Source organism: Streptomyces huasconensis (assembly GCF_021028635.1).
Taxonomy (GTDB): domain Bacteria; phylum Actinomycetota; class Actinomycetes; order Streptomycetales; family Streptomycetaceae; genus Streptomyces; species Streptomyces huasconensis.
Map to the genome: position 1 here is coordinate 1,086,195 of NZ_CP086119.1, position 230,686 is coordinate 1,316,880.

Consider the following 230,686-nt stretch of genomic DNA (forward strand, 5'->3'; position numbering starts at 1 on the left):
CGTCGACCTCTGCCTGCGGCATCGGGTGCGGTGCGTGGAGGCCTCCGCGTTCGTCCAGCTCACCCCCGACCTGGTGCGCTACCGGGCCACCGGGCTGCGGCGGGGCCGGGACGGAAGCGTCACCGTCGCCCATCGGGTCGTGGCGAAGGTCTCCCTCCCGCAGACCGCCGAGATGTTTCTGCGCCCGGCGCCGGAAGCACTCGTGACCGAACTGCTCCGGCTCGGGGCACTCACCGTGGAGCAGGCGGAGCTGGCGCGGACCGTGCCGATGGCGGACGACGTCACGGTCGAAGCGGACTCGGGCGGACACACCGACCGGCGCGCCCTGTCCGTCGTCCTGCCCGCGGTCCTGGCCCTGCGCGACCGTATCGGCGAGGAGCGGAGCAGGACGTCGATGCCCGTGGTGTCCGCCGTGCCCGCCGTGCGCGTGGGCGCGGCCGGCGGGATCGGCACACCGCACGCGGTCGCCGCCGCCTTCGCCCTGGGAGCGGAGTACGTGGTCACGGGCTCCGTCAACCAGGCCACGGTCGAGGCGGCCACCGGCGACGCCGTCAAGCGCCTGCTGGCGACGGCCGACGTGACCGACTGCCTGATGGCGCCCGCCGCCGACATGTTCGAGCAGGGCGTCACCGTCCAGGTCCTGGGCCGGGGCACGCTCTTCGCCGGACGCGCCGCGCTCCTCCACCGTCTCTACCGCGACCACGACAGCCTCGACGACCTCTCGGCGGAGCAGCGGCGGCACCTGGAGGAACGGGTGCTCGGGCTGCCGGTGGAGGAGGTGTGGCGGCAGACCCGCGCCTACCTCGGCACGCACGACGCGGGCCGCCTCGCACGCGCCGACGCCGATCCCAAGCACCGCATGGCTCTCGTCTTCCGCTGGTACCTGGCCAACGCCTCCCGGTGGGCGACCGCGGGAGACCAACGGCGTTCGTCCGACTGGCAGATCTGGTGCGGGCCCGCGATGGGGGCGTTCAACCAGTGGACGCGGGACACCGCGCTCGCCGAACCGGACGGCCGCCACGCCGCGGACATCGCCGGGCACCTCATGCGGGGTGCCGCCTACCTCACGCGCCTGCACCACCTGCGGTCGTCGGGGGTCCACCTGCCACGGTCCTGCGACCAGTACCGGCTGCCGCCCGCACGGCGGGTCCCGCCCCCGGCGGACGCGGCGCCGAGACGGACCCCCTGCCAATCAGTCCACTCATAAGGCCGCCCAATCAGTCCACCAACCCGGAATTGGCCTTACCGGCCCGGGTCACTGGCCTGGCAAGGTCAACGGCATGGCGACTTCACACCGCATCCGCATCATCGACGCCTTCACCGACCGCCCCTTCGGGGGCAACCCGGCGGGCGTCCTGCTCCTCGACGCCTTCCCTGACGGCACCTGGCTCCAGCACGTGGCCAGGGAGGTCAACCAGTCCGAGACCGCGTTCGCCCACCGCCTCCCCGAGGGCGGCGCGGCGGACTGGGCGCTGCGCTGGTTCACGCCGGCCGCCGAGGTCGATCTCTGCGGTCACGCCACTTTGGCCACCGCCCACGTCCTGCACACCACCGGCGCCGCCACCGGCCCCGTCCGCTTCGCCACGCGCGGCGGCGTCCTCACCGCCACCGCGCACGACGACGGCACCCTCACCCTCGACTTCCCCACCGCCCCCCTCACCGCCACCGAGGTCCCCGCCGGCCTCGCCGAGGCCCTGGGCAGCGAGCCGCTCGCCGCGTACGACACGGGGCGGCACTTGGGCGACCTGCTGGTGGAGCTCGCCGACGAGAAGACGGTTCGGTCGCTCACCCCCGACCACAAAGCCCTCGCGCGCTACTCGAAGCGCGGCATCGTCGCCACGGCACAGGCCGAGGACCCCGCCCGCGACTACGACTTCGTCTCCCGCGGCTTCTTCCCCCGCGTCGGCATCGACGAGGACCCCGTCACGGGCAGCGCGCACACCGCCCTCGCCCCCTTCTGGTCCGAGCGCCTGGGCCGCACCACGCTGACGGGCCTTCAGGCCTCGGCCCGTACCGGCCTGGTCCGCACGGAGGTACGCGGCGACCGCACCCTCCTGACGGGCCGCGCGGTCACGGTCATCGAGGGCGAACTCTTCGCCTGACGGCGCCGCCGCCCCCGTACGGCACGGTGGGGACGTACGAGAAACCACACGCGTACGTCCCCCCACAGCCGACCCGAAGCCCCCCTCAAGAGGGCGTGGGCAGCCACCCCACCTTCCCCGCGAGCAGCGCGTAGCCGACGAACGCCCCGACATCCAGCAGAGTGTGGGCCGCGACCAGCGGGCCCACCCGGCCCCACCTGCGGTAGAGCAGGACGAAGACCACTCCCATCGCCACGTTTCCGAGGAACCCGCCGATGCCCTGATACAGGTGGTAGGAGCCGCGCAGCACGGAACTGCCCACCAGCGCGGCCATCGGCGTCCACCCCAACTGCCCGCATCTGCGCAGCAGGTAGCCGACGACGATCACTTCCTCCAGGACCGCGTTCTGCGCCGCGGACAGCACGAGGACCGGGTACTTCCACCACACGTCCGGCAGCGCCTCCGGCACCACCGTGAGGTTGAAGCCGAACCCGCGGGCCGCGAGGTAGAAGGCGATGCCGAGGCTGCCGATGACCGCGGCGATCGCCGTGCCGCGCCCCAGGTCGGGCCACGCCCGCGTCCGGTCGAAGCCGAGCGTCCGCAGGCCCGCCCCCTCCCTCAGCAGGAGGTGCGCGACCAGGGCGACCGGCACCAGCGCACTGGCGATCCCGAACAACTGCCACGCCAGATCGAGCCACGGGCGCCCCGGTGCCGCCGACGCGTTCAACGTCGCCGCCTGGTCCTTCAGACCCCCCGGCCTGGTGACCGATCCGACAAAGCTGATCAGCGCGGACACCCCGCTCGCCCCGAGCGAGAGGGCCAGCACGAGCAACGTCTCGTCGCGCAGAATCCGCCGCGACCGCCCGCTTGCCGGACAAGAACCGTCCATCGGCCCCGGCTCCCCTTGCACTGACGCCTCCCGTTGAGTGATCCCGCCTGGCCCCCATCCTCGTACCACCCGCCTCAGGGGGCACCACCGCGATGGGAGGACGTCACAGCTTGCCCGATGAGCACGGGACACCCGCGCCCGGCCCCCGACCGCGCGCCTCCTGGGGACAACCGGGACTGAAGATCACCCTGGCCAGGCCCAGACCAGGCAGAGGCACAGCCTCAGGCCTAGCCCTTGCCCAGCCTCAGCGTGACACCCGCACCGCCGGTCGCAGATGCCCCACCGGCCACGTATGCACCGGCTCACCCTCGTGCATCAGCTCGCAGTACCGCTTGGTGGTCGCGGCCAGCGCCGCCTCCCTGGAGAGCCCGCTGTCCACGGCGCCGTGGTACGTCGCGGCCTGCCATGACGCGCCGTTGACCCGCCGCCGGCACCGCTCCTCGATCACCCCGAGGTACAGATCCCGGTCGGCGGGCTCCACACCCCACGCGTCGAGCCCGGCGGCCGCCAGCGGCAGCAGTTCATCGCGTACGAGATCGACGGCGGGCACCTCGACGGTGCCGCCCGTGCCGCCGAGCCTGCCGCGCCGCGGCCACCGCAGCCGGGCGTCGATGCCGTACCGGCACGCGACGTCGAAGTTGTCGCGGGCGGCCTCGAATGGCAGCCGGGTCCACACGGGCCGCGCCTCCTCCGCGAGGGCCCGCACGAGCCCGTAGTAGAAGGCCACGTTGGCGATGACGTCGGTGACGGTGGGGCCCGCGGGCAGCACGCGGTTCTCCACGCGCAGATGCGGGACGCCGTCGGCGATGTCGTACACCGGGCGGTTCCATCGGTACACGGTGCCGTTGTGCAGGACGAGTTCGGCGAGCTGCGGCACACCGCCCGCGTCGATGACGCCCAGCGGGTCCTCGGCCTCCATGAGGGGCAGCAGCGCCGGGAAGTAGCGCAGATTCTCCTCGAAGAGTTCCAGGGGCCCGGTGATCCACCGCTCCCCGAACCAGGTGCGGGGCCGCACCCCCTGGGCTTGGAGTTCGGGCGGCCGCGTGTCCGTGGACTGGAGGAACAGCGGGGGCCGCGACTCGCGCCACAGCTCGCGCCCGAAGAGGAACGGCGCGTTGGCGCCCACGGCGACCTGCGCCGCGGCGACAGCCTGCGCGGCGTTCCACACGTCGGCGAACCGGCCCGGGGTGACCTGGAGATGCAGTTGCACCGAGGTGCAGGCCGCTTCCGGCACGATCGAGGCGGACGTGCAGGTCAGCCGCTCGACTCCCTCGATGTCGAGGGCGAAGCGCTCCCCGCGCGCCGCCACGATCTGCTCGTTCAACAGGGCGTAGCGGTCGACGTCGGAGAGGTTGGCGGAGACCATGTCCTGTCTGTTCAGGGTCGGCAGAATGCCGATCATGACGATCCCCGCGTCGACCTCGCCGGCTTTTCTGTGGGCGTAGTTGAGGCCGGTGCGCACTTCTTCGGCGAGCCGGTCGAGAACGCGTCCACCGAGCCGGTGCGGGGCAATGTTCACTTCCAGATTGAACATTCCGAGTTCTGTCTGGAAATCCTGGCTCGCGATGCGCTCCAGAACCTGCGCATTCAACATTCTCGGCAGTCCGTCGGGCCCGGCGAGATTCAACTCGATCTCCATGCCCATCAGATTCCTGGGCCGGTCGAACCGCTCCTCCTCCAACAGCCGCCGCAGCCCCGTCAGACACGCCCGCAGCTTCTTTCGGTACTGGTGGCGATCGGACAGGTCGAACGCGCCCGCCACGACCTTCTCACCCATCGAAGCGTCCCTCCTCGGACAGGCAGCCAAGGGTCCGGCCGCTGTGTACGGGGGATGATGCCCCGCCAATGTGATCGATAACGCCCCGCGGCGACGCGCCGGGCAGTAGGCTCGGGGACAGTTGGCGAGAGGCACATTCACCGGGCATGCGGCACGGTGAGGATTCCGTCCCGCAGAACCCGGTGAAAAGCACCGGCGTGAATCGGCCGACCGCTCGCCTCGCGCAATACGAGGTCACGGATGCGGAGCCCGCCCGAAATCGGGATAAAGCCCTCAGAAGTATGACCCGATATCGCCTTGCCCGCAATATCGAGCACGTCTAGCCGAAACACCGCTCGAACACCTCTCATATAAACTGCGCAATCTAGGCAGAGAGTTGGCGCTCGCGGTCCCCCGGCCCCCGCCCCCTCTGACCCAGAGCCTGACAGCGACGTCACGCACCTGCCCCCGCTCCACTGTGCCTGTCGAATGAGAGAGGCGACCCACCATGCCGCTGCATGTCCTCCCGGCCCCCGCGCCCGCCCTGCGCAGCGTTCTCGCGGCACTCGGTTCCCCCACCGCCGTACGCGAGGCCCGGACCCCGGCCCTCCGTGCCGCCCAGGGTTCCGTCCGGCCCGAACTCCCGCTGCCCGTCCATGTGCTGGGCCGCGCCACGCCCGATGGCGCGTCGTCCACCCGCCTCGCCGGCTGGCGCTTCATGATCCGCGGCGGCGAGCGCACCCTCGCCGCGGCCGACACGATGCTCACGCCGGACGGCTGGGCCTTCTCGCACTTCTTCGAGGGCCCCTACATCGCCTCCACCGAACGGGCCCTGCGGCACGCCGAGGCCATGCCGATGCCCTGCCAGCCCCGGCTGCTCTCCGTGCCCGAGCTCTACATGCTGACGCTCTGGCTGCACGGCGACTGCACCGACGAGGGCACCGAAGCACCCCTCGCCGCCACCGACCTGCTGGTCCCCCTGGCCCCCGCCCCGCCCGGCATCGCGGCCCACCGCCCGCACCGCGTCGCCGAGTTGCTCCCCGTCCTCACCCACCGCCTGACACCCGCGTCGCCCGCGCCCCTGCTCGGCTCGCCCGCCTGACCCACCGCGCCCTCCGGTCACCCGTGCCCCGCCGCCGCCCGGCCGCGGGGCACGGCGCTGCGCCCTGGCGCACGCCCCCACCCAGGTGGACTAGCCCGGTCGGGCCACCCCGAACCACCCGAAGAGACGGGGAAGTTGAGCTGAACCGCCCGGGCGGGTGATACGTCATTAAGCAGTAAGAACCGAGGCTGCAAAATCCCTGCGGATTGACTCCCGTGGGGCAACACTGGGAACGGACCGACTACAAACGGGGGGCGGTTATGACCACCGCATCGAACCGCAGCACAGACGTCACCACCATCTCACCGCAGCGAAAGAACCCTTCCATGTGCCAGCACCAACCACCGTGCCCGACAGCCGACTCCACCGACCGGGAAGCCGCGCTCCTCATGGCGAGCCACCCGGAGCAGGGCTGGAGCCTGCTGTGCAACGGCGTCCTGCTCTTCGAGGACACCGGTGAGCTGCTGCCGGACGGCCAGATCATCGCCCCGCACCGACCGTTGGGCACCGACCACGTCATGACGGCCGCCTGACCGCCGCCGACACGGACGCACAAACGCACGCACGCCGCACCACCGCAGTACGGATCACACACGAGGGGCCGGCCCGGAGAGAACTCTCCGCACCGGCCCCGAGGCATGCCCGCGACCCACGGGCTCCGTCATCAGTCCTCGTACGCGTCCAGCGGCGGGCACGAGCAGACGAGGTTCCGGTCGCCGTACGCCTGGTCGATGCGGCGCACCGGCGGCCAGTACTTGTCCGCCGCGGCGACCCCGGCCGGGAAGACGGCCTCCTCACGGCTGTAGCCGTGCTCCCACTCACCGCCGAGCGCGGCCGCGGTGTGCGGCGCGTTCCGCAGCGGGTTGTCGTCGGCGGCCCACTCGCCCGAGCCGACCTTCTCGATCTCCCGCCGGATGGCGATCATCGCGTCGCAGAACCGGTCGATCTCGGCGAGGTCCTCGCTCTCGGTCGGCTCGATCATCAGCGTCCCCGCGACCGGGAACGACATGGTCGGCGCGTGGAAGCCGTAGTCGATGAGCCGCTTGGCGATGTCGTCGACGCTGACCCCGGTCGCCTTGCTGATCGGCCGCAGGTCGACGATGCACTCGTGCGCGACGAGCCCGGCGGGGCCGGTGTACAGCACCGGGTAGTGCGGCTCCAGGCGCTTGGCGATGTAGTTGGCGGAGAGCACCGCGACCTGGGTGGCACGCTTGAGCCCCTCGCCGCCCATCAGACGTACGTACGACCAGGAGATCGGCAGAATCCCGGCGGAGCCCCACGGCGCGGCGGAGATCGGGCCGACGCCGGTCTTCGGGCCCGCGGCGGGCTGGAGCGGGTGGTTGGGCAGGTACGGCGCGAGGTGCTCGCGCACGCCGACCGGGCCGACACCGGGACCGCCGCCGCCGTGCGGGATGCAGAAGGTCTTGTGCAGGTTCAGGTGCGAGACGTCGCCGCCGAAGTGCCCGGGCTTGGCGAGCCCCACCAGCGCGTTGAGGTTGGCGCCGTCCACATAGACCTGGCCGCCGGCCTCGTGCACCTCCGCGCAGATGTCGGCGACGTGCTCCTCGAACACACCGTGCGTCGAGGGGTACGTGATCATGAGCACCGCCAGCTCGTCGCGGTGCTTCTCGATCTTGGCGCGCAGGTCCTCGGCGTCGATCTCGCCGTCGTCGGCGGTCTTCACGACGACGACCTTCATGCCGGCCATGACGGCGCTCGCCGCGTTCGTGCCGTGCGCGGAGGACGGGATGAGGCAGACGGTGCGCTGGTCGTCGCCGTTGGCGCGGTGGTAGCCGCGTACGGCGAGGAGGCCGGCCAGCTCACCCTGCGACCCGGCGTTGGGCTGGAGGGAGACCTTGTCGTACCCGGTGACCTCCGCGAGCCGCTCCTCCAGCTCACGGATGAGCGTCAGATACCCCTGCGCCTGCTGGGCGGGGGCGAAGGGGTGCAGCTGCCCGAACTCGGGCCAGGTGACCGGCTCCATCTCGGTGGTCGCGTTGAGCTTCATCGTGCAGGAGCCCAGCGGGATCATGCCGCGGTCGAGCGCGTAGTCCCGGTCGGCGAGCCTGCGCAGGTAGCGCAGCATCGAGGTCTCGGAGCGGTACTGGTGGAAGACCGGGTGCGTGAGGTAGTCGTCCGTACGCAGCAGGTCCGCGGGCAGCGTGTCCGCGACCTCGGCGTCGAGCGCGTCGACGTCGGCCTCGACCCCGAAGGCGCCCCACACGGCGGTCAGCTGGCGGCGGGTGGTGGTCTCGTCACAGGCGAGCGAGACGTGGTCGGCGTCGACCCGGCGGATGTTGACGCCGTTCTCGCGGGCGGCGGAGACGATTCCGTCGGCCTTGCCGGGCACACGCACGGTCAGCGTGTCGAAGTACGCGCCGTGGACGACCTCGACGCCACCCGCCTTCAGGCCCGCGGCGAGCAGCGTCGCGTACCGGTGGGTGCGCCGCGCGATGGACTTCAGCCCGTCGGGGCCGTGGTAGACGGCGTACATCCCGGCCATGACGGCGAGCAGCACCTGAGCGGTGCAGATGTTGCTGGTGGCCTTTTCGCGGCGGATGTGCTGCTCACGGGTCTGCAGCGCGAGGCGGTACGCCTTGTTGCCGTCGGCGTCGACGGAGACGCCGACGAGCCGCCCGGGCAGGCTGCGCGCGAACTTCTCGCGCACCGCCATGTAACCGGCGTGCGGACCGCCGAAGCCCATCGGCACACCGAAGCGCTGCGTCGTACCGACGGCGATGTCCGCCCCCAGCTCGCCGGGCGAGGTGAGCAGCGTCAGCGCGAGCAGGTCGGCGGCGACCGTGACGACGGCACCCAGTTCGTGCGCCTCGTCGATCAGCGACTTGATGTCGCGTACGGCACCGGAGGCGCCGGGGTACTGCAGCAGGACGCCCACGACACCGCGCTCGGCGGCCTCGGCCGGAATACCGGTGCTCAGATCAGCGACGACGACCTCGACACCGGTCGGCTCGGCGCGGGTCCGGATGACGGCGATGGTCTGCGGCAGCGCGTCGGCGTCGACGAGGAAGACGCCGTCCTTGACCTTGCCCATGCGCCGCGACAGGGCCATGGCCTCGGCGGCGGCCGTGCCCTCGTCGAGCAGCGAGGCACCGGAGGTGGGCAGACCGGTCAGCTCGGCGACCATGGTCTGGAAGTTCAGGAGCGCTTCGAGGCGGCCCTGGGAGATCTCGGGCTGGTACGGCGTGTACGCGGTGTACCAGGCGGGGTTCTCCATGACGTTCCGCAGGATCACGGGCGGCGTGAAGGTGCCGTAGTACCCGAGCCCGATCATGGAGTCGAGCACCTGGTTCCGGTCGGCCAGCGAGCGCAGCTCGGCGAGCACCTCGGCCTCGGAGCGGGCGCCGGGCAGCTTCAGCGCCTCGGCGTTCTTGATCACATCCGGCACCGCGGCGGCCGTCAGCTCGTCGAGGGAGCCGTACCCGACCTGGGCGAGCATCTTCGCCCGCGCTTCCGCATCGGGCCCGATGTGCCGCTGCTCGAAGGGGATGCCCTGTTCGAGCTCGGAGAGCGGGATGCGATTGGTGGCAGTCATTGCGGAGGCCTCCTGGTCTGCGCGACCTACGAGGGGTACCACGGCGCGGGTACCCGGACGGCCTCCCCCTCTGTCATCTCAACCTGAGAGCTTCACCGGGGGACACCCGCGAAGGCGCCGTCCCGGCTTTCACCGTCGGTGAGGAAGGGGTTCGAACGTGCCCGCCCGTACGCCCGCCCTGCTTTCCAGAGTGACCTCGTCCGTGCGGTACGTGTGCCTGAGAGATTCCGGGGAGGATTTGCTCCTTCGGCGCCTCCGGAATCGTGACCCGGAGAGCTCTCCCGCACGGGGTCAGCAGCCAGCGCCAGCCTACCAGCGCGGACCTCAGCCGTTCCCTCGAGTGGCCGACTGCCCCGAAGTGCTCTTACGTAGTGAGTACGAGCGGACAAAGATGAGTGACGCCCACATCCGACCCCGCGATCAGCTGGAGGGCCCGTGCAGACCGACATCGATCCGCGCAATCTGATCGGCCGCAAGGCGTTCGACCGCAACGGGGCGAAGATCGGAACGATCGACGAGATCTATCTCGACGACGCCACCGGCGCGCCGGAGTGGGCGGCCATACGCACGGGCCTGTTCAGCCGCGACGCCTTCGTCCCCCTGGAGCCGAGCGAACTGGTCGACGACGGCACCCTGCGCATCCCGTTCGACCGCGACCTGATCAAGGACGCCCCGGACTTCGGCGTGGGCCGCCACCTCTCCCCCGCCCAGGAACTCCAGCTCTACCACCACTACGGCCTGGACACCACGCTCCCGCAGCGCCCGCCCCCGGACCACGACTTCGGCCACATCGCGGGCGCGGACCCGTCCTGACCCACGCCGGCGGCTCCTCCACCGGTCCCCGCCCGGCAGCCCTCACCCAGGGACGACCTCCTCACCCTCGACGCAGGACGGCGCTTCGACCACAGCGGGCAGCTCCCCCGCACGGCCCGGCCGCTCCACCAGTGGCAACGGCTCCGCCGGCTCCAGCAGCGGATCATCCGTACGGAACGTCCGCACCCGCCCCGGCTCGGACCCCGGCGTCTCGAAGCGCACCGTCACCCGCCCCAGCCCGCTGCCCTGCACCCACCCGTGCCCGTACTCGGCATGCCGCACATCGAGCCCGGCCGCCCAACGCCGCTCCACCGGCCCCACCGGCACCTCAGCACCCACCGCCTCCGGCTCCCCGGGCGACGCCCCTTCCGCCTCACCACCGTTGTCCGGCTCCGTCTGGACCTCACCGGACACCTCCGCGTCCGCCGCCGCCTGCGCGAAGAGGTCCTCCTGGGTGTAGTCGGCGAGTCCCGTGACGCCCACCCCCAGCAGCCGCACCCCTCCCGTGGTGTCCACGGACTCCAGCAGCCGCGCCGCGGCCTCCCGCACCACTCCGGGGTCGTCCGTGGGCCCCCGCAACGTCTCGGACCGCGTCAGCGTCGAGAAGTCGAACCGCCGCACCTTCAGCACGATGGTCCGCCCCGAGTGCCCCGCCGCCCGCAGCCGCTGCACACACCGGTCGGCGAGCCGGGCGACCTCCCCCCTGACCCGCAGCCGGTCATGGATGTCCACGTCATAGGTGTCCTCGACACTGACCGACTTGGTGTCCCGCTCCGCCACCACGGGCCGCTCGTCGCGCGCCAGCGCCATCGCGTACAACGACCCGCCGTGCGCCTTTCCGAGCAGCCGTACGAGTTCGTCCTCCCCGGCCTCGGCGATCTCCTCGACGGTGGTGATCCCGGCCCGCCGCAGATGGTCCCCGGTGGCAGGCCCGACCCCGGGCAGCGTCCGCACCGACATCGGCCCCAGCAGCGCCCGCTCCGTGCCCGGCGCTATGAGCCTGAGCCCGTCCGGCTTCGCCTCCTCGGAGGCGATCTTCGCCAGCATCTTGGACGCGGCGAGCCCCACGGACGCGGTCAGCCCGGTCACCGCCTTGATGTCCGCCCGCAACCGCTCCCCCACGGCCCTGGCCGACGCCTCGTCATCGGCGACGCCACCCGCCTCCAGATCCACGAAGGCCTCGTCCAGACTGAGCGGCTCCACCAGCGGCGACAGCTCCCGCAGCAGCCCCATGACCTGCTCGCTGATCTCGCGGTACAACCCGAAGCGCGGTACGAGATAGGCGGCGTTCGGCGCGAGACGGCGCGCCTGCCCCATCGGCATCGCCGAGTGCACACCGAACCGCCGCGCCTCATAGGAGGCCGTGGCCACGACACCCCGCGGCCCCAGACCGCCCACCACCACGGCCTTCCCCCGCAGGCTCGGCTTCGCGGCCTGCTCGGCGGACGCGTAGAAGGCATCCATGTCCAGATGCAGGATCGTCGGCGCGCTTCTCACATCTTTGATGCTGCCTTACGCCACTGACAACGCGCCGCCGACAGCGCCCCCGCCGACGGCTCAGACCGCCTTGTTGCGCCGCCTGGCCAGCTCATCGGCCGGGTTGTGGCCGACCAGCGTCTCACCGGTGTCGACCCGCTCCCCGTGCAGCTGGGAGAGCGCGGCCTCGACGTCCCGCCACACCACGCCCACGGCGATCCCGAAGACCCCCTGCCCACCCTGCAACAGCTCGTGGACCTCGCTGGGAGACGTGCACTCGTAGACCGTCGCGCCGTCGCTCATCAGCGTCATCCGCTCAAGGTCACGGAACCCGCGCTCCCGCAGGTGCTGGACCGTCGTACGGATGTTCTGCAGCGATACCCCGGTGTCGAGGAACCGCTTGACGACCTTCAGGACGACGACGTCCCGGAAGCTGTAGAGCCGCTGGGTACCGGAGCCACCGGCGGCGCGCACACTCGGCTCGACCAGGCCCGTGCGGGCCCAGTAGTCGAGCTGGCGATACGTGATGCCCGCGGCCGCGCACGCGGTCGGACCGCGATACCCGATCTGCTCGGAATGCTCGAACGTCGCGTCCCCGCTCCCCTGGACCACCACCGGCTTCGGAGAGTGATCGGCCGCGCTGTGAAACGGGTACGGACCACCCACCGCCGTACCGTCGCCGCTGCTTCTCACGCCGACCTCCGTCCTTGACCTGCCTTCTCGACGGTAGGCAGTCACCAGGGGCTCGTCAACGATCGCCACACTCGCCACGCCGAGTGATAATCACCCTGAGAGTGGTTTCGCGTGCCTCGACACGGGGAAAGGCTTGTCGAATGGCCCGAAACGGACCGCTGAGAGCGGTTCACTGGCTGTTGGTGCCGAAGTCCTCGGGCGAGATCTGGTCGAGGAACTCGCGGAACTTCTCCACCTCGTCCTCCTGCTCGTCCGGAATCGCGATCCCGGCGTCGTCGAGGACACCGTCGCTTCCGTAGATCGGCGTTCCCGTGCGCAGCGCCAGCGCTATGGCGTCGGACGGCCGCGCGCTCACCTCCACTCCGCTGGCGAAGACCAGCTCGGCGTAGAACACCCCTTCCCGCAGGTCGGTGATGCGCACTTCGGAGAGCTCCTGGCCCACCGCGTCCAGCACGTCCTTGAACAGGTCGTGGGTCAGCGGCCGTGCGGGTGCCATGCCCTGCTGCGCGAAGGCGATGGCAGTCGCCTCACCTGGTCCGATCCAGATGGGGAGGTACCGGTCGCCTCCCACTTCACGCAGGAGCACGATCGGCTGGTTGGAGGGCATTTCGACCCGGACACCTACGACGTCGAGCTCGTTCACACAGCAACCCTAGGACGTGGCTGGCAGGTTTGGGTAGTCGGGCACCCGCCGAGTACCAGCCGGGCCTCGGCCCGGGTGCCTGCCGGGTCAGGGCAGTCTGACCCCGAGAGCAGTCTGCACGAGGGCCGAATGCAGCTTCCCCGTGAGTGCCGCGAGCTCTTTGGTACGGGCCTCCGCGTGGGCCCTGGTCTGCGGATTGCGGTGCCGCCGCAGCGGCGCCACGACCTGGTCGACGAGACCGGCCTCCCGGTCGGCGGCGGCCTTCATGGCCCGCAGATGGCGTGGCTCGATACCGAACCGCCCCAGCTCGACGACGACCGAAGCGATCGTGACGGCCTCGGCGTCGTACCCGCCGTCCGGCAGGCGCGCCAGGAGCCCGTACGACTCCCACTCGTCGAGCTGCCGCTCGTCGATCTCCGCGACCGCCAGCAGCTCGTCGCGGCCCACACGGGCCGCAGTCGGCCGTTCGGCCTCTCCGTGGCCCTCGGTGCCGCCCGGGTCGCGCTGGCGCCCCAGGGAGGGCAGAGGGGGCTGCTCGCCCCGCTCCAGCGCCTCCAGGTGCTCGCGGATCACCTTGAGCGGCAGATAGTGGTCCCGCTGCATTCTCAGGACATGGCCGAGCCGCTCGACGTCCTCCGGACTGAACTTCCGGTAGCCGGACGGCGTGCGCTGCGGCTCGATCAGCCCCTCGGACTCCAGGAAACGGATCTTGGAGATCGTGACCTCGGGGAACTCGGCACGCAGCGTGTTCAGCACGGTGCCGATGCTCATCAGCCGACGGTCCGCGGCGGCGGTGCCGGTGCCGACACCGCCGCTCGATGTTTGAAGCATGGACCTTCCTGAGGGGGGTCCCCCCGGACGGGTCCGGGGGTGGTGGGTCAGATGCCGACGCTCCGCTGGCTCGCGTAGAAGACCAGCCGGTACTTACCGATCTGCACCTCGTCGCCGTTCGACAGCGCGACCGAGTCGATGCGCTCCCGGTTGACGTACGTGCCGTTGAGGCTGCCCACGTCGGCGACGGTGAAGGAACCGTCCTGAAGGCGACGGAACTCCACGTGACGACGCGACACCGTCACGTCGTCGAGGAAGATGTCGCTCTGCGGGTGACGCCCCGCCGTGGTCAGCTCCCCGTCGAGCAGGAAACGACTGCCCGAGTTCGGCCCGCGGCGCACCACGAGGAGCGCCGAGCCCAGCGGCAGCGCGTCGACGGCGGCCTGCGCCTCCGGGGAGAGCGCGGGAGACAGGGTCTGCCCCGTCGCCTCCGCGTCATAGGCCTCCAGGCCCGAGATGGAGATCGTCGACGTCGTCTCGGACGCGCGCTCCGGCGTCGCCCCGGCACGCAGCGGCGCGCCGCAGTTGGAGCAGAACCGGCTCGCCTCGCCGTTGCGGTTCCCGCACCTCGTACACACCAAGGCCATGGACGGGTCCTCCTGCCGCGGCTGCCCCGCGGGGGCGTTGGATGCGTACGGGCCGGGGGTGAATCCTCCGCCCGCGCCTGAGCTCGACGGTTCCCCGGAACCTATGCGGCCGGGACCGGCAGGGTCAACAGATGACACGCCCCGTCCGCCCGAAATGTCTCCACCTTGACCAGCCACCTGGTCCCGGAACATGGGGCGCTCGCCCCCCTGTCCCTCCGCGTCTCCATGACGCGGGGCACGGTGCCGGGCAGTGGCCGGATTGCCGCTGTCCTCACGTGCACTCTTGCCGAACAACTTCGCAAACAACTTCACGGGCGATTCCCCTTGACCGAAACAGACCCGCCCGTGGGGCAGGACGAACCCTGATTGCACACACCGGCATTCATCGGTGAACCAGACATCATCACAACGTCCGTATCCACCAAACAGTTTCCACCACGCACCACGCTTCCGGTGCGCCGACCCCCCGCAACCTCATGCCCTCGCCTGACGGCCCCCACGCGCCCGCCCCTCACCGCGAGGACGACCGAGCGTAGTCAGGCCGCTTCGCAGGTCGCAAGGCGTTCACGACGATCTTCTCCGAGCGGGTCACGGTCACCGTGGCCTGCTCCTTCTCCAGAGTCTGCACCACGCCTCCCGGGATGTTCAGCGCAGGTTCCAGATCCTGCGGCTTGCCGATCACCTTGAAGAGGTACGGTTCGCCGACCTTGCGGCCGTCCACCCGTACGCCACCGCCGCCGGCGTCCGACAGATGGGTGCCGGCCACCACGCGCACATCATTGATCTGGATCGCCTCGGCGCCGGCGGCGCGCAGTTCCTGAATGGCGTCGAGCAGCATGTCCGCCTCGATCGCCCCCTTCTTGTCCTCGATGGCGAGCGTGATGCCCGGCCCCTGGGCCGCCACCGTGCCCGCCAGGATGCCGAGTTGCCTCTCCCGCTCGACCGTCTGCTTGCGGGCCTCTTCGGCCTGGTCCGAACTGTTCTCCAGCCCGGTCCGCTGCTCCTCGAGGCTCCGCTTCTCCTCTTCAAGACGCTGCGTACGGTCATCCAGTTCATCGAGGATGCGTACAAGATCTTCTTGCCGCGCGCCGCGCAGCGCACTGCTGTCGTTGTTCGACCGCACCTGGATGGCCAGACCGAGGCCCAGCACGAACAGCAGCAGGGCGACGATCAGTTGAGGGCGGGTCACCCGCGGCGGCCACAGCCCCTTCGCCAGCCGCTGCCGACCGGTGAGCCGCTGCCCCCCGGAGGCGGGTGGCGCGGGCGCCTCGGGCTTGGCGGGAACCTCCGCGGGAAGTTCCCTGCGATGGCGGTGCTCGGGCCTCTCGTCAGCGCTCATCGGCGTCACGCCCTGAAGATGTGCCGACGGATCGCGGCGGCGTTGGAGAAGATCCGGATGCCGAGGACCACGACGACGCCCGTGGACAGCTGCGCCCCCACGCCCAACTTGTCGCCCAGGAACACGATCAGCGCGGCCACCACCACGTTCGACAGGAACGACACCACGAAGACCTTGTCGTCGAAGATGCCGTCGAGCATCGCGCGCAAGCCGCCGAACACGGCGTCGAGAGCCGCGACCACGGCGATGGGAAGGTACGGCTCGACCACCGCCGGAACCTCGGGCCGAACCAACAATCCGGCCACGACTCCCACGACGAGGCCCAGTACGGCGATCACGATGTGCCCTTTCCTGCTTTCGGCTCTGCTGTACGTACGGTCACACTCGGCGCTGCGGGCAGCCGGAGTTCGTCCGACACGGAGATGCTGGTCCGGATGCCGAAGTTCTCCTGCAGAGCATGCAGGTACTGACCGTCGGCGCTGTTCTGGAACCGTGTGCTCAAGCGTTGCCCCGCCCCCACCGCGAGCACCGTATACGGCGGAACCAGCGGCCTGTTGTCGACCAGTATCGCGTCACCCGCGGCCCTGATCGCCGACAGCGCGGTGAGCCGCTGGTCGTTGATGGAGATCGCCTCTGCCCCCGACTGCCACAGGCCGTTGACGACGCGCTGCATGTCCCGGTCGCGCACCCGCCCGGTGTCGGAGAACCCGTTGCTCTCGCGCGGCCCACCACCACCCTGGGAGGCCTGCTTCTTGTCGTCCACGACGAGCTTCACCCCGGGCCCCTGCACTTCGGTGGCACCGGAGAGGAGACCGAGCAACTCGCCCTTGCTGCCGCCGTGCTTCTTCAGCGCGGCCTGCTGCCGCTGGCCCACGTCGTCGCGGAGTTCGTCCACGTCGTCCTCGAGGTCGTCGGCCCCGGCCGTCGCCGCCTCGACGCGGTCGATCAGCTCCTCGCGCTCCTTGGCGAGCACCGGCGCCGCCACCCGGGCCTGCGCGGCTCCCACGGTGACGACGAGCGCGGCGAGCACGAGGCCCGCCGCCAGCCCGAGTTTGGCCCGCAACGGGCGCGGGAGACCGGTGTCCCCCCTGGCCTTCTTCCTGGCGGCCGCCTCGGCGTAGCCCTCGTCCAGGCTGTGGTCCATGACCGTGGTGAGCAGCGACATGGACGCGTCCGGACGCCTGGGGCGGGAAGGGGTGCTCCGAACGGGGGGCTGCTGCGGCATGCCGCACATCGTCGCACGTCGCGGCCGCTACCTCCGAATGGCCCCACCGGCGTGCCGGGCGGCACCCGTTGTGGGTGCCGCCCGGCAGCCGGTCATGATCAGCGACCCGCGCTGTCCACCACGGCGGCCCACTCGTCGAGCAACGCCTGGGCGGACGCGTCGTCGGGTCCCTCGGCCCACAGATGGGTGACGGCCTCCGCCGGGTCGGGCAGCACCAGCACCCAACGTCCGTCGGCCTCCACGACCCGCACACCGTCGGTGGTGTCCACGGACCGGTCCCCGGCCTCCTCCACCACACGCCGCATCACGAGCCCCTTGACGGCCCACGGCGTCGCGAGGTCACGCCGCTGCACATGGGCCCGCGGGATGCGCGCGTCGATCTGGCTCAGGGTGAGCTGGGTACGCGCCACCAGCCCGATGAGCCGCACGAACGCGGCAGTGCCGTCGAACACACTGCTGAACTCCGGCACGATGAAACCACCGCGGCCGTCGCCACCGAAGATCGTCGACTCCCCGCGCCCGACCCGCGTCAGATCGTCGGGCGAGGTGGTCGTCCAGTCCACCTGTGTGCCGTGGTACGCCGCCACCTGCTCGGCGATACGCGTCGTGGTCACCGGCAGCGCCACCCGCCCGCTGCGCCGCTCGGCGGCCACCAGGTCGAGCATGACCAGCAGGGCCCGGTCGTCCTCGACGATCCGTCCCTTCTCGTCCACGAGCGACAGCCGCTCACCCACCGGGTCGAATCGCACACCGAAGGCCGCTCGCGCCGACGCCACGATCTCCCCGAGCCGCACCAGGCCGGCCCTGCGGGCGTCGGCGGTCTCGGTGGGCCGTGACTCGTCGAGGCCGGGATTGATCGTCAGCGCGTCCACGCCAAGCTTTCCGAGCAGGCTGGGCAGCACCAGTCCGGCACTTCCGTTGGACGCGTCGACGACGACCTTCAGCCCCGACTCGGCGATCCCGGAGGTGTCGACGTTCCGCAGCAGCGACCCGGTGTAGGAGTCGAAGACGCTGGACGGGAAGTGCAGATCCCCGATCTCGCCGGGGAAGGCCCGCCGGTACTCCTGACGCGCGTATACGCGGTCGAGCTTCCGCTGGCTTCCCTGCGAGAGGTCGGCGCCCTCCCCGTCGAAGAACATGATGTCGACGGAGTCCGGCACCCCGGGCGTCGTCCGGATCATGATTCCGCCGGCACTGCCTCGCGCGGTCTGCTGCCGCGCGACCGGCAGCGGCACGTTCTCCAGATCGCGTACGTCGATGGCACTGGCCTGCAGCGCCGAGATCACGGCCCGCTTGAGCGCCCGGGCGCCTCGCGAGTGGTCACGCGCGGTGGTGACGGTCGAGCCCTTCTTCAGGGTCGTCGCGTACGCCCCCGCGAGACGCACGGCGAGTTCCGGCGTGATCTCCACGTTGAGGATGCCGGACACCCCACGCGCCCCGAACAGGTGCGCCTGGCCGCGTGATTCCCAGATGACGGACGTATTGACGAACGCGCCGGCCTCGATCGTCTTGAACGGATAGACCCGTACGTTGCCCTGGATGATCGATTCTTCACCGACGAGGCACTCGTCGCCGATGACGGCACCGTCCTCGATGCGGGCGGCCCGCATGATGTCGGTGTTCTTTCCGACGACACAGCCGCGGAGGTTGCTGTGCTGTCCGATGTAGACGTTGTCGTGCACGACGGCCTTGTGCAGGAAGGCGCCGTCCTTCACGACGACGTTCGAGCCCACCACGGTGTGCTCACGGATCTCGACGTTCGCCTCGATCTTGGCGTAGTCCCCGATGTACAGGGGGCCGCGCAGCACCGCGTCGGGGTGCACCTCGGCGCCCTCGGCGACCCACACACCGGGAGAGATCTCGAAGCCGTCCAGCTCGACGTCGACCTTGCCCTCCAGGACGTCGGCCTGGGCTTTGCCGTAGCTCTCGTGCGTACCGACGTCCTCCCAGTAGCCCTCGGCGACGAAGCCGTAGATGGGCTTGCCTTCCTTCATCAGCTGCGGGAACACGTCACCGGACCAGTCGACCGGCACATCGGCCTCGACGTAGTCGAACACCTCGGGCTCCATCACGTAGATGCCCGTGTTCACCGTGTCGGAGAAGACCTGCCCCCAGGTCGGCTTCTCGAGGAAGCGCTCGACCTTGCCTTCCTCGTCCACGATGGTGATGCCGAATTCCAGCGGGTTGGGCACACGCGTCAGGCAGACGGTGACGAGCGCGCCCTTTTCCTTGTGGAAGTTAATCAGCTCGGTGAGGTCGAAGTCGGTCAGCGCGTCACCGGAGATCACGAGGAAGGCGTCGTCCTTCAGCGCTTCCTCGGCGTTCTTCACGCTGCCGGCGGTGCCGAGCGGCTTCTCCTCGTTGGCATAGGTGAGCTCCATCCCGAGCTCTTCGCCGTCGCCGAAGTAGTTCTTGACGAGCGAGGCCAAGAACTGCACTGTTACCACGGTCTCGGTCAGACCATGCCTCTTCAGCAGGCGAAGCACATGCTCCATGATCGGCCGGTTGGCCACAGGCAGGAGCGGCTTGGGCATGCTCGAGGTCATGGGGCGAAGGCGGGTACCCTCACCGCCGGCCATTACGACGGCCTTCATGTCGGAAACGTCCTCCTCATAGACGACGATCTAGCCGACTCAGCCCGCCAAACAGGGCCCGCATATGTCAAACACGGGCCTTCGCGCCTCTACGGGTCACCTAATTGGCAGGCTCAATCGGCCCTACTGTCCGCTTTCACGAGTCGGCGGACCTGGATCACATACAGGATGCCTGCCCACCAATACAGACTTGTACCCCATCCGGCGAACGCCCATCCGAAAATAGCAGCAAGAGAAGCGATCCAGCCGTGTCCGTCGCTCAGGAGCAGTAGTGGAAAGGCGTACATCAGGTTGAAGGTGGCGGCCTTGCCGAGGAAGTTCACCTGCGGCGGGGGATAGCCGTGGCGCCTGAGGACCCAGACCATCACCAGAAGGACCAGCTCCCGCAGCAGGAGCACGCCGGTCAGCCAGAGCGGAAGAATCTCCCGCCACGTCAGTCCGAGCAACGTCGAGAGGATATACAGCCGGTCCGCCGCGGGATCAAGGAGCCGACCGAGGTTGCTGATCTGGTTCCAGCGGCGCGCGAGCTTGCCGTCGAGGTAGTCGCTGACACCGCTGAGCGCCAGCACCAGCAGCGCCCATCCGTCGCTGTTGGGTCCTCCGAACTCAGGCCTGAGGATCAGCCACAGGAAGAGGGGCACGCCGGCGAGGCGGGCCATGCTGAGGATGTTCGGGATGGTGAGGACGCGGTCCGTCTGGACCCGCGTCTCCTGGACCTCCACCCGGGGGCCTCCTGTGGGAAAAGAACCGATGATGCCCCCTGACCTTACCCTCAGCTGACAGTCGGCGGTGCGGAGGGGGGAGGGGGTACCGCACGCACAAAACAAAAAAGCCGTGGTCCCTGGAATTGAATCCAGGGACCACGGCTATAAAAGGAGTTCGGCGGCGTCCTACTCTCCCACAGGGTCCCCCCTGCAGTACCATCGGCGCTGTGAGGCTTAGCTTCCGGGTTCGGAATGTAACCGGGCGTTTCCCTCACGCTATGACCACCGAAACACTATGAAACTGTCAACCGCACCATGCGTGACCTTGCATGGGGTTGTTCGTTGTTTCAGAACCAACACAGTGGACGCGAGCAACTGAGGACAAGCCCTCGGCCTATTAGTACCAGTCACCTCCACCCGTTACCGGGCTTCCAGATCTGGCCTATCAACCCAGTCGTCTACTGGGAGCCTTAACCCCTCAAAGGGGGTGGGAATACTCATCTCGAAGCAGGCTTCCCGCTTAGATGCTTTCAGCGGTTATCCTTTCCGAACGTAGCCAACCAGCCATGCCCTTGGCAGGACAACTGGCACACCAGAGGTTCGTCCGTCCCGGTCCTCTCGTACTAGGGACAGCCCTTCTCAATATTCCTACGCGCACAGAGGATAGGGACCGAACTGTCTCACGACGTTCTAAACCCAGCTCGCGTACCGCTTTAATGGGCGAACAGCCCAACCCTTGGGACCGACTCCAGCCCCAGGATGCGACGAGCCGACATCGAGGTGCCAAACCATCCCGTCGATATGGACTCTTGGGGAAGATCAGCCTGTTATCCCCGGGGTACCTTTTATCCGTTGAGCGACGGCGCTTCCACAAGCCACCGCCGGATCACTAGTCCCGACTTTCGTCCCTGCTCGACCCGTCGGTCTCACAGTCAAGCTCCCTTGTGCACTTACACTCAACACCTGATTACCAACCAGGCTGAGGGAACCTTTGGGCGCCTCCGTTACTCTTTGGGAGGCAACCGCCCCAGTTAAACTACCCATCAGACACTGTCCCTGATCCGGATCACGGACCGAGGTTAGACATCCAGCACGACCAGAGTGGTATTTCAACGGCGACTCCACACACACTGGCGTGCATGCTTCACAGTCTCCCACCTATCCTACACAAGCCGAACCGAACACCAATATCAAACTGTAGTAAAGGTCCCGGGGTCTTTCCGTCCTTCTGCGCGAAACGAGCATCTTTACTCGTAGTGCAATTTCACCGGGCCTATGGTTGAGACAGTCGAGAAGTCGTTACGCCATTCGTGCAGGTCGGAACTTACCCGACAAGGAATTTCGCTACCTTAGGATGGTTATAGTTACCACCGCCGTTTACTGGCGCTTAAGTTCTCAGCTTCGCACACCCGAAAGTGCACTAACCGGTCCCCTTAACGTTCCAGCACCGGGCAGGCGTCAGTCCGTATACATCGCCTTACGGCTTCGCACGGACCTGTGTTTTTAGTAAACAGTCGCTTCTCGCTGGTCTCTGCGGCCACCCCCAGCTCAGACAGTAAATGTCATCACCGGTGATGGCCCCCCTTCTCCCGAAGTTACGGGGGCATTTTGCCGAGTTCCTTAACCATAGTTCACCCGAACGCCTCGGTATTCTCTACCTGACCACCTGAGTCGGTTTAGGGTACGGGCCGCCATGAAACTCGCTAGAGGCTTTTCTCGACAGCATAGGATCATCCACTTCACCACAATCGGCTCGGCATCAGGTCTCAGCCTTATGTGCGACGGATTTACCTACCGCACGGCCTACACCCTTACCCCGGGACAACCACCGCCCGGGCTGGACTACCTTCCTGCGTCACCCCATCACTCACCTACTACAAGTCTGGTCCGTCGGCTCCACCACTCCCCTCAACTCCGAAGAGATCGGGGCGGCTTCACGGACTTAGCATCGCCTGATTCGATGTTTGACGCTTCACAGCGGGTACCGGAATATCAACCGGTTATCCATCGACTACGCCTGTCGGCCTCGCCTTAGGTCCCGACTTACCCTGGGCAGATCAGCTTGACCCAGGAACCCTTAGTCAATCGGCGCACACGTTTCTCACGTATGTATCGCTACTCATGCCTGCATTCTCACTCGTGAACCGTCCACCACTGCCTTCCGGCGCAGCTTCACCCGGCACACGACGCTCCCCTACCCATCCACACAGGCGTTGGCCCTATTGTGTGAATGACACGACTTCGGCGGTACGCTTGAGCCCCGCTACATTGTCGGCGCGGAATCACTAGACCAGTGAGCTATTACGCACTCTTTCAAGGGTGGCTGCTTCTAAGCCAACCTCCTGGTTGTCTGTGCGACTCCACATCCTTTCCCACTTAGCGTACGCTTAGGGGCCTTAGTCGATGCTCTGGGCTGTTTCCCTCTCGACCATGGAGCTTATCCCCCACAGTCTCACTGCCGCGCTCTCACTTACCGGCATTCGGAGTTTGGCTAAGGTCAGTAACCCGGTAGGGCCCATCGCCTATCCAGTGCTCTACCTCCGGCAAGAAACACACGACGCTGCACCTAAATGCATTTCGGGGAGAACCAGCTATCACGGAGTTTGATTGGCCTTTCACCCCTAACCACAGGTCATCCCCCAGGTTTTCAACCCTGGTGGGTTCGGTCCTCCACGACCTCTTACAGCCGCTTCAACCTGCCCATGGCTAGATCACTCCGCTTCGGGTCTTGAGCGCGCTACTATATCGCCCTATTCGGACTCGCTTTCGCTACGGCTTCCCCACACGGGTTAACCTCGCAACACACCGCAAACTCGCAGGCTCATTCTTCAAAAGGCACGCAGTCACGAGACACCAAGCAAGCTTGATGTCCGACGCTCCCACGGCTTGTAGGCACACGGTTTCAGGTACTATTTCACTCCGCTCCCGCGGTACTTTTCACCATTCCCTCACGGTACTATCCGCTATCGGTCACCAGGGAATATTTAGGCTTAACGGGTGGTCCCGCCAGATTCACACGGGATTTCTCGGGCCCCGTGCTACTTGGGTGTCTCTCAAACGAGCCGCTGATGTTTCGACTACGGGGGTCTTACCCTCTACGCCGGACCTTTCGCATGTCCTTCGCCTACATCAACGGTTTCTGACTCGTCTCACAGCCGGCAGACTGTGAAAGAGAGATCCCACAACCCCGTATACGCAACCCCTGCCGGGTCTCACACGTATACGGTTTGGCCTCATCCGGTTTCGCTCGCCACTACTCCCGGAATCACGGTTGTTTTCTCTTCCTGCGGGTACTGAGATGTTTCACTTCCCCGCGTTCCCTCCACACTGCCTATGTGTTCAGCAGCGGGTGACAGCCCATGACGACTGCCGGGTTTCCCCATTCGGAAACCCCCGGATCAAAGCCTGGTTGACGACTCCCCGGGGACTATCGTGGCCTCCCACGTCCTTCATCGGTTCCTGGTGCCAAGGCATCCACCGTGCGCCCTTAAAAACTTGGCCACAGATGCTCGCGTCCACTGTGCAGTTCTCAAACAACGACCAACCACCCATCACAGCCCGCCGAAACGAACCTTCACTGGGGTCGGCATTGAGGTCGGGAACAAGTCCGTACCCTCAGATACCCAACAGCGTGCCCGACCAGTCTTCGTCCGGAGATCGTGCTTTCCACGCTCTTACGAGCAGTACTTGCAGCCTCCGGCCCGTGAACCGGCCGAGTAGTCAACGTTCCACCCATGAGCAACCAGCATCAGACATTCGCCGATGTACTGGCCTCTGACCTCACCCCGAAGGGATCAGTGAGAAGTGCTCCTTAGAAAGGAGGTGATCCAGCCGCACCTTCCGGTACGGCTACCTTGTTACGACTTCGTCCCAATCGCCAGTCCCACCTTCGACAGCTCCCTCCCACAAGGGGTTGGGCCACCGGCTTCGGGTGTTACCGACTTTCGTGACGTGACGGGCGGTGTGTACAAGGCCCGGGAACGTATTCACCGCAGCAATGCTGATCTGCGATTACTAGCGACTCCGACTTCATGGGGTCGAGTTGCAGACCCCAATCCGAACTGAGACCGGCTTTTTGAGATTCGCTCCACCTCGCGGTATCGCAGCTCATTGTACCGGCCATTGTAGCACGTGTGCAGCCCAAGACATAAGGGGCATGATGACTTGACGTCGTCCCCACCTTCCTCCGAGTTGACCCCGGCGGTCTCCCGTGAGTCCCCAACACCCCGAAGGGCTTGCTGGCAACACGGGACAAGGGTTGCGCTCGTTGCGGGACTTAACCCAACATCTCACGACACGAGCTGACGACAGCCATGCACCACCTGTACACCGACCACAAGGGGGGCACCATCTCTGATGCTTTCCGGTGTATGTCAAGCCTTGGTAAGGTTCTTCGCGTTGCGTCGAATTAAGCCACATGCTCCGCCGCTTGTGCGGGCCCCCGTCAATTCCTTTGAGTTTTAGCCTTGCGGCCGTACTCCCCAGGCGGGGAACTTAATGCGTTAGCTGCGGCACGGACGACGTGGAATGTCGCCCACACCTAGTTCCCACCGTTTACGGCGTGGACTACCAGGGTATCTAATCCTGTTCGCTCCCCACGCTTTCGCTCCTCAGCGTCAGTATCGGCCCAGAGATCCGCCTTCGCCACCGGTGTTCCTCCTGATATCTGCGCATTTCACCGCTACACCAGGAATTCCGATCTCCCCTACCGAACTCTAGCCTGCCCGTATCGACTGCAGACCCGGGGTTAAGCCCCGGGCTTTCACAACCGACGTGACAAGCCGCCTACGAGCTCTTTACGCCCAATAATTCCGGACAACGCTTGCGCCCTACGTATTACCGCGGCTGCTGGCACGTAGTTAGCCGGCGCTTCTTCTGCAGGTACCGTCACTTTCGCTTCTTCCCTGCTGAAAGAGGTTTACAACCCGAAGGCCGTCATCCCTCACGCGGCGTCGCTGCATCAGGCTTTCGCCCATTGTGCAATATTCCCCACTGCTGCCTCCCGTAGGAGTCTGGGCCGTGTCTCAGTCCCAGTGTGGCCGGTCGCCCTCTCAGGCCGGCTACCCGTCGTCGCCTTGGTGAGCTTCTACCTCACCAACAAGCTGATAGGCCGCGGGCTCATCCTGCACCGCCGGAGCTTTTAACCCACTCAGATGCCTGAGCGGGTGTTATCCGGTATTAGACCCCGTTTCCAGGGCTTGTCCCAGAGTGCAGGGCAGATTGCCCACGTGTTACTCACCCGTTCGCCACTAATCCCCACCGAAGTGGTTCATCGTTCGACTTGCATGTGTTAAGCACGCCGCCAGCGTTCGTCCTGAGCCAGGATCAAACTCTCCGTGAATGTTTTCCCGTAATCGGGATGAACACCACGAGAGCGGAACCAAGGAGAGGAATAATCTCCCGGTTCACAGCGTCCTCGCTGTGTCGCCTGCACGAACATATGCCGTACAGGACTTTTTCAAAGGAACCTCAACCCGATCGGAACCGATCAGGTCGGGGTATCAACATATCTGGCGTTGACTTTTGGCACGCTGTTGAGTTCTCAAGGAACGGACGCTTCCTTTGTACTCACCCTCTCGGGCTTTCCTCCGGGCGCTTCCCTTCGGTGTTTCTTTTGTTCTTGCGTTTCCGACTCTATCAGACTCTTTCGTGTCCGATTTCCTCGGCGCCTTTCCGGTTCCCGCTCCGTCCTTTCGGCTTTCGCGTTTCCCTTTCCGGCGGCTCCGACTTTATCAGGTCTTTTTCGACTCCCTGACCACGGTCACCGCAGTACATGCGGAACCACACTCAAGGATAAGATCTGACGTGGGGATGTCGCCGAGCCTGGACGCTTCCGCGTCCCGTTGGCCTCAGGCAGAGTCCGACTCTACATCGCCTCCCCGGCAGGCGCAAATCGTCCGTGCTGCGCTCCTACGTCCGTCAACCGGGATCTCTCGTACGGAACCGGGACTTCCTATGACTTACGCTTCTGAGCAGCGCGTCGTCCAGGACAGGTAGCGACGGCGGCCACCAATCTCCACCCCCTGGGAGGCATGCAATGACCAGTGTTTCGTCCCCGCTTGCTGGACGCGCCATTGGGCTCTCCGCAGTACCGGACCCCGTCTTCTCAGGCGCCATGGTCGGCCCTGGTACGGCCATCGATCCCGTGCGCGAGGCCTCCGTGGCCGTCTCTCCCGTGGACGGCATCGTCGTCTCCCTTCACCCTCACGCGTATGTGGTGGTCGACGATCAGGGTCACGGCGTCCTGACACACCTCGGCATCGACACCGTCCAGCTGAACGGCGAGGGCTTCGAGCTTCTCGTCAACAAGGGGGACACCGTGCAGCGCGGCCAGGCCGTGGTGCGCTGGGACCCGGCCGCCGTCGAGGCCGCCGGCAAGTCTCCCGTATGCCCGGTCGTGGCTCTTGAGGCGACGGCCGAGTCCCTCTCCGAGCTGATCGAGGACGGCGACGTGAAGGCCGGCGACGCGCTCTTCAGCTGGAAGTGACGTCATCGCCGTCGCTGACGGCAGGCAGGACAACCACCGCGGCGGGCGAGCCCGCCGCACTACCGGAGACGGGTGAGATGGAGACAACGCTGCGAGGCGTCGGTGTGAGCCACGGTGTGGCGATCGGCGAGGTTCGGCACATGGGTACGGCGGTTCTCGAGCCGCCGGCGAAGCAGATTCCCGCGGAGGAGGCGGAGCGCGAACAGGGGCGTGCTCGCCAGGCCGTGGAAGCTGTGGCGGCCGACCTGAATGCACGCGGCAACCTGGCCGGTGGCGAGGCTCAGGCGGTGCTCGAGGCGCAGGCCATGATCGCCCAGGACCCGGAGCTCATGTCCGACGTCGACCGGCGCATCACCGTCGGCAGCACGGCCGAGCGCGCCGTCTACGACGCTTTCTCGCACTACCGCGAGCTGCTCGCCGGTGCCGGTGAGTACATGGCCGGCCGGGTGGCGGACCTGGACGACGTGCGGAACCGCATCGTCGCCCGGCTGCTGGGCGTCCCGATGCCGGGTGTCCCGGACAGCGACGAGCCGTACGTACTGATCGCACGGGACCTGGCGCCCGCGGACACCGCGCTCCTCGACCCGGCTCTGGTGCTGGGCTTCGTGACGGAGGAGGGCGGGCCCACCAGCCACAGCGCGATCCTCGCGCGAGCGCTCGGTGTCCCGGCCGTCGTCGCGCTGCCGGGCGCCGGCGAACTCGCCGAGGGCACCGTCGTGGCCGTCGACGGCAGCACCGGTGAGATCTTCGTGGACCCGAGCATGGAGAAGCGGGAGCAGCTGGAGGCCGCCGCTGCCGCGCGCAAGGCCGCGCTGGCGGCGTCGACCGGTCCCGGTGCGACGTCCGACGGGCACAAGGTCCCGCTCCTTGCCAATGTCGGCGGTCCCGCCGATGTGCCAGCCGCTGTCGAGGCCGGAGCGGAGGGTGTCGGTCTCTTCCGTACCGAGTTCCTCTTCCTGGATGACAGCACCAAGGCGCCGTCGGAGGAGAAGCAGGTCGAGGCGTACCGCAAGGTGCTGGAGGCTTTCCCTGAGGGTCGTGTGGTCGTACGGGTGCTGGATGCCGGTGCGGACAAGCCGCTGGACTTCCTGACGCCGGCCGACGAGCCGAACCCGGCGCTGGGCGTGCGGGGGCTGCGGTCGCTGCTGGACCACCCGGAGGTGCTCCGGACACAGCTGACCGCGCTGGCCAAGGCCGCTGAGGGGCTGCCGGTCTACCTCGAGGTCATGGCTCCCATGGTCGCGGACCGTACCGACGCCAAGGCGTTCGCGGACGCGTGCCGTGAGGCCGGGCTTCGGGCCAAGTTCGGTGCGATGGTCGAGATCCCGTCGGCGGCACTGCGGGCGCGCTCGATCCTTCAGGAGGTCGAGTTCCTTTCGCTGGGGACCAATGACCTCGCGCAGTACGCGTTCGCCGCCGACCGGCAGGTGGGTGCGGTGTCCCGGCTCCAGGACCCGTGGCAGCCCGCGCTGCTCGACCTGGTGTCGCTGTCCGCCGAGGCGGCGCGGGCCGAGGGCAAGAGCTGTGGCGTGTGCGGTGAGGCCGCGTCCGACCCGCTGCTCGCCTGTGTGCTGACCGGTCTGGGTGTCACCTCCCTGTCGATGGGTGCGGCGTCGATTCCTTACGTGCGGGCGACGCTCGGCAAGTACACGCTGGCGCAGTGCGAGCGCGCGGCGGCCGCGGCTCGTGCCGCGGACACCGCCGAGGAGGCCCGGCAGGCCGCCCAGGCGGTGCTGTCCGGCGAGTAGCCGTACGGTCGTTCGTTGTTCCGAGGGGCGTCCCACCGATGTGGTGGGGCGCCCCTCGGGCGTTCAGTGGAGGTGGCCCCTTCCCGGTTCGTCGTCTTCGAGGTCGGGCGCCGCGCAGTAGTCGACGCCGGATTCGGGGGCGACGAGCTCTCCGGAGATGGCGTCGGTGCAGTACGCGTCGAAGACCTCGGCGGCGGTGAGGGGATGGAGTCGGCCGCCGTTCATGCGCCAGCCCTGGACGCGGTCGCGGGTGCCTTCGGCGGTGCAACGCAGCACCATGCCGGCGGCGCGGTGGGTGGCGATGCCGACCGCGAGGATCGTGGCGAACTCCAGGGCTTCCGTCTCGTCGAGTTCGGCGGAGCCGTCCTCGTCGATCTCGACGTGCAGGGCGGCCAGGAGTGTCTCGGCTTCGCAGGGCACGCTGCACACCAGGTGCCGCGCGCCTGGGCCCGATGTGTCGAGGGCCCGGGTGATCAGTTGCGAGGCCCGGGCGAAGGCGGCCCGTCCGATGTCCTCTCCGCAGGTCGCGCAGGGGCCGGTGCGGGCGAGCACCGCCGTCGCGTACTCCCAGGTGGCCTGGCGGACCGCCTCGTCGACGAGCTCGGGGAGGAGGTCGGCGAGGGGCTGGCCTTCATAGGGCACGGTGGGGCCGCCCGATGCCAGTGCGGCGGTGAAGCGGCCGCGGCTGCCGGGGGCGTCGGGGTCGAGGCCAGTGTCGGCGCAGTACTCCGCGTACTCCTCGGGGTCGAAGAGGGCGACGGTGGTGTGCCTGCCCTGGGACGCGAGGGTCTTGAGCAGGGCTTCGACCTGTTGGAGGTAGGTCGCGTGGTCGTCGAAGGTGAAGGTGTGGTAGCGACGCATCGCCGCGAAGTCCTCCTCATCGGCCAAGAGGCCGATGGTTCCGGCGACTTCGCGGCGTAGAGCACGTCGCATCGTGTCGTGTCGGGTGGTGTGCGCCATGATTCCCCCTGCGCTCGGCGATCAATGCTCACTCAGAGTAACCATGGGCACTGACAATCGGTGCTGAGCTGCGGGGATGGCGGTCAGGCGCGCTTGTCGGCCAGGCCCTCGTAGAAGCGGAGGAGGTCGAGGTCGTCGACCGAGCCGGGGTTGACCGCCTTGTTCAGCGGGGTGCCTTGCAGGAGGCGTTTGACCGGGACCTCGATGCGCTTGCCGGTGAGGGTGTGCGGGATGCCGGGGACCTCGATGACCTCGTCGGGGACGTGGCGCGGAGAGAGCCGCTCGCGGATGGTCCGCTTGATGCGGTCGCGCAGGGCGTCGTCGAGGGTCGCGCCGGGGGCGAGGTGGACGAAGAGCGGCATCCAGTAGCCGCCGTCGGGCTGTTCGACGCCGATGACGAGGGACTCGCGGATCTCGGGGAGGCGCTCGACGGCTTCGTAGATGTCGGCGGAGCCCATGCGGACGCCCTGGCGGTTGAGCGTGGAGTCGGAGCGGCCGTGGATGATCACGGAGCCGCGGGAGGTGACGGTGATCCAGTCGCCGTGGCGCCAGACGCCGGGGTAGGTGTCGAAGTAGCTGTCGTGGTAGCGGGTGCCGTCCGGGTCGTTCCAGAAGTGGATGGGCATGGACGGCATGGGGTTGGTGACGACCAGTTCGCCGACCTCGTCGATGAGCGGTTTGCCCTGGGGGTCCCAGGACTGGAGGTCGGTGCCCAGGCAGGGGGCCTGGAGTTCGCCGATGTGGACGGGGAGGGTGGGGACGGCGCCCGCGAAGCAGGAGCAGACGTCCGTGCCCCCGCTGACCGAGGCCGTCCACAGGCCGCCCGGGGTGTCCGAGGTGCCGGCGAACTCGTCGTGCAGCCAGCGGAAACCGTCGGGGGGCAGCGGGGAGCCGGTCGTCGCGACGCACTTGATGCGGGAGAGGTCGAAGTTGCGGGCCGGGTGGACGTCGGCCTTGCGGCAGGCCATGACGTACGCGGCGGAGGTGCCGTAGAGGGTGGCTCCGGTGCGTTCGGCGATGCGCCACTGGGCGCCGGTGTCGGGGTAGCCGGGGCTGCCGTCGTACAGGACGATCGTGGTGCCCGTCAGGAGGCCGGAGACGAGGAAGTTCCACATCATCCAGCCGGTCGAGGTGTACCAGAAGAAGCGGTCGTCGGGGCCGAGGTCGCAGTGCAGGCCGAGTTGCTTGAGGTGTTCGACGAGGATGCCGCCCTGGGACTGGACGATGGCCTTGGGCAGGCCGGTGGTGCCGGAGGAGTACAGCACCCACAGGGGGTGGTCGAAGGGCACCGCTTCGAAGGCGGGCGCCACGTCGGCCGAGGTGAGGGCCGACCACTCCAGGGCGCCTTCGGGGGCGTCGGTGCCGAGCAGCGGGATGTGGACGACCGCGCGGAGGCCGGGCAGTTCGGAGCGCAGCTCGGCCACGGTTTCGCGGCGGTCGTGTTCCTTGCCGCCGTAGCGGTAGCCGTCGACGGTGAACAGGACGACGGGTTCGACCTGCTGGAAGCGGTCCAGGACGCTGCGGGCGCCGAAGTCGGGGGCGCAGGAGGTCCAGACGGCTCCGACGGCGGCGGTGGCCAGGAGGGCGACGACGGCTTCGGGAATGTTCGGCAGGTAGCCGCTGACGCGGTCTCCTGGGCGTACGCCGAGTGCGCGCAGTTCCGCGCTCAGGGAGCCGACCTGGCGGCGCAGTTCGGCCCAGGTGACGGGCCGCGGGTCGTGGGTCTCGTCGACGTGGAGGAGGGCGGGGGTGTCCGCGCGCGCGGGGTCGTCGGCCGCGCGCAGGGCGTGTTCCGCGTAGTTGAGGGTCGCGCCGGGGAACCACTGGGCCCCCGGCATCGAGCGGTCGCCGAGCACGCGCGCGTAGGGCGTGGAGAACTTGACGTCGAACCAGTCGGTGACGGCCTTCCAGAACGTCTCCAGTTCGGTGACCGACCAGTGGTGCAGTGCTTCGTAGCCCCCCTCGGCCGGTGCGCCGTGGTGCTCGGCGGCCCAGGTCTGGAATCGGGTGACCTGCGCTTCGGCGATCCTCGCCGGGCTCGGCTGCCAGAGTGGCACAGGGTTCGCTGAGGACGTCATGGGGCGGCTCCCGGACTGTACGCGTCGTATGCGTGTGGGGTGCGCACGTGCTGGGTGTGCGCGTGAACACGGCTGAAAAGGACGATGCCACGTGATCGACTTCCGCACCAGAGTGTGACCCGCCCGGTCGGCCTGCGGGTCAGGTGCCATCCCCCCAGGTGAACGGCAGTTGAACGAACCACACATGCGGCGTTTTCGGTGGCAGGGTGAGCAGCATGAACGGTCGTGACCTGGTGCGTTCGGTGAAGGCGGTCGGCATGGTCGGCACGGCGCAGGGGCTGCGCACGGTGCGCGCCTCATGGCGCAGGTGGCGGGCGGACGCGACAGGGCTGGCACCGCGGCGCACCGAGCGCGCGCGGGTGCCGGGTCCCGTGACGGAGGTGGAGCCCGGTCCCGGTGGGGGTGTGGTGCGGTTCGCGCGGTCCGAGCTGCGGGTGCGGGTGACCACCGGTGGGGCGGTCTTCTGGGGGTGGGACGGCGCGGAGCCGGAGCCGTCGTACGCGCTGGCGTGCGGGAGTCCCGAGCCGGACCCGCGGGCGGTCCTGGAACCCGACAAGGAGGGCGGCTGGCGGGTGGTGTCGGAGCGCGCCACGGTGGTGGTGTCCCGCCAAGGGGCCGTGGAGTTGCGCACGCCCGGTGGCGCATTGCTGCGGCGTGATCTGCCGCCGCGCTGGTGGGAGCCGGCCGAGGGGGGTACGGCACGGTGGGTGCAGCGGTCGCAGGTGCCGGCGGACGCGCGGTTCTTCGGGCTCGGGGGCCGGTCCGGCGGGCCGCGGTTGCGGAACGGGACGTACCGGCTGTGGAACACCGATCCGGGCGGCTCCTTCGGGCCTGGGGACGATCCGTTGTACATCACCATGCCGGTGCAGATGGTGGTGGCGGACGCCGGTACGCATCTGGTCTTCCACGACAACACGTGGGAGGGCGAGGTCCTGGTCCGGGAGGGCGAGGAGGGGGCGGGGTCGGGTCACGACCGGGGCGGTTCGTGCGAGGTGCGGATGGACGGCGGGCCGTTGCGGTGCTGGGTGATGACCGGCACTCCCGCGCGCGTGCTGCACAGTTGGGCGTCGCTCACGGGCCCCCCGGCGCTGCCTCCCACGTGGGCTCTGGGGCACCATCACGCGCGGTGGGGGTTCGGCAGCGAGGAGGAGGTCCGGCGGATCGTCGCGGGCTATCAGGAGCACGGGCTGCCGCTGGACGCCGTCCATCTGGACATCGACCACTACGCAGCGCATCAGGTGTTCACGGTCGACAAGGAGCGCTTCCCCAAGTTGCCGCAGTTGGCGGGCGAGTTGCGCAGGAGCGGGGTCCGGCTCGTCTCGATCGTCGATCCGGCGGTGAAGGCCGAGCCGGGAGTCGAGGCGTACGACCGCGGGGTGGCGGCCGATGCCTTCGTACGGGACGCGGCGGGGCGGCTGGTGCGCGGTGTCGTGTGGCCCGGTGAGGCGGTGTACCCCGACTTCACCGACCCGCGCGCGCGGAAGTGGTGGGGCCGTCTCTATGAGGAGCGGCTCGGCCAGGGGTTCGCGGGGTTCTGGCACGACATGAACGAGCCGGTGTCCTTCGCCGCGTTCGGCGAGACGACGCTGCCCCGCTCCGCGCGGCACTGCCTGGAGGGGCGTGGCGGCGACCACCGGGAGGCCCACAACGTGTACGGGCTGGCGATGGCCCGCGCGGGGTACGAGGGGCTGCGGGAGCTGCTTCCCGAGGAGCGGCCCTTCTTGTTCTCGCGTTCCGGGTGGGCGGGGATGCAGCGCTACGGAGGGACGTGGTCCGGCGATGTGTCCACGGGCTGGCCGGGGCTGAAGGCGTCGCTGTCGTTGGTCCTGGGGCTCGGGTTGTGCGGTGTGCCGTACTCGGGTCCGGATGTGGGCGGGTTCGACGGCAGCCCCTCTCCGGAGCTGTATCTACGGTGGTTCCAACTCGGGGCGTATCTGCCGCTGTTCCGTACGCACGCGGCGATCACAGCGGGGCGGCGTGAGCCGTGGGAGTTCGGCGAGGAGGTGCTCGGCCACGCGCGCGTGGCGCTCGTCGAGCGGAGGCGGCTGCTGCCGTATTTCGTGACGCTCGCCCATCTGGCCCGGCTCACGGGAGCGCCGTATGTGCGGCCCTTGTGGTGGGGCTGTCCTGAGGACAGGGCGCTGCGGGACTGCGAGGACGCGTTCTTGCTGGGGGACTCCTTGTTGGTGGCACCGGTTCTGGAGAGTGGCGCTCGGGCGCGGACGGTGCGGCTGCCACCGGGGCGGTGGTACGACACGGTGACCGGCAAGGCGTACGAAGGGCCGGGGCGGGCGCTGGTGGACGCTCCGCTGTCGCGGGTTCCGGTGCTGGCGCGCGCGGGCACGGTGCTGCCCGTGCGCGGGCGTGACGGCGGTCTTGAGTTGGAGGTGTGGGCGCCTGCCAAGGGGCGCACCGGCGGGGGTCTGGTGATCGCCGATGTTGGTGACGGGTGGCAGAGGGCAGAGATCGAGCGGTACACGACGCGGTGGAGTGGGAGGCGTGTCGTGGTGGAGAGGGAGGACGGTGGCGGTGAGGGCGGGGGCGGCGTGCCGGTGCGGCCGGTGCGGGTGCGGGGACTTGTGGGGTGAGGGCTGGGGGTGAGGCTTGATGGGTTAGGGCCTGGCGGGCGAGGCCTTCGGTGGGCCAGGCTTTCGGTGGGCGAGGTCTGGTGGGCCAGCTGACCAGCTACCACCCGGCGGGCCCGTGCCCGTCGCATGGGCTCCGCCAGCCGGCGGCCACCTGCCAGTGGGCTGACCCCTGCCACTCGGCGGGACCCTCCCGACCGGCTGGCCCCTGCCAGTAGGGCTGCCCTGCTGCTCCTCGGCAGGCCCCTGCCGGTCAGCCGGCCCCTGTTCTCCGTACGGCTGGACCGCTGGCCTCTGGCGTCTGGCGGTCGGAGTCCACCGTCCCGCGCCCGCCCCGGGTGCCCGGGGCCCCGTACCGCTGCCCCGGCGCTTCCCAGGCGCCCCATACCACCGGCCCGGTGCCTCCCCAGGCCCCTTACCGCCGCCCCGGCGCCTCCAGCCTCCCTACCACTTGCCGGCCCACGCCGTTCCGGCCCCGGCCAAGTCCCGTCCGCCGGTCGCGCGGGGCCGTGGGCGGCGCGTCAGATGTAGCGGCCCTCGAACCACGCGCGTGCCGCCAGGGTGTGGAGTGGGAAGGCGAGTTCTTCGGGCTGGCGCAGGACGTGCCAGCCGTCGGTCTCGTCCGTCGGTGTGGAGGTCGGCAGGTCGGCGGCCGGGCGTTCGGGGAGGAGGCCGAAGAGCAGGAGGTATCCGTCGGGGGCGCTCATGGCGTCGATGAGGCGGACGTCGCGGCTCTGCACCGCGATGCCGGTCTCCTCCTTGAGTTCGCGTACGACCGCGTGCCGCCAGTCCTCCCTGTCGTCGATGAAGCCGCCGGGCAGGGCGATTCCTCCGCGTGCGGGAGCGATGGTGCGCGTGACGACGACCAGGCCGGTGCCCTGTGTGTCGTACACGGGCTGGAGGGCCACCGCTACGGGGAGCGGGTTGCGGTAGGCGACGGCTCCGCAGGCGGCGCAGGTGCGGGACCGGCCCGAGGGCTGGTCTCCGTAGGGCGCTCCGCAGCTCGAACAGTGGGAGCCCGGGGCGGAGTTGGCGGGGTGTGGGGATTCGGACACGCCGCGGACTGTATCCGATCACCCTGGCGTCGGTCTTCCCTGGTCGGCAGTGACCCTGATAGATGCAGGGGCATGACAGCATTTGCCCCTGTTCTGCGGAAACTCGTGGTCTCGACCGCCGCCCTGCTGGCTGTGGCGGCCACCCCCTCGCCCGCGCACGCGAAACCCGAGCCGAAGGCTCCCGCGGAGTTCGTGGCGCTGCGGGACATCGACCCGACCATCATCCAGGAGATGCGCTACTTCACCCCCCACAACTTCGTGGGTGAGCCCATCGACGGTTACAAGAAGCCGATGTGCATCCTCACCGAGCCCGCGGCGAAGGCGCTGCACAAGGCGCAGCGCTCGCTGCTGCGCAAGGGCTACTCCTTGAAGGTGTACGACTGCTACCGGCCGCAGCGGGCCGTGGACCACTTCGTGCGGTGGGCGGAGGATTTGAGCGACGAGCGCATGAAGGGCGAGTTCTATCCCCGTGTCGACAAGTCGCGGTTGTTCGCGGACGGTTACATCGCGGAGAAGTCCGGGCACAGCCGCGGCTCGACGGTGGACCTGACCGTCGTGAGGCTTCCGGCGGCGCCGACCCGCCCCTATGTGCCCGGGGAGCCGCTGGCGCCCTGCTACGGCCCTCGGAGCGAGCGTTTCCCGGACAGCTCCGTGGACATGGGGACGGGCTTCGACTGCTTCGACACGCTGTCGCACACGGACGATCCCCGCGTCACGAAGCGGCAGCGGGCCCATCGCGATCTCCTGAGGAGCACGCTGGCCAGGGAGGGTTTCGTCAACCTGCCGGAGGAGTGGTGGCACTTCACCCATAAGCCCGAGCTGTTCCCGGACACCTACTTCGACTTCCCCGTGTCAAGAAGGTCGCTGGGCGGGCGCTGACGGCGCCGCGGCCGACGAACCGGCGCACATGGAGAGGGTGACCGGGACCACCCCCGTGCGTCCCGGTCACCGCCCTCGGACTCCGTAGTCTCCGGCTTTCGCTCCCCCTGACGAAATCCGGTTGCCCGTGGCACACTTCTGACACATCGTCAGGTGCGGCGGGAGGCGGCGCCGCCACAGCGCCATGGAGGAGCCTTGTCGCGTACGCGCACACCCGTAGTGGCCGACTGGTTCGCCGGCGAGGGGGAGAACTTCCGCCTCCTGGGGACGCGTTGCTCGGCCTGCGCCGCCGTCTTCTTCCCGCGCGAGGACGGATTCTGCCGCAATCCCGGCTGCGCGGGCGGGGAGCTGGTGGAGGTGCCGCTGTCGCGGCGCGGGCGCGTGTGGTCGTACACCGACGGTCGTTACCGGCCTCCCGCACCCTATGTCTCCGACCCGGAACTCCCGTGGCAGCCCTACACGTTGATCGCTGTGGAACTGGCCGCCGAGCGCATGGTGGTGCTCGGGCAGGCGGTTCCCGGTGTCTCCGTCGCCGATCTGGAGGTCGGCATGGAGGTGGAGGTCGTCCCCGGGGTGCTCAATGAGGACGACGAGACGACGTGGACGACGTGGCACTGGCGGCCCGTGGAGGTGAGCGCATGACCGGCGAGGTGGCGGTGCTCGGCGCGGGCATGCACCCCTGGGGCAAGTGGGGGCGCGGCTTCGTCGAGTACGGAGTGGCGGCGGCCCGCGCGGCGCTGGCGGACGCGGGGGTCGACTGGCGGGACGTCGGCTCGATCATCGGTGCGGACACGGTCCGGGGCGGTTATCCGGGGTACGTCGCCGGGGCCACCTTCGCCAAGGCGCTCGGCTGGCAGGGGGCGCGGGTCACGAGCGTGTACGCGGCGTGCGCGTCCGGCGCCCAGGCGATCGGCACCGCGCGCACGCAGATCCTCGCGGGCCTGGCGGACGTGGTCCTGGTGGTCGGTGCCGACGCGGCCCCCAAGGGGTTCTTCCGGCCGGCCGGCGGCGACCGACCCGACGATCCCGACTGGCTGCGGTTCCGGGTCCTCGGCGCGACCAACCCCGCGTACTTCGGGCTCTGGGCGCGCCGCAGAATGGCCGTGCACGGCGACACCCTGGAGGACTTCGCCCAGGTCAAGGTGAAGAACGCGGCTGCGGGCGCCCTCAACGCGGACGCCCGCTACCGCAAGGCCGTCACGGCCGAGGAGGTCGCCGCCTCGGCCGTCGTCGCCGACCCGCTGCGGCTGCTCGACATCTGCGCCACTTCGGACGGCGCCGCGGCCCTCGTCCTCTCCAGCATGGAGTTCGCCCGGCGGCACGGAGCGTCCGACCCGGTGCGCATCCGCGCGGTGTCCACGGTCACGCCGAGATATCCGACCACCGTGCTGGACCTGCCGGACATCGCCACGGACTCCGCGGCGGCCGTCACCCCCGCCGAGGAGACGTTCCGCGCCTCCATCGCGCGAGCGGCGTACGAAGAGGCGGGCATCGGCCCCGAGGACATATCCCTGGCGGAGGTGTACGACCTCTCCACCGCTCTCGAACTGCAGTGGTATGAGGATTTGGGGCTCTGCGCCGAGGGTGAAGGGGCCAAGCTGCTGCGTGACGGGGCGACCTCCGCGGGCGGACGGGTGCCGGTGAACACCAGTGGCGGCCTCGCGTCCTTCGGAGAGGCGGTGCCCGCCCAGGCCATCGCTCAAGTATGCGAGGTGACCTGGCAGTTGAGAGGGGCGGCCGGAGCGCGGCAGGTGGCGGGCGCGCGGGTGGGGGTCACCGCGAACCAGGGCCTGTTCGGCCACGGCTCCTCCGTGGTCGCCGTACGCTGACGCACGCGGCGGCACTCTCCGGGCAGCGCTCCGGGGGAAGGCGCGGCACCGGTTAACCGTTGCCGTCCGCGACCTTGACGCTCCATCACCACCGGTGAACACTTCCGGTGTCAGTCGGCGTCGCCGCACCCCGGCTCCCCGGCGCTCAGAGCCTCTGTGCGCGCGAAGGGTCTGCGTGAAGGGCCTGGTCACCAGGTCATCCCCCATGGGCGATACGACTGCGACGGCACGCTCGCCACGGACGCCGGGCGGAGCGCGGAACACTCCCCGCCTCCGGCTGCGTCAGCCGGGCGTATCCAGGCAGTAGTCGTGGGAAACGCACCCTGCACGGAGGACCGGGGCGCACCGCCCCGGGCGAGGGCCTAGGAGCCGCCATGTACGCGAACGGGGACATCTTCGTCGGTGAGGTCATCGGCACCGCGATCCTGATTCTGCTCGGCGCCGGCGTGTGCGCCGCCGTCACGCTCAGCCACTCGAAGGCGAAGGCCTCGGGGTGGGTCGTCATCGCCTTCGGCTGGGGCTTCGGGGTGCTCGCGGGCGCCTACACCGCGGGGCCGCTCTCCGGCGGGCACCTCAACCCCGCCGTCACGCTCGGCATCGCCATCGACACCGGAAAGTGGGACAAGGTCTGGGTCTACGTACTCGGGCAGTTGGTCGGCGCGATGCTCGGCGCCGTCCTCGCGTACCTGGTCTACCTCGCCCAGTTCAACGCCAATGTCACGCGGAGCGTGAAGGACGCGGTGACCGGGGGCCACGAGCCGACCCCGACGCTCGGGATCTTCTCCACCATCCCGGAGATCCGCAATACGGTCGCCAACCTCGTCACGGAGGTCATCGCGACCGTCGCGCTGGTGCTGCCGATCCTCGCCTTCGGCCTCACCAAAGGCCTCGGCGAGTCCGGCACCCAGACGCTGATCGTCGCCTTCCTCGTCGTCGGCATCGGTCTCTCGCTCGGCGGCCCCACGGGCTATGCCATCAATCCGGCGCGTGACCTCGGTCCGCGCGTCGTGCACACCTTCCTGCCGATCCCCAACAAGGGCACCTCCGACTGGAGCTACGCCTGGGTCCCGGTGGCCGGGCCGTTGATCGGCGGAGCCCTCGCGGGCCTCATCTACAACGCGGCCTTCTGACGCAGCGCTGTCTGCTGAGCGCAGCCTGCCGAGCGCCGCCTTCCAGCGCAGCCTGCCGAGTCCTCTCACCGAGTTCATCAAGGGGTAGCCATGCCGGACAGCTCCGAGAAGTTCGTCGCCGCCATCGATCAGGGCACCACCTCGAGCCGCTGCATCATCTTCGACCGGGACGGCGCGATCGTCGCCGTGGACCAGCGCGAGCACCGCCAGATCTTCCCCAAGCTCGGCTGGGTGGAGCACGACGCCACCGAGATCTGGTCCAAGGTGCAGGCGGTGGTCGCGGGGGCGATCGCCAAGGCCGGGCTCCGCGCCGACCAGGTGAGCGCCCTCGGCATCACCAACCAGCGCGAGACGACGGTCCTGTGGGACCGCGCGACGGGCAAGCCCGTGCACAACGCGATCGTGTGGCAGGACACGCGTACATCCGGGCTCTGCAGTGAACTGGGCGGCACGGACGGCCAGGACCGCTTCCGCGAGCGGACGGGCCTGCCGCTCGCGAGCTACTTCTCCGGGCCGAAGGCCGCCTGGCTGCTAGACAACGTGCCGGGGCTCAGGGCGCGCGCCGAGCGGGGCGAGATCGCCTTCGGGACCATCGACTCCTGGCTGATCTGGAACCTCACGGGCGGCACCGACGGCGGCAAGCACGTCACCGACGTCACCAACGCGGGCCGCACCATGCTGATGAACCTCCAGACGCTCCAGTGGGACCAGTCGATCCTGTCGGCGATGAACGTCCCCGAGGTGATCCTTCCGGAGATCAGGTCGTCGTCCGAGGTGTACGGCACAGCCGTGGGGCAGCTCTCCGGCGTGCCCGTCGCCTCCGCGCTCGGTGACCAGCAGGCGGCCGTGTTCGGGCAGGCCTGCTACGACACGGGGACGGCCAAGAACACGTACGGCACGGGCAGCTTCCTGCTGCTCAACACCGGGAACCGGCCCGTCCCCTCGAAGAGCGGGCTGCTCACGACCATGGGGTACAAGATCGGCTCCGAGGCGCCGGTGTACTGCCTGGAGGGGTCCATCGCGATCACCGGCGCCCTGGTGCAGTGGTTCCGCGACCAGCTCGGCATCATCCGCAGCGCGGACGAGATCGAGAGCCTCGCGGCGAGCGTGGACGACAACGGCGGCGCGTACATCGTGCCGGCCTTCTCCGGCCTCTACGCGCCGTACTGGCGTTCGGACGCACGCGGCGTCGTCACCGGGCTCACCCGGTACGTCACCAAGGCGCACCTCGCGCGCGCGGTCCTGGAGGCCACCAGCTGGCAGACCCGCGAGGTCGTGGACGCCATGTACCAGGACTCCGGGGTGCGGATCACCACCCTGAAGGTGGACGGCGGCATGACCAAGAACAACCTGCTGATGCAGCACCAGGCGGATGTCCTCGGGGTGCCGGTGATCCGCCCCATGGTCTCCGAGACGACCTGCCTGGGAGCGGCGTACGCGGCCGGGCTCGCGACCGGCGTCTGGAACGACCTCGACGAGCTGAAGGCGCACTGGCAACAGGACGTCGAGTGGTCGCCGCGGATGGACGCGGCCACGCGGGACAAGGAGTTCCACAACTGGCACAAGGCGGTGGAACGGAGCTTCGGCTGGCTGGAGGACGGCGAGAGCTGAGCCGAGCACAGCTGCGGCCCGTACCCCGGTCGGCGGGGGTACGGGCCGCGCTCCCGGCACGAGGCCGTCACGTGGTCGCGGGCTCCCTGGCGGCAGCGGCGGCCGCCATCGCGTGTTCGACGACGCGGATGAGGACCTCCTTGACGGTCTCGCGGTCGCGCGCGTCGCACAGCACGACGGGCACCGTCTCGTCGAGGTCCAGCGCCTGGCGGACGGTCTCGGCGGGATAACGGGTGGCGCCCTCGAAGCAGTTGACGCCGACGACGAAGGGGATGGAGCGCCGTTCGAAGTAGTCGACGGCGGCGAAGCAGTCCTCCAGGCGGCGGGTGTCGGCGAGGACCACGGCGCCGAGCGCCCCGGTCGCCAGCTCGTCCCAGAGGAACCAGAAGCGGTCCTGCCCGGGCGTACCGAAGAGGTACAGGACGAGGTCCTCGCGCAGGGTGATGCGGCCGAAGTCCATGGCCACCGTGGTGGTGTGCTTGCCCGCGACGCCGCTCGTGTCGTCGATGGGCCGGCCGGCCTCGCTGAGGGTCTCCTCGGTGCGCAGCGGTTTGATCTCGCTGACGGCGCCGACGAGGGTGGTCTTGCCGACGCCGAAGCCTCCCGCCACCAGGATCTTCAGCGTGACCGGCTCGACGGGGGCCTTGCCGCGTTCAGAACGCCTGAAGATCATCGCTCACTTCTCCTGGATCGGTGCCCGCAGGGGCACCTGTTTCGATACCTGTGTCGGTGGTGTCGCGCGGGGCCGGTCCGTATCCGCCGCCGCCGGGGGTTTCGATCACGAGTACGTCACCGGGGCCCAGCTCGGCCGAGCCGCTGCCGCCGAGTTCCTGGACGGTGCCGTCCGCGCGCTCCACGCTGCCCGCACCGAGCGCGGCCGGGGCACCGCTCGCCATGCCGTACGGCGGGACCTTGCGGTGCTGGGCCAGGGTCGACACCGTCGTCGGCTCGCGGAAGCGGATGCGGCGCACTCCCGTCACCGCCGCGCCACCTCCCTGCGCCGCCGCTGCCTCGCCGTACGGCGAACTCCTCCAGGAGGACCGGCAGCCGCCACTCCAGGACCTCGGGGTTGGCGTAGAGCGCGCCGGTGATCGCCTGTGAGGTCTCCACGTTCCCGGCGACGACCGCCGCGGGCGGCTCGGGCGCGAGCAGGGAGCCGGGCGGGACGATGATGCGCAGAGGGCGCAGACAACCGTCGTTGAGCGGGATGTCGTCGTCGACGAGGGTGCGGAAGACGTACAGGACCGCCGCGTTGACCACCGCGAAGGGGGCGTAGAAGTCCGTGGCGAGCTGTGGGGACGTACCGGTGAAGTCGACGGTCGCTGAGCGTGCGGCGCCGTCCACGGTGACGCGGACGTCGATGACCGCCCCCGAGTCGGTTTGATAAGTGAACTCGCCGTCTTCGAGGACGTCGATGACGCGGCGCACTGATTCCTCCGCGTTGTCCTGGACGTGCTTCATGTATGCCTGGACGACATCGAGGCCGAAGTTGTCGATCATCCGGGCGGCTTCGTCGTCGCCCTTCTGGTTGGCGGCGATCTGGGCGCGCAGGTCGGCGAGGTTGGTGTCCGGGTTGCGGGAGGGGTAGGGGGCGTCGGTGAGCAGGCGCCGGGTCTCGGCCTCGCGGAAACGGCCCTCTTCCACGAGGAGCCAGTTGTCGAAGAGGATGCCCTCTTCGTCGATGGTGCGGCTGTTCGCGGGCATGGAGCCGGGGGCGATGCCGCCGATCTCGGCGTGGTGGCCGCGCGAGGCCACGTGGAAGAGGATGCGCTCCCCTGGAGTGCCCTGCTCCCCCGGCCGGTCGAAGACGGGCGTGATGACCGTGACGTCGGGCAGGTGCGTGCCGCCGTGGTACGGGTCGTTGACGGCGTAGGTGTCACCGGGGCGCATGGCGTCGCCGCGGCGTGCGATGACCTCCTTCACGCTGGTGCCCATCGAGCCGAGGTGCACGGGGATGCGTGGGGCGTTGGCGACGGTGGTGCCGTCGCTCGCGCGGGCCAGGAGGTCGCGGATGCCCGTGACGGCCGCGTCGCGGTAGCGGGTGGGGTTGTCGGAGGGGAGCTTGTGGGTGAGCAGGCGGCCGTCGGGGCGGCGCGCGACGATGTCGGTGAAAGTGCCGCCCCTGTCGACCCGGAACTGCCAGCCAGTCACGTTCTCACTCCCGCTTCCGCGCTGTTCAGAGCGCCCGGAGGCCGCTGATCACGTCGCGCAGAATACTCTCGTCCGGCAGCTCGGCAGGGGGAACGGGGCGGGTCACGTGCACCAGTTCGTCGGCCACGAGGTCCCCTATGAGAACGCGGATCACACCGATGGGCAGATCGAGTTCGGCCGCCAGTTCGGCGACCGACTGCGGCGCGTCACGACAGAGTTCGACGATGTCCACGTGCTCGGGCGACAGCGTCTGGTCCGCCTCCGGGTCGCCGTCGGCCCACTCCTCGGCGATGACGAGCGCGATCAGGTCGAGGCGGTGCTGGGCGGGGCTCGTGGTGCGGCCGCGCGTCATGGCGTACGGGCGCACCACGGGGCCGGCCTCGTCGTCGAACCAGCGAGGCACCCGCTGCGACTCCGGCGTCCCCCGCGCCGCGGCCGAGCCCGGTAAGCCCCGCAGTGCCGGTGCCCGCCGCGTCCGTTGCGCGCCGGGTGTCCACTGCGTTCCCTGTGTTCTCTGCGTGCTCTGTGTCCCTCGACCGTCGTCGCTCATGACCTCCCACTACCCTCCCGCGGGCAGGTCCGTGCGCGGCGCCGTCCCCAGATGCACACCCACCCTCTTGACCAGCAGCGTCATCTCGTACGCCACCAGGCCGACATCGGAGTCCGCTTCCGCGAGGACGGCGAGGCAGCTGCCGTCGCCCGCGGCGGTGACGAAGAGGAACGCGTCGTCGAGCTCGACCACGGTCTGGCGGACCTTGCCCGCCTCGAAGTGGCGCCCCACTCCCTTGGCGAGACTGTGGAACCCGGAGGCGACGGCGGCGAGGTGCTCGCTGTCCTCCCTCGTCAGGTTCTTGGACACGCCCGTGGGCAGGCCGTCTCCGGAGAGCACGAGCGCCTTGCGGATGCCGGCGACGCGCTGCACCAGGTCGTCGAGGAGCCAGTTGAGCTCACCCGGCCCCCCGGTCGTGGCGGTGCGTGTGTCGGCCTTCGGTGCGGTCATCGACCGTTCCCCTCCGATGTCGTTCCTGGTGCTGTGCCGTCCATGGCGTCGTCGCCGGCGGCGTTCTCGTCGCGGCCGCGCTGCCAGCCCCGCTGGAGCGAGGCCATGCGGCTGCGTACCTCGTCCGCGTCGCGCTCCTCCGGCCGGGTCTCGGCACGCTCGGAGCGATGGTCGGGGCCGTCCTTCAACTGCGGGGCGAGACTGGCTTGCCGGACTCGGCGGGGCAGTCCGCCCAGGGCGTTGGTGGTGCTCCGGTCCCGGTCGGCGTCCGCGAAGGGTGCCGGGGCGGGGCGGGGCCTGGTCTCGGCCTCTGCCGGGGTGGTGCGGTGCTGGGTGGTGCGGTCCGGGGCTGCGCGGTCCGGGATGGTGCGGTCCGGGGCGGCGCCGCCCTGTGGGCCGGTGCGGCGGGTGCGCCGGGGGAGGTCGGTTGCCGCGTCAGCGGTGACGTCCCGGTGCGGCGGGGACAGGTCGGGCCAGGCGGACTGCGGCCGGGGCCGCGAGGGCTCCGGAGTCATGTCCTCCGGCGCCGGGGCGAGCGGCCTGCCCTCCGGCCTGCCGTGTGTGACGGGGCGGCCGTGCGAGCTGACCAGCTTCGGGGCCCTGCGGCGCGGCAGCGGCACGGGGTCGCCGGGTCGGGTGTCCTCGGCGGGGTCGTCGTCGAGGCGGGGCCGCGGGATGTCGTGGCGGGGCTGCCCGGCGTCGCGGCGGGTGGGCTGGGCGCGCCCGGCCTGCCGGTCGTCTCGGGTGTGCTGGTGCTGCTCGCCCGGGGCGCCGGGGGCCCGTCGGCGGGGGCGGAAGAGGTCGCCGCGCTCGCTGTCGTCGTCGCCGAGTGCGCCGGGGAAGCCGTCGAGGTCCGCCATGCCGACGGGTGCCTCCAGCTCCACGGGGCCGTCGAGCAGGGAGGCGGGCAGGCCGGGCAGGTGCACGGGGACCTGCGCCAGGGCCGCCGCGCGGTCCGCCGCCTTGTCGGTGCCCGCCGCGGGCTCCTTGGCCTGCGGCCGGTCGAGCCGGAAGCCGACGCCTCCGGTGTCGGGGACGTCGTCGGTGAGCAGGGCCTCGGGGATGAAGATGACGGCCGTCGTACCGCCGTACGGGGAGGGTTGCAGGGAGACGCGGACCCGCTGGCGCTGAGCGAGCCTGCTGACGACGAAGAGGCCGAGCCGGTCGGTATCCGACAGCTCGAACTCGGGGGTCTCCGCGAGGCGGAGGTTGGCGTCCAGCAGGGCGTCGGGGGCCATGCCGAGCCCTCGGTCGTGGATCTCCAGGGTGAAGCCGTTGGCGACGTGCTCGCCGAGGACCTGGACGGCGGTGTGCGGGGGCGAGAACACCGTGGCGTTCTCCAGGAGTTCGGCCATCAGGTGCGTGAGGTCGGCGACGGCCGGGCCGGTGACCGCGATGCGCGGCAGGCGGCGCACTTCGATGCGTTCGTAGTCCTCCACCTCGGCGACGGCGGCGCGTACGACGTCCATGAGTTGGACGGGCTTGCGCCACTGCCGGGACGGGGCGGCCCCGGAGAGGATCACGAGCCCCTCGGCGTGCCGGCGCATGCGGGTGGTCAGGTGGTCGAGGCGGAAGAGGTCGGCGAGTTCGTCGGTGTCCTCGGTCCTGCGCTCCATGGTGTCCAGGAGGGTGAGCTGCTTGTGCAGCAGGACCTGGCTGCGGCGGGCGAGGTTGACGAAGACCTCGGAGACGCCGCGCCGCAGGTCGGCCTGTTTGACGGTGGCCTCGATCGCGGCGCGCTGGAGGGTGTTGAGCGCTTGGCCGACCTGCCCGATCTCGTCCTTGTCGTACGTCAGCCGGGGCGCCTCGGTCTCCACGTCGACCTGTTCGCCGGCCGCCAGGCGGCGCAGCACGCCCGGCAGCCGGACTCCGGAGGCCTCGTGGGCCTCCAGCCGCAGGCGGCGCAGGTCGCGGATGAGGCCGCGCCCGATCCGTACGGACAGGAAGACCGAGACCAGCAGCGCGACGAGGCCGAGGACACCGGCCAGGACGACGCGCACGATCACGCCGACGGCGGCGGGCTCGGCGCGGTCCCGGAAGCGGTCGCCCGCCTCGACGTCCCGCTCGGCGAGGTCCTTCAAGGCCCGGCCCGCGGCGGCGTCCCAGTGTGCGGAGGTCACTGCGCGCGGGGTGCCGGGCGCGGACTCGATGACGTCGTTCTCCGCCTTGCGCAGCTGCGTGGTCTCGGCGCCGTTCCAGTAGCGCTCGTAGCGGCCGCGGTCGTCCTCGGGAAGCGGCGCGAGGTTCACTTCGTACAGAAGGGAGCGCTGCGCCCTGAGTTCGGCGATCTGCCGGATCTCGGACCGGGTCACGCGCCGCGCGACGAGCGCGGAGCCGAGCAGCGCGTCCTCGCGGGCGAGCAGTTCACGCGCGCGTGCCACACCGACGAGCGCGCGGCCCTGCTGGTCGAGGCTGATGTCGTCGAGGGAGCCGAAGCCGTTGAGGGTGGTGAGCAGGCCGAAGCAGGGGTCGATCAGCTTGGTGTACATCTTCAGGGCGCCGGCTCGGGTGATCGTGCCCTCTTCGACGGTGCGGCGCAGCGAGTCGATGCCGTCGAAGGCGTCGAGGAGCGAGGTGAGCCGCTTGCGTGCACTCTCGTCGATGCTGTCGCGTACGTCCGCGTCCTCGGCGTTCGTACGGACCTTGGCGATCATGTCGTCGGTCGCTTCCCGGCTGCGGCGCAGGGCCGCGAGGGCATGGGAGGCGCGCGGGTCGGCGAGGTGGACGAGGGTCTGGCGGCGCTCCTGCTGGACGACGCGGACCGTGTCCTCGATCGGATAGCCGAGTTTGTCGACGACATTGGCCGTGTCGAGCAGGGTGCTCGCCTCGCGGCCGGTGATGACGGTGGCGAAGCCCCAGATGGCGGTCAGGGAAACCAGCGGCACGAGCAGCAGCGCCACGATCTTCCGGCGGATGGACTTCCCGCGAAAGCGCATGGCCTCCCCCAGATCGGCCCCCTGCGGCCGTTGCACGGGCCAGGGGCACACATGTGCGTCAACAAACGGCGCGAGCCTACTACTGACCTTCGAGCAACTCGACGGCACATTCGAGCACTTTTCGGCCGTGACGCGAAAGAGACGTCCGCAGTTGTCCCTCCATTACGGGAGATTGCGTCCCAGCCTGTGGCACCCCTCACCGGGGTTCATCGGCCGTCATACGTACGCCAGTTGGCCGGAACTATTCGCTTCACGGAACCGGAACGGGAATCTTTCCGATCTCTCGTTCGTCGACCAGGGAGAGACGGTGAAGAGCCCTCGGGGCGAGGGTGGGGCCGCGGGGCAGGCGGCATATAGAGCGGTAAACCGGGCAGCAGCCACAGGTGAGTTAGGTCGATGGGTGTCCCCGGAAGGTGTTCGTGAACGGCCGCGAGGCAGCGGGGGAGTGACGGGATGATGGGCACGGCAGAGCGCCACAGGGCGTCGGCGTCAGGCAGTGGTGGGACCGGGAGGACCGCGGCGCGCGGAGCCGCCCCGCGGGAGCAGGAGGGTCGGCGCCCGGCGCCCCGGCCGCCCCTGTGGGTCGAGGAACCCGCCCGCAGGAGGAGGCTCCCCGATCCGGTCCGGACGGCGGCGGTGCGGGCCGTGATCCTGGTGGCGGTGACCCTCGTGCAGGCGATGGTCGCCTTCCTCACCGCCCTCGCTGGGTCCTGGCTCTCCTTCCCCATGGTGCTGAGCAGCGTGGCGAGCACGATCGTGGCCACCTGGGGCGTGCTCGACGTGTGGGTGACCCGGCAGGTGTGGAAGCAGCGGCACGGGGTCGTGTCGACGCCGAGCAGCACGGCGCGAGAGCTGCGGCGGGAGCGGCGCAGGGCCCGGCGTCAGGCCAGGGCCGCGGCGCGCGGCAAGATAGGTATACGTACGCGGGTACGAAGGCGCGGTGGCGCGGGTCAGCTGTCGCACTCCTGAGGTGGGCGGCCTCTCCGGAGGAGGCCTCTCCGGAGGGTGCCTCTCTGGAGGAGGCCTCACCGGACGTCGTTGCAGGGCTTGCGCGCGGCGCGGTTCTCGCGCTCCCGCCCCCGGGCAGCGGGAGGCTGCGCGGGCTCCAGAGGTTCGGTGCTCGCTTGAGCCCCGGTAGCCTCCTCGACCTCGGCGGCCTTGGCGGCTGCGGCGGTCTCTGCGGTCTCGGCGGCCGCAAGTTGCCTGCGGGCCTTCATGCACGGGCGGAGGCGATCCACCGCGAGGGCGGCTGTCCTGCGCCCGGCACGCTCGTAGACGGCGAGGAATCCGCCCTCCCCCACGGCCTCCGGGGAGCCCTCCACGATGCGTACGGTGTCGCCGTCGCGGCGCCGTCCGGCGAACTGGATACGGGAGCCGTACTGATCCGACCAGAAGTACGGCAGTGGGCGGACCGTCTCGACCCTGTGCCCGGCGAGCAAGTTCCGTACGACCACCCGGGGTTGCTCGGTGGCGCTCGTCCAGTGCTCGGCGCGGATGCCGCCGGAGCGGGCCACGTCACCCACGGCGACGACCTGCGGCAGTGCGGTGACGCAGCCGTCGTCGCACAGCACGCCGTCGTCCAGGGCGAGAGGCGAGCCCGCGAGCCAGCCGGTGTTGGGCGTGGCCCCGATCCCGACGACGACCACGTCCGCGGGCAGCAGGCGCCCGTCGGACAGTTCCACGGCGGTAACGGCGCCCCCGGAGAAGGCTGTCGGTGCGTCGCCCCGGAGTGCGGCGACACCGGCCCGGGTCAGCAGCCGCGCCCCGCCACGCGCGTGCAGCGCTGCGCACACGGTGGCCATCGCGGTCCCCAGATGGGCGGCGAGCGGCAGTGGCGCGGCCTCGACGACCGTGACGTCATGCCCGAGGGCCACGCACGAGGACGCGGTCTCGGCGCCGATGAAGCCGCCGCCGATCACGACCACGCGCCGTGGGCCACCGACCAGTTCGGCCCGCAGTGCGCGGGCGTCGTCCAGCGTGCGCAGGGTGTGGACGCCCGTGAGCGCGGGGCCCGGGAGGCGCCGCGCGGATGCTCCGGTGGCGATGACCACGCCGTCGCTCGCCAGGGTGCGGCCGTCGTCGAGGACGACCGCGCGGCCACGCGTGTCGAGCGCTCGCGCGCGCGTGCCGAGGACCCACTCCGCGCCCAGTTCAGCCGTCTCCTCCGGGTCGGCCAGGGTGAGCCGGTCCTCGACGCCGCCTCCGGTGAGGAACTCCTTGGACAGGGGCGGCCGGTCGTACGGTGGATGGGGCTCGGCTCCGACGACGAACAGGCGCCCGTCGAACCCCTGGGCACGCAGTTCCCGCGCCGCGTACAGTCCGGCGAGCGAGGCCCCGACCACGGTGACGGTCCTCATGCGGCCCGCGGTCGCAGTCCTCATACGGCTCGCGATTGCAGTCCCCCGCACACTCGCGGTCGCGGCCCTCACGCCGTGTGCGGTCACAGCGGTCATGCGGCGGAACCGTCCCGCGCTTCCTCCGTGCCGGCAAGACGCACGTGGACGACGCCGTCCTCGACGTACACCTGGTGGGTACGGACGGGCCTGCGCGCGGGCAGGCAGGTGGGGCGCCCGGTCCGGAGATCGAAGGAGGCGGCGTGGAGCGGGCATTCGACCGAACAGCCCTCCAGCCAGCCCTCGGACAAGGAGGCGTCCTGATGGCTGCATGTGTCGTCGATGGCGAACAGCTCACCGTCGGCGTTGAACACCGCGACGGGCGGCGTGGTGTCGAGGCGGACGGACTCGCCCGCGGGGAGGTCTTCGAGGCGGCATACGGGAATCATGGGCCCCCTCTGATGTCGTTAGGCCCGGCCCTCGACCCCTTCTGGGGCCAGGACCCTTCGATAACATGACGTTTCGCATGGCGCACGAGGGAGCGCTCTGCGCAACAGAATCCGGTCGGGGTGCCCGTCGCGTCAAGGGCTTCCCGAAGACGCGGCCGCGACAGGCCGCCAGGTGGTGAGAGTCGAGTGATGACCGGCACGCGGAAACAGGCTGATCAGAACAGTGGGCCGAGCGGCGAGCCACGCGAGAGGCAGTCCAGGACAGCCGCCGGGTCCGTCCAGTCCGTGGACCGCGCGGTGAGCGTCCTGGAGATCCTCGCGCGGCACAGCGAGGCCGGAGTGACCGAGATCGCCGATGAGTTGGGCGTGCACAAGTCGACGGCGTTCCGGCTCCTCGGGGTGCTGGAGAACCGTGGTCTGGTCGGCCAGGCCAAGGACCGGGGGAAGTACTTCCTGGGTGCGGGCGTACTCCGCCTCGCGGGGGCGGCGGCAGTGCGCATGGACATCTCCCAGGAGGGCGGCCCGGTCTGCCGCGAACTCGCGGACGAGGTGGGCGAGACCGTCAACATCGCGGTCCTGGACGAGGACGCGGCGGTCAACATCATGCAGGCGCGCGGCCCGGCCTCGGTGACCGCGCAGAACTGGCTCGGCCGCCGCACGCCGCTGCACGCCACGTCCAGCGGCAAGGTGCTCCTCGCGCACCTGCCGACGACCCTGCGGGAGGGGCTGCTCGCGCGCACGCTGCCCCGCCTCACCGAGCACACGGTGACCGGCACGGTGGCGCTGCGCGGCGAGCTGGAGGCCGTCGTGGGGCAGGGCTTCGCCGTCGCCGTCGAGGAGTTGGAGGTGGGCCTCGCGGCCGTCGCCGCGCCGGTGCGGGCGCACGACGGGAAGGTGATCGGGGCGCTCAGCGCGTCGGGGCCGGTGTACCGGCTGACCGAGGACCGCCTGACCGAGCTGTCCAAACGCACGGTCGCGGCGGCCGTGGAGCTCTCACGGCGCATGGGGTACGGCTTCTGACCGACAGCCACGCGCGCCCCACCCGGGGCACACCGTGGGCGGGACCAGGGACCAGGGACCAGGGACAGGGAGCAAGGCCCTGGTCCCGCCCACACGCGTATCGGCCATGTTCCGGCGCGCCTCGGCTGTTTTGCACGGGGTTCACCACTCCCCCTTGACGGCCTCTTGATGGCGTTCCCACTATGTCTCTCATAGCGCAACCGAACGTGCACTACGCAACAGCTTCAGCTCCAGCTTCAGCACCGTCATGCCGTGCGTGAGAGCAGAGGAGGCTGGCCGTGGCCCATGAGGTCCGTGCCGTCGTCGCCGTCAAGAAGGGCGCACCCGTGGAGGTGCGGACGATCGTCGTGCCCGACCCCGGCCCCGGAGAGGTTCTCGTCTCCGTGCAGGCCTGCGGGGTCTGCCACACGGATCTGCACTACCGGGAGGGCGCGATCAACGACGACTTCCCGTTCCTGCTCGGCCACGAGGCGGCCGGGACCGTCGAGGCGGTCGGCGCGGACGTCACCGGCCTCGTCCCCGGCGACTATGTGGTGATCGCCTGGCGCGCACCCTGTGGGGCCTGCCGTTCCTGTCTGCGCGGGCGTCCCTGGTACTGCTTCGACTCGCGCGACGCCGACCAGCCGATGGCCCTCCTCGACGGCACACCGCTGAGCCCCGCGCTCGGCATCGGCGCCTTCGCGGAGAAGACACTGGTCGCCGCCGGCCAGGCGGTGAAGGTCGATCCGGCGGCACGCCCCGAGGCCGTGTGCCTGATCGGCTGCGGCGTGATGGCCGGGTACGGGGCGGCCGTGAACACCGGCGGGGTGGGCCGTGGCGACACCGTCGCCGTGATCGGCTGCGGCGGTGTCGGCGACGCCGCGATCGCCGGGGCGTCCCTGGCCGGGGCCCGCCGCGTCATCGCGGTCGACATCGACGACGCCAAGCTGGACGGCGCCGCCCGGTTCGGCGCGACGCACACCGTCAACGCCCGCGGAACCGACCCCGTGGAGGCCGTGCGCGAGCTGACCGGCGGGCACGGCGTCGACGTCGCGATCGACGCGGTCGGCACCCCGTCGACGTACAAACAGGCGTTCTACATGCGTGATCACGCGGGTGTCCTCGTCCAGGTGGGGGTGCCCGATCCGGAGATGACGGTCGATCTGCCACTGATCGACGTCTTCTCGCGCGGGGGTGCCCTCAAGTCGTCGTGGTACGGCGACTGTCTGCCCACCCGGGACTTCCCGCTCCTCGTCGACCAGTACCTCAGCCGCCGTCTCGACCTGGGCGGCTTCGTCTCGGAGAAGATCACCCTGGAGCAGGTGGAGGAGGCCTTCGCGAGCATGCGGCGCGGTGAGGTGCTGCGCTCGGTGGTGGTCCTGTGAGCCGCCCCGACGCGTCCGCGGCGGTCCGGGCGACGGCCCGGCCGCGCGTCGTCGTCATCGGCGCCGGGATCGTCGGCTGCTCGCTCGCCGACGAGCTGACCGCCCGTGGCTGGACCGACGTCACCGTGCTCGACCAGGGGCCGCTGCCCGCGCCGGGCGGCTCCACGTCGCACGCGCCGGGGCTGGTCTTCGCCACCGGGCCCTCCAGGACGCTGACCGCGTTCGCGAAGTACACCGTGGAGAAGTTCGGCTCGCTGGAGGTCGACGGGCTCTCCTGCTTCCACCCGGTCGGCGGCCTGGAGTTGGCGACCACACCCGAGCGCTGGGCCGACCTGCACCGCAAAGCCGGTTTCGCCGCCTCCTGGGGCGTACGGGCCGAACTCGTCGGCCCCGAGCGGTGCAAGGAGCTGTGGCCGCTGGTGGACGAGGCGCGGGTGCTCGGCGGTCTGTACACGCCCGAGGACGGCCTGGCCCGGGCCGTGCCCGCCTGCCGGGCGCAGAGGGAACGGGCACGCGCGCGTGGAGCACGTTTTCTGGACCGGCACACCGTGACCGGCTTCGAGCGGGACGGCGACCGTGTGACGGCCGTCGTCACCGACCGCGGCACCTTCCCCGCCGACCACGTGGTCTCGGCGGCCGGCTTCTGGGGCCCGGTGATCGGGCGGATGGCCGGCGTTGACGTACCCCTGCTGCCGCTCGCACACCAGTACGCGAAGACGAGTTCGCTGCCCGAGCTGGCAGGAGTCGACGACCCGCGCACCGACGCGTCGCGGCCCATCCTGCGCTTCCAGGACCGTGACCTGTACTTCCGTGAACACACCGACCGCATCGGCATCGGCTCCTACGCCCATCGGCCGCTGCCTGTCGATCCGTTCACCGTGCCCGCGTACGACGACGCCGAGGAGATGCCGTCGTCGTACCCCTTCACCGAGGAGGACTTCGCGCCCAGCTGGGAGGAGTGCCGGTGGCTGATGCCCGCCCTCAGGACGGCGGAGATCGAGGAGGGCTTCAACGGCGTCTTCTCCTTCACCCCGGACGGCATGCCGCTGCTCGGCCCGTCGCCGACGCTGCGCGGGTTCTGGCTGGCCGAAGCCGTGTGGGTCACGCACTCCGCGGGCGTCGCCAAGGCGGTCGCCGAGTGGATGATCGACGGCCGGCCCTCGCTCGACCTGCACGAATGCGAGCTGACGCGGTTCGAGGACGCCCAGCGCTCCCCCGCGTACGTCGCCGAGCGCGGCGCACAGCAGTTCATCGAGGTCTATGACGTCATCCACCCACTCCAGCCCCCGGCCGAGCCGCGTCCCCTACGGGTCAGCCCTTTCCACGCCCGCCAGCAGGAGCTGGGCGCGGTCTTCCTGGAGGGCGGCGGCTGGGAGCGCCCGCACTGGTACGAGGCGAACGCGCCGCTGGCCAAGGGCATCGAGGTGCCCCCGCGCGACGCCTGGGCGGCCCGCCACTGGTCGCCGATCGCGGCGGCGGAGGCCCGCGCCACCCGCGAGGGCGTCGCCCTCCACGACATGACGACGTTGCGCCGCCTGGAGGTCGCGGGCCCGGGCTCGCTCGCCTTCCTCCAGCGCATGACCAGCAACAACCTCGCCAAGAAGCCCGGTTCCGTCACGTACACCCTGCTGCTCGACGAGGCGGGTGGCATCCGTTCCGACCTGACCGTGGCGCGGCTGGCCCCCGACCGCTTCCAGGTGGGGGCCAACTCCCCCGCCGACCTGGACTGGCTGCTGCGGCACGCCCCGGCGGACGTGCACCTCAGGGACATCACCTCGGGGACGTGCTGTGTCGGCGTCTGGGGCCCGCTGGCCCGCGCGCTCGTCCAGCCGCTCACCCACGACGACTTCTCGCACGAGGCGTTCGGCTACTTCAAGGCCAAGGAGACGTACATCGGGCACGTCCCGGTGACGGCGATGCGCCTGAGCTACGTCGGCGAACTGGGCTGGGAGCTGTACACCACCGCCGATCTGGGGCTGCGCCTGTGGGACACGTTGTGGGAGGCGGGACGGGCGCACGGCGTGATCGCGGCGGGGCGCTCGGCCTTCAACAGCCTGCGGCTGGAGAAGGGGTACCGCGCCTGGGGCCATGACATGACCACCGAACACAACCCCTACGAGGCGGGTGTCGGCTTCGCGGTCCGCATGAACAAGGGCGACTTCGTGGGGCGTTCGGCGCTCGAAGGGCTCGGGGCGCCGACCCGCAGGCTCACCGCCCTCCTCCTGGACGACCCGGCCGCCGTCGTCCTCGGCAAGGAGCCCGTGTACGTCGACGGCGCCCCCGCCGGGTACGTCACCAGCGCCTCGTACGGCTACACGCTGGGCCGCTGCGTCGCGTACGCCTGGCTGCCGCCGCTGAAGACGGGCACGGGCGTCCATGTGGAGTACTTCGGCGAGAAGGTGCCGGCGACGGTCGCCGAGGAGCCGCTTTTCGACCCGGAGATGACCCGCATCCGCCGCTGACCGCTCCCGGAGGCAGCCGCCCCGCCCGTTGGAGGAGTACGCCACCGTGACGACGACCCCGCACTCCCCGGCCCCGAGCCTCATCGCGACGCTTCCCGGCCGCTACTACACCGACCCGGAGATCTTCCGGCAGGAGCAGGAACGCATCTTCGAGGCCCTCTGGTGCTGCGCCGTGCGCGCCGCCGACCTCGACGCGCCGGGCGCCTTCCGGACCGTCCAGGTCGGCCGGGAGAGCGTGCTGGTCACCCGCTCCCGCGGCGGGGAGCTGCGCGCCTTCCTCAACGTCTGCCGGCACCGCGGCGCCCGGCTGTGCACTCAGGAGTCCGGGCAGGTTCGCCGCGCCCTCCAGTGCCCGTACCACGCGTGGACGTACGACCTCGACGGCAAGCTCGTCGCCGCGCCCAACCTGGTGAGGATGCCGGACGTGGACCGCTCCGCGTACGGGCTGGTGAAGGTCGCCCTGCGGGAGTGGCTCGGCTACGCCTGGGTCTGCCTGGCCGACGAACCGCCCTCCTTCGAGGAGACCGTGATCGGCGCCGCGGTCGAACGCCTGGGCGACGCGGCGTCGATCGAGCGGTACGGCACCGAGCGGCTCGCCCTCGGCAAGCGGATCACGTACGACGTACGCGCCAACTGGAAGCTGATCGTCGAGAACTTCATGGAGTGCTACCACTGCGCGACGATCCACCCCGAACTGACGGATGTGCTGCCGGAGTTCACTGAGGGATACGCCGCGCAGTACTACGTCGGGCACGGCGCCGCGTTCGGGGAGGACGTCGGCGGCTTCACGGTCGACGGCAGCGCGGGCTTCGGCCGCCTCCCCGAGGTCGCGGACCACCAGGACCGCCGCTACTACGCGATCACCGTGAAACCGACCGCGTTCGTCAACCTCGTGCCCGACCATGTGATCCTGCACCGGATGTTCCCGGTGGCCGAGGACCGCACGGTCGTCGAGTGCGACTGGCTGTACGCGCCCGACGTCGTCGCGTCCGGCGCCGACCTGTCGAAGTCCGTGGAACTCTTCCACCGGGTCAACGTCCAGGACTTCGCGGCCTGCGAGCGCACCCAGCCCGCGATGGCGTCACGCGCCTACCGCGCGGGCGGGGTGCTGGTGCCGACCGAACACCACATCGGGCTCTTCCATGAGTGGCTCACCAAAACGCTCGCTACGTAGTGGCACGCTCCGGGGTGGCCGTCGGGCGCTTGTACATCCGGGTCGCCGTGATCTGCCCGTGCACTGTCTCGCCGTCGGGGTCCTCGGGGTCGCGCTGCGGCAGCCCCGGACGCAGGTGTTCCTCGACGCTGATGTACTTCAGGCCCGCCCGCAGGTCCGCGTCGTTGCGCAACCGGATGACCAGCGGGAACTCCGCGAGTGCCGTCGTGTCGAACAGGCCGGTCGTGTAGAGCAGCTGCACGCCGAGCGCGTCGGAGACGGCCCGCTGGAGCTCCAGGAGGTATGTCGCGTTGGCACGGCCGATGGGGTTGTCCAGGAAGAGCGTGCCCGCGTGGCGGTGCTTGTCGCGGCCCCGGTCGTTGCTGCGGAGGGCGGCCATCGTGCAGTACAGGGCGATGGCGGCGGTGAGCAGCTGGCCTCCGGAGAACACGTCGCCCATCTGCCCGACCGGCACGCGCTCGGCGCGCAGCACGGCGTCCGGCTTGAGGATCTCGACGGCGACGCCGCGCGGCTCCAGGGCGGCCTGGACGCCGCGCAGCAGCAGGGACATGCCGTCGCGCCGCATGTCGGAGTTCTTCTTCACCGCCGCGCGCGTGGCCTCGTCGATGACCTCGCCGAGGCGCTCCACCAGGGTGGCCTGGTCGGGCTCCTCGAAGCGGACCCGCAGGAACTCCTGGCCCGACCACTCCCCCAGCCCCTCGGGCAGGCGGGACAGGCGCTGGGCGGACCTGAGCGTCGCGAGGGCCGACTCCACGAGGCCGCGCAGCCGGTCGACGATGCTGTCGCGGTTGCGCTCCAGCTGCTCCAGCTCGTCGGTCAGGACGCGCAGCCGGGGCGCGAAGGCGTCGGCCCACTTCTTCGCGTGCTCGGGCAGCGCGGAGGCGGGCAGTTCGCGGATCTGCTGGCGGGCGGGGGTGCGGACCTGTTCGTAGCGGGTCGAGTTCGCGTGGCGTACGAGTATGTCGCAGGCCTCGCGGACGGCCGCCTCGGCGGCGGACAGGTCGGCGGCGCAGCCGCGCAGGGAGCGGCGGGTCTCGGCGGCGGCCTGGCGGGCCTCTTCGAGGGTGCCGGGGTAGGGCTCGGGCTCCTCTTCGGGGTCTTCCTGGTGTTCGCGCAGGAGGTCGCTCAGGAGGGCGGCCGTCTCGTCGAAGCCGCCCGCCGCGTCCTCCGTGGCGCGGTGGGTCCGGAGCAGCGCGGCGTGCGCCTCCTTGGCGCGGCTCAACGCCTCGGTGCGGGCCGCCAGTTCGCCGGTGGCGGTGCGCAGCAGGGCCTGGGCCTGCTCGGCGTCGGCGGGGACCAGCTCTTCGGGCAGCTCGGTGTGGGCCTCGCCGTCCTCGGGGGCGTGCCGCTCGGCCTCGCCGCGCAGTCGGCCCAGCTGCTCGCTGGCGGTGGCGGCGCGGGCCTCGATGAGCTGGACCTGGGCCTCCGCGCGCGCGGCGGCGGCCTGCCGGGAGGGCCCGTCGGAGCCGTCGGTGCCTTCAAGGAGGAGGGCGGCGCGGGTGCGGACCTTGTTGCTGAGCCGGTCCAGCTCGGCGAGGGCCGCGCTCTCGTCGCTCTCGGCGCGGGCCTGCTCGGCCCGCAGGTCGGCGCCGACGCCCACCTTTTCGTAGAGCTGGGAGGCCGCGCGGTAGGCCTCGCGGAGGGCGGGCAGCGACGTCTTCGGGACCTCGGTGTCCTCGGGGACGTCCTCGGGGGCGCCGGCGATCTCGGCGCGCTCGGCGCGCAGCGCGCGGGCGGTGCGGCGGGCGTCGTCGGCGGCGCGCTGGGCGGCGCGGCGGTCCTCGTCGGCGGCGCGGGCGCGGTCCAGGCAGGTCTGGGCGCGGGCCTCGTACTCGACGGCGTCGTCGGCCAGTTCGCGCAGCTTGGCCTGCCAGCCGGCCCGCTCGCGGAGCCGGTAGGCGAGGCCCGCGAGGGCGTCGGCGGCGCGCCGGGCGCGCTGGGCGGCTTCCTGGCGCTCGTCCCGCACGCGTGCCGCCTCGGCTGCGGCCTCGTCGGCCTCGGCGCGGGCGGTGCGGGCCTCGGCCAGCTCCGCCTCGGCCTCTTCGGCGAAGGCGCGTGCTTCCTGGGCGGCGGTGGCGAGTTCGGCGAGGCGGCCGGTGGGGCAGCCGGTGCGCCAGGACGCCAGGCGCGCGGCCAGCTCGCGGTCCTTGGCGAGGCGGACGGCGAGCGCGCGGATCTCCTCGTCCCGCTGGGCGGCCCGCGCGCGCAGCGCTTGGCGCTCCTCGTCGGCGGCGTGCTCGTCGTGCATGGCCGGGTTCGGCGGTACGAGAAATACGCTGCCGGCACCGCTGTCCGTGGCCTGCTCGCCGGGGGTGGGGGCGAGGAGGGCGGCGGCGGTGCCCACGGCGACGGCGGAGCGGGGCAGTAGGGCGGCGTCCGCGAGGGCTTCGCGGGCACGCGCGTGGGTGTCCGGGTCGGTGATGACCACGCCGTCGACCAGCTCGGGGCGGGCGGCGAGCACCCGCGCGTGGTCGGCGGGGTCGACGGCCTGGGCGAGGTAGCGCCAGCCGGGCAGGGCGGGGATGCCGTGCTCGCCGAGGAACTCGACGGTGGCGAGGACGTCGGGGCCGGGCGGGAGCAGCCCGCCGTCACCGAGGGCGCCGAGGATGCGGGAGTCGTCGGCGGCGGCGGTGCGCAGGTCGAAGAGCTGGCGCTCGGCGGAGGCGACGCTGTCGTCGAGGAGGGCGCGCAGGTCGTCGGCGGAACGGTCCAGCTCCTCCACGGAGAGGGCGCCGCCCGCCGTGGCTGTGTCCGCGTTCTCGGCGCTGCGCGGCTGCGGGACGGCGCTCCTGCCGGTGGGCAGGCTCAGCAGCTCGGCGAGCCGCTCCTCCCCCGCGATGGACTCGGCGGCGCGGCGCTCCGCGTGATGGGCGGCCTCGGCGGCGGTCGCGGCGTCGGACGCGCGGGCGGCGGTCAGCTCGGCGCGGGCCTCGGCGGCGGCCGCCTCCTTGGCGTGGTCGGCGGCGCGGCGGGCGGCCTCGCGCGCGGTGTCCCAGGCGGCGACGGTGGTCTTCTCGGCGTCGCTCGCGGCGAGGGCGGCGCGGGCCGGGTCGGCGTCGGGGGCGGTGTCGTCGAGCCAGCCCGCGCGGACGGCCTCGGCGGTCTCCTGCTCGACCTCGGCGAGGCGCTGCTTCAGGTGTCCCGCCTCGCTGCGGGCGCGCTGGGCCTCGGTGGCGGCGGCGGTGGCGTCGCGGTGCGCGGTCTCGCCGGTCTCCTGAAGGGCGGCGGAGCGCTCCTCCTCCTCGTTCGCGAGGTTCTCGGCGCCCTCGGCCGCGGTGTGCAGGGCGCGGACGAGGTCGGCCGCGGCCTTCGCGCGGGCGGCGAGTGCGGGCGCGGCGTCCCGCTCGGCCTCCCGGATCGCGGCGGCCACGCGCGCGGAGCGGTCGGCGGCCGCGCGGTGGCGCAGGACGGCTTCGGCGGCCTGCCACGCGGCGTGCAGCGTGCGCGCGTCGGCCAGCTCGCGGCGCTGGGCGGCGGCGGCCTTCTCGGCGACGGTGAGCGCCAAGGAGGCGTGGCGGTAGGCCAGTTCGGCGGAGATCAGGGCGCTCTTGCCGCGCGCCTGCTCGGCCTCGGTGACGGTGTGCGCGGCGGCGGTGACCTGCTCGGCCAGCATCGCGGCGCGGCCCCGCTCCTCGACGGCGCGGGCGGAGAGGCGGCGGGCCAGGGTGCGCGTGCGGCGCTCGGCGCCCGCGTGCACGTCACGCGCGCGTGCCCGCGTCTCGGCGGCGTCGACGATGCGCCCGAGCAGGTCGACGGAGCCCGCGGTGAAGTCCCGCTCGGCCATCAGCTCGGCTCGTCGGCCCAGCTTGTTGCCGAAGCCGTGGACGAGGTCGGCGAGGCCGTCCGTGTCACGGGTGTCGGTGACGGCGCGCAGCAGCAGGTCGGTGAAGTCGGAGTCCTTCTTGACGGCGAAGAGGCCCGCGGCCTCACCCTCGTCGGCGTTCATCTCGCGCTGGTAGCGGAAGAGTTCGGGGTCCAGGCCCAGGTCGCCGAGGTGTTCGTTCCAGCGGTCGTGGATCTCCTCCCAGTGCACTTCGAGGTGAGGGTACGCCTTGCCCGCCTCGGTCAGCGCGTCACGGAAGCCCTTCATGGTGCGCCGCCGCCCCTGCGCGCCCGAGGCGCCCTCCGCGGAGGGCCGCACGGCGGTGGACTCGGCGACCGGCAGCGAGTCCAGGCTCAGACCGGGCCCGGGCCGGAAGGAGTACCAGGCCTCGGCGAATTTGCGCGGGTCGTTCGAGACCTGCCGACCCCGCCATTCGCTGACCTTGCCGACAACGACGCACTCACCGGTCAGGGTGTGCTGCCACTCCAGGGCGACGTGGCCGCAGTCGTCGGCGAGCAGGAACTTGCGCAGCACGCCGGAGCTGGCGCCGCCGAGGGTGTTCCGGTGGCCCGGCAGCATCACCGAGAAGATGAGCTTGAGCAGTACGGACTTGCCGCCGCCGTTCTCCAGGAACAGCACACCGGCGGGGGCGGGGCGGCGCGGCGGGCCGACCGGCTCCTCCTCGAAGAACTCCGCCTGGGTGGGCGCGGGGTCGGGCACCTCGGCGCCCACGCCGCGCAGGTCGAGCACGGTGTCGGCGTAGCGCGCGCCGGCCGGACCGATGGAGTAGAGGCGGACCCGGGACAGCTCGTACATGGCGGCGGACTCTCGTCGTAAGTCGTGGGAAACAGCGGGAAGGCGGGGGAGCAGGGCCTGCGGTGTCAGGAGTGGAAGGGCAGCCCCGCGTCGGCGGCCAACTCCAGGTCGTCGGTGTCTTCGGGGGGCAGCAGCGTCGCCGAGCCGTCCGTGACGGGGACGACGCCGAGGTCGAGGAGTTCGGCCATGGCCGCGCTGCCCGCCATGTCGCGGACCTGCAGCTGGTAGCGGGCCGTGGTGCGGTACGTCCCTCCGGAGTCGTCGCCGGTGCGCTGGAGGAACCCGGAGTCGGTGAGGAAGGCCACGGCCTTGCCGACGATGCCGGTGGTGGAGCCGGCGAGGCGGCGGGCATCCTTGGTGGCGCCGGTCGAGCTGCGCCGCGCCCAGATCCGCCAGGCGGCCTCCAGGCCCGGGGCGTCGGTGGCGGGGTCGGTGTTCTCGCCCTGCTCCTCGGCGCGCTCCTCCAGGCGGTGGCAGGCCTGGCGCACGAAGGCGTCGACGCCGTTGACCGTGACGCGGCCGATGTAGCCGTCGTCGGCGAGGTCCTCGGGGCGGGGGAAGGCCATGGCGGCGACGGCGAGGTGCGCGAGGCCGTGCAGGAAGCGGTCGGTCGCGTCGGTCGCGGCTCGGCGGGCGTAGTCGCCCATGCGGACGGCGAAGACGGAGTCCTCGGCGGCGGTCACGGCCATCCCCGCGCGCGGGGAGACCTCCAGGACGACGAGGCCGAGTCCGGTCGCGACGGCGTCGGCGAGCCGCGCGAAGGGCGGGTCCTCGCGGTAGCGGCGCAGCAGTTCGGCGTACTCCTGGTCGCGGGAGGGCTGGAGCTTCGGCTGAAGCCCGAAGGAGACGAGCCGCGCGGCGTCGGCGGCGTCGGCCGGGGTGACGGGCGCGGGGGCGGCGGGCACCGCGGTGGACTCCGGCTCGCCCCACGCGGCGTGCTCTGCGGGGTGGTCGGTCACGGCGTGTGCTCCTTGTTGCTGGGGTGGTGCGGGGTGGGCGGGCTGTACGGGGTGGTGGCAGCCAGGGTCGGGGCGGCCGGGGTCGGAGTGTGGGGGCAGGCGCAGGCGTTGGCGTAGTCGTGCGGGGTGGCGATGGTCGCGGCCTGGTCGCGCCGGATGGCCCCACTGGCGATCCCGCCGAAGCGCGGAGCGCCGCTCGCGATCGCGCCGTGCCGCATGGCTTCGGCCGCGATCCCGCCCAATCGAAGGGCACCGCTCGCGATCCCGCCGTACCGAAGAGCCCCGCCCACGGCCCCCTCGACCCGCACGGCTTCGCCCACGGTCCGGATACGCCGCCGCACGACCGCCCTGGCGGCCCGGCCACCCCGCATGGCATCGGTCACGGTCACCGTCACGCCGCCTCCTTGCGGTCGGCCGCCATGCCGGCGGCGTCGAGGAGGGCCGTGCCGACGATGAGGTCGGCGCCGCCGAACTCCTCGTCCTGGAGTTCCGTGCCGTCGTCCACGGCGAAGAGCAGCTTCTCCTCGCCCTGGCGGTAGGCGGTGCCGACCGGCGGGCTGGCCGCGTGGACGGCCAACAGGGCGACGAGGTAGGGCAGTTCGCGGTCGCGGTCCCGGGCTTCGGCGAGCAGGCCGGAGAGGCGGCGCGGCGCGTCGGCGGGCAGGTCGAGCAGCTCCATGGCGCTCGCGAGCTGCTCCTCGCTGAAGCGGCTGTCGTCGGGGGTGGCGATCAGGTCCGGCTCGGGCATCTCCGCGCCGAGGTGCTCCCGCTCGACCGGCGGCGTCAGCAGTATGTCGACCAGGTCGCCGACCCGGACCGAGACCGGCGTACGCAGGCCGGTCCCGCGCGCGAAGAAGGCGTCCGTCACGCGCGTGGCCTGCTCCGCGGGGAGCGGCAGGAGCGGCGCGAGGAGCTGGCCGTACAGATCGAGGCCCGCGCGGGCGGTGGGCGTCGCGAACGCCTGCCGGTCCTGCTCGGCACGGAACAGCGGGCCCGCTTCCAGAAGGCGGGACTGGAGCTGGGTGTGGCGGCGGATGCAGTCCTTGACGATGTCGACCAGCTCGGCGGCGCGGCGCTTGTGCTCGGGGTCCTCGGACTCGTCACGGGCCTTGCGGATGTTGGTCAGGATCGCGTTCTCGTGGCGGTACCGGTCGGCGACGTGGTCGAGCGCCTCCGCGATCATGTCGGGGACGGCCTGGAGCCAGTCCACCGCGCGGACGTTGCGCCGGGTGGCGTCGAGGGCCTTGCGGAGGGTTTCCGAGTACTGCACGGTGCGGTAGCGGGCCTGTTCGGCGGCGAGCTGCGCGTCGGCGAGCCTGCCGCGGCGGATCAGGACCTCCAGCTTGACCTCGGCGGCGATCTGGGCACTGGTGACGTCGGTGTCGAGGGCGCCCACCAGGACGTTGACCGCTTCGTCGGTCGTGCGCAGGTAGACACCGCCGCCGTACCCGGGGACCTCTTCGAGGAGCTTGAAGTCGTAGTCCCTGCGGACGTACGTCCCGTCGGGCGCGAAGGTGCCGTAGACGGCGCGGAAGCCGCGGTCGACGCTGCCGACGTTGATCAGGTTCTCCAGGACCCAGCGGGCCACGCGCTCGTGCTCGGCGGCCGGGCGCTGCGGGGCCTGCGCGGCGACGCGCGGCAGCAGTCGGGCGACGATCTGCTCGTGGTCGGCGCCGGTGTCGAAGTCCATGTTGAGCGTGACGAGGTCGATGGCGGACAGGGCCACCTCGGCCATCGCGTACACCGAATACTCGCCCGCGAGGTTGGCCTTGCGCACGTCGAGGTCGTGCAGCGGGGCCGTGCAGGCCAGGGCGCGCAGGCGGCGCGCCAGGCCCTCGTCGGCGGCCGGGCCCGGCGCGGGCCTCGGCCCCGCGCTGAGCTGGGGCGGAGCAGTGTCCGTAACGGCAGGCGAAGTCACGGTGCACAGACTAGGTCCTCGGTCTGACAACGGTCGAAACGGCGCAGACCTGACAGGCTCAGCCGCTGTCCCGCTCGTCCTTCGCGCCGCTGCGCCGGTAGGCGTCGACGACGCGTCGGCGCGAGTCGTCGAGGTACTCGGCGAGGAGCCTCTCGGCCTCGTCGCGCTGGCCTTCCTGGAGTGCCGTCAGGATCTGCCGGTTGCGTGCCAGGTAGGGCTCGTGGAGCCGCCGGGGTTCGTCCACCACGTGGAAGGCGAGGCGCAGTTCGGCGAAGACGCTGCGCATCAGTTCGTCGGTGCGGGCGCTCCCGGCGAGGGCGACGAGTTCCCGGTGGAAGTGGATGTTGGCGGTGGACACGCCTTTCCAGTCACCTGCGCGGGCGGCCCGTCGCCCGTCCGAGACGGCGGCGGCGAGCCCGTCCACGGCGTAGGGCGGCTCGCCGAGCCCGCGGACGACGGCGCATTCGACGAGGGACCGGGTGCGGTAGATGTCCTCCACGTCGGCGTCGGTCAGCATGCGGACGAAGACGCCGCGGTTGAGCTGGTGCTCCAGCAGCCGCTCGTGCGTGAGCAGCCGGAACGCCTCCCGGAGCGTGTTGCGCGAGACGCCGAGCGCGCCGCCGATGCTCTCCTCGGAGAGCCGGGTCCCGGGCGGGAAGAATCCTTCGGCGATGCGGCTCCTGAGGATGTCCGAGACCCGCTCCGCCGTGCTGGTGCGCCCGAGGAGCGCGCGGTCGTCGGCCAGTCCGTGCACGTCAGCCATCCCCTCCGCCATGCCCGGATTCAATCGCACATACAAGAACAAGACAACAGGGGTATTGAAGGATCGTTCAACGATCCTCTACGTTGTCGGGCACGGCTCCACCGCGCACCGCTTCACCGCTTGCCGCTCCACCGCTCGCCACGCAGCCCCCACTCCCGCTCCCGCACCCTCCCGTCCCTCTCCTGTGAGGTGCCCATGAGCACGACCCCACCTTCGAGCCCGCCGCCCCAGGCGGCCCCCGCGGCCGACCCGCACGCCGGCATACGCCCCGACAAGGGCGAACTCCTCGACGACAGCGGCGCGTTCGGCTGGCTGCGGGCGCTCGGCCCGCGCGGCCGCCGCGCCTTCGCCGGGGCCTTCGGGGGGTACGCCCTCGACTCCTACGACTACTTCACGCTGCCGCTGAGCATGGTGGCGCTCGCCGCATACTTCGGCCTCGACAGCGGCCAGACCGGGCTGTTCACCACCGTCACCCTCGTCGTCTCCGCCATCGGCGGCGCCGTCGCGGGCGTGGTCGCCGACCGCATCGGCCGCGTGAAGGCGCTGATGATCACGGTGGTCACGTACGCGGTCTTCACCGTGGCCTGCGGCTTCGCGCCCAACTACGAGACGCTCTTGGTCTTCCGGGCCCTCCAGGGCCTCGGTTTCGGCGGGGAGTGGGCGGTCGGCGCGATCCTCGTCGCCGAGTACGCCACCGCCAAGAACCGCGGCCGTACGCTCGGCGCGATCCAGAGTTCCTGGGCCGTGGGCTGGGGCCTCGCCGCGATCGTCTACACCGTGGTGTTCCAGTTCCTGGACGACGACCTCGCCTGGCGCGTGATGTTCTGGACCGGCGCGCTGCCCGCCCTCCTGGTGGTCTATGTGCGCCGCAACGTGCACGACGCCCCCGAGGCGGCGGCCGAGCGCCAGAAGAGCGCGCACAAGGGGTCGTTCACGGCCATCTTCAAGCCGGGGCTGCTGCGCGTCACGTGCTTCGCGGTGCTCCTGTCCACCGGAGTGCAGGGTGGCTACTACACGCTGGCCACCTGGGTGCCCACGTACCTGAAGACCGAGCGCGGCCTGACCGTCGTCGGCACCGGCGGCTATCTCACCTTCCTTATCTCCGGTGCCTTCATCGGCTATCTGACGGGCGGCTATCTCACCGACAAGCTCGGCCGCAAGCGGAACATCACGCTCTTCGCGTTCCTCTCCGCGGCCAGCATCCTCGCCTACACGAACATCCCCGACGGGGCCAACGGCCTGCTCCTTGTGCTCGGTTTCCCGCTCGGCTTCTGTATGTCGGCCATTTTCAGCGGCTTCGGTTCCTTCCTGAGCGAGCTGTATCCGGCCGCCGTGCGCGGCACGGGACAAGGCTTCACGTACAACACGGGACGGGCGGTGGGCGCCGTGTTCCCCACCATGGTCGGCTTCCTCGCCGACAGCTGGGGCGTCGGCGGTGCGCTGATCTTCGGAGCACTGGGGTACGGCCTCGCCGTCATCGCGCTGCTCGGCCTCCCCGAGACGCGAGGGAGGGAACTCCTGTGACGCGCGGAAAGAGCGCTCCTGTGACGCACGGAAAGGGCACCGCTGTGACACCGGGAAAGGACACTGCTGTGACGCCCGGAAAGGACACCGCTGTGATCGGGCACGCGCGCGTGGGCGACGCCGGGACCCACTCCGCCGAGCAGGCCCGCGCGGCCTTCCGTTCGGGCGAGACGAGTCCGACCGCCGGCTGGGCGGCGGGCTTCACTCAGGCCAACCTCATCTCCGTCCCCGCCGACTGGGCGTACGAGATGCTGCTGTTCTGCCAGCGCAATCCGAAGCCCTGCCCGGTGCTCGACGTCACGGACGCCGGTTCCTGGGAAACGCCGCTCGCCCCGGGCGCCGATCTCCGCACGGATCTGCCGCGCTACCGCGTGTGGGAGCACGGCGAGCTGATCGACGAGCCCACGGATGTCGTCGACCGGTGGCGCGATGACCTGGTGTCGTTCCTGATCGGGTGCAGCTTCACCTTCGAGTGGGCGCTCGCCGACGCCGGGGTCCCGCTGCGCCACATCGAACAGGGCCGCAACGTTCCGATGTACGTGACCACGCGCCCCTGCCGCCCCGCGGGGCGGCTGCACGGCCCCATGGTCGTGTCGATGCGGCCCGTCCCACCCGACCGTCTCGCCGACGCCATCAGTGAGAGCGCCCTGATGCCGGCGGTGCACGGCAGTCCCGTGCACTGCGGCGAACCGGGCGGGCTCGGCATCGCGGACCTGGACCGGCCCGACTTCGGGGACCCGGTGGCCGCCGAGCCGGACGACATCCCGGTGTTCTGGGCCTGCGGGGTGACACCGCAGGCGGCCGTGATGGCGTCGCGGCCGCCCTTCGCGATCACGCACGCCCCGGGCCGGATGTTCGTCACCGACGCCCGGGACGAGCAGTACCGCGTGGCCTGACCGCGCGGAACCGTCCGGCCGAGGGGGTACAACCTGACCGTCACGAACCACCTGGCCGTCGAGAACCACCTGGCCGTCGCGAACCACAGGAGACCTCCGCACATGAGCACCACCTCCATCGATCTGAACGCCGACCTCGGCGAGGGCTTCGGCCGCTGGCGCCTGACCGACGACGAGGCGTTGTTGTCCGTCGTCACCAGTGCCAACGTGGCCTGCGGCTTCCACGCCGGGGACCCGGTCACCATGCGGAGGGTGTGCGACCTGGCCGCCGAGCGCGGGGTGCGGATCGGCGCGCAGGTCTCCTACCGTGACCTGGCGGGCTTCGGGCGGCGCGCGATGGACGTGCCGTCCGACGAGCTGGCCGCCGAAGTGGCGTACCAGATCGGCGCCTTGGAGGTCTTCGCCCGCGCGGCGGGCACGCGCGTGTCGTACGTCAAGCCGCACGGCGCGCTCTACAACCGCGTCGTCCACGACGAGAGCCAGGCCCAGGCCGTCGTCGAGGGAGTGCTGCTCGCCGGTGCCTCGCTGCCCGTCCTAGGACTGCCCGGCTCCCGCTTCCTGGAGCGCGCGGCGAAGGCCGGACTCACACCCGTCACGGAGGCGTTCGCGGACCGCGCCTACACCGACGAGGGCACGCTGGTGCCGAGGGGCGGCGAGGGCGCCGTCATCACCGAGCCGGACGCCGTCGTCGAACGGTCCCTGGGGATGGCGCGGACCGGGACGGTCACCTCCCGCACCGGCCGTGAGATCCCCGTCCGCGCCCGGTCACTGTGCCTGCACGGCGACACTCCGGGGGCGGTGGAGCTGGCCCGCCGGGTCCGGGCTCGCCTGGAGGCGGCGGGCGTGCGCGTGGCGGCGTTCGCGTGAGGGTGCTGCCGGTGGGCGAGAAGGCCCTGCTCGTAGAAGTGGCCGACGGTACCGAGGCGCAGGCCCTCCACGCCGAGCTGCTGCGCCGCCGCGCGTCGGGGGCGCTGCGGGTCCGGGAGATCATCCCCGCGGCCCGCACGGTGCTCCTGGACGGCCTCGACGAGCCCGCCCGCGTCGGCGCCGAACTGCCCGGCTGGCGGGTTCCCCCCCTGCCCACGCGCGCGGACGAGGTCCTTGAGATCCCGGTGCGGTACGACGGTCCGGACCTCGCGGACGTCGCCGCGCACTGGGGTGTGGCCGTGCCCGAGGTGGCGCGGATTCACTCGGCGGCGCGGTTCCGCGTCGCGTTCTGCGGCTTCGCGCCCGGCTTCGGGTACCTGACGGGGCTGCCCGAGCGCTACGCGGTCCCCCGCCGGGACACGCCCCGCACCGCCGTCCCCGCGGGCAGCGTCGCCCTGGCCGGTCCGTACACCGGCGTGTATCCGCGTGCCTCGCCGGGCGGCTGGCAGCTGATCGGCTCGACGGACGTCGTGCTGTGGGACCACGCGCGCGTGCCCGCCGCGCTGCTCTCCCCCGGCGTCCGTGTCCGCTTCGTGGTGGCGGACCCCGCGCCGGAGGAGGCGTGATGACCGACCGTGCCGTCGCCGTCGTACGGGCCGGCGCGCTGACCACCGTCCAGGACCTCGGGCGCCCCGGTCACGCCCATCTCGGCGTACCGCGCTCGGGAGCCCTGGACCCGGCCACGGCCCGCCTGGTCAACCGCCTGGTGGGCAATCCGCCGGGCGCCGCCGTGCTGGAGACCACCCTCACCGGTTGTGCCGTACGCCCCCGCCGCCCCGTCACGGTGGCGGTCGGCGGCGCGCCCTGCCCCGTCACCGTGGACGGCCGGCCGGCCGCCTGGGGAGCGCCGGTACGGGTGCCCGCGGGGGCGCTCCTGGACATCGGGGCGGCCCTCTCCGGAGTGCGTACGTACGTCGCGTTCGACGGCGGGGTGGCGGTGGAGGCGGTGCTCGGCAGCCGTTCCGCGGATCTGCTCTCCGGGCTCGGTCCGCCCCCGCTCGCGGACGGGGCGGTGCTGCCGCTGGGCCGCGCGAGCGGCCCGCACGCACGCGTGGACACCGTCCCGCAGCCGGCGCCGCCCCGGGAGCTGGTGCTGCGGGTGACGTTCGGGCCGCGCGCCGACTGGTTCACCCCGGCGGCTCTGGACACGCTCGTCACGCGCGCGTACCGCGTGTCCTCGGCGAGCAACCGCATCGGCCTGCGCACCGAGGGCCCCGCCCTGGAGCGTGCGCTTCAGGGGGAGCTGCCGAGCGAGGGCATGGTGGTGGGGGCGGTGCAGGTGCCGCCGGACGGCAGGCCGGTCGTCTTCCTCGCCGACCATCCGACGACGGGCGGTTATCCGGTGGTCGCGGTCGTGCGGGAGGCCGATCTCGCCGCGGCGGCCCAGGCGCGGCCGGGCACGCCGGTACGGTTCGTGGGCGTCGGCCGCCGCTGACCGGGCCCACGCCACCGCGCGAGCGCCGGCGTCAGGCCTCCACCGCGGGGGCGTCCGCGTCGGGCCCGATCCTGCTCCGTACCGCCGTCTGTACCTCGTCCTCCTCGGCGGGGTCCGCGGCGAGCCTGCGCAAGCGGTTGACCACGCGGGCGTCACCGGTCTCGGCGTGCCGGGCGGCGACTCCCCGGGTGGATTCCTCGCAGTCCCAGAGGCATTCGACGGCGAAGCCCGCGGCGAAGGTGGGGTCGGTGGCGGCGAGCGCCCGGGCGGCGCGGCCGCGCAGGTGGGATGAGGCGGTCTCGCGGTAGACGTGGCGCAGCACGGGGGCGGCGCAGGCGATGCCGAGGCGTCCGGCGCCGTCGACGAGGGTCCACAGCGTCGGCGCGTCGGGGCCCTCGCCGCGGACCGCCTCGCGCAGCGCGGAGAGGACCAGCTTGCTGTCCTGCGCGTCGCCCCGGGAGGCGAGCACGCGTCCGGCGGCGGCGCCCAGGGCGTCGGGGCGGTAGGCCCAGCGCCGGGCGCGCTCGACGGGGGCGGGGCCGCCCATCCGTTCGAAGGCCTCGGTCGCGGCGTCGGCGACGACACGGGAGTGCCCCTCCACGGCGTACTCGATGAGGTCGAGGACGGCGGGGTCACGGGCATCCGCCAGATAGCGCAGGGCGGTGCCGCGGGCCCCGTCGGAGCCGTTCCGGGCGGCTTCGACGATCTCGGCCCGGTCCTCGGGCCCGGCGACGGCGCTCAGGCAGCGGGCGGCGGGCACGTGCAGCACGGCGCCGCGCTCAAGGCCCTCCTGGGCCCAGTCGAAGACGGCCTGGACGCTCCAGCCGGGGCGGGGCCCGGCGGGCCGCATCTGGCGCTGCCAGCGGTCGAAGGAGCCCTGTTCCCGCGCGGCTCGCACGCGGGCGCCGATATGGGCGCGGTGGTCCTCCTCCCACAGCCGCCAGGGCCGTGGTTCGTAGGCGTCGCGGACGACGGCGGCCAGTTCGGCCTCGCCCTCGGCGTCGGCGGGGAAGCGGGCGAGCACGGCCGCCGCGAGGGCGCGCAGGCCCGCGTCGTCGTCGCGCAGCGCCAGCTCGTCCAGGGCCCACGCCCAGTTCGTGCCGGAGGCCGCGTACCGCCGCAGGAGTTCCAGGGCGTCGTGCCTGCCGTACGAGGCGAGGTGTCCGAGGACGGCGAGGGCGAGTCCGGTGCGCGAGTCGTCCGTGTTCAGGACGTCCTCGGCATCGAAGAGGTGCCGCTCGATCGCGCCCAGCCCCCCGTGCAGGTCGAGGTAGAGGCGGGCGTAGTAGAGCGAGCGGTTCTCCACCTGCCAGTCGTGGCGTGGATCGTTGAGCACGCAGTGGTCGAGGGCGGCGAGCGCCTCGGACCGGGGTGCCGTGAGCGCGTGCAGAGTGCCGTCGCCGCGGCCCCGCTGGAGCAGGCCGAGCAGCGTACCGCTGGGCGCTATGACCGGATCGAACATGGGAAACAGCCTCACATCAAGCGTCGACGCAACCGGGAATCACGCATTACCTGGCCGTGCGCCAACACGTCGGGCCGCCCGCCGTCTTTTGCTTGTCGAAGACCATTTTCCTCTGCCTCTCATCCGTGGCCCTTGGGGGTCCCGGACCAAGGTCCGGGGGCGGGCCGCTCACGGTCCACGTGGTGCGGCAAGATCTGCCCCGCCGTCGCGTCCGTAAATCACGTCGTCATGATGACCCGCGGGTCATGCCCGCCGCGACCACATTTCCATCGCCCCCGTAGCCACTGGTCCGCTACCCGCTCAGGCGGCCCCGAACAGTTTCAGCAGCTCCGCCTTCTGGAACATGCGTGCGGTGTCCACCGCCGACGGCATCCCGGCGGCCGGATCGGCCCCGCCGTCCAGGAGGGCCCGGACGACCGCGTCCTCGCCCTTGAAGACGGCACCGGCGAGCGGCGTCTGCCCCCGGTCGTTGGCGCGGTTGGCGTCCGCGCCCCGCTCCAGGAGGGCACGGACGGCCTCGGCGTGCCCGTGGTAGGCCGCGAGCATCACGAGCGAGTCGCCGCTGTCGTTGGTGAGGTCGGCGGGGACGCCCGCGTCGACGTACGCCGCCAGAGCGGCGGTGTCACCCTGCCGGGCCAGATCGAAGATCTTGGTCGCCAGCTCCACGACCTCGGGGTCGGGGGCTTCGCTCATGGGGGCGTCCGCCTTTCTGGGATGCGCTGCCGGTGCAGCCGTACGAGTGAATCGACAGGGTACTGCCCTCGCGGGCACATGACGCGGCCCGGCCGAGGCAAAGATCACGGCGGGCTCGGGAGCACCCTGACCCACTGTCGACGCCCAGGGCAGCTCTGCCATTCGAGGGAAATTCAGCTTATTTCACTCATTTGCACCTTTTGTCGTATGGATACATCCTGTGAGCCTGGAAGAACTCATGGTGACTGTCCCCACCAACCAGGAGAATCCTCATGATCCTGTCCATCTCGGGCGTCGTGCTGCTCGGCATCATCGTCTTCCTCTTCTTCCGCAAGGACGGACTCAAGGCCTCCCACGCGCTGGTCTGCGCGCTCTTCGGCTTCTACCTCGCGGGCACCGCCATCGCCCCGAGCATCAAGGCCGGCGGCGCGAGCCTGGCGAGCCTGCTGGGCGGGATCAAGTTCTGACGCCGCTGCCCCTCCCAGGCACTTCCGTACGCACCTCCAGGAGACCGACGTGGCCAGGCGCCCCCTCCCCCGCATCCTGAGCAACGGCACCGCGGCCATCGCGCGGGGCCGCGAGCTGACGCGGTCGGCCGTCGACAGCGCCACCGACGTTCTCCACCCGCTGATCACGATCGCTCGTGGACTGCGCCGGCTGGCTGCCGCCGGGCGGCGCAAGTGGGTCGACACACCCAAGGACAAGCGCGGACCGCTGCTCTTCTTCGTGGCCTCCGTGCTGCTGGTCGTGGCCCTCGTCCCTTACGGCCCGGGGTTCGCCCTCATCGCCCTGATGGGGGCCGCCGCATGGACGGGCCACGAGCGCACCGCACGCGCGCGGACCGGCCCCGACGAACCACAGGCACAGCGACTCCAGTGCCTCTACGAAGCGCTCGTCCCGTACTTCTCCGTCCCCGACGACCCCGCCCCGCTCTTCACCCACGGCGGCGAATGGGACCAGGCGTTCCCCTCCTACGAGTTCGACGACACCGGACGGATCTCCCGGCTCGTGGTGCGCTACCCGGCGTACTTCACGGACGGCGAGGCCGAGGCCCGCGCGCGGATCGAGCAACTGCTGCACGCGAAGTCGGGCCGCGGACGCGAATACCACTTCGCGTGGGACGAGGAGGACAACGAACTCACCGTCGCCGTGCTGCCCCCGCTCCCCACCGACATCGCCGCCCAGCGCTTCGTCACCGCCCCCGGGGAGACCGTCCTCGGCTTCACCGACGAGACCGGCGTCCAGCGCACCCTGCCGGTGGCCGACGGCGAGGGACACCGCGACGTACCCCCCGTCGTGTGGCGCACCGGCATCCGCTCCACGGAACCCCACCTGCTGGTGGCGGGCCAGCCGGGCAGCGGCACCACGACACTGCTGCGCTCCGTCGCCCTCCAGGCGCTGCGGCACGGCGACGTCCTCATCGTCGAGGGCAGCGGCACCGGGGACTACGCCTGCCTGACGGGCCGCGAAGGGGTCCTGGCCATCGAGTGCGGGCTCGCCGGGGCGCTCGCGAGCCTCGAATGGGCGGCGCACGAGACCGAGCGCAGGCTCATCGCGGCCAACCGCGCCCGGCAGGCGGGCCACCCGCCTCCGGAGGACACCAGACGCCCTCTGTGGATTCTGTTCGACCGGCCGAGCGTGCTCGGTCACCTCGCCGCGGCCGACGGGCGCGACGACCCCCAGGCGCTGCTCCATGTCCCGCTGCGGCACGGCAGGGCGGCGAACGTGACGGTGGTCGTCGCGGACCAGCTTGACTGCCTGGAGGCCCTGAGCGACTCCGTGCGCCACCACACGCGCGCGCGGGTGGTGCTCGGTCCCGCGCTGTCCGACCAACTGGAAGAGGTCCTCGGGACGCGCCCCGCCACGACACCCACCGCCGAGGTCCCGCCCGGCCGGGGTTACGCGCGGCTCGGCCCAGGCCCGGTGCTCCGCCTCCAGGTCCCCGCGACGCCCGACCCGTACGACGACGCGACCAGCGAGGCGCACCGCCTCGCGGTCATGGACCTGCTGCCGGACTACAGCACACCGGCGGACGCCGTGGCCGCCGACGAGGAGGTGCCGGAGGAGCTTCCCGAGACGATCGCCGGGGCGGAGCCGGTCCCGGCGGAGAGCTAGCCCGGGGCGGCAGCGCTCAGGCCACGAACGGGTGCGCGACCTCCGCCCCCGCCCCGGCACCCGTGTCCACGAGGCGGGCGGCGGCGGCCAGGCGCACCGCCGCCTCCTCGGCCACCGCGCCGCTCACGGTGAACGGCAGCCGCACATACCCCTCGAACGCCCCGTCGACGCCGAAGCGCGGCCCCGACGGCACCCGTACCCCCACGCGCTCGCCCACCTCCGCGAGCCGCGAGCCGGAGAGGCCGCCGGTCCGCACCCACAGCGTCAGGCCGCCGCGCGGCACCTCGAACTCCCAGCCGGGCAGCTCGCGGCGGACGGCGGCGACCAGCGCGTCACGGTTCTCCCGCGCCTGCTGTCTGCGCACGTCGACCGCGGCTTCCCAGCCGCCGGTGTTGAGGAGCCAGTTCACGGCCAGTTGTTCGAGCACGGGGGTGCCCAGGTCCGCGTACGCGCGCGCCGCGACGAGGCTGCGGATCACATCAGGGGCGGCCCGCACCCAGCCGATGCGCATCCCGGCCCAGAAGGCCTTGCTCGCCGAGCCGACGGTGACGACGGTGGACCCGGCCGGGTCGAAGCCGCAGACGGGGCGCGGCATGGCGAGGTCCGGTTCGAGGCTCAGCTCGCTCATCGTCTCGTCGACGACCAGGACCGTGCCCGCCGAGCGGGCCGCGTCGACCAGCTGCCTGCGCTGGTCCTCCCCCGCGAGCGCGCCCGTGGGGTTGTGGAAGTCGGCGACGACGTACGCGAGCCGGGGCGCCGCGTCGCGCAGGACCTGCCGCCACCGGTCCATGTCCCAGCCCGCGAGCCCCTCGGCCATGGCGACGGGGACGAGCCGTGCGCCCGCCTCCCGCATGAGCTGGAGGATGTTGGCGTACGAGGGGGACTCCACCGCGATGCGTTCGCCGCGCCCCGCGAAGAGGTGGCAGATCGCGTCGATGGCGCCCATCGCGCCGGTGGTGACCATGATCTGTTCGGGCATCGTCGGAATCCCGCGCGCGGTGTAGCGCTCGGCGAGCATCTCGCGCAGGGCGGGCAGGCCGGCGGGGTAGTCGCCGTGCGTGTGGGCGTACGGCGGGAGCGCTTCGAGGGCGCCCTGCACCGAGCGGGTGAGCCACGGCTCGGGCGCGGGCAGCGCCGCGCAGCCCAGGTCGATCATCGAACCGAGCGCCTCCGGAGGCAGGGGTTCGAGCCCGCGCGCGGGGAGGGGGTTGCCGGCGGGGACGGCGGTCCAGCTGCCGGCTCCCCTGCGGGACTCCAGGAAGCCTTCGGTGCGCAGCGCTTCGTAGGCGGCGGCCACGGTGGTGCGGCTGACGGCGAGAGCCACCGCCAGTTCGCGTTCGGCGGGCAGGCGCGCGGCGACGGGAACGCGGCCTTCGAGCATCAGCAGCCGGATGCCGTCGGCGAGCGCGCGGTAGGCGGGCGGGCGGCGGGCGCCGGGGCCGGTGGGGCGCGCCTGCTGGGAGGCGAGGAGCCGGGCCAGCTGAGTCGAGCCCATCGCCGAAGTCCACTGAGCCATGATTCCCAGTCCACCTTCCCCGGATTGGCCATGGTTGCGGTCTGCTTCCAGGCCACAGGGTGTCATGCGTCAAGCCACAGCACTACGGGGGGAGCCTTCCTTGTCCGTCACAGAGCCACCTCCGAGGGCACGCCTGAGGCCACGTCCGGGACCGCGTCCGCGGCCGCACCTCACGAGGCGGCTCGTCCAGCTGTACGCGGGACTGACGCTGTACGGCGCGAGTTCCGCGCTGATGGTCGAGGCGGGGCTCGGGCCCGAACCGTGGAACGTCCTCCACCAAGGCCTCTCCGAGCTGACCGGAGTGTCCATCGGGGCCGTGTCCATCGTGGTGGGCGCGGCGGTGCTGCTGCTGTGGGCCCCGCTGCGCCAGCGTCCGGGCCTCGGCACGGTGTCGAACGTCATCGTCTGCGGCGTGGCGATGGACGCCACCCTGGCGCTGCTGCCGGACGCCCACGCGCTCGCCGTCCGCGTACCGCTGCTCGTGACCGGGGTGCTGCTCAACGGCGTGGCGACCGGGCTCTACATCACCGCGGCCTTCGGCCCCGGCCCACGGGACGGCCTGATGACGGGCCTGCACCGCCGCACCGGCCGCTCGATCCGGCTCATCAGGACCTCCATCGAGGCGACGGTCGTGGCCACGGGTTTCGTCCTGGGCGGCACGGTCGGCGTCGGCACGGTCCTCTACGCGCTGTCGATCGGCCCGCTCGCCCAGTACTTCCTGCGCCGCTTCGCCCTGCCCGCACCCAGCGCGGGCGGCGCCGTCCCCTCCGGTGGTCCGTCGGAGGCGATACTTCAGCGGTGACCACGCGCGTACGCCATCCCTATCTCGATCACCCGGGGCCGCTCGCCCTCGCCCACCGCGGGGGTGCCGCGGACGGCCTGGAGAACACCACCGCAGCCTTCCGGCGCGCCGTCCGCCTCGGTTACCGCTACATCGAGACCGATGTGCACGCCACGGCCGACGGCCGCCTCGTCGCCTTCCACGACGCGACGCTCGACCGCGTCACGGACGCGGCGGGCCGCATCGTCGACCTCCCGTGGAGCGAGGTGCGCCACGCGCGCGTGGCCGGCACGGAACCGGTGCCCCTCTTCGAAGAGCTTCTGGAGACCTTCCCAAACGTGCGCTGGAACGTGGACGTGAAGGCCGAGCCTGCCCTGGCACCGCTGCTCGACCTGATCCGGCGTGTCGGGGCCTGGGACCGCGTCTGCGTCGGTTCGTTCTCCGAGGCGCGCGTGGCCCGGGCACAACGCCTCGCGGGCCCGCGTCTGGCCACGTCGTTCGGGACGCGCGGCGTGGCGGCGCTGCGCCTGCGGTCGTACGGCGTGCCGGCGGCGGTCCGTCGCTCGGCGGTCTGCGCGCAGGTGCCCGAGACGCACGGCGGGGTCCGGGTGGTCGACCACCGCTTCGTACGGGCCGCCCACGCGCGCGGGCTCCAGGTCCACGTGTGGACGGTCAACCACGCCGAGCGGATGGCGGCTCTCCTGGACCTGGGCGTGGATGGCATAGTTTCCGATCACATCGAGACGCTGCGCGAGGTGCTGAAGGACCGGGGGAGCTGGGTCTGACCGGCTGACCGGTCACCCCGGCCGGACTGTGCCGACCGCCCGAGGGCGGCTTCGCACCACGGGGAACAGCGAGGGTCACGGGTGGGCACCGACACCGAGCGGACGGGGGCCGCCGCGACCGCCGAACGGCGGCGCGAACAGCGCGGCTGGTACTTCTACGACTGGGCGTGCTCGGTCTACTCGACGAGCGTCCTGACCGTCTTCCTTGGGCCCTACCTCACGGAGATCGCCGAGACGGCCGCCGATCCCGAAGGGTTCGTGCACCCGCTGGGCATCCCGGTCCGGGCGGGCGCCTTCTTCGCTTACGCGGTGTCCGCGTCCGTGCTGGTGTCCGTCCTTGTGATGCCGCCGGCAGCCGCCGCGGCCGACCGCACGGGGCGCAAGAAGCCGCTGCTCGCCGTGGCCGCGTACCTGGGGTCGGCCGCGACGGCCGGAATGTTCTTCCTGGACGGCGACCGCTACCTCCTCGGCGGCCTCCTGCTGATCATCGCCAACGCCTCGCTCGCCGTGTCGATGGTGCTCTACAACTCCTACCTGCCCCAGATCGCCCCTCCCGAGGAGCGCGACGCGGTCTCCTCGCGCGGCTGGGCCTTCGGCTACGCCTCGGGTGCCCTGGTGCTGGTGGCGAACCTGGTGCTGTTCCTCGCCCATGACGCCTTCGGGGTCTCCGAGTCGACGGCGGTCCGCATCTGCCTGGCGTCGGCCGGCGTGTGGTGGGGCGCCTTCACCCTCGTACCGCTGAGACGGCTGCGCGACCGGCGGACAGTGCCGTCGGAGGGCGCCCCGCGCGGCGGCCTGCGGCAGCTGGCGGCGACGGTGCGCGACATGCGCCGGCACCCGCACACGCTTGCCTTCCTGCTGGCGTACCTCGTCTACAACGACGGGGTGCAGACGGTGATCTCCCAGGCGTCCGTCTACGGCTCCGAGGAGCTGGGGCTCGGCCAGTCCACCTTGATCGTGGCGGTCCTTTTGGTGCAGCTGCTCGCGGTCGCCGGGGCGCTCACCATGGGCAGGCTCGCGCGCGTCCACGGCGCCAAGCGCGTCATCCTCGGCTCCCTCGTCGCCTGGACGGTGACGATCGGGGCGGGTTACTTCCTGCCCTCGGGGGCGCCCGGGTGGTTCTTCGCCCTGGCGGCGGGGATCGGCCTGGTCCTCGGCGGCACGCAGGCCCTGTCCCGCTCCCTCTTCTCGCACCTGGTGCCGCGCGGCAAGGAGGCCGAGTACTTCTCCGCGTACGAGATCAGCGACCGCGGCATGGCCTGGCTGGGACCGTTGATCTTCGGGCTCACCTACCAGCTCACCGGGAGCTACCGGGACGCCATCGTCTCCCTCGTGGTCTTCTTCGCGCTCGGATTCGTGCTGCTCGCGAGGGTGCCGGTGAAGCGTGCCGTGCGCGACGCGGGGAACCCCGTGCCCGAGAAGATTTAGCAACTGAGGGCAAAGGGCGGTAGTGTACGCGTTTGGCCTGCCAGGCGGACCGTTACTGCGATCTGGAGAATCAGAAACGCTGGGTGACATCTGCTGCCAGATGTGACAAACCGGGCGTTGGTGGGTACAACAAGGGGCGGCATACGACGGCGACGCATGACCCAGAACGGGAATCTTTACCGCCGACCGGACGTTGACCGGATGACGACGACAGCGACACCTGTCCTGTGGGCGACAAGCCCGGGAGGCACGATTCATGAGTGAGCGAGCTCTTCGCGGCACGCGCCTCGTGGTGACAAGCTACGAGACCGACCGCGGCATCGACCTGGCTCCGCGCCAGGCCGTGGAGTACGCATGCCAGAACGGACATCGTTTCGAGATGCCGTTCTCGGTCGAGGCGGAGATCCCGCCGGAGTGGGAGTGCAAGGTCTGCGGGGCCCAGGCACTCCTGGTAGACGGCGACGGACCTGAGGAGAAGAAGGGCAAGCCGGCGCGTACGCACTGGGACATGCTCATGGAGCGCCGTACTCGAGAGGAACTCGAAGAGGTCCTGGAGGAGCGCCTGGCGGTCCTTCGGTCCGGCGCCATGAACATCGCGGTGCATCCGCGGGACAGCCGCAAGTCCGCCTGACGACGGACTCGGCGCACAGCAGCACAAGTACGAGGGCCGGGGCCACTGCTCAGCAGTGGTCCCGGCCCTCGTGTGCGTCGGCGGCGGTGCGCCGTCAGCGCGGCAGCTGCGGGTCGTCCGGGCGCGGGCCGCGCGCCGACGGCTCGTCCCTGATCACCTCGCCCTGGACCACCTTGCCGTCGGGGCGGTGCATGCGCGCCTGCTGGAAGGCGTCGCCGAGGCCGCCGGGCGTGGTCTCGCCGAGTCGGCGCATCTTGCGGTCGATGGTTCGCTCCGCGTACCTCCCCAGGGCCTTCTGGACCGGGGGCACCAGCAGGATCAGCCCCAGGGCGTCCGAGATCAGGCCCGGCAGGATGATCAGCAGTCCGCCCAGCATCGTCAGGGCCCCGCCTCCGCCACCGGCAGAGGACTCGGGCGGGATGCCGCTCTGCTGCTGTTGCACCGCCTCGCTGAGCTTGCGGAACGCCCGGCGCCCCGCGCGCTTGATCACCGCGGAGCCGAGCACGAGGCCGCCCACCAGGAGCAGGAAGACCACGAACCCGCTCGTGGCGCCCGCCACGACGGTGAGCAGCCAGATTTCCAGGACGAGCCACACGGCGATGCCGAGCGGCAGGTACCTCAGGAGCCCGGAGCGCCGGGGCCGGGCAGGTCGGATGGGAGGCGGTGCGCCAGTCGTCATGCTCCCAGTGTGCCTGGGCGCGTCTCAGGCCGGGATAAGGGGGATGATCAACAAGGCGTCCGCGCGCGGGCCGGTCAGGGCAGCCAGCACCGATCAGGGCCTGCTCGGCGCCGGTCAGGGTAGCTGAGCGCCGGTCAGGGCTGCTTGCGCCCGATGACGCGGCCCACCCGTTCGCCCACGCCCCAGGCGGTGACCCGCCACAGCGCCTCGACGACGATGTTCTGGCTCATCTTGCTGTCGCCCAGTTCCCGCTCGACGAAGGTGATGGGCACCTCCACCACGTGGTAGCCCGCCTTGATCGCGCGGCGCGCCAGGTCGACCTGGAAGCAGTAGCCCTGCGACTCGACCTCGCCGAGCCCGAGGCCTTCGAGGGTCTCGCGGCGGAAGGCGCGGTAGCCGCCCGTCACGTCCCGGATGGGCACGTCGAGCAGGAGGCGCGAGTAGGTGCTGCCGCCACGCGAGATGAACTCGCGGTGCTTGGGCCAGTTCACGACCCGGCCGCCCGGCACCCAGCGCGAGCCGAGCACGAGGTCGGCGCCCTTGAGCGCGGTCAGCAGACGCGGCAGCTCCTCGGGCTGGTGGGAGCCGTCGGCGTCCATCTCGATCAGCACGCCGTAGTCGTGGTCGAGTCCCCAGCGGAAGCCCGCGAGGTAGGCGGCGCCGAGGCCTTCCTTGCCCTGGCGGTGCAGCACGTGCACCTGCTCGTCCTCGGCCGCGAGCTCGTCGGCGATCTTGCCGGTGCCGTCGGGGCTGTTGTCGTCGGCGACCAGGACGTGCGCGTCCGGGACGGAGGCCCGCACCCGGCCGACGATGGACGTGATGTTCTCCGCCTCGTTGTAGGTCGGAATGATCACCAAGGCCGTGCCGAGCGAGCCGAACTGCCTCCCCTGGTCTTCCGCTTCGAAGACCCGACCGCCGTCGTTCACTACTGCCCCTTCGTTCGTACGCAGAGGACAACCATAGTGGCCGCGGCCCGCGCCCCAGCGGCGGCACGGGAATAGCGGCGGCCGGCACTGCGGATCGGGGCCCGGCGCCCTTCGGGCCGACCTGGGACCCGCTGGCTGCGGATCGACCGAAAGCCGTTGTCTACTGAGCGTCCGGGCCCCACCCGGGTCACACCTGCCGATCGGCTCATACGTTCCCTCGCCTCCGCGTCGCGGACGCTGGACCTGGCTCCCAGTGGCGGTGCGCCGGTGCGGCACACCACCCATGACCCAGCGGCGTTCGACGACTGCGTGGAGGTTCGCCTCTCGGACGTCCTGTGGTGGACCCGGCCGAACCTACCGGCCCACGACGGCTTTCTGTCAATAGCCCGGTGAACTGCGCCGACGACGAGAGCTCCCAGATCGGTGCCCAGGATTCCCAGGTCGTGCGGAGCCCCGGCGGGCCGTGAGCGGCGTCGCGCACCGCCGGTACATCACTCGTCCGGCCCCACATGAACCGTCCGGCCCCCCACCACCGTACGCAGGCAGACCGGGAGTTCGGCCCCCGGCGACAGGTCGGGGAGGCCGGGGGTGCCCGAGCGCGGGTCGGTCGACCAGCGGGCCACACGGTCGTCGGGGGCCTGGACCACCAGATCGGAGGTGCGCCACACGGCGTAGTCCGCGGGCGCGCCCGGCACCAGGACACCCGCGTCGTCGCGGCCGACGGCCCGCCAGCCGCCCCTGGTGTGGGCGGTGAACGCGGCGCGTACGGAGACGCGGTGTCCGGGCGTGCGGTGGAAGGCGGCGGCTCGGACGGTGCCCCAGGGGTCGAGCGGCGTGACGGGGCTGTCGGAGCCGAAGGCGAGGGGCACACCGGCGCGCAGCAGGGCCGCGTAGGGGTTGAGGGTGCGGGCCCGCTCGGCGCCCAGGCGCTGGGCGTACATGCCGTCCTCGCCGCCCCACAGGGCGTCGAAGGCGGGCTGCACGGACGCGGTGAGGCCGAACTCCGCGAAGCCGGCGATCGTCTCGGGGGTGAGCATCTCGGCGTGCTCCACACGATGCCGCGCGGCGCGGACGCGCGGCAGGCCGAGCTTCTCCGCGGCCTGGCGCATGCCGTCGACCACAGAGGCCACCGCGGCGTCCCCGATGGCGTGGAAGCCCGCCTGGAGGCCCTCCTCGGTGCACGCCACGACGTGGGCGGCGACGGCGACGGCGTCCAGGTGGGCCGTGCCGGTGTGGGCGGCGTCGGCGTACGGCTCGTGGAGGCAGGCGGTGTGCGAGCCGAGGGCGCCGTCCACGAAGAGGTCACCGGCGGCGCCGAGCGCCCCCAACTCGCGGGCCCGCGCGACCCCTTCCCGGCCCTGCTCGGCCCAGTAGCCGATGACGCGCGGTCCCGCTTCCTCGGCGGCGAGTCGCAGCAGTCCGGTGAAGTCGTCCTCGTCGGAGATCTCCGGGCCCGCGCACTCGTGCACGGAGCCGATGCCGAGGGAGGCGGCGCGGCGCAGGGCGGCGCGCTGGGCCTCGGCCCGCTGGCGCGGCGTGACGGCGGCGAGGGCGGCGGCGCGCACCCCGTGATGGGCGTCGCCGGTCAGCGGGGCGTCCGGGCGGAAGCCGGCGCGCCCGGTGACGCCGGGGACGAGGTCGAGCAGCGCGGTGGTGGCGACCGCCGAGTGGACGTCGATGCGGGAGAGGTAGAGCGGTCGGCCGCCGGTGGCCTCGTCCAGCTCCGCGCGCGTGGGCGGGCGGCCGCCGGGCCAGCGGGCGGCGTCCCAGCCGTGGCCGAGCAGGACGGTGTCGTGCGGCCGCGCGGCGGCGTGTGCGCGTACGGCGGCGAGCGCGTCGTCCAGCGATCGGGCCCCGGACAGGTCGAGGCCGGTGAGGGCGAGGCCGGTGGCCGTGGTGTGCACGTGGGCGTCCGTGAACGCCGGGGTGACCAGGGCGCCTTCGAGGTGCACGACGTCGTCGACGCCGTCCGCGAAGGCGTCCGCCGCGCCCTCGGAGCCGACCCAGGCGACATGGCCGCGCTCGACGACCATCGCGGTGGCGAACGGGTCGGCGGGGCTGTGGACGTCGCCGCCGCGCAGCAGCACGGTGCGGTGGCTGTGGGGGTCCTGGGGGTCCCGGGCGTCGTTCCCGGGGGCGGTGCTCTGGCTCATGGGTCCAGTCTCGCCCCTATGGGCGGCCGCCCGACGCGGGGGTCACCCCCACGCGCGTACCAACCACTGCGCGACAGCCCCGGGAGCCACCGCTTGATGCAGATGCCCACCGGCGAGGGACCCCACGGGCCAACCACGCGCGCGTGCCTCACCCGCGACCGGTCGGTACGCCGCGGAGAAGCGGAGGTACCCGCACGGCAGCCGGTCCCAGCCGGGTGGCGCGGGCGGCGGCCGGGTGAAGTGGGTGAGCGGCAGGCGCGGCTGCTCGGCGATCACCGCGGCGCGCAGCCGCGGGTCCGGCAGGAGGGCCGCCACGGTGGCTTCGTCGAACCACTCGGTCCAGGGGGGCAACAGCCCGTCGGAGCCGGTGAGTTCCCGCAGCGCCGCGAGGTGCACGGCGGGCAGCGGGGCGCCGGGCAGGGCCGCGTCGACGAAGACCACCCGGCGCACGTCCGGCACGGCCTCGGCGAGGACGGGCACCAGGAGCCCGGCGTTGCTGTGCACGACCAGGGTCTGCTCCCCCGCGGGGGCGGCCGCGGCGGCGCGGCGCACGAACGCGGGCCAGTGCGGGCCCGGGCCGGTCGCCGCGCCGGTCAGGTCGGGGACCGCGCAGATGTGGCCGGCCGCGGTCAGTTCGGCGGCCACGCGGCGCCAGGTCGCGGGCCCCACCAGAGGGCTGTGCACGAGCAGAAAGCGCATGCGCTCAGACCTGTGGCGGCCGGGCCTCGTAGGGCGTGGAGAGCACGACGGTCGTCCGCGTGGAGACTCCGGCGAGCGCGCGCAGGCGGGTCAGCAGATGCTCCAGTTCCAGCGGGGTGGCGACGCGGACCTTGAGGATGTAGTTCTCGTCCCCGGCGACGCTGTGGCACGCCTCGATCTCCGGAACGCCGGCGAGGCGCTCGGCGATGTCGTCGGGCGCGCTGGGGTCGAACGGCTTCACCGAGATGAAGGCCGTCAGGGGCAGCCCCACGGCCTCGGGGTCGACGACCGCGGCATAGCCGCGGATGACGCCCCGCTGTTCGAGGCGGCGCACCCGCTGGTGCACGGCCGACGTGGACAGGCCCGTGGCCTTGCCCAGGTCGGTGTAGCTCATCCGCCCGTCCTTGACGAGCAGCTGCACGATCTGTCGGTCCAGCTCCTCCATGCGGTGAACCTACAGGGCTCTTGATCCTCACGGATACCTGAGCGCCGGAAGGGCTCGCCGACCGGGGCAACTCCCCCGGTCATGTGACGAACGCCACATGGCTGTGACCGTGTCCGTTCGGATGCCACGATTACCCCTACGACGGGACGGGAAGTGCTTGCTGTGGTCGAGGCCGCAGCGCCTTGTCGGCCCACCCAAGGGGGAGAGTCCCATGCAGAATTTGAAGCGCCCCGGCAGGTCCACTCGCGCCAAGCAGCAGCAGGTCGCCGAGCCCGAGCCGGAGGGCGTCGAACCGGCTGACGCCCTTCTCGACGCCTACGACACCTTCGAGATGTACCGCGTGAACTGCCCCGACTGCGGGCAGCCGATCGCGCTCCTCGCCGACGAGGACGTCCTGCCCGAGCACGCCCTGTGCCCCACGCCGTGGAACCCGTTCGGGCTCACGGTCTGTGCCGGTACGGGCCGCGCGGCCACGGACGCCACGCCCACCGACGAGTCGATGGAGGTTCAGGAGCAGGACACCGCCCTGCTGTTGACGCTCCCTCAGGGACTCGACTGGCGGACGCAGCCGTTCTCGCACGTGGGCGGCCCCGGTTCGCGCCCGATGCGCGCGGCCCAACAGCAGCGGCCCGCCGCCTGATTCACCAGTAGCTGCCCTGCACCATGGCCGCGAGGCTGCCATGGTGCAGGATCAGCGTGTCCGTGTCCTGCGGCGCAGCGGGCGCGGCGGCCTCGCCGAAGTGGATTTGGCGGCAGGCGACGCGCAGCATGACGATCGCGTGCCGCAGCGCCGCGTACAGCGTGTAGAAGCCCATGGCCCGTGGGGTGTGTCCCGTGAGCCGGGCATACGTGTCCTCCACCCGGTCGCGGCGCAGGAAGTCCGGCAGCCCCGACTGGCCGAAACTCACCGTCAGGTCCTGGAAGAAGCGGTGCAGGTAGATCATCCAGGCGAGGTCGACCTCGCGCGGGGCGAGCGCCGCCATCTCCCAGTCGAGGACGGCCGCGGGTGCGAAGCCGTCGTAGACGATGTTGCCGATGCGCGCGTCGCCCCAGTTGAGGACGGGTTCGCCCTCGGTGTCCGGCCACAGCTCTTCGAGGCGGTCGAAGGCGCGCTCGATGAGAGGTGAGCGGGGCAGTCCGCTCACCACCCATGCGTAGTAGGCGCGTTGGGCCTGGACGTGGCGGCGCAGCGGGCTGCCTTCGCCCGGCAGCGCGAGGAACCGCGCCTCGTCGACCGGGACCTGGTCGTGCAGCCGGGCCACCACGGCGACCGAGGCTTCCTCAAGGTGCGCGCGTTCGGTGTCGGTGGCGGCGTGCAGCCAGTTCCCCTCGTACGTGTAGGGCATGACGTCCGGCGGTACGCGGCCCTCGACCCGCTCCATGACGAAGAAGGGCGCGCCGAGCGGGCCGGGGTCCTCTTCCAGCCACAGGACGCGCGGCACCGGCAGGTCGGTGTGCTCGGCGACGAGTCGCATCGTGCGGTACTGGCGCGGCATGTCGTAGACGGGAAAGACGGTGTACGCGGCCGGGTCGGCCGCCAGGCGCAACGCGCAGCGCCGCAGGGGTGGTTCGGGGTGCTCGACGGTGAAGAGCAGGGTCTCGCTGGACATGCCGTTGGACTCCGGGACGCTCACGTCGACCGCCTTGGCGCCGGGCAGCCGGGCGTCGAGCCACGCGGTGAGGCGGCGGGTGAGTTCTTCGGGGTCGCGGGTGGTGGTGCGGGGGCGGGGTGCCGATGCCATGGTCCGTGCTCCTTTGCCCGTGCTCCCTTTGCCTTGCTCCTTTGCCCGTGCTCCTTCGGCGGACCGTCGGCGGCCTCAGGGCGCCACGGAGCCGAAGCCGGTGAACCCGCTCGGGTCGTGGCGGCCGAAGCTGCCGTGCTCGAAGATCCCGTGGCCCGTGCGGCCGTTCAGGGTGAAGCGCGCCGCGTGGTCGATGACGCCGTAAGCGGCGAGCGGGTGGACCCCGGGATCCGAGAGGTCATAGGCCCGGCGGTCGGTCCAACCGCGCCCCCGCCAGGTGCCGTGCTGCCAGTCGTCGGCGGGCGGATAGCCCGCGCCGACGGCCAGGGGCAGCGAGGCGAGCACCTCGACACCCAGCTCCAGGGGCTTGTACCCGCCGGGGTCCGTGAGGTGGAGGACGGCGCGCTCGGGGTGGCGGGTGCCGGAGCGGTAGGTGATGTCGGCCCGGGGCCAGCCGAGTTGGCGGTCGCGGTGGCCGGGGCGGACGAGGGTGGCGTCGTTGAGGGTGCGGTAGCCGTCCGCGTCCTCCTGGACGACGACCATCAGGAAGCGGTCCTCGAAGCGCACCGGGCACCAGATCCAGTGGAAACCCTCGGCGGCGAACTCCTCTTCCAGCCGCCCGCGTTCCTCCCCGGGGATGGGCCGCACCCCCCAGCTGCGGTCACGGGTCGCGGTCCACTCCCCCGCCGTCACGGGGATCTCCTCGCCGCCCACGCGGATCATCCCCGACGGGCGGCCCGCCTGGACGAAGCGGCGTCCTTCGAGGGTGAGCCGGCCCCCGCGGCGCTGGATGTGGTGCGGCTCCCACAGCGCGGGGAAGTCGGCGCTCCAGGTGAGGTCGTACGACAGGGACGCCGGGTCCTCGGGGTCGGGGGCGCACTCCAGCCGCAGCCGGCGCAGCGGCTCGTCGACGGTGATGCGCAGCGGACCGACCGAGAGGTCCGTCCGGTCGTCACCGAGGGCATCGTCGGCGCGGACGGCGTGCACGGTGTCGCCGGTGCGGAGGGTGGCGTACGCGTCGATCACACCGGTGTTCGGGTAGACGCCGAGGCCGAGGATGAGCAGGGCGCGGCCCTCGTGGTCGAAGAGGTGGAAGATGCACCGGTCGTAGGCGTTGCGGTCACCCGTCGCGACGTGCTTCATCGACAGCGGGACCTGGTGCACGGGGTACTCGTCGAGCGGTACCGGCCGGTCGTCCTCCACGGCAGACCTCCCTGGGCGCGGAACAGCACGGGGCAGCGCGGGACAGTGCGACGCGCCAAGGGCCGGGGGGGGCCGAGCAGGCGGCGGGCGCGGAGTTGACGGTACGTCAGTCACGGGGCCGGGGCCATAGCCGTGCGCGGCCGCGGGGGCGCGCGCGGGCGCGCTTCGGGCCACGCCCCTGCGGCGCCCGCGCGCCATGAACTGACGCCCTAATCCGCGCGGCGGTGACTTCGACGCCGGTCCGGGCGTTTGGCCCGGTATGACCCCCACGGACATGGGCCCCACGCACGTCCCCACCAGCCGTCGGCGACGCACTCTGGTGATGGTGCCCGCCTCCGCAGAATCGGTTCCGCCACGGGCTCGACAGGCGGAACCGCATCAACAGACGTACGGGCAACAGACGTACCAACAGCAGACGTACGAGCAACAGGCGTACGAGCAGCAGGCGCATGAGCGGCAGCCGTACGAGCAACAGGCTTACGAGCGACAGCCGTACGACCGGCAGGCGCAACAGCAGCAGACATACCAGCCACAGCCCTACCGGCCACCCTCGCAGCCCACGCAACCCTCACAACAGACCTACCAGCAGCCGCGCCTGCCCCAGCCCCCGGACCCGCCGATCTACCGCGCCCTGGTCCACCACTGGGCCGACCGGGGCCGGACGCTGCCCGGGCGCCACGACCCGGAGTGGGTCCGGCTGGTGGCGCCGCCCGTGGCCCGCGGCCAGTTCAGCGTGACTCGGGACCCGCGAGGTGACGGGCGATGACCATCCGCTGGATCTGGTTGGTGCCCTCGACGATCTGGAGCACCTTCGCCTCCCGCATGAAACGCTCCACGGGGAAGTCAGCGGTGTAGCCATAGCCCCCGAGGACCTGCACGGCGTCCGTCGTCACCTTCATCGCGGTGTCCGTGCACAGCAGCTTGGCCATCGCCGCCTGCTTGGCGAACGGCCGGCCCGCGTCGCGCAGCCTGGCCGCCGACAGATAGAGCGCCCGGCCCGCCTCGATCTGCGTCGCCATGTCCGCGAGCATGAAGCGCAGGCCCTGGAAGTCGGCGATCGGCCGGCCGAACTGCCGCCGCTCGGTGGCGTACGTGAGCGCCTCGTCCAGGGCCGCCTGGGCCACGCCGATCGCACAGGCCGCGATGCCGAGCCGCCCCGAGTCGAGCGCCGAGAGCGCGATGGCGAAGCCTTGGCCCTCGTCCCCGATGCGGCGGGAGTCGGGGACACGGACGCCGTCGAAGTGGAGCTGCGCGGTGGGCGAGCCCTTCATGCCCATCTTCTTCTCGGGCGCCGCCGCGGTGAGCCCCTCGGCGTCGCCCGGCACCAGGAAGGCCGTGACGCCCCTGGCGCCCTCGCCGCCGGTGCGGGCCAGCACGGTGTAGAAGTCGGCGACGCCGCCGTGCGTGATCCAGGCCTTGGTGCCGTCGATGACCCAGTCGTCGCCGTCCCGGACGGCCTTCGTGCGCAGGGACGCGGCGTCCGAGCCGGAGGCGGGCTCGGAGAGGCAGTACGCGCCGAGCAGGCCGCCGCCGAGCATCGCCGGCAGGTGCTCGCCCCGCTGCTCCTTGGTGCCGTACCCGGCGAGCGCGTGGCAGGAGAGCGAGTGGACGCTGACGCCGAGGCCGACGGTCAGGCGCGCGGCGGCGAGTTCCTCCAGGACCTGGAGGTAGACCTCGTAGGGCTGGTCGCCGCCGCCGTACTCGGAGTCGTACGCGAGGCCGAGCAGTCCGGCCTCGGAGAGGAGGGTGAAGATCTCGCGCGGGAAGCGCCCGGCTTCCTCTTCCTCGGCCGCCTTCGGGGCGATCTCGCGCTGGACGATGTCCCGGACGAGCGAGAGCAGATCCCTGGCCTCATCCGTCGGCAGCTGACGGTCCACCGGCTGTGGGGCGTGGTCGGGCATGACGCTCTCCTCCCTGTCGGGCTACGGCGGACGCCCGCGCAGGGTGAGGCGGCGGCGCCGGAAACGATGCCGAGCCAGGGTCTCCTCCCGGGTCACGGAAGCGGCTGACCAGCGGCTGCGGCGCGTTGAGTATGCCCGATCGGCGGCAGCCAGTCACTAGTTAACGACCGCTTACTCGAAAGATACCCGCAGATCGACAGCGGCGGCCGGATTGGTCCGAACCATTGACCGTACTGGTCTAGTCCTCCTAGTGTTCCGTTGAACCACTTACCGCGTTCATGCCAAATGAACGCGGCGGCTCCACGGCAGCACTTCCCCCCCTCGCGCCTCACTGGTTTCCCCCCACGAGGAGACACGATGCCCACACCGCACTCCCCGTGCCCCGGCCTCCGGGCCCTGATCGCCACCGCCTGTTGCGCCGTCCTCGGCGCGGGCCTGCTCGCCGGGGCCGGCAGCGCCGCCGCCGAACCGGACAAGGCCCCGGCAGCGGAGGCCGCCGCCGGTTCCAAGGTCGTCGGCTACTTCACCGAATGGGGTGTCTACGGCCGGAACTACCACGTCAAGAACATCGAGACGTCCGGCTCGGCCGCCAAGCTCACCCACATCAACTACGCCTTCGGCAACGTCCAGGGCGGCAAGTGCACGATGGGCGACGCCTACGCGGCGACCGACAAGGCCTACACCGCGGCCCAGTCCGTGGACGGCGTGGCGGACACCTGGGACCAGCCGCTGCGCGGCAACTTCAACCAGCTGCGCAAGCTCAAGAAGAAGCACCCGGACCTCAAGGTCCTGTGGTCCTTCGGCGGCTGGACCTGGTCCGGCGGGTTCACCGAGGCCGCGAAGAACCCGGCGGCCTTCGCCCAGTCCTGCTACGACCTGGTCGAGAACTCCAAGTGGGCCGATGTCTTCGACGGCATCGACATCGACTGGGAGTACCCCAACGCCTGCGGTCTGACCTGTGACACCAGCGGGCGCGAGGCGTACAAGAAGCTCATGGCCGCGGTCCGTGCGAAGTTCGGCGGCGGCAACCTCGTGACGGCGGCGATCCCCGCGGACGCCTCCGCGGGCGGCAAGATCGACGCGGCCGACTACGCGGGCGCCGCCCAGTACGTCGACTGGTACAACCCGATGACGTACGACTACTTCGGCGCGTGGGACGCGAAGGGGCCGACCGCCCCGCACTCGCCGCTCACCTCCTACACCGGCATCCCGAAGGCCTCGTACCACTCCGACGCCACGATCAAGAAGCTCCGCGCCCTCGGCATCCCGGCGCAGAAGCTGCTGCTCGGCATCGGCTTCTACGGGCGCGGCTGGACGGGTGTCACCCAGAAGGCCCCCGGCGGCACCGCGACCGGGCCCGCCGCGGGCACGTACGAGCAGGGCATCGACGACTACAAGGAACTGAAGACCAAGTGCCCGGCGAACGGCACCGTCGGCGGGACCGCGTACGCGCACTGCGGGAACAACTGGTGGAGCTACGACACCCCGGCGACCATCGCGGGGAAGATGAACTACAAGAACCAGGCGGGCCTCGGCGGCACGTTCTTCTGGGAGCTGAGCGGCGACACGGCCAACGGTGAGCTGATCAAGGCCATCAACTGACGCACGGCGCACGGAGTTCGGGGTGGGAGCCGGTTCTCGGCGCCCACCCCTCGCTCATGGCCGCGCGGGCGCCGGGAACGACGGTTCGAAGTCCTCGATGACGCGCAGCGTGTCCCCGAGCGTGCGCACCAACAGGGCGCAGACCCGCTCGCGCGGCAGGCCGCGGTGCCCGACCCAGTCGAGCGTGATGCCCTCGACGCTGCACAGCCAGCCGAGCAGCGCGGTACGGGCGAGGCACGGGATGTCGGCGCGGCCGTACGTCCCCTCGGCGATCGTCCTGATCATCGCCTCGCGGACGCCGTCGCGGATCGCGTGCACCTCGGCGTCGAAGCCGACACCGCCGCTGATGATCGCCCGGTAGGCCGCCTGGTGCTGCTCGGCGTAGCGCAGATAGCCGTCGATGGTGCGCTGCACGCGCTCCACGGGCGGCAGGCCGTCGTGGCGTCCGGCGCGCGCGACCAGGTCGGCGACGGAGTCCTCGATGATCGCGAGGTAGTAACCGCGCTTGGACTTGAAGTAGTAGTAGATCAGCCCCTTGGCGACGCCCGCCTGTTTCGCGATGTCGTCCATCGACAGGGCGTCGTACGACGTGTCGGCGAACAGCTTCCGGCCGATGGTGATGAGGTCGGCGCGACGAGCCGCGGAACGGTCGGTACCGCGCTGTTGACTATTATTCAATTTCGGCCCTAGTCTCCAACTGCCGTGGGATGTCCGCAGTATGGCAGAGCGGTGCCGTCTGCCGACCAGGCTTCCGACGGCGCTTCACGCACTCCCCTTACGCACGCTTGACGACGCGGAACGACGTTCGGGAGGAAGAACAGTGGGCGCTAGCCGCAACGCGTTACGCGAGGGCAGAACCTCCTGGAAGAAGACGGCCGTGGTGGCCATGCCGGCCGTGCTGGCCGTCGGTGTGATGGCCTCCGTGATGGCCGAGGGCGCGCTCGCCGCGTCCTTCGCCGTCTCGGGCACCAGCTTCCAGGTCTCCTCGGGGAAACTGACGAGCGAGGGCCTGTCCTCGTACGTCCAGACGGACCGGGACATCGACGGCAAGGGGCACCCGGTGGCGCTCCTCGGGATCGGTGACGCGACCCTGTCCGACATCTGCCAGGCCGCCGGGGTGAAGACCCCGCTCGGCACGGTGGTCTTCAAGCTGACCGCGGGCGGTGACGCGGGGAACGTCACCGCCAGCAACCTCGTCATCGACGGCGAGGACCTGGTGGGCGACGCTCGCTTCGGCACCGCGGAGATCGGCCGGGACGCCTCGACGCTGGACGAGGTGCCCGGGGTCAAGGGCGAGCGGGGCAAGTTCGGGCTCCAGGCCGGGGACATCACGGTCTCCGGGGTGAAGTCCCACGCCTGGTCGGCGACGGGCGGGAACTTCCGGCTCAAGGGCATGCGCGTCGACGTCAGCCTCGGCGGCAAGAAGTGCTTCTGACGGGCGGCGGGAGGGCCGGCGTCAGACCCTTCCGCAAGGACGGCGGCGGCCCCCTCGACCGACGGCTGCCCTGGCCCCGGCAGCGGCGGGTGCTGCGCAGGTGGCGCCGCACGCGGCCGTTCTGGGGTGGACTGCTGCTGATCCTCGGCGGCGCCGAACTGCTGCTGGTGCCGCTCTCGCCGCTGACGGTCCTGGTGAGCCTCGGGCTCGGCGGGATCGCGGCGGTCGGCATCGGCATCGCGCTGGTCGTGGCGGGGCTCTTCCTGTGGTTCCTGCCGCACACGCACCACTATGTGAGCGTCAACGCCCTGATCCTCTCGGTGCTGTCGTTCGCCGCCACCAACCTCGGCGGGTTCCTCGTCGGCATGCTCCTGGGCATCGCCGGCAGCGCCATGGGCTTCGGGTGGACGCCGGTGCCCGAGGACGCCGAGGAGGGCCCCGCGCCGCCGAGGGTGCGGGACGGGCAGGGCACGCGGACGCTCGCCGTGCTGCTGCCGGTGGTGATCGTGGCGGGGATCGTGAACGGCAGCCCGGCCAGGGCGGCTCCCGCCCCGTCGATCGTGGCGGCCAGGACCCCGCCGACCATCACCACCACGCTCTTCGCCCCGAAAGGCTTCATCGTGGCGGGCGTCACCGAGATCCCGACCGCCGACGGCCCGCTGAAGGTCATGGTGCTGCGGATGAAGGCCGCCTCGCTCACCGACTACGCGCTGAAGACGCGGGACGGAGGCGGGGAACTCGCCCTGGGCGCCGACACGCTGGACCTGAGCGGCTCGGTCACGCTCTACCTGACCAAGTTCAAGGGGTGCATCGAGGGGCTGCTCTGTCTGACCTTCACGCCCGACAGACTGCCGGTCCCGCCGCTCGTACCGCCGTTCGTCTTCATGACGGACGTCAGCGCCGAACAGGCCCTGGTCACCTCGGACTCGATCGTGGCGGGCGGACTCTCCCTCAAGGCCTCGGCGTGATCACTCCGGCATGAAGGGTTCGGCATGATCCAGATCCAGGCCGCCCTCTTCTGGGCGTACGCGGCCGGCGCGACGTCCGCGCTCGCCGCCGGGCGCCAGTTGCAGGTGTGGGAGCGGATCAACGCGGGTGAGGGGCCGCGCACCCGCAGCCGCGCCGCGAACCCCTATCTGGCGCTCACGGCGCTGTTCGCCGCCGTCCTGATGGTGCCGACGGGGCTCTTCCTGCTGTGGCAGAACCCCGCCTGGGCGACCATGCACGTCGCGGAGGGCCACGAGGACGTGTGGGCCGGCTTCGTCCTCTGCTACGCGGGCGGGATTCCGGTGGCCGCGGTCCTCGGGTTCCTCGTGGCGCAGGCGCTGGTGCTCGCGGGGGCGGGCTACTGGGCCTACCTCCAGTGCGTGGGCGGGTACTTCCTGCTGTTCGGGACGCTCGTCCACGGGTGGGACGGCCGCGGATACCAGCGGTTCCTGTCCCCCGGCGCCGACGACTTCGCCGACTGGCCGAGGGACGGCGTCGTCAATCACGTACTGGACTTCCTGACGTCCGGGACGTTCCTGGCGCTGCTGCTCTTCGGGGCCGCGGTGATCGGCACCATGCTGGCGACCGCGATCGGCTGGCTCATGGAGGGCTGGTCGCTGCCGGGAGCCGACGAGGACCGCAAGGCGCCGCAAGTCCTCGCCGTCGTCATCGCGGCCGCCGGGGTGTACGGGCTGCCGTTCGCGGGCGCGCTTCTCGCCAGCGGACTGGTGCGCCTGCTCGGCGGGTGGCTGGGGCTGCCGCTGTTCGCGGTCGTGGCGGGGCTCACCCTGCTGCACGGGCGCTCACCGGTGCGGTGGCTGTACGGCCTGGTGGGCGTCCCGCACCGGCACTGGCGGGCCGGCGCGGGCGACGACGGTGACTACGCGGCGGGCGGGGTCACAGCAGACCGGTCTGCGTGACGAGCATCGCGAGGACCACGACGAGCGTCCAGCCCGCGAGGTGCTCCAGGAGATTCGGTCCGTCTTCTTTCGGGCCGCCGGTACGGGCCTGGACGCGAACGGCGGTGGCAGAGAACGCGGTCATGTCTTCTCACTGATTCTTCTGGCAGTGGTGTCCCCCCATGGAACCCCTCCACCATGCCAGCAGAAAACCTGTGGGGGGACGAGAGCTTGGTCACGCCACAACTCGGCCGGACCGCCGTGCGTCTAGGACGGGACACGACGCACGTCCGCGCAGCATCCGACCGAGAGGTTCCCGATGAGCACGAACCGGACGACCCGCCGCGGAGCACGGCTCGCCCTCGCGGCCGCGATCACCGTGGCGGCCGCCCTCACCGCGCCGCCCTCGCAGGCCGCCCCCGCCACGGACGGCAGGCCGTCGCCGGGCGCGCCCGGCCTCGGCGACCCGCTGTTCCCGCTGGACGGGAACGGCGGGTACCGGGTGGACCGCTACTACCTGGACTTCGACTGGCAGGCGCCGAAGACGCCCTTCGATGCGGCGACGACCATCAGGGCCACGTCCACCCAGGCCCTCTCCCGCTTCAACCTGGACTTCGCGGGCAACACCCTGCACGCCGTGACGGTCGACGGCGCCAAGGCGGGCGCGTCCCGCGAGGGCGACGAGCTGACCGTGACCCCCAAGGCGCCGATCCGCAAGGGCAGTTCGTTCACGGTCAAGGTCACGTACACCGCCGACCCGGCCCAGACACGGCACCGGGACGACGCGATCGAGGACTACGGCTGGATACCGACGCCGGACGGCACGGTGGTCTACCCCCAGCCGAACGGCGCCCGCATGATCTTCCCCTCCGACGACCACCCCAGCCGGCGCGCGCCGGTCACCTTCCGTATCAGCACACCGGCCGACCGCACCGCCGTGGCCAACGGCAAGCTGGTCTCGCGCGTGGAGGTCCCCGGCGGCCGGGTGCGCTGGACGTACGACTCCGAGCAGCCGCTCTCCACGCAGCTGGTGCAGCTGGCCGTCGGGAAGTTCCGGCTCGTCGAGAGCGAGGGCCCCGGCGGGCTCCCGCTGCGGGACGTCGTCCCGGAGGCGCTGGTCGAGCCGACCGCGGAGTACCGCGGGCTCACCCCCGACCACCTGGCGTGGCTGGAGGAGCGGCTCGGCCCCTACCCCTTCCACCGCTACGGCGTCCTGGTCGGCGACACCGACCTCGGTGTGGCCCTGGAGACCCAGACGCTCTCCCTCGTCCCCAAGGCGGACCTGCTCGGCACGAAGGTCGACGCCGAGCGGAACCTGGTGCACGAGCTGACCCACCAGTGGTTCGGGAACAGCGTGGCGCTGGAGAGCTGGTCCGACCTGTGGGTGAGCGAGGGGCACGCCCGCTTCTACGAACGTCTGTACTCCGAGGCCCACGGCGGCGACAGCCTCGAGGCCGCGATGAAGACCGCGTACGCCGCCCATGACCAGTGGCGCAAGGACTTCGGCGCCCCCGCCGAGCCGACCGAGCCGAACCTCTTCAAGCGCATGCGCTACGACGGCTCCGCGCTCGTGCTGTACGCGCTGCGCGAGCGGGTCGGCGACGCGACGTTCCAGAGGATCGAGCGGGCCTGGGTGAGCGGCTTCCAGGGGCGCACGGCGAGCACGCGGGACTTCGTCGACCTGGCGTCACAGGTCGCGGGCGAGGACCTGGAGGGGTTCCTGCGGCCCTGGCTGTACGGGGCGAAGACGCCGCCGATGCCGGGGCACCCGGACTGGGTGGTGGACCCGGTGACGTGAGGCTCACCGGGGGTGCGGGGCGGGGTGCCCCGCACCCCCGGCGTCCGTCAGCGGATGCCGACCGCCGCGAGGGCCTGCCGCTGGGCCGCGGTGAGCTTCACCGGGAAGTACAGGTAGCAGACGCCGCCCGAGCCGGAGACGACCTTGCCGGTGGAGTTGTAGCGCTTGGTCCGCAGCCAGATGTTCTCGAATTCACGCCGCTTGTAGACACGGCGCACCGCCTCGTTGGTCGGTGAGGCCGGATCGTTGGCGATCACGTCGCCGTCCGCCGTGAAGCCGATGACCGTCATCAGGTGGCCGGCCGTGCCGTACCCGGCGCCCGTCAGCTCCTCCTTGAGGAAGGACTGGGACGTGATGGCGGGGACACCGGCGGCGATCAGCTGCTCCAGCTCGGTGAGCGTGGCGAGGCGGGTGACGACGCCCTGGAGGTCGGTGTACGTCGCCGCGTACGCCGCGTTGAAGGGCCAGTTCCCGCAGCCCTTGTACTGGTAGTCGAACGTCTGGCGGGCCGCGTGGCACACCTGCGGGTCGGCGTACGACGGGTCCACCCAGGCGAGGTCCTCGGGCTTCGGCTTGCGCCCCCAGTACTCGATGATCATCTGTGAGGAGGTGGGGCTGCACCAGGCCTCGCCGCCGTTGTCGTACTCGGGGTACTGGCCGATGTGGATCTCCTGCGAGTAGCGCGGGACCGTCAGCTCCTTGGCGGGGCCCGGCTCGGAGGCGGGGACCGTGAAGCGGTCGGGGACCGCCGAGGCCATCGCGCCGAGCCGCCAGACCGTGGGGGTCGTAGTGGCGCCCGGCGTGCGGTACAGCGTCAGGCGCAGCCGGTAGGAGACGACGCGCGGACCGGCCGCCGCGTCGTTCAGGGCGAGCGTGTCCGTCCAGACCGTCGACTTGCCGTCGGTTTGGTCGTCGACCGAGGTCCGCCGGATGTCGGCCTCCTTGTCGTCACCGGCGGTCCAGCGGCCCATGACGAACCAGGGGCTCTTCGTGCCGTCGGCGTACGTGCCCGTCAGCTCGACCTGGAGCCAGGTCCCGGCGGGCGTGTGGGCGTTCCAGGAGGCGATGAGTTCCGTCGCGGGGACGGTGGAGCGGTGCGTGGGCGAGGTCCAGCGCGCGTACTCCCAGGTGGCGGTCCTGCCGGTGTGCGGGTCGGCGTAGTCGGTGCGGCCCGCGGGCCTCGCGATGCGCAGGCCGGGGCGGCCCGCGGCGACGACCGCGGTGCCCTCGGCGGTGCCGGTGCGCCAGTCCTCGTACGAGGTCCAGAAGCGGTTGTCCACGAAGCGGTCCGCGCGCGGCGCGCGGCGCCCTCGGGCCTGGCCGCCCGCGGCCGGGGCGGGGCTCGTGGCCGCCGCGACGGCGGCCAGGGCGGCGGCCGTGGCGAGCACGGATCTGCGGGACAGGTCATGGCCCCGGGCGGGGCGGTCAGCTCGGTCAGCTCGGTCCATCAGGGGACCCCCAGTCGACGTGGTCTCCGGCCGGAGCCGGAAGGGTCGGTACAGGTGCGCGGAGGCGTTCCGGTGCACCGAAGTGGTCGGCCGCACGGAAGTGGGGCAACTATGGCCGGTCCCGGCCGGCTTCTGCCAGCACTTCGGACACCCTCGCGCGCACCAATATTGGCCTCAACCAATGGCATGACCTGGGACGGCGCGCGGAACACCTGCTTCCGCGCGCCGTAGGCTTGCCGGTGATGACCCCCGACCCGCGCGCCCCGCGCACCCCACCGACCTCGCTGCCCGCGCTCGCGGCCGCCCTGCGCGGCCTGCCGCCCTCGTGCGGACCCGTCCGGCTGATCGCCGTGGACGGGCACGCGGGCTCGGGGAAGTCGACGTTCGCGCGACGCCTGGCCGAGGCGCTCGGCGGCGCGCCGGTCCTGCGGCTCGACGACATCGCGAGCCACGACCAGCTGTTCGACTGGACGGAGCGGCTGCGGGGGCAGGTCCTCGACCCGCTCTCCCGCGGCGAGACGGCGCGCTACGCCGCGTACGACTGGCACGAGCGGCGCTTCGGCCCCGCCGAACATCCCCTGCCGCCGGCGCCCGTGGTGCTCGTCGAGGGCGTGGGCGCGGGCCGCCGCGCGCTGCGCGGACACCTCGCCGCCGTGCTGTGGATGGACGTGCCGCGCGAGGCGGCGTGGCAGCGGGGGCGGCGCAGGGACGGGGCGGCCCAGCGGGACTTCTGGGACGGCTGGGAACCCGCGGAGCTGCGGCACTTCACCGAGGACCCGTCCCGGCCCTTCGCCGACCTCCTGGTACGACAGTGCCCCGAGGGATACGAGGTGCTGCGGGGGCCCAGTGGGGCGCCGACCGGAACCCAAGTCGTCACCCACGGTGAGGGCTCGTCGGCGGTCCGCTGAACCTCCGGAAAACGGCTTCCCGTTGGCCAGGCGACTTTTCACGAGTGCCCCAACTCCGCTTGACCCAGGGGCCATACAGGACTTACGTTCTGATGGTGCGGCCTCGTGAGGCCGCCCGCAGACGCGAAGCCCCCGGTTGTTCCCCCGTGATCGGGGGCTTCGTTCTGCCCTCAAGGGCCCGTTCCCCGACCGCTCCGAGCCGCCGTCCGCTCACCCTCGGTCACCGTCGGCCCGGCTCCCCCGACGGCCCTTCTCGGCCGATCCGGCAGTGCGGCACCCTACGGCCGACCGCTCCCCCGCAGGTACGATGCCTATCGGTGCGCCTTTTCCGGACGGATGCTCTGCGCGCCGAGACAACTCCCGTCCGCAGCACGGCGGTTCAGTGAAGTGGCCGACGGGCACCGGCCCGCTGGTACGCACACGGGGGCACGGTTTGTGGGGGACGTGATGGACTTCGACGCGGTGGGCTCACCCGCCCCGGCCGACCTCGCCTGGCTGAGGGGCGTCGACGCCTACACGATGGGCGCCTATCCGCAGGCCGAGGAGGAGTTCCGCGCCGCGGTGCGGATGGATGCCGGCATGGCCGACGCCTGGCTCGGGCTGCACGCGCTGCGCGTCGACACGACGACGGCGCTCCTGCGGATGTTCCAGCACCGGACCCGGTTCGGGGAGCAGCGGGTCCGGCACGCGCGCACGCTCAACTCCTGGTACTGGCTGGGGTGGTGGGTCCAGCCCGTCCTGGAGAGCACGCGCGACCTGCTGCTCGCGCACGCCTCGCACTGGCTCGACGGCCGCCATGTCCCGGAGCTGGACCGGGCGCTCGCCGGCCTGCCGCCCGTCGACGCGGACCCGCAGGTGCGGTTCCTGCACGCCTGCCGGGCCTACCTGGTCAAGGACTGGGAGCAGCTGGTGCGGCACACCGACCCGCTCGTCGACGACCCGATGCTGGGCATCGAGGCCGGGCTCTTCGGAGGCATGGCCCGGGTGCGCCTGGAGATGTACGGCCAGGCGGAGCCGCTGCTGTCCGCCGCCCTGATGCGGTGCCGCAGCGAGCAGCCCCAGCGCAAGGAGCTGCGGTACTGGCTGGCCCGCGCGCACGAGGGCACCGGGCGCTCGGCGGCGGCGCTGCCCCTGTACCGCGCGGTGCACCGGGTCGACGCCTCCTTCATGGACACCTCGGCACGGCTCGCGGCGATCGCCGAGGGCGACGGCTACGACGAAGCGGCCGACCTCGCCACCGCGATCACTCTGGCGGGCGGGGGCCAGGACGCGCTGGAGGGGCCCGACGGCATCGACGTGCTCTTCGGCACCGAGGGCCGTGACGTGAAGGTCACCGGCCTTGAGCCGCCGCCGGGCGGGCCGCCGCCCGCGCAGAGCGGCGCTTCCGAGGCCGACGCCGTCCGCGAGAAGGCCGTCATCCCGGTCAAGCCGGGGGCCGCGCAGCGGCCGCCGGGGCCCACCGACCCCGCCCTCCTGGAGGCCGCGCTCGCCGAACTGGAGGGCATGGTCGGCCTGGAGCCGGTGAAGCGCCAGGTCAAGGCGCTCTCCGCGCAGCTGAACATGGCCCGCCTGCGGGCCGCGCAGGGCCTGCCCGTGCAGCCGCCGAAACGACACTTCGTCTTCTCCGGCCCCTCGGGCACCGGCAAGACCACCGTGGCCCGCATCCTCGGCCGCGTCTTCTACGCCCTCGGGCTGCTCGGCGGCGACCACCTGGTGGAGGCGCAGCGCGCCGACCTCGTCGGGGAGTACCTCGGCCAGACCGCCGTGAAGGCCAACGAACTGATCGACTCGGCCATCGGCGGCGTCCTCTTCGTCGACGAGGCGTATTCGCTGTCCAACTCCGGTTACGGCAAGGGTGACGCGTACGGCGACGAGGCGCTCCAGGTGCTCCTGAAGCGGGCCGAGGACAACCGCGACCACCTCGTGGTGATCCTCGCCGGCTATCCGGAGGGCATGGACCGGCTGCTCGCCGCCAACCCGGGCCTGTCCTCGCGGTTCACGACGCGGGTCGACTTCCCCTCGTACCGCCCTCTGGAGCTGACGGCGATCGGTGAGGTGCTGGCCGCCGAGAACGGCGACGTGTGGGACGAGGAGGCCGTGGAGGAGCTGCGCTCCATCAGCGGGCACGTCGTCGACCAGGGCTGGATCGACGAGCTGGGCAACGGCCGCTTCCTGCGCACGCTCTACGAGAAGAGCTGCGCCTACCGTGACCTGCGGCTCTCCTGCTACCCGGGCGAGCCGGACCGCGAGGACCTGTCGACGCTGCGGCTCCCGGATCTCATGCAGGCGTACGGAGAGGTGCTCTCGGGGCGCGGGCCGCAGGACACGCCGGGCTGCTGAGCCCCGGCGCGCCCCGCCGCCCGCCCGCCGTCACCCGACGAGGGCGCCGTCCAGGTGCTCGTGGCCGCCCGTGGTCTCCCGCGCTCTGCGGGGCACCGCCACGCGGTGCGCCGGGTCGCGGACCTCGCCGACCAGGAGTTCGAGTACGTCCTCCAGGGCGACCAGGCCGAGCACCCTGCCCGAGGCGTCGGCGACCTGCGCCAGATGGGTCGCGGCGCGCCGCATCACGGTCAGGACGTCGTCGAGCGGCAGCTCCGCCCGCAGCGTCGTCATCGGGCGCCAGACCTGCTGGGGCACGGCCCGGTCGGTCTCCTCCAGGTCCAGTACGTCCTTGACGTGGAGGTAGCCCATGAAGGCGCCGTTCTCCGCGCGGACCGGGAAGCGGGAGAAGCCGGTGCGCCCGGTCAGCTCGACGACCTGCGCCGGGGTGACCGAGGCGCCCACCGTCACCAGGGAGGCGGGGTCGAGGAGGACGTCCGTCACCGGGCGCGAGCCCAGCTCCAGGGCGTCCTCCAGGCGCTCCTGCTCCTCGGGGTCGAGCAGGCCCGCCTGGCCGGAGTCCTCCACGAGGCGGTTGAGCTGTTCGCTGGTGAAGACCGCCTCGACCTCGTCCTTGGGCTCCACCCCGAAGAGCTTGAGGACGACGTGGGCGCACGCCCCGAGCGCCACCGTCACCGGCCGGCACAGCCGGGCGAAGGCGACCAGGCCCGGGCTGAACCAGAGCGCGGTCTTCTCAGGGGCTGCCATCGCGAGGTTCTTCGGGACCATCTCGCCGATGACGAGGTGCAGGAAGACGACGACGGCGAGCGCGATCACGTAGCCGAGGGGGTGGATCACACCCTCGGGCAGGTGGACCGCGTGGAAGAGCGGCTCCAGAAGATGGGCCACGGTCGGCTCGGCGACGGCGCCGAGCGTCAGCGAGCAGACGGTGATGCCGAATTGGGCGGCCGCCATCATCTGCGGCAGGTGTTCGAGCCCGTACAGGACCTGGCGGGCCCGCTTGGTGTCCAGGGGCTCGATCTGGCTGCGGCGTACGGACACGAGGGCGAACTCGGCGCCGACGAAGAAGCCGTTGGCGAGCACCAGCAGGAGGGCGAAGAGCAGTTGGAGCAGACTCATCGGCCCGCCTCCGCGAGCGCGGGGGTGTCGGCCGTCCTGGCGATCCTGACCCGCTCGGCGCGGTTGTGTCCGACCTGGCGCACCGAGAGCCGCCAGCCGGGCAGTTCCGCCCGGTCGCCGGGGGCCGGGATGCGGCCGAGGAGGTCGGCGACGAGGCCCGCCACGGTCTCGTAGGGCCCTTCGGGTACGTCGAGTCCTATGCGCCGCAGCGTGTCGACGCGGCAGCTGCCGTCGGCGTCCCAGGCGGGCCTGCCGTCCTCGGGCGGCACGGGGCACAGCTCGGGCACGTCGAGGAGGTCGTGCTCGTCGCGCACTTCGCCGACGAGTTCCTCGACGATGTCCTCCAGGGTGACCACCCCGGCGGTGCCGCCGTACTCGTCGACGACGACGGCCATGGGCTGCTCGCTGCGCAGGCGCGCCAGGAGCGGCTGCACGGGCAGCGTCTCGGGGACGAGGAGCGGGGCCTGGGCGATGCGGCTCACCGGGGTGCGCAGCCGGTCGGTGGCGGGCACCGCGAGGGCGTCCTTGAGGTGCACCACGCCGACGACCTCGTCGATCCGCTCGCGGTAGACCGGGAAGCGGGACAGGCCGGTGGCGCGCGTCAGGTTCACCACGTCCTCGGCGGTCGCCGAGGACTGCAGGGCGCTGACCTTCACGCGCGGCGTCATGACGTGCTGCGCGGTCAGCTCGCCGAGGGAGAGGGTGGACAGGGTCCGGACGAACAGGTCGGCGGTGCCCTGCTCCAGGGCACCGGCCTGCGCCGAGTGCCGGGCCAGGGAGACCAGTTCGCCGGGGGTGCGGGCCGAGGCCAGCTCCTCGGCGGGCTCGACGCCGAGGGCGCGCACCAGCCGGTTGGCCACGGCGTTCAGGAGGGCGATCACGGGGCGGAAGAGGCGCGCGAAGACGTGCTGCGGGCCCGCGACGAACCGCGCGACCTGGAGCGGCCTGGAGACCGCCCAGTTCTTGGGCACCAGTTCACCGATGACCATCTGCACGGCGGAGGCGAGCAGCATGCCGACCATCACGGAGACACCGCCGACGGCACCGTCGGGGACGCCGATCGCCGTGAACGGGCCCGCGAGCAGGTGCGCGAGGGCCGGTTCGGCGAGCATGCCGACGACGAGCGAGGTGAGGGTGATGCCGAGCTGGGTGCCGGAGAGCTGGAAGGACAGCTCCTTGAGGGCGGCGACCACCGTGCGGGCCCGGCGGTCGCCGTCGGCCGCGGCCTTCTCCGCGTCGGGCCGCTCGACGGTGACGAGGCCGAATTCGGCCGCCACGAAGAAGCCGTTGGCGAGAATGAGCAGGAATGCCGCCCCGAGAAGCAGCAGGGGGACTGTCATGCCGCCGCCTCTCCGGTCGTGCCGGTCCCGGTCTGTCGGGAGAGGGCGGCGCAGGTACTACAGGACGATCCGTCCATCGCCGGAGGGAGTCACTCCTCGGATAGCAGGAGCCCCTGGGGGCCGGGCGGGCCCGTCAGGGGCGGGGCGGCACACCGGGCGCGCCCCGCCCCCAGATTAATCAAGACGCGACGCGGAACGTCAGTCCCCTTGCGGCGTACGGGCGTCCACGAGGGCACGGAGGGCCTTGGCGTCGGCGACGGCCTGCTCCCGTGCGATGCCCGGCTGGATGCCGAGAGCGGCCAGGCTGGTGCCGTCGCTGAGGTTGAGGAAGACCCAGGGGTCGCCGGGGCGCAGGGTGACCTGGACGATCTCGGCCCAGGCCAGGCGGCGGCTGCTCGCGATGTTGACGACGGTGACCCCGGAGTCGTCCGCGACGACCTTCGGCCTGCTGAGCAGCATGAGCACGCCGAGGAGCAGGGCGCCGGTGAAGATGAAGCTGGTCCGCTCCCCCGGGCTGAGCGTGGGCAGCAGGAGGGAGATCACGGTGAGGACGACGAACATCGCCGCGCCCGCGCCGAGCAGCACCGCCCTGGTCCGCTTCGGCCGGAACGTGACGGGGAGAGCGGGGAGAGCGGGAAGTTCGGACACGAGCGGGTCCTTCTGCCGGTTCAGAGACGACATGCGTGGATGGCGGTGGTGAGGATGGCCCGCGCCCCGAGGGCGTACAGGTCGTCCATGACGCGCTGCGCCTCCTTGGCGGGGACCATGGAGCGGACGGCCACCCAGCCTTCGTTGTGCAGCGGGGAGATCGTCGGCGATTCGAGGCCCGGGGTGAGCGCGACGGCCCGCTCCAGGTGCTCGGCACGGCAGTCGTAGTCCATCATCACGTACGACCGGGCGACCAGGACGCCCTGGAGGCGGCGCAGGAACTGCTGGACTTTCTCGTCGTCGCCGTCGGCGCCGGTGCGCCGGATGACGACCGCCTCGGACTTCATGATCGGCTCGCCGAAGACCTCCAGGCCCGCGTTGCGCAGGGAGGTGCCGGTCTCCACGACGTCCGCGATGACCTGGGCGACGCCCAGCTCGATGGCGGTCTCCACGGCTCCGTCGAGGTGGACGACGGAGGCGGCGACGCCGTGGTCGGCGAGGTGCTTGGCGACGATGCCCTCGTAGGACGTGGCGACGGTCTTGCCCGCGAGGTCCTCGATGCCGGTGGCCGTGCCCGGCTTGGCGGCGAAGCGGAAGGTGGAGCGGGCGAAGCCGAGCGGAAGGATCACCTCGGCGTCGGCGCCGGAGTCGACCAGCAGGTCCTGGCCGGTGATGCCGATGTCCAGCTTGCCGCCCGAGACGTAGATCGCGATGTCCTTGGGCCGGAGGTAGAAGAACTCGACCTCGTTCTCGGGGTCGACGAGGACGAGTTCCTTGGACTCCTTGCGCTGCTGGTAACCGGCCTCATGGAGCATCGCCGACGCAGGTCCGGACAGTGAACCCTTGTTGGGGACGGCGATGCGCAGCATGAGGCGGGCTTCCTTCGTGTGATGGGGTGTGGAGCTGGTTCGGCTGGTGTACGGCTCAGAGGTGGGCGTAGACGTCGTCGAGGGAGATGCCGCGGGCGACCATCATCACCTGGACGTGGTAGAGCAGCTGCGAGATCTCCTCGGCGGCTGCTTCCTTGCCCTCGTACTCGGCGGCCATCCAGACTTCGGCGGCCTCCTCGACGACCTTCTTGCCGATGGCATGGACGCCCTTGTCGACCAGCTCGGCGGTGCGGGAGGTCGTGGGGTCGCCGTGGGCGGCCTTGTGCTGGAGCTCGGTGAAGAGCTCCTCGAAAGTCTTCTTGGACATGATGCCGTTCACTCTACGCGCCCGCCCGGACCCGCTCAGCGCCAGGGCTCGGAGACGGTACGGAGCGTGGTGGCGGTGGCCACGGCCGCGGTGACCGCTTCGTGCCCCTTGTCCTCGCTGGAGCCCTCGATGCCCGCGCGGTCCAGGGCCTGCTCCTCGGTGTCGCAGGTCAGCACGCCGAAGCCGACCGGGACGCCGGTGTCGACGGAGACCTGGGTGAGGCCCTGCGTGACGCCCTGGCACACGTACTCGAAGTGCGGGGTGCCGCCGCGGATGACGACGCCGAGCGCCACGATCGCGTCGTAGCCGCGTCCGGCGAGGACCTTCGCGACGACCGGCAGCTCGAAGCTGCCCGGCACGCGCAGGACGGTCGGCTCGCTGATGCCGAGTTCGTTCAGGGCGCGCAGGGCGCCGTCGACGAGGCCGTCCATGACCTTCTGGTGCCACTGCGCGGCGATCACCGCGACCCGCAGGTCTCCGCAGTTCTTCACGCTCAGTTCGGGTGCGCCCTTGCCGCTCACGCGCTTCTCCTTCGGTTCTCGGATTCGGTTCCCGATGACGGGGGTGGGTGGTTACTGGTTGCCGCAGGCGGAGACACCGGGGGCGTCCAGCCAGGGCAGGTCGTGGCCCATCCGGTCCCGCTTGGTGCGCAGGTAGCGGAGGTTGTGCTCGCCGGCCGTGACGGGCATCGGCTCGCGGGCGGTGACCTTCAGGCCGTGCCGCAGGACGGCGTCGACCTTGTCGGGGTTGTTGGTCATCAGCCGTACGCCCCGCACGCCGAGGTCGTCCAGGATGCGGGCGCCCGCGCCGTAGTCGCGGGCGTCGGCGGGCAGGCCGAGTTCGAGGTTGGCGTCGAGGGTGTCGCTGCCGCGCTCCTGGAGTTCGTACGCCCGCAGTTTGGAGAGCAGGCCGATGCCGCGCCCCTCGTGGCCGCGGAGGTAGACGACGACGCCGCGGCCCTCCTCGGTGATGCGCCGCATGGACGCCTCCAGCTGGGGTCCGCAGTCGCAGCGCAGTGAGTGGAAGACGTCGCCGGTGAGGCACTCGGAGTGCAGCCGGGCGAGGACGTCCTCGCCCTCGCCGATGTCGCCGTGGACGAGGGCGACGTGTTCGACGCCGTCGACGGTGGAGCGGTAGCCGTACGCGGTGAAGTCGCCGAAGGCGGTGGGCAGCCTGACCTCGGCCTCGCGGCGGACGGTGGGCTCCGAGGAGCGGCGGTAGGCGATCAGGTCCTCGATGGAGATGATCGTCAGGCCGTGCTTGCGGGCGAAGGGGATCAGCTCCGGCAGGCGGAGCATCTTGCCGTCCTCGCCCGCGATCTCCACGATGGCGCCGGCGGGGCGCAGGCCCGCGAGACGGGCGAGGTCGACGGCGGCCTCGGTGTGGCCGTTGCGGGCGAGGACGCCGCCGGAGCGGGCGCGCAGCGGGAAGATGTGCCCGGGGCGCACGAAGTCGTCGGCCGTGGCCGCGCCGCCCGCGAGGAGCCGCAGGGTGGTGGCGCGGTCGTCGGCGGAGATGCCGGTGGTGACGCCGTGCGCGGCGGAGGCGTCGACGGAGACGGTGAAGGCCGTGCTCATCGACTCGGTGTTGTTCTCGACCATCTGCGGCAGCCGCAGCCGGTCGAGTTCCTCTGCCTCCATGGGGGCGCAGATCAGGCCGCGGCACTCGCTCATCATGAAGGCGACGATCTCGGGGGTCGCCTTCTCGGCGGCGATGACGAGGTCGCCCTCGTTCTCGCGGTCCTCGTCGTCGACGACCACGACGGGCCGGCCGGCCGCGATGTCGCGGACGGCCTGCTCCACCGGGTCGAGGGAGAGGTCCGAAGTGTCCTCGTTGAGGGCGGTGCTGTACCAGACAGGTGCCGTTGTCATGCCGGGGCTCCTTCCATGACGGGCTGAGAGGCCGCCGCGCGGGAGCGCAGCCACCAGTCGCGCATGCCCCACAGGACGAGGGCGAGGTAGACGACGTAGACGAGGCCGGAGAAGGCCAGGCCGCTGCTGAAGGCGAGCGGCACGCCGACCACGTCGACGAGCAGCCAGGCGAACCAGAACTCGACGAGGCCGCGGGCCTGGGCGACCATCGCGGCGAGCGTGCCGACGAAGATGTAGGCGTCCGGCCAGGGGTTCCAGGACAGCGAGGGGACGGCGGTGAACAGCGCGCCGACCGCGAGCGTGCCGACGGCGGTGCCCGCGAGGAGGACGCCCCGCTCCTTCCAGGTCGCGAAGCGGATGGCGATGGAGCCGTCCTGCGCCTGCTGCCTGCCGCGGGTCCACAGCCGCCAGCCCCACAGCGCGACGCCGATGACGAGGAGCTGCTTGCCGACGCCGCCGGACAGCTGTGCGGAGGCGTACGCGGCGACGAGGATGACGCCGGAGAGGAGCTGGGCGGGCCAGGTCCATATCGAGCGCCGCCAGCCGAGGGCGAGGGCGATGAGGCCGACGGTGTTGCCGATCATGTCGGACCACATGATGTGCTGGTCGAAGGCTGTGAACGCCTCGGAGTTGAGCCAGTTCACTTGGTGGCCTCCTGCTGCTGGACGCGGTCGCCGAGGAGGCGCTCCACGTACTTGGCGATGATGTCGACCTCGAGGTTGACCGGGTCGCCGGGCTGCTTGATGCCGAGCGTGGTCAGCGCGAGGGTGGTGGGGATGAGGCTGACGGTGAAGAAGTCGGGGCCCGCGTCGACCACGGTGAGGCTGACGCCGTCGACCGTGATGGAACCCTTCTCCACGACGTAGCGGGAGAGTTCGGCCGGGAGGGAGACCTTGACGATCTCCCAGTTCTCGGAGGGCTCGCGGGCGACGATCGTGCCGGTTCCGTCGACGTGGCCCTGCACGATGTGTCCGCCGAGCCGCGCGCCGACCGAGGTGGGGCGCTCCAGGTTGACGCGGGAGCCGACCGTGAGCGCGCCGAGGCTGGAGCGCTTGAGGGTCTCGGCCATCACGTCGGCGGTGAACTCGTCGCCCTCGTGCTCCACGACCGTCAGACACACGCCGTTGACGGCGATGGAGTCGCCGTGCTTGGCGCCCTCGGTGACGACGGGGCCGCGCAGGCGGAACCGGGAGGCGTCGGGGAGGTTCTCGACGGCGGTGATCTCGCCCAGCTCTTCGACGATTCCGGTGAACACTTCAGTGCTCCTTCGTTACGAGGGTCGCGGTGACGCGCAGATCGGGTCCGAGGCGGACGGTCTCGCTCACGTCGAGCCGCAACGCTTCGGTGATGGTCGTGATTCCGCCACCGGCCAGGGCGGCGGGGCCCGCGCCCAGCAGGACGGGGGCGAGGTAGCCGATGACGCGGTCGACGGCACCGGCGGCGACGAAGGCCCCGGCGAGCGTGGGACCGCCTTCGAGGAGGACGGAACGCACGCCACGCGCGTGCAGCACGGCGAGCAGGGTTGGAATGTCCAACCCGCCCTCCGCGGCGCGCGGCAGCCGGACGGTCTGCACGCCGTCGCCGTCGCCCTCGCCTTCGTACGCGGGTGTCGCGTCGTCGGCGACGGCGATCAGGGTCGGGGCCGCGTCGTCCAGGACGCGGGCGCCGGGCGTGACGGCGGTGCCGTTCGTGTCGACGACGACCCGCAGGGGCTGCACGGCGGCTGCTTCCGTGTCTGCGACGACGCGCGCGGCGAGGTGCGGGTCGTCGGCGCGCTGGGTGCCGGAGCCGACGACGACGGCGTCGCACTCGGCGCGCAGCCGGTGCACGTCGGCGCGGGACTCGGCGGAGGTGATCCAGCGGCTGGTGCCGTCGGCGGCGGCGATGCGGCCGTCGAGCGTGGCGGCGTACTTCCAGGTGACGTGGGGGCGGCCGAGCCGCACGGAGGTGAGCCAGGCGGCGTTCCCCTCGGCGGCCTCCGCCTCCAGGAGTCCCTGCTCGACGGAGATCCCGGCCGTGCGCAAGGTCTGCGCGCCCCCGGTCGCGTCCGGATTGGGGTCGGCGACGGCGTAGACCACGCGGGCGATCCCGGCGTCGATGAGGGCCTGCGCGCACGGACCGGTGCGGCCGGTGTGGTTGCAGGGCTCCAGGGTGACGAGGGCGGTGCCGCCCCGTGCCTTGTCGCCCGCCGCGCGCAGGGCGTGCACTTCGGCGTGCGGACCCCCGGCCCGCTGGTGCCAGCCCTCGCCGACGGCCTCGCCGGACGCGTCGAGGACGACGCAGCCGACGACGGGGTTGGGGCTGGTGGAGCCGAGTCCGCGCGCGGCGAGTGTGACGGCGCGCCGCATGGCGGCTGCTTCGGCTGCGGCGGTGGCCACCGGGTCCTCCTGCCTCTTCGGGCACGGACTCCGGGGCTGTCGATGGCGAACGCCATGGACGGACGACGGACGACGACATCGGGAGCGACGCCGACGCCGAAGGACACCTGTCCCCGGGAGATCCCAGGAACCACTCCTGGCCTGAGCCAGGAACAAGCCACTACGACGGCGTGCAAGGATGCCCGCCCGCCGCGCACTGCCTCCCATCCGGACTTTCACCGTCGGTCCAGGAATTTCACCTGGTCAACCGGCCGCTGGAGGCGGCCGGGTCGCGGACTGTAACCGCCGGTTCGGAATTACACCGACCCCGGAGTGCGCTGCTTCTGGTACGTGGTCAGTCTGCCACGTCTGATCGACGGCCAGGCGGGCGGTCGACTGTGGGCTGGCTCACAGCAACGGCGGATGGCTCATATCAGCGGCGGGTGGCTCGCAACCAGGCGACGGCAGGCGATCTTCCGTTCAACAACTTGGTCCGTACCTATTGACCGACTGGTCTAGTCCTCTTAACGTCTGCGTCACCTCCGAGGAACCGGAGCCGACGGTGTGCGCACACCGGGCCCCGGAACGCCCCACCTTCGCACCGGCTGTGCCGTCCCGCCCCGTCCGCGCTCCACACCGCTCTGGAGGCCCCCTTGCCGTCCCTCGACCGCGCAAGATCCACCTTGTTCGCGTCCGGCGCCGCCGTCGCCGGAATGCTGCTCGACCTCGTCTCCGGCGGCGTCTCGCACGCCGCCGACGAGGCGTCCGCCCGCGACGCGTCCGCCGACCACGCGGCCTGTCGCCCCGACGGCCTCTACAAGACGCCCGGCGTGGACGTCCCCTACTGCTCCGCCTACGACAGCGCGGGCCGCGAGAAGATGGGCGCCGACCACCAGCGGCGCGTCATCGGCTACTTCACGGGCTGGCGCACCGGCAAGAACGGCGAGCCCGCCTACCTCGCCCCGGACATCCCCTGGGACAAGGTCACCCACATCAACTACGCCTTCGCGCACGTCGACAAGGACAACAAGGTCTCCGTCGGCTCCGACGGCGAGAAGAACCCCGCCACCGGCATGACGTGGCCGGGCGTCGCGGGCGCCGAGATGGACCCGGCGCTGCCCTACAAGGGCCACTTCAACCTGCTGAACAAGTTCAAGAAGCAGCACCCGGACGTCAAGACGCTGATCTCGGTGGGCGGTTGGGCCGAGACGGGCGGCTACTTCGGTGACGACGGCAAGCGCGTCGGCTCGGGCGGCTTCTACTCGATGGCCACCAACGCCGACGGCTCGGTGAACCAGGCGGGCATCAACACCTTCGCCGACTCCGCGGTCGCCTTCATCAAGAAGTACGGCTTCAACGGCGTCGACATCGACTACGAGTACCCGACGTCGATGAAGGACGCGGGCCACCCGGCCGACTTCCCGATCTCCAACGCCCGGCGCGGCGGCCTGGTCAAGGGCTACGCGGCGCTGATGAAGGCCCTGCGCGAGAAGCTCGACAGGGCGGGCGCGGCCGACGGCAAGCACTACATGCTGACCGTGGCGGCCCCCTCGTCCGGGTATCTGCTGCGCGGCATGGAGACCTTCCAGGTCCAGAAGTACCTGGACTACGTCAACATCATGTCGTACGACCTGCACGGCGCCTGGAACGAGTACGTCGGTCCGAACGCCTCCCTCTTCGACGACGGCAAGGACGCCGAGCTGGCGGCCGCGGGTGTCTACGGCAGCCAGCAGTACGGCGGCATCGGCTATCTGAACACCGACTGGGCCTACCACTACTTCCGCGGCTCGATGCCCGCCGGACGCATCAACATCGGCCTGCCGTACTACACGCGCGGCCACAAGAACGTGCAGGGCGGCACCGACGGGCTGTGGGGCAAGGCGGCGGCGAGCAGCTGTCCGGCCGGGTCCGGGCTGACCAAGTGCGGTGACGGCGCGGTCGGCATCGACAACCTCTGGCACGACAAGGACGACAACGGCAAGGAGTCCCCGGCGGGCTCCAACCCGATGTGGCACGCCAAGAACCTGGAGAAGGGCATCGTCGGCGACTACGTCACCAAGTACGGCTTCCCCGCCGACACCAAGCTGACCGGCACCTACGCCCGCAAGTACAGCTCCACGCTGGTCGCGCCCTGGCTGTGGAACGCGGACAAGAAGGTCTTCCTGTCGACGGAGGACGAGGAGTCGGTGGCGAAGAAGGCCGACTACGTGGTCGACCGGGGCATCGGCGGCACGATGGTCTGGGAGATGGCGGGCGACTACGACTGGAACGCCGCCAAGGGCCAGTACGAGATGGGCGACACGCTCACCTCTTTGATGCACGACAAGTTCAAGACCGCCAAGCCCTACGGCGCGAAGGTCGCGAACAAGGAGATGCCCACCAAGGCCGTGGACATCGGTGTGGAGTTCGGCGACTTCAAGCTCGGCGACTCCAACTACCCGATCACGCCCAAGGTGAAGATCACCAACAACACGAAGACGGCGCTGCCGGGCGGCACCGAGTTCCAGTTCGACTACTCCACCTCGGCGCCGGGCAACGCCTCCGACCAGTCCGGCTTCGGTACGAAGGTGATCAGCAGCGACCACACGGGCAGCAATGTCGGCGGCCTGAAGGGTGACTTCCACCGGGTCTCGCTGAAGCTCCCGGCCTGGCAGTCACTGGCACCCGGCGCGTCCGTGGACCTCTCCTTCAACTACTACCTGCCGGTGTCCACCCCGTGGAACTGGACGGTGAACATCAGCGGCACCACGTACGCGCTCGCCGGTGACCTGGCGCGCGGCACCACGGTCGTCGAGCCGGGCCCGGGCACCGGGCCGACGGACCCGCCGGGGCCGACCGACCCGCCCACGCCGCCCGGCACGTGCACGGCGCCCGCGTGGAACTCCTCGGCCGAGTACGGCTCCGGGGCGACCGTCTCCCACAAGTCCCGCACCTGGAAGGCCAAGTGGTGGACGAAGGGCGAGGAGCCCGGCGCCGGCGGCCAGTGGGGGGTGTGGCAGGACCTCGGCGCCTGCTGACGCCTGCCGACCGCTTCCCTCCTGACTTCGGCCCGCCGTCCCGCTGCTTCAGCAGCCGGGCGGCGGGCCGAACAGGTCGTCCTGGGCCGCGTCCATGGCGGCGAGCAGCGCGCCGCGTGACACCGCCGGGCCGCCGAGCGCGCTCGCGCGGACCTCCGTGCGCAGCGGTGACATGGCGGTGACGCGCTGCTCGACGCGGGCGGCGAGCGCGGCGCCGCCCGCGCGGCCCACCTCGCCGCCGAGCACGACGCACCCGGGGTCGAGGATCGCGGCCATCGCGGCGGCACCGATGGCCACGCGGTCGGCGACGGCGTCCAGGAAGGCGTCCTCCCGCGCCTGGACCGCGTGCCGCACCAGATCGGCCGCGGACCTGCCCGGCGCCCCGAGGCCGTGCTCGGCGCCGAGCGCGTGGAGGGCCGCGGCGCAGGCCAGCGAGTGGAAGCCGCCCTCGCAGCCGGTGGCGGACGGCAGGGAGCCCGTGCCCGGCACCGGCAGGAAGCCGATCTCCCCGGTACCGCCGGAAGCGCCCCTGCGCAGCACGCCGTCGAGTACGACAGCCGCTCCCACCCCCTCGCCGAGCCAGAGCAGCACGAACGTCTCCCGGTCGCGCGCGGCGCCGTCCCGCTGTTCGGCGCGGGCCGCGAGGTTGGTCTCGTTCTCCACCAGGACGCGCGCGCCGAGCCGCTCCTGGAGGGCGCCGGCGAGAGCGCGGTGCCAGGCGGGCAGCGAGGTGGTGTCGTGCAGGTCGCCGGTGGCCGGGTCAATGAGGCCCGGCGCGCCGATGCCGACGGTGTGCAGCCGCTGGGCGCCGCCCTCGCGCGCGGTGCCCTCGACGAGGGTGAGGGCGCTCTCCACCGCGGTCGCGGTGTCGCCGCCGATGGGCGCGGACGCCTCGGCGAGCACCGCGCCGAGCAGGTCGGTCACGACGACGGAGACGCTGTCGGTGCGTACGTCGAGCGCGGCGAGGTGGGCCCGGTCGGCGACGATGCCGTAGAGCCGGGCGTTCGGTCCGCGCCGCCGGGCCCCCGCCTCACCGACGACGGCGACGAGCCCGGACCCCTGGAGGCGTTCGACGAGGTCGGCCACGGAGGGCCGGGAGAGGCCGGTGAGCTGCTTCAGCTGATTCGCGGTCAGGGGTCCTTCGCTCTGCAGGAGGCCCAGCGCGAGCCGGTCATTGATGGCCCGGGCGGTACTGGGTGAGGCAGGCATGCCGGGAATCCTTCCACAACGGCCTTCTATTTATCAGGCAGGGTTCCTGATAGTTTACGCGCCGTATCGGAGCACACCCGCGTCGTGCGGGGCACACCCGCGCTGACGAGAGCCACCTCGGGAGGGGCGGACGGAATGAGTGAAGTGGTCTACGACAAGAGCCGGCTGCGGCGCGCGCGGATCGCCGTGGCCGCCGTCTTCTGTGTCCACGGCGCCGTCACCGGCTCCTTCGCGACCCGCGTGCCGTGGATTCAGGAGCACGCCTCGGTCAGCGCGGGCATGCTCGGCCTCGCGCTCGCCTTCCCCGCGATCGGCGCCTCCGTCGCGATGCCGCTCGCGAGCCGGATCAGCCACCGCTTCGGCGCCCGCAACGCGCTGCGCGGACTCCTCACGCTGTGGACGCTCTCCCTGATCCTGCCCTCGCTCGCGCCGAACCTGCTCACGCTCTGCGCGGCCCTCTTCGTGTACGGGGCGACGTCCGGCATGTCGGACGTGGCGATGAACGCGCTCGGCGTCGAGACCGAGACCCGCATGAAGAAGTCGATCATGTCGGGCCTGCACGGCATGTGGAGCGTCGGCGCCCTGATCGGCTCCGCCGCCGGCACCGTCGCCGCCCACCTGGGCTCGGACGCCCGGCTGCACCACGCGCTGGCCGCCGCGGCGCTCACCGCGCTCGGCCTCGCCGCCTGCCAGGGCGTGCTCGACCTCCAGGCCACGCCGGAGGAGGAGGTGCCGCCGCGGTTCTCGCTGCCGCCCAAGTCGGCGCTGCTCATCGGTGCCGTCGGCTTCTGCGCGGTCTTCGCGGAGGGCGCCAGCCTGGACTGGTCGGCGGTCTATCTGCGGGACGTCCTGGACTCCTCGGCCGGTGTCGCCGCCGCGTCCACCACCGGCTTCACGCTCACCATGGCCGTGGCGCGGCTCGCGGGCGACGCGGTGGTGAACCGGTTCGGCGCGGTGCGCACGGTGCGGGTCGGCGGGGTGCTCGCGGCGCTCGGCGGGCTGCTGGTGGTGCTCGCCTCCCACCCCGTCATGGCCATGGGCGGCTTCGCGCTGCTCGGTCTCGGCATCGCCGTCGTGGTGCCGCTGGCGTTCGCCGCGGCGGGGCGCAGCGGCCCGAACCCCAGCCAGGCCATCGCGGGCGTCGCCACCATCACGTACACCTCCGGCCTGATCGCGCCGTCGGCGATCGGGACGCTGGCGGACGCGACGAGCCTGGTGACCTCCTTCGGCCTGGTGACGCTGCTCGCGTTCGGTCTCGCGGTCTTCGCGGGGGTGCTGCGGACGAACGGCCGCAAGGCGGCGCGGCCGCAGAGCCCGCGGCCGACCGAGGAGAGGTCGCGCTGACGCGGGCCGAAGGCGTACTGATGTCGCATTAACATGGCGTCGATCAATTCGGGCCACGCGCAGTCAGAAACCGGCCCGGCCCGGCGCACAGAAAGCGACACTCACCATGGACCTCGGCGTGCGCTGGAAACTCCACGGCGACGGCCGCACCCCCGCCCCCGGCGCGGTCGTCCGCCCCGACGAGCGCCTCTCGTGGCCGCGGACGTTCGGGCTCGGGGCGCAGCACGTCGTGGCCATGTTCGGCGCGTCTTTCGTCGCGCCCGTTTTGATGGGTCTTGACCCGAATCTCGCCATCATGATGTCGGGTGTCGCGACCGTCATCTTCCTGCTCGCCACGCGCGGCCGGGTGCCGAGCTACCTGGGCTGCTCGCTCTCCTTCGTGGGCGTGGCCGCGGTGATCCGCGCGCAGGGCGGCTCCAGCGCGACGGTCACCGGCGCCGTCTTCGTCGTCGGCGCCGCGCTGTTCCTGGTGGGCCTCGCGGTGCAGAAGTTCGGGGCGCGGGTCATCCACGCCGCGATGCCGCCGATCGTGACCGGCGCGGTCGTCATGCTGATCGGCTTCAATCTGGCGCCGGTCACCGCGTCGACGTACTGGCCGCAGGACCAGTGGACGGCGCTGCTCGTGATGCTGTTCACCGGGCTGGCCGTGGTGTGCCTGCGCGGCTTCTGGTCACGCATCGCGATCTTCCTCGGCCTCATCTTCGGCTACGGCGTCTCCTGGGTCTTCGACCAGGTCTTCGGCAAGATCCACTCGGCGGATGGCTCCGGCAAGGTCGTCGACCACTGGCGCCTCGACCTGTCCGCCGTCGGCAAGGCCGACTGGATCGGGCTGCCCTCCTTCCACGCCCCGAGCTTCGAGTGGTCGGCGATCCTCGTGGCGCTGCCCGTCGTCATCGCGCTGGTCGCGGAGAACGCGGGCCACGTCAAGGCCGTCGGCGAGATGACCGGCGACGACCTCGACGACAGGCTCGGCACGGCGATCTCCGCCGACGGCGCCGCCTCCATGCTCTCCACGGCGGTCGGCGGCCCGCCCAACACGACGTACTCCGAGAACATCGGCGTGATGGCGGCCACCCGCGTCTACTCCACGGCCGCGTACTGGGCGGCGGCCTGCTTCGCGCTGCTGTTCGGGCTCTGCCCCAAGTTCGGCGCGGTCGTCGCGGCGATCCCCGGCGGTGTGCTCGGCGGCATCACCGTCATCCTGTACGGCATGATCGGCCTGCTCGGCGCGCAGATCTGGATCAACGCCAAGGTGGACCTGCGCAACCCGCTGAACCTGGTCCCCGCCGCCGCGGGCATCATCATCGGCGTCGGCGGCGTCTCGCTGAAGTTCACCGACAACTTCGAGCTGAGCGGCATCGCCCTCGGCACGATCGTCGTCATCACCGGCTATCACGTGCTGCGCGCGTTCGCCCCGCCGCACCTCAAGACCCAGGAACCGCTGCTGGACGCGGGGACGTCGACGTACGACGAGAAGAGCGCGAGCGGGAGCCGGGACGACAGCGCCCGGTAAACCGGTGGACGGGGCGCGCACGGTCTGACTACCGTGCGCACCATGTCCAGCCCCGAGTCCGACAGACTCCCGCCACCGGTCGTCCGGTGGCTTCCCGCGCCGTCGCACTGACGCCCTCGTCGCCGTGTTACTGACGCCTCCGTCGCCTTGGCGCGACCGTCACGCGCCGCCTTCCGCGCGCTCGTCCAGCCACCGGATCACCGCTCCCGTGTCCTGATCGTTTCGTTCGATCCACACCGTGGTTGCGGAGTTTCGCTGTGCCCTTTGCCCTCTACCTGCTCGGGCTCGCCGTCTTCGCGCAAGGCACCTCCGAGTTCATGCTCTCCGGCCTGGTGCCGGACATCGCCCGGGACCTGGGTGTCTCCATCCCGTCCGCGGGCCATCTCACCTCCGCCTTCGCCGTGGGCATGGTCGTCGGCGCGCCGCTGATGGCCCTGCTGAGCCGCCGCTTCTCGCGGCGGCGCGCGCTGTCGGCCTTCCTGGTGACCTTCCTGCTGGTCCATGTCGTCGGCGCGCTCACCACGAGCTTCGCGGTGCTGCTCGTGACGCGCGTGGCCGGCGCCCTCGCCAACGCCGGTTTCCTCGCGGTCGCGCTGGTGACCGCCGCGGGCATGGTCGAACCGAACGCCAAGGGGCGCGCCACCTCGGTGCTGCTCGGCGGCGTGACCGCGGCCTGTGTCGCGGGGGTGCCCGCGGGGGCGGTGCTCGGCGAGGTGTGGGGGTGGCGTTCGGCGTTCTGGGCCGTGGCCCTGGTCTCCGTGCCCGCCGTCCTCGCGATCGCACGGGCCGTGCCGGGCGGGGCCGCCGGGACTGCTGGGGCAGCCGGGGCGCCGGATGTCGCTGGGCCGAGCGCCCTCGGCGAGCTGCGCGCGCTGCGCGGTCCCCGGCTGCTGCTCACCCTGCTGCTGGGCGCGCTGGTGAACGGCGCGACGTTCTGTACGTTCACCTACCTGGCGCCGCTGGTCACGGAGGTCACCGGGCTCGGCTCGGGCTGGGTGCCGGTGGTGCTCGCGCTCTTCGGCATCGGTTCGTTCGTCGGCGTCGGCCTGGGCGGCCGAGCCGCCGACGCGCGGCCCGTGCCGCTGCTGGTGTGCGGGTCGCTCGCGCTGCTCACCGGCTGGGTCCTGTGCGCGGTGACCGCCGGGTCCCCCGTGACGGTACTCGTCCTGGTGCTCGTCCAGGGGGCGTTGTCGTTCGCCGTCGGCTCCACCTTGATCACACAGGCCCTCTACGCGGCGACGGACGCGCCCACCCTGTCCGGCGGCTTCGCCACGGCCGCGTTCAACGTGGGCGGCGCGCTCGGCCCCTGGTGCGGCGGCCTCGCGATCTCCGCGGGGCTCGGCTACCGCTCCCCGCTGTGGGTGAGCGCGCTGCTCGTGGCGGCGGCCACGGCCATCGGGGTCGTGGCGCTCGGCCTGAGCCGACGCGGGCGCCCGGAGGCGGTGGCCGTGGCGGTGGCGCGGTCGGGCGGTGACCCGTCGGCGTAGGGGACGACGGCGGTGGTGACGGCGGCGACGGTGACGGCGGCGGCTTGCGGTCGAGCCAGGTGGGCCGTCACCCCGTGTCCCTCGTTTCGGGGAAGCGGCCGGTGCGCCCGCGTTCCGGCCGGGCCGGGGCTGCGACCCTGCCCCCATGGCGCAGTTGGAGCGGTTCGCAGAGTCCAGGGCCCCCGGGCGCGGGGTCGACGGCGTGGTGGCGCGGATGCGCGCGCTCGGTGACGACTTGCCGCCGCGCGACGGGGTGGCCGTCTTCAACCGGATCTATCTCTCGGTCACCGAGGAGGTCGGCCGCCACCTCGGCCTCGGCGCCTTCCCGGACGTACCGGCGGCGACCACGCTGGGCGTCCGGTTCGCCGAGCGCTATCTCGCGGCCGTCGACGCGGCGGCCGAAGAGCGTCGGCCGCCCGCCTGCTGGCGCCCGCTGTTCCAGTACCGGCACCATCCCGGCCTCCATCCGCTGCAGTTCGCCCTGGCGGGCATCAACGCGCACATCGGACACGATCTGGCGCTCGCCCTCGTCGACACCTGCCGTGCGCTCCGCTGCGAACCGGCCGATCTGGAGGACGAGTTCGACGGCGTGGGCGACATCCTCGTCACCCTGGAGGAGCGCATCCGCGAAGAGCTGATGCCCGGCCCCGACCTCCTCCAGATCGGTGATCCGCTGACCCATCTGGCCGGTTCCTGGAGCCTGGAACGGGCCCGCGACGGCGCGTGGGGGACGGCCCGCGCCCTGTGGGCCCTGCGCGAACTGCCGGGCGTGGCACAGGAGTTCAGGGAGCGGCTGGACGGGGCGGTGGGGCTGGTGGGCCGCATCCTGCTGACGCCCCTGCCGGACTGACCGTCGTCGCTGTACGTTGCGTCGACGGCCCCGACGCGAAGGAGCACAGGCATGGCGACCCGACTGGGACTGAGCCTCCCGCAGGGCAGGCAGTACGACATCGGACGCGACGTCCCGGCGGTGGCCCGGGCCGCCGAGGACATCGGCTACGCGAGCCTGTGGGTCTTCGAACGCGTCCTGTACCCCGACCCCGCGACGCAGGGCCTGTACGGCATCCCGGGCCGGGCCTGGCCCGATCACTACCGCTCGGTCGCCGACCCGCTGATCACCCTGGCGCTCGCCGCCTCGGCCACCGAACGGGCCCGGCTCGGCACCAGCGTCCTGATCGCCCCGCTGCACGTGCCCTTCCAGCTCGCCCGCTCCCTGGCGACGCTGGACGCGGCGAGCGGCGGCCGGGTCGTCGCGGGCCTCGGCACGGGCTGGTCCGTGGACGAGTACGCGGCGGCGTCGGTGGCGCCCTTCGCCCGGCGCGGCAAGGTCCTGGACGAGCTGATCGACGTCTGCCGCGCGGTGTGGGGCCCCGACCCGGTGACGTACGAAGGGGAGTTGACGACCATCGCGCCCTCCGCGGTCGGCCCCAAGCCCGCCCGGCCGATCCCGATCCTGCTGCCCGCGAACAGCCCGCGTGCGCTGCGCAGGCTCGTGGACCGGGCCGACGGCTGGATGCCGGTGGGCATGGGAGCCGAGGCCCTCGCCGCGCAGTGGGCCGCGGTGCGGGAGGCGGCCGCCGAGCGGGGCCGTGCGCGGCCCGTCCAGAGCGTGGTGCGGGCCAACGCGCGCTACACGCCGAGGGCCCACGTCGGCGAGGGCCGCGCCCCCTTCCAGGGCGACGCCGCGCAGATCGCCGAGGATCTGGCGGCGCACGCGGCGGTCGGGGTCGAGGAGATCATGCTGGAACTGGCGGCGGGGGCCAGGGACGCCCAGGAGCTCGAGGACGTCGCCGCCGCGGTGTACGAGGCCGCGCGGGCGGCCGGGGTCTGAGGCACCCGGCCGCCCGGCGCCGCCCGTCAGTCCTCCGGCAGCTCGACCGGGGCGATCTCGTCGTACACGTCGCCGGGGCCGGGGTTGGTGGCGTCCGTGGACCCGCCGAAGTGGTGCATCACGCCCCACACCGCGTTCAGCGCGGTCTGGATGGCGCCCTCGGCCCAGCCGGCCGTCCAGGAGATGTCGTCGCCCGCGAGGAAGATGCCGCGCTTGTCCTCGGGCAGGCGGTCCTGCATGAAGTGGGTGAACAGGCGCCGCTGGTAGCGGTAGTGGCCCGGCAGGTTCGCCTTGAAGGCGCCCATGAAGTAGGGCTCGTTCTCCCACGAGACCGTCACCGGGTTGCCGATGATGTGGCTGCGGATGTCGACCTTGGGGTAGATCTCGCCGAGCGACTTGAGCATGACCTCCATGCGCTCGTTCGCCGACAGGGGCAGCCACTTCAGGCTGTCGTCGCACCAGGTGTAGGAGAGGCAGATGACGGCGGGCTTGTCCGGCCCGTCGTCGAGCAGGTACGTGCCGCGCGTCATGCGGTCGGTGAGCGTCATCGACATGACGTCACGCCCGGTCTGCTCATCCTTGTCCAGCCAGAACGGCCGGTCGACCGGCACGAAGAGCTTCGAGCTCTCCATGTAGTGGGTGCGCTCCATCGCCGTCCAGTGGTCGATGGGGAAGAGCGAGTCGTCGCACTCGATCTTGGAGAGCAGCATCCAGGACTGGGCGGTGAAGATCGCCGCCTGGTAGGTGCGGATGTCGCCGGAGGCGTCGGTGACGGTGACGCGGTTGCCCGCGGTGCGGGTCAGGCGGGTCACGGCGGGCTTGGGCTCGCCGCCGTGCAGCGACTTCAGGGACGTACCGGGTGCCCAGTGCACGATCTTCTGCGGCTCGCGGTCCCACAGGCGCAGGGGCAGCTGCTGGCTGCCGCCGACGATGCCGCGGTGGTGGTCGTCCGCCTCGGTGTAGACGACGCGCAGGATCTCCAGGATGGAGTTCGGGAAGTCGGTGTCCCAGCCGCCGGTGCCGAAGCCGACCTGGCCGAAGATCTCGCGGTGCCGGAAGGACTTGAAGGCCTCGGAGTCGCAGAGGAAGCCGTAGAAGGTCTGGTTGTCGAGCTTCTCGACGAGCTTGGACCAGATCTCGCGGATCTTCGGCACGTCGCGCTCACGCAGGGCGCGGTTCATGTCGGAGAAGTCCGCGCCCTCCTCCAGGCAGTCGGCCCACGCCTTCGCCACGTCGCGGTAGACCTGCGGCAGGTCCTCCACCGTCTCGGCGTAGTGCGACTCGCCCTTGAGGTCCACCACCGTCGAGGGGGTCGACTCGGCGAGCGGGTTCGGGAACGCCCGCGTCTTCAGGCCCACCAGGTCGATGTAGTGCTGGAGCGCCGTCGAGGACGGCGGGAAGCGCATCGCGCCCATCTCGGCGGTGAGCGACGGGTCGCAGCCCTCGAAGCCGACGGTGCGCAGTCGGCCGCCGATCTGGTCGGCCTCGTAGACGACGGGCTTGAGGCCCATCTTCATCAGTTCGTACGCGGCGACGATGCCGGACAGGCCGCCGCCGATGACGGCGACCTCGGTGCCGTGCTCGGTCGCGGGTATCTGGCCGAGGCCCGCGGGGTGCGCGAGGTAGTCGTCGTACGCGTAGGGGAAGTCCGGGCCGAACATGGTGATCGGCGGCTGGGCGTCGGTGTGCTGGATGGCGGTGGGCACCGTGGACGTCATGGGGTACGGACTCCTTGCGCGGAACTGAAAGGCAGGTGGGGGGGGTTGACTCAGACGAGGGACGCGTACAGGCCGGGGCGGCGGTCGCGCAGGTAGGGGTTGTTCGCGCGGGAGGCGCTCAGGAACTGCGGGTCCACGTCACCGAAGACCAGTTCCTCGCCGCGGCCCGCACGGGCGCGCGCCACTCCGTCGGGGCCGGCCAGCGTGGAGAGGCCGACGAACTCGAACTCCCCCTCCGGGCCGACCCGGTTGATGTACGCGACGTACATCTGGTTCTCGAAGGCGCGCACCGGCACGACGGACTCGGCGACGAACTGGAAGGGGTGCATCTGCGCCGTGGGAACGATCAGGAGGTCGGTGCCCGCGAGGGCGTGCGCGCGGACGTTCTCCGGGAACTCCACGTCGTAGCAGATCATGAGGCCGACCCGGACGCCGCCCAGCTCGGCCTGGACCACGGCCTGCTCCCCCGGGGTGAAGGAGTCGCGCTCGAAGCAGCCGAAGAGGTGGGTCTTGCGGTAGTTCGCCAGGCGGGACCCGTCCGGGCCGATCAGCTGTACGGAGTTGAAGACGGCCTCGCCCTCGCGCTCGGGGTAGCCGTAGGCGACGCCGACCCGGTGCCGGACGGCGATCTCGGCGATGGCCTGCGCGGACGCCCCGTCGGCGGGCTCGGCAAGGCGGGCGATGTCGTCGCCGATGGCGTACCCGGTGAGGAACAGCTCGGGAGCCGCCAGCAGCCCGGCCCCCGCGGCGGCCGCGCGCCCCGCCGCCTCGTCGAGCGCCGTGAGGTTCTCGGCGACGGATGCAAGGTGCCCGGAACTCTGGAGCAGGGCGGTGCGCAGCGCAGGCATGGCTGATCCTCAGGGCATGGGGAAGGGCTGGTGGGGTCCGTTAGACGGTACGGTCGGCGGCCTCGCCGGGACAAGGCGCGACCGTTGCGGGCAGCCGCACGATCTGTTGCGCGTGGCGGGCCATCGGCGGCGATTCATTGCGCGGGGAGACGCGCCTCACGTCCGGGCGGTGTCCACCCACAGGTGCAGGGCCCGGGCGGCCGTCCCCGCCGCACGGGGGAAGCGGAGTCCCGCCCGTGGCCGGACGTGCCGGACCCCTGTTCCGCGAGAGCGTGAGGACACCCGGAGAGACCGGGTGAACGCCTGGCAGAGGGAAGGCCTCCCATGAGCCGTACGACCATCGACCGCGTCCTCGACCGCCGCCGCGCCCTGGCGGTGTGCGCCGCGCTCCTCGTGACCGCGGGGGCGGCCGGTGTGGCCGTCGCGTCCGGTGACGAAGCCTCGCGCCCCACCACCGCGACCGCAGCGTCCCACAAGGCCGACAAAGCTGCGCAGCGCGAGGCCGCCGCGCTCACCGGCTCGGCGAAGATGTACCGCAAGACCACGGAGGACGTGACGTTCACCTTCGACGCGCACCTGGCGGCTCAGGACAACGGCGACCCGTCGAAGGCGACCGGCACCTTCCGCTTCGTCCACCTCGACAAGCCCGGCGGCAAGGGCGGCTGGGCCAAGGGCCGCATTGACTGCCTGATGACCGGCGGCAAGGTGGCCACGGCGACCGGGATCATCACCGCCACCAACCTCAAGGACATCAAGGGCGGCCGGGTCGGCTTCACGGTCCACGACACGGGCGGCACCGACCGCGTCGGCTACAGCTGGGCGGCCGTGGGCGGCCCCGACGGCACGAAGAACCTCCCGAAGTGCACCAGCTCGGCCCCGCACGAGAAGGTCAGAAAGGGCACGGGCGATTTCCACGTCACCCCGTGGAAGGTGCCGTACCCGACAACGAACTAGCCGCAGGGGCGGCCCGTAAGGCGCGCGGGGAACTGCGCGACCAGCCACGACGGCCCCGCAGCCAACAAACCGGAACCCGGGAGGCACCCACCCACCCGCAGGCGGAAAGCTACGCCGGAGACCCGGAAGAAAACCTCCGCATGAGCGGCGAGAGCACCAGCACCGACCTCGTCCGCTCGACGAACGGCTCCCCCGCGATCCGCTCAAGCACCCGCTCGAAATGCCGCATATCCGCGGCGAACACCTGGACGATCGCGTCCGCGTCCCCCGTGACGGTGGACGCGGACGCGACTTCCGGATACCGCTCGAGCCCCCGCTTGATCGCCTCCGGCGAGGTATTGCGGCGACAGTAGATCTCGATGAACCCCTCGGTCTCCCAGCCGAGCGCCGCGGGGTCCACCCGCACCGTGAAGCCCGTGATGGCTCCGGTGGCCCGCAGCCGGTCCACGCGCCGCTTGACGGCGGGCGCGGAGAGTCCGACCAGCTGGCCGATGTCGGCGTAGGAACGGCGGGCGTCCTCGGCGAGGGCGTGCACGATGCGTTCGTCGAGATCGTTCAGTCGCACGGGGGGTGGATCACTTCTCTGCTGTGGCCAATCGGGAGCGGCTCATGCCGTACAGGAAGTAGAACACGAGGCCGACGGCCATCCAGACACCGAACACGACCCACGTCACGGAGTCGAGGCTGAACATGTTGTACGCGCAGAAGACGAAGCCGAGCACCGGGAAGAGCCAGCCGAGCGGCACCCGGAAGGTGCGCGGCATGTCGGGCCGGGTCTGGCGCAGCACGATGACGGCGATGTTGACCAGGCCGAAGGCGAAGAGCGTGCCGATGCTGGTGGCGTCGACGAGCTTGCCGAGCGGGATGACCGAGGCGAGGGCGCCGCAGAACAGCGAGACGATGACCGTGTTGACGCGGGGCGTGCCGGTCTTCTTGCTGACCTTGCCGAAGGCCTTGGGGACCAGGCCGTCACGGGACATGGCGAAGAGCACACGGGTCTGGCCGTACAGCACGGTGAGGACGACGGAGGCGATGGAGATGACCGCGCCGGCGGCGAGCAGCGTGCCCCAGAAGGTCTGGCCGCTGACGTCGTTCATGATCGCGGCGAGCGTGGCCTCGGAGCCCTCGAAGTCCTTCCAGTTCCAGGCGCCGACGGCGACGGCGGCGACCAGGACGTAGAGGGCCGTGACGATGATCAGCGAGAGCATGATCGCGCGGGGCAGGTCGCGCTGCGGGTTCTTGGCCTCCTCACCGGCGGTGGAGGCGGCGTCGAAGCCGATGTACGAGAAGAAGAGGCTCGCGGCGGCGGCGCTGACGCCCGCCGTGCCGAGCGGCATGAAGTCCGCGTAGTTGCCGGACTTGAAGCCCATGAAGCCGATGGTGCAGAAGAGCACGAGCGCGGCGATCTTCACGATGACCATGATCGTGTTGGCCGTCGCCGACTCCTTGGCGCCGCCGAGCAGGAAGACCATGGCGAGCAGCACGACGATGAGGCCGGGCAGGTTGATGATGGCGCCGTCGACCTCGCCGGGCGCGGCGGAGAGCGCGTCCGGGATGGTGACGCCGATGGTGCCGTCGAGCAGTTCGTTCAGGTACTCGCCCCAGCCGACGGCGACGGCCGCGACCGAGACGCCGTACTCCAGGACCAGGCACCAGCCGCAGACCCAGGCGACGAGTTCACCCATCGTTGCGTACGCGTACGAGTACGAGGAGCCGGCGACGGGTATGGAGCCCGCCAGTTCCGCGTACGAGAGGGCCGAGAAGAGGGCGGTGAGTCCGGCGATCACGAAGGCGATGGTGACGGCGGGGCCGGCCTTGGGGACGCTCTCGCCGAGGACGACGAAGATGCCGGTGCCGAGCGTGGCACCGATGCTGATCATGGTGAGCTGCCACATGCCGAGGGAGCGCCGAAGCGAGCCTCCCTCACCCTGGCCACCCTCCGCGATCAGGAGTTCCACCGGCTTGCGGCGCATCAAACGGCCGCCGAGCCCGGTGGGTCCCGGCGGGCTTGGGCGGTTCTGCGGGGGTGCGCCTTGGTCGAGCACGTGCTGGCTCCTTCATCACTGCCGGTCACGGCGGCGAGGACCCGTGGCACCCGCGTCGGAAGACGGGAACCACCGAGCAGGCAGTCCCCGCCACACCACGTTCAGCGCCTGACTCTAAGGTCCGCGCCTTCCCGACCGTAATGCAGCAACCTTGCGCACCACCAGTTGATCATTGCGCACTTTCCGGTTATACGTGGCTTCGTTGCGCGGCCCGTTTCGTCCGTTGCGTTCCCCCGCTGCGGCGGGTGACGCGAAAGGCCCCCTCGGAGTGTTCCGAGGGGGCCTTTACCGAGGTGGGAGGGGGCTAGCTCCAGCTGGCGTGCAGCGGCTTGCCCTCCGCGTATCCGGCGGCGCTCTGGATGCCGACCGTGGCCTTCTCGGTGAACTCCGCGAGGGAGGCAGCGCCGGCGTAGGTGCAGGAGGAGCGGACGCCCGCGATGATCGAGTCGATCAGGTCCTCGACGCCCGGGCGGGCCGGGTCGAGGAACATGCGGGAGGTCGAGATGCCCTCTTCGAAGAGCGCCTTGCGGGCCCGGTCGTACGCCGACTCCTCGCTCGTGCGGTTGCGCACCGCGCGGGCGGAGGCCATGCCGAAGGACTCCTTGTAGGCACGGCCCTGGGCGTCGTGCTGGAGGTCGCCCGGGGACTCGTACGTACCCGCGAACCAGGAGCCGATCATGACGTTCGACGCGCCGGCGGCCAGCGCCATGGCGACGTCGCGGGGGTGGCGGACACCGCCGTCGGCCCACACGTGCTTGCCGTACTTCTTCGCCTCGGCGGCGCACTCGAACACCGCGGAGAACTGCGGGCGGCCGACGCCGGTCATCATGCGCGTGGTGCACATGGCGCCGGGGCCCACGCCGACCTTGATGATGTCGGCGCCTGCCTCGATCAGGTCGCGCACGCCCTCGGCGGCGACGATGTTGCCCGCGACGATCGGCACCTGGGGGTCGAGCGCGCGCACGGCCTTGACCGCGGCGATCATCGACTCCTGGTGGCCGTGCGCGGTGTCCACGACGAGCGTGTCGACGCCCGCGTCGAGGAGCTGCTTGGCCTTGCCCGCCACGTCGCCGTTGATGCCGACGGCGGCGGCGATGCGCAGGCCGCCGTTGGCGTCGACGGCCGGGGTGTAGAGGGTCGCGCGCAGGGCGCCCGTGCGGGTCAGGATGCCGGCGAGGCGGCCGTCCGTGTCCACGGCGGGGGCGTAGCGGCGGTTGGCGTGGTCCAGCTTGTTGAACGCGTCGCGCGGGTCGATGTCGGCGTCCAGGAGCAGCAGGTCCCTGGACATGACCTCGGAGAGCTGCGTGAAGCGGTCCACGCCGTTCAGGTCGGTGTCGGTGACGACGCCCACGGGCTTCTGGTCGGCGTCGACCACGACACCGGCGTTGTGCGCGCGCTTGGGCAGCAGGGCGAGCGCGTCCGCGACCGTCTGCGTGGGAGCCAGGACGATCGGGGTGTCCAGGACGTGGTGGCGCGTCTTGACCCAGGAGACGACCTCGGTGACGACCTCGATCGGGATGTCCTGGGGGATGACGACCAGCCCGCCGCGACGGGCGACCGTCTCGGCCATGCGGCGGCCGGCGATCGCGGTCATGTTGGCGACGACCAGCGGGATCGTGGTGCCGGTGCCGTCGGGCGAGGTGAGGTCGACGCCCTGGCGGGAACCGACGGCGGAGCGCCTCGGGACCATGAAGACGTCGTCGTACGTCAGGTCGTAGGGAACCGGAGGAGTTGATACATGCCGCCCCGTACCGGGCTCAAGGAAACGCATAAGTCTCACATTTTCACGCGAAACGGCGCAGGTCACTCCCACGAAGACACAGCAAAACGCCCCCGACCATGTCTGGTCCTCCAAGCAGGAGGTACGGGGGCTGGTGCGCAGGACAGTGGGCCTGCCTTACGACGAAAGGTTACCCGAGGTCGAACACTTCGGCGAGCCGACGGCTCGGCCGGGGGCGTACAACGGCAGGGCGACGCCGTTTCGCGTGCCCATCGGCGACCTCCTCTTCCCCGGGCCTGGCTTCGGCAGGCCGCTCCATAGATGATGACGGTACGTACCCGATGGAACCGACCAGCTGAAAGGTGTCCAGTGCGCATCATTGTCACCGGGGGCGCGGGGTTCATCGGCTCGCATTTCGTCCGGCAGGCGGTACAGAACCAGTATCCGGCCCTCGCGGGCGCCGAGTTGGTCGTCGTGGACAAGCTCACCTATGCGGGCAGAAAGGAAAATCTCGCGCCGGTCCTCGCGGACCCTCGGGTGCGTTTCGTCCAGGGCGACATCTGCGACACGGAGCTGATGCGGGACGTGCTGCGGAACACCGATCTCGTCGTGCATTTCGCCGCCGAGTCGCACGTCGACCGCTCCATATCCGGGGCCGCGGAATTCGTGCGGACCAATGTGCTCGGGACGCAGACGCTGCTTTCCGCCGCGCTGGAGGCGGAGGTCGGGAAATTCGTCCATGTCTCGACCGACGAGGTGTACGGCTCATTGGACGCCGACGGCACACCGTGGACGGAAGAGGAGCCCCTCTCCCCCAACTCCCCCTACGCGGCGTCGAAGGCCTCGGCCGATCTCCTGGTCCTCGCCTTTCACCGCACCCACGGGCTGCCGGTCTGCCTGACCCGTGGCTCCAACACGTACGGCCCGTACCAGTACCCCGAGAAGATCATCCCGCTGTTCGTCTCCCGCCTGCTGGCCGGCCGGAAGGTGCCGCTGTACGGCGACGGTGCGAACGTCCGGGACTGGCTGCACGTCGACGACCACTGCCACGGCGTCGCACTGGTGGCCGGGGGCGGGGAACCCGGTGAGGTCTACAACGTGGGCGGCGGCACGGAGCTGACCAACCGGGAGCTGACCGGGCGGCTGCTCGACCTGCTCGGCCTGGACGAGTCGATGGTGGAGCGCGTGGCCGACCGCAAGGGGCACGACCGGCGGTACGCGATGGACACCTCCAAGATCTCCGGGGCCCTGGGCTACAAGCCGGCGGTGCCGTTCGACGAGGGGCTGGCGGCCACCGTCGACTGGTACCGCCGCCACCAGGGCCTGTGGGGCGAGGACGCCTGACCCTCCGCGCAGGCCGGTCGGAGCCGGCACGGACGCGGCGCGCCGGCACGGCTTCTCCAGCGGGGGCGGTTCAGCCCGCGTCGCGCGCGGCCGCGGGCGGCCCGAGCGCGAGGACGATCTCCAGGCCGGTCTCCGCGCCCCGCCAGTGCTCGACGGCCGAGGAGAACACCTCCTGGGCGGTCTCCCACTCCTCGGGCGCGGCCCGCGCGTACTCCTGCCAGCCGGAGACGACGAGCAGCCGGCCGCGCGCGGGCGGCGCCCAGGACAGGTCGGCGAGGCAGTCGGCGAGCGCGTCCCAGTTGTGCCCGAACCAGTCGGGCAGGCCGAGGCCGCGGGCGCAGCGCTCCATGAAGGCCGCCTTGTCCCGCACCCCGGTCAGGGAGAGCGCCGCGGTGGTCCAGCCCGCGCCGCGCGCCGCGTCGAGCACGGGCGCGAGCGGGTCGGGCGTGGTGTCAGTACCGCCGGGCATTACCTCAGCACCGCCTTGAAGGACGCGTAGTGGTCATCGGTGTAGTAGATCTCGCCGCCGCTGCCGGTGACGAGCCGCCGGGGGCCGCGGCCCCGCTCGCCCGGGGTGCGGACGGTGTACTCGCGGTAGTAACCGCGCTTCTCGCGCGGCAGCTCCCGCTCGAAGTTGCCGAAGACGGTGCCGTCCTTCTCGTACGGGAAGGGACCTCCGTCATCGATGCGCCGCAGCGTCCGCCGTGCCTCGGCGGGCAGCCGGTCGGCCTGGACGGTGTCCATGCCGCGCGCCCAGGCGGGAGCGTCCCCTCCGGTGTCGCCGGAGGAGCACCCGCCCACGAGGACGGCGAGACAGAGCAGCAGCGCCCCCAGCACGCGGGGCATGAACCTGACCGACATGGGACAGATGCTGCCATGACAGGCCCGGCTCGGCAGCGCCCCGAAGAGGGGCGGGGAACTGCGCGACCAGCCCCCACGACCCGCAGACGCTCAGCTGCCGTCCGGATCGGCCCGATTGAGCGCGGGCCGGGGCGCGGCCCCGGCGACGAGCAGCTGATCGGCCGCCGCCGTGTCCGTCACCAGACTGGTGACGAGCCCGGACCGCAGCACCGCGTCAATGGCGGCGGCCTTGCGCTGCCCGCCCGCGATGGCGACGACCTCAGGAATCCGCCGAAGCCGATCCGCTTCGACGGTGATGCACCGCTCGCCGAGGTCCCGCCCCACCCGACGCCCCTCGGCGTCGAACAGGTGCGCGGACATCTCCGCGGCCACGCCCAGCGAGGCGTAGTGCGCCCGCTCCTCGTCGCTGAGCATGTCGTGGACGGTGGAGATGCCCGGCTCCCAAGAGCCGATGGAGACCGCGGCGACCGTGACCTTGTCGAAGTACTCGAAGGCGCGGGCGATGCCGGTCTGGTTGCGCAGCGCCGCCGCGGTGGCGGGGTCCGGCAGGAGCATCGGCGCGTAGATGGGGTGGGCCTCGCCGCCGGAGACCTGGGCGGCCCTGCGCACCGCCTCCACGGAGCCGCGCTCGGCGGTCCCCGCGTCGTACACCCCGGTCAGCTGGACGACCGTGCACGGCGGCAGCTGGTCGAGCGCGGCCGCCATGTGGATCGTGGAGCGGCCCCAGGCGAGGCCGAGCACGTCGCCCTCGGTGACCAGCTCGCCGAGCAGATCCGCCGCGACCTCGCCGAGGTTCTCGGGGTCGGGCGAGTCCTCGATCTCGTCGGTGGGCGCCGGGGACTCCACGACGACGGCGTGCCGCAGGCCGTAGCGGGCGCGCAGCGCGTCGGAGCGCTCGGCGTCCAGCTCCGCCGGGACCCGGATCTCGATGCGCACGAGATCCCGCTCAAGGGCCGTCTCCAGGACCCGGGCCACCTTGAAGCGGCTGACGCCGAACTCCTCGGCGATCTGGATCTTGGACTTGCCCTCGAGGTAGAAGCGGCGGGCCATGGCCGCCGCCTGCACCAGCTCCGCGGGGCCCATCCGCATGGCTGACCGACCCGCCGACATGGCCGACACGGCGCTCTCCTCACTGCTGTTCACAAACTGGGTACGCCGTTCATCCTTGCAGATCCGGCCTAGTTGATCAGCCCTGAGGGACTGCGTTCACGTTCCCGTGGCTCAGTGGTCGCACGCCCAGGCACTTGACGCGGTCTTTGCCGTCGCTTGGGCACGCAATGAACGTACCGCTTCTGCCGGGTCCTTGGCGCCGTAGACGGCCGAGCCCGCGACGAAGACATCGGCGCCGGCCTCCGCGCAGCGCTCGATGGTGTCGGCCGAGACACCGCCGTCGACCTGGAGCCACAGCTCCAGACCGTGCTTGCCGATCAGCTCGCGGGTGCGGCGGATCTTGGGCAGCATGATGTCCAGGAACGCCTGGCCGCCGAAGCCCGGCTCGACCGTCATGATCAGCAGCATGTCGAGCTCGCCGAGCAGGTCCTCGTACGGCTCGATGGGCGTCGCCGGCTTCAGCGCCATGGAGGCGCGGGCGCCCTTGGCGCGGATCTCGCGGGCGAGGCGGACGGGCGCGGCGGCGGCCTCCGCGTGGAAGGTGACGGAACCGGCGCCCGCCTCGACGTACTGCGGGGCCCAGCGGTCGGGGTCCTCGATCATCAGGTGGCAGTCGAGGGGGGTGTCCGTCGCCCGGGCCAGCGACTCCACGACCGGCACGCCGAGGGTCAGGTTCGGGACGAAGTGGTTGTCCATCACGTCGACATGGAGCCAGTCGGCGCCTTCGACGGCCTTGGCCTCCTCGGCGAGGCGGGCGAAGTCCGCGGACAGGATGCTGGGATTGATCTGCACGGCCATGCCCCAAGCCTGCCATGCCCGGCGCACGCCGCCGACCCCGGTCCGAGCGGTGGACCGGTCCGGCGGCCCACCGGATCGGCCCACCCACCGCGTCAGTGCGCCCGAGGCGTCACGCGGTCCGCCTGATCAGCGCCAGATACATCGCGTCCGTCCCGTGCAGATGCGGCCACAGCTGTACGTCGGGGCCGTCCCCCAGCGCCGGGACGCCGGGCAGCAGCGGCCGCGCGTCGAGCAGTTCGCCGCCCCCGGTGTGCTTGAGGACGTCGTCGACGACGGCGCGGGTCTCCGCCAGGTGCGGTGAGCAGGTGGCGTACCCGACGATGCCGCCGACCCGCACGGACTCCAACGCCGTGCGCAGCAGGGAGCGTTGGAGCGGGGCGAAGCCCTCCAGGTCCTGCGGGCGGCGGCGCCAGCGGGCCTCCGGGCGGCGGCGCAGCGCGCCGAGCCCGGTGCAGGGCACGTCCATCAGGACGCGGTCGAAGGTGCCGGGGCGCCACGGCGGGCGGGTGCCGTCGGCGGCGATGACCTGGTAGGGGCCGGGGTTGCCGTCGAGGGCGTTCGCGACGAGGCCCGCCCGGTGCGGCTGCTTCTCGGCGGCGAGCAGCGCGGCGCCGCGCTGCGCGGCGAGCCCGGCCAGCATGGCCGCCTTGCCGCCGGGTCCCGCGCAGCCGTCCAGCCACTTCGTGTCGGGGCCGTCGAGCGGGGCGTTCGCGAGGGCGAGCGCGACGAGCTGGCTGCCTTCGTCCTGCACCCCCGCGCGGCCCTCCCGCACCGCCTCGACCAGGCCGGGCTCACCGCCCTCGGTGAGCCGCACGGCATACGGTGACCAGCGGCCCGGCAGCGCCGACTCCTCGCCCACGGCGTCGAGCAGCTCGTCGGCGGTGGAGCGGCCGGGGCGGGCGACGAGCGTGACCTCGGGGCGTTCGTTGTCGGCTTCGAGCAGGTCCTCGATGCCGGCGCGGCCGCCGCCGAGCGCGTCCCACAGCGCCGAGACGACCCACCGGGGGTGCGAGTGCACGACGGCGAGATGGTCCTCGGGGTCCTCGTCGTAGGGCGGCGCGACCTTCGCCACCCACCCGTCGAGGTCGTCCTGGGCGACCTTGCGGAGCACGGCGTTGACGAACTTGGCCCGCCCGTCGCCGAGCACCACGCGCGCCAGCTCCACCGAGGCGGAGACGGCGGCGTGCGTCGGGATGCGCGTGCCGAGCAGCTGGTGCACACCGAGGTTCAGCACGTCGAGCACGGGCGGGTCGACCTCGCGCAGGGGCCGGTCGATGCAGGCCGCCACGATCGCGTCGTACGTCCCCTGGCGGCGCAGCGTGCCGTAGACGAGTTCGGTGGCGAGCGCCGCGTCCCGCGCGTCGAACTTCTCGGGCCCCTCCTTCTCCCTGGCCTTGCGCAGCAGGGGCGGCAGGACGAGGTTCGCGTACGCGTCCCGCTCGTCCACGGCCCGCAGCGCCTCGAAGGCGAGGAAGCGGACGGGGTCCTTCTGAGGCCGGCGGTACGGCTTGCCGGGCTTGCCGGACTTCCCGGGGCCTCCCTGCTTGCCGGACTTCACCGGGTTACCGGAGGGCTTACGGGGGCGCCGGTTCGGCTGGTCGTTCAAAGGTGCTCCGCTGCTGGAATGGGTCGAACCCACTCAGCCTACGTCGCCGCCGCCCAGACGCTCGTCGGGGGCGATCCGCACCCCACGCGCCCAGTCGGCACCGGGCATCGGCTTCTTGCCCTGCGGCTGGACCCAGAGCAGCTCGACGGCGTGCGAGCCGGAGCCGACGTACACGTTGTTCTTGGCGGCGGACAGCTCACCGGGGGCCAGGTCCGTGCGGTCCGGCACCAACGCCGCCTGGATGATCTTCAGCCGCTCACCGCGGAAGACGGTCCAGGCACCGGGCGCGGGCGTGCAGCCGCGCACCACGCGGTCGACGCGCAGGGCGGGCGCGGCCCAGTCCACCTGGGCGTCCTCGACGGTGAGCTTCGGGGCGAGGGATACGCCGTCGGCCGGCTGGGGCACCGCCTTGAGGCTGCCGTCCGCGATGCCGTCCATGGTCGCCACGAGCAGCCCGGAGCCCGCGAAGGCGAGGCGGGTCAGCAGGTCGCCGCTGGTGTCGGTGGACCGCACCTCCTCCGTGACCGTGCCGTACACCGGCCCGGAGTCGAGCCCCTGCTCGATCAGGAAGGTAGAGGCGCCGGTGATCTCGTCGCCCGCCATCACGGCGTGCTGCACGGGCGCGGCTCCGCGCCAGGCGGGCAGCAGCGAGAAGTGCAGGTTGACCCAGCCGTGGGCCGGGATGTCGAGGGCGGCCTTGGGCAGCAGCGCTCCATAGGCGACGACGGGGCAGCAGTCCGGCCCGATCTCCCGCAGCCGCGCCAGGAACTCCTCGTCCCGTGGCTTCGCGGGCTTCAGCACCTCGATGCCCGCCTCCTGCGCGCGCTCCGCCACGGGGCTCGCGACGAGCCTGCGGCCGCGGCCCGCGGGCGCGTCCGGCCGGGTCACGACGGCGGCGACCTCGTGCCGGTCGGAGGCGATCAGGGCGTCCAGCGCGGGGACGGCGACCTCAGGGGTGCCTGCGAAGACGAGCTTCACTGGGTGGTACCTCGGATCTCTGGTGGGAGCGACGGCAGCGCACCAGTCTATGGGCCGCTCGCGGGCCGCGCCCATGACGGCCGTCCGGGCGACGGCGGTTGACGCATGTGGGGGCGTACGAACTGACGCGCGCCCTGTGCATATGCTCATACGCCCCTGCACCGTGACCCCACACGCGCTGGCGCGTTGGTCAAGTAAGAGTTGACCACAATGGGCCGCGGATGCGGCTCGATCCTTTTCAACGCCGGTTCGAGAGGCTTGTTCATGGCCGACCACGCAACCCACGACGCCCAGGCACGGGCCAGCCTGCACCTCCTGGTGCGGGACATCGAGCGGGTCCGCCGGCAGGTGGACGCACTGCGCACCCTCACCGCCCAGCTCGGCAACGTCTACCGCCCGCGCCGCTCCAGCCCGTCCGCGGGCTTCGTCGTGTACGGGCGGGCTCCCGCCCCGACCGTCCGCCTCGCCCAGGAACTGCGGGACAGCGTCGAGACGCTGGTCACCGCGGCGGTGGACTTCGACCGCTCGCTCGGCTTCTCGTGGGACGCGGTGGGCTCGGCGCTCGGGGTCACCAAGCAGGCGGTCCACCGCCGTTACGGCGCCCGGCGGGCCACCGCGCAGGCGGCGGCCGAGGCGGAGCGGGCGACGGACGCCTCGGCGCCGAGCGCGACGACCACGGCCACCCGTCCGGTCCCGGTCGGCGCTCCCCTGCCGTCCGTCCCCGCGGCCCGCACGATGCCCACCCAGCCGACCGCGGGCAGCCCCACACTCCGCGACGAAGCGCGGCCGAGCGCGTTCCCGGGCCCGCGCAACGGCTGAGCCGCGGCACGCGCCACCCGGCTCCCCCGAGTTCTACGACGACTGCCTCTTCGCCGCACTGCCTCCGTGGGCACGGCGAGGGGGCAGTCGTGTGCTGTCCGCCCCCCCGCCTCTGCCCGGCCGCCGATCTCTGGCCGTCGGCGCACCGGCAACCCGCGAGCCTACGGATATGGGCCGCGGGTGAAGGGGTGGAGGGGGCGTGGGGCGGCCACCACGGGCCCCCTCAGCCGATGTCCAGCGGGTCCACCCGAATCCGCACCGCCTCACCGCCGCCCTCACGGCCCCCCTTCGCCCCCCGGGCCATCCGCGCGGCCTGCGCCGCCTTCAGGGAGGCGGCGAGCGCGGCGCCGCTGCCCGGTGGCACGCGGATCAGCACCCGCTCCCACTGCTCACCGGCGGGCGCCGCGCCGGGCCGCCGCGTGGGGCCGGGACCGGCGTCCCGCACCGGCACGGGCCCCAACACCACGGCTTCCGGCGGCAGTTCGGCCCCGGCGAGGAACCCCGCGAGCGCCTCCGGCGGCCCGGAGACCGCCGCCATCCGTGACACCGGGGGGAAGCCCAGCTCGGCCCGGTCCGCGAGCTCCCGCACGGCGTGGCCCACGGGGTCCCAACGCACCAGCGCCTGCACGGGTCGCAGCGTCGGCTCGGCGACGACCACCACGGTGCCGCCCGCACCCTGCGGACGCACGAGCGAGGCGGCACCGATCCACCGCCGCAGCGCGTCCTCGCCCGCCCGCAGATCGGGGCGGCTCAGCATGGCCCAGCCGTCCAGCAGCAGGGCGGCGGCATAACCGCCCTCGGCGACGGGTTCCGCCCCGGGGGTGCTCACCACCAGCGCGGGAGCTCCCGGCACCGTGTCGAGCACCTGCTCGCGCCCCGATGTCCGTACCGGCACCGCGGGGAACGCCCGGCCCAACTCCTCGGCCGTCCGCCGCGCGCCCACGACCTGGGCCCGCAGCCTGAAGCCGCCGCAGGCATCGCAGTGCCAGGCGGCCTCCTCCACCCCGCACCAGCCGCACCGCAGAGCGGCGCCGACGCCCTCCTGCGCCTCCAGCGGACCGGCGCACCGGCGGCACCGCGCGGGCTCCCGGCACCGCTCGCACGCGAGCCGCGGCACATAGCCGCGCCGGGGCACCTGCACCAGGACGGGCCCGTGCTTCAGCCCTTCCCGTACGACCTGCCAGGCCAGCGTCGGCAGCCGCGCGGCCCGCGCCGCCTCGTCGCGGGCGAGGTCTCCGTCGCCGACGGTGCGGACGAGCGGCGCCGCGCCCCGGACCTGCTCGCGGCCGGCGACCAGGGGCGCCGCCCAGCCGCTCTCGACGAGCTGGGCGGCCTCGACCGTACAACTCCAACTGCCCAGCAGGAAACCGCACTTGTCGCGTGTCGCCCGCAGCTCCAGCACCTCCCGCACATGCGGAAAGGGGGCGCGGTCCTCGCTGTGATTGGAATCGCCGTCGTCCCAGACGACCACCAGCCCGAGGTCCCGTACGGGCGCGAACATGGCGGCCCGCGTCCCGACGACGGCCCGCACCTCACCGCGCCGCACCGCCAGCCACTCCCGGTAGCGCCGCTCCTGCCCGGCGTCGGCGGTCAGCACCGCGTGCTGCCCCTCCCCGAGGAGCGCGGTGAGCGCGGCGTCCACGCGCGCGGCGGGCCGCCCGGTCGGTACGACGACGAGCGCGCCCCGCCCCGAGGCAAGCGTGGCCTGCACGGCGCGGGCGATCTCCTCGGCCCACTGGGGCCCGGGCAGCGCGGTCCACACCGCGCGGGGCGACCCGCCCGAGGCCAGCGCCTCGAGGAACTCGGCCCCGTGCCCGTACCGCCGCCAGGTCCCCGCGTCCGGGGCGGCCGGTGGCGCCGGAGGGGCGGCGGCCGCCCGGGACTCGGCGCGCGCGTGCCGGGGCGGCACCGCCAGCTGGAGCACATCGGCGAGACTGCCCGCGTACCGGTCGGCGACGGCGCGGGCCAGCTCCAGGAGCCCGGAGTCGAGCACCTGTTCCGGCGAGACGACCTGCGCCAGGGCTGCCAGCGGCCCGCTGTACTCGCTCTCGGCGCACCGCTCGACGATGAACCCGTCGATCAGCCCACCGCCCTCGCGCCGGCCCTCGCGCACGTTCCGCGACCCGGCCCCGAAGCGCACCCGGACCCGGACCCCGGGCTGAGCGACCGCGTCCAGCTCCTCGGGGACGGCATAGTCGAAGTACCGGTCGAGATGCAGCACTCCCTTGTCGACCAGCACCCGCGCCACGGGCAACTCCTTGGCCAACGCGGCCCCCCGCCACGTCCGCGGCTTGGCCCGCGGCACCTTGGCCCCCCGCACGCTCTCCCGAATCAACGCGAGCTGCTCGGCCTCAGGCACCCCACCCCCGGCACCCTCACCCACACCCGACCCGTTCTCGCTGCTCACAGCAGCATTCCTACCAGACGGCACTGACAGCGCCGCAAAGACGGCCGAGGCCCGGCACCCCCAAGGGATACCGGGCCTCACCACAAACCGAACGCGCCTGAACTACAGCCCCGCCGCCTTCCGCAGCGCGTCCACGCGGTCCGTGCGCTCCCACGTGAAGTCGGGGATCGCCCGGCCGAAGTGGCCGTACGCGGCGGTCTGCGAGTAGATCGGGCGGAGCAGGTCGAGGTCGCGGATGATCGCGGCCGGGCGCAGGTCGAAGACCTCGGCGATGGCCGTCTCGATCTTGTCGGTGTCGACCGTGGCCGTGCCGAAGGTCTCGACGAACAGGCCCACCGGCTCGGCCTTGCCGATGGCGTAGGCCACCTGGACCTCGCAGCGGGCCGCGAGGCCGGCCGCGACGACGTTCTTGGCGACCCAGCGCATCGCGTAGGCGGCCGAGCGGTCGACCTTGGACGGGTCCTTGCCGGAGAAGGCACCGCCGCCGTGGCGGGCCATGCCGCCGTACGTGTCGATGATGATCTTGCGGCCGGTGAGGCCGGCGTCGCCCATCGGGCCGCCGATCTCGAAGCGGCCGGTGGGGTTCACCAGGAGGCGGTAGCCCTCGGTCTCCAGCTTGATGCCGTCCTCGAGGAGGGCCTTCAGCTCGGGCTCGACCACGAACTCACGGATGTCGGGAGCGAGGAGCGAGTCCAGGTCGATGTCGCTCGCGTGCTGCGAGGAGACCACGACCGTGTCGAGGCGGACGGCCTTGTCGCCGTCGTACTCGATGGTGACCTGGGTCTTGCCGTCGGGGCGCAGGTACGGGATCGTCCCGTTCTTGCGCACCTCGGACAGGCGCCGCGAGAGGCGGTGCGCGAGGTGGATCGGGAGCGGCATCAGCTCCGGCGTCTCGTCGCAGGCGTAGCCGAACATCAGGCCCTGGTCGCCCGCGCCCTGCTTGTCCAGCTCGTCCTCGTCGCCTTCGACGCGCTGCTCGTACGCCGTGTCGACGCCCTGCGCGATGTCGGGCGACTGCGAGCCGATGGACACCGACACGCCGCAGGAGGCGCCGTCGAAGCCCTTCTTCGAGGAGTCGTAACCGATCTCGAGGATCTTGTCGCGCACGAGCTGCGCGATCGGCGCGTACGCCTTCGTCGTGACCTCGCCGGCCACGTGGACGAGGCCGGTGGTGATCAGCGTCTCCACGGCGACCCGGGACGTCGGGTCCTCCCGCAGAAGCGCGTCGAGAATGGTGTCGCTGATCTGGTCAGCGATCTTGTCGGGGTGACCCTCGGTCACAGACTCCGAGGTGAAGAGGCGCCGGGACACATCGCTCCCTGTGGTTGCAGCGGCTGCTGTCTGATCATTGGTGAACGGCCGGGAGCTGCGCCCGACGTCGTCCGAGACCAGTTTATCGGTCACACTCGTCCGCCGGACCACATGTCTCGCCACTTGGGAGCCCTGTGACCTGCGGCACTGCATTGTGCGGTACGACGATCAGTCTCCACCAGAGGGTCTCGCGCCCGATTTCCCCGGGTTTGAGGCCCCTGCCGGGACGGAGATGACATTGAGCCCCGCCGGTGGTTCCCGTCAAGTAACGCGTCGCATTGTGGCTGAGTTCCGCCGAGAGACGAAAGACGGCGGACGGAAAGACGAGGAAAGACGACAGCCGCTTCCTCGGCCTCCCTCAGGACAACCGTTCCGCCACCAGGTCCCACACCACGTCCGCGAGCGCTTCCTTCGGCCCGTACGGCACCACCGTCTCGCTGCCGTCCGCGCCCAGCACCACGGCCTCGTTCTCCTCCGCGCCGAACGTCTTGCGCTCGCCGACCTCGTTGACGACCAGCAGGTCGCACCCCTTGCGGGCGAGCTTGGCGCGGCCGTTGGCGAGGACGTCGTCCGTCTCGGCGGCGAAGCCGACGATCACCTGGCCGGGGCGCGCCCGCTCCCCCGCGATCTCGGCGAGGATGTCGGGGTTGCGGACCAGGGCGATGGGCGCCGGTCCCTGGCCGTCCTTCTTCTTGATCTTGCCCGCCGCGTACGTCTCGGGCCGGAAGTCGGCCACGGCGGCGGCCATCACGACGGCGTCGGCGTCGGCCGCGGCCTTCAGGACGGCCTCGCGCAGCTGCACGGCCGTGCCGACCGGCACGACGTCGACGCCCGCCGGGTCCGGCAGGGCCGCGTTCGCCGCCACGAGCGTGACGCGGGCGCCGCGCGCCGCCGCGCTGCGGGCGAGCGCGTAGCCCTGCTTGCCGGAGGAGCGGTTGCCGAGGAAGCGCACCGGGTCGAGGGGCTCCCGGGTCCCACCGGCGCTGACGACGACGTGGCGTCCGGCGAGGTCCCGGGTCAGGTCGCCGCGCGCGAGGACACGGCGTACGACCTCGAAGAGTTCCGCGGGGTCGGGGAAGCGGCCCTTGCCGGTGTCGACGCCGGTGAGGCGGCCGACGGCGGGCTCGATGACCAGGGCGCCGCGGCGGCGCAGCGTGGCGACGTTCTCCTGGGTGGCCGGGTGCTCCCACATCTCCGTGTGCATGGCCGGGGCGAAGACCACCGGACATCGGGCGGTGAGGAGCGTGTTGGTGAGGAGGTCGTCGGCGAGGCCGTGCGCCGCCTTGGCGAGCATGTCGGCGGTGGCGGGGGCGACGATCACGAGGTCGGCGTGCTGGCCGATGCGGACGTGCGGCACCTCGTGGACGTCCGACCAGACCTCGGTCGAGACGGGGTGGCCGGAGAGCGCGGACCAGGTCGCGGCACCGACGAAGTGCAGCGCCGACGCGGTCGGCACGACGCGCACGTCATGGCCCGACTCGGTCAGCCGCCGCAGCAGCTCGCAGGCCTTGTAGGCGGCGATGCCACCGCTGACCCCCAGAACGACGTTGGGCTTGCTCACCCGTGCCTCCCCGCACTCCGCGTCCTCGTCCTCGAAGACGTACGACTCCATGACACACCACAGGCCCGGCGGTCGCGCCGCCGGGCCTGTGGTGAAAGAACGGACAACGCCTACTGGGCGGGGCCTTCGATGGCCTCGGACGTCAGCAGGCCCGCGTTGATCTCGCGGAGCGCGATCGAGAGGGGCTTCTCGTGGACGTGGGTGTCCACCAGGGGGCCGACGTACTCCAGGAGGCCCTCACCGAGCTGCGAGTAGTACGCGTTGATCTGGCGCGCGCGCTTGGCGGCGTAGATCACGAGGCTGTACTTCGAGTCGGTGGCTTCGAGCAGCTCATCAATCGGCGGGTTGATGATGCCCTCGGGCGCGGTGATGGAAGAGGACACGCTCTGCCTTCCGGTGGGATCAAGTGAGTCATGACCAGAAGTCAAGACGGGGGTACAGATCAAAGAACTTTCATCAAGGCTAGCAGCTCACGGGCCACGTCCTCGACGGAGGTGTTGACCAGGGTCGTGTCGAACTCGGCCTCGGCGGCCAGCTCGATCTTCGCCGCGGCCAGCCTGCGCTCGATGACCTCGGGCGCCTCGGTCCCCCGGCCGGTGAGCCGGCGGACCAGCTCGTCCCAGCTCGGCGGGGCGAGGAAGACCAGCTGGGCCTCGGCCATCGACTCGCGCACCAGGCGTGCGCCCTGGAGGTCGATCTCCAGGAGGACGGGCTCGCCCGCCTCCAGGCGTTCGAGGACCGCACGCCGCGGGGTGCCGTAGCGGTTGCCCGCGAACTCGGCCCACTCCAGCAGCTCGCCGTTGGCGATCAGCTTGTCCATCTCCTCGTCGGAGACGAAGAAGTACTGGACACCGTGCTTCTCACCGGGGCGCGGCTTGCGCGTGGTGGCGGAGACCGAGAGCCAGACCTCGGGGTGTTCCTTGCGCATATGGGCGACGACCGTGCTCTTGCCGACCCCGGAGGGGCCGGAGAGCACGGTCAGCCGCGGACGTACGTCCGGGGGTACGGGGGTCGTCCCCCGGGATGTTGCAGCCATGCAGCGATTATCCAGGTTCTCAGGAGTGCCTGAGAACGTCAGGCAGCGCCACCGCCGAACTCGCGCTCAAGAGACGCGATCTGGTTGGAGCCGAGACCGCGCACGCGGCGGCTCTCGGAGATGCCAAGACGCTCCATGATCTGCTTGGCGCGGACCTTGCCCACGCCCGGCAGGGACTCCAGGAGGGCGGAGACCTTCATCTTGCCGATGACATCGTTCTCCTGACCCTGCTTGATGACCTCGTGAAGCGAGGCGCCGGAGTGCTTGAGTCGATTCTTGACCTCGGCCCGCTCCCGGCGAGCCGCGGCGGCCTTTTCGAGCGCGGCTGCGCGCTGTTCAGGGGTAAGGGGCGGAAGAGCCACGCCTACGTCACCTCGGATGTCGAACTGTCGGATACGGACCGGTGAGGAACGTAGTCGCCCCACACCAGGGGAGCAACGTGCAACGCGCTTGCCCGTTGGCTCCCTCGGAGACTAGCGGCCATGGCCGCTGGAGTCAGCGAGAACAGACGAAAAGTCCTGGTCAGCCTCTGTCGAGCCGTACATATCGGGCATATCGACTCCGATTTGAGCCAGTGAGTCGCCGGTGAGTCGGCGGCGGGCACCGCGCGAGTGCTCCGCCGCCCCGCTCACGCCGCCTCGACCGCCGCCCGGATCTCGTCCGCGAAGCGCTCCGCGGCCCCGCGCAGACCCCCGGCATCCGGTCCGTACCGCAGCACACCCCGGCTGACGCTCGGCACGACATTGCGCACGGCCTGCCCGAAGACGCCCGGCAGATCCGCCGGGGTCGCGCCCTGCGCACCGATCCCGGGGGCGAGCAGCGGGCCGTTGATGGCGAGGTCGTACGAGGAGAGGTCGCCCAGGGTCGCGCCGACGACGGCCCCGAAGGACCCCAGCGGCGCCTGTCCGGCGTTCTCGTCGGCGAGGTGCCCGAGGACGGTGGCCGCGACCGTGCGGCCGTCCTCGCGCAGCGCGTGCTGCACCTCGGCGCCCTCGGGGTTGGAGGTGAGGGCGAGCACGAAGAGCCCGGCGCCGTTCTCGCGGGCCAGTTCGACGGCCGGCTTCAGGGAGCCGTAGCCGAGGTAGGGCGAGACCGTGAGCGCGTCGCTGAACAGCGGCGAGTCCTTGTGCAGGAAGGTCTCGGCGTACGCGGCCATGGTCGAGCCGATGTCGCCGCGCTTGGCGTCCATGACGACCAGGGCGCCGGCCTCGCGCAGCTCCGCGACCGCCTTCTCCAGGACGGCGACGCCGCGCGACCCGAAGCGCTCGAAGAAGGCGCTCTGCGGCTTGAAGACCGCGACCGTCCCGGCGAGCGTCTCGACGACGGTCCGCGTGAACCGCTCCAGGCCCGCGATGTCGTCGTCCAGCCCCCAGGCGGACAGCAGCGAGGCGTGCGGGTCGATGCCGACGCAGAGCGGGCCGCGCTCGTCCATGGCGCGGCGCAGCCGGGTGCCGAAGGGCTCCAGGGCGCTCGCAGGGGTTTCCGGGGCGGTCATGCGGACCTCCTGACGTCGGCGCCGACGGCGTCGGCGAGGGTGGCGTACGGGCTCGTGCGCAGGCGCGCGGCGAGGCCCTTGTGGATCGCGCGGGCCCAGAAGGGTCCCTCGTAGATGAAGGCGCTGTAGCCCTGGACGAGGGTGGCGCCGGCGAGGATGCGCTGCCAGGCGTCCTCGGCGTTCTCGATGCCGCCGACGCCCACGAGTGTGATGCGGTCGCCCACGCGCGCGTAGAGGCGGCGCAGGACCTCCAGGGAGCGCGCCTTGAGGGGCGCTCCGGAGAGCCCGCCGACCTCGTTGACCAGCGTGGGTTCGGATGTCAAACCGAGGCTCTCGCGCGCGATGGTCGTGTTGGTGGCGATGATGCCGTCCAGACCGAGTTCGACGGCGAGGTCCGCGACGGCGTCGATGTCCTCGTCGGCCAGGTCGGGGGCGATCTTCACGAGGAGCGGTACGCGGCGGCCCTCCACGCTGTGGTCGGCGGCCTCGCGGACGGCGGTCAGCAGCGGGCGCAGCGACTCGGTGGCCTGGAGGTTGCGCAGCCCGGGGGTGTTCGGGGACGAGACGTTGACGACCAGGTAGTCGGCGTGGCGGGCGAGGCGCTCGGTCGACTTCACGTAGTCGGCGGCGGCCTCCTCCTCGGGGACGGCCTTGGTCTTGCCGATGTTCACGCCCACGACGGTCCTGAAGACCGCCTTGCGGGCCGCCAGCCGGGCCGCCACGGCCGCCGAGCCTTCGTTGTTGAAGCCCATGCGGTTGATGAGCGCGCGGTCCTGCACGAGGCGGAAGAGCCGCTTCTTGGGGTTGCCGGACTGCGGCTCCCCCGTGACGGTGCCGATCTCGATGTGGTCGAAGCCGAGCATCGACATGCCGTCGATCGCGACGGCGTTCTTGTCGAAGCCCGCGGCGAGGCCGAAGGGGCCGTGCATCCGCAGCCCGAGGGCCTCGGTGCGCAGTTCCCTGAACCGGGGCGCGAGGCCGGCCGCGAGGAACGTGCGCAGGACGGGGACGCGGGCCGCGAGGCGAATCCAGCGGAAGGCCAAGTGGTGGGCCTGCTCCGGGTCCATCCGCTGGAAGACGAGGTGGAAGAAGAGCTTGTACATGTTCGGTGTCCTCAGAAAGAGCCCATGACCTCACGGGGAGAGCGCCCCATGAGGAGGGCCGCACGAATAGGGCCTCATGAAGAGGGGGACACCGTTTCCGGTGTCCCCCTCAGGGCTGCTAGTCGCGGGCCGCGGTCAGGCGTTCCGCGTGTTCCTGGAGCGATCGGACGCCGACGTCGCCGCGGTTGAGCGCGTCGATGCCCTGGACGGCGGCGGCGAGCGCCTGGACCGTCGTCAGGCACGGCACGGAGCGCGCCACGGCGGCCGTACGGATCTCGTAGCCGTCGAGGCGGCCGCCGGTGCCGTACGGGGTGTTGACGATGAGGTCGACGCCGCCGTCGTGGATGAGCTGGACGATGGTCTTCTCGCCGTTCGGGCCCACGCCCTCGGACTGCTTGCGCACCACCGTGGCGGGCAGGCCGTTGCGCTTGAGCACCTCGGCCGTGCCGGAGGTGGCGAACAACTCGAAGCCGTGCGCGACCAGTTCGCGCGCCGGGAAGATCATCGAGCGCTTGTCACGGTTGGCGACGGAGATGAAGGCGCGGCCCTTGGTCGGCAGCGGACCGTACGCGCCCGCCTGCGACTTGGCGTACGCGGTGCCGAACACCGAGTCGATGCCCATGACTTCGCCCGTGGAGCGCATCTCCGGGCCGAGGACGGTGTCGACGCCGCGCCCGTGGATGTCGCGGAAGCGCGACCACGGCATGACGGCCTCCTTGACGGAGATCGGCGCGTCCATCGGCAGCGTGCCGCCGTCGCCGTGCTTGGGGAGCATGCCCTCCGCGCGCAGCTCGGCGACGGTCGCGCCCAGCGAGATCCGGGCGGCGGCCTTGGCCAGCGGCACCGCGGTCGCCTTCGAGGTGAAGGGGACGGTGCGCGAGGCGCGCGGGTTGGCTTCGAGGACGTACAGGATGTCGCCGGCCATGGCGAACTGGATGTTGATCAGTCCGCGGACGCCGACGCCCTTGGCGATGGCCTCCGTGGAGGCGCGCAGGCGCTTGATGTCGAAGCCGCCGAGCGTGATCGGGGGCAGCGCGCACGCCGAGTCGCCGGAGTGGATGCCGGCCTCCTCGATGTGCTCCATGACGCCGCCGAGGTACAGCTCGGTGCCGTCGTAGAGGGCGTCCACGTCGATCTCGATCGCGTCGTCCAGGAAGCGGTCGACGAGGACCGGCCGCGAGGGGCTGATCTCGGTCGACTCCTCGATGTAGGAGGCGAGGCGGATCTCGTCGTACACGATCTCCATGCCGCGGCCGCCGAGCACGTACGACGGGCGGACGAGGACGGGGTAGCCGATCTCGTCGGCGATGGCCTTGGCCTCGGCGAACGTGGTGGCGGTGCCGTGCTTCGGCGCGGGGAGGCCGGCCTCGGCGAGCACGCGGCCGAACGCGCCGCGGTCCTCGGCGGCGTGGATGGCCTCGGGCGAGGTGCCGACGATCGGGACGCCGTTGTCCTTGAGGGCCTGCGAGAGGCCGAGCGGGGTCTGGCCGCCGAGCTGGACGACGACACCCGCGATCGGCCCGGCCTGCGCCTCGGCGTGGACGATCTCCAGGACGTCCTCCAGGGTGAGCGGCTCGAAGTAGAGCCGGTCGGAGGTGTCGTAGTCCGTGGAGACGGTCTCGGGGTTGCAGTTGACCATCACCGTCTCGTAGCCCGCGTCGCTCAGCGCGAAGGAGGCGTGGACGCAGGAGTAGTCGAACTCGATGCCCTGGCCGATGCGGTTCGGGCCCGAGCCCAGGATGATCACCGCGGGCTTCTCGCGCGGGGCGACCTCGCTCTCCTCGTCGTACGAGGAGTAGAAGTACGGCGTCTTCGCGGCGAACTCGGCGGCGCAGGTGTCGACCGTCTTGTAGACCGGGCGCACGCCGAGCGTCTGGCGCACCTCGCGGACGACGTCCTCGCGCAGGCCGCGGATCTCGGCGATCTGGACGTCGGAGAAGCCGTGCCGCTTGGCGTCGGCGAGCAGATCGGCGTCCAGGTGGTCGGCGGCGGCCAGCTCGTCCGCGATCTCCTTGATCAGGAAGAGCTGGTCGACGAACCACGGGTCGATCTTCGTGGCGTCGAAGACCTCCTCCCGGGTGGCGCCCGCGCGGATCGCCTGCATGACGGAGTTGATGCGGCCGTCGGTCGGGCGGACGGCCTCTTCGAGGAGCTGCTTCTGGTCGCCGGGCTCGCCCACGAACGTGAACTGCGAGCCCTTCTTCTCCAGCGACCGCAGCGCCTTCTGGAGGGCCTCGGGGAAGTTGCGGCCGATGGCCATGGCCTCGCCGACCGACTTCATGGTGGTCGTCAGGGTCGAGTCCGCCGACGGGAACTTCTCGAAGGCGAAGCGCGGGGCCTTGACGACGACGTAGTCGAGGGTCGGCTCGAAGGAGGCCGGCGTCTTCTCCGTGATGTCGTTGGGGATCTCGTCCAGGGTGTAGCCGACGGCCAGCTTGGCGGCGATCTTCGCGATCGGGAAGCCCGTGGCCTTGGAGGCGAGCGCGGAGGACCGCGAGACGCGCGGGTTCATCTCGATGACGATGACCCGGCCGTCCTCGGGGTTGACCGCGAACTGGATGTTGCAGCCGCCGGTGTCGACGCCGACCTCGCGGATGATCGCGATGCCGACGTCGCGCAGGATCTGGTACTCGCGGTCGGTCAGCGTCATGGCGGGCGCGACGGTGATCGAGTCGCCGGTGTGCACACCCATCGGGTCGAAGTTCTCGATGGAGCAGACGACCACGACGTTGTCGTTCTTGTCGCGCATCAGCTCCAGCTCGTACTCCTTCCAGCCGAGGATGGACTCCTCCAGGAGCACCTCGGTGGTCGGCGAGAGGGTCAGGCCCTGCCCGGCGATGCGGCGCAGCTCCTCCTCGTCGTGGGCGAAGCCTGAGCCGGCGCCGCCCATGGTGAAGGAGGGGCGCACGACGACGGGGTAGCCGCCCAGCTCCTCGACGCCCTTGAGGACGTCGTCCATGGAGTGGCAGATGTACGAGCGGGCGGACTCGCCGTGCCCGATCTTCTTGCGGACCTCTTCGACGACGCCCTTGAAGAGGTCGCGGTCCTCGCCCTTGTTGATCGCCTCGACGTTGGCTCCGATGAGTTCGACGCCGTACTTCTCCAGGACGCCCTGCTCGTGCATGGAGATCGCCGTATTGAGGGCCGTCTGGCCGCCCAGCGTCGGCAGCAGCGCGTCGGGGCGCTCCTTGGCGATGATCTTCTCGACGAACTCCGGGGTGATCGGCTCGACGTACGTGGCGTCGGCGATCTCCGGGTCGGTCATGATCGTCGCCGGGTTGGAGTTGACGAGGATGACGCGCAGGCCCTCGGACTTGAGGACCCGGCACGCCTGGGTGCCGGAGTAGTCGAACTCGGCGGCCTGACCGATGACGATCGGGCCGGAGCCGATGACCAGGACGGACTGGATATCGGTGCGCTTAGGCACGCTGGGCTCCTTCTGCGGTCATCAGCGATACGAAACGGTCGAAGAGGTACGCGGCGTCGTGCGGGCCGGCGGCCGCCTCGGGGTGGTACTGGACGCTGAACGCGGGCTGGTCGAGGAGCTGGAGCCCCTCCACCACCTGGTCGTTGAGGCACACGTGGGAGACCTCAGCGCGCCCGTAGGGGGTGTCGGAGACCTTGTCGAGCGGCGCGTCCACGGCGAAGCCGTGGTTGTGCGCGGTGACCTCGACCTTGCCGGTGGTGCGGTCCTGCACCGGCTGGTTGATGCCGCGGTGGCCGTACTTCAGCTTGTACGTGCCGAAGCCGAGGGCGCGGCCGAGGATCTGGTTGCCGAAGCAGATGCCGAACAGCGGCGTCTTCCGCTTGAGGACGGCGGTCATCAGCGCGACCGGTCCTTCGGCGGTGGCCGGGTCGCCGGGGCCATTGGAGAAGAAGACTCCGTCGGGGGCGACGGCGTACACCTCCTCCTCGGTGGCGGTCGCGGGCAGCACGTGCACCTCGATGCCGCGCTCGGCCATCCGGTGCGGGGTCATGCCCTTGATGCCGAGGTCGATGGCGGCGACGGTGAACTTCTTCTCGCCGACGGCCGGGACGACGTAGGCCTCCTTGGTGGCGACCTCCTCGTAGAGGCTGGCGCCCTTCATCTGGGGCTGCGCCTGGACGCGGGCCACCAGCTCGTCGTCGGCGGCCAGCGCCTCGCCGGAGAAGATGCCGGAGCGCATGGAGCCGCTCTCGCGCAGGTGGCGGGTGAGGGCGCGGGTGTCGATCCCGGAGATGCCGACGACGCCCTGCTTCACCAGCTCGTCGTCGAGCGAACGCCGCGAACGCCAGTTGGAGGGGACGCGGGCGGGGTCGCGGACCACGTAACCGGAGACCCAGATGCGGCCCGACTCGTCGTCCTCGTCGTTCCAGCCGGTGTTGCCGATCTGGGGGGCGGTGGCGGCCACGATCTGGCGGTCGTAGGAGGGGTCGGTCAGGGTCTCCTGGTAACCGGTCATGCCGGTGGAGAACACCGCTTCGCCGAAGGTCTCCCCCACGGCCCCGTAGGCACGGCCGCGGAAGATGCGGCCGTCCTCCAGGACGAGTACGGCGGGAGCCTTGCCGGCTCCCCGAGTGGAGGTCGTCATCGTGCGATGCCTTCCGTAGTAGCGGTTGTGATCATGGTGTTGATGGTCTCGACCCACTCGGCCTGCTCGGCCGCGTGGTCCGAGCGGAAGCCCGAGTCGAGCAGCTTCCCGCCGTGCTCCCAGGTGACGACGAGCAGTCCACCCTCGGCGAGCACCTTCCCGGCGATGCCCTTGTCGAGACGGGCCTCGCGCAGTCGGCCGACGGGGATGAAGAAGTCGCTCGCCCCGGGGCGTACGACGTCGAGCCCCGCGTCGGTGAGCGTCAGCTCGACGCGGCTTCGGGTGCCCAGGCCGTGCGCCACGATGCGGTCGAGCCACTGCCCCGCCGTGGTGGAGCCGTGGTAGCGGCCGCTCAGCTCAAGTCTGGCCGGGCCGGGCTCGGACGGCGCGGCGGGCAGCTCGGGCAGGTCGCCCTGGAGCGTGCCACGCCACTTCCAGCCCTCGCGCATCAGCCAGTAGACGAGCGCGATGAAGAGCAGCAGTCCGACGACCCAGCCGAGCCGTGCGGCCCAGTCGGTCACGTCCGCCGATTCCTTCTCGGCGGCCAGTTGCAGAAGAGTTGTCACGCGAGCTTCCCGTCGACGAGCGTGGGCCGGCCCCGGAGCCAGGTGTGCGTGACGCGGCCCGGCAGCTCGCGGCCCTCATAGGGAGTGTTGCGGCTGCGCGAGGCGAAGCCCGCGGGGTCCACTTCCCCACGGTAATCGGCGTCGACCAGGACGAGGTTCGCGGGCTCACCTGGCGAGACGGGGCGGCCGTGGCCGGTGGCGCGGCCGATCTTCGCCGGCTTGAAGGACATGCGGTCGGCGACCGCCTCCCACGTCAGCAGGCCGGTCTCGATCATCGTCTGCTGGACGACGGAGAGCGCGGTCTCCAGACCCACCATGCCCATGGCGGCGGCGGCCCACTCGCAGTCCTTGTCCTCGTGCGGGTGCGGGGCGTGGTCGGTGGCCACGATGTCGATGGTGCCGTCGGCGAGGGCCTCGCGCAGCGCCATGACGTCGCGCTCGGTGCGCAGCGGCGGGTTGACCTTGTAGACCGGGTTGTACGAGCGGACCAGCTCGTCGGTGAGGAGCAGGTGGTGCGGGGTGACCTCGGCGGTCACGTCGATGCCGCGCGACTTGGCCCAGCGGACGATCTCCACGGACCCGGCGGTCGACAGGTGGCAGATGTGGACGCGCGATCCGACGTGCTCGGCGAGCAGGACGTCCCGGGCGATGATCGACTCCTCGGCGACGGCGGGCCAGCCGCCGAGGCCCAGCTCGGCGGAGACGACGCCCTCGTTCATCTGGGCGCCCTCGGTGAGCCGCGGCTCCTGGGCGTGCTGGGCGACGACGCCGCCGAAGGCCTTCACGTACTCCAGGGCGCGCCGCATGATCACCGCGTCGTCGACGCACTTGCCGTCGTCGGAGAAGACGGTGACGCCGGCGGCGGACTCGTGCATGGCGCCCAGCTCGGCGAGCTTCTTGCCCTCCAGGCCGACGGTGACGGCGCCGATGGGCTGCACGTCGCAGTAGCCGGACTCCTTGCCGAGGCGGTAGACCTGCTCGACGACGCCGGCGGTGTCGGCGACGGGGAAGGTGTTGGCCATGGCGAAGACGGCGGTATAGCCACCGGAGGCGGCGGCGCGCGTGCCGGTCAGGACGGTCTCGGAGTCCTCGCGGCCCGGCTCGCGCAGGTGGGTGTGGAGGTCGACGAGGCCCGGCAGCAGCACCTTGCCCCCGGCCTCGATCACGGTGGCGCCCTCGGCGGAGAGCCCCGCGCCGACGGCCTCGATGGTCTCGCCGTCGATCAGGACGTCCTGCGCCTCGCCGCCGAGCACCTTCGCACCACGGATCAGGATCTTGCTCATGGTCGTTACTTCTCCTCGGAACCGGTGGGGCGGGGGGTGACGGCGGGCTCGTTGCCGCCCAGAAGCAGATAGAGGACGGCCATCCGGATGGAGACGCCGTTGGCGACCTGCTCGACGACCGTGCAGCGGTCGGAGTCGGCGACCTCGGCGGTGATCTCCATGCCGCGGACCATCGGGCCGGGGTGCATGACGATGGCGTGCTCCGGCATCTTCGCCATGCGCTCGCCGTCCAGGCCGTAGCGCCGCGAGTACTCGCGCTCGGTGGGGAAGAACGCGGCGTTCATGCGCTCGCGCTGCACCCGCAGCATCATCACGGCGTCGGACTTCGCGAGGACGCGGTCCAGGTCGTACGAGACCTCGCAGGGCCACTGCTCGACGCCGACCGGCACCAGGGTGGGCGGGGCGACCAGGGTGACCTCGGCGCCGAGGGTGTGCAGCAGGTCGACGTTGGAGCGGGCCACGCGGCTGTGCAGGACGTCGCCGACGAGGGTGATGCGCTTGCCCGCGAGGTCCTTGCCGAGGCCCTCGTCGGGCCCGACGAGGCGGCGCCGCATGGTGAAGGCGTCGAGCAGGGCCTGGGTGGGGTGCTGGTGGGTGCCGTCGCCGGCGTTGATCACGGCGGCGTCGATCCACCCGGAGGTGGCCAGGCGGTAGGGCGCGCCGGAGGCACCGTGCCGGATGACGACGGCGTCGACGCCCATCGCCTCCAGGGTCTGGGCGGTGTCCTTGAGGGACTCGCCCTTGGAGACGGACGACCCCTTGGCGGCGAAGTTGATGACGTCGGCGGAGAGGCGCTTCTCGGCGGCCTCGAAGGAGATCCGGGTCCGGGTGGAGTCCTCGAAGAAGAGGTTGACCACGGTGCGCCCGCGCAGGGCGGGCAGTTTCTTGATCGGCCGGTCGGCCACCCGCGCCATCTCCTCGGCCGTGTCGAGGATCAGGACGGCGTCGTCGCGGGAGAGGTCGGCGGCCGAGATGAGGTGTCGCATCATCGGGGGGGTACTCCGGTGTGTGGAGGTGTGCGGGCACGCGGGCGCGCAGGGTCGCGCCCTGGGCCCCGTGCGGAGGGAAGCCGGTCCTTAAGCGGAAGCGGACTTGGCGCCGAGCAGCACGGCGTCGCGGCCGTCCTCCTCGGTGAGCTGCACCTTGACCGTCTCCCGCAGCGACGTGGGGAGGTTCTTGCCTACGTAGTCGGCGCGGATGGGCAGTTCGCGGTGGCCCCGGTCGACGAGTACGGCGAGCTGCACCGCGCGCGGGCGCCCGATGTCGTTCAGCGCGTCGAGGGCGGCCCGGATGGTGCGGCCGGAGAAGAGCACGTCGTCGACGAGGACGACCAGGCGGCCGTCGATGCCGTCGCCGGGGATCTCGGTGCGGGCCAGCGCGCGCGGCGGGTGCATGCGCAGGTCGTCGCGGTACATGGTGATGTCGAGGGAGCCGACCGGGATCTTGCTGCCGGTGATCTCTTCGAGCTTGGCGGCGAGCCGGCGGGCGAGGAAGACGCCGCGGGTGGGAATGCCGAGGAGGACCACGTCGTCGGCGCCCTTGGCGCGCTCGACGATCTCGTGGGCGATGCGGGTCAACACCCGCGCGATGTCGGGCCCTTCGAGTACGGGGCGCGCGACAACGGAGTCTTTGGAGCCTTGCGTGTCCATATGAAACGGACCTCCTTCTCCGCCTCACGGGACGGACATTAAAGGACGTCGAAATTGCGCCAGTCACACTACCAGTACTGATGGCCGAACACGTCATCGGCCTCCACTGAAGGGGCGGTACGGACCATTCGGCTTGACGCAGGCAAGTAACGCTGCGTAACCTCACAGTGAGTTACCAGCCACGCGGCGGAGCCGCATGATTGTCGCAGCGTCCGGGGAGCTATATGTCCAGCGAATACGCCAAGCAGCTCGGGGCCAAGCTCCGCGCGATCCGTACCCAGCAGGGCCTTTCCCTCCACGGCGTCGAGGAGAAGTCCCAGGGACGCTGGAAGGCGGTCGTGGTGGGGTCGTACGAGCGCGGTGACCGTGCCGTGACCGTGCAGCGCCTCGCCGAGCTCGCGGACTTCTACGGCGTCCCCGTGCAGGAGCTGCTGCCCGGTACGGCTCCTGGTGGCGCCGCCGAGCCGCCGCCGAAGCTCGTCCTCGACCTGGAGCGCCTGGCCCACGTGCCGGCGGAGAAGGCGGGCCCGCTCCAGCGGTATGCCGCCACGATCCAGTCGCAGCGCGGTGACTACAACGGCAAGGTGCTCTCGATCCGCCAGGACGACCTGCGCACCCTCGCCGTCATCTACGACCAGTCCCCCTCGGTCCTGACCGAGCAGCTCATCAGCTGGGGCGTCCTGGACGCCGACGCGCGCCGCGCCGTGGCCCACGAAGAGGTCTGACCCTTCCCGCGAAAACCCCAGCAGAAACGTGCCGCCGGGGTGGCCACAGCCTTTTGGCTGTGGCCACCCCGGCGGTTTTTCGCTATTCCGGAGCAATTCCCCGGGCCTCCCCGCCGAAAACCCGGGACGGAGAAACCGCCGGGGCCCGCAGCGATCGCTGCGGGCCCCGGCGGTGACGTACGGGAGAAGCCTTACGCCTCGTCCCGGCGCAGGGACGGCTTCAGGTCCTTGAAGCGCCCGAGCAGGCCGTTGACGAAGGACGGCGACTCGTCGGTGGAGAACTCCTTGGCGAGCTGGACCGCCTCGTCGAGGACCACCGCGTCGGGGGTGCCGTCGACCCAGACCAGTTCGTAGGCGCCGAGCCGAATGATGTTCCGGTCGACGACCGGCATGCGGTCCAGGGTCCATCCGACGGCGTACTGCGAGATGAGTTCGTCGATGCGGCGCTCATGCTCCGCGTATCCCTCGACGAGCTCCATCGTGTACTCGCTCACCGGCGGCTGCCGGGTGTCGGACCGCGAGTGGCGCACCCAGTCGGCGAGGACCGTCAGGACGTCCGTACCGCGCTGGTCCGCCTCGAAGAGGATCTGGAAGGCGCGCTTGCGGGCCGTGTTACGAGCAGCCACGGTTAGCTGTTCACCCGGCCGAGGTAGTCGCTGGTGCGGGTGTCGACCTTGATCTTCTCGCCGGTGGTGATGAAGAGCGGCACCTGGATCTGGTGGCCGGTCTCCAGGGTGGCGGGCTTGGTGCCACCGGTGGAGCGGTCGCCCTGGACGCCCGGCTCGGTCTCCTGGATGACGAGCTCGACGGCGGCGGGCAGCTCGACGAAGAGCACCGCGCCCTCGTGCTGCGCCACGGTGGCGGTGAAGCCCTCGATCAGGAAGTTGGCGGCGTCGCCGACGGCCTTCTTGTCGACGTGCAGCTGGTCATAGGTCTCCATGTCCATGAAGACGAAGTACTCGCCGTCCATGTAGGAGAACTGCATGTCGCGCTTGTCAATCGTGGCCGTCTCGACCTTGACGCCGGCGTTGAACGTCTTGTCGACGACCTTGCCGGAGAGCACGTTCTTGAGCTTGGTGCGCACGAAGGCCGGGCCCTTGCCGGGCTTGACGTGCTGGAACTCGACGACGGACCAGAGCTGGCCGCCTTCGAGCTTGAGCACCAGGCCGTTCTTGAGGTCGTTCGTGGAAGCCACGGTTGCGGAATCTCCTGCACTGACTGACTGGTGGACGACCCCGGTCGGGCACGCGCGCTAGAGCGCGAGCAGTTCCTTGGTCGTGATGGTGAGTAGCTCGGGTCCGCCGTCCGCCTCGGGGCGCACGACGAGCGTGTCATCGATCCGGACACCACCCCGGCCAGGGAGGTGAACCCCCGGTTCGACGGTGACCGGCACGCAAGCGTCCAGTTTACCCATGGCCGAGGGCGCCAACTGCGGGTCCTCGTCGATTTCGAGCCCCACCCCGTGTCCCGTCAGTGGAGCGAGCCCTTCCGAATACCCCGCCGAGTCCAGTACGTGACGTGCCGCGCGGTCCACGTCACGGCAGGCCGCACCGGGTACGAGGGCCTCCCTGCCCGCCCGCTGAGCGGCGAAGACGAGATCGTACAGCTCGATCTGCCAGTCCGCGGGAGAGGTCCCGATGACGAACGTACGGCCGATCTCGCAGCAGTATCCGCGGTAGCTCGCGCCCAGGCAGACGGAGAGGAAGTCACCCTCCTCCACCCGGCGGTCGGTGGGCCGGTGGCCGCCCTTGCCGGAATTCGGCCCGGTGCCGACCGAGGTGGGGAAGGCGGGGCCGTCCGCGCCGTGGTCCACCAGCCGCCGCTCCAGCTCCAGCGCCAGGTGGCGCTCCGTACGCCCGACGAGGATGGACTCGAGCAGCTCCCCCAGCGCCTGGTCGGCGATCTCCGCGGCGACCCGCAGACAGGAGATCTCCTCCTCGTCCTTGACGAACCGCAGCTGCTCCACCGCGCCGCCGAGGTCCACCAGCCGCAGCCCTGGCGCGACCGAACGGAGCGCCCGGTGCCGGGCCACCGTCAGATGGTGCTCCTCGACGGCCAGCGACTCGGCTCCGCCGGCGGCCGCCAGCTCGGCCCCCGCGACGGCCGGATCGGCGCCCGGCGCGGGAAGCAGCCGGGTCCGCAGCGCCTCGTCGGCCCGTCCCTCGCCCGGCAGGTCGCCGGGTGGGCGCCCGCACAGCAGGACGTCTTCGTCCGTGCCGACCAGGAGCACGGCGCCGCGGGGCGCCGCTCCGGCGAGATAGCGGACGTTGGCGGGCCGGGAGATCAGCGCCGCCGCACCACCACCGGCGGCGCTCCGCTCCCTCACCCGCTCCCTGCGGACCGCGTACACCTCTGACATGGGGCGAGCCTATGAGCGCCGCGGCGCCCCGGCCCGGTCAGCGCGTCCGACCGGGCGGTGGGCCCTGCTCCACGGCTCCTCACGGCCGCGCGGGGCCCCGCCCTACCACTGCGGCGGGCTCGCGATGGCGCGGGCCAGGACGTCGTCCAGGACGCGGGCCGTGGCGGGGACGTCCATCTGGGAGTTGTCGATGATGGGCAGGCCCGAGCCGTACCAGCCGGCCATGCGGCCGTGGATGCGGGCCACTTCCTCGTCGCTGAGGCGGCGGTTGCCGCTGCGCTCGGCGTTGCGCTCCAGGACGACTTCCAGGCCCGGCAGGAGCACGACGGGCAGCAGGCCGGGGCCCACGTGGCGCTTCCAGCCGCCGAGGCCCACGACGGGGCGGTCGGGGAAGACCGCGTCGTCGAGGATGCACGATATGCCGTTCGCCAAAAAATTCCGCGCGGCGAAGCCGCAGGTGCGGCGGGCCAGGCGGTACTGCGCCTCCGAGTGGTCGTTCCAGCCCGACTGGGGGTCGGCGAACCCGGAGCGGACCCATTCGCGTACGTCGTCGAGGCTGATGTGGGCCGTCGGCACACGCCGGTGCTCCGCCCAGAACTTCGCCACGCTCGTCTTGCCCGCGCCCGCGGGGCCGATGAGCAGCACCGCGAGCGTGGTGGCCCCGGAGTCGGCCTGTGCCGTGCCCGGCGGGGGGCTCGGCATCGCTACGGGGCCACCGGGCGGCAGCTGGACGTGCCCCGTGGTGTCAGGGACCGGTGGCACGGGGCCCGGCCCCAGCTGAAGGGTCGCGGGCGCCTGGCCCTGCGGACGGGGCGGCGGTGCCGGGGCCTCGGGCACGTGGCCCGGGGCCTGCACCTGGGGGTGCGGGGCGCCGGGATGGCCCGTGAAGCCCGGTGCGGGGGGCTGCGGAGCCCCCGGCGGGTGATGTGCGGCCGGGGACCAGCCGGCGGCCGGTCCGTGCCCCGGCTGATGGGGCGGCGGCAGCGGAGACCCCACTGCGTGCTGCATCCGGTGCCACTCCGTCTCGTGCGACTGACGCTGGTCGGGCGGCGGCCGGGCCGCCCGTTACCGAACGGTACCGTCCCCGGCCGCCGTTGTGTGAACGGCCGGGGACGCGCTGAAGTGCCCGTGGCCGGATCGAAGGGCCACGAGAAGCGCGCTACTGCCCGACTTCGCCGTACGCGGCGAGCAACACCGCCGGGTCGGGGCCCTCCAGGACGGTCGGCTTGCCGAGACCGTCCAGGACGATGAAGCGCAGCAGGTCACCGCGGGACTTCTTGTCGACCTTCATGGTCTCCAGGAGCTTGGGCCACTGGTCGTAGCGGTAGGTCAGCGGCAGACCGACCGACTCCAGCACGGCGCGGTGCCGGTCGGCGGTCGCGTCGTCCAGGCGCCCGGCGAGGCGGCCGAGTTCGGCCGCGAAGAGCATGCCCACGGAGACGGCGGCGCCGTGCCGCCACTTGTAGCGCTCGTTCTTCTCGATGGCGTGCGCGAGGGTGTGCCCGTAGTTGAGGATCTCGCGCAGGCCCGACTCCTTGAGGTCGCTGGAGACGACCTCGGCCTTGACCCTGATGGAGCGTTCGATCAGCTCGGCGGTGTGCGGCCCGGCGGGCGTGCGGGCGGCCTGCGGGTCGGCCTCGATGAGTTCCAGGATGACCGGGTCGGCGATGAATCCGGCCTTGATGATCTCCGCGAGCCCGGAGACGTAGTCGTTCACCGGGAGCGAGTCGAGCGCCGCGAGGTCGCACAGGACCCCGGCGGGCGGATGGAAGGAGCCCACGAGGTTCTTGCCCTCGGCGGTGTTGATGCCGGTCTTGCCGCCGACGGCCGCGTCGACCATGCCGAGCACCGTGGTCGGTACGGCGATCCAGCGCACCCCGCGCAGCCAGGTCGCGGCGACGAACCCGGCGAGGTCGGTGGTGGCCCCGCCGCCGACGCCGACGATGACGTCGCTGCGCGTGAAGCCGGACTGGCCGAGGGCCTTCCAGCAGTACGCGGCGACCTCGGCGGTCTTGGCCTCCTCGGCGTTGGGCACCTGGATGACGACGACCTCGTACCCCTGGTCGGCGAGGTCCTGGCGCAGCGCGTCGCCGGTCTCGGCGAGCGCCTCGGGGTGGATGACCGCGACGCGCTTGACCTGGTCGCCGATGAGGCCGGGCAGCTCGCCGAGGAGCTGCCGACCGACCAGGACCTCGTACGGACCCGTGCCGGCGGTGCCGCCGACGTGGATGCGGGTGGGGGTCTGCTCCGTCGTCATGCTTCCTTCAACTCCAGTGCGTCGAGGACCGCCTGGGCGACCTCTTCGGGGGTGCGGTTGTCGGTGGCGACGACCGCGCGGGCGACTTCGGCGTACAGATGGCGGCGGGCGTCCATCAGCTCGCGCCACTGCTTGCGCGGGTTGACGGCGAGCAGCGGGCGCGCCTGGTTGAGGCCGGTGCGCTTGACGGCCTCCTCGACGTCCATCGAGAGGTAGACGACGGGGTGCGCGCCGAGCAGGGCGCGCGTCGACTCGTCGAGGATCGCGCCGCCGCCGAGCGCGAGGACGCCGGTGTGCTCCTGGACGGCGGCGCGGACCGCCTCGCGCTCCAGCTCGCGGAAGTACGGTTCGCCCTCGTCGACGAAGATGTCCGCGATCTCGCGGCCCTGGGCGGCGACGATGTCGGCGTCGGTGTCCCGGAAGGCGGTGCCGAGCCGGTCGGCGAGCAGCTCGCCGACCGTGGTCTTGCCGACGCCCATGGGGCCGATCAGGACGACCTGCGGGCCGCTCACCGGATCTGGAGGTTGTCGAGGTACGAGCGGACGTTGCGCCGGGTCTCGGGCACGCTGTCGCCGCCGAACTTCTCCGCGACGGCGTCGGCGAGGACGAGCGCGACCATGGCCTCGGCGACGATGCCGGCGGCCGGCACGGCGCACACGTCGGAGCGCTGGTGGTGCGCCTTGGCGGCCTCACCGGTGGCCACGTCGATGGTGGCGAGGGCGCGCGGCACGGTCGCGATGGGCTTCATCGCGGCACGCACGCGCAGCAGTTCACCGGTGGTCAGGCCGCCCTCGGTGCCGCCGGAGCGGCCGGAGGTGCGCTTGATGCCGTCCTCGGTGGTGACGATCTCGTCGTGCGCCTTGGAGCCGGGCACGCGCGCGAGGTCGAAGCCGTCGCCGACCTCGACGCCCTTGATGGCCTGGATGCCCATGAGCGCGGCGGCGAGACGGGCGTCGAGCCGCCGGTCCCAGTGCACGTGCGAGCCGAGGCCGACGGGCACGCCGTAGGCGAGAACCTCGACGACGCCGCCGAGGGTGTCGCCGTCCTTGTGGGCCTGGTCGATCTCCGCGACCATCGCCTTCGACGCGTCGGCGTCCAGGCAGCGCACGGGATCGGCGTCGAGCTTCTCGACGTCGGCGGGGGTCGGGTAGACGCCGTAGGGAGCCTTGGCGGCCGCCAGCTCCGTCACATGGCTGACGATCTCGATGCCGGCCGTCTCCTTGAGGTACGAGCGGGCCACCGCGCCGAGTGCGACGCGCGCCGCGGTCTCGCGGGCGGAGGCGCGCTCCAGGATCGGCCGGGCCTCGTCGAAGCCGTACTTCTGCATGCCGGCGAGGTCGGCGTGGCCGGGGCGGGGGCGGGTCAGCGGGGCGTTGCGGGCCAGCTCGGCGAGTTCGGCCGGGTCGACCGGGTCGGCCGACATGACCTGCTCCCACTTGGGCCACTCGGTGTTGCCGACCATGATCGCGACCGGCGAGCCCATGGTCAGGCCGTGCCGGACGCCGCCGAGGAAGGTGACCTCATCGCGCTCGAACTTCATGCGGGCGCCGCGTCCATAGCCGAGCCGCCGCCGGGCCAGGTGGTCCGCCACCATCTCCGTGGTGATCGGCACGCCGGCGGGAAGTCCCTCCAGCGTGGCGACAAGTGCGGGTCCGTGGGACTCCCCAGCGGTCAGCCAGCGCAACCTGCTCAACGGTGCTCCTCATGCTCGCGCCTGGAACTGCGGTCTTCGACGGCGCGGCCGGGTGCGCGGCCCTGGCCCGCCGCCCCCGATCCTCCCACGTCCGCGGGGCACCATCGGCCCGCGGTCCACCAGGCGGACGCCGCGCCCATCTCTCGGACACGGCGTCGGCCCGTCCCGGGGCTACCGCTCGGCGAGCGCGTGCTCCCCCGCCTTGCGCATCGCGTCCAGCGGCGCGGGACGGCGTCCGGTCATCTGCTCGACCTGGAGCACCGCCTGGTGCACGAGCAGGTCGAGTCCGCTGACGACCGCCCCGCCGTACGCCGACCAGCGGGCCGCCAGCTCGGTGGGCCACGGGTCGTACAGCACGTCGAAGAGGGTCGCCGGACGCTCGGGCACCAGGCCGGAGAGCGCGTCCGTGGCACCCGCCGGGGTGGTGGCGATCACCAGCGGCGCGCTCAGCGCCTCGCGGGCGTCCTCCCAGGCCTCGGTCCTGACCTCGACGTCGAGCCGCTCGCCCCACTGCCGCATCTCGGCCGCGCGGGCGTCACTGCGTACGTACGCGACGACCTCGCCGGTGCAGATCCGCGCGAGCGCGGCGAGCGCGGAGGAGGCGGTGGCGCCGGCGCCGAGGATCGCGGCGGAGTCGACCTGCTCGATGCCGCGTTCGCGCAGGGCGGCGACCATGCCGGGGATGTCGGTGTTGTCGCCGACCTTCCGGCCGTCCTCGGTGAACACCACCGTGTTCACGGCCTCGACGGAGGCGGCGGTTCCGCTGACCTCGTCGAGCAGCGGAATCACCGCCCGCTTCAATGGCATCGTCAGGGAAAGCCCCGCCCATTCCGGGCCGAGTTCCCCGATGAATCCGGGCAGCGCCGCCTCGTCGATCTCGAAACGGTCATACGTCCAGTCGGTCAGCCCGAGTTCCTCATAAGCGGCCCGGTGCAGCACCGGGGAGAGGGAGTGGGCGATCGGGGAGCCGAGGACGGCGGCTCGACGCTGTGGCGCGCTCATTGCCCCTTCAGGTATTTCTCGCGGTTGCGGTTCTGCTCTTCATTGGTCTCGGCGAAGAGCGTCTTGTCCTCGCTGACCGAGACGAAGTAGTACCAGTCCCCCTTGGCCGGATGCAGCGCCGAATTCAATGCCACTTCGCCGGGGTTGCTGATCGGTCCGGGCGGCAGGCCCTTGACCTTGTAGGTGTTGTACGGGTCCTTGATCTTGCGCAGATCGTCGACCGAGCCGATGGCGAGCTTAGACTCGCCCCTGAGGTAGTTCACCGTGGAGTCGAAGTCCAACAGGCCGTACGTCTCGGTGTTGTTGGGCTTGAGGCGGTTGTAGACGACCGTCGCGACCTTGTCGAAGTCGTGCTTGTGCTTGCCCTCCGCCTGGACCAGGCTCGCCACCGTGAGGACTTCCAGCGGGTTCTGCAGGTTCAGCTCGGCGGCCTTCGACGCGAGGCCCAGTTCGTCGTACTTCTTGTTGGCGTGGGCGACCATCTTCTTCAGGACGTCCTCGGGCTTCTGCCCCGGGGCGACCGGATAGCTGGAGGGGAAGAGGAATCCTTCCAGCGGGTCCTTGATGTCCTTGTTGGTGTTGGCCCACTCCGGAAGACCGAGGGTCTTCCATTCCTTCTTGGCGATCTTTTCCGTCGTGCCCGGGGACACCTTGAGGCGCTCGTCGATCTTTTTGTAGACGTACGCGTTCCGCCTGCCCTCGGGGATGATGAGGTTGGCGCGGCTCTTGGGGCTGAGCATCAATTCGACGGCGCTCGCCGCCGACATGTGCTTCTTGAGGACGTATGCGCCCGCCTGAATGGTCTTGCCCTGCGGGTGCTGCCCCTGGGCGGAGACAAAGGCGTCGACGCTCTTGACGACACCGGCTTCCTTGAGCTTCTGACCGATGGCATAGCCGAGGGACTGCTCGGGGATGTCCACGGTGACCGAGCCCGTACCGTCGCCCGAGTAATCCGGCGCCGTGCCGAAACGGTCCTGGTAGAACTGGTAGCCGAAGTAGCCGACCCCGCCGAGGCCTCCCGCGAAGACGAGGGTCACGACCAGGCACGCGCAGCCGTTGCGGCCCTTCTTCTGCTTCTTGCCGCCGCGGCCGCCGCGCCGACCACGACGGCCGGGCTCTTCGTCGTCGTCCGCGTCCTCGCCGTCCGCGAAGAAGGCGTGCTCGCCGCGGTCCGGCCCGGGGTCCCAGTCGGTCTCGGCGTCGGACGCCGCCTCGGGGTCCGGTTCGGGCCGACGGCGGGTCGGCGGCTCCGGGGGTGCGTAGGCGTCGGGGGTGGCGTAGTAGTCGGGGCCCTCCTGGCCGTACCCGGCCTGCTGGCCGGCGTAGGGGTCCATCGGGTCGGTGTAGGGGACCTGCCCCTGCTGCTGCCCGGTGTCCCAGCCGCCGTTGGGCCCGTCCTGGCCGCCGCCGTGGTGATGCTGCCCGGAGCCTCCGCCGTAGCCTTGGTCGGAGCCGCCGTTGTACCCCTGGTCGAGCCCGCCGTCGTAGTTCTGGCCGGAGCCGCCGTCGTAGTGCCGGTCGGCGCCGCCGTCGTGCCCCTGGTCCGAGCCGCCGTTGTAGCCGTTGTCAGGGCCGTTGTACGCCTGGGCGGAGCCGCCGCCCTCGTACTGCTGGCGCCCGCCCTCGTGCCCCTGCGCGCCGTACGCGGCCTGCTGCTGCCCCGTGTTCCAGTCGCCGCCGTACTGCGGCTGCTGCGACTGGCCGTGCTGCGGCTGCTGATGCTGATGCGGCTGGTGGTACTGCCCCTGGCCGCCGTAGGGGGACCGGCCGCCCGCGGGCTGCTGGCCTCCCCATCCGCTGTCCCCGTACAACGGGTCCTCCGGATGCCACGGTTCGGAGCCTGGGCCCCGGCCATACTCAGTCATCGATCCCCTACATGCCGCGAGGCGGGGCCGCCGTTGGGATGGCCGGGCAACCGTTCCGCCTCTTGATGCTGTGCGGCAGCTGTTCGAACGCCGCCGCATCGCGCGGAACGTTACCGTATCGCGATCAGATGACCACTTCGACGCCCTCGCCGGGGGCCTTCCCTGACGCCCGTTCGGACTCCAGGGCCTGCTGGAGGATGATCACGGCTGCCGCCTGATCGATGACGGACCTGCCCTTTTTGGACTTCACGCCCGAGGCGCGCAGCCCCTGACTGGCCGTCACTGTGGTCATCCTCTCGTCTACCAGCCGCACCGGAATGGGGGCGACCAGGCGGGCGAGTTCCTGGGTGAACAGACGGATCTTCGCGGCCGCCGGGCCCTCGCGCCCGTTGAGGGAGCGAGGGAGGCCGACGACGATCTCGATCGGCTCGTACTCGTCGACGAGCTGCTTCAGTCGGCGCCGGGCGGCCGGGACATCGCGTCCCGGCACGGTCTCCACCGGCGTGGCGAGGATGCCGTCGGGGTCGCACGAGGCGACCCCGATCCGGGCGTCACCGACGTCGATGGCGAGCCGCCGGCCCCTGCGCATGCCCTGGGCAGGCTCGGTCATCAGGCCGTCTCGGTGACGAGGCGCTCGACGGCGGCGATGGCGTCGCCGATCGCGGCCGGGTTCTGGCCGCCGCCCTGGGCGACGTCCGGCTTGCCGCCGCCACCGCCGCCGAGGGTCTTGGCGGCCGTACGGACCAGGTCGCCGGCCTTGAGGCCGCGCTCACGGGCGGCTTCGTTGGTGGCGGTGACCGTGAGCGGCTTGCCGTTGGCCGTCGTGAACAGGGCGACCACGGCGGGGCGGTCGCCGGGGATGCGGCCGCGCACGTCGAGGACGAGCCTGCGCAGGTCGTCGGCGCCCGTGCCGTCGGGCACCTGGCCGGTGACGAGGGCGACGCCGCGGATGTCCTTGGCGGACTCCACGAGACCGGCGGCGGCCGCGAGGACCTTCTCCGCGCGGAACTTCTCGATCTCCTTCTCGGCGTCCTTCAGCTTCGCGAGCATGCCGGAGATCTTCTCGGGCAGTTCCTCGGAGCGGCCCTTGACCAGCTCCTGAAGCTGGGCGACGACCGTGTGCTCCTTGGCGAGGAAGTTGTACGCGTCGACGCCGACCAGGGCCTCGATGCGGCGCACGCCCGAGCCGATGGAGGACTCGCCGAGGAGCTTCACCAGGCCGAGCTGGGCGGTGTTGTGGACGTGCGTACCGCCGCACAGCTCCTTGGAGAAGTCGCCGATGGTGACGACACGCACGCGCTCGCCGTACTTCTCGCCGAACTCGGCGATGGCGCCCTGCTTCTTGGCGTCGTCGATCGACATGACCTCGGCCTGGACGTCCAGCTCGCGGGCGAGGACTTCGTTGATCTTCTGCTCGACGTCCGTCATCACGGCCGTGGGCACGGCGGACGGCGAACCGAAGTCGAAGCGGAAGCGGCCGGGCTGGTTCTCCGAACCGGCCTGGGCGGCCGTGGGGCCGAGCGCGTCGCGCAGCGCCTGGTGGGTGAGGTGCGTGGCGGAGTGGGCGCGGGCGATGGCGCGGCGGCGGTGCGAGTCGATCGAGGCCCACACCGGGGCGCCGACGGTGATCTCGCCGACCTGGACGACACCCTTGTGGACGTGCACGCCGGGGACCGGCTTCTGCACGTCGCGGATCTCGACGATGGCCCCGCTGTCGAGGCGGATGCGGCCGGTGTCGCCGATCTGGCCGCCGCCCTCGGCGTAGAACGGGGTGCGGTCGAGGACGATCTCGACGTCGTCGCCCTCGGTGGCGGCGGGCGAGGAGACGCCGTTGACCAGCAGGCCGACGATCACGGCCTCGTTCTCGGTGAGGGAGTAGCCCGTGAAGTCGGTGGCGCCCGCGGCGTCGGCGATCTCGCGGTAGGCGTGCAGGTCGGCGTGGCCGGTCTTCTTGGCCTGCGCGTCGGCCTTGGCGCGCTCGCGCTGCTCCTTCATCAGACGGCGGAAGCCGTCCTCGTCCACGGAAAGGCCCTGCTCGGCGGCCATCTCCAGGGTGAGGTCGATGGGGAAGCCCCACGTGTCGTGCAGCAGGAACGCCTTGTCGCCGGAGAGGACCTTGCCGCCCGCGGCCTTGGTCTCGGTGACGGCGGTGTCGAGGATGTTCGTGCCGCCCTTGAGGGCCTTGAGGAAGGCGGCCTCTTCGGCGAGGGCGACGGTCTCGACGCGCTTGCGGTCGGTGATCAGTTCGGGGTACTGGAGGCCCATCGTGTCGATGACGACGTCGATGAGGTCCTTGACGACCGGGCCGGTGGCGCCGAGCAGGCGCATGTTGCGGATCGCGCGGCGCATGATGCGGCGCAGGACGTATCCGCGGCCCTCATTGCCGGGCGTGACGCCGTCGCCGATGAGCATGGCGGACGTACGGATGTGGTCGGCGACCACGCGCAGGGAGACGTCCGAGCCGTGGTCGGCGCCGTAGCGCACGCCGGTCAGCTCGGTGGCCTTGTCCATGACGACGCGCAGGGTGTCGGTCTCGTACATGTTCCGCACGTCCTGCAGGATCATGGCGAGACGTTCGAGGCCGAGGCCGGTGTCGATGTTCTTGGTCGGCAGCTCGCCGAGGATCTCGAAGTCCTCCTTCGAGGTGCCCTGGCCGCGCTCGTACTGCATGAAGACGAGGTTCCAGATCTCGACGTACCGCTCGTCGTTGACGGCCGGGCCGCCCTCGACGCCGAATTCTGGGCCGCGGTCGTAGTTGATCTCGGAGCAGGGGCCGCAGGGGCCGGGGACGCCCATGGACCAGAAGTTGTCCTTCTTGCCCAGGCGCTGGATGCGCTCGGCCGGGACGCCGATCTTCTCGCGCCAGATCTGCTCGGCCTCGTCGTCGTCGAGGTAGACCGTGATCCACAGGCGCTCGGGGTCGAGGCCGAAGCCGCCGTCGGCCACGGAGCCGGTGAGCAGCTCCCAGGCCAGCTCGATGGCGCCTTCCTTGAAGTAGTCGCCGAACGAGAAGTTGCCGCACATCTGGAAGAACGTGCCATGCCGCGTGGTCTTGCCGACCTCTTCGATGTCGGGCGTACGCACGCACTTCTGCACGCTGGTCACGCGCGGCGCGGGCGGCTTGACCTCGCCGAGGAAGTAGGGCTTGAAGGGCACCATGCCCGCGGGGACCAGGAGCAGAGTCGGGTCGTCGGCGATGAGCGACGCCGAAGGGACGACGGTGTGCCCGCGCTCCTCGAAGAAGCTCAGCCAGCGGCGGCGGATTTCAGCCGACTCCATCAGTGGTCCTCATTCCGGTTGTACGAGTGCCTCGGCGTGCCGAGGTACTGCGTCTTCTTGTTGTCGCTGTCGTGTGTGGTGTTCTCGATGACCGCGAAGCGGCGCCCGGCGGGCAGGGCGGCGTCGGGGTGGGCGTTGAGCCCGAGGGCCTCGCCCAGTTCGGCCTCGCGTTCGACCATGTTGTCGCGGACGTCGAGCGCGAAGTCCTTCAGCTTGTGACCCGCCTCGATCGCCTTGTTCGCCGCCTGCGCGGCGAGGCTCTCGGGCGTCAGCTTCTTGAGCTTGCGGTTGACCTTGGTGGTGGCCCATACGCCGGCGGCTGCGCCCGCGGTGAACCAGAACGTACGGCGGAACATCGCTGCGTCAGTCCCTCTTATTCCGGTTGTCCCGCTTCCTCTGCCGTGCGGAGGGGACGGTGCGGCCCACGATCACCGTACGACGGGACGGTTTGGCGGGCATGTCCTTCGTCTCGGGGCCGGCCTTGCGGCTGATGGCCCGGCGCACGCCGTAGCCGAACGCGGCCACCTTGACGAGCGGGCCGCCGAAGGTGGAGGCGACCGTGCTGGAGAGCGCCGAGGCGTTCGACGTGACCTCCTGGACGTCGGAGGCGATGGCATCGACGCGGTCGATCTGCGTCTGCGCGGAGCGCACCGCCGATGAGGCGTCTGCCAGCAGGGGGACGGCCTGTTCGGTCACGTCCGCGACGAGCTTGGTGGTCGCCCTGAGCGTCTGGGCCAGCCTCGCCAGTGCCACCGCGAGGAAGGAGACCAGGATCGCCCAGAAGACGGCCACCAGAATCCCGGCAACCTCTCCACCGGACACTTGGCACCGCTCCCTGAGACATCGTCCGAGACATCGTCCCTGAACATCGAACGTGAACATCGAAAAGTCGTCCCCCGAGCCTATCGCGCCGGGGCGCTCGGTCCGTACCGCATTCCCGCCCGCCGTCACGGACATGCCTCACAGCGATTGTACGGACCGCATGCGCGTGAGTACGCTCCGTGCTTCATGCGACCCTCTCAACCCGGCAACCTCCCCCTCGAACTGAACGCCTTCGTCGGGCGCGGCACCGAACTGGCCGAGCTGGCCGCGGCCTTGGAGGCCGGGCGGCTGGTCACGGTCACCGGGGTCGGCGGAGTGGGGAAGTCGCGGCTGGCCGTGCGGGCCGCGGGGCGGTGCCGGCCGCGTGACGGGGCCTGGCTGGTGGACCTGGCGCCGCTGCGGGACGCGGACCTGGTCGAGCACGCCGTCGCCGAGGCCCTGGAGCTGACCGACCACACGAGCAGGCCGCCGCGGCAGGTGCTGCGCGAGCACTTGGCGGAACGCGAACTCCTCCTTGTCGTCGACGGGTTCGAGCACCTCGTGGACGCGTGCGCCGCGCTGGTGCGCGAGCTGCTGGTGCACTCCCCCGGGCTGCGGGTGCTCGCGGTGGGGCGCAGGCCGCTGGAGACCGAGGGCGAGCGGCTCCTGTCGCTCGCGCCGCTGCCGCCGGAGGAAGCCGCCGACCTTTTCACGGACCGGGCGGCGGCGTGCGTGCCCCGCTTCGCCCTGGACGACGGCAACCGCGAGGACGTCCTTGAGCTGTGCCGGCGCCTGGACGGCATCCCGCTCGCCGTCGAGCTGGCGGCGGGCCGGCTGCGGGTCCTGTCCCCCGCCCAGTTGGTCGCCCGGCTCGACGACCGCTTCCGGCTGTTGACGGGGGTGCGCCGCGACGCGCCGCCCCGCCATCAGACCCTGCGCACGGCCATCGGCTGGAGCCATGAGCTGTGCGCGCCCCGCGAGCGGCTGCTGTGGGCGCGGCTTTCGGTGTTCACCGGGCAGTTCGATCTGGAGGCGGTCGAGTACGTCTGTGCCGGGGACGGGCTGCACGCCGACGAGATCATCGACGTACTGGACGAACTGCTCGCGCAGTCCGTCGTGACCCGCGAGGAGAACCCCGCGGGCGTGCGCTACCGCATGCTCGACACGGTCAGGGCGTACGGGGCGGAGTGGCTGGAGGCCGCGGGCGAGGCCACGCGGCTGCGGCGCAGGCACCGCGACTGGTACATGGGGCTCGCCACGTGGTGCGAGGTGGACTGGTTCTCGCCGCGCCAGCCCGAGATCGCGGCCCTGGTCGACATGGAACTGCCCAACCTGCGCGCCGCGTTGGAGTTCTGCCTCGACGAAGGCGGCGAGGCCCACCTGGGGCAGTACCTCGCGGGCACGCTGTGGTTCTACTGGGTCGGCTGCGGGCGGCTGGCGGAGGGCAGGCACTGGCTCGACCGGGCGCTGGAGCTGGACGGCGGCCACGAGGACGCGCGGCTCAAGGCGCTGTGGGTGCTCGGCTATGTGGCGGTGCTCCAGGGCGACACGGTCGCCGCCCTGGCCGCGCTCCACGAGTGCCGTGAGGGCGCCGAGCGTGCGGGCAGCGCGGTCGCGGTGGCCTACGCCGAGCACCGCATCGGCTGTCTGGCGCTGGTCTCGGACGACGTTGCGCGCGCGGAGAGGCTGTTGCGCTCGGCGCTGGCGCGCTACGAGGAGATCGGTGAGCTGAACAGCAACGTCCTGATGGGTCAGGTGGAGCTGGCGATGGCCCTCGCCTTCCGCGGTGACCTCGCCGGCGCGGTGGAGCTGTGCGAGGACGTCCGCCGGGTCTGCGAGGACCACGGCGAGCGCTGGGCCCTGGCCTACGCCCTCTATGTCCTCGGCTTCGCGGCCTGGACCCACGGGGAGGCCCAGAAGGCCCGCGCGCTGCTCGCCGAGTCCCTCGACCTCGACCACCGCTTCCACGACCTGCTGGGCACGGTGCTCTCCCTGGAGCTGCTCGCCCTGTTCACGGCCGCGGAGGGCGACCCGGCCGAGGCGGCGGTGCTCCAGGGTGCCGCCTCCCGTATCTGGCCCTCGGTGGGGCTGCCGCTGTTCGGCTCGGGGAACTTCGGCGCGCCGCACGCGCTGTGCGAGGAGCGGGCCCGCGCGGCGCTCGGCGACGAGCGGTACGAGGAGTGCGTACGGGCGGGGGCGGGGCTCGGCCTGGACGCGGCGGTCCAGCGGGCGCTGCGCACCAACCCCGAGAACGAGCGAACCCGCCGCCTGCCCCGCCGGGAAGGGCGGGGAGGCGACGGGCTGAAGCAGGGTGAGCTACGTCCGGGTCAGCGGGCGTAGTACTCGACGACGAGCTGCTCGTCGCAGATCACGGGGATCTCCTTGCGGTTCGGGTCGCGGTCCAGGCGGAAGGCCAGGGCCTTCAGGTTCACCTGGAGGTAGCGCGGGGTCTCGCCGTCGGGGGCGAAGCCACCCTCACGCGCGACCTGGAACAGCGGCTTCTCGCGGCTGCGCTCGCGGACCATGACGACGTCGTCCGGCTTGACGCGGAAGGACGGCTTGTCGACCTTCTGGCCGTTGACCTCGATGTGGCCGTGCACGACCATCTGGCGGGCCTGGTAGATCGTGCGGGCGATGCCCGAACGCAGAACCAGGGCGTCGAGACGACGCTCCAGCTCGATGACCAGGGCCTCACCGGTCTTGCCCTGCGTCTTGGCGGCACGCTCGTAGGCGCGGACGAGCTGGCGCTCGGACACGTCGTACTGCGCGCGCAGACGCTGCTTCTCGAGCAGACGGACCTTGTAGTCCGAGTTCTGCTTGCGCCCACGGCCGTGCTCGCCCGGCGGGTAGGGGCGGGCCTCGAAGTACTTGACGGCCTTCGGGGTCAGCGCGATGCCAAGAGCACGCGACTTCTTGACCTTGGGGCGGGACTGGTTCGGCATGAACCAACCTCTCTGTTCAATGTGAATTCGGCTTCACCAGTGGTTAGGGGAGGTCGCATCCGCAGCCTGGGAAACCTCTTGAGCCACCATGGGCTCTTGAGGCAGCCGCTCCCTGGTCTGGGCACTATGTGCAGCACGCGAGTGGCCCACCGGCCGGTCCCGGGGCCTTGGCTCCGGGTGGTGGTGGGCTGCCCGCGACACCTTCGACGGTGCGCGACGCTCCTGGTCCCCGTGCCTTGCGGCGGTGGGGTCCGGCTGGATGTCCCGTTCTGGTGGTGCCGGTACGAGACCGGGCACGGGACGCAGCACTTCGGGCAAGTGTACCGGGTGCGGCGGGGTGCCTCAGCCGGGTGCGGCGGGGTGCCTCAGCCGGGGGCGGGGGCCGTGCCCGTGCGGTCCGGTGCTAGCTCTCGGGCTGCTCGCCCTTGAGCCGGGCGCGGACCCGCTCGACCACGTCGGCGTACCGCGCCTCGGCGCCGTACCGCGTCGGCTGGTAGTAGCGCTTGCCCTCGATGGTGTCCGGGGCGTACTGCTGGGCGGCGATGCCGCCGGGGACGTCGTGGGGGTAGACGTAACCCTGCGCGTGGCCGAGCTTGGCCGCGCCCTTGTAGTGGCCGTCGCGCAGGTGGGGCGGGACGGGGCCGGCGAGGCCGCCGCGGACGTCGGCCTGGGCCTGCTGGATGGCGATCGTCGCGGCGTTCGACTTGGGGGCCAGGGCGAGGGCGATCGTGGCGTGGCTCAGGGTGAGCGCGGCCTCCGGGAAGCCGATCATGGCGACGGCCTGGGCGGCGGCGACCGCGGTGGGCAGGGCCGTGGGGTCGGCGAGGCCGATGTCCTCGCTGGCGGAGATCATCAGGCGGCGCGCGATGAAGCGGGGGTCCTCGCCCGCCTCGATCATGCGGGCCAGATAGTGCAGGGCCGCGTCCACGTCCGAGCCGCGGATGGACTTGATGAGGGCGCTCGCCACGTCGTAGTGCTGGTCGCCGTCGCGGTCGTACTTCACCGCGGCGCGGTCGACGGACTCCTCCAGCGTCTGGAGGGTGAGTTCCTTCTCGCCCTTGGCGAGGGCCGAGCCCGCGCCCGCCTCCAGCGCGGTGAGCGCGCGCCGGGCGTCGCCGCCCGCGATCCGCAGCAGGTGCTCCTCGGCCTCCTCGGGCAGCTCGACCGCGCCGCCGAGACCCCGCTCGTCGGTGACGGCCCGGCGCAGCAGGCCGCGCAGGTCGTCGTCGGTGAGCGGTTCGAGGGTGAGCAGCAGGGAGCGGGAGAGGAGCGGGGAGATGATCGAGAAGTACGGGTTCTCGGTGGTCGCCGCGATCAGCGTCACCCAGCGGTTCTCGACGGCGGGCAGGAGGGAGTCCTGCTGGGCCTTGCTGAAGCGGTGGATCTCGTCGAGGAAGAGGACGGTCTCCTTGCCGTGGCCGCCCAGGGCCCGGCGGGCGCCGTCGATGACCGCGCGCACTTCCTTGACGCCCGCGGTGATGGCGGACAGCTCGACGAAGCGCTTGTTCGTCGCCTTGGAGACGACGTACGCCAGAGTGGTCTTGCCGATGCCGGGCGGTCCCCACAGGAGCACCGAGGAGGGGCCGGCCGGGCCTCCCCCGGCCTCGCCCACCAGGCGGCGCAGGGGTGAGCCCGGCTTCAGCAGATGCTGCTGGCCGACGACTTCGTCGAGGGTGCGCGGGCGCATCCGGACGGCCAGGGGGCTGCTGGACGGGTCCTTCTCCTGGCGGTCTTCGGCTGCGGCGGTGAACAGGTCGGGCTCCACGTCCAGAACCCTATGTCACCCCACTGACAATCGGCCCCGGCCCTGGTCAGGCCCAGAGGTCGGCGCCCCAGCGCGTGAGGATCAGCATGGCGATGACGCCGGTGTGCATCACGGGCAGCGCCCAGGTGAAGTCCGCCAGGAAGCTCTTGGCCCAGCCCGGCGCGGGCAGGAAGCCGTGGCGGATGTTGAACGACGTGACGTACCAGAACATCAGGAGCGTGGCGAGCCAGGCCAGGCAGCACCACAGGCAGAGCGCGTTGATGTGGTACAGCGACTGGATCATCAGCCAGGTGCAGAATCCGACGCCGAAGAGCGTGCCCGCGTTGAACGTCAGCCAGTACCAGCGGGGGAAGCGGGCCCGGGCGAGCAGGCTCATGCCGACGCCGATGACGATGGCGTAGGTGACCAGGCCGAGCAGCGGGTTGGGGAAGCCGAAGACGGTCGCCTGCTCGCTCTTCATGATGCTGCCGCAGGACACGACGGGGTTGATGCTGCACCCCGGCTGGAAGTCCGGGTTCTTCAGCAGCTCCAGCTTGTCGAGGGTGATGATCCAGGAGGCGAGCAGACCGGCCGCGCCCGTGATCACCAGGAGCAGGGCGAGCCCACGGCTTCCGCCGACGGCGCCCGGAGCGTCCGCCCGCTCCCCGTGGTCCAAGTCGTCATCCTGCGCCGAGATCGTTTTGGTCATCACGCCGTTCCGTCGCTGTCGAGGTGGCCTGGGGGCACGCACATTGTGCCGCACGTACCTGTGTGTCCACCGGCCGATGGGACACACAGGTACGTGAAGCTGTGAGGAGCTACGAAAGCCCGGTCTTACGCGAGCCGGTCCTTCAGGACGGCGACGATCTCGTCCGTCGCGACCGGCTCCTGCTCGCCGGACTCCATGTCCTTGAGCTGGACGACGCCCTCGGCGAGGTCACGCTCACCGGCGACGACGGTGAACCGTGCGCCGCTCCGGTTGGCGTTCTTCATCGCTCCCTTGAGCCCCTTCCCGCCGTACGAGAAGTCCGCCGCCACCCCGGCCTTGCGCAGCTCCGTCACCTTGGCGAAGAGCACGCGGCGTGCCTCGTCGCCGAGCGGTACCGCGAAGACGCTGGTGGCGGAGGGGAGTTCGAGCTCGACGCCCTCCGCCTCCAGGGCGAGCACCGTGCGGTCCACGCCGAGTGCCCAGCCGACCGAGGGCAGCGAGGGGCCGCCGATCATCTCGGAGAGGCCGTCGTAGCGCCCGCCGCCGCCGACGGCGGACTGCGAGCCGAGGCCGTCGTGGACGAACTCGAAGGTGGTGCGGGTGTAGTAGTCCAGGCCGCGGACCAGCTTCTCGTCGTCCTCGAAGGCGACGCCCGCCGCCGTGATCAGCTCACGGACCTGCTCGTGGTACGCCTTGCACGCGTCGCACAGGTAGTCGCGCAGGGAGGGCGCGCCCACGAGCTGCTTCTGGACCTCGGCCCGCTTGTCGTCGAGGACGCGGAGCGGGTTGATGTCGATACGTCGACGTGTCTCCTCGTCCAGGTCGAGGCCGCGCAGGAAGTCCTGGAGCGCGGCGCGGTAGACGGGACGGCACTCCTTGTCGCCCAGCGAGTTGAGCAGGATGCGGAAGTTCCGCAGGCCGAGCGCGCGGTAGGCCTGGTCGGCCAGGATGATCAGCTCGGCGTCGAGCGCCGGGTCCTCGGCGCCGATCGCCTCGGCGCCGACCTGGGAGAAGTGCCTGTAGCGGCCCTTCTGCGGGCGCTCGTAGCGGTAGTAGGAGCCGGAGTACCAGAGCTTGACCGGGAGGTTGCCCGCCTTGTGGAGGTTGCCCTCCAGGGCCGCGCGCAGCACGGACGCGGTGCCCTCGGGGCGCAGCGCGAGTTCGTCGCCGCCCTTGGTGGTGAAGGCGTACATCTCCTTGGTGACGATGTCGGTGGACTCACCGACACCGCGCGCGAACAGCTCGACGGCTTCAAACCCGGGCGTCTCGATGTAGCCGTATCCGGAGTTGCGCAGCGGGGCGGAGATCGCCTCGCGCACCGCCAGGAACTTCGCGGAGTCCGGCGGAAGCAGGTCGTACGTGCCCTTGGGGGCCTTGAAGGTGCTCACGGAAGTTCTCTCGTCACATTCCTCGTCGCGGGGCGGACGTCTGGTCCGCGCCCAGGCCGGCGGCCACCTGCCGCAGATACGGGTTGGTGGCGCGCTCCTGGCCGATGGATGTCTGGGGGCCGTGGCCGGACAGCACCACGGTGGAGTCGTCGAGCGGCAGGCACACGCGGGCCAGCGACTCGAGGATCTCGGCGTGGCTGCCGCCGGGCAGGTCGGTGCGTCCGATGGAGCCGGCGAAGAGCAGATCGCCCGAGAAGAAGACCGAGGGGATCTCGGCCGTCTCGGGCATCTGGAAGGTCACCGACCCCTTCGTATGGCCCGGGGCGTGCGCGACGGAGAAGTCGAGGCCCGCCAGCTTCAGCTCGGCGCCGTCGGACAGCTCCCGCATGTCGTCCGGCTCCCCGACGGTCAGCTCGCCCATGAGCGGCATCCCGATGGAGCGGCCGAGCGCCTTCTCGGGGTCGCTCATCATGTACCGGTCGCGGGGGTGAATCCACGCGGGCACGTCGTGCGCCCCGCAGACCGGGACGACCGAGGCGACGTGGTCGATGTGGCCGTGGGTGAGGATGACCGCGACGGGCTTGAGCCGATGCTTCTTGAGGGTGTCCTCGACTCCCTGGGTGGCCTGGTGGCCCGGGTCGATGATCACGCACTCCTCGCCTGCGGCGGGGGCGACCAGGTAGCAGTTGGTGCCCCAGGCCCCGGCGGGGAACCCGGCAATGAGCACGATCGTCCTTCGTTCGTCGTCCGGCGGGAGGGGCCGCAGCCCCCGGAACGGGAGAATGCGGCAGATCAGAGCCTACCGGCGCTGCCGATTCCACAGGTAACCCATATACGGTACGGGGCACATTCAGGCGGTCTTGAGAAACGTCCGGGACAACGGACGAACGGGAGATGGGGAGAGAACCCGGTGGTCAGCAACGATCAGCGGCGGCGGCAGCTCGCCCGGGAGAAGTTCGAGCGTCAGCAGCGGCGGCGGGAGGCCGCGCGGCGCAGGACGCGGCTACGCAACGGCGTGATAGCGGGGACGCTCGCGGTGGTGGTGGCGGGCGGCGCCGTGTCGTACGCGGCGGGCGCCTTCGACGGCGGCGGTTCGACGGAGGACGACGCGGCCGCGCGGCCCACCAGCACCCCCAAGGACCCGTGCGCGAAGCCGGCTCCCGGCAAGGTGAGGCCGCTGAGCTTCAAGAAGGAGCCGGCGCTCAAGGTCGACAGGTCCGCCGACTACACGATGAACCTGAGGACGACGTGCGGTGACATCGGCCTCGACCTCGACGCGGCGAAGGCCCCGCACACGGTCAACTCCTTCGACTTCCTGGTGAACAAGGGCTACCTCGACCACACCAAGTGCCACCGCCTCACCACCGGCGGCATCTACGTCCTGCAGTGCGGCGACCCGGAGGGGACCGGCAGGGGCGGTCCCGGCTACTCGATCCCGGACGAGAACCTCAAGGACAAGCGCCTGAAGGGGAACGTGTATCCGGCCGGCACGGTCGCCATGGCGAACCAGTACAACGCCCAGGAGAAGAAGGGCCGCGACACCGGCGGCAGCCAGTTCTTCCTCGTCTACCAGGACAGTCAGCTCCCGCCCGACTACACACCGTTCGGGACCATTTCCGATTCCGGGATGAAGGTGCTGAAGAAGATCGCCGCCGCCGGGGAAAGCTCCGGGCGGGGCGACGGCGCCCCGAACGCGACCGTCGTCATCGACAAGGCGACCGTCACCAAATCCTGAGCCCCGCCAGGCAAACTTCGGTCGTGCGGGATGCGGACAGCCGCCCCGCCGGTCGCCTATGTTGGCGGTGACGAAACTGTGGACGATGCCGGGGGCCCGACGGCCCTGCGCAGGCATCATGTGGAGGAGGCGCTGTGAGCAGCGACCCGTGGGGCCGCGTCGACGAGACGGGGACCGTGTACGTGCGTACGGCCGACGGCGGCGAGCGAGTGGTCGGTTCGTGGCAGGCAGGATCTCCTGATGAGGCCCTCGCCTACTTCGAGCGCAAGTACGACGGTCTGGTCGTCGAGATCGGACTTCTCGAGCGCCGGGTGAAGACGACCGACCTGTCGGCCAAGGACGCGATGACCGCCATCGACCATCTGCGCCAGCAGGTCGACGAGGCGCACGCGGTCGGCGATCTGGACGCGCTGAGCAAGCGGCTCGACAAGCTGGTGGAGACCGTCGAGGCCCGCCGTGAGGAGCGCAAGGCCCAGAAGGCCAAGCAGTCCGACGAGGCGCGGCACGCCAAGGAGGCCCTGGTCGTCGAGGCCGAGGAGCTGGCCCAGAGCGAGCAGTGGCGGTCGGCCGGTGAGCGGCTGCGGGCCCTGGTGGACACCTGGAAGGGGCTGCCACGGCTCGACCGCAAGTCGGACGACGAGCTGTGGCACCGCTTCTCGCACGCCCGCTCGGCGTTCTCCAAGCGCCGCAAGGCGCACTTCGCGTCGCTGGACGCGCAGCGCGAGGAGGCCCGCAAGGCCAAGGAGAAGCTGGTCGCCGAGGCCGAGGCGCTGTCGAGTTCGACGGACTGGGGGCCGACGGCCGCGCGCTACCGCGAGCTGATGGCCGACTGGAAGGCCGCGGGCCGCGCCCAGCGGGAGCACGAGGACGACCTGTGGAACCGCTTCCGCGGCGCCCAGGACGTGTTCTTCGCGGCGCGCAGCGAGGTCTTCGCGGAGCGTGACGCCGAGCAGTCGGAGAACCTGAAGCTCAAGGAGGAGCTGGCCGAGGAGGCCGAGAAGCTCGTCCCGGTGAAGGACCTGAAGGCGGCCCGAGCCGCGTTCCGCTCGATCAACGAACGCTGGGAGGCCATCGGCCACGTCCCGCGCGACGCCCGCCCCAAGGTGGAGGGTCGTATGCAGGCCGTGGAGCGGGCGCTCCAGGAGTCCGAGGAAGCCGAGTGGCGCCGCACGAACCCGGAGGCACGCGCGCGTGCCGAGGGGCTCACCGGCCAGCTCCAGGCGGCCGTGGACAAGCTGACGGAGCAGATCGAGAAGGCGCGCGCCGCGGGCAACAACGCCAAGGCCGACAAGCTCCAGAAGGAGCTGGACGGCCGCCAGGCGCTGCTCGACCAGGCGCTGAAGGGTCTGCACGAGTTCGGCGGCTGATCCCGCGAGACGAGGAGGGCCCGGCCGGTGGCGAGCGCACCGGCCGGGCCCTGCGGCGTTCCCGGTGCCTACGGCGCGGTGCCCACTCCCCCGTACTCGGTGAGGTCCAGCGCGTGTTTGAGGACCTCGCAGGCCTGGATGTGGTTGCCGGACTCCTGGAGCAGATCGGCGAGCCTGCGGCAGACGAGGACGGCCTCGGGCCCGTACACCTTGTGCACCTGCTGGAAGGCGAGTTCGAGGACCTCGATGGCCTCGCGGATCTGCCCCGTCTCGGCCAGCAGTTCCGACAACTCCAGTTGTACGGCGAGCAGTTCGCCCCGGCCGTCGCTGACCTGCTCCTGGAGCGCGAGGCGCAGCACCGGCAGGGCGTCGCGGGTGTTCCCCTCGGCGCGCAGCAGCCGGGCGACGTTCAGTCCGGTGGCGACCATGGCCGCGCGGATGTCGGTCGCGAGGACCGGGCCCGCGGGAGCGCTGCGGGCGGCGCGGGCCTTGTTGCGGGCGAAGGGCAGCCGGCCGACGCCGTTCTCCTGGGAGCGCTGGGGCAGCGGGCGGTTCTTGGCGCGCAGCCGCTCCTCCAGGACGCGGTAGAGCGTTTCGAGGTCGATCAGCTCGGGGCCGTCGGGGACACCGCCGCGCAGCACGGTCAGGAGCTCGCCGGTGAACGCCGTGTAGCGCTCCCCGTCGGGTGCGAGGGCCACGCGGTCGCGGGGCGAGGCGGTGAGGACGTACGCCCCGTCAACGGCTGCCTGCGCGGCGAGCACGTCACCGCCGGACAGGGTGCGCGCGGCGCGTCCGCTGAAGCAGCAGTCGAGTACGACGATCTTGCGTCGGGCGCGGGAGCCGCGCAGCGCGGTGCGCAGATGCTGGTAGGCGACCGCGGTGTAGCCCATGGTGTCGCGGGAGTCGCCGAGGGCGAGGTACAGGTCGGCGGATTCGGAGTCGCGCATGCCGTGTCCGGCGTAGTACACGACGAGGGTGTCCGTGGCCTCGTCGGCGGCCTGGTGCACGGGGTCGAGCATGGCGGGCACGCTCTGCGGGTCGGTGACCACGGTGCAGTGCTGGACGGGAAGTCCCCAGACGGTCGCGTCGCACAGCTCGGCCGCCAGGTCCACCACATTGGCCTCGACGGCCGGCAGCTGCGGCAGGTGGCGGTAGGACGCGGTGCCGATCAGGACGGCGCGGGAGCGGGCCGGGTCAGGAAGCGCCGTCGCCATCGGCCGCGCCCCCCTCGCCGCGCTCCAGGGCTGCCATGACGCGCCGCAAGGTCTCCTCGTCGCGGGCCGCTTCCGGCGTCAGTTCCACGCGTACGTCGCCGCGGCTCAGGACGAGGGCCGGGGCCCTGCGGCGCGAGAGCTGCCACTGGAGCAGGGAGACGACCAGGGCGGCGGTGGACAGGGAACTGCCGAGGACGAGTTCGAGCACGTCGAAACCGGTGCCCATGTGGTCCGCCGGGGCGGGCGCGGCCGGGGCGACTCTGCCGCGCAGCTGCCCGTCGAGGGACTCGTCCGCTCGCAGCCAGCCCGCCAGGGACCGCAGTGCGTCCTCGGCGTCGGCTTCGCGTACCTCCACCACCAGATCGGTCACCGCTCGCTCCCTCTTCGCTGGTCCACTTGACGGTTCACCCGGGCGAGCAGTTCGACGGCCTTGTCGCCCGCGCCCAGCCGGGCCAGGCACACGGCCTGCCAGTACTGGCTGATGAGCGTGGTCGGGTGGGCGGGCCCGAGCGACGACAGGCAGACGGGGACGACCGCGGCCAGCATCCGCGCGGCTTCCTGCAGTTCGCCCCGGAGCACGAGGTTGACCGCCTCACGCTGGCGGGACAGGGCGTTCTGCGGGGTCATGCTGCTGAGCACGATGCGGCGGGTGGCGTCGCTGAGCGTCGGCGGATGCAGCGGGTCGGCGAGCTCGGCCCTCGGGTGCGGGACGGCCTCTTCCCAGTCGTACTCCGGTTCCTCGGCGGCGGCCGCCGCCTCGTGCAGGGAGCGCACCGCCTCGTCCCTCACCTGGCCGGCCAGGAGCGCGGCCAGAGTGTCCCGGCCGCCGTCCGCGTGCCGTTCGAGCACTTCTTCGGTGGTGCCGATGGGACCCGGCCGGTCGGCGGGGTCCTGGGCGCAGAGCCGGTCGACGAGGTCGAGGAGCTCGCGGGGAGGTCCTTGGAGGCGTCCGGCGAGCCGGGGGACGCCGTCACCGAGGGCGCGGTCCACGATGGCGCCGTAGTCCACCGTGGCATCTCCGAGCGGCAGCTCTCCGGTGAGCATGAGGTACATGCAGGCGCCGAGGCCGTACAGGTCGGCGGCCGGCGAGGGGGCCGCGCCCCGGATGGCCTCCGGGGCCATGAACTGCGGGGTGCCGACGAGCTCCCCCGTCCTGGTGATCGCCCGCTCCCCCGCGAGCCGGGCGAGCCCGAAGTCGTGCAGGACGACGTGGCCGCCGTGGTTGATGCCGATGTTGGAAGGCTTGACGTCCCGGTGGAGGACCCCCGACTCGTGCGCCGCGGCGAGCCCGCGCACCACGTCCAGGGCGACCTGTGCGACGACGGGCGCCGGCAGCGGTCCGATCCGCTGGACCAGTTCCGCGAGGCTCAGTCCGTCGAGCACCTGCATCACGAGGTAGGGCGTGCCCTCGACCAGTCCGGCGTCGTACAGCGTGACCACGGCGGGGTGTTCGATGCGGGCGAGGGCCCGTGCCTCGCGCAGGAACCGGTCGCGGGCCTCGCCGTCCTCGGCGAGGCCTTCGACGGCCGTCAGCACTTTCACCGCCACGCGCCGCCCGAGCCGGGTGTCCTCGGCCTCGTGCACCACACCCATGCCGCCGCGCCCCAACAGCCCGAGCAACCGGTACCGCCCGGCGACGGTCGCGCCCTCCCCGTAATCCATCGCCTTCCCCCCGCCCGCCGCGCCCGCTCAGGGCCTGCGCGCCGACGTCACCCGGTACACGTCGTACACACCCTCCACTCCCCTGACCGCCTTGAGCACGTGCCCCAGGTGCTTGGGGTCGCCCATCTCGAAGGTGAAGCGGGAGGTGGCGACGCGGTCGCGCGAGGTCTGCACGGCCGCCGAGAGGATGTTCACGTGCTGGTCCGAGAGGATGCGCGTGACGTCGGACAGGAGGCGGGAGCGGTCCAGGGCCTCGACCTGGATGGCGACGAGGAAGACCGAGGACTGCGTCGGCGCCCACTCGACCTCCAGAATCCGCTCCGGCTCGCGCGAAAGGGAGTCGACGTTCACGCAGTCGCTGCGGTGGACCGACACCCCGCTGCCGCGCGTCACGAAGCCGATGATGGGGTCGCCGGGGACGGGTGTGCAGCAGCGGGCCAGCTTGACCCACACGTCCTCGACGCCCTTGACGACGACGCCCGGGTCGGCGTTGGAGCGGCGCTTGCTGCGTCCACGCGAGGGCGGGGCGCTCTCGGCGATGTCCTCGTTGGCGGCCTCCTCGCCGCCGAGGGCCTGGACGAGCTTCTGCACGACGGACTGCGCGGTGACGTGCCCCTCGCCGATCGCCGCGTACAGCGAGGAGATGTCGGGGTAGCGCATCTCGTGGGCGAGGGTGACCAGGGAGTCGCCGGTCAGGATGCGCTGGATGGGCAGGTTCTGCTTGCGCATGGCGCGCGCGATGGCGTCCTTGCCCTGCTCGATGGCCTCGTCGCGGCGCTCCTTGGAGAACCACGCGCGGATCTTGTTCCGTGCCCGCGGCGACTTGACGAAGCCGAGCCAGTCGCGGGAGGGCCCGGCGCCCGCTGCCTTGGAGGTGAAGACCTCCACCAGGTCGCCGTTGTCCAGCGTCGATTCGAGCGGCACGAGACGGCCGTTGACCCGCGCCCCTATGGTGCGGTGGCCGACCTCGGTGTGCACCGCGTAGGAGAAGTCGACCGGTGTGGCGCCCGCCGGAAGCGCTATGACGTCGCCCTTCGGCGTGAACACGAAGACTTCGTTGCGCGACAGGTCGAAGCGCAGCGACTCCAGGAACTCGCTGGGGTCCTCGGTCTCCTTCTGCCAGTCCAGGAGCTGGCGCAGCCACGCCATGTCGTTGAGGTGGTCGTCCTTGCCGCCCGCCTTCTTCGGTACGTCCGTACGCACCTTCGAGGCGCCGGCGACGGCCTCCTGCTTGTACTTCCAGTGCGCGGCGATGCCGTACTCGGCGCGGCGGTGCATGTCGAACGTACGGATCTGCAGCTCGACGGGCTTGCCGTTGGGACCGATGACCGTCGTATGCAGCGACTGGTACATGTTGAACTTCGGCATCGCGATGTAGTCCTTGAACCGGCCGGGGACCGGGTTCCATCGCGCGTGGACGGTGCCGAGCGCCGCGTAGCAGTCGCGGACCGTGTCGACGAGGACACGAATGCCCACCAGGTCGTAGATCTCCGCGAAGTCACGGCCGCGGACGATCATCTTCTGGTAGACGCTGTAGTAGTGCTTCGGGCGGCCGGTGACGGTAGCCTTGATGCGGGCGGCACGCAGGTCGGCCTGGACCTCGTCGGTCACTATGGCGAGGTATTCGTCGCGCTTGGGGGCGCGCTCGGCGACCAGGCGGACGATCTCGTCGTACATCTTGGGGTAGAGGATCGCGAAGGCGAGGTCCTCCAGCTCCCACTTGATGGTGTTCATGCCCAGGCGGTGGGCGAGCGGCGCGTAGATCTCCAGGGTCTCGCGCGCCTTCTTCTCCTGCTTCTCGCGCTTGAGGTACCGCATGGTGCGCATGTTGTGCAGGCGGTCGGCGAGCTTGATGACCAGGACGCGCGGGTCCTTGGCCATGGCGACGACCATCTTGCGCACGGTCTCGGCCTGCGCGGCCTCGCCGAACTTGACCTTGTCCAGCTTGGTCACGCCGTCGACGAGCAGCGCCACCTGGTCGCCGAAGTCGCGGCGCAGGGTGTCCAGGCCGTACTCGGTGTCCTCGACGGTGTCGTGCAGGAGGCCGGCCATCAGGGTGGCCGGGTCCATGCCCAGCTCGGCGAGGATGGTCGTCACGGCGAGCGGGTGCGTGATGTAGGGGTCGCCGCTCTTGCGCTTCTGGCCGCGGTGCCAGCGCTCGGCGACCTGGTAGGCCCGCTCGATCTGGCGGAGTGTGGCGGTCTCGATCTTGGGGTCGTTGCTGCGCACTATCCGCAGCAGGGGTTCCAGGACCGGGTTGTACGGATTCGAGCGCTGGACGCCGAGGCGGGCGAGGCGGGCTCGTACGCGGTTGGAGGAGCCGGAGCGCGCGGGCGCACCCGTGGCGGGACGGATCGCGGGAGCCGTCGGGTGGTGGTCCGCGGGCGGCTTCGGGCGGGGCTGCTCTGCCGGCTTGTCGCCCCGGGAGACCTCTCCCTTGGCGCGCTGCGCGGACGAGCCGCCCTGGGCGCCTTCTGCCTTCTTCGCGGGCGCGGCGGAGCCCGCCGAGGCCTGCTGGGCCTTCTGGGCGGCCTTGGCGGCGGTGAGTGGCTGGGACTCGTCTGGCAAGAGCGCTCCCTGTGCGCGATCGGGGTCCCCCGGACAGGCCCCGAAGTACCCATGGTATCGATCCTGGGGCTTCCGCTCGCCTGCGGCCGGTGAGACACCGCTGTACAGGAGAAACGTGCGGGACGGGGCATCGATTCCCCTCCGGAGTCCCGCTGAGCGATTTCCGCCTGGGGTCCGCGGGCTCACCGGAAACGACGACGGACGCCCCGGCCGGTGCCGGAGCGTCCGTCGTGCTGTCGCGCGTGTCGGCTCAGACGGTGATCAGCGCCTCCAGGGGCGCCCCGTCCAGAGCCCGGACCAGCTTGCGCCGGCCCTCCAGGAAGCCCAGCTCCATCAGGACCGCGACCCCGGCCACCTGGGCGCCGGAGCGCCGGATGAGCTCCAGCGAGGCCTCGGCGGTGCCGCCGGTGGCGAGGACGTCGTCGATGACCATGACACGGTCGTCCGCCGCCAGGTCCTCGGCGTGCACCTCGATCTCGGCGCTGCCGTACTCCAGGTCGTAGCTCTGCCGCAGCGTCGCTCCGGGGAGCTTGCCCGCCTTGCGTACGGGGATGAAGCCGAGCCCGGCGCGGAGTGCGACCGGAGCGCCGAGAATGAAGCCGCGGGCCTCCAGGCCGACGATCTTCGTGGCGCCGTGCCGCACGCTGAAGTCGGCCAGCGCGTCGGTGAGCGCCGCGAACGCCACCGGGTCCGCCAGGAGCGGGGTGATGTCCTTGAACGTCACGCCCGGCACCGGGTAGTCCGGGACGTCACGGATGCGGCTGAGCAGCAGCTCCGTGACGTCCGTCAGCTCGGTCATCGGCGCTTGCCCGACGGACGGCCCTTGCCGCGGCTGCGCGAGGCGGGCTGGGAGCGCGGGCCGACGACGGCCGGCGCGGCGTCGTCGTCGGAGACGCTGTCCCGCGGCTCCTCGTCACCCGCGAAGGTGCCGTCCTCCGCCGAGTCCCCCTTGGCCGCGGCCGAGGCGCGCTTGGCGAGGACCCGCTTCTTGAGGGCCTTCAGCTGCGGCTCGCGCTCCTTGAAGTCGGCGACGAGCGGCGTGGCGATGAAGATCGAGGAGTACGCACCGGCCGCGAGGCCGACGAACAGCGAGAGCGAGATGTCGTTCAGCATGCCGGCGCCGAGGACACCGCCACCGATGAACAGCAGGCCCGCCACCGGGAGCAGCGCGACGACCGTGGTGTTGATGGAGCGCACCAGCGTGCCGTTGATGCTGCGGTTGGCGACTTCGCTGTAGGTGAAGCGGGTCTGCTTGGTGAGGTCCTTCGACTGCTCCTTCAAGCTGTCGAAGACGACGACCGTGTCGTAGAGCGAGTAACCGAGGATGGTCAGCAGACCGATCACCGTGCCCGGGGTGACCTCGAAGCCGACGAGGGCGTACACACCCACGGTGATGGTGATGTCGTGGATGAGCGCGATCAGCGCCGCCAGCGCCATGCGCCACTCGAAGGCGATGGCCAGGTAGATCACCACCAGGACCATGAAGATCGCCAGGCCCTGCCAGGCCTTGTTGGCGACCTGCTCACCCCAACTGGGGCCGACCAGGTCGGCGTTGATGTCCGCGGCCTTGACGTCGAGGTCCTTGGCCAGCGCCGCCTTGATCTGGTCGGACTTGTCGATGTCCACACCCGCGATCTGGATGCGCATCGCGTCGTCGCCCAGCTTCTGGACGATCGCGTCGTGGCCCGAGGCCTTCTCCGCGGCCTCTTCGGCCTTCGCCACGGAGACACTCGTCTTCGGGGTGTTGAAGACGGCGCCGCCCTCGAACTCGATGCCCATGTTCAGGCCGCGGACCGCGAGGCCCACGATGGCCGTGATGGTGATCAGTATCGAGACGGCGTACCAGATCTTGCGCTTGCCGACGAAGTCGTAGCCGACCTCGCCGTGGTAGAGCCTGGCGCCGAGATCGCCGAGCTTCGACATCTCACGCCTCCTTCGGGTCGACAGGGCCAACGGAGGAGCCGGCGGTGCGGCGCGACCGGCGGGTCGGGGGCTTGATGCCGAGCCGCTTCGGGTCGAAGCCCGACCACTTGTGGCCGTCCGCGAAGAACTTCCTGCGCGCCATGAGCGTCATCAGCGGCTTGGTGAAGAAGAACACCACGACGACATCGAGCAGCGTGGTCAGGCCGAGCGTGAACGCGAAGCCCTGCACCTTGCCGACCGTGACGATGAAGAGCACGGCGGCGGCGAGGAACGACACGAAGTCGGAGACCAGGATGGTGCGCCGGGCACGGGGCCAGGCCCGCTCGACGGCGGGGCGCAGCGTACGTCCCTCGCGGACCTCGTCACGGACGCGTTCGAAGAAGACGATGAACGAGTCCGCCGTGATGCCGATCGCGACGATGGCACCACACACAGCGGGCAGGTTCAGCGCGAACTTAATGGTCGGGCCGAGCAACGTCATGATCGTGTACGTCAGCGCCGCGGAGACCAGGAGGCTCGCGATGGCGATGAGCGACAGGCCGCGGTAGTACACCACGAGGTAGATCACGACGAGCGCGAGGCCGATGGCGCCGGCGATCAGACCGGCCTTGAGCTGCTCACCGCCGAGGGCGGGGCTGACCGTGGTGACGCTCTGCTCGTGGAAGGTGAGCGGCAGCGCGCCGTACGACAGGATGTTCGCCAGGTCCTTGGCGGAGTCCTGGTTGAAGCTGCCGGAGATCTCGGCGTTGGCGCTCAGGGTCGTGCTGACACTGGGGGCCGAGACGACCTCGCCGTCCATGACGATCGCGAACTGGTTCTGCGGGGGCTGCTGCGTCGAGAGCTTGCTCGTGGTCTTGGCGAACTTCTTCGAACCGCTCTTGGTGAAGTCCATGTTGACGACCCAGGCACCGGTGTCCTGCCTGATGGTCGCCTGCGCCTCGTCGACGTCCTTGCCGTCGACCTCGGCCGGGGCAAGGATGAACTTGTCCCACGTCTTGCCGTCGGGGCTCTTGCCGCACGCGATGGTGGGCTCGGAGGGCTTGATGCCCTTGCCGGCCGCCGCGCGGGCCTTCTTGTCCGTGCAGTCGAGCTTGGTGAACTGCTCCTGGAGCTTGGCCGTGGCCGGGTCCGTGGACGGCGTGGGCGAGGGCTTCTCGTCCTTCTTCTTGCCGTCCTTGGCCTGGTCGTCCTTGGCCTTGTCCGACGGGTTCGGGGTCGGGTCGGCCTTCAGGGCCTCGCTGACGGCGCGGCCCTGGGGCGACGCGGAGGAGGACGGGGAGTTCGCCTCGTCCTTGTCGGTGGCCTTGTCCGTCGCCTTGTCGGTGGCCTTGCCCTTGTCCTTGTCCTTGTCCGTGCCGGACGAGGAGCTGGGGGACGGCTCGGGAGCCGGGCCGCTGGGGGCCTGCGTGATCACCGGACGGAAGTAGAGCTGAGCGGTCGTGCCGACCTGCTCGCGCGCCTGCTTCTCGTTCGTCCCCTTGGGGATGTTGACGATGATGTTGCGATCGCCCTGGGTCTGAACCTCGGCCTCGGAGACACCCAGGCCGTTGACACGGTTGTTGATGATGTCAACGGCGGTGTTCATGTTGGTCGGGTTGATCGCGTTCTTCTGGCCCGGCTCGTTCCTCGCCTCGAGCGTGATGCTCGTACCACCCGCGAGGTCGATGCCCAGCCGCGGTGTGGTGTGCCCGGAAAGGAACATTCCCCCGGTCAGCGCCACGAGGGCGATCAGGATGAAGACCAGCGCGCGGCCCGGCTTGCCCGGTGCGCTCTGCCTTCGGCCCTTCTTCGGTGCTGCCACCTTCTCGTTTCTCCCTGTCCAACCGCCCGGAACCGACTGCGTGCCGTGGACGGCCATGAAGTGGTGTCGAGATTCGGCGCGAAATGCACGTGGTCCGGGGCCCCGTGGCGCGCGAGCGGCGCGCCCCACGGACCCCGGTCGTGGCTACTTCGCGTCGGACTCGCCGTCGGTCTTCTTCGGCTGCGCGTCGTCGGCCTCGGCGGCCGCGTCTTTCTTGCCGAGGTCGATGCGCGAGTCGTCGGAAGCGTCGGCGGGCTCAGCGTGCTCGGCGGGCTCGGTCAGGGAGGAGGCGTCGTCCGGAACGACGGGGGTGTCCTCGTTCAGGTCGTCCTCGGTGCCGTGCACGATGCGGTTGTACTCGTCGTCGGCCAGGACGGCGCCGATCGCGTTCTTCGCGTAAACCGCGTGGACACCGGGGGCCACCTCAAGGAGGACGGCGTCGTCGTGGACCTCCTTGACGGTGGCGTACATGCCACCGATCGTGCGGATGCCGGTGCCGGGCTGCATCTCGTTACGCATCTGCGCGGCGGCCTGCTGCTTCTTCTTCGCAGACCGGGTCATCAGGAACATGGCCCCGATGAGCACGATGAACGGGAGGAGGGTCACGATATTCACGGGACGGAGTTTCCTTCGCACGACCGCGGGGGTAAGCGGCCTGATGGATGGGGGTGGGCACGCCGCCCGCAAAGGCGGCGTCGGCGGAGTCTAAGCGAGTCCGCGCCTAAGGAACAACGCTCAGCATGGCACCGCAGTTCCTGACCGGACGACTATCCGCGCCGTTCTGTCGTCCGTGGGAGCGGTTGCGTCGCCGTCACGCCCCGAACAGATCCTGTTGTCCGGCTCCGCCCGCTTTCTGCGGGGGTGTCAGTCCCAGGTGCGCCCAGGCCGCGGGGGTAGCGACGCGTCCGCGCGGGGTGCGGGCGAGCAGCCCCTCGCGTACGAGGAAGGGCTCGGCGACCTCCTCGACGGTCTCGCGCTCCTCCCCCACGGCGACCGCCAGGGTCGACAGGCCGACGGGGCCGCCACCGAAGAGCTTGAGCAGGGCCTCCAGGACCGCGCGGTCGAGGCGGTCGAGGCCGCGTCCGTCGACCTCGTACACCTTGAGGGCCGCGGCCGCGATCTCGCGGTCGATCCGGCCGTCGGCCTTGACCTGGGCGTAGTCCCGCACGCGGCGCAGCAGGCGGTTGGCGATGCGGGGCGTGCCGCGTGAGCGGCCCGCGATCTCGGCGGCGCCGGCCGGGTCGATCTCCACGTCGAGCAGCTGGGCGGAGCGGTGGACGACGCGCTCCAGCTCCGCGGGTTCGTAGAACTCCATGTGCGCGGTGAAGCCGAAGCGGTCGCGCAGCGGCGGGGGCAGCAGGCCCGCGCGCGTGGTGGCGCCGACCAGGGTGAAGGGCGGCAGTTCGAGCGGGATGGCGGTGGCGCCGGGGCCCTTGCCGACGATGACGTCGACGCGGAAGTCCTCCATCGCCATGTAGAGCATCTCCTCGGCGGGCCGCGACATGCGGTGGATCTCGTCGAGGAAGAGGACCTCGCCCTCCTGGAGGGAGGAGAGGATCGCGGCGAGGTCGCCGGCGTGCTGGATGGCGGGGCCGCTGGTGATGCGGATCGGGGCACCCATCTCGGCCGCGATGATCATGGAGAGGGTGGTCTTGCCGAGGCCGGGGGCGCCGGAGAGCAGGACGTGGTCGGCGGTGGCGCCGCGCGCGCGGGCGGCCCGCAGGACGAGGTCGAGCTGCTCGCGGACCTTCTCCTGGCCGATGAACTCGCCCAGGTCCTTGGGGCGCAGGGCGGCCTCGACGGCCTGGTCCTCGCCGTCGGCGGACGCACCGACCAGCCGTTCGGCCGCGGTGGCAGCGTCGTCGGTGGTGTCGTCCCAGTTCATGCGGTGTGCCTCGCGATGCGGTTCGGGGGTCGGGGGGCCGGCGCGGGTGCGCTCAGCGGGTGCGGTTCAGGGTCTGGAGCGCGGCCTTGAGGAGCTGGCCGACCTGCGGGGTGCCCTCGGCGGCCTCGGCCTGCGGGGTGACGGCGGCGACGGCCTCGTCGGCCTCGCGCGTGGCGTACCCGAGGCCGATGAGCGCGGCGTGCAGCTGGTCGCGCCAGCCGGAGGTGACGGCCTTGCCGACGGCGAGGCCGCCGGTGCCGAGCGGTTCGCCGAGGCGGTCCTTGTACTCCAGGAGCAGCTTCTGGGCGCCCTTCTTGCCGATGCCGGGCACGGCGGTCAGCGCCTTCTCGTCGCCGGTGGAGACCGCGCGCCGCAGGGCGTCGGGGCTGTGCACGGCGAGCATGGCCTGGGCCAGGCGCGGGCCGACGCCGCTCGCGGTCTGCAGCAGCTCGAAGGTCTGCCGCTCGTCGTCGTCCGCGAAGCCGTACAGGGTCAGGGAGTCCTCGCGCACGACCAGGGAGGTGGCGAGCTTGGCCTGCTGGCCGACGCGGAGTGTGGAGAGGGTGTTCGGCGTGCACTGCACGGCCATGCCGATGCCGCCGACCTCGACCACCGCGGTATCGGGTGCGAGGGCGGCGACGGGGCCGCTGACGAAGGCGATCATGCGGTACGGCCTTTCTGTGCTGCTGCGGGGGACGGCTTCGCGGCGTGCAGGGCCGCGGCCTGCTGGAGGCGGTTCTGGGCGACGGCCTGCTGGAGGCGGTTCTGGGCGGGGGCGCGCCAGATGTGGCAGATGGCGAGGGCCAGGGCGTCCGCGGCGTCGGCGGGCTTCGGCGGTGCGTCGAGCCGCAGCAGCCTCGTCACCATGGCTCCCACCTGCGCCTTGTCGGCGCGGCCGCTGCCGGTGACGGCGGCCTTGACCTCGCTGGGGGTGTGCAGGACGACGGGGATGCCGCGGCGGGACGCGCAGAGCATGGCGACGGCGCTGGCCTGGGCGGTGCCCATGACCGTACGCACGTTGTGCTGGCTGAACACCCGCTCCACGGCGAGGACTTCGGGGCTGTGCTCGTCGAGCCACTGCTCGACGCCCTGCTCGATGGCGACGAGGCGGTGGCCCAACTCGGCGTCCGGCGGGGTCCGCACGACTCCGACGCCGCGCATGGTCAAGGGGCGTCCGGCGACGCCTTCGACGACGCCGACACCGCACCGGGTGAGCCCCGGGTCGACTCCCAGTACGCGCACGTGAAACCCCTCCCCATCGCCTGTCCGTGCAGGCTATCGGGTCCCTCTGACAACGCGACGGGCCGACGGGGTGTGTCCCGTCGGCCCGTTCGAGAGCCCCCATGGGGATGGGGGGAACTGCGCGGGCAACCGCGGGGCCCGGCAGCCGTCGGGTCCGAAGACCCGGCGGAGCGCTTACGCGTCGACCTTCGCCATGACCTCGTCGGAGACGTCGAAGTTGGCGAAGACGTTCTGCACGTCGTCGCTGTCCTCCAGGGCGTCGATCAGCTTGAAGATCTTCCGGGCGCCCTCCTCGTCCAGCTCGACCTGCATGGTCGGGACGAAGTTGGCGTCGGCCGAGTCGTAGTCGATGCCGGCCTCCTGGAGCGCGGTGCGGACCGCGACCATGTCGGTGGCCTCGCTGAGCACCTCGAAGGTGTCGCCGAGGTCGTTGACCTCTTCGGCACCGGCGTCCAGGACGGCGCCGAGCACGTCGTCCTCGGTGAGCCCGGCCTCGCCCTTGGGGACGATCACGACGCCCTTGCGGTTGAAGAGGTACGCGACGGAGCCCGGGTCGGCCATCGAGCCGCCGTTGCGCGTCATGGCGACGCGGACGTCGGACGCGGCGCGGTTGCGGTTGTCGGTGAGGCACTCGATGAGCACCGCGACGCCGTTCGGGCCGTAACCCTCGTACATGATCGTCTCGTAGTCGGCGCCACCGGCTTCGAGGCCGGCGCCGCGCTTGACCGCGGAGTCGATGTTCTTGTTCGGGACCGAGCTCTTCTTGGCCTTCTGGATGGCGTCGAACAGGGTCGGGTTACCGGCCGGGTCGGCGCCGCCCGTACGGGCCGCGACCTCGATGTTCTTGATCATCTTCGCGAAGAGCTTGCCGCGCTTGGCGTCGATCACGGCCTTCTTGTGCTTCGTCGTAGCCCATTTAGAGTGGCCGGACATCTGCCTGTCTCCTTCGCGTTACCCAACCTGTACGAACTCTCGGGTCCTGCGGGCCCGGGAGATACCCCGGGAGATCCTACAAGGAACCCGCGCGCGGGTTGCCCCGCGCCATCTCCACGAACAGCGCGTGGACCCGGTGGTCGCCCGTCAGCTCGGGGTGGAAGGACGTCGCGAGGGCGTTGCCCTGGCGCACGGCGACGATGTGGCCCTCGTGCTCGGCGAGCACCTCCGCCCGCGCTCCGACCGACTCCACCCAGGGCGCGCGGATGAAGACGCCCTCCACGGGGGCACCCTCGACACCCTTGACGTCGACGGCCGCCTCGAACGACTCGTTCTGCCGTCCGAAGGCGTTGCGCCGCACGATCATGTCGATGCCGCCGACCGTCTCCTGGCCCGAGCGCGGGTCGAGAATCTTGTCGGCGAGCATGATCATGCCCGCGCAGGTGCCGTAGACGGGCATACCGTCCCGCACGCGCGCGCGGAGCGGCTCCATGACGCCGAAGAGCGTGGCCAGCTTCGAGATGGTGGTGGACTCGCCGCCGGGGATGACCAGGCCGTCGACCTCGGCCAGTTCTTCGGGGCGCCTCACCGGCCTGGCCAGGGCGTCCGCCGAGGCCAGGGCGATCAGGTGCTCCCGTACGTCCCCCTGGAGGGCGAGGACGCCCACTACGGGAGTGGTCATCACCAGCCTCGGTTCGCGTAGCGCTCGGTCTCGGGCAGGGTGTCGCAGTTGATGCCGACCATGGCCTCGCCGAGGTTGCGGGAGGCGTCCGCGATGATCTTCGGGTCGTCGTAGAAGGTGGTGGCCTTCACAATGGCGGCGGCGCGCTTGGCCGGGTCGCCGGACTTGAAGATGCCGGAGCCGACGAAGACGCCCTCGGCGCCGAGCTGGCGCATCAGGGCGGCGTCGGCGGGGGTGGCGACGCCACCGGCGGAGAAGAGCACGACCGGCAGCTTGCCCAGCTCGGCGGTCTCCTTGACCAGCTCGTACGGGGCGCGCAGCTCCTTGGCGGCGGCGTACAGCTCGTTGTTGTCGTAGCCGCGCAGCTTGGCTATCTCGTTCTTGATCTGGCGCAGGTGGCGGACGGCCTCGACGACGTTGCCGGTGCCGGCCTCGCCCTTGGAGCGGATCATGGCCGCGCCCTCGGCGATGCGGCGCAGCGCCTCACCCAGGTTGGTGGCGCCGCACACGAACGGGGTCGTGAAGGCGAACTTGTCGCTGTGGTTTACCTCGTCGGCCGGAGTGAGGACCTCGGACTCGTCGATGTAGTCGACGCCGAGGGACTGCAGGACCTGGGCCTCGACGAAGTGGCCGATGCGGGACTTGGCCATGACCGGGATGGAGACGGCCTCGATGATCTCTTCGATCATGTTCGGGTCGGACATCCGGGCCACGCCGCCGTCCTTGCGGATGTCGGCGGGCACCCGCTCCAGCGCCATGACGGCGACGGCGCCGGCGTCCTCGGCGATCTTCGCCTGCTCGGCGTTGACGACGTCCATGATCACGCCGCCCTTGAGCTGCTCGGCCATGCCGCGCTTCACGCGCGCGGTGCCGGTCTCGGGCGTCGGGGTGCTGGTGGAGGGGGTGCTGGACACGGAGTTGACCTCACTCGCTGAAGACTCGCGGAAGACTCGTCGAAGGCCCGTCGAAGACGGTTGCCTCAGCTCCGAGGAAACGCCCGGGCACCAGGCCACAGCAAGGGCCAATGGCTGACCGGTGGCTCGTTTTCCGGCGATGGCCCTGGTCAGCGCCGCTCGGCCGGGATCACCCCGTGGCCCGGTCGGCCAGCGCCACCGGAGGCTCGTCGTCCATCTCGAACGCCATGGGGAAGGGCGCGTGGCCCGCGAGGCGGAACCAGCGGACCTTGCGGTGCCTGCGCAGGGCGCGGGCGGCGCGTACGGAGTCGTTGTGGAAGCGCCGGGCCATGGGCACCCGGCGCACGGCCGCGGCCAGTTCGGTGGCCGCCTCGTCGCCGCCGGGAGCCTCGCGCACCGCCTCGACCTGCTGGCTCTCGCCGAAGATGGCCCGCAGCGCCTGGCTCAGCTCGCTCTCGGCGACCTCGCGCTGCTCCTCCTCCGCCTGCCGGGCCGCGTGCGCCGCCTCGTAGAGCACGATCGAGGCGGCGGGGTCGAGGACTCCGGAGGTGGCCAGTTCCTGGGCGACCGAGGCGCGGCGCAGGAGCTGCGCGTCGAGGGCGGCGCGCGCCGCGTCGATGCGCGCGTGCAGCCGGTCGAGCCGGCCGGCGGTCCAGCTCAGGTAGAGGCCGATCGCCAAGAGGGCTACCGCGATCCAGATCAATGTGGAGGTCACGGGCCTACACGCTAGTCCCCCCGGGGAGCCGGGCGGGCCGCCGGGCACCCCGAGGGTTCAGCAGGTCAGTCCCTGGCCAGGCCGAAGCGCGCCCGCAGGCCCGAGCGTTCGTCCTCGGCGACCGAGGCCGCGCCGTCCGTCACCGTCTCGTACACCGCGAGGATGTCCGCGCCGACGGTCGACCAGTCGAAGCGCCGCACGTGCGCGCTGCCGCGCTCGCGCAGCCCCTCACGGCGCTCGGGGTCGGTGAGGAGGCGCACCGCCGCCTTGGCGAGGGACTCCGCGTCCTCGTTGCCGAACAGGTCGCCCGCTCCGCCCTGGTCGAGGACCTGGGCGAAGGCGTCGAGGTCGCTGGCGAGCACGGGCGCGCCCGCGGACATCGCCTCGACCAGGATGATGCCGAAGCTCTCGCCGCCGGTGTTCGGGGCGACGTACAGGTCGACGCTGCGCAGCAGCCGCGCCTTGTCCTCGTCGCTGACCATGCCGAGGAACTCCACGCGGGAGCGCAGCTCGGCGGGGAGCGAGGCCACCGCCTCGTCCTCGTCGCCGCGCCCGGCGACCAGGAGCCGCGCCTCAGGGCACTCGGCGAAGATCTGCGGCAGTGCCTTCATCAGGACCGGCAGACCCTTGCGGGGCTCGTCGATGCGGCCGATGAAGCCGATGGTTCCGCCCTGCCATTCGGGTCTGGGCTCGGCCCTGGCGAAGAAGTCGACGTCGACGCCGTTCGGGATGACGACCGCGTCGCCGCCCAGGTGTTCGACGAGGGTGCGGCGCGCGTACTCGCTCACGGCGATGCGGGCGCTGATCTTCTCCAGGGCGGGCTGGAGGATCGGGTACGCGGCGATCATGGCCCGGGAGCGCGGGTTGGACGTGTGGAACGTCGCGACGATCGGGCCCTGCGCGGCCCAGCAGGTGAGCAGCCCCAGCGACGGCGAGGTCGGCTCGTGGATGTGGATGACGTCGAACGTGCCGTCGTGCAGCCAGCGCCGCACCCGCGCGGCCGACAGGAAGCCGAAGTTGAGCCGCGCCACCGAGCCGTTGTACGGCACCGGGACGGCGCGGCCCGCCGAGACGACGTACGGCGGGAGCGGGGTCTCGTCGTCGGCCGGGGCCAGGACGGACACCTCGTGGCCGAGTCGGATGAGGTGCTCCGCCAGGTCGCGGATGTGGAACTGGACGCCGCCCGGCACGTCCCACGAGTACGGGCAGACGATGCCGATCTTCACGAGGGCTCCCCCGCCGCGGTCCCGCCGGGGCGGGATTCCAGGTCGGCGAGCCACAGCCGCTGGAGCATGTGCCAGTCCTCCGGGTGGTCGGCGATGCCGGTGGCGAAGGCGTCGGCCAGCGCCTGCGTCATGACAGACGTCTTCTCGGCGCGCGTACCTGTCTCGGGGACGTCGACGGGCGGGTGGATCCGGCCCCGCATCATGGCCCCGTCGTACCAGAGCGTCACCGGCAGGAGCAGCGCGCCGGTCTGCTGGGCCAGCATCGCGGGCCCTCCGGGCATCCGGGCGCTCTCCCCGAAGAACTTCACCTCGACCCCGGAGGCCGACAGGTCGCGGTCGGCGACCAGGCAGACCAGGCCGCCCGCGCGCAGCCGCCGCGCCAGCGTGCCGAAGGCGGAACCGCCGGTGTGCGGCAGGACCTCCATGCCGAGGCTTTCGCGGTAGGCGACGAAGCGGTCGTAGAGCGTCTCGGGCTTCAGGCGCTCGGCGACGGTCGTGAAGGGGGTCTCCAGCCGCGTGGTGACCCAGGCGCCCGCGAGGTCCCAGTTGGCGAGGTGCGGCAGCGCGACGACGGCGCCCTTTCCGGCGGCGAGCCCGTCGGTGAGGTGGTGCAGGTCCTTGACGTCGACGCCGTCCTTGATGCGCTCCCGGCTCCAGGACGGCAGCCGGAAGGACTCCATCCAGTAGCGCAGGTACGACCGCATGCCCGCCCTGGACAGCTCGGCGAGCCGCTGGGGGGTGGCGTCGGGCACCACGCGCGCGAGGTTGGCCTCCAGGCGCAGCACGCCTTTGCCGCGGCGCTTCCAGGCGGCGTCGGCGATGGTCCGCCCGAGCCGCTCGGCCACCGGCTCCGGCAGCTTCTTGACGGTGCTCCAGCCCAGGCCGTACAGCGCGTCGGTGAGTCGGTCCTTCACTGCGCGGCGCCACCCTCCACGCCCGTGGCGGCGTCCGCCTCCGCGGACTCGCGACGCACGGTCACGACCCGCTGCACGAGGGTGACCAGGCTGCCGACCGCGACGATCCACAGGGCGATGGGCAGCAGGATCTCGATGCCGGGGACGCCGAACGCGTGGAGGCCGGCGAGGCCCGCGGCGACCAGGGAGATCACCAGCCGCTCGGCGCGCTCCACCAGGCCGTTGACGGCGACGGGCAGGCCGATCGCCTCGCCGCGCGCCTTCGTGTACGAGACCACCTGGCCGCTCGCCAGGCAGAAGATGGAGACGGCGCAGAGGATGTTGTCGTCACCCGATCCGGCGTACCAGAGGGCGAAGCCGCCGAAGATCGCGCCGTCGGCCACCCGGTCGAGCGTCGAGTCGAGGAAAGCGCCCCAGCGGCTGGAGCGGCCGAGCTGGCGGGCCATGTTGCCGTCGACCAGGTCCGAGAAGACGAACAGGGTGATGACGATCGTGCCCCAGAAGAACTCGCCACGGGGGAAGAAGACCAGCGCTCCCGCCACCACACCGGCCGTGCCGATGAAGGTGACCGCGTCGGGGCTGACCCCGCGGCGGATGAGAAACGCGGCGAACGGTGTGAGGACACGCGTGAAGAATGCACGCGCGTACTTGTTCAGCATGGCCTTCCCGAGGGGTCGGTGCGCCGCGTGGCCCCGTTGGCCACCGGCCGACCCATCGTAGTCACGCCCGTGAGGGCCCGGCTCGCCCCCTCACGATCGCGTACGACGTATGGACGCACCGGGAGCCGAGTGGAAAGCTCGGAACCACCACGGGCGCCGTCGGAGCCGCCCCGCACCGGGCCCGAGCGCGTCCGCAGCAGCCAGCATCCCCGAGGGGGCTGAGCCTCCTCACCGCGCACGTGACCGGGAGGCAAGGCATGGGCGACAAGGCGAACGCACACCCCGGAGCCGCCGGCAGGGCAGTGACGGCCGACCACCCCGCGTCCGTACGGAACGTGGTGCTGGTCGGCCACAGCGGATCGGGCAAGACGACCCTGGTGGAGGCCCTCGCGCTGACCGCGGGGGCGGTGAACCGGGCGGGCCGGGTCGAGGACGGCACGGCCATTTCCGACTACGACGAGATCGAGCACCGGCAGCAGCGCTCGGTGCAGCTCTCCCTGGTGCCCCTCGAATGGGACGGCATCAAGATCAACCTGCTGGACACCCCCGGGTACGCCGACTTCGTCGGTGAGCTGAGGGCCGGTCTGCGCGCCGCGGACGCGGCCCTCTTCGTCGTCTCGGCGGCGGAGGGCACCGAGGGCATCACCGGCGCGACCCGCATGGCGTGGGAGGAGTGCGCGGCGGTCGGCATGCCGCGGGCCATCGTGGTCACGCACCTGGAGTCGGCGCGCACGGACTTCACGGACATCACGCGCTGCTGCGCCGAGGCGTTCGGCGCCGACGACCCGGACGCCGTGCTGCCGCTGTACCTGCCGCTCCACGGCGAGCAGGGCCCCGACGGGCACGCGCCGCTGACCGGGCTCATCGGACTGCTCTCCCAGCGGGTCTTCGACTACGCCTCCGGGGAGCGCAAGGAGTCCGAGCCGGGCGGGGACCAGCTGCCGGTGATCGAGGAGGCGCGCGGCACCCTGATCGAGGGGATCATCGCCGAGAGCGAGGACGAGTCCCTCATGGACCGCTATCTCGGCGGCGAGGAGATCGACTACAAGACCCTTGTGGACGATCTGGAGCGCGCCGTCGCGCGCGGCGTCTTCCATCCCGTGCTGGCCGCCGGGCCCGCCGCGCAGGGCGCCCGCCAGGGCATCGGCACGGTCGAACTCCTGGAGCTGATCACGGGCGGCTTCCCGACGCCGCTGGAGCACCCGGCACCGGTGGTGACCATGCCGGACGGCAAGGCCGGGCCCGTGCTCACCTGCGATCCGCAAGGGCCTCTGGTCGCCGAGGTGGTCAAGACCGCCTCCGACCCGTATGTCGGCCGGATCTCGCTCGTACGCATCTTCTCGGGCACCCTGCGCCCCGACCAGACGGTGCACGTCTCCGGACACGGCCTGGCCGACCGGGGCCACGAGGACCGTGCCCCCCACGAAGCGGACGAACGCGTCGGCGCGCTCTCCTCCCCCTTCGGCAAACAGCAGCGCGTCCTGACCCGGGCCGTGGCCGGCGACCTGGCGTGCGTGGCCAAGCTGCACCGCGCGGAGACGGGCGACACGCTCTCGGACAGGGACACCCCGCTCCTGATGGAGCCCTGGGACATGCCCGACCCGCTGCTGCCGCTCGCCATCCGGGCCCACAGCAAGGCGGACGAGGACAAGCTCTCGCAGGGGCTCTCGCGGCTGGTCGCCGAGGACCCGACGATGCGCCTGGAGCAGAACCAGGACACCCACCAGGTGGTCCTGTGGTGCCTGGGCGAGGCCCACGCCGACGTGGCCCTGGAGCGGCTGCGCAGCCGGTACGGCGTGCAGGTCGACGTCGTACCGCACAAGGTCTCCCTGCGGGAGACGTTCGCGGACCGCTCGACGGGGCGCGGCCGCCACGTGAAGCAGTCCGGCGGGCACGGCCAGTTCGCGATCTGCGAGATCGAGGTGGAGCCGCTGCCCGGCGGCAGTGGCATCGAGTTCGTCGACAAGGTCGTCGGCGGCGCGGTCCCGCGGCAGTTCATCCCGTCCGTCGAGAAGGGCGTGCGCGCGCAGGCCGCGAAGGGCGTCGCCGCCGGGTACCCGCTCATCGACGTACGCGTCACGCTGCGGGACGGCAAGGCGCACTCGGTGGACTCCTCCGACGCCGCGTTCCAGACGGCGGGCGCGCTCGCGCTGCGCGAGGCGGCGGCCGACGCGAAGATCCATCTCCTCGAACCGGTGGCCGAGGTGCGGGTGCTGGTCGGCGACGACCACATCGGCGCGGTGATGAGCGATCTGTCGGGCCGGCGCGGCCGGGTGGTCGGCACCGAGCAGGCACCGGGCGGGCGCACCCTCGTACGGGCCGAGGTCCCCGAGATCGAGATCGGCCGGTACGCGGTGGACCTGCGCTCCCTCTCCCAGGGCACCGGCAGGTTCAGCCGCGCCTACGTCCGCCATGAGCCGATGCCCCCACAACTGTCGGAGCGGATACGGCAACAGGCGGGCGGCGCCCCGTAGTTGCGCCGGGCCGGGACCGGCCGGCGAGCGGAGCCGTCCGCCCCTGTCACATCCGGACGGGCGGCCTCCCGTGCGCCCCGGCGGCTCCGGTGCGCCCTGACGGATGTCGGTGCGCACCGATACGCTGATGACCTGATCAACGGATGTGCCGGACGGCAACAGGTGTGCCGGACAAGGAAGTCGGGAAGAGCCGCAGGAGCGAAGGCGTCGCGGCGAGGGGGCGGCAGTGGCGGACGATGTATTCGACTTCAGGCCCGGGGCACAGGTCCCGCTCTCGGGCGCCGCGGGACAGACCGCGGCGACCCACGCCCTGGCCTCGGCGGCGTACCGGGACGGAGACGTCGACGAGATCCTGAAGGCCAACAGCGAGTGGCACAAGTCGGTGGTGAAGCCCGGGCTCTGGTCGCTGTTCAAGCCGAGCCTCGGCGAGGCGTTCGCGCGGACCGTGCAGGTGCGGATGCTCGGCGGCGGCCGCAAGCCGCTCATCCAGTCCTTCGGGATCGAGCCGCAGTCGGTGGTGGAGCACTGCCTCGCGGCGAACCGCATCCGCAAGGAGCGCGACAGCTGGCTCACGGCGGTGATGGTCCTGTGCGGCCTGCTGTTCCTGCCCGGCCTCCTGGTGTGGCTGCTCGTCTTCACCATCAGGCGCCAGGTCGCCAAGGGCGAGAACAAGCGGGCGGGCGCGCTCGCCTCCGCGGTCCTGGTCGCGATGGGCGTGCTGGCCGTGCTCGCCCTGCTCAAGCTGCCCTTCGACGGCTTCTGGCCCTGGTATCTGCGGGCGGCGATCGTCGCGCCGGTGCTGGGCTGGTTCTGGGCCAAGCAGATCGCCGAGCGCACGGCCAGGGACATGCGCGAGCGCTGGGGAGCCCTGCTCTCGGGCGGCGGCATCGGCGCCAAGATCCCCGAGGCGGTGCCGGGCAGCCCCGGCGAGACGGCCGCCGAGCGGCTGCGCCAGGGCCTGGCCCGGCTCTCCGCGGAGCAGCAGAGCAACTCCGTGTTCTACGCCGGGCCCAAGGGCATATTGGGCATGGGCACCCGCTGGGGCAGCTGGCAGCTGGCCGAGGAGCTGGTGCCCGCCGACCCCACCAAGGAGATCCACCCCTTCCGCAGCTGGGACGTGATACGGGCGGTGCACGACCAGCTCCGCATGCTGGAGCGCGGCCCCCTGCACACCGGCGGCTTCCCGACCCCCTCGATAAACCACTGGATCGTCTCCCCCATCGGGGAGAACGCCGGGGCGGTGAGCCGCCCCACCGGCACGGACGTCGAGGCCTTCCAGATCCGCGGCCACGAGATACAGCGCATCTGCAACGAACAGCAGTTCGGCAGCGGTGACCGTCACTACCTGGGCGTCCAGTTCACGCTCTGGGACGGCCAGCTGGTCATCACGATGCTGATCACCGTGACCGTGCTGCACGAGACGCTGCGCATCGAGGTCACCGGGCACGCGCTGGGACCGGTGCACTCCCTGTTCACCACCAAGCCCGAGCCCAAGACGAAGACGGTGTCCAAGGCCATCAAGTTCTGGGAGACCGTCGACCGGCACCTGCCCCTGGTCGACGCCGACGAGGTCGTACGCCTCGCCGTGCGCGCCCCCTTCACCTGGTACCCGCCGCTCCTGGACCACCTCGGCGGCAAGCTGGTCCTGCCCGAGCCCTTCGGCCTGCGGCACGCCTGGGCCGACAAGCCGTGGCGGCACCGCTTCATGGCCGACGACGCGCTGCGCGCCGCCACGCCGGTGCTGCGCGTGGTGCACTCGGCGGCGATCAAGGTCCTCGCGGAGAACGGCGTGGACACCGAGAAGTTCGGCGCCCGCTCCGGCTTCCTCAGCGGGGCGATCCAGGACCCGATGCCGAGGAAGGCGGACGTGTACGACGCGTGACGGCCGTCGGCCCGCGGCCCCGGCGGTGCTCCGGGGCCGCGGGCCGTGGCCGGCAGGGCTAGCGGGTCGCGGGCCAGGCGTCCGCGAGCATCGCGCGGGTGTCGGCGAGCAGCTGCGGCAGCACCTTCGTGTGGCCCACGACCGGCATGAAGTTGGTGTCGCCGCCCCAGCGCGGGACGACGTGCTGGTGCAGGTGCGCGGCGATGCCGGCGCCCGCCACGGCTCCCTGGTTCATGCCGATGTTGAAGCCGTGCGCGCCGGACGCGGCGCGCAGGGCGGTCATCGCCTGCTTGGTCAGCTCGCCCAGCTCGGCCGTCTCCGGGCCGGTCAGGTCGGTGTAGTCGGCGACGTGGCGGTAGGGCACCACCATCAAGTGGCCGCCGTTGTACGGGTAGAGGTTCAGCACCGCGTACACCTGCTCGCCGCGCGCGATCACCAGGCCGTCCTCGTCGGACTTGGCCGGGATGGAGCAGAAGGGACAGCCGTCGTCGGCCCCCGGGCCCGTGGGCTTGTTCTCGCCCTGGATGTACGCCATCCGGTGGGGCGTCCACAGGCGCTGGAACGCGTCCTGCGTACCCACTCCGATCTGCTGCTCCGGCTCACTCGTCATGGTGGTCAGCATATTCCCCGGGAAGTACGCGGCGAGGGGCGGCCCCGAACGGGACCGCCCCTTGCCTCCCCGCGCCCGGCGGGGACCACGTCACACCTGTACGCGGCGCTCCACCACGTCCACGAGCTTCGCGATCGCCTCGTCACGAGGGATGCCGTTCTCCTGCGATCCGTCGCGGTAGCGGAACGACACCGCGCCCGCGTTCATGTCGTCGTCACCGACGATGACCATGAACGGCACCTTGCTCCGCTGCGCGTTGCGGATCTTCTTCTGCATGCGGTCCGACGAGGCGTCCACCTCGACCCGCAGCCCGCGCTTCCTCGCCTCCTGCGCGAACTCCTGGAGGTAGGGCACGTGCGCGTCGCCGACCGGGATGCCGATCGCCTGCACCGGAGCCAGCCACGCCGGGAACGCGCCCGCGTAGTGCTCCAGGAGCACGCCGAAGAACCGCTCGATCGAACCGAACAGCGCGCGGTGCAGCATGACGGGCTGCTGCTTGGAGCCGTCCGCCGAGGTGTACTCCAGACCGAACCGCTTGGGCTGGTTGAAGTCGACCTGGAGGGTCGACATCTGCCAGGACCGGCCGATCGCGTCCTTCGCCTGCACCGAGATCTTCGGGCCGTAGTACGCGGCGCCGCCCGGGTCCGGGACCAGCGGAAGGCCCTGCTTCTCGGCCGCCTGGCGCAGCGCCTCGGTGGCCTCCGCCCAGTCCTCGTCCGAGCCGATGAACTTGTCGGAGTCGTCGCGGGTGGACAGCTCCAGCTCGAACTCGTTCAGGCCGTAGTCGCGCAGCAGGTCCAGGACGAAGGTGAGGAGCTTGTCGAGCTCCTCCGCCATCTGCTCCTTGGTGCAGTAGATGTGCGAGTCGTCCTGCGTGAAGCCGCGCGAGCGGGTCAGGCCGTGCACGACGCCCGACTTCTCGTAGCGGTAGACCGTGCCGAACTCGAAGAGCCGCAGGGGCAGTTCGCGGTAGGAGCGGCCGCGCGACTTGAAGATGAGGTTGTGCATCGGGCAGTTCATCGCCTTCAGGCGGTAGTTCTGCCCGTCGAACTCGATCGGCGGGAACATGCCCTCCGCGTAGTGCGGCAGGTGCCCGGAGGTCTCGAAGAGGTGCTCCTTCGAGATGTGCGGGGTGTTCACGAACTCGTAGCCCGAGTCCTCGTGCCGCTTGCGGGAGTAGTCCTCCATCACCTTGCGGATCACGCCGCCCTTGGGGTGGAAGACCGCGAGGCCCGGGCCCAGCTCCTCCGGGAAGGAGAAGAGGTCCAGCTCGGCGCCGAGCTTGCGGTGGTCGCGCTTCTCGGCCTCGGCGAGGAACTCCAGGTGCGCCTTCAGCTCGTCCTTCGACGGCCACGCGGTGCCGTAGATGCGCTGGAGCTGGGGGTTCTTCTCGCTGCCGCGCCAGTAGGCGGCGGCGGAGCGCATCAGCTTGAACGCGGGGATGTTCCGGGTGGTGGGCAGGTGGGGGCCTCGGCAGAGGTCCTTCCAGCACAGCTCGCCGGTCTTCGCGTCGATGTTGTCGTAGATGGTCAGCTCGCCGGCGCCCACCTCGGCGTCCGCGCCGTCGGCGGCGTTCGCCGCGTTGCCCTTGAGGCCGATCAGCTCCAGCTTGTACGGCTCGTCGGCCAGCTCGACGCGGGCGTCGTCGTCGTTGGTGACGCGGCGCGAGAAGCGCTGGCCCCGCTTCTGGATCTCCTGCATCTTCTTCTCGATGCGCTTGAGGTCCTCGGGGGTGAAGGGCTCCTTGACGTCGAAGTCGTAGTAGAAGCCGTCCCGGATGGGCGGGCCGATGCCGAGCTTGGCCTCGGGGAACAGCTCCTGCACGGCCTGCGCCATGACGTGCGCGGTCGAGTGGCGCAGGATGTTCAGGCCGTCCTCGGAGGAGATCTCGACGGGCTCGATCTCGTCGCCGTCGGCCACGGCGTACGCCAGGTCCTTCAGCTCGCCGGCCACGCGGGCGGCGACGACGGTGCGCTCACCGGGGAAGAGGTCGGCGGCCGTAGTGCCCGTCGTCACCACGCGCTCTTCCCGCTCGGAATCGCGTTGGATGATCACACGGACGTCAGACACCGGTCTCTCCTTGCAGAAGGGGGCTGCGGCGCTTTCCACTGCGCGCGCAACAGGAATCGTACCGAGCCCGGGGCTCCTGCCGCGAAACGGTTGTTCCGGGCCCCCCGGAAGCCCCGCCTCCGCACCCGGTGCGCTCAGTCGCTGCCGCAGGCCTCCTCGAAGAAGTTGAGGTTCTCCTGGAGCGACTTCATGAGCCGGTCCCGGTCCCCCTCGTCCACCTGCACCGGAGCCACGCCGGTCGCCTCCGTCAGCCGCCGGAACCCGCCCCGGCTCTCCAGCCGCCCGTGCACCCGGATCGGCAGCCCGACCAGGTGCGCGTGGCCCGCGACGCGGTACGACTCCTCGTCCAGGGTCATCCGGACGTGCGGGACCTCCGCCCCGCCGATCACCCGCAGCCGTACCGTGCCCTCCCCGCACGGCGAGGAGCGCCGCATCCGCACCACGGTCCCGGTGATCCGGACCGGCACCGACGGCTCCTCGCGCAGATAGCGGGCGCCCGCCTCGCGCAGCACGGTCAGGTCGCCGGGCGAGAACTCGACGGGCTCGGCGTGCGCCGCGCACCCCTCGGGCACCTGTGCTCCCGGGGCCCACTCCACGGCGACCCGCGCCCCTTCCGTGCCCCGTACCAGGGCGATGATCGCCTCGGTCAGCTCATGGCTCACCCCGGCCTCGACCGCTCCGTCGAAGGCGTCCATGCCACCGGTGGCGCGCTGGTAGTCGACGGCCTCGCGGGCGGCGTACAGCGCCTGGTGCACCCGGACCGCGAGCGGCCGCCCGGTGCGCACGGGCACGAACGCGGTGAGCCGGCGCCCGCCGAGCGCGGGGCCCACCAGGACGTTCTCCAGCGCGGCGGTGGCGGGCCCGCGGTGCCGCGCGCCGTAGTACCCGGCCCGGCCGCGCGCGGCGAGTGCCCCGGCGAGCAGCATCCGCCGGGCCGCCGAGCGCAGCTGCTCCTCCACCGGCCAGGGCGCGGCACCGGCGTGCCCCGTCGGCACATCGCGCCACCAGCGGATCTCGTCGCTGGGCACGCAGAGCCCGACGAGCACGTCACGGGCGGCCGGCGCGGCGCTGCGGGAGAGCGCGACGAGGGCCTCGCCGATGAGGTCCTCGCAGTCGGGGAAGGCCCGGCTCTCCGGCACCAGGAGGCTGGTGCCCCTGCCGCCGGGCCCCGGCGGCGTCCACCGGGCGTAGCGGCCGGGGGCCCCGCCGCGTCGCTGCCAGCCGTGGCGGGCGAGGAGGGCGGCGAGCACCGCGGGGTCGACCGTGCCGGGGTCGACCGTGCCGCCGGGTTCGGGCGGGGCGGCCCACGGGCCCGCGGCCGGGGCGGGGTGGGGGCGGGCGGGGCGCGGGGGCTCGTCGTGGGGGCGGTGCATCAGGGTTTCCCTCCCGTCCCGACCCGCGTCATGATCTCGCAGAGCGCGAGGTCGTCGAAGATCCGCGAGGTCGGTATGCGCACGGTGGTCCTGCGCCGGCCGGTCACCGGGTGCCCGGCGAGGTTGGTCCAGTAGCAGCAGTGCCGCAGGTCGAGCCGGTCGTGGCCGGCGCGCAGCCAGTCGTCGCGCGAGCGGGGCACGAGCATCACGACGAGGATCTTGTGGACGGAGACCGGCGTGCGGGCGAGCTTCTCCAGGTGCGGGTTGTCGAGCGTGAAGGAGAAGGCGGGCCGGTCCGGGTCCGGCGCCGTCTGGTACGTGCACTTCAGCTGGACCTTGATGGTGACCTCGTCGTCGACCGTGTGTCCGGGGGCGCTGTGACTGACGTGCCAGTCGATGCCGTTGTCCGGAAAGGGCTGTGAGAGCGAGCATCCGGCGGCCGCCGCGACGGCGTGCAGGTAGCCCACCTGGAGGGTCTCCATACAGGCGGTGGTGGCGAGGGTGCCGCGCGGCGGTGCGATCCGCCCGGGCAGCAGCCCACCCTGTTCGGGCCGCGCGAGCGCCATGTCCAACGGGCCTTTCCACGACGGTACTTCGCCGTCCGGGCCGTCAACGCCACGGCCCGGTACCTCTGTTGTCTCCGGGCCGCGTACGGCGCAAACGGCCCGGGTATCACCAGCAGGGGCAGGGGACCGACGTCATCTGCCGAAGCTGAGCGAGGAGTTGCGTCACCATGACGTGCTGGTACGAGGGGCCCTTGGCCGCATTCGACACGGAGACCACGGGCGTCGACGTCGAGACCGACCGGATCGTGTCGGCCGCCGTCGTCGTCCAGCAGGGCGCGGGGACCCGTCCGCGCGTCACCCGCTGGCTGGTGAACCCGGGCATTCCGGTGCCCGAGGAGTCCACCGCCGTACACGGACTGACGGAGGATCACCTGCAGCGCAACGGCCGCTGGCCCGCGCCGGTGATGGAGGAGATAGCGCGCGATCTGGCCGAGCAGGGCGCGGCGGGACGGCCGATCGTGGTGATGAACGCGCCGTTCGACCTGACCATCCTGGACCGGGAGCTGCGCCGGCACCGCGCCTCGTCGCTGAGCCGCTACATGGAGGGCTCGCCCCTGTGTGTGATCGACCCGCGGGTCCTGGACAAGCACCTGGACCGCTACCGCAAGGGCCGCCGCACCCTCACCGACCTGTGCGCGCACTACGAGGTGGAGCTGGCCGAGGCGCACGACGCGGCGGCGGACGCACAGGCCGCGCTCGATGTCGTACGAGCGGTGGGGCGCCGTTTCGCGGCCCGTCTTGAGCGGCTCTCGCCCGCAGAGCTGCACACGCTCCAGGCCGTCTGGCACGCGGCGCAGGCGCGCGGCCTTCAGGCGTGGTTCGCCAAGAGCGGTTCACCGGAGGCCGTGGACCCGGCGTGGCCGCTGCGCCCCGAACTCCGCACGGCGGCCTGAACGTCGGCGGCGCGCACGCGCGACACGGCATGGCACCGCCTGGGCGGGAGAACGCCCGGGCAAGAAAAAACCGGTCCGTCTGCTGACGGACCGGCATTCTCCGGGTGGGCGATACTGGGTTCGAACCAGTGACCTCTTCGGTGTGAACGAAGCGCTCTCCCACTGAGCTAATCGCCCGGGAACGCACTGAACAATACAGGTCCGGGCGCCGTTCCTTCAAACCGCTGCCAGATGTGCCGCGAGACCTCTGCGGCCCGCCCGCATCATGTGGGCGTGGTTGAGCAGGAACACGGGCCTTCCGGGGACCGCGAGGCGCCGCATCAGCGGCCGCCGCACCTCGACCTCCTGGTCGTAGCGGACCCGCGTCCCCCCGGCCCCGCCGGTCACCGTCCAGCGCGCCCAGCCCTCCAGGTCCCCGGCCATGGTGATCTCCAGGACCCCCGCTTCGGGGTCGCGCCGCCGCTCCCGCGCGGTGACGACGAGGTCGCATGGGAGGAAGGACCGGAAGCGGAAGACGCCGCTGTGGCCGTCGACCGAGGTCACCTCGCGCACCTGCGGCCACCACAGGGGATAGTCCTCCACCCGCTCCAGGACGGCGTAGGCCTCGGCGGGCGTGCCGGGCAGGTCCCAGAGGCTGAGGAAGCGGTAGTGGCACCAGTTCATGGAAGGGAGCCTGCCCGGTGAGGGCGGTGGGCACCGCATCTGAGTACCTCCTGAGTATCCGCGCCGATGCCGCCGCGCGTGGCGCGGACCACACTCCTCGTCCATGACGAACATTCCGCCACCGGCCGAGGAGCTGCGCCTCCTCGACTGGGAGCTGCACCAACTGGAGGCGCGCAGAACGCAGTTGCTGCGCCGCCGGGCCTGGCTGCTCGGTGTCCTGCGCGCGGCGGGCGCGGCCGGGCCGCCCTCTCGCCCGGCCGGTCCGCCCGCGCCCGAGGCCGCTCCCCCGAGCGCGCAGAACATCCTGCTGACGCTGGGCGGCGTGCTCCTGACCATCGCCGCGATCGCCTTCACCGTGGTGAGCTGGGGGCACCTCGGCATCGCCGGGCGCGGCGCGGTCCTCGGTCTCGTGACCCTGGCGGCGCTCGGCGCCCCCGCGCTGCTGCTGCGCCGTTCACTGCGCTCGACGGCGGAGGCGGTGGCGGGCCTGGGGCTCGCGCTGACCGTCCTGGACTCGTACGCGCTGCGCCACCTCGCCCTCCCCGATGCGGGGACGCTGGCCTACGCGGCGGGCACCTCCGCAGTCCTCGCGACGCTGTGGGCGGGGTACGGCCTGCTCCTCGGCGCACTGCGCCTGCCGCTGCCGACGGCGGCCGCGACGGCCCAACTGCCGCTGCTCCTCTGGGCGGGCGCCGCGGACGCGGGTGATCACGCCGTGACCGCCGCGCTGCTCGTGACGGCGGCTTTCGACACCGCGCTCGCCTTGTGGGCGACCGTCAGGTCCGTACGGGTTGTCGCGGCCGTCGGCGGCTGCACGCTCGGCCTGTGGGGCGCGGCGGGCGCGGGGCTGCTGTCCGCGCGGGCCACGGACCCGACGGCGGCGGCGCGCGCCGGGGTGCTGCTGCTCTTCGCCGCGTTGATCGTCCTTGTGGTGGCGTGGCGGGCGAAGGAGCCGCGGATCGCCATGGGTGCTGCGGGCGCGGGCGGTCTGCTGGTGGTGGCCGCGTCCGGTGGAGTGCTGCGCACCGCCCTGCCCCCGGAGTGGACCGTCCCGGCGTATCTGGTGTGCGGGGTCGCGCTGGCGGCCGCTGTCCGTACGGCCTTGCCCCGGCCCGTGCGGCTCGGCGCGGCAGGCGCGTCGGCCGTGGTCCAGGGCCTCGCGGTGCTGTGGGCGCTGCCCGTCACCGCCGTGGCCCTGCTCGGCCCGCTCGGCTGGGCCACGCGGAGCTGGACGGGCGCCCCGTCGGATGCCCGGGCCGCCCCCCTCGTCGAACTGCCGTTGTCCCACCCGCTCCTGGCCCCCTTGGTCCTCGCGACCACCGCCGCGTTCCTGCTCGTGGTCTCCGGAGCGCTCGGCCGAGGGTCGGCGTGGCTCGGCCCGCTCCCGGGGAACAGCGCCGCCACCCACTCCGTCACCCGCCTCGGCGCCCTGACGCTCGCCTGGGCCGCCGCTGTCGCCCTGCCGTCGGCGCTGCGTCTGCCGTACGTCGCCGGGCCGGTGGCCCAGTTGGCGGTGACCGCGGTCCTGCTGGCCGTCGCCGCCCGCGCCACGTCCGCCGCCTCCGCCCTCACGGCGTCCGCTCTGGCCCTGGTGTCCTCGGTGAGCGTCGCGTTCCTGGCCCTGTCCACCGAGGCGGCGACCCTCGGCACCCTGGGCACGCTCACGGCCCTGTTCCTGGCCGCGTGCGGCTGGACGGCCCGCCGCACACCGTCGGTCCGGGTCGAGGCGGCGGCCGGTGCGCACGGCACCCCGGCTGTTGGGCCCGGCGCGGCCGCCCTGGCCGCCTGCGCCGCCGTCGCGTACGCCACCGCGCTCGCCTGCGCCGCCGGGGCCGCGGCGGGGCTGCGCCTGGAGCACGTCGGCCTGGCCGCCCTCGCCGTCCCGGCTCTCGCCGCGTTCGCCGCCGCCCGCCTGGGGCGGCATCCGCTGGCCCTGCCGGTCGAGATCATGGCGGCCGCGTCTGGAGTGCTCGCCCTCACCCTGACCGCGGGGCACGCGCCGACACTCGCCCTCGCGCTGTCCCTCTGCGGGCTCATCGCGGCGGGCACGGCGCTGCGTCCCGGCCGCCGCCCGGTGGGATACGCGGCCGGGGCGCTGCTTCTCCTGGCGAGCTGGGTCCACCTGGCCTCCTGGGGGGTGGTGACACCGGAGGCGTACACCCTGCCGGCCACCGTCCCCGCGCTGCTCCTCGGCAGGTGGCGGCGCCGCCACGAGCCCGAGGTGTCGTCCTGGGAGGCCTACGGCCCCGGCCTCGCCCTGACGCTGCTGCCGAGCCTCGCCGCCGCCTGGGGCGACGCGCACTGGCAGCGCCCGCTGCTGCTCGGCGCCGCGGCGCTCGCCCTGACCCTGATCGGCGCCCGGCACCGATTGCGCGCCCCGCTGGTCCTCGGCGGCACGGTGCTCGCCCTGGACGCGCTGCACGAACTGGCCCCGTATCTCGTGCAGGTGGCGGGTGCCCTGCCCCGCTGGCTGCCGCCCGCGCTCGCGGGCCTGCTGCTCCTGGGTGTCGGGGCGACGTACGAGCAACGGCTCCGTGATGCGCGGCGGTTGCGGAATGCGCTCGGCCGAATGCACTGAAATACGGGGCGCCCCACTACGGCGCCGACATATGTGGACCCGTCAATTCCCTTGAAGGACAAAGGAAATACGAGAACGGCCCGGAGGCTCAAAGCCTCCGGGCCGCAATCCGGGGTGGGCGATACTGGGTTCGAACCAGTGACCTCTTCGGTGTGAACGAAGCGCTCTCCCACTGAGCTAATCGCCCGGGCGCACAGAGAACATTACCGCATGTCAGCGGGTGCTTCCGACCGCCTCGGAGTCACCTCTCGGTCACTCCTCGATCTTCCACGGCATCGTGATGCCGAACTTCCACACGTAGACCGCGACCAGCACCGCGACGATCACCAGGCCGATCGTCGTCAGGATGATGTTCCGGCGGCGCACCTTCGGGTCCAGCGCGCGCTGCGCGGCCTCGGTGACCTTGCGCTTCGTCCAGCGAAGGACCAGCTGGGCCCAGACGAACTCGGTCGCCCAGATCGCCATACCGCCGAAGATCACCAGCCAGCCGGGGCCGGGCAGCGGAAGCATGATGATGCCCGCGACGACCACGGCGAGGCCCACGATGAACACGCCGACCTGCCAGCTCAGGTGCAGCGCCTTGCGGGCCTGGATGTACTGCGGAGCCCGCGACCCGAGCGGCTGTTCGGCCTCCGCCCCGACGGTCGGCCCCGCGGCTTCGGTGGGCTCGCTACGCCCCTTACTCCCCGTATTCATACGGCCAAACCCTACCGGACGGAAACCCGTCACCGGAATGGGTGCACGAACGGAAGAGGGAACCCGCCAATCGAGCTACCTAAAGACACGCAAAACCCTCAGAGGGGTTTACAACGGCACCGTAGGTGGCATGTCGATTTCGCCGACGTGCGAATCCCCGAGCGCACACTGAGCGAAAGGCCCTGGCGCTTATGAACACCACGGTCAGCTGCGAGCTGCACCTGCGCCTCGTTGTGTCGAGCGAGTCCTCACTGCCTGTACCCGCAGGACTGCGGTATGACACGGCCGATCCCTATGCCGTGCACGCCACCTTCCACACCGGAGCCGAGGAAACGGTCGAGTGGGTGTTCGCCCGCGACCTCCTCGCCGAGGGCCTGCACCGGCCCACCGGAACCGGCGACGTCCGAGTCTGGCCGTCCCGGAGCCACGGTCAGGGCGTCGTCTGCATCGCCCTGAGCTCGCCGGAGGGCGAGGCTCTGCTCGAGGCCCCGGCGCGGGCCCTGGAGTCCTTCCTGAAGCGAACAGACGCGGCCGTGCCGCCCGGCACGGAGCATCGCCACTTCGATCTCGACACGGAGCTGTCCCACATCCTGGCCGAAAGCTGACGGCACGGGAGCGTCGAGATCCCCTCACGCCGTCCGACTCGGGGCGACGGCGCAGGCAGCCACGACACCACAAGGCAAGAACAGGCGAGACCAGCCGAGACAAGGCGCACAGAAAGCAGTCACCGGCGCCGTCGCCGCGGGACCCCGCGGCGACGGCGCCGGTGCGTCCCCCGGGTAAGCCGCTAGCATCGGCCAGCATCGGCGGGCACCGGCCCGTTCCTCAGGCCAGGGAGCGCATCGTGCTGATCACCCACGACAACCGGTGTTCTCTCGACGCCGTGGTCGATCTGGTGAACACCGCACCCGAGGAGGGCGGCGCCGACGGACTCGCGGACCTGGCGGCGCTCAGCGACTTCGTACGAACGCACGAAGTGAGCGATGTCGGGGTGCTCTCGGAGCGTGACCTCGCCGATGTGCGCCGGGTCCGCGGCCGCTTCGCCGAGGTCTTCGCCAACCCCGAGCCCCGGGCCGCCTCCACGATCATCAACGAGCTGGTCGCGGCGGCGGGCACCACGCCGCGCCTCACCGACCACGACGGCTACGACTGGCACATCCACTACTTCGCGCCCGGGGCGTCCGTCGCCGACCACCTGGCGGCCGACTGCGGGATGGCGCTGGCCTTCTTCGTGGTCGCCGGGGAGCAGGAGCGGCTGCGGCGCTGCGAGGCACCGGACTGCCGGCGCGCCTTCGTCGATCTTTCCCGCAACCGCTCCCGCCGCTACTGCGACAGCCGCACCTGCGGCAACCGCCTGCATGTCGCCGCGTACCGCGCACGCCGCAAGGAAGCCGCGGGCTAGAGCAGCAGCAGGTCGTGGAGTGACGCCAGCAGGATCAGCATGCCGACCACCGTCAGGAAGATCATCAGCGGTGGCTGGGAGAGGGCGAAGAGGCAGCCTCGCGGTTCTTCGTCGGTGGCGTGCCGCTCTTCGTCGGCAGGTCGTCGCTCTGGGGACGATGCCGCTTGCCGTCCGTCGTCCGGCGCGGCCGCGTCGCCCTGTGTGGTGTCCAGCATCTCGCGCTGATGATGACGCAGGCGGCGGGCCCCCGCTGACCAACACGCCCGGTTGAGGGGGCAGTTCGCCGAATCCCGTGAACAGGGAAAGCCCAGCGCTCAGAGCGTTTCGTCCATGGCCCCCGGCCGTTCATCCGCGCGACATCCGACGGCGCCGCCCGCACTCGAACGAGGGAGCCGCCCTGTCCATGGATCGCAGACGGCTGTTGACGGCCGCGTCCGGCGCGGGCGCCCTGTCCGCCGTCCCGCTGCCCGGCCCTTGTCGCGGGTTCCGCTATGAGATGCCGTACAACACCCGTGATCCGACCAGCCTTTGAGAGGCGTGACCGTCAGATGCCGTGCTTCTTCAGAATGGCCTCGATGTCGCTGAAGTCCTCCGCGGGCGCGGCGGCCTGCGGCTTGCCCGCGGGCCGCGCGGTGGTCGGAGAGGCGCCTTGGCCCAGCGAGGGCGCCGAGGCCGCGGGGGCCACCGCCTCGCGTCGGGCGGCCTTCGCTGCCTTGCGCTCCGTGCGGGTGCCGCCCCTGCGGCGCTCCACCGCGCGCGTGCCGAGGAAGATCAGCCAGGCCGCGCCGAGCACGCCGAAACCGACCCACGCCTTCAGGCTGAAGGCGGTGTCGGCGGCCCACCCGACGACGCCCGTCAGGACGAGCCCGATGGGCACCAGGGAGTACGCGGCGATGCGGGCCGCGGTCAGGAAGCGCTTGCGGTAGGCCGAGACCGCGGCGATGCCGAGCCCGGCCGCGGATACGGCGGAACAGACGGTCTCGGCAATCATCCGGCCCTCCAGGCATACAGGCGTACGTCGTGCGTGACGCGGTGGTCCCTTCCATCCTGCACCGCGCGGGTGCCCCGGGGCCACGCCCGAGCCCGGACCTCAGGGACATATCCGGGTCATCTCGGGGTCCGGGCTCCTCCCCAGGTGCCGGTCCGCGCCCCCGGTCCCGGTTGGGAGGCGGAAGCGAGGGCTGGGAGACTGTGCCCATGAGCGACTCCTCTCCCGAGCACCCCGCCCGCCCCGTCGTCCTCGACGTCTGGTGCGAGCTGCAGTGCCCCGACTGCCGTACCGCCCTGGACGACGTGCGAGCCCTGCGCGCCCGTTACGGCGACCGCGTCGACCTGCGCCTGCGGCACTTCCCCCTGGAGAAGCACAAGCACTCCTTCGCCGCCGCGCAGGCCGCCGAGGAGGCCTTCGAGCAGGGCAAGGGCTGGCCGTACGTCGAGGCCGTGCTCGCCGGGGTCGAGGAGCTGGACCGGCGCGGCGAGCCCTTCCTCCTGGACACCGCCCGGGAACTCGGCCTGGACGTCGAGGAGTTCGACACCGCCCTCATCGACGGCCGGCACATTTTGATCGTCGACGCCGACCAGGCCGAGGGCAAGGCGATCGGGGTCACCGGCACACCCACGTACGTCATCGACGGTGAGCGTCTGGACGGCGGCAAGAGCCAGGAAGGGCTGCGCGAGCGCGTCGAGGAGATCACCGACCGCCTGCTGGCGGCCGAGGGCTCTTAGTCCCCCCGGAGGCAGCGGCTGCCTACAGCAGCGGCTTGTAGAGGGAGTACGAGACGGGTTCGTAGCCGAGCGAGTCGTACAGGCACAGGGCCGTGGCGTTGCCCGCGAAGACGCTGAGGCAGATCCGGTCGCGGCCCCCCGCGCGGGCCTGCGCCTCGGCCAGCAGCATCAGGGAGCGGCCGTGGCCGCGCCCCCGGCAGTCCTCGTCGACCTCGACGCGGAAGACGAACGCGTCGTCCTCGCGGAGCGTGAGCCACAGGGCGCCGACCTTGGCGCCCTCCTGGGTGAGCACGCTCAGCAGGGTGTTTGGGGTGGCCAGGCCCTGCGGCAGCAGCTCGGCGTGGTCGGCCTCGGACTTGGCGCGCGCCTGCGCCTCGGGCACGCCCCGGTCGATCCAGCTCCGCGTATAGCTCCCCTGAGCCCGCGCCAGCCATGGCCCGTACTCGTCCTCGGTCATCGGCCGCCCCTCGACGCCCGGCGGCAGCACGGCGGGCTCGGCCGGCACCGGCTTCGCCATCCGGCGGTTGCGCTCCACGTAGCCGAGCGCCGTCGCCAGCGGCAGGGCTCCCGGGGCCTCGGCGGGGACGGTCACCTCGATGCGCCTGCAGCCCCAGCCGCGCGCCACCTCCTCGGCGGCCAGCGCCGCGACCGTGCCGCGGCCACGCCTGCGGTCCGGCTCCGCTATCCGCAGCTCCCGCACCCGGCAGACCTGCGGCCCGAAGACGTCATGGGTGGCGAGGTCGACGGACCCCACCGGCCGGCTGTTCACGCACACGTCGTACGTGCGCGCCCTGGCGCCGTCGGCGCCCCGCTGGAGCGGCCCGGTCGGCCGCAGGGTCGTGGTCATCACAGGTGTTCTACCCACCACGACCCCACCGCGTCACGGGATTTTCGGCGGGCCGGGGCACTCACGGATCGAGGTCGTCCGCGGCCCGCTCGTCGAACGTCCGCATCGCCTTCGTCGTCATCGGGCCCGGCGCGCCCGTCAGCTCGCGCCCGTCCACTCGGTGCACGCCCTGGATGTCGCGCAGCGTCGACGTCAGGAAGATCTCGTCGGCGCGGTCCAGGACGTCCATGGGCAGGTCGGCCTCGCGGGCGCCCGTCCACTCGACGGCCAGCGCGCGGGTGATGCCGTCGAGGCACCCGGAGGCGACCGGCGGCGTGAGGATCTCCCCGTCGAGGACGACGAAGACGTTGGAGCCGGTGCCTTCGCAGAGCTGCCCGACGGTGTTGGCGAAGAGGGCCTCCGAGGCGCCCTGTTCGCGGGCGCGGGCGAGGGCGACGACGTTCTCCGCGTACGAGGTGGTCTTCAGGCCGGTCAGCGCGCCCCGTTCGTTGCGCGTCCACGGCACCGTGATCACGGCGGTGGAGTCCGGGCGCCGCGCGGCCTCGCCGAGGGCCACGATGAGCGTGGTGCCCTGGTCGCCGCGGTCGGAGCCGAGCGGTGACAGGCCTCCGGTGTACGTGATGCGCAGCCGCCCGAGCGGCAGCGGGTTGGCCTCCAGGACCGCGGCGCAGGCACGGCGCACCTCGTCGAGGTCCGGCTCGGGCAGCCCCAGGCCGCGCGCCGACCGGGTGAGCCGGGCCAGGTGCCGGGTGAGGGCGAAGGGCCGGCCCTCGACCGACTTCACCGTCTCGAAGATGCCGTCGCCGACCGTCAGCCCGTGATCGAACACGGAGACGCGGGCGGAGTCGACGTCCCGCAGCCCGCCGTTGAGCCATATCTTCACGTTGGGGTTCCTCCACTCGCTTCGTACGCCCCTGACGCTACCGCCAGCAGCCGCGCCGCCTTCAGCTCGGTCTCCCGCCACTCCCCCTCAGGGTCCGAGCCCCAGGTGATGCCCGCTCCGGTGCCGAAGCGCAGGATGCCCTCGGCCCGGTCGATCCAGAAGGTGCGGATGCCGACGGCCAGCTCTCCGGTGCCCCGGTCGGCGTCGACCCAGCCGATGCCGCCGCAGTAGGGCCCGCGCGGCGCGGTCTCCAGCTCGTCGATGATCCGCAGGGCGCTGGACTTGGGGGCGCCCGTGACGGAACCGGGCGGGAAGGTCGCCTCGAACAGCTCCGGCCAGCCCGCGCCGGGGCGCAGCTCGCCGTGGACGGTGGAGACGAGGTGGACGAGGCCGGGGTGCTTCTCCACCACGCAGAGGTCGGGGACGGTGACCGAACCGGTCGCGCAGACGCGTCCGAGGTCGTTGCGGACGAGGTCCACGATCATGACGTTCTCGGCGTAGTCCTTCTCCAGGAGGTCCGCCTCCGTCCGGCCGGTGCCCTTGATGGGGCCCGACTCCACGACGCGGCCCGCGCGCCGCAGGTACAGCTCCGGGGAGGCGGTGGCTATCTCCACGCCGTGCGCGGGCAGGCGAATCGTTCCTGCGTACGGAGCGGGGTTCCCGCGCGCGAGGAGGGCCGTCAGGGCGTCCACGTCGGCGCCGGGCGGGACGGGCGCGGACAGGACGCGGCAGAGGTTCGCCTGGTAGACCTCGCCGGCCGCGATGTACGCCCGTATCCGCCGTACGCCTTCCGTGTACGCGGCGCGGTCCAGGGACGACGTCCAGTCATCGGCGGCAGGTCCCAGCCACCGGCCGGGCACGGGAGCGGGCACGGCCTCTTCGCGTACGTGGTCGAAGCGGGCGCAGACCAGGCCTCCCTCGAAGTCCGCGGACACCGCCCAGAAGCCGGCGGAGTCCAAGGCCGCGGGGTCGCTGGTCACGTCGCGCAGGCCGGTGGCGACGAGGCCGCCGAAGCGGGCCATGGGAGGGAGCGCCGGAGAGGACGTCTGAGGGGGGTTGTGCACGCCTGCGAGTCTATGACCGGCGTCCTGGCCGCGCCCCGGGCCGACGACAGCGCAGCACGCTGCGCAAACGCGTTTTTGTACTGGCCCAGGAATCCGCTAGAGTTCAACACGTCGCCGGGACGCGCAAGCGGACCGGGAAAGACAAGCGGACGTAGCTCAGTTGGTAGAGCGCAACCTTGCCAAGGTTGAGGTCGCCAGTTCGAACCTGGTCGTCCGCTCGCAGGAACGTGGGGGATCTTCCCGAACCCCCGCACTCCTGGTGGAGTGGCCGAGAGGCGAGGCAACGGCCTGCAAAGCCGTCTACACGGGTTCAAATCCCGTCTCCACCTCCAAGGACGATTAGCTCAGCGGGAGAGCGCTTCCCTGACACGGAAGAGGTCACTGGTTCAATCCCAGTATCGTCCACTGATCTTCACGAGAACCGCTTCGGCGGTGTGCTTCTGAAGGTCGTCCCGCGCGATTAGCTCAGCGGGAGAGCGCTTCCCTGACACGGAAGAGGTCACTGGTTCAATCCCAGTATCGCGCACGCAGTACGCAGTACCACGCAGGTTGACCCGCGCGATTAGCTCAGCGGGAGAGCGCTTCCCTGACACGGAAGAGGTCACTGGTTCAATCCCAGTATCGCGCACCGCACACCGGAGCCCCCGGCCGTTCCCACGGCCGGGGGCTTCGTCGTTCCCGCGGGTGCTCAGGAGGAGAAGAGCATGTGCCCGAAGCTCTTGTGGCGCTTGCCGTGGCCGTAGTGGTCACCGTGGCCGCCGTGGTGCTGCGGGGCGCCCCAGGCGGGGGCGGGAGCCGCGGGGTAGCCCTGCGGGGCGGGGGGCGCGGGCGGCGGCGGGACCTGCTGGCCGCCCCACTGGGCCTCCAGGCGGGTCAGGGACTCCAGCTCGCCGTAGTCAAGGAATATGCCGCGGCAGCCGCTGCACTGCTCGATCTGGACGCCATTGCGGTTGTACGTGTGCATCGGTGCGTGGCACTTGGGGCACTGCATGGACGGCTCAACTCCTCGCCGGTGGTGACTGCGCCGGAACTCTGCCCGGCTTCGGTGCGTTGCACCCTACTTCGTCGCGTCCCGGGTCAACTCGGGCGGGCGGGCACCCACTCGGCTCAGCCGCGCGCGGTGGTCCGGCTCATCCGGTCGCAGGCGTCGACCAAGGCCTGCTCGACCTCGTCCAGGGGGCGGTCGGCGGCGGCGGCCTTGGTGATCGCCAGGGCGGCTGTCTGCACGGTCAGGGCGCGGGCCGGGACGTCGAGGTCGCGCCAGGGGTCGGCTCCGTCCGCCGGGACGGCCGGGCCGCCCGCCGTGCGGTAGGCGTCGAGGAAGCGGGTCCACTCCTCGGGGGCGAGCAGGCCGCAGGCGTACCAGGCGGCGGGGCGGGCCAGGTCCCAGGCGGGGGCGCCCGCGCCGAGGTCGTCCACGTCGATCAGCCGCCAGGTGCCGTCCGGGGTGCGGACGAGCTGGCCCAGGTGGAGGTCGCCGTGGCACAGGCGGGGCGGGCCGGGTGCGGGGGCCTCGGCGCGGGCCCAGGGCGGAAGGGCCCGCCAGGCCCGCAGGACCGGGGGTGCGGCGGGGTGCGGGCCGGCGGCGTGCAGGCGGGCGACGGCGCGGGCCGCCTTGGCCGGGCCGCGCATGGCGGGGAGCGGGTGCGGGAGGCTCGCCGGGTCGGTGCGGTGGAGGCGGGCCAGCAGGGTGGCGGCGGCCTCCCAGGGGGCGGCGTCCGGGTCGTCGCGGTCCACGGGGGTGCCGCGGGGCCAGAAGGTGACGAGGCGGTCGTGGAGGGGGGTGGGGGTGGTGTGCAGGGGCGGCAGGAGGGTGCCGGGGAGGCGGGCGGCCACGGTGAGGCGTGTCGTCAGGGCCGCCGGGTCGGTCTGCGGGGCGTGGGCCTTCGCGACGAGGTCGCCGTGGCGTACGACTGTGGCGTCGGGGCGGTTTGCGAGGACGGTGCCGTTGCCTTCTCCTTGGCCGCAGGTGCAGGTGGCTGGGGGCGGGTGGGCTGTGTGCCTGGCCTTGGCGGTGAGTGCGGGGAGGAGGGGGGTCACGGGGGTCCTGGGGGTGGGGTGGGGGTGTGTGCGGAAGCGTAGTCAGTGGGGTGGGGCGGGGTTGTGGGGGGCGGTCGTGCAGTTCCCTGCGGCCCTGAGGGGGCGGTAGGCGGGGCGGGGTGTCTTGGGTTGTGTGGGGGGTGCGGGATTGTGGGGGCTGAGCGCGCAGTTCCCCGCGCCCCTGGCGGGGCGGGGTGTCCTCGGTTGTGTGTCGAGTGCGGGATTGATGGGGCTGAGCGCGCAGTTCCCCGCGCCCCTGGCGGGGCGGGGTGTCCTCGGTTGTGTGGCGGGTGCGAGGTTGTGGGGGCTGAGCGCGCAGTTCCCCGCGCCCCTGGCGGGGCGGGGGTGGCTGGCGAGGGTATGGCATGGCGATGCCCGCGCAGCTCCCCAGCTGCGCGGGCATTTTTGCCGTCCGCCGCACCCCCGTCCCCACGGGGTTTCCTGGCCGGATGTCCCCGCCCGGACCGCTCTTCCGGGCCTGGGGCGCCGCTCAGCGCCCCAGCATCACGCCTACGGACGACGCTTGTGTGACCACTGCTTCCCAGCCGCCGAAGACGACCACGAGCAGGGCTGCCAGCGGGAGGACCATGGCCGTCGCCACCAGGGGGTGGCGCGTGCCGGACGGGCGGACGCCGAACGCGGAGAACCTGCGCCCTTGCGTGCGGAGCAGGGTCCGCGGTGCCGTGTCCGCCATGGTTCCTCTCCTGACCGGTCTCGATGTGGTGTTGGCAAGCGGCGGGTGTCTGACCTCGGGGGACGAGTGCTGCACCCGCCGCTTGACCTCAAATCTAGGCGCGTGGGCAGACCCTGGCGTCATGCCCTCGTACCGATTGGCTGGCCTCCCGGAGGATGAGCGTCCCCCGCGCGTGTACTCCCGTGGGTGGAGACGGGGGCCTAGGACTCAGGGTCTTCCCGGAGGGGACGGGCCGTCGCCTCGGAGGCGTCCTCCCTGGGGACGGGCTGTTCCACCAGGGCCAGGACGCGGGTCGCCATGAACCGGGCCGTGCGCACCACCGTGTCGGTACGGGTGACTTCGCTCACTTCCACCACTCCCCTGCGCACGGCCGTCTCCACGCGGCGCCCCGCCCGGCTCGCCACCACCTCGTACGTCCTCGTCGTGTCCCCGGCGTCCACGACTATCTCCACGCGATCACCCTTCACGGGATCAATCCCCCTTCAGCGATGGATGGTTGGCACCGGGGGTGGCGTCAACGGCCTCTGGCCCCCCGCTCCCTGACCACTCTTCGATTTTCCCACCCGGCACTGACAATCGGTCGCCCCGCGAGGGCGCGGCCTCTGCACGTGCCCGCCCGTGGAAACGTAAGCTGTGGCTCGTCAGACGGACCGGGTAGCGGGGATGGACATGGCGATGATGCGGCTCCGGCGCGAGGACCCGCGTGTCGTCGGCTCGTTCAGGCTGCACAGGCGCCTGGGCGCCGGCGGCATGGGGGTCGTCTATCTGGGGTCGGACCGGAGAGGGCAGCGCGTCGCCCTGAAGGTGATCCGGCCCGACCTGGCGGAGGATCAGGAGTTCCGGTCGCGGTTCGCGCGGGAGGTCTCGGCCGCCCGGCGCATCCGCGGCGGCTGTACGGCCCGGCTCGTCGCCGCCGACCTCGAGGCGGACCGGCCCTGGTTCGCGACGCAGTACGTTCCGGGTCCCTCGCTGCACGACAAGGTCGCCGCGGAGGGGCCGCTCTCCGCGGCCGACGTGGCCGTGGTGGGTTCGGCGCTGGCCGAGGGGCTCGTGGCCGTGCACGAGGCCGGTGTCGTACACCGCGACCTGAAGCCGTCGAACATCCTGCTGTCCCCGAAGGGGCCGCGGATCATCGACTTCGGCATCGCCTGGGCGACCGGCGCCTCGACACTCACCCATGTGGGTACGGCCGTCGGTTCGCCCGGCTTCCTCGCGCCCGAACAGGTGCGCGGTGCGGCTGTCACGCCCGCCACCGACGTCTTCGCGCTCGGCGCCACGCTCGCGTACGCGGGCATGGCGGACTCACCCTTCGGGCAGGGCAGTTCCGAGGTCATGCTCTACCGCGTCGTCCACGAGGAGGCGCAGCTGCACGGCGTCCCGGACGCCCTCGCCCCGCTGATCCGGGCCTGTCTCGCCAAGGACCCGGAGGAGCGGCCGAGCACGCTGCAACTGTCGCTGCGGCTCAAGGAGATCGCCGCGCGTGAGGCCCAGGGCCTCGGTGACGTACGGCCGCCGGCGCCGCGCCAGGACCTCGACCGGCCCACGGGGCGGCTCGCCGAGAGCTACGCGGATCAGCGCACCCAGCGGCGGCCCGCCCCCGGCGCCACTCCCCCGCCCCGCCCGGGCGCGTCCAGGAGCGGTCCGGCCAGGACGGGAGGGTCGAAGACCGGTGCCTCCAGGACGGGCTCTTCCCGGACCGGGTCGTCAAGGACCGGGTCGTCAAGGACCGGTTCTTCGAGGACCGGTTCGTCGAGGACCGGTTCGTCGAGGACCGGCACGCCGCGGCCCGGGGCCCGGCCCGCCGGGGGCCGCGACACCTCGCGCTCCGGCGGCAGGACCGCCCCGCGCAGCGGCACGGGCCGGCAGGGCCCGCGCTCCACGGGCACGGGCCGGCGCATGATGCCCGCCAACCCACGCCTGCTGCGGCAGCGCCTCTTCGTGTTCGTGGTCGTCACGCTGCTCGTGGCGCTCGGGATCGCGGCGGCGCAGGGCTGCCAGGGGCCCGCGAAGAGCCTCGGCGACCCGGACGTACACCGTGGGCAGCAGACGCAGAGCCGGCAGGTCGGGCCGGAGGACGCGGCGCGCGGCTGAACGCGCGCGTCCGCTTTCCCTCAGTCCTGCGGGCGGCCCGTGGCCACCGCGTAGAACGCGACCGCCGCCGCCGCGCCCACGTTGAGCGAGTCGACGCCGTGGGCCATCGGGATGCGGACCCATTCGTCGGCCGCGACCAGCGCCTGCGTGGAGAGGCCGTCGCCCTCCGCGCCGAGCATCAGCGCGACGCGGTCCATGCGGTGGGGGGCCGCCTCGTCCAGGGACCTGGCCTTCTCGTCGGGGGTGAGGGCGAGGAGGTTGAACCCGGCTTCGCGCACGCCTTCCAGACCCTTGGGCCAGGACTCCAGGCGGGCGTACGGGACCGAGAAGACCGCGCCCATCGAGACCTTCACCGAGCGGCGGTAGAGCGGGTCCGCGCAGTCCGGGGAGAGCAGGACCGCGTCCATGCCGAGCGCCGCCGCGGAGCGGAAGATCGCACCGATGTTCGTGTGGTCGTTCACCGCCTCCATGACGGCCACCCGGCGGGCGGTCGCGAGGAGTTCGTCGGCCGTCGGCAGCGGCTTGCGCTGCATGGAGGCGAGGGCGCCGCGGTGCACGTGGTAACCGGTGACCCGCTCGGCGAGCTCGGGGCTGACCGCGTACACCGGGGCCGGGAGTTCGTCGATGACGTCGCGCATGACGTCGACCCACTTGGCGGAGAGCAGCATCGAGCGCATCTCGTAGCCGGCGTCCCTGGCCCGTCTGATGACCTTCTCGCCCTCCGCGATGAAGAGGCCCTCGGCCGGTTCGCGCCTGCGGCGCAGCTCGACGTCGGTCAGGCCCGTGTAGTCGCGCAGGCGGGGGTCGTCGGGGTCGTCGACGGTGATGAGATCAGCCACAGGGTGATACTGCCTTGTCCTGGGTGTGGTGCCAACGGCCGGGGGCGTGTTCCGTTACCGCTGGTTACTTGGGTGGTGTCGGGGGGCGGGCGGGACGGCTAGGCCACGGGCTCCGGGCCCACTCGTACGACGTCGCCGATGACGATGACGGCCGGGGGCTTCACCTCGTGGGTGCGGACGGCCTCGGCGACCGTGGCGAGGGTCGCGTCGACGCGTCGCTGGGCGGCCGTCGTGCCCTCCTGGATCAGCGCGAGCGGGGTGTCGGCGGCCTTGCCGTGGGCGATCAGGGCCTGTGCGATCTTGCCGATCTTGTCGACGCCCATGAGGATCACGAGGGTGCCGCGCAGCTTGGCGAGTGACTCCCAGTCGACGAGGGAGCGCTCGTCGTCCGGTGCCACGTGGCCGCTGACCACGGTGAACTCGTGGGCGACGCCGCGGTGGGTGACCGGGATGCCGGCGGCCGAGGGCACGGAGATCGAGCTGGAGATGCCGGGGACGACCGTGCAGGCGATGCCCGCCTCGGCGAGCGCCTGGGCCTCCTCCATGCCACGGCCGAAGACGTAGGGGTCGCCGCCCTTGAGGCGTACGACGGCCTTGCCCTGCTTGGCGTGCTCGATCAGGGCGGCGTTGATCGCCTCCTGGGCCATGTAGCGGCCGTAGGGGATCTTCGCGGCGTCGATGACCTCGACGTGCGGCGGCAGTTCGTCGAGAAGGTCGCGGGGGCCGAGACGGTCGGCGATGACGACGTCCGCGGCGGCGAGCAGGCGGCGGCCGCGGACCGTGATCAGGTCGGGGTCGCCGGGTCCGCCGCCGACCAGGGCGACGCCCGGAGTGCGCGTCCGCAGGTGGGGGGCGACCAGGCTGCCGTCGCGCAGGCCCTCGACGACCGCGTCGCGGATGGCGGCCGTGCGGCGCGGGTCCCGGTCGTGCACGTCGCTGCTGAGCACCGCCACGGTGACGCCCTCGGAGCGGCCCGTGGCCGGGGTCCAGGCGGTGGCCGCCTCGGCGTCGTCCGAGCGTACGCACCAGACGCGGCCCGCCTCGGCCTCCGCCGAGGCGCGGGTGTTCGCCTCGGGGTCGCTGGTGGCGATCAGGGCGTACCAGGCGTCCTGGAGGTCGCCGTGTTCGTAGCGGCGCCTGGTCCAGGTGATCTCGCCCGCGTCCGCCATGGCCTCCACGGAGGGGGTCGCCGAGGGGGACACGAGGAGGATGTCGGCGCCCGCCTTGATCAGGGCGGGGAGGCGGCGCTGGGCGACCTGGCCGCCGCCGAGGACGACGACGCGGCGGCCGTCGAGGCGGAGGCCTACGGGGTAGGCGGGGTGTTCGGCCATGGCTGTGCGGCTCCTCGTGCGGGCGGAGTCTTCGTGGTGCGTCACCGCTGCTGCGCTGGAGCGGCTGCTTGACGTGCGGGTTCAGTATGGCGGGGGCGGGGCCGGAGGTCTCCCCCCAGCCCCGCCCGGTGCCGGCGTCCGGGGCTTCGCCCCTCGGCGGCTACTTCTCGGTGACGCCGGCCGAGTCGAACGTGGCCACCTCGTGCATCGCGCGGGCCGCGCTCTGGACGATCGGCAGGGCGAGAAGCGCGCCCGTGCCCTCGCCGAGCCGCAGGTCGAGGTCGACCAGGGGCCGCAGGCCCAGCTTGTTCAGGGCCGCCACGTGACCCGGCTCCGCGCTGCGGTGGCCCGCGATGCAGGCCGCGAGGACCTCGGGGGCGATGGCGCGGGCGACCAGGGCGGCCGCGCCTGCGCTGACGCCGTCCAGGATCACCGGCGTGCGCAAGGAGGCGCCGCCGAGGAGGAGGCCCACCATGGCCGCGTGCTCCAGGCCGCCGACCGCCGCGAGGACGCCGATCGGGTCCGCCGGGTCGGGGTGGTGCAGCTCCAGGGCGCGGCGGACCACGTCGACCTTGCGGGCGTGCATCTCGTCGTTGATGCCGGTGCCGCGGCCGGTGACCTCGGCGGGGTCCGTCTCCGTGTAGACGGAGATCAGGGCCGCGGAGGCGGTGGTGTTCGCGATGCCCATCTCGCCGGTGAGCAGGGCCTTGTTGCCCGCCGCCACCAGGTCGCGGGCGGTCTCGATGCCGACTTCGAGCGCGGCCTTGACCTCTTCGCGGGTCAGGGCGGGGCCGGTCGTCATGTCGGCCGTGCCCGCGCGCACCTTGCGGGGCAGCAGGCCCGGCGTGGCGGGCAGCTCGCTCGCCACGCCGACGTCGATGACGCAGACCTCGGCGCCCACCTGGTTGGCGAAGGCGTTGCAGACCGCGCCGCCGCCGAGGAAGTTGGCGACCATCTGCGCGGTCACCTCCTGGGGCCAGGCGGTGACGCCCTGGGCGTGCACGCCGTGGTCGCCCGCGAAGATCGCGACGGCCGCGGGCTCCGGGATCGGCGGCGGGCACATCCGGGACAGGCCGGACAGCTGCGCGGAGATGATCTCCAGCATGCCGAGGGCGCCCGGCGGCTTGGTCATCCGCTTCTGGCGTTCCCACGCCTCGCCGAGCGCCTTGGCGTCCAGCGGGCGGATGTTGGTGACGGTCTCGGCGAGCAGGTCGTGCGGGTCCTCGCCGGGCAGCGCGCGGCGGCCGTACGTCTCCTCGTGGACGACCCAGGACAGCGGGCGGCGCTTGGACCAGCCCGCCTGCATCAGCTCGGGCTCCTCCGGGAACGCGTCGACGTACCCCACGCAGAGGTAGGCGACGACTTCGAGGTGCTCGGGCAGGCCGAGGGCGCGGACCATCTCGCGCTCGTCGAAGAAGCTGACCCAGCCGACGCCGAGGCCTTCGGCGCGGGCGGCGAGCCAGAGGTTCTCGACGGCGAGCGCCGAGGAGTACGGGGCCATCTGCGGCTGGGTGTGCCGGCCGAGGGTGTGGCGGCCGCCGCGGGTGGGGTCGGCGGTGACGACGATGTTCACCGGGGTGTCGAGGATGGCCTCGATCTTCAGTTCCTTGAACTGCTTCGCGCGGCCCTTGGGCAGGGACTTGGCGTACGCGTCGCGCTGGCGCATGGCCAGTTCGTGCATGGTGCGCCGGGTCTCCGCGGACTTGATGACCACGAAGTCCCAGGGCTGCGAGTGACCGACGGAAGGCGCCGTGTGGGCGGCCTCCAGGACGCGGAGCAGCACCTCGTGCGGGATCGGGTCGGAGCGGAAGCCGTTGCGGATGTCGCGGCGTTCGCGCATGACGCGCAGGACGGCCTCGCGCTCGGCGTCGTCGTAGCCGGGGGCGGGGGTGCCCGGGGAGATCAGGGGCTCGGCGGCCGCGGGCCGGTCGCCGTTCTCGGCCTCGTCGTGCTCGCCGGTCGCGCCGGGTACGTCGGGCTCGTCGGGTTCGTCGTCCTCGATGACGAGGAGGCCCGGGGCCGCGGCGGCGGGCTGTGTCTCCTCCGCCGCCGGGGTGTCCTCGGCCGTGAGCGGCTCGGGGCCCTCCGGCGTCTCGGGTGCTTCAGGCGCTTCGGCCATCTCAGGTGCTTCGGCCACTTCGGTCACTTCGTTCGCTTCGATGGGTTCGAACGAGATGACTTCGTCGGCCTCGTCCAACTCGTCGGCCTGGTCGGCCGTCTCGGGGGCGGCCGGGGCCACCGCCGGGGAAACAGGGGGGTCAGCGGCAACGGGGGCCTCCACCGGGGACGCGGCCGGAACCGGTGCCTCCGGGAAGGGCTGTGCGGCTTCGGCCGTCGCCTCGGGCTGCGGCAGCGCGGTGTCCGGCGCGGGCGCCGCTTCGGCGACCGTCGCCGCGGGCTCGGTCCCGTCGCGCGGGGCGGGCACGGTGACGGCGGGCTGCGCGGCCTCGGGCATCTCGTCGGCGGGCGGGGCCTCGACGGATGCGGGCTCGCCGGCCACGGGTTCCGTCGGCGATACGACGTGGGGGGCGACGGCGGGCTCCGCGGGCTCGGCCGGCGCGGGCGCCTGCTGGGCCATGGGCTGCTCGGCGGCCGGGGCGGCCTCCGCGATCTCCGGGGCGGCCTCTGCGGTCGGCTCGTCCTGCGGCACGGCGAGGTGGCGCGGGGGCGTCGGCGCAAGGTGGGGCGTGGTCGGCACCGAACCCTCGACGGGCACGAACTGGCCGATGGGCATGGGCGCCGGGGCTCCACCGGGAGGCGACGCGTACTCCGGGGCGCCGGTGTCCTGCGGCTCGGGCTGGTGGTGCGGCGGGACGGGGGCGGCGTGCACCGCGTCGGCCGGGTCGCCGCCCTGCGGCGCGTGGCCGGGGTGGGCTCCGACGGCCGCGGCGTACGCGTCCTGGGTGGTGCCCGGGGCGAAGCCGGGCTGGCCGGCCTCACCGGTGTGCGGAGCCGGGGCGCTGTCGCCCCACGGCTGGGCGGAGGCGACGACGAACGGGGGCTGAGCGGCGACGGCGGGCTCCGCCTCGGCGAAGGCGGGCTGCTCCCCCGCCGGCGGCGGGACCTGTCCGGCCTCGGCGGCGTGCGGGAAGGCGGCGGCCTCCGGGGGAAGCTGGACGGCCTGCCCGGGCTGCTCGGCGGGGGCGGCTTCCGGTGCCTGCGGGGCATCCGCGCCCTGCGGGAAGCCGTCAGCGGCCTGCGGGGCTTCGGGGGTGGCCTGCGGGGCTTCCGCCACCGGATGCGCTTCGGGGAGCTGCGGGTCCTGTGCGGTCTGCGGGTCCTGCGCGGTCTGCGGCTCCTGCGGGGCGGGGGCCTGCACGGCCTCGGCGCCGTGCGCGGCCTCGTGCGCCGGGGCTTCCGGGGTGACGGCCTCCGGGGCCTGCGCCTCGGGTGCTGGGGCGACCGGGGCCCCCGTGGCATCTGCGGCGTCAGTGGCAGCCGGGCCGGCAGGGGCAGCCGTGGCCTCTGGGACGACCGTTTCTGCTGGTGCGGCATGGGCCGCCTGCTGCGGCTGCGGCTGTGCTTCCTGCTGGGACCACGGCGCGCCGCCCTGCGGCGGGATCTCGCCGAGCTGCGGTCCCGGCGGGGCGGCGTCGTGGCGCGGGATGTCGAGGTACTCGGGCCCGATGGTCGCCGGGCCCGCGTGCCGGGCCGGCGCGGCCTGCTGTGGCTGCGCCGACGGCGTCACCGCTCCGGCGGGACCGCGGTCGGCGAGCGAGCGCACGGGGCTGCCGGAGCTGTCGGGCACCGCGGGGCCCGAGGGCCCGTGGTGCAGCGGTCTGCGGGAGGAGCCGGGGTGCGCCGCGCCGGGCATGCGGACGCCGTTGAGGTCGACCGAGCCGCTGTCGCGGCCCGCCGTCTCGTGCGGGCCCGGCTGATGAGCGGCCTGGGCCGCCTGCGCCGCCTGGGCCTCGCTCCACGCCCCCTGGGGGCTCGGCATCAGCAGCAGGTCGTCGTCCTCGGCGGGGTTCCCCGACGGATCGGAGGGGTCGGTGGAGTCGGTGGGGTCCACGAAGGGATACGCACCCGGAGCGGGAGCGTTCGGCTGCTGTGCCCCCATGCCCTGCACGGGCCCGGACGGCACACTGTTGCCTGCGCCCTCCGGCAGCCCCTCGCCCGGGACCTGGCCGGTGTCGGTCATGCGTAACCCCTCGCCCATCGGTTAGTGCTTCTTCGACCGCCCCTCAGCCTTCGGCCGGGGAGGCCCCATTGACCGGAGCGGCGCACCAACCGTCCGTCATCCTCAACGAGCGTGCGCGCCGCGCGGCACGAACCGCTTACCGGACAACTGGCATTGTCCCGGTCGGTCCGCCGCCGCGGCAGCTTGATCGGCCACGGCCCGCTGTGGACTGCGCCACGTTGCGCGTCCCTCCGGTCCTGCCGTACCACACAGGCCCCCCAAAACGGGTGGACTTTCCGGACCTTGACCAACGAAGTGCCGGGCACCCGGGTGCGGTACAACGATCGGCCAGCCTACCTCGCGCCCTGCCGCGCCGGGGTCACGGGGAACGGTCCGGGAGGCGCCCGGAGAGCAGGAATGCCACGGTCCGCTTCTCCTCCCGCCAGGCGCGGGTGTCGAGCTCCACGGACTGGAGGAGGGCGCACTCGACGGAGTACCCGTGCTCGGAGAGATCCCTGCCGATCAGCTCGGCCGCGTCGCGTGTCGCGGCGTGCGTGACGATGCGCTCGGGGCGCCGGTCGGCGACCGCGGAGACGACCGCGGCTCCCCCGCCCCCGACCCGTACGACGTCGGGTTCGGGCAGGTCTTCGAGGACGTGCGGCGCGACGCCGTGCACGGTCTGTGCCTGGACGCCGAAGCGGCGCACGGCGGCGGTGGTCCGGCCGAGGGCATCGGCGTCGTGGTCGACGGCGATCACGGCGGCCCCGAAGCGGGCCGCCTCCGCGGTGAAGGCGCCGCTGCCGCAGCCGATGTCCCAGACGAGGTCCCCCACGCGCGGCCCGAGCCGGGCGAGTTGGGCGGCCCTCAGCCGGTCGTTCTCCCCTTCGCCGAGCCAGATGTCCCCGCCGTACTCGGCGGCGGGCAGCGCCCAGCCACGCGGGGAGGCCGCCGGTTCGCGCCCGGCGATCCAGCCGGTGTCGGACGCGGCGGCGCTCCCGCCGATGACGATGACGACGTTCGGGTCGCGCCACGTGTGGTCGGCGGCCTTGTCGGACGTGACGACGGTGACCCGCTCGCGGTCGGTGCCGAGTTCCTCGCAGATGACGAAGGTGCGGTGGACGCCCTGGAGCAGCAGGCTCAGCTCGGCGGGGCCCGCGCCGGGCGAGGTGAGGACGGCGACCTTGGTGTGGGCGCGGCAGACGTTCACGGCGCGGCGCAGGGTGCGGCGATGGGCGACGACGACCTCGGCGTCGTCCCACGGCATGCCCGCGCGGGCGAAGGCCTGGGCGACGGAGGAGACGGCGGGCACCACTTCGACCTCGAGGCCGAACTCGGGGGCGCGCAGGGTGCGTACGACGCCGAAGAAGCCGGGGTCGCCGTCGGCGAGGACCACGGCGGTGCCGCGGTGGGCGGCGATGCGGCGGGCGGCGAGGCCCACGCTGCCGAGGCGGATGCGCTCGGCGCGGGCGGGGATCTCGTCCAGTGCCAGGTGGTGGGCGGCGCCCGCCACGAGCGTGGCGGCGCTGAGCGCGGAGCGTGCCGCGGCGGTCAGCGGCGTACCGTCCCAGCCGATCACCGTGACCCGGTCGGCCATCGTCGTCTGTCTCCTGGGTTCTCGCGGGTCTTCAGTGCGGGGCGGTGGCTGCGGGAGCGACCGCGCGCGCGGCCAGGGGCGAGCGTACCTGGTGTTACTCGGGGGTGCCGGGAGGGCCGCGGGCCGGGCTCAGTTCCAGTCGGAGTAGGCGGAGAAGCCGCTGTCGGCGAGGTTGTCGCTGACGCCTTCGAGGTCCTCGGGGAGCAGGCTCCACACGATGAGGTCGGTGCGGACCTCCAGCCAGCCGCCGAACGGGTCGCCGCCGTTTCTCATCCGCGCTATCCAGGCGCCGCGCAGGACGCCCTCGCTGATGCAGCCGATCTTCTGGGCGACCTGCTGGGCGGCGGTGTTGTCGGCGGCGGTGCGCAGCTCGATGCGTTCGAACGCCTGGTCCCTGAAGAGCCACTGGGCGGTGGCGAGCGCGGCCTCCGAGGCGTAGCCCTCGCCGCGGGCCCAGGGGGCGACGACGTAGCTGAGTTCGCTGGCGCGCACCCGCCAGTCGGTGTTGCGCAGGTGGACGACGCCGACCAGGCGCTGGGTGAGGAACTCCGTGACGGCGAGGGCGATGCCGCGGCCCTCGGTGCGCTCGGCGGGGGCGAGGCGGGTGATCCAGTCGCGGGCGTCGGCCTCGGTGTAGGGCTGGGGGACGGAGGTCCAGGCGGTGACCATCTCGTCGTTCATCATCTCGGCGTACGCGGGGACGTCGGCGTCCTCGAACGGGCGCAGCACCAACCGCTCCGTGCTGATGGAGATGTCGGGGAAGGTGGTTGTCATGCGCCGCTCCGTAACCTGGAACCCTCGGGCCTGCTGAAGTGCCCAGCATGCAGCATGTCGGCGCGTGGACGCACCACGGGGTCCGCTCCTTCCTCAGGAGGGGACCCCGTGGTGCGGGCGGGAGCGGACTGTGCGTCAGTTCCCTTCGCGGGCCGCTTTTTCGACGGGCAGGACCGAGCCCTTGTACTTGTTTTCGATGAACCGCTTCACCTCGGGCGAGGTGAGCAGCTTCGCCAGTTTCTGCACCCGCGGGTCGCCCTCGTCGCCCTTCTTGACGACGAGGACGTTGTTGTACGGATTGCCCTTCGGGGACTCCAGGAGGATGGCGTCCTTCTTGGGGCTGAGTCCGGCGTCGAGGGCGTAGTTGTTGTTGATGACGGCCGCGTCGAGGTCGTCGAGCGAGCGCGGCAGCTGTGCCGGGTCGAGCGGCTTGATGGTGAGCTTCTTCGGGTTGGACGTGATGTCCTCGGGCGTCGCGGTACCGCCGACGCCCTTCTTGAGCCCGATGACGCCCTTGGCGGCGAGGAGCTGGAGCGCCCGGCCCTCGTTGGTCGTGTCGTTGGGGACGGCGACGGTCGCGCCCGTCCGCAGCTTGCCGATGTCCTTCGTGGCCTTGGCATCCCCGGCCTTCTTCACGTACACGCCCATGGGCGGCAGGTAGGCCTCGGCGACCGGCACCAGGTCCGTCTTCTTGGACGCGTTGAAGTCCTTGAGGTACGGGGCGTGCTGGTACAGGTTGGCGTCGAGCGAGCCCTCCTGGAGCGCGGTGTTCGGCGTGACGTAGTCCGTGAACTCCTTGATCTCCAGGTCGAGCCCCGCCTTCTTCGCGAGGTTGTCCTGGATGTACGTGAGGACTTCGCCGGCCGGGGTCGGGGTGGCCCCGACGACGAGCCGGCCGTCGTCGGAGCCCCGGTCCGGGCCGCCGCCGCACGCGGTGAGGCCCAGCGTGAGGGCGAGGGTGCCCGCGGCGGCGGCGATGACGGACGTACGCATGATCAGAACGCGGCGACGACGGCGCCGTCGTACTTTTCGGCGATGAACTTCTTGACCTCGGGCGAGGTGAGGAGCTTGGCCAGCTTCTTCACGCGCGGGTCGTTCTCGTCGCCCTTCTTCACGGCGAGGAAGTTGCCGTAGGGGTTGCCCTTGGCCTTCTCGGCGACGAGGGCGTCCTTGGCGGGGCTGAGTTCGGCCTCCAGGGCGTAGTTGCCGTTGATCACCGCGGCGTCGACATCGCTCAGGGAGCGGGGCAGCTGGGCGGCCTCCAGCTCCTTGAACTTGAGGTTCTTCGGGTTCTTCGCGACGTCCTTGGGGGTCGCCTCGTAACCGACGCCCTTCTTGAGCTCGATGAGGCCGTTGTCGGCGAGGAGCTTGAGGGCGCGGGCCTCGTTCGTGGTGTCGTTGGGGACGGCGACGGTGGCGCCGTCCTTCAGCTCGCCGAGCTTCTTGACCTTCTTCGAGTACACGCCGAGCGGCTCCAGGTGCACGGTGCCGTTCGGGACGGGGACGACGTCCGTGCCGTTCTTCTTGTTGAAGTCGTCCAGGTACGGCTTGTGCTGGAAGTAGTTCGCGAAGACCTCGCCCTGCTGGACGGCGGTGTTCGGCGTGACGTAGTCGGTGAACTCGCGGACCTCGAGGTCGAGGCCGGCCTTCTTGGCGAGGTTCTTCTGGACGTAGTCCAGGATCTGGCCCTGCGGCGTCGGGGTGGCGGCGACGACGAGCGGGCCGTCCTTGTCGCCCGCGGAGCCCTTGTCGGAGCCGCAGGCGCCGAGCCCGAGGGTGAGGGCTCCGGCGGCGAGGACAGCGGTGGTGATCTTGGCGGTGTTACGCACGAAAAGTGCCTTTCTCCATGGATGGTGCCGGTGGTGCCGGTGGTGCGGCCCCGCGTGGGTGGCGGGGAGGTCAGCCGGTCTTGGTGTGCGACTCCGCGGCGGCGGTGCCGGGGAGCACGCCGCGCAGCGGCCGGAACAGCAGCAGCGGACCGGAGCCGCCGCCGCGCTTGTGGAGCCTGCGGGCGGCGTAGTCGCCCGCGAACTGGATGATCGAGATGACCACGGCGAGGATCGCCACGGTGATCCACATCAGCTCGGTCTCGAAGCGCTGGTAGCCGTAGCGCAGCGCGAGGTCGCCGAGGCCGCCGCCGCCGACCGTGCCCGCCATCGCGGAGTAGCCGATGAGGGCGACGATCGTGGTGGTGGCGCCCGAGATCAGCGAGGGCAGCGACTCGGGGACGAGGACCTTGCGTACGACGGTCCAGGTGGAGCCGCCCATCGACTGCACGGCTTCGACGAGCCCGCCGTCGACCTCACGGATCGAGGTCTCCACGAGCCGCGCGAAGAACGGGATGGCGCCGACGGCGAGCGGCACGAGGGCGGCCTCGCGGCCGATCGTGGTGCCGGTGATCCAGCGCGTGAAGCCCATCAGGGCGACCATGAGGATGATGAACGGCATCGAGCGGGCGATGTTCACGACCTGCCCGATGACCTTGTTCAGTACGGCGTTCTGCAGCAGCGCGCCGCGCTCGGTGAGGACGAGCAGGATGCCGAGCGGCAGTCCGGCGACGACGGCTATCAGCGTCGACCAGCCCACCATGTAGAGGGTGTCCCAACACGCCTGCTCCAGCAGGGGACGCATCTCCGACCAGGTCACTTGGCACCTTCCTTGACCAGCAGCGTCTCGTTGCGGGGCGCGGGCACGGGGTCCTCGGCCGCGATGTCGACCTGGAGGCCCTGCTCGCGCAGGAACCCGATCGGGACCACGTTGTCCTCGAAGCGGCCGGGCAGTTCGATGCGCATGCGGCCGACCTGCTTGCCCGCGACGGTGTCCATCGCGGCGCCGAGGATCGAGATGTCGATGTTGTACGTGCGCGACAGCTGCGAGATGACGGGCCGGGTCGCGGCCTCACCGAGGAACGTCACGTCGACGACGGTGCGGTTCTCGCCGGTGGTGTCGCCGCTGACGGGGAAGAGCGCGGCGGCGAGTTCGGAGCCGGGCGTCGCGAGGAGTTCGCTGACGGTGCCGGACTCGACGATCTGGCCGCGCTCCATGAGGGCGGCGGAGTCGCAGACGCTCTTGACGACGTCCATCTCGTGCGTGATGAGCAGGACGGTCAGGCCGAGCTGCCGGTTGAGGTCGCGCAGGAGCTGGAGGATGGAGCGGGTGGTCTCCGGGTCCAGGGCGCTGGTCGCCTCGTCGGAGAGCAGCACCTTCGGGTCGCCGGCGAGCGCGCGGGCGATGCCGACGCGCTGCTTCTGGCCGCCGGAGAGCTGCGCCGGGTAGGACTTCGCCTTGTCGGCGAGGCCGACGAGATCGAGGAGTTCGAGGGCCTTGCGGGAGCGCTCCTGGCCGGAGAGGCCGAGGATCTCCAGGGGCAGTTCGACGTTGTCCTGGACGGTGCGCGAGGACAGCAGGTTGAAGTGCTGGAAGACCATCCCGATGCGGCTGCGCGCCCGGCGCAGCTCCTTGCCCGCGCGCGGGCCGCGTCCGGCGAGGGCCGTGAGGTCCTGGCCCGCGACGGTCACGGTGCCGGAGGTGGGGCGCTCCAGGAGGTTGACGCAGCGGATGAGGGAGGACTTGCCGGCGCCGGACTGGCCGATGACGCCGTACACCTCGCCCTCGCGGACGTGCAGGTCGACTCCGTCGAGGGCGGTTACTTCACGACCGCGTGAGCGGTAGACCTTGGTGAGGCCGGAAGTGGTGATCACAGGGGATTCCGTCACTGTCGAGTGCGCGGCGCGGGTGTCGCCGGGCACGGGGCATTCGTTCGGAACGCGGCACGGTTCTCGCGGTGGCGAAGGGAACCGGAGGACGTGTGCGCGGGGCAGGCTCGCTTCCTGCGTCAGTACGGCTCTTTCGTCGCGTACGTCGTGCGGGAGGTGCGGCACAGCGGCTTCGCTTCGGGGCGCGATGCTCTTCGTGGTGCGGGGGCCCTCAGAAGGCGCACATTCGACACATACAACGAGCACCGGGCGTCATCGTCGCCTCGGTCGCAGGGGTGCGGCTGCTCGTCGTGGTCATGGGCCCAAGTAAAACACGCGTGAGGTCGCCGTCCGCCACCGCTGTCCGTATAGCGGACAGCGGTGGGACCGGGCCGGGCCGCGCGCGCCGGACGGTCAGCCGACGACGGTGATCTCCACGGCACCGGACGTGGCCTGCGCGGACACGGCGGAGAGGTCCTTGACCACGACGTCCGCGGACAGTTCGGCGGCGGCGTGGGTTGTGGCCAAGGCCACGGTGGTCATGCCCGCGGCCCGCCCGGCCTGCAGGCCTGCCGGGGCGTCCTCGAAGACCACGCAGCGGGCCGGGGCGGCGCCGAGCTTCTCGGCGGCGAGCAGGTAGGGCTCGGGGTCGGGCTTGCCGCGCGTGATGTCGTCGGCGGCGATCAGCAGTCCGGGCCGGATGCCGACCTCGGCGAGCCGGGCCTCGGCCAGGACGCGGGTCGCGGAGGTGACCACGGCCCAGCGGTCCGCGGGCAGCGACTCCAGCAGCTCGCGGGTGCCGGGCAGCAGGCGGACACCGCCGGCCACGTCCGAGACCTCCAGCTCCTCGATGCGGGCGACGGCCCCGGCGACCTGCTCCGGGGGCAGCAGGTCGGCGGCTATCTCGGCGGCGGGGCGGCCGTGCAGCTCGACGCGGGCGAACTCCTCGGCGGTGATCCCGTACTCCCGCGCCCACCGCGTCCAGCAGCGGTACACCGACTCCAGGGAGGAGACGAGGGTGCCGTCGTTGTCGAACAGGAGCGCTTCAGCCTCGATCTTCATGGTGTCCGAGCGTACGGGTCACCTCGGGGCGCGGTACGAGGACCCTGGGCCCGGCGGTCCGGGCACTCCGGGGGGAGGCGGCCCGGGCACGCCGCATCCCGCGGTCCGGGCACTGCGGGGGCAGGCGCATCGGGTCAAAGGGCCCGTAATAAAGTCACCGACATGCTTGTTGCCCTGACGATCGCGACCGCCGTGGCCGCGCTCGCCCTCGCCGCCTGGTGCGGTTTCGCCGCCTACCGCGACCAGCCGACCAAGGACTGGCACTTCATCGGCATGGGCGTGGTGACGCTGCTCGCGCTGGTCCAGCTGGTCGTCGGCATTGTCCAGCTCGCGCGCGGCGAGGACCCGGAACAGGGCACGACGATCTTCGTGGCGTATCTGCTGGGCTCCTTCGCGTGCGTACCGGTGGCGGGCTTCATGTCGCTGGCCGAGCGCACGCGCTGGGGTTCGCTCACGGTCGCCGCGGGCGGCGTGGTCCTCGCCGTGCTCCAGGTACGGCTCTACGACATCTGGGGTGGCTGAGGTGGCGGACACCAAGAAGAGCGCGCCTGCCGACGGCCGCCGGAAGCTGATCACCGGGCCGGGCATCCTGCTGCTGTGGCTGTACGGCGTGATGGTCGTCGGCG

Annotated in this window: 198 protein-coding genes, 7 tRNA genes, 3 rRNA genes, 3 pseudogenes and 2 riboswitches (2 of these 213 only partly in view); of the genes and pseudogenes, 66 read left to right on the plus strand and 145 right to left on the minus strand. The window is 71.6% G+C overall.

What is annotated here, in order from left to right:
* Both J2N69_RS04830 and J2N69_RS04835 read left to right on the plus strand, forming a co-directional pair.
* Positions 1-1,207 carry the 3' portion of a PfaD family polyunsaturated fatty acid/polyketide biosynthesis protein gene (locus J2N69_RS04830; RefSeq protein WP_408056671.1) on the plus strand. It extends 464 nt beyond the left edge of the window, so 1,207 of the gene's 1,671 nt are visible here — the last part of the coding sequence; its start codon lies beyond the left edge, outside the window; its stop codon occupies positions 1,205-1,207.
* 73 nt (positions 1,208-1,280) lie between these two features.
* The gene (locus J2N69_RS04835) at positions 1,281-2,102 is read left to right on the plus strand and encodes a PhzF family phenazine biosynthesis protein (RefSeq protein WP_230899633.1); all 822 of its coding nucleotides are present in this window, start codon (positions 1,281-1,283) and stop codon (positions 2,100-2,102) included.
* A gap of 85 nt (positions 2,103-2,187) precedes the next feature.
* On the opposite strand, the gene J2N69_RS04840 is transcribed toward J2N69_RS04835, so the two are convergent.
* Both J2N69_RS04840 and J2N69_RS04845 read right to left on the minus strand, forming a co-directional pair.
* Positions 2,188-2,970 (minus strand): CPBP family intramembrane glutamic endopeptidase, encoded by a 783-nt coding sequence (locus tag J2N69_RS04840; protein ID WP_230899634.1) that lies wholly within the window; start codon positions 2,968-2,970, stop codon positions 2,188-2,190.
* A 244-nt stretch (positions 2,971-3,214) separates the two neighbouring features.
* Complete coding sequence (locus J2N69_RS04845) at positions 3,215-4,747, minus strand: glutamate-cysteine ligase family protein (RefSeq protein ID WP_230899635.1); 1,533 nt, start codon at positions 4,745-4,747, stop codon at positions 3,215-3,217.
* A 487-nt stretch (positions 4,748-5,234) separates the two neighbouring features.
* Between J2N69_RS04845 and J2N69_RS04850 the strand changes: the two genes are divergently transcribed.
* Both J2N69_RS04850 and J2N69_RS04855 read left to right on the plus strand, forming a co-directional pair.
* The gene (locus J2N69_RS04850) at positions 5,235-5,828 is read left to right on the plus strand and encodes a hypothetical protein (protein WP_230899636.1); all 594 of its coding nucleotides are present in this window, start codon (positions 5,235-5,237) and stop codon (positions 5,826-5,828) included.
* Positions 5,829-6,154: 326 nt separating this feature from the next.
* The gene (locus tag J2N69_RS04855) at positions 6,155-6,361 is read left to right on the plus strand and encodes a DUF5999 family protein (protein WP_330166797.1); all 207 of its coding nucleotides are present in this window, start codon (positions 6,155-6,157) and stop codon (positions 6,359-6,361) included.
* A gap of 131 nt (positions 6,362-6,492) precedes the next feature.
* On the opposite strand, the gene gcvP is transcribed toward J2N69_RS04855, so the two are convergent.
* The gene (gene gcvP, locus J2N69_RS04860; RefSeq protein ID WP_230899638.1) at positions 6,493-9,381 is read right to left on the minus strand and encodes an aminomethyl-transferring glycine dehydrogenase; all 2,889 of its coding nucleotides are present in this window, start codon (positions 9,379-9,381) and stop codon (positions 6,493-6,495) included.
* A 195-nt stretch (positions 9,382-9,576) separates the two neighbouring features.
* Positions 9,577-9,675: riboswitch (glycine riboswitch) on the minus strand.
* Between the two features lie 141 nt (positions 9,676-9,816).
* Here gcvP and J2N69_RS04865 point away from each other — a divergent pair.
* Positions 9,817-10,194, plus strand: coding sequence for a PRC-barrel domain-containing protein (locus J2N69_RS04865; RefSeq protein ID WP_230899639.1), 378 nt, complete (start codon positions 9,817-9,819; stop codon positions 10,192-10,194).
* A 42-nt stretch (positions 10,195-10,236) separates the two neighbouring features.
* Here J2N69_RS04865 and J2N69_RS04870 read toward each other — a convergent pair whose 3' ends face one another.
* The 13 genes from J2N69_RS04870 to J2N69_RS04930 form a co-directional block, all read right to left on the minus strand.
* A complete protein-coding gene (locus J2N69_RS04870) occupies positions 10,237-11,691 on the minus strand; it encodes a DNA polymerase IV (RefSeq protein ID WP_230899640.1) in 1,455 nt (484 codons plus the stop codon).
* 60 nt (positions 11,692-11,751) lie between these two features.
* Positions 11,752-12,363 (minus strand): MerR family transcriptional regulator, encoded by a 612-nt coding sequence (locus J2N69_RS04875; protein WP_127912519.1) that lies wholly within the window; start codon positions 12,361-12,363, stop codon positions 11,752-11,754.
* Between the two features lie 169 nt (positions 12,364-12,532).
* Positions 12,533-13,006 (minus strand): bifunctional nuclease family protein, encoded by a 474-nt coding sequence (locus J2N69_RS04880; protein ID WP_067272821.1) that lies wholly within the window; start codon positions 13,004-13,006, stop codon positions 12,533-12,535.
* 87 nt (positions 13,007-13,093) lie between these two features.
* Positions 13,094-13,837, minus strand: a complete 744-nt coding sequence (gene ftsR / locus J2N69_RS04885) for a transcriptional regulator FtsR (protein WP_230899641.1) — start codon at positions 13,835-13,837, stop codon at positions 13,094-13,096.
* Positions 13,838-13,884: 47 nt separating this feature from the next.
* Positions 13,885-14,853, minus strand: a complete 969-nt coding sequence (locus J2N69_RS04890; protein WP_230904583.1) for an FHA domain-containing protein — start codon at positions 14,851-14,853, stop codon at positions 13,885-13,887.
* A gap of 82 nt (positions 14,854-14,935) precedes the next feature.
* Positions 14,936-15,763 (minus strand): DUF881 domain-containing protein, encoded by an 828-nt coding sequence (locus tag J2N69_RS04895; RefSeq protein ID WP_230904584.1) that lies wholly within the window; start codon positions 15,761-15,763, stop codon positions 14,936-14,938.
* Between the two features lie 5 nt (positions 15,764-15,768).
* Positions 15,769-16,101 carry a small basic family protein gene (locus tag J2N69_RS04900; protein WP_030794354.1) on the minus strand — a complete coding sequence of 111 codons (333 nt, stop codon included), beginning with the start codon at positions 16,099-16,101 and terminating at the stop codon, positions 15,769-15,771.
* On the minus strand, positions 16,098-16,997 hold the full coding sequence (locus J2N69_RS04905) for a DUF881 domain-containing protein (protein ID WP_230899642.1): 900 nt from the start codon (positions 16,995-16,997) through the stop codon (positions 16,098-16,100). The genes J2N69_RS04900 and J2N69_RS04905 overlap by 4 nt, the downstream gene beginning before the upstream one ends.
* An 89-nt stretch (positions 16,998-17,086) precedes the next feature.
* On the minus strand, positions 17,087-19,582 hold the full coding sequence (locus J2N69_RS04910; protein ID WP_230899643.1) for a mannose-1-phosphate guanyltransferase: 2,496 nt from the start codon (positions 19,580-19,582) through the stop codon (positions 17,087-17,089).
* A 113-nt stretch (positions 19,583-19,695) separates the two neighbouring features.
* Positions 19,696-20,304: a CDP-alcohol phosphatidyltransferase family protein gene (locus J2N69_RS04915; RefSeq protein ID WP_230899644.1), complete on the minus strand. Its 609-nt coding sequence runs from the start codon at positions 20,302-20,304 to the stop codon at positions 19,696-19,698.
* Positions 20,305-20,459: 155 nt separating this feature from the next.
* A 5S ribosomal RNA gene (gene rrf, locus J2N69_RS04920) occupies positions 20,460-20,576 on the minus strand.
* A gap of 87 nt (positions 20,577-20,663) precedes the next feature.
* Positions 20,664-23,787 (minus strand): 23S ribosomal RNA (locus J2N69_RS04925).
* A 314-nt stretch (positions 23,788-24,101) separates the two neighbouring features.
* Positions 24,102-25,627, minus strand: a 16S ribosomal RNA gene (locus J2N69_RS04930).
* The 16S, 23S and 5S rRNA genes sit together here, the layout of an rRNA operon.
* A gap of 696 nt (positions 25,628-26,323) precedes the next feature.
* Here J2N69_RS04930 and J2N69_RS04935 point away from each other — a divergent pair.
* Together J2N69_RS04935 and ptsP are read left to right on the plus strand one after the other, a co-directional pair.
* The gene (locus tag J2N69_RS04935; protein ID WP_230899645.1) at positions 26,324-26,773 is read left to right on the plus strand and encodes a PTS sugar transporter subunit IIA; all 450 of its coding nucleotides are present in this window, start codon (positions 26,324-26,326) and stop codon (positions 26,771-26,773) included.
* Positions 26,774-26,850: 77 nt separating this feature from the next.
* Positions 26,851-28,521, plus strand: a complete 1,671-nt coding sequence (gene ptsP / locus J2N69_RS04940; RefSeq protein WP_230899646.1) for a phosphoenolpyruvate--protein phosphotransferase — start codon at positions 26,851-26,853, stop codon at positions 28,519-28,521.
* Between the two features lie 63 nt (positions 28,522-28,584).
* Here ptsP and J2N69_RS04945 read toward each other — a convergent pair whose 3' ends face one another.
* Together J2N69_RS04945 and J2N69_RS04950 are read right to left on the minus strand one after the other, a co-directional pair.
* On the minus strand, positions 28,585-29,481 hold the full coding sequence (locus tag J2N69_RS04945) for a hypothetical protein (RefSeq protein WP_230899647.1): 897 nt from the start codon (positions 29,479-29,481) through the stop codon (positions 28,585-28,587).
* Positions 29,482-29,564: 83 nt separating this feature from the next.
* Entirely contained in the window at positions 29,565-31,559 is a 1,995-nt protein-coding gene (locus J2N69_RS04950; protein ID WP_230899648.1) for an acetoacetate--CoA ligase, read from the minus strand.
* Between the two features lie 215 nt (positions 31,560-31,774).
* Between J2N69_RS04950 and J2N69_RS04955 the strand changes: the two genes are divergently transcribed.
* Positions 31,775-34,147, plus strand: a complete 2,373-nt coding sequence (locus J2N69_RS04955) for a glycoside hydrolase family 31 protein (protein WP_230899649.1) — start codon at positions 31,775-31,777, stop codon at positions 34,145-34,147.
* A gap of 518 nt (positions 34,148-34,665) precedes the next feature.
* Here the strand turns inward: J2N69_RS04955 and J2N69_RS04960 are convergent.
* Positions 34,666-35,199: an NUDIX domain-containing protein gene (locus J2N69_RS04960; protein ID WP_230899650.1), complete on the minus strand. Its 534-nt coding sequence runs from the start codon at positions 35,197-35,199 to the stop codon at positions 34,666-34,668.
* A 72-nt stretch (positions 35,200-35,271) separates the two neighbouring features.
* Here J2N69_RS04960 and J2N69_RS04965 point away from each other — a divergent pair, with 72 nt between their 5' ends.
* From J2N69_RS04965 to glpK, 5 genes are all read left to right on the plus strand, one after another.
* Complete coding sequence (locus J2N69_RS04965) at positions 35,272-36,078, plus strand: M15 family metallopeptidase (protein ID WP_230899651.1); 807 nt, start codon at positions 35,272-35,274, stop codon at positions 36,076-36,078.
* A gap of 195 nt (positions 36,079-36,273) precedes the next feature.
* Positions 36,274-36,720 carry a Zn-ribbon domain-containing OB-fold protein gene (locus tag J2N69_RS04970; protein WP_230899652.1) on the plus strand — a complete coding sequence of 149 codons (447 nt, stop codon included), beginning with the start codon at positions 36,274-36,276 and terminating at the stop codon, positions 36,718-36,720.
* Positions 36,717-37,907, plus strand: a complete 1,191-nt coding sequence (locus J2N69_RS04975) for a lipid-transfer protein (protein ID WP_230899653.1) — start codon at positions 36,717-36,719, stop codon at positions 37,905-37,907. The genes J2N69_RS04970 and J2N69_RS04975 overlap by 4 nt, the downstream gene beginning before the upstream one ends.
* Positions 37,908-38,281: 374 nt before the next feature.
* A complete protein-coding gene (locus tag J2N69_RS04980; RefSeq protein WP_230899654.1) occupies positions 38,282-39,037 on the plus strand; it encodes an MIP/aquaporin family protein in 756 nt (251 codons plus the stop codon).
* A gap of 90 nt (positions 39,038-39,127) precedes the next feature.
* On the plus strand, positions 39,128-40,648 hold the full coding sequence (glpK, locus tag J2N69_RS04985) for a glycerol kinase GlpK (RefSeq protein WP_230899655.1): 1,521 nt from the start codon (positions 39,128-39,130) through the stop codon (positions 40,646-40,648).
* A gap of 67 nt (positions 40,649-40,715) precedes the next feature.
* Here glpK and J2N69_RS04990 read toward each other — a convergent pair whose 3' ends face one another.
* The 6 genes and pseudogenes from J2N69_RS04990 to J2N69_RS05015 form a co-directional block, all read right to left on the minus strand.
* On the minus strand, positions 40,716-41,321 hold the full coding sequence (locus tag J2N69_RS04990; RefSeq protein WP_127911188.1) for a GTP-binding protein: 606 nt from the start codon (positions 41,319-41,321) through the stop codon (positions 40,716-40,718).
* A pseudogene (locus J2N69_RS04995) lies at positions 41,302-42,634 on the minus strand (hydantoinase B/oxoprolinase family protein); the annotation flags it as partial. The gene J2N69_RS04990 and the pseudogene J2N69_RS04995, both read right to left, overlap by 20 nt.
* 30 nt (positions 42,635-42,664) lie before the next feature.
* A pseudogene (locus J2N69_RS05000) lies at positions 42,665-42,799 on the minus strand (hydantoinase/oxoprolinase N-terminal domain-containing protein); the annotation flags it as partial.
* 25 nt (positions 42,800-42,824) lie between these two features.
* Entirely contained in the window at positions 42,825-43,202 is a 378-nt protein-coding gene (locus J2N69_RS05005) for a DUF742 domain-containing protein (RefSeq protein ID WP_230899656.1), read from the minus strand.
* 156 nt (positions 43,203-43,358) lie between these two features.
* A complete protein-coding gene (locus J2N69_RS05010) occupies positions 43,359-43,799 on the minus strand; it encodes a roadblock/LC7 domain-containing protein (RefSeq protein ID WP_230899657.1) in 441 nt (146 codons plus the stop codon).
* Entirely contained in the window at positions 43,796-46,735 is a 2,940-nt protein-coding gene (locus J2N69_RS05015; protein WP_230899658.1) for a sensor histidine kinase, read from the minus strand. Before J2N69_RS05015 ends, J2N69_RS05010 begins: the two co-directional genes overlap by 4 nt.
* A 456-nt stretch (positions 46,736-47,191) precedes the next feature.
* Between J2N69_RS05015 and J2N69_RS05020 the strand changes: the two genes are divergently transcribed.
* Complete coding sequence (locus J2N69_RS05020) at positions 47,192-47,704, plus strand: hypothetical protein (RefSeq protein ID WP_230904585.1); 513 nt, start codon at positions 47,192-47,194, stop codon at positions 47,702-47,704.
* A gap of 56 nt (positions 47,705-47,760) precedes the next feature.
* Here the strand turns inward: J2N69_RS05020 and J2N69_RS05025 are convergent, their stop codons facing one another.
* Both J2N69_RS05025 and J2N69_RS05030 read right to left on the minus strand, forming a co-directional pair.
* A complete protein-coding gene (locus J2N69_RS05025) occupies positions 47,761-49,092 on the minus strand; it encodes an NAD(P)/FAD-dependent oxidoreductase (protein ID WP_230899659.1) in 1,332 nt (443 codons plus the stop codon).
* Positions 49,093-49,184: 92 nt separating this feature from the next.
* A complete protein-coding gene (locus tag J2N69_RS05030) occupies positions 49,185-49,517 on the minus strand; it encodes a bifunctional 3-phenylpropionate/cinnamic acid dioxygenase ferredoxin subunit (protein WP_230899660.1) in 333 nt (110 codons plus the stop codon).
* 189 nt (positions 49,518-49,706) lie between these two features.
* On the opposite strand from J2N69_RS05030, the gene J2N69_RS05035 reads away from it, so the two are divergent.
* The 4 genes from J2N69_RS05035 to J2N69_RS05050 all read left to right on the plus strand — a co-directional run bounded on the left by J2N69_RS05035 (position 49,707) and on the right by J2N69_RS05050 (position 55,537).
* A complete protein-coding gene (locus J2N69_RS05035) occupies positions 49,707-50,537 on the plus strand; it encodes an IclR family transcriptional regulator (protein WP_230899661.1) in 831 nt (276 codons plus the stop codon).
* A gap of 278 nt (positions 50,538-50,815) precedes the next feature.
* A complete protein-coding gene (locus J2N69_RS05040) occupies positions 50,816-51,901 on the plus strand; it encodes an S-(hydroxymethyl)mycothiol dehydrogenase (RefSeq protein WP_230899662.1) in 1,086 nt (361 codons plus the stop codon).
* Positions 51,898-54,363: a GcvT family protein gene (locus J2N69_RS05045; RefSeq protein WP_230899663.1), complete on the plus strand. Its 2,466-nt coding sequence runs from the start codon at positions 51,898-51,900 to the stop codon at positions 54,361-54,363. Before J2N69_RS05040 ends, J2N69_RS05045 begins: the two co-directional genes overlap by 4 nt.
* Before the next feature lie 46 nt (positions 54,364-54,409).
* Positions 54,410-55,537 (plus strand): aromatic ring-hydroxylating oxygenase subunit alpha, encoded by a 1,128-nt coding sequence (locus J2N69_RS05050; RefSeq protein WP_230899664.1) that lies wholly within the window; start codon positions 54,410-54,412, stop codon positions 55,535-55,537.
* Here J2N69_RS05050 and J2N69_RS05055 read toward each other — a convergent pair.
* The 5 genes from J2N69_RS05055 to J2N69_RS05075 all read right to left on the minus strand — a co-directional run bounded on the left by J2N69_RS05055 (position 55,530) and on the right by J2N69_RS05075 (position 63,816).
* Positions 55,530-60,176: a hypothetical protein gene (locus tag J2N69_RS05055; protein WP_230899665.1), complete on the minus strand. Its 4,647-nt coding sequence runs from the start codon at positions 60,174-60,176 to the stop codon at positions 55,530-55,532. The two genes, J2N69_RS05050 and J2N69_RS05055, sit on opposite strands and share 8 nt — an antisense overlap.
* A 65-nt stretch (positions 60,177-60,241) precedes the next feature.
* Entirely contained in the window at positions 60,242-61,135 is an 894-nt protein-coding gene (locus J2N69_RS05060) for a hypothetical protein (RefSeq protein WP_230899666.1), read from the minus strand.
* Complete coding sequence (locus J2N69_RS05065) at positions 61,132-61,530, minus strand: hypothetical protein (protein WP_230899667.1); 399 nt, start codon at positions 61,528-61,530, stop codon at positions 61,132-61,134. The genes J2N69_RS05060 and J2N69_RS05065 overlap by 4 nt, the downstream gene beginning before the upstream one ends.
* Positions 61,527-63,053 carry a hypothetical protein gene (locus J2N69_RS05070; protein WP_230899668.1) on the minus strand — a complete coding sequence of 509 codons (1,527 nt, stop codon included), beginning with the start codon at positions 63,051-63,053 and terminating at the stop codon, positions 61,527-61,529. The genes J2N69_RS05065 and J2N69_RS05070 overlap by 4 nt, the downstream gene beginning before the upstream one ends.
* Before the next feature lie 58 nt (positions 63,054-63,111).
* Positions 63,112-63,816 (minus strand): GntR family transcriptional regulator, encoded by a 705-nt coding sequence (locus J2N69_RS05075; protein WP_230899669.1) that lies wholly within the window; start codon positions 63,814-63,816, stop codon positions 63,112-63,114.
* Positions 63,817-64,011: 195 nt separating this feature from the next.
* Between J2N69_RS05075 and J2N69_RS05080 the strand changes: the two genes are divergently transcribed.
* From J2N69_RS05080 to J2N69_RS05100, 5 genes are all read left to right on the plus strand, one after another.
* Complete coding sequence (locus J2N69_RS05080) at positions 64,012-65,340, plus strand: MFS transporter (RefSeq protein WP_230899670.1); 1,329 nt, start codon at positions 64,012-64,014, stop codon at positions 65,338-65,340.
* Positions 65,341-65,432: 92 nt separating this feature from the next.
* Entirely contained in the window at positions 65,433-66,236 is an 804-nt protein-coding gene (locus J2N69_RS05085) for a putative hydro-lyase (RefSeq protein ID WP_230904586.1), read from the plus strand.
* 102 nt (positions 66,237-66,338) lie between these two features.
* Positions 66,339-67,103 (plus strand): LamB/YcsF family protein, encoded by a 765-nt coding sequence (locus J2N69_RS05090; RefSeq protein WP_230899671.1) that lies wholly within the window; start codon positions 66,339-66,341, stop codon positions 67,101-67,103.
* Positions 67,100-67,729: a 5-oxoprolinase subunit B family protein gene (locus J2N69_RS05095; RefSeq protein ID WP_230899672.1), complete on the plus strand. Its 630-nt coding sequence runs from the start codon at positions 67,100-67,102 to the stop codon at positions 67,727-67,729. The genes J2N69_RS05090 and J2N69_RS05095 overlap by 4 nt, the downstream gene beginning before the upstream one ends.
* Positions 67,729-68,598, plus strand: a complete 870-nt coding sequence (locus J2N69_RS05100; protein WP_230899673.1) for a 5-oxoprolinase subunit C family protein — start codon at positions 67,729-67,731, stop codon at positions 68,596-68,598. Before J2N69_RS05095 ends, J2N69_RS05100 begins: the two co-directional genes overlap by 1 nt.
* Before the next feature lie 31 nt (positions 68,599-68,629).
* Here J2N69_RS05100 and J2N69_RS05105 read toward each other — a convergent pair whose 3' ends face one another.
* Complete coding sequence (locus J2N69_RS05105; RefSeq protein ID WP_230899674.1) at positions 68,630-70,060, minus strand: HEAT repeat domain-containing protein; 1,431 nt, start codon at positions 70,058-70,060, stop codon at positions 68,630-68,632.
* A gap of 300 nt (positions 70,061-70,360) precedes the next feature.
* Complete coding sequence (locus tag J2N69_RS05110) at positions 70,361-70,753, minus strand: ankyrin repeat domain-containing protein (protein WP_230899675.1); 393 nt, start codon at positions 70,751-70,753, stop codon at positions 70,361-70,363.
* Positions 70,754-71,025: 272 nt separating this feature from the next.
* On the opposite strand from J2N69_RS05110, the gene J2N69_RS05115 reads away from it, so the two are divergent.
* On the plus strand, positions 71,026-71,220 hold the full coding sequence (locus J2N69_RS05115) for a hypothetical protein (protein ID WP_018534760.1): 195 nt from the start codon (positions 71,026-71,028) through the stop codon (positions 71,218-71,220).
* 49 nt (positions 71,221-71,269) lie between these two features.
* A complete protein-coding gene (locus J2N69_RS05120) occupies positions 71,270-72,868 on the plus strand; it encodes a hypothetical protein (RefSeq protein WP_230899676.1) in 1,599 nt (532 codons plus the stop codon).
* 16 nt (positions 72,869-72,884) lie between these two features.
* On the opposite strand, the gene J2N69_RS05125 is transcribed toward J2N69_RS05120, so the two are convergent.
* Positions 72,885-74,384 (minus strand): SCO1417 family PLP biosynthesis transcription factor, encoded by a 1,500-nt coding sequence (locus J2N69_RS05125; RefSeq protein ID WP_230899677.1) that lies wholly within the window; start codon positions 74,382-74,384, stop codon positions 72,885-72,887.
* 64 nt (positions 74,385-74,448) lie between these two features.
* Between J2N69_RS05125 and yczE the strand changes: the two genes are divergently transcribed.
* The 4 genes from yczE (at position 74,449) to J2N69_RS05145 (ending at position 78,009) form a co-directional block, all read left to right on the plus strand.
* On the plus strand, positions 74,449-75,186 hold the full coding sequence (yczE, locus tag J2N69_RS05130; RefSeq protein WP_230899678.1) for a membrane protein YczE: 738 nt from the start codon (positions 74,449-74,451) through the stop codon (positions 75,184-75,186).
* Positions 75,183-75,950: a glycerophosphodiester phosphodiesterase family protein gene (locus J2N69_RS05135; protein WP_230899679.1), complete on the plus strand. Its 768-nt coding sequence runs from the start codon at positions 75,183-75,185 to the stop codon at positions 75,948-75,950. The genes yczE and J2N69_RS05135 overlap by 4 nt, the downstream gene beginning before the upstream one ends.
* Before the next feature lie 81 nt (positions 75,951-76,031).
* Positions 76,032-77,378: an MFS transporter gene (locus J2N69_RS05140; RefSeq protein WP_230899680.1), complete on the plus strand. Its 1,347-nt coding sequence runs from the start codon at positions 76,032-76,034 to the stop codon at positions 77,376-77,378.
* A 256-nt stretch (positions 77,379-77,634) separates the two neighbouring features.
* Positions 77,635-78,009, plus strand: coding sequence for an RNA polymerase-binding protein RbpA (locus J2N69_RS05145; protein ID WP_030360404.1), 375 nt, complete (start codon positions 77,635-77,637; stop codon positions 78,007-78,009).
* 94 nt (positions 78,010-78,103) lie between these two features.
* Here J2N69_RS05145 and fxsA read toward each other — a convergent pair whose 3' ends face one another.
* The 5 genes from fxsA to J2N69_RS05170 form a co-directional block, all read right to left on the minus strand.
* The gene (gene fxsA / locus J2N69_RS05150) at positions 78,104-78,688 is read right to left on the minus strand and encodes an FxsA family membrane protein (protein WP_230899681.1); all 585 of its coding nucleotides are present in this window, start codon (positions 78,686-78,688) and stop codon (positions 78,104-78,106) included.
* 134 nt (positions 78,689-78,822) lie between these two features.
* Complete coding sequence (locus J2N69_RS05155) at positions 78,823-79,614, minus strand: polyprenol monophosphomannose synthase (RefSeq protein WP_127909000.1); 792 nt, start codon at positions 79,612-79,614, stop codon at positions 78,823-78,825.
* Positions 79,615-80,105: 491 nt separating this feature from the next.
* On the minus strand, positions 80,106-81,767 hold the full coding sequence (locus tag J2N69_RS05160; protein WP_230899682.1) for an amidohydrolase: 1,662 nt from the start codon (positions 81,765-81,767) through the stop codon (positions 80,106-80,108).
* Positions 81,768-81,809: 42 nt separating this feature from the next.
* Positions 81,810-82,466, minus strand: coding sequence for an alpha/beta hydrolase (locus J2N69_RS05165; protein WP_230899683.1), 657 nt, complete (start codon positions 82,464-82,466; stop codon positions 81,810-81,812).
* 4 nt (positions 82,467-82,470) lie between these two features.
* The gene (locus tag J2N69_RS05170; RefSeq protein WP_127908999.1) at positions 82,471-82,911 is read right to left on the minus strand and encodes an Lrp/AsnC family transcriptional regulator; all 441 of its coding nucleotides are present in this window, start codon (positions 82,909-82,911) and stop codon (positions 82,471-82,473) included.
* A 211-nt stretch (positions 82,912-83,122) separates the two neighbouring features.
* Here J2N69_RS05170 and J2N69_RS05175 point away from each other — a divergent pair, with 211 nt between their 5' ends.
* Complete coding sequence (locus tag J2N69_RS05175) at positions 83,123-83,551, plus strand: hypothetical protein (protein ID WP_205040425.1); 429 nt, start codon at positions 83,123-83,125, stop codon at positions 83,549-83,551.
* 1 nt (position 83,552) lies between these two features.
* On the opposite strand, the gene J2N69_RS05180 is transcribed toward J2N69_RS05175, so the two are convergent.
* From J2N69_RS05180 to J2N69_RS05190, 3 genes are all read right to left on the minus strand, one after another.
* Positions 83,553-84,653, minus strand: coding sequence for a phosphotransferase family protein (locus J2N69_RS05180; protein ID WP_230899684.1), 1,101 nt, complete (start codon positions 84,651-84,653; stop codon positions 83,553-83,555).
* Between the two features lie 75 nt (positions 84,654-84,728).
* On the minus strand, positions 84,729-85,856 hold the full coding sequence (locus tag J2N69_RS05185) for an Rv3169 family protein (RefSeq protein ID WP_230899685.1): 1,128 nt from the start codon (positions 85,854-85,856) through the stop codon (positions 84,729-84,731).
* A gap of 728 nt (positions 85,857-86,584) precedes the next feature.
* Positions 86,585-87,757: an acyl-CoA dehydrogenase family protein gene (locus J2N69_RS05190; RefSeq protein ID WP_230899686.1), complete on the minus strand. Its 1,173-nt coding sequence runs from the start codon at positions 87,755-87,757 to the stop codon at positions 86,585-86,587.
* 357 nt (positions 87,758-88,114) lie between these two features.
* Here J2N69_RS05190 and J2N69_RS05195 point away from each other — a divergent pair, with 357 nt between their 5' ends.
* Complete coding sequence (locus tag J2N69_RS05195) at positions 88,115-89,359, plus strand: glycoside hydrolase family 18 protein (protein WP_230899687.1); 1,245 nt, start codon at positions 88,115-88,117, stop codon at positions 89,357-89,359.
* A 54-nt stretch (positions 89,360-89,413) separates the two neighbouring features.
* Here the strand turns inward: J2N69_RS05195 and J2N69_RS05200 are convergent, their stop codons facing one another.
* Positions 89,414-90,037, minus strand: coding sequence for a TetR/AcrR family transcriptional regulator (locus J2N69_RS05200; protein WP_127908994.1), 624 nt, complete (start codon positions 90,035-90,037; stop codon positions 89,414-89,416).
* Between the two features lie 208 nt (positions 90,038-90,245).
* Here J2N69_RS05200 and J2N69_RS05205 point away from each other — a divergent pair, with 208 nt between their 5' ends.
* From J2N69_RS05205 to J2N69_RS05215, 3 genes are read left to right on the plus strand one after another with little or no spacing between them, the layout of a single operon-like run.
* The gene (locus J2N69_RS05205; protein WP_230904587.1) at positions 90,246-90,794 is read left to right on the plus strand and encodes a DUF6230 family protein; all 549 of its coding nucleotides are present in this window, start codon (positions 90,246-90,248) and stop codon (positions 90,792-90,794) included.
* On the plus strand, positions 90,785-91,762 hold the full coding sequence (locus tag J2N69_RS05210) for a DUF6114 domain-containing protein (RefSeq protein ID WP_272595810.1): 978 nt from the start codon (positions 90,785-90,787) through the stop codon (positions 91,760-91,762). Before J2N69_RS05205 ends, J2N69_RS05210 begins: the two co-directional genes overlap by 10 nt.
* Positions 91,763-91,786: 24 nt before the next feature.
* Positions 91,787-92,701, plus strand: a complete 915-nt coding sequence (locus J2N69_RS05215) for a hypothetical protein (protein WP_230899688.1) — start codon at positions 91,787-91,789, stop codon at positions 92,699-92,701.
* Here J2N69_RS05215 and J2N69_RS05220 read toward each other — a convergent pair.
* On the minus strand, positions 92,679-92,825 hold the full coding sequence (locus tag J2N69_RS05220; protein WP_127908991.1) for an SCO1431 family membrane protein: 147 nt from the start codon (positions 92,823-92,825) through the stop codon (positions 92,679-92,681). The genes J2N69_RS05215 and J2N69_RS05220 overlap by 23 nt on opposite strands.
* Before the next feature lie 174 nt (positions 92,826-92,999).
* On the opposite strand from J2N69_RS05220, the gene J2N69_RS05225 reads away from it, so the two are divergent.
* On the plus strand, positions 93,000-94,478 hold the full coding sequence (locus J2N69_RS05225) for a M1 family metallopeptidase (RefSeq protein ID WP_230899689.1): 1,479 nt from the start codon (positions 93,000-93,002) through the stop codon (positions 94,476-94,478).
* 47 nt (positions 94,479-94,525) lie between these two features.
* Here J2N69_RS05225 and J2N69_RS05230 read toward each other — a convergent pair whose 3' ends face one another.
* Positions 94,526-95,926 (minus strand): peptidase C39 family protein, encoded by a 1,401-nt coding sequence (locus J2N69_RS05230; RefSeq protein ID WP_230899690.1) that lies wholly within the window; start codon positions 95,924-95,926, stop codon positions 94,526-94,528.
* A 242-nt stretch (positions 95,927-96,168) separates the two neighbouring features.
* Between J2N69_RS05230 and J2N69_RS05235 the strand changes: the two genes are divergently transcribed.
* Both J2N69_RS05235 and J2N69_RS05240 read left to right on the plus strand, forming a co-directional pair.
* Entirely contained in the window at positions 96,169-96,834 is a 666-nt protein-coding gene (locus J2N69_RS05235; RefSeq protein WP_230899691.1) for a uridine kinase family protein, read from the plus strand.
* Positions 96,835-97,281: 447 nt separating this feature from the next.
* A complete protein-coding gene (locus J2N69_RS05240; RefSeq protein WP_230899692.1) occupies positions 97,282-99,174 on the plus strand; it encodes an AAA family ATPase in 1,893 nt (630 codons plus the stop codon).
* Between the two features lie 30 nt (positions 99,175-99,204).
* Here the strand turns inward: J2N69_RS05240 and J2N69_RS05245 are convergent, their stop codons facing one another.
* From J2N69_RS05245 to ribD, 10 genes are all read right to left on the minus strand, one after another.
* A complete protein-coding gene (locus tag J2N69_RS05245) occupies positions 99,205-100,293 on the minus strand; it encodes a hemolysin family protein (RefSeq protein ID WP_230899693.1) in 1,089 nt (362 codons plus the stop codon).
* Complete coding sequence (locus J2N69_RS05250) at positions 100,290-101,633, minus strand: hemolysin family protein (RefSeq protein ID WP_230899694.1); 1,344 nt, start codon at positions 101,631-101,633, stop codon at positions 100,290-100,292. Before J2N69_RS05250 ends, J2N69_RS05245 begins: the two co-directional genes overlap by 4 nt.
* A 198-nt stretch (positions 101,634-101,831) precedes the next feature.
* The gene (locus tag J2N69_RS05255) at positions 101,832-102,281 is read right to left on the minus strand and encodes a PH domain-containing protein (protein ID WP_391942549.1); all 450 of its coding nucleotides are present in this window, start codon (positions 102,279-102,281) and stop codon (positions 101,832-101,834) included.
* A gap of 20 nt (positions 102,282-102,301) precedes the next feature.
* Positions 102,302-103,150: an ATP phosphoribosyltransferase gene (gene hisG / locus J2N69_RS05260; protein ID WP_230899695.1), complete on the minus strand. Its 849-nt coding sequence runs from the start codon at positions 103,148-103,150 to the stop codon at positions 102,302-102,304.
* Between the two features lie 55 nt (positions 103,151-103,205).
* On the minus strand, positions 103,206-103,478 hold the full coding sequence (locus J2N69_RS05265; RefSeq protein ID WP_033275136.1) for a phosphoribosyl-ATP diphosphatase: 273 nt from the start codon (positions 103,476-103,478) through the stop codon (positions 103,206-103,208).
* Positions 103,479-103,513: 35 nt separating this feature from the next.
* On the minus strand, positions 103,514-103,999 hold the full coding sequence (gene ribH, locus J2N69_RS05270) for a 6,7-dimethyl-8-ribityllumazine synthase (protein WP_127908985.1): 486 nt from the start codon (positions 103,997-103,999) through the stop codon (positions 103,514-103,516).
* 51 nt (positions 104,000-104,050) lie between these two features.
* Positions 104,051-105,349 carry a bifunctional 3,4-dihydroxy-2-butanone-4-phosphate synthase/GTP cyclohydrolase II gene (locus J2N69_RS05275; RefSeq protein WP_230899696.1) on the minus strand — a complete coding sequence of 433 codons (1,299 nt, stop codon included), beginning with the start codon at positions 105,347-105,349 and terminating at the stop codon, positions 104,051-104,053.
* The gene (locus J2N69_RS05280; RefSeq protein ID WP_205039169.1) at positions 105,346-105,945 is read right to left on the minus strand and encodes a nicotinamide mononucleotide transporter family protein; all 600 of its coding nucleotides are present in this window, start codon (positions 105,943-105,945) and stop codon (positions 105,346-105,348) included. The genes J2N69_RS05275 and J2N69_RS05280 overlap by 4 nt, the downstream gene beginning before the upstream one ends.
* Before the next feature lie 44 nt (positions 105,946-105,989).
* The gene (locus J2N69_RS05285) at positions 105,990-106,604 is read right to left on the minus strand and encodes a riboflavin synthase (RefSeq protein WP_230899697.1); all 615 of its coding nucleotides are present in this window, start codon (positions 106,602-106,604) and stop codon (positions 105,990-105,992) included.
* Position 106,605: 1 nt separating this feature from the next.
* Positions 106,606-107,697, minus strand: a complete 1,092-nt coding sequence (ribD, locus tag J2N69_RS05290; protein WP_230904589.1) for a bifunctional diaminohydroxyphosphoribosylaminopyrimidine deaminase/5-amino-6-(5-phosphoribosylamino)uracil reductase RibD — start codon at positions 107,695-107,697, stop codon at positions 106,606-106,608.
* A 219-nt stretch (positions 107,698-107,916) separates the two neighbouring features.
* A riboswitch (FMN riboswitch) is annotated at positions 107,917-108,047 on the minus strand.
* A gap of 312 nt (positions 108,048-108,359) precedes the next feature.
* On the opposite strand from ribD, the gene J2N69_RS05295 reads away from it, so the two are divergent.
* Entirely contained in the window at positions 108,360-110,723 is a 2,364-nt protein-coding gene (locus tag J2N69_RS05295; RefSeq protein ID WP_408056673.1) for a chitinase C-terminal domain-containing protein, read from the plus strand.
* A 48-nt stretch (positions 110,724-110,771) separates the two neighbouring features.
* On the opposite strand, the gene J2N69_RS05300 is transcribed toward J2N69_RS05295, so the two are convergent.
* Entirely contained in the window at positions 110,772-111,932 is a 1,161-nt protein-coding gene (locus tag J2N69_RS05300) for an ROK family transcriptional regulator (protein WP_230899698.1), read from the minus strand.
* A 135-nt stretch (positions 111,933-112,067) separates the two neighbouring features.
* Here J2N69_RS05300 and J2N69_RS05305 point away from each other — a divergent pair, with 135 nt between their 5' ends.
* From J2N69_RS05305 to J2N69_RS05325, 5 genes are all read left to right on the plus strand, one after another.
* On the plus strand, positions 112,068-113,276 hold the full coding sequence (locus J2N69_RS05305; protein WP_230899699.1) for an MFS transporter: 1,209 nt from the start codon (positions 112,068-112,070) through the stop codon (positions 113,274-113,276).
* A 106-nt stretch (positions 113,277-113,382) separates the two neighbouring features.
* Positions 113,383-114,789: a uracil-xanthine permease family protein gene (locus J2N69_RS05310; protein WP_230899700.1), complete on the plus strand. Its 1,407-nt coding sequence runs from the start codon at positions 113,383-113,385 to the stop codon at positions 114,787-114,789.
* A gap of 257 nt (positions 114,790-115,046) precedes the next feature.
* Positions 115,047-116,276 carry a Cmx/CmrA family chloramphenicol efflux MFS transporter gene (locus J2N69_RS05315; RefSeq protein ID WP_230899701.1) on the plus strand — a complete coding sequence of 410 codons (1,230 nt, stop codon included), beginning with the start codon at positions 115,047-115,049 and terminating at the stop codon, positions 116,274-116,276.
* Between the two features lie 145 nt (positions 116,277-116,421).
* Positions 116,422-117,126 (plus strand): DUF5995 family protein, encoded by a 705-nt coding sequence (locus J2N69_RS05320; RefSeq protein WP_230899702.1) that lies wholly within the window; start codon positions 116,422-116,424, stop codon positions 117,124-117,126.
* A 51-nt stretch (positions 117,127-117,177) separates the two neighbouring features.
* Complete coding sequence (locus J2N69_RS05325) at positions 117,178-118,107, plus strand: LLM class F420-dependent oxidoreductase (RefSeq protein WP_230899703.1); 930 nt, start codon at positions 117,178-117,180, stop codon at positions 118,105-118,107.
* Positions 118,108-118,133: 26 nt separating this feature from the next.
* Here the strand turns inward: J2N69_RS05325 and J2N69_RS05330 are convergent, their stop codons facing one another.
* Together J2N69_RS05330 and J2N69_RS05335 are read right to left on the minus strand one after the other, a co-directional pair.
* Positions 118,134-119,825 (minus strand): flavin monoamine oxidase family protein, encoded by a 1,692-nt coding sequence (locus tag J2N69_RS05330; RefSeq protein ID WP_230899704.1) that lies wholly within the window; start codon positions 119,823-119,825, stop codon positions 118,134-118,136.
* Positions 119,826-119,875: 50 nt separating this feature from the next.
* Positions 119,876-120,673, minus strand: a complete 798-nt coding sequence (locus tag J2N69_RS05335) for a carbon-nitrogen hydrolase family protein (RefSeq protein ID WP_230899705.1) — start codon at positions 120,671-120,673, stop codon at positions 119,876-119,878.
* A 324-nt stretch (positions 120,674-120,997) separates the two neighbouring features.
* On the opposite strand from J2N69_RS05335, the gene J2N69_RS05340 reads away from it, so the two are divergent.
* Positions 120,998-121,627: a Repetin gene (locus J2N69_RS05340; protein ID WP_230899706.1), complete on the plus strand. Its 630-nt coding sequence runs from the start codon at positions 120,998-121,000 to the stop codon at positions 121,625-121,627.
* A 109-nt stretch (positions 121,628-121,736) separates the two neighbouring features.
* On the opposite strand, the gene J2N69_RS05345 is transcribed toward J2N69_RS05340, so the two are convergent.
* The 3 genes from J2N69_RS05345 to J2N69_RS05355 all read right to left on the minus strand — a co-directional run bounded on the left by J2N69_RS05345 (position 121,737) and on the right by J2N69_RS05355 (position 125,443).
* A complete protein-coding gene (locus tag J2N69_RS05345; RefSeq protein WP_230899707.1) occupies positions 121,737-122,192 on the minus strand; it encodes an Lrp/AsnC family transcriptional regulator in 456 nt (151 codons plus the stop codon).
* 10 nt (positions 122,193-122,202) lie between these two features.
* The gene (locus J2N69_RS05350) at positions 122,203-123,672 is read right to left on the minus strand and encodes an amino acid permease (protein WP_230899708.1); all 1,470 of its coding nucleotides are present in this window, start codon (positions 123,670-123,672) and stop codon (positions 122,203-122,205) included.
* A 304-nt stretch (positions 123,673-123,976) separates the two neighbouring features.
* Positions 123,977-125,443, minus strand: a complete 1,467-nt coding sequence (locus J2N69_RS05355; RefSeq protein ID WP_230899709.1) for a GuaB1 family IMP dehydrogenase-related protein — start codon at positions 125,441-125,443, stop codon at positions 123,977-123,979.
* Between the two features lie 318 nt (positions 125,444-125,761).
* Between J2N69_RS05355 and rfbB the strand changes: the two genes are divergently transcribed.
* Complete coding sequence (rfbB, locus tag J2N69_RS05360) at positions 125,762-126,736, plus strand: dTDP-glucose 4,6-dehydratase (protein ID WP_230899710.1); 975 nt, start codon at positions 125,762-125,764, stop codon at positions 126,734-126,736.
* 70 nt (positions 126,737-126,806) lie between these two features.
* Here the strand turns inward: rfbB and J2N69_RS05365 are convergent, their stop codons facing one another.
* The 6 genes from J2N69_RS05365 to fmt form a co-directional block, all read right to left on the minus strand.
* Positions 126,807-127,205 carry a barstar family protein gene (locus tag J2N69_RS05365; RefSeq protein ID WP_230899711.1) on the minus strand — a complete coding sequence of 133 codons (399 nt, stop codon included), beginning with the start codon at positions 127,203-127,205 and terminating at the stop codon, positions 126,807-126,809.
* On the minus strand, positions 127,205-127,597 hold the full coding sequence (locus J2N69_RS05370) for a guanyl-specific ribonuclease (protein WP_230899712.1): 393 nt from the start codon (positions 127,595-127,597) through the stop codon (positions 127,205-127,207). Before J2N69_RS05370 ends, J2N69_RS05365 begins: the two co-directional genes overlap by 1 nt.
* Positions 127,598-127,687: 90 nt before the next feature.
* On the minus strand, positions 127,688-128,740 hold the full coding sequence (locus J2N69_RS05375; protein ID WP_055526616.1) for a sugar-binding transcriptional regulator: 1,053 nt from the start codon (positions 128,738-128,740) through the stop codon (positions 127,688-127,690).
* 78 nt (positions 128,741-128,818) lie between these two features.
* The gene (gene rpe / locus J2N69_RS05380; protein ID WP_230899713.1) at positions 128,819-129,505 is read right to left on the minus strand and encodes a ribulose-phosphate 3-epimerase; all 687 of its coding nucleotides are present in this window, start codon (positions 129,503-129,505) and stop codon (positions 128,819-128,821) included.
* A gap of 109 nt (positions 129,506-129,614) precedes the next feature.
* Positions 129,615-131,111, minus strand: a complete 1,497-nt coding sequence (locus tag J2N69_RS05385) for an RsmB/NOP family class I SAM-dependent RNA methyltransferase (RefSeq protein WP_408056674.1) — start codon at positions 131,109-131,111, stop codon at positions 129,615-129,617.
* A 33-nt stretch (positions 131,112-131,144) separates the two neighbouring features.
* On the minus strand, positions 131,145-132,089 hold the full coding sequence (gene fmt, locus J2N69_RS05390) for a methionyl-tRNA formyltransferase (RefSeq protein ID WP_230899714.1): 945 nt from the start codon (positions 132,087-132,089) through the stop codon (positions 131,145-131,147).
* A 264-nt stretch (positions 132,090-132,353) separates the two neighbouring features.
* Between fmt and J2N69_RS05395 the strand changes: the two genes are divergently transcribed.
* Positions 132,354-132,908, plus strand: a complete 555-nt coding sequence (locus J2N69_RS05395) for a hypothetical protein (RefSeq protein ID WP_230899715.1) — start codon at positions 132,354-132,356, stop codon at positions 132,906-132,908.
* Between the two features lie 223 nt (positions 132,909-133,131).
* Here J2N69_RS05395 and J2N69_RS05400 read toward each other — a convergent pair whose 3' ends face one another.
* The 14 genes from J2N69_RS05400 to pyrR form a co-directional block, all read right to left on the minus strand.
* Positions 133,132-135,315: a primosomal protein N' gene (locus tag J2N69_RS05400; protein WP_230899716.1), complete on the minus strand. Its 2,184-nt coding sequence runs from the start codon at positions 135,313-135,315 to the stop codon at positions 133,132-133,134.
* 102 nt (positions 135,316-135,417) lie between these two features.
* Positions 135,418-136,626 carry a methionine adenosyltransferase gene (metK, locus tag J2N69_RS05405; protein ID WP_205038754.1) on the minus strand — a complete coding sequence of 403 codons (1,209 nt, stop codon included), beginning with the start codon at positions 136,624-136,626 and terminating at the stop codon, positions 135,418-135,420.
* 358 nt (positions 136,627-136,984) lie between these two features.
* A complete protein-coding gene (gene coaBC / locus J2N69_RS05410) occupies positions 136,985-138,187 on the minus strand; it encodes a bifunctional phosphopantothenoylcysteine decarboxylase/phosphopantothenate--cysteine ligase CoaBC (RefSeq protein WP_230904592.1) in 1,203 nt (400 codons plus the stop codon).
* Positions 138,188-138,297: 110 nt separating this feature from the next.
* On the minus strand, positions 138,298-138,570 hold the full coding sequence (rpoZ, locus tag J2N69_RS05415; protein ID WP_005319902.1) for a DNA-directed RNA polymerase subunit omega: 273 nt from the start codon (positions 138,568-138,570) through the stop codon (positions 138,298-138,300).
* Positions 138,571-138,629: 59 nt separating this feature from the next.
* Complete coding sequence (gene gmk, locus J2N69_RS05420) at positions 138,630-139,223, minus strand: guanylate kinase (RefSeq protein WP_230899717.1); 594 nt, start codon at positions 139,221-139,223, stop codon at positions 138,630-138,632.
* Positions 139,224-139,261: 38 nt separating this feature from the next.
* Positions 139,262-139,585 (minus strand): integration host factor, encoded by a 324-nt coding sequence (locus tag J2N69_RS05425; RefSeq protein ID WP_005319887.1) that lies wholly within the window; start codon positions 139,583-139,585, stop codon positions 139,262-139,264.
* A gap of 266 nt (positions 139,586-139,851) precedes the next feature.
* A complete protein-coding gene (pyrF, locus tag J2N69_RS05430; protein ID WP_230899718.1) occupies positions 139,852-140,718 on the minus strand; it encodes an orotidine-5'-phosphate decarboxylase in 867 nt (288 codons plus the stop codon).
* The gene (locus tag J2N69_RS05435; protein ID WP_230899719.1) at positions 140,715-141,821 is read right to left on the minus strand and encodes a quinone-dependent dihydroorotate dehydrogenase; all 1,107 of its coding nucleotides are present in this window, start codon (positions 141,819-141,821) and stop codon (positions 140,715-140,717) included. The genes pyrF and J2N69_RS05435 overlap by 4 nt, the downstream gene beginning before the upstream one ends.
* Before the next feature lie 118 nt (positions 141,822-141,939).
* The gene (gene carB / locus J2N69_RS05440; RefSeq protein WP_230899720.1) at positions 141,940-145,248 is read right to left on the minus strand and encodes a carbamoyl-phosphate synthase large subunit; all 3,309 of its coding nucleotides are present in this window, start codon (positions 145,246-145,248) and stop codon (positions 141,940-141,942) included.
* Positions 145,241-146,392 (minus strand): glutamine-hydrolyzing carbamoyl-phosphate synthase small subunit, encoded by a 1,152-nt coding sequence (gene carA, locus J2N69_RS05445; protein ID WP_230899721.1) that lies wholly within the window; start codon positions 146,390-146,392, stop codon positions 145,241-145,243. The genes carB and carA overlap by 8 nt, the downstream gene beginning before the upstream one ends.
* Complete coding sequence (locus J2N69_RS05450; RefSeq protein WP_230899722.1) at positions 146,389-146,958, minus strand: PH-like domain-containing protein; 570 nt, start codon at positions 146,956-146,958, stop codon at positions 146,389-146,391. Before J2N69_RS05450 ends, carA begins: the two co-directional genes overlap by 4 nt.
* A complete protein-coding gene (locus J2N69_RS05455; RefSeq protein WP_230899723.1) occupies positions 146,955-148,241 on the minus strand; it encodes a dihydroorotase in 1,287 nt (428 codons plus the stop codon). The genes J2N69_RS05450 and J2N69_RS05455 overlap by 4 nt, the downstream gene beginning before the upstream one ends.
* Positions 148,242-148,246: 5 nt before the next feature.
* Complete coding sequence (locus J2N69_RS05460; RefSeq protein ID WP_230899724.1) at positions 148,247-149,230, minus strand: aspartate carbamoyltransferase catalytic subunit; 984 nt, start codon at positions 149,228-149,230, stop codon at positions 148,247-148,249.
* Positions 149,231-149,317: 87 nt separating this feature from the next.
* Complete coding sequence (gene pyrR, locus J2N69_RS05465) at positions 149,318-149,890, minus strand: bifunctional pyr operon transcriptional regulator/uracil phosphoribosyltransferase PyrR (RefSeq protein WP_127909821.1); 573 nt, start codon at positions 149,888-149,890, stop codon at positions 149,318-149,320.
* 224 nt (positions 149,891-150,114) lie between these two features.
* Between pyrR and bldD the strand changes: the two genes are divergently transcribed.
* Positions 150,115-150,615 carry a transcriptional regulator BldD gene (bldD, locus tag J2N69_RS05470; protein WP_055698930.1) on the plus strand — a complete coding sequence of 167 codons (501 nt, stop codon included), beginning with the start codon at positions 150,115-150,117 and terminating at the stop codon, positions 150,613-150,615.
* A 191-nt stretch (positions 150,616-150,806) separates the two neighbouring features.
* On the opposite strand, the gene nusB is transcribed toward bldD, so the two are convergent.
* From nusB to J2N69_RS05535, 13 genes are all read right to left on the minus strand, one after another.
* Positions 150,807-151,241: a transcription antitermination factor NusB gene (gene nusB, locus J2N69_RS05475; RefSeq protein WP_230899725.1), complete on the minus strand. Its 435-nt coding sequence runs from the start codon at positions 151,239-151,241 to the stop codon at positions 150,807-150,809.
* A gap of 2 nt (positions 151,242-151,243) precedes the next feature.
* The gene (gene efp, locus J2N69_RS05480; RefSeq protein ID WP_127909823.1) at positions 151,244-151,810 is read right to left on the minus strand and encodes an elongation factor P; all 567 of its coding nucleotides are present in this window, start codon (positions 151,808-151,810) and stop codon (positions 151,244-151,246) included.
* A gap of 57 nt (positions 151,811-151,867) precedes the next feature.
* Entirely contained in the window at positions 151,868-152,974 is a 1,107-nt protein-coding gene (locus tag J2N69_RS05485) for an aminopeptidase P family protein (protein ID WP_230899726.1), read from the minus strand.
* A 102-nt stretch (positions 152,975-153,076) separates the two neighbouring features.
* On the minus strand, positions 153,077-153,982 hold the full coding sequence (locus J2N69_RS05490) for a Pro-rich N-terminal domain-containing protein (RefSeq protein WP_230899727.1): 906 nt from the start codon (positions 153,980-153,982) through the stop codon (positions 153,077-153,079).
* Positions 153,983-154,133: 151 nt separating this feature from the next.
* The gene (gene aroB / locus J2N69_RS05495) at positions 154,134-155,231 is read right to left on the minus strand and encodes a 3-dehydroquinate synthase (protein WP_230899728.1); all 1,098 of its coding nucleotides are present in this window, start codon (positions 155,229-155,231) and stop codon (positions 154,134-154,136) included.
* Positions 155,228-155,743 carry a shikimate kinase gene (locus J2N69_RS05500; RefSeq protein WP_230899729.1) on the minus strand — a complete coding sequence of 172 codons (516 nt, stop codon included), beginning with the start codon at positions 155,741-155,743 and terminating at the stop codon, positions 155,228-155,230. The genes aroB and J2N69_RS05500 overlap by 4 nt, the downstream gene beginning before the upstream one ends.
* The gene (gene aroC, locus J2N69_RS05505; RefSeq protein WP_230899730.1) at positions 155,740-156,924 is read right to left on the minus strand and encodes a chorismate synthase; all 1,185 of its coding nucleotides are present in this window, start codon (positions 156,922-156,924) and stop codon (positions 155,740-155,742) included. Before aroC ends, J2N69_RS05500 begins: the two co-directional genes overlap by 4 nt.
* 171 nt (positions 156,925-157,095) lie before the next feature.
* Positions 157,096-157,926 carry a shikimate dehydrogenase gene (locus J2N69_RS05510; RefSeq protein WP_230899731.1) on the minus strand — a complete coding sequence of 277 codons (831 nt, stop codon included), beginning with the start codon at positions 157,924-157,926 and terminating at the stop codon, positions 157,096-157,098.
* Positions 157,923-159,791: an endolytic transglycosylase MltG gene (gene mltG / locus J2N69_RS05515; RefSeq protein WP_230899732.1), complete on the minus strand. Its 1,869-nt coding sequence runs from the start codon at positions 159,789-159,791 to the stop codon at positions 157,923-157,925. The genes J2N69_RS05510 and mltG overlap by 4 nt, the downstream gene beginning before the upstream one ends.
* A gap of 124 nt (positions 159,792-159,915) precedes the next feature.
* Positions 159,916-160,401, minus strand: a complete 486-nt coding sequence (gene ruvX / locus J2N69_RS05520) for a Holliday junction resolvase RuvX (RefSeq protein WP_230899733.1) — start codon at positions 160,399-160,401, stop codon at positions 159,916-159,918.
* A complete protein-coding gene (gene alaS / locus J2N69_RS05525; RefSeq protein WP_230899734.1) occupies positions 160,401-163,070 on the minus strand; it encodes an alanine--tRNA ligase in 2,670 nt (889 codons plus the stop codon). Before alaS ends, ruvX begins: the two co-directional genes overlap by 1 nt.
* Positions 163,070-163,426, minus strand: a complete 357-nt coding sequence (locus J2N69_RS05530; protein ID WP_230899735.1) for a DUF6167 family protein — start codon at positions 163,424-163,426, stop codon at positions 163,070-163,072. Before J2N69_RS05530 ends, alaS begins: the two co-directional genes overlap by 1 nt.
* Before the next feature lie 7 nt (positions 163,427-163,433).
* Positions 163,434-163,892: a DUF948 domain-containing protein gene (locus J2N69_RS05535; protein WP_205035912.1), complete on the minus strand. Its 459-nt coding sequence runs from the start codon at positions 163,890-163,892 to the stop codon at positions 163,434-163,436.
* Positions 163,893-164,078: 186 nt separating this feature from the next.
* Here J2N69_RS05535 and J2N69_RS05540 point away from each other — a divergent pair, with 186 nt between their 5' ends.
* Entirely contained in the window at positions 164,079-166,211 is a 2,133-nt protein-coding gene (locus J2N69_RS05540; protein ID WP_230899736.1) for an ATP-binding protein, read from the plus strand.
* Here J2N69_RS05540 and rpsD read toward each other — a convergent pair.
* From rpsD to J2N69_RS05565, 5 genes are all read right to left on the minus strand, one after another.
* The gene (gene rpsD / locus J2N69_RS05545) at positions 166,199-166,813 is read right to left on the minus strand and encodes a 30S ribosomal protein S4 (protein WP_055698916.1); all 615 of its coding nucleotides are present in this window, start codon (positions 166,811-166,813) and stop codon (positions 166,199-166,201) included. The two genes, J2N69_RS05540 and rpsD, sit on opposite strands and share 13 nt — an antisense overlap.
* A gap of 403 nt (positions 166,814-167,216) precedes the next feature.
* Positions 167,217-168,578: a replication-associated recombination protein A gene (locus J2N69_RS05550; protein ID WP_230899737.1), complete on the minus strand. Its 1,362-nt coding sequence runs from the start codon at positions 168,576-168,578 to the stop codon at positions 167,217-167,219.
* A gap of 46 nt (positions 168,579-168,624) precedes the next feature.
* Positions 168,625-169,266: a vitamin K epoxide reductase family protein gene (locus J2N69_RS05555; protein ID WP_230899738.1), complete on the minus strand. Its 642-nt coding sequence runs from the start codon at positions 169,264-169,266 to the stop codon at positions 168,625-168,627.
* A 125-nt stretch (positions 169,267-169,391) separates the two neighbouring features.
* Positions 169,392-170,654 (minus strand): histidine--tRNA ligase, encoded by a 1,263-nt coding sequence (gene hisS / locus J2N69_RS05560; protein ID WP_230899739.1) that lies wholly within the window; start codon positions 170,652-170,654, stop codon positions 169,392-169,394.
* A 13-nt stretch (positions 170,655-170,667) separates the two neighbouring features.
* Positions 170,668-171,381, minus strand: coding sequence for an MBL fold metallo-hydrolase (locus tag J2N69_RS05565; protein ID WP_230899740.1), 714 nt, complete (start codon positions 171,379-171,381; stop codon positions 170,668-170,670).
* 183 nt (positions 171,382-171,564) lie between these two features.
* Between J2N69_RS05565 and J2N69_RS05570 the strand changes: the two genes are divergently transcribed.
* Together J2N69_RS05570 and J2N69_RS05575 are read left to right on the plus strand one after the other, a co-directional pair.
* Positions 171,565-172,389: a peptidylprolyl isomerase gene (locus J2N69_RS05570; protein ID WP_230899741.1), complete on the plus strand. Its 825-nt coding sequence runs from the start codon at positions 171,565-171,567 to the stop codon at positions 172,387-172,389.
* 134 nt (positions 172,390-172,523) lie between these two features.
* Complete coding sequence (locus J2N69_RS05575; protein ID WP_230899742.1) at positions 172,524-173,756, plus strand: DUF349 domain-containing protein; 1,233 nt, start codon at positions 172,524-172,526, stop codon at positions 173,754-173,756.
* Between the two features lie 68 nt (positions 173,757-173,824).
* On the opposite strand, the gene J2N69_RS05580 is transcribed toward J2N69_RS05575, so the two are convergent.
* The 18 genes and pseudogenes from J2N69_RS05580 to pgsA form a co-directional block, all read right to left on the minus strand.
* Positions 173,825-174,970: a caspase family protein gene (locus J2N69_RS05580; protein WP_230899743.1), complete on the minus strand. Its 1,146-nt coding sequence runs from the start codon at positions 174,968-174,970 to the stop codon at positions 173,825-173,827.
* Positions 174,951-175,340, minus strand: coding sequence for an effector-associated constant component EACC1 (locus J2N69_RS05585; RefSeq protein WP_230899744.1), 390 nt, complete (start codon positions 175,338-175,340; stop codon positions 174,951-174,953). Before J2N69_RS05585 ends, J2N69_RS05580 begins: the two co-directional genes overlap by 20 nt.
* Positions 175,337-176,632: a serine/threonine-protein kinase gene (locus J2N69_RS05590; protein WP_230899745.1), complete on the minus strand. Its 1,296-nt coding sequence runs from the start codon at positions 176,630-176,632 to the stop codon at positions 175,337-175,339. Before J2N69_RS05590 ends, J2N69_RS05585 begins: the two co-directional genes overlap by 4 nt.
* A gap of 27 nt (positions 176,633-176,659) precedes the next feature.
* Positions 176,660-179,200, minus strand: coding sequence for a RelA/SpoT family protein (locus J2N69_RS05595; protein ID WP_230899746.1), 2,541 nt, complete (start codon positions 179,198-179,200; stop codon positions 176,660-176,662).
* Positions 179,201-179,450: 250 nt separating this feature from the next.
* Positions 179,451-179,999: an adenine phosphoribosyltransferase gene (locus tag J2N69_RS05600; protein ID WP_230899747.1), complete on the minus strand. Its 549-nt coding sequence runs from the start codon at positions 179,997-179,999 to the stop codon at positions 179,451-179,453.
* On the minus strand, positions 179,996-181,123 hold the full coding sequence (secF, locus tag J2N69_RS05605; protein WP_230899748.1) for a protein translocase subunit SecF: 1,128 nt from the start codon (positions 181,121-181,123) through the stop codon (positions 179,996-179,998). The genes J2N69_RS05600 and secF overlap by 4 nt, the downstream gene beginning before the upstream one ends.
* A gap of 1 nt (position 181,124) precedes the next feature.
* On the minus strand, positions 181,125-182,924 hold the full coding sequence (gene secD / locus J2N69_RS05610) for a protein translocase subunit SecD (protein WP_230899749.1): 1,800 nt from the start codon (positions 182,922-182,924) through the stop codon (positions 181,125-181,127).
* Between the two features lie 144 nt (positions 182,925-183,068).
* Positions 183,069-183,539, minus strand: a complete 471-nt coding sequence (yajC, locus tag J2N69_RS05615; protein WP_230899750.1) for a preprotein translocase subunit YajC — start codon at positions 183,537-183,539, stop codon at positions 183,069-183,071.
* 196 nt (positions 183,540-183,735) lie between these two features.
* Positions 183,736-184,809, minus strand: a complete 1,074-nt coding sequence (ruvB, locus tag J2N69_RS05620) for a Holliday junction branch migration DNA helicase RuvB (RefSeq protein WP_230899751.1) — start codon at positions 184,807-184,809, stop codon at positions 183,736-183,738.
* A gap of 52 nt (positions 184,810-184,861) precedes the next feature.
* Positions 184,862-185,473: a Holliday junction branch migration protein RuvA gene (gene ruvA / locus J2N69_RS05625; protein ID WP_230899752.1), complete on the minus strand. Its 612-nt coding sequence runs from the start codon at positions 185,471-185,473 to the stop codon at positions 184,862-184,864.
* Positions 185,470-186,051: a crossover junction endodeoxyribonuclease RuvC gene (ruvC, locus tag J2N69_RS05630; RefSeq protein WP_230899753.1), complete on the minus strand. Its 582-nt coding sequence runs from the start codon at positions 186,049-186,051 to the stop codon at positions 185,470-185,472. Before ruvC ends, ruvA begins: the two co-directional genes overlap by 4 nt.
* 174 nt (positions 186,052-186,225) lie before the next feature.
* Positions 186,226-186,984, minus strand: a complete 759-nt coding sequence (locus J2N69_RS05635; RefSeq protein WP_230899754.1) for a YebC/PmpR family DNA-binding transcriptional regulator — start codon at positions 186,982-186,984, stop codon at positions 186,226-186,228.
* Between the two features lie 76 nt (positions 186,985-187,060).
* On the minus strand, positions 187,061-187,669 hold the full coding sequence (pdxT, locus tag J2N69_RS05640; protein ID WP_391941890.1) for a pyridoxal 5'-phosphate synthase glutaminase subunit PdxT: 609 nt from the start codon (positions 187,667-187,669) through the stop codon (positions 187,061-187,063).
* Positions 187,666-188,580 (minus strand): pyridoxal 5'-phosphate synthase lyase subunit PdxS, encoded by a 915-nt coding sequence (gene pdxS, locus J2N69_RS05645; RefSeq protein ID WP_269075594.1) that lies wholly within the window; start codon positions 188,578-188,580, stop codon positions 187,666-187,668. The genes pdxT and pdxS overlap by 4 nt, the downstream gene beginning before the upstream one ends.
* A gap of 169 nt (positions 188,581-188,749) precedes the next feature.
* Positions 188,750-189,295 carry a hypothetical protein gene (locus tag J2N69_RS05650; protein ID WP_230899756.1) on the minus strand — a complete coding sequence of 182 codons (546 nt, stop codon included), beginning with the start codon at positions 189,293-189,295 and terminating at the stop codon, positions 188,750-188,752.
* 65 nt (positions 189,296-189,360) lie between these two features.
* Positions 189,361-190,521: a glycosyltransferase family 4 protein gene (locus tag J2N69_RS05655; protein ID WP_127909845.1), complete on the minus strand. Its 1,161-nt coding sequence runs from the start codon at positions 190,519-190,521 to the stop codon at positions 189,361-189,363.
* Entirely contained in the window at positions 190,518-191,435 is a 918-nt protein-coding gene (locus tag J2N69_RS05660) for a phosphatidylinositol mannoside acyltransferase (protein ID WP_230899757.1), read from the minus strand. Before J2N69_RS05660 ends, J2N69_RS05655 begins: the two co-directional genes overlap by 4 nt.
* A pseudogene (gene pgsA, locus J2N69_RS05665) lies at positions 191,432-192,150 on the minus strand (phosphatidylinositol phosphate synthase). Before pgsA ends, J2N69_RS05660 begins: the two are co-directional and overlap by 4 nt.
* A 201-nt stretch (positions 192,151-192,351) precedes the next feature.
* Between pgsA and J2N69_RS05670 the strand changes: the two are divergent.
* Both J2N69_RS05670 and J2N69_RS05675 read left to right on the plus strand, forming a co-directional pair.
* The gene (locus J2N69_RS05670; RefSeq protein WP_230899759.1) at positions 192,352-194,568 is read left to right on the plus strand and encodes an elongation factor G-like protein EF-G2; all 2,217 of its coding nucleotides are present in this window, start codon (positions 192,352-192,354) and stop codon (positions 194,566-194,568) included.
* A 226-nt stretch (positions 194,569-194,794) separates the two neighbouring features.
* Positions 194,795-196,450: a hypothetical protein gene (locus J2N69_RS05675; RefSeq protein ID WP_230899760.1), complete on the plus strand. Its 1,656-nt coding sequence runs from the start codon at positions 194,795-194,797 to the stop codon at positions 196,448-196,450.
* Positions 196,451-196,508: 58 nt separating this feature from the next.
* Here the strand turns inward: J2N69_RS05675 and J2N69_RS05680 are convergent, their stop codons facing one another.
* The 4 genes from J2N69_RS05680 to J2N69_RS05695 all read right to left on the minus strand — a co-directional run bounded on the left by J2N69_RS05680 (position 196,509) and on the right by J2N69_RS05695 (position 201,069).
* A complete protein-coding gene (locus tag J2N69_RS05680) occupies positions 196,509-197,072 on the minus strand; it encodes an HIT family protein (RefSeq protein WP_230899761.1) in 564 nt (187 codons plus the stop codon).
* Positions 197,073-197,150: 78 nt separating this feature from the next.
* On the minus strand, positions 197,151-199,130 hold the full coding sequence (gene thrS / locus J2N69_RS05685; RefSeq protein WP_230899762.1) for a threonine--tRNA ligase: 1,980 nt from the start codon (positions 199,128-199,130) through the stop codon (positions 197,151-197,153).
* Positions 199,131-199,264: 134 nt separating this feature from the next.
* Positions 199,265-200,506 (minus strand): hypothetical protein, encoded by a 1,242-nt coding sequence (locus J2N69_RS05690; protein ID WP_230904594.1) that lies wholly within the window; start codon positions 200,504-200,506, stop codon positions 199,265-199,267.
* Entirely contained in the window at positions 200,503-201,069 is a 567-nt protein-coding gene (locus J2N69_RS05695) for a DUF4365 domain-containing protein (RefSeq protein WP_230899763.1), read from the minus strand. Before J2N69_RS05695 ends, J2N69_RS05690 begins: the two co-directional genes overlap by 4 nt.
* Positions 201,070-201,236: 167 nt before the next feature.
* Between J2N69_RS05695 and J2N69_RS05700 the strand changes: the two genes are divergently transcribed.
* Positions 201,237-201,962 (plus strand): 3'-5' exonuclease, encoded by a 726-nt coding sequence (locus J2N69_RS05700; RefSeq protein ID WP_230899764.1) that lies wholly within the window; start codon positions 201,237-201,239, stop codon positions 201,960-201,962.
* Positions 201,963-202,067: 105 nt separating this feature from the next.
* Here the strand turns inward: J2N69_RS05700 and J2N69_RS05705 are convergent.
* Positions 202,068-202,139: transfer RNA gene (locus J2N69_RS05705), tRNA-Val, on the minus strand.
* A gap of 39 nt (positions 202,140-202,178) precedes the next feature.
* A complete protein-coding gene (locus J2N69_RS05710) occupies positions 202,179-202,625 on the minus strand; it encodes an SRPBCC family protein (protein ID WP_230899765.1) in 447 nt (148 codons plus the stop codon).
* A 103-nt stretch (positions 202,626-202,728) separates the two neighbouring features.
* Here J2N69_RS05710 and J2N69_RS05715 point away from each other — a divergent pair, with 103 nt between their 5' ends.
* Positions 202,729-205,203 carry an SCO7613 C-terminal domain-containing membrane protein gene (locus J2N69_RS05715; protein ID WP_230899766.1) on the plus strand — a complete coding sequence of 825 codons (2,475 nt, stop codon included), beginning with the start codon at positions 202,729-202,731 and terminating at the stop codon, positions 205,201-205,203.
* A 115-nt stretch (positions 205,204-205,318) separates the two neighbouring features.
* Here the strand turns inward: J2N69_RS05715 and J2N69_RS05720 are convergent.
* Both J2N69_RS05720 and J2N69_RS05725 read right to left on the minus strand, forming a co-directional pair.
* Positions 205,319-205,390 (minus strand) — tRNA-Val (locus J2N69_RS05720).
* Between the two features lie 65 nt (positions 205,391-205,455).
* On the minus strand, positions 205,456-205,899 hold the full coding sequence (locus J2N69_RS05725; protein WP_230899767.1) for a TIGR02611 family protein: 444 nt from the start codon (positions 205,897-205,899) through the stop codon (positions 205,456-205,458).
* Positions 205,900-206,090: 191 nt separating this feature from the next.
* Between J2N69_RS05725 and J2N69_RS05730 the strand changes: the two genes are divergently transcribed.
* On the plus strand, positions 206,091-206,504 hold the full coding sequence (locus J2N69_RS05730) for an SsgA family sporulation/cell division regulator (RefSeq protein ID WP_003959770.1): 414 nt from the start codon (positions 206,091-206,093) through the stop codon (positions 206,502-206,504).
* Positions 206,505-206,743: 239 nt separating this feature from the next.
* Positions 206,744-207,301: a CGNR zinc finger domain-containing protein gene (locus J2N69_RS05735; protein WP_230899768.1), complete on the plus strand. Its 558-nt coding sequence runs from the start codon at positions 206,744-206,746 to the stop codon at positions 207,299-207,301.
* Here the strand turns inward: J2N69_RS05735 and J2N69_RS05740 are convergent.
* On the minus strand, positions 207,298-207,516 hold the full coding sequence (locus tag J2N69_RS05740; protein WP_391941884.1) for a hypothetical protein: 219 nt from the start codon (positions 207,514-207,516) through the stop codon (positions 207,298-207,300). The two genes, J2N69_RS05735 and J2N69_RS05740, sit on opposite strands and share 4 nt — an antisense overlap.
* 188 nt (positions 207,517-207,704) lie before the next feature.
* Here J2N69_RS05740 and J2N69_RS36390 point away from each other — a divergent pair, with 188 nt between their 5' ends.
* A complete protein-coding gene (locus tag J2N69_RS36390) occupies positions 207,705-207,833 on the plus strand; it encodes a hypothetical protein (protein ID WP_269075595.1) in 129 nt (42 codons plus the stop codon).
* Positions 207,834-207,845: 12 nt separating this feature from the next.
* On the opposite strand, the gene J2N69_RS05745 is transcribed toward J2N69_RS36390, so the two are convergent.
* Positions 207,846-208,292, minus strand: a complete 447-nt coding sequence (locus J2N69_RS05745; protein ID WP_230899769.1) for a hypothetical protein — start codon at positions 208,290-208,292, stop codon at positions 207,846-207,848.
* Positions 208,293-208,498: 206 nt separating this feature from the next.
* Here J2N69_RS05745 and J2N69_RS05750 point away from each other — a divergent pair, with 206 nt between their 5' ends.
* On the plus strand, positions 208,499-209,026 hold the full coding sequence (locus J2N69_RS05750; protein ID WP_230899770.1) for a DsbA family protein: 528 nt from the start codon (positions 208,499-208,501) through the stop codon (positions 209,024-209,026).
* 22 nt (positions 209,027-209,048) lie between these two features.
* On the opposite strand, the gene J2N69_RS05755 is transcribed toward J2N69_RS05750, so the two are convergent.
* The 3 genes from J2N69_RS05755 to J2N69_RS05765 form a co-directional block, all read right to left on the minus strand.
* Positions 209,049-209,873 (minus strand): GNAT family N-acetyltransferase, encoded by an 825-nt coding sequence (locus J2N69_RS05755; RefSeq protein WP_230899771.1) that lies wholly within the window; start codon positions 209,871-209,873, stop codon positions 209,049-209,051.
* Positions 209,874-209,934: 61 nt separating this feature from the next.
* Positions 209,935-210,756: an aminotransferase class IV gene (locus J2N69_RS05760; RefSeq protein ID WP_230899772.1), complete on the minus strand. Its 822-nt coding sequence runs from the start codon at positions 210,754-210,756 to the stop codon at positions 209,935-209,937.
* The gene (locus tag J2N69_RS05765) at positions 210,753-211,778 is read right to left on the minus strand and encodes a chorismate-binding protein (RefSeq protein WP_230904595.1); all 1,026 of its coding nucleotides are present in this window, start codon (positions 211,776-211,778) and stop codon (positions 210,753-210,755) included. Before J2N69_RS05765 ends, J2N69_RS05760 begins: the two co-directional genes overlap by 4 nt.
* Before the next feature lie 187 nt (positions 211,779-211,965).
* On the opposite strand from J2N69_RS05765, the gene J2N69_RS05770 reads away from it, so the two are divergent.
* From J2N69_RS05770 to J2N69_RS05790, 5 genes are all read left to right on the plus strand, one after another.
* Positions 211,966-212,038 (plus strand) — tRNA-Gly (locus tag J2N69_RS05770).
* A gap of 40 nt (positions 212,039-212,078) precedes the next feature.
* Positions 212,079-212,152 (plus strand) — tRNA-Cys (locus tag J2N69_RS05775).
* Between the two features lies 1 nt (position 212,153).
* A tRNA-Val gene (locus J2N69_RS05780) sits at positions 212,154-212,225 on the plus strand.
* A gap of 49 nt (positions 212,226-212,274) precedes the next feature.
* A tRNA-Val gene (locus J2N69_RS05785) sits at positions 212,275-212,346 on the plus strand.
* 30 nt (positions 212,347-212,376) lie between these two features.
* A tRNA-Val gene (locus J2N69_RS05790) sits at positions 212,377-212,448 on the plus strand.
* Between the two features lie 60 nt (positions 212,449-212,508).
* Here the strand turns inward: J2N69_RS05790 and J2N69_RS05795 are convergent.
* The 4 genes from J2N69_RS05795 to J2N69_RS05810 form a co-directional block, all read right to left on the minus strand.
* Positions 212,509-212,811 (minus strand): TFIIB-type zinc ribbon-containing protein, encoded by a 303-nt coding sequence (locus tag J2N69_RS05795; protein ID WP_230899773.1) that lies wholly within the window; start codon positions 212,809-212,811, stop codon positions 212,509-212,511.
* Positions 212,812-212,927: 116 nt separating this feature from the next.
* On the minus strand, positions 212,928-213,860 hold the full coding sequence (locus J2N69_RS05800; protein WP_230899774.1) for an aminoglycoside phosphotransferase family protein: 933 nt from the start codon (positions 213,858-213,860) through the stop codon (positions 212,928-212,930).
* Between the two features lie 490 nt (positions 213,861-214,350).
* Entirely contained in the window at positions 214,351-214,554 is a 204-nt protein-coding gene (locus J2N69_RS05805; RefSeq protein WP_230899775.1) for a hypothetical protein, read from the minus strand.
* Between the two features lie 200 nt (positions 214,555-214,754).
* Positions 214,755-215,021: a hypothetical protein gene (locus tag J2N69_RS05810; protein WP_230899776.1), complete on the minus strand. Its 267-nt coding sequence runs from the start codon at positions 215,019-215,021 to the stop codon at positions 214,755-214,757.
* Between the two features lie 196 nt (positions 215,022-215,217).
* Between J2N69_RS05810 and J2N69_RS05815 the strand changes: the two genes are divergently transcribed.
* A complete protein-coding gene (locus J2N69_RS05815; RefSeq protein ID WP_230904596.1) occupies positions 215,218-216,645 on the plus strand; it encodes a serine/threonine-protein kinase in 1,428 nt (475 codons plus the stop codon).
* Positions 216,646-216,665: 20 nt separating this feature from the next.
* Here the strand turns inward: J2N69_RS05815 and J2N69_RS05820 are convergent, their stop codons facing one another.
* From J2N69_RS05820 to J2N69_RS05865, 10 genes are all read right to left on the minus strand, one after another.
* On the minus strand, positions 216,666-217,484 hold the full coding sequence (locus tag J2N69_RS05820) for a TrmH family RNA methyltransferase (RefSeq protein ID WP_230899777.1): 819 nt from the start codon (positions 217,482-217,484) through the stop codon (positions 216,666-216,668).
* Positions 217,485-217,582: 98 nt separating this feature from the next.
* On the minus strand, positions 217,583-218,815 hold the full coding sequence (gene cobA, locus J2N69_RS05825; RefSeq protein WP_230899778.1) for a uroporphyrinogen-III C-methyltransferase: 1,233 nt from the start codon (positions 218,813-218,815) through the stop codon (positions 217,583-217,585).
* Positions 218,816-218,975: 160 nt separating this feature from the next.
* Positions 218,976-222,956, minus strand: a complete 3,981-nt coding sequence (cobT, locus tag J2N69_RS05830) for a nicotinate-nucleotide--dimethylbenzimidazole phosphoribosyltransferase (protein WP_230899779.1) — start codon at positions 222,954-222,956, stop codon at positions 218,976-218,978.
* A 358-nt stretch (positions 222,957-223,314) separates the two neighbouring features.
* Entirely contained in the window at positions 223,315-224,529 is a 1,215-nt protein-coding gene (gene cbiE / locus J2N69_RS05835; protein WP_230899780.1) for a precorrin-6y C5,15-methyltransferase (decarboxylating) subunit CbiE, read from the minus strand.
* Between the two features lie 129 nt (positions 224,530-224,658).
* Positions 224,659-225,303: a GNAT family N-acetyltransferase gene (locus tag J2N69_RS05840; protein ID WP_127911994.1), complete on the minus strand. Its 645-nt coding sequence runs from the start codon at positions 225,301-225,303 to the stop codon at positions 224,659-224,661.
* A gap of 135 nt (positions 225,304-225,438) precedes the next feature.
* On the minus strand, positions 225,439-226,296 hold the full coding sequence (locus tag J2N69_RS05845) for a MetQ/NlpA family ABC transporter substrate-binding protein (protein ID WP_230899781.1): 858 nt from the start codon (positions 226,294-226,296) through the stop codon (positions 225,439-225,441).
* Positions 226,297-226,298: 2 nt separating this feature from the next.
* Positions 226,299-227,132 (minus strand): MetQ/NlpA family ABC transporter substrate-binding protein, encoded by an 834-nt coding sequence (locus tag J2N69_RS05850; protein WP_230899782.1) that lies wholly within the window; start codon positions 227,130-227,132, stop codon positions 226,299-226,301.
* 70 nt (positions 227,133-227,202) lie between these two features.
* Positions 227,203-227,949 carry a methionine ABC transporter permease gene (locus J2N69_RS05855; RefSeq protein ID WP_230899783.1) on the minus strand — a complete coding sequence of 249 codons (747 nt, stop codon included), beginning with the start codon at positions 227,947-227,949 and terminating at the stop codon, positions 227,203-227,205.
* On the minus strand, positions 227,946-229,004 hold the full coding sequence (locus J2N69_RS05860; protein WP_230899784.1) for a methionine ABC transporter ATP-binding protein: 1,059 nt from the start codon (positions 229,002-229,004) through the stop codon (positions 227,946-227,948). The genes J2N69_RS05855 and J2N69_RS05860 overlap by 4 nt, the downstream gene beginning before the upstream one ends.
* A gap of 408 nt (positions 229,005-229,412) precedes the next feature.
* On the minus strand, positions 229,413-230,060 hold the full coding sequence (locus tag J2N69_RS05865) for an HAD family hydrolase (protein ID WP_230899785.1): 648 nt from the start codon (positions 230,058-230,060) through the stop codon (positions 229,413-229,415).
* Between the two features lie 162 nt (positions 230,061-230,222).
* Between J2N69_RS05865 and J2N69_RS05870 the strand changes: the two genes are divergently transcribed.
* The gene (locus J2N69_RS05870) at positions 230,223-230,582 is read left to right on the plus strand and encodes a hypothetical protein (RefSeq protein ID WP_127911989.1); all 360 of its coding nucleotides are present in this window, start codon (positions 230,223-230,225) and stop codon (positions 230,580-230,582) included.
* Positions 230,575-230,686, plus strand: the 5' end (the start) of a protein-coding gene (locus J2N69_RS05875; RefSeq protein ID WP_230899786.1) for a hypothetical protein. It continues 329 nt past the right edge of the window; the window shows 112 of its 441 coding nt (coding positions 1-112); it begins with the start codon at positions 230,575-230,577; the stop codon falls past the right edge of the window. The genes J2N69_RS05870 and J2N69_RS05875 overlap by 8 nt, the downstream gene beginning before the upstream one ends.

Coding starts and splice junctions, on each gene's coding strand:
- J2N69_RS05815 (WP_230904596.1), top strand. CDS start 215,218: ATGGACATGGCGATGATGCGGCTCCGGCGCGAGGACCCGCGTGTCGTC.
- J2N69_RS05175 (WP_205040425.1), top strand. CDS start 83,123: ATGCAGAATTTGAAGCGCCCCGGCAGGTCCACTCGCGCCAAGCAGCAG.
- J2N69_RS05310 (WP_230899700.1), top strand. CDS start 113,383: ATGGACCTCGGCGTGCGCTGGAAACTCCACGGCGACGGCCGCACCCCC.
- J2N69_RS05025 (WP_230899659.1), bottom strand. CDS start 49,092: ATGAGGACCGTCACCGTGGTCGGGGCCTCGCTCGCCGGACTGTACGCG.
- J2N69_RS05245 (WP_230899693.1), bottom strand. CDS start 100,293: ATGAGTCTGCTCCAACTGCTCTTCGCCCTCCTGCTGGTGCTCGCCAAC.
- J2N69_RS05740 (WP_391941884.1), bottom strand. CDS start 207,516: ATGCTGGACACCACACAGGGCGACGCGGCCGCGCCGGACGACGGACGG.
- J2N69_RS05325 (WP_230899703.1), top strand. CDS start 117,178: ATGGCGACCCGACTGGGACTGAGCCTCCCGCAGGGCAGGCAGTACGAC.
- J2N69_RS05205 (WP_230904587.1), top strand. CDS start 90,246: ATGCCGGCCGTGCTGGCCGTCGGTGTGATGGCCTCCGTGATGGCCGAG.
- pyrF (WP_230899718.1), bottom strand. CDS start 140,718: ATGACCGCCCCGGAAACCCCTGCGAGCGCCCTGGAGCCCTTCGGCACC.
- J2N69_RS05305 (WP_230899699.1), top strand. CDS start 112,068: ATGAGTGAAGTGGTCTACGACAAGAGCCGGCTGCGGCGCGCGCGGATC.
- J2N69_RS05010 (WP_230899657.1), bottom strand. CDS start 43,799: ATGACCGCACCGAAGGCCGACACACGCACCGCCACGACCGGGGGGCCG.
- yczE (WP_230899678.1), top strand. CDS start 74,449: ATGCGTCAAGCCACAGCACTACGGGGGGAGCCTTCCTTGTCCGTCACA.
- J2N69_RS05100 (WP_230899673.1), top strand. CDS start 67,729: ATGACCGACCGTGCCGTCGCCGTCGTACGGGCCGGCGCGCTGACCACC.
- J2N69_RS05180 (WP_230899684.1), bottom strand. CDS start 84,653: ATGGCATCGGCACCCCGCCCCCGCACCACCACCCGCGACCCCGAAGAA.
- J2N69_RS04855 (WP_330166797.1), top strand. CDS start 6,155: ATGTGCCAGCACCAACCACCGTGCCCGACAGCCGACTCCACCGACCGG.
- mltG (WP_230899732.1), bottom strand. CDS start 159,791: ATGACTGAGTATGGCCGGGGCCCAGGCTCCGAACCGTGGCATCCGGAG.
- carA (WP_230899721.1), bottom strand. CDS start 146,392: ATGACGACCTCCACTCGGGGAGCCGGCAAGGCTCCCGCCGTACTCGTC.
- J2N69_RS05710 (WP_230899765.1), bottom strand. CDS start 202,625: ATGAACTGGTGCCACTACCGCTTCCTCAGCCTCTGGGACCTGCCCGGC.
- J2N69_RS05510 (WP_230899731.1), bottom strand. CDS start 157,926: ATGAGCGCGCCACAGCGTCGAGCCGCCGTCCTCGGCTCCCCGATCGCC.
- J2N69_RS05280 (WP_205039169.1), bottom strand. CDS start 105,945: ATGTGGTCCGACATGATCGGCAACACCGTCGGCCTCATCGCCCTCGCC.
- J2N69_RS05030 (WP_230899660.1), bottom strand. CDS start 49,517: ATGATTCCCGTATGCCGCCTCGAAGACCTCCCCGCGGGCGAGTCCGTC.
- J2N69_RS04910 (WP_230899643.1), bottom strand. CDS start 19,582: ATGAAGGCCGTCGTAATGGCCGGCGGTGAGGGTACCCGCCTTCGCCCC.
- J2N69_RS05870 (WP_127911989.1), top strand. CDS start 230,223: ATGCTTGTTGCCCTGACGATCGCGACCGCCGTGGCCGCGCTCGCCCTC.
- J2N69_RS05485 (WP_230899726.1), bottom strand. CDS start 152,974: ATGTCAGAGGTGTACGCGGTCCGCAGGGAGCGGGTGAGGGAGCGGAGC.
- J2N69_RS05765 (WP_230904595.1), bottom strand. CDS start 211,778: ATGGCCCGCTTCGGCGGCCTCGTCGCCACCGGCCTGCGCGACGTGACC.
- glpK (WP_230899655.1), top strand. CDS start 39,128: ATGCCGGACAGCTCCGAGAAGTTCGTCGCCGCCATCGATCAGGGCACC.
- J2N69_RS05340 (WP_230899706.1), top strand. CDS start 120,998: ATGAGCCGTACGACCATCGACCGCGTCCTCGACCGCCGCCGCGCCCTG.
- J2N69_RS05055 (WP_230899665.1), bottom strand. CDS start 60,176: ATGTACGAGCTGTCCCGGGTCCGCCTCTACTCCATCGGTCCGGCCGGC.
- J2N69_RS05165 (WP_230899683.1), bottom strand. CDS start 82,466: ATGCGCTTTCTGCTCGTGCACAGCCCTCTGGTGGGGCCCGCGACCTGG.
- J2N69_RS05195 (WP_230899687.1), top strand. CDS start 88,115: ATGCCCACACCGCACTCCCCGTGCCCCGGCCTCCGGGCCCTGATCGCC.
- J2N69_RS05555 (WP_230899738.1), bottom strand. CDS start 169,266: ATGACCAAAACGATCTCGGCGCAGGATGACGACTTGGACCACGGGGAG.
- J2N69_RS05590 (WP_230899745.1), bottom strand. CDS start 176,632: ATGGATTACGGGGAGGGCGCGACCGTCGCCGGGCGGTACCGGTTGCTC.
- J2N69_RS05145 (WP_030360404.1), top strand. CDS start 77,635: ATGAGTGAGCGAGCTCTTCGCGGCACGCGCCTCGTGGTGACAAGCTAC.
- J2N69_RS05170 (WP_127908999.1), bottom strand. CDS start 82,911: ATGGAGGAGCTGGACCGACAGATCGTGCAGCTGCTCGTCAAGGACGGG.
- aroB (WP_230899728.1), bottom strand. CDS start 155,231: ATGACGACGGAGCAGACCCCCACCCGCATCCACGTCGGCGGCACCGCC.
- cobA (WP_230899778.1), bottom strand. CDS start 218,815: ATGGCCGAACACCCCGCCTACCCCGTAGGCCTCCGCCTCGACGGCCGC.
- J2N69_RS04895 (WP_230904584.1), bottom strand. CDS start 15,763: ATGAGCGCTGACGAGAGGCCCGAGCACCGCCATCGCAGGGAACTTCCC.
- ruvA (WP_230899752.1), bottom strand. CDS start 185,473: ATGATCGCCTTCGTCAGCGGCCCCGTCGCCGCCCTCGCACCCGATACC.
- J2N69_RS05540 (WP_230899736.1), top strand. CDS start 164,079: ATGCGACCCTCTCAACCCGGCAACCTCCCCCTCGAACTGAACGCCTTC.
- J2N69_RS05840 (WP_127911994.1), bottom strand. CDS start 225,303: ATGACAACCACCTTCCCCGACATCTCCATCAGCACGGAGCGGTTGGTG.
- J2N69_RS05235 (WP_230899691.1), top strand. CDS start 96,169: ATGACCCCCGACCCGCGCGCCCCGCGCACCCCACCGACCTCGCTGCCC.
- J2N69_RS05320 (WP_230899702.1), top strand. CDS start 116,422: ATGGCGCAGTTGGAGCGGTTCGCAGAGTCCAGGGCCCCCGGGCGCGGG.
- hisG (WP_230899695.1), bottom strand. CDS start 103,150: ATGCTGCGCATCGCCGTCCCCAACAAGGGTTCACTGTCCGGACCTGCG.
- pyrR (WP_127909821.1), bottom strand. CDS start 149,890: ATGGACACGCAAGGCTCCAAAGACTCCGTTGTCGCGCGCCCCGTACTC.
- J2N69_RS05330 (WP_230899704.1), bottom strand. CDS start 119,825: ATGACGTCCACGGTGCCCACCGCCATCCAGCACACCGACGCCCAGCCG.
- J2N69_RS04950 (WP_230899648.1), bottom strand. CDS start 31,559: ATGACGTCCTCAGCGAACCCTGTGCCACTCTGGCAGCCGAGCCCGGCG.
- J2N69_RS05225 (WP_230899689.1), top strand. CDS start 93,000: ATGAGCACGAACCGGACGACCCGCCGCGGAGCACGGCTCGCCCTCGCG.
- J2N69_RS05220 (WP_127908991.1), bottom strand. CDS start 92,825: ATGACCGCGTTCTCTGCCACCGCCGTTCGCGTCCAGGCCCGTACCGGC.
- fxsA (WP_230899681.1), bottom strand. CDS start 78,688: ATGACGACTGGCGCACCGCCTCCCATCCGACCTGCCCGGCCCCGGCGC.
- secF (WP_230899748.1), bottom strand. CDS start 181,123: ATGTCGAAGCTCGGCGATCTCGGCGCCAGGCTCTACCACGGCGAGGTC.
- J2N69_RS05490 (WP_230899727.1), bottom strand. CDS start 153,982: ATGCAGCACGCAGTGGGGTCTCCGCTGCCGCCGCCCCATCAGCCGGGG.
- cbiE (WP_230899780.1), bottom strand. CDS start 224,529: ATGGCCGACCGGGTCACGGTGATCGGCTGGGACGGTACGCCGCTGACC.
- J2N69_RS05240 (WP_230899692.1), top strand. CDS start 97,282: ATGGACTTCGACGCGGTGGGCTCACCCGCCCCGGCCGACCTCGCCTGG.
- J2N69_RS05020 (WP_230904585.1), top strand. CDS start 47,192: ATGGGCACGGCAGAGCGCCACAGGGCGTCGGCGTCAGGCAGTGGTGGG.
- J2N69_RS05160 (WP_230899682.1), bottom strand. CDS start 81,767: ATGAGCCAGAGCACCGCCCCCGGGAACGACGCCCGGGACCCCCAGGAC.
- J2N69_RS05110 (WP_230899675.1), bottom strand. CDS start 70,753: ATGAGCGAAGCCCCCGACCCCGAGGTCGTGGAGCTGGCGACCAAGATC.
- J2N69_RS05215 (WP_230899688.1), top strand. CDS start 91,787: ATGATCCAGATCCAGGCCGCCCTCTTCTGGGCGTACGCGGCCGGCGCG.
- J2N69_RS04835 (WP_230899633.1), top strand. CDS start 1,281: ATGGCGACTTCACACCGCATCCGCATCATCGACGCCTTCACCGACCGC.
- J2N69_RS05090 (WP_230899671.1), top strand. CDS start 66,339: ATGAGCACCACCTCCATCGATCTGAACGCCGACCTCGGCGAGGGCTTC.
- J2N69_RS05680 (WP_230899761.1), bottom strand. CDS start 197,072: ATGCTGACCACCATGACGAGTGAGCCGGAGCAGCAGATCGGAGTGGGT.
- J2N69_RS04980 (WP_230899654.1), top strand. CDS start 38,282: ATGTACGCGAACGGGGACATCTTCGTCGGTGAGGTCATCGGCACCGCG.
- ftsR (WP_230899641.1), bottom strand. CDS start 13,837: ATGCTTCAAACATCGAGCGGCGGTGTCGGCACCGGCACCGCCGCCGCG.
- J2N69_RS05265 (WP_033275136.1), bottom strand. CDS start 103,478: ATGTCCAAGAAGACTTTCGAGGAGCTCTTCACCGAGCTCCAGCACAAG.
- J2N69_RS05015 (WP_230899658.1), bottom strand. CDS start 46,735: ATGCGCTTTCGCGGGAAGTCCATCCGCCGGAAGATCGTGGCGCTGCTG.
- bldD (WP_055698930.1), top strand. CDS start 150,115: ATGTCCAGCGAATACGCCAAGCAGCTCGGGGCCAAGCTCCGCGCGATC.
- J2N69_RS04990 (WP_127911188.1), bottom strand. CDS start 41,321: ATGATCTTCAGGCGTTCTGAACGCGGCAAGGCCCCCGTCGAGCCGGTC.
- J2N69_RS05075 (WP_230899669.1), bottom strand. CDS start 63,816: ATGGCTGACGTGCACGGACTGGCCGACGACCGCGCGCTCCTCGGGCGC.
- J2N69_RS05355 (WP_230899709.1), bottom strand. CDS start 125,443: ATGCGTTTCCTTGAGCCCGGTACGGGGCGGCATGTATCAACTCCTCCG.
- J2N69_RS05460 (WP_230899724.1), bottom strand. CDS start 149,230: ATGATGCGACACCTCATCTCGGCCGCCGACCTCTCCCGCGACGACGCC.
- J2N69_RS04945 (WP_230899647.1), bottom strand. CDS start 29,481: ATGGCGCACACCACCCGACACGACACGATGCGACGTGCTCTACGCCGC.
- J2N69_RS05715 (WP_230899766.1), top strand. CDS start 202,729: ATGACGAACATTCCGCCACCGGCCGAGGAGCTGCGCCTCCTCGACTGG.
- cobT (WP_230899779.1), bottom strand. CDS start 222,956: ATGACCGACACCGGCCAGGTCCCGGGCGAGGGGCTGCCGGAGGGCGCA.
- J2N69_RS04850 (WP_230899636.1), top strand. CDS start 5,235: ATGCCGCTGCATGTCCTCCCGGCCCCCGCGCCCGCCCTGCGCAGCGTT.
- J2N69_RS05365 (WP_230899711.1), bottom strand. CDS start 127,205: ATGCCCGGCGGTACTGACACCACGCCCGACCCGCTCGCGCCCGTGCTC.
- J2N69_RS05600 (WP_230899747.1), bottom strand. CDS start 179,999: ATGACCGAGCTGACGGACGTCACGGAGCTGCTGCTCAGCCGCATCCGT.
- J2N69_RS04955 (WP_230899649.1), top strand. CDS start 31,775: ATGAACGGTCGTGACCTGGTGCGTTCGGTGAAGGCGGTCGGCATGGTC.
- J2N69_RS05755 (WP_230899771.1), bottom strand. CDS start 209,873: ATGACCACGACCCTGCGGCCGACCGGGCCGCTCCAGCGGGGCGCCGAC.
- J2N69_RS05435 (WP_230899719.1), bottom strand. CDS start 141,821: ATGTACAAGCTCTTCTTCCACCTCGTCTTCCAGCGGATGGACCCGGAG.
- J2N69_RS05080 (WP_230899670.1), top strand. CDS start 64,012: ATGAGCACGACCCCACCTTCGAGCCCGCCGCCCCAGGCGGCCCCCGCG.
- ruvB (WP_230899751.1), bottom strand. CDS start 184,809: ATGAACTGGGACGACACCACCGACGACGCTGCCACCGCGGCCGAACGG.
- J2N69_RS05370 (WP_230899712.1), bottom strand. CDS start 127,597: ATGTCGGTCAGGTTCATGCCCCGCGTGCTGGGGGCGCTGCTGCTCTGT.
- J2N69_RS05750 (WP_230899770.1), top strand. CDS start 208,499: ATGAGCGACTCCTCTCCCGAGCACCCCGCCCGCCCCGTCGTCCTCGAC.
- J2N69_RS05795 (WP_230899773.1), bottom strand. CDS start 212,811: ATGCAGTGCCCCAAGTGCCACGCACCGATGCACACGTACAACCGCAAT.
- J2N69_RS05580 (WP_230899743.1), bottom strand. CDS start 174,970: ATGGCGACGGCGCTTCCTGACCCGGCCCGCTCCCGCGCCGTCCTGATC.
- J2N69_RS04905 (WP_230899642.1), bottom strand. CDS start 16,997: ATGTGCGGCATGCCGCAGCAGCCCCCCGTTCGGAGCACCCCTTCCCGC.
- J2N69_RS36390 (WP_269075595.1), top strand. CDS start 207,705: ATGGATCGCAGACGGCTGTTGACGGCCGCGTCCGGCGCGGGCGCCCTG.
- J2N69_RS05190 (WP_230899686.1), bottom strand. CDS start 87,757: ATGCCCGACCACGCCCCACAGCCGGTGGACCGTCAGCTGCCGACGGAT.
- J2N69_RS05635 (WP_230899754.1), bottom strand. CDS start 186,984: ATGTCCGGCCACTCTAAATGGGCTACGACGAAGCACAAGAAGGCCGTG.
- J2N69_RS05230 (WP_230899690.1), bottom strand. CDS start 95,926: ATGGACCGAGCTGACCGAGCTGACCGCCCCGCCCGGGGCCATGACCTG.
- J2N69_RS05275 (WP_230899696.1), bottom strand. CDS start 105,349: ATGACAACGGCACCTGTCTGGTACAGCACCGCCCTCAACGAGGACACT.
- J2N69_RS05300 (WP_230899698.1), bottom strand. CDS start 111,932: ATGCCTGCCTCACCCAGTACCGCCCGGGCCATCAATGACCGGCTCGCG.
- J2N69_RS05865 (WP_230899785.1), bottom strand. CDS start 230,060: ATGAAGATCGAGGCTGAAGCGCTCCTGTTCGACAACGACGGCACCCTC.
- J2N69_RS05105 (WP_230899674.1), bottom strand. CDS start 70,060: ATGTTCGATCCGGTCATAGCGCCCAGCGGTACGCTGCTCGGCCTGCTC.
- J2N69_RS05115 (WP_018534760.1), top strand. CDS start 71,026: ATGATCCTGTCCATCTCGGGCGTCGTGCTGCTCGGCATCATCGTCTTC.
- J2N69_RS05455 (WP_230899723.1), bottom strand. CDS start 148,241: ATGAGCAAGATCCTGATCCGTGGTGCGAAGGTGCTCGGCGGCGAGGCG.
- J2N69_RS05250 (WP_230899694.1), bottom strand. CDS start 101,633: ATGACAGTCCCCCTGCTGCTTCTCGGGGCGGCATTCCTGCTCATTCTC.
- ribD (WP_230904589.1), bottom strand. CDS start 107,697: ATGCGGCGCGCCGTCACACTCGCCGCGCGCGGACTCGGCTCCACCAGC.
- J2N69_RS05125 (WP_230899677.1), bottom strand. CDS start 74,384: ATGGCTCAGTGGACTTCGGCGATGGGCTCGACTCAGCTGGCCCGGCTC.
- J2N69_RS04845 (WP_230899635.1), bottom strand. CDS start 4,747: ATGGGTGAGAAGGTCGTGGCGGGCGCGTTCGACCTGTCCGATCGCCAC.
- J2N69_RS05805 (WP_230899775.1), bottom strand. CDS start 214,554: ATGGCGGACACGGCACCGCGGACCCTGCTCCGCACGCAAGGGCGCAGG.
- J2N69_RS05035 (WP_230899661.1), top strand. CDS start 49,707: ATGACCGGCACGCGGAAACAGGCTGATCAGAACAGTGGGCCGAGCGGC.
- ruvX (WP_230899733.1), bottom strand. CDS start 160,401: ATGACCGAGCCTGCCCAGGGCATGCGCAGGGGCCGGCGGCTCGCCATC.
- J2N69_RS05730 (WP_003959770.1), top strand. CDS start 206,091: ATGAACACCACGGTCAGCTGCGAGCTGCACCTGCGCCTCGTTGTGTCG.
- J2N69_RS05845 (WP_230899781.1), bottom strand. CDS start 226,296: ATGCGTACGTCCGTCATCGCCGCCGCCGCGGGCACCCTCGCCCTCACG.
- J2N69_RS04840 (WP_230899634.1), bottom strand. CDS start 2,970: ATGGACGGTTCTTGTCCGGCAAGCGGGCGGTCGCGGCGGATTCTGCGC.
- rpsD (WP_055698916.1), bottom strand. CDS start 166,813: ATGCCGAACCAGTCCCGCCCCAAGGTCAAGAAGTCGCGTGCTCTTGGC.
- J2N69_RS05395 (WP_230899715.1), top strand. CDS start 132,354: ATGGCCGACCACGCAACCCACGACGCCCAGGCACGGGCCAGCCTGCAC.
- J2N69_RS05335 (WP_230899705.1), bottom strand. CDS start 120,673: ATGCCTGCGCTGCGCACCGCCCTGCTCCAGAGTTCCGGGCACCTTGCA.
- J2N69_RS05725 (WP_230899767.1), bottom strand. CDS start 205,899: ATGAATACGGGGAGTAAGGGGCGTAGCGAGCCCACCGAAGCCGCGGGG.
- J2N69_RS05670 (WP_230899759.1), top strand. CDS start 192,352: ATGGGCGACAAGGCGAACGCACACCCCGGAGCCGCCGGCAGGGCAGTG.
- J2N69_RS04975 (WP_230899653.1), top strand. CDS start 36,717: ATGACCGGCGAGGTGGCGGTGCTCGGCGCGGGCATGCACCCCTGGGGC.
- J2N69_RS05530 (WP_230899735.1), bottom strand. CDS start 163,426: ATGTTCCGCCGTACGTTCTGGTTCACCGCGGGCGCAGCCGCCGGCGTA.
- gmk (WP_230899717.1), bottom strand. CDS start 139,223: ATGGCTGCAACATCCCGGGGGACGACCCCCGTACCCCCGGACGTACGT.
- J2N69_RS05695 (WP_230899763.1), bottom strand. CDS start 201,069: ATGGCGCTCGCGCGGCCCGAACAGGGTGGGCTGCTGCCCGGGCGGATC.
- J2N69_RS04935 (WP_230899645.1), top strand. CDS start 26,324: ATGACCAGTGTTTCGTCCCCGCTTGCTGGACGCGCCATTGGGCTCTCC.
- J2N69_RS05700 (WP_230899764.1), top strand. CDS start 201,237: ATGACGTGCTGGTACGAGGGGCCCTTGGCCGCATTCGACACGGAGACC.
- J2N69_RS04965 (WP_230899651.1), top strand. CDS start 35,272: ATGACAGCATTTGCCCCTGTTCTGCGGAAACTCGTGGTCTCGACCGCC.
- ptsP (WP_230899646.1), top strand. CDS start 26,851: ATGGAGACAACGCTGCGAGGCGTCGGTGTGAGCCACGGTGTGGCGATC.
- J2N69_RS05745 (WP_230899769.1), bottom strand. CDS start 208,292: ATGATTGCCGAGACCGTCTGTTCCGCCGTATCCGCGGCCGGGCTCGGC.
- alaS (WP_230899734.1), bottom strand. CDS start 163,070: ATGGAGTCGGCTGAAATCCGCCGCCGCTGGCTGAGCTTCTTCGAGGAG.
- rpe (WP_230899713.1), bottom strand. CDS start 129,505: ATGGCCGTGCAGATCAATCCCAGCATCCTGTCCGCGGACTTCGCCCGC.
- gcvP (WP_230899638.1), bottom strand. CDS start 9,381: ATGACTGCCACCAATCGCATCCCGCTCTCCGAGCTCGAACAGGGCATC.